209 protein-coding genes, 2 tRNA genes, 2 pseudogenes and 1 riboswitch (1 of these 214 only partly in view) are annotated in these 224,652 nt (G+C 68.7%); of the genes and pseudogenes, 95 read left to right on the top strand and 118 right to left on the bottom strand.

Going from position 1 to position 224,652, the window contains the following annotated elements:
- Window positions 1-566: the 5' portion of a 2-dehydro-3-deoxy-D-gluconate 5-dehydrogenase KduD gene (kduD, locus tag VH569_RS04685; RefSeq protein ID WP_423314347.1), read on the bottom strand. Its footprint begins 193 nt before the window's first position; the window shows 566 of its 759 coding nt (coding positions 1-566); its start codon is at window positions 564-566; its stop codon lies beyond the left edge, outside the window.
- Between the two features lie 45 nt (window positions 567-611).
- Complete coding sequence (kduI, locus tag VH569_RS04680; RefSeq protein ID WP_174473407.1) at window positions 612-1,448, bottom strand: 5-dehydro-4-deoxy-D-glucuronate isomerase; 837 nt, start codon at window positions 1,446-1,448, stop codon at window positions 612-614.
- 236 nt (window positions 1,449-1,684) lie between these two features.
- On the opposite strand from kduI, the gene VH569_RS04675 reads away from it, so the two are divergent.
- On the top strand, window positions 1,685-2,152 hold the full coding sequence (locus tag VH569_RS04675) for a methylglyoxal synthase (RefSeq protein WP_423314346.1): 468 nt from the start codon (window positions 1,685-1,687) through the stop codon (window positions 2,150-2,152).
- Window positions 2,153-2,167: 15 nt separating this feature from the next.
- Here the strand turns inward: VH569_RS04675 and VH569_RS04670 are convergent, their stop codons facing one another.
- From VH569_RS04670 to VH569_RS04650, 5 genes are all read right to left on the bottom strand, one after another.
- Entirely contained in the window at window positions 2,168-2,926 is a 759-nt protein-coding gene (locus tag VH569_RS04670; RefSeq protein ID WP_109452420.1) for a GntR family transcriptional regulator, read from the bottom strand.
- A 154-nt stretch (window positions 2,927-3,080) separates the two neighbouring features.
- Window positions 3,081-4,097, bottom strand: a complete 1,017-nt coding sequence (locus VH569_RS04665; RefSeq protein WP_423314345.1) for an ABC transporter substrate-binding protein — start codon at window positions 4,095-4,097, stop codon at window positions 3,081-3,083.
- A 78-nt stretch (window positions 4,098-4,175) separates the two neighbouring features.
- Window positions 4,176-5,291, bottom strand: coding sequence for an ABC transporter permease (locus tag VH569_RS04660; protein WP_423314344.1), 1,116 nt, complete (start codon window positions 5,289-5,291; stop codon window positions 4,176-4,178).
- Window positions 5,288-6,160: an ABC transporter permease gene (locus tag VH569_RS04655; RefSeq protein WP_423314343.1), complete on the bottom strand. Its 873-nt coding sequence runs from the start codon at window positions 6,158-6,160 to the stop codon at window positions 5,288-5,290. The genes VH569_RS04660 and VH569_RS04655 overlap by 4 nt, the downstream gene beginning before the upstream one ends.
- A complete protein-coding gene (locus tag VH569_RS04650; protein ID WP_423314342.1) occupies window positions 6,150-6,992 on the bottom strand; it encodes an ABC transporter ATP-binding protein in 843 nt (280 codons plus the stop codon). Before VH569_RS04650 ends, VH569_RS04655 begins: the two co-directional genes overlap by 11 nt.
- A gap of 447 nt (window positions 6,993-7,439) precedes the next feature.
- Here VH569_RS04650 and VH569_RS04645 point away from each other — a divergent pair, with 447 nt between their 5' ends.
- Window positions 7,440-8,102: a MarC family protein gene (locus tag VH569_RS04645; protein WP_109051587.1), complete on the top strand. Its 663-nt coding sequence runs from the start codon at window positions 7,440-7,442 to the stop codon at window positions 8,100-8,102.
- Window positions 8,103-8,104: 2 nt separating this feature from the next.
- Here VH569_RS04645 and paaK read toward each other — a convergent pair whose 3' ends face one another.
- From paaK to VH569_RS04585, 12 genes are all read right to left on the bottom strand, one after another.
- Entirely contained in the window at window positions 8,105-9,430 is a 1,326-nt protein-coding gene (paaK, locus tag VH569_RS04640; protein WP_423314341.1) for a phenylacetate--CoA ligase PaaK, read from the bottom strand.
- A 74-nt stretch (window positions 9,431-9,504) separates the two neighbouring features.
- Window positions 9,505-10,713: a 3-oxoadipyl-CoA thiolase gene (pcaF, locus tag VH569_RS04635; protein WP_423314340.1), complete on the bottom strand. Its 1,209-nt coding sequence runs from the start codon at window positions 10,711-10,713 to the stop codon at window positions 9,505-9,507.
- Window positions 10,706-11,164, bottom strand: a complete 459-nt coding sequence (paaI, locus tag VH569_RS04630; RefSeq protein WP_423314339.1) for a hydroxyphenylacetyl-CoA thioesterase PaaI — start codon at window positions 11,162-11,164, stop codon at window positions 10,706-10,708. The genes pcaF and paaI overlap by 8 nt, the downstream gene beginning before the upstream one ends.
- Window positions 11,157-12,674 (bottom strand): 3-hydroxyacyl-CoA dehydrogenase PaaH, encoded by a 1,518-nt coding sequence (gene paaH, locus VH569_RS04625; protein WP_423314338.1) that lies wholly within the window; start codon window positions 12,672-12,674, stop codon window positions 11,157-11,159. Before paaH ends, paaI begins: the two co-directional genes overlap by 8 nt.
- Complete coding sequence (paaG, locus tag VH569_RS04620) at window positions 12,674-13,465, bottom strand: 2-(1,2-epoxy-1,2-dihydrophenyl)acetyl-CoA isomerase PaaG (RefSeq protein ID WP_423314337.1); 792 nt, start codon at window positions 13,463-13,465, stop codon at window positions 12,674-12,676. The genes paaH and paaG overlap by 1 nt, the downstream gene beginning before the upstream one ends.
- Entirely contained in the window at window positions 13,462-15,153 is a 1,692-nt protein-coding gene (gene paaN / locus VH569_RS04615; RefSeq protein ID WP_423314336.1) for a phenylacetic acid degradation protein PaaN, read from the bottom strand. Before paaN ends, paaG begins: the two co-directional genes overlap by 4 nt.
- Window positions 15,154-15,181: 28 nt before the next feature.
- Entirely contained in the window at window positions 15,182-16,261 is a 1,080-nt protein-coding gene (paaE, locus tag VH569_RS04610; protein WP_423314335.1) for a 1,2-phenylacetyl-CoA epoxidase subunit PaaE, read from the bottom strand.
- A 47-nt stretch (window positions 16,262-16,308) separates the two neighbouring features.
- Window positions 16,309-16,830, bottom strand: coding sequence for a 1,2-phenylacetyl-CoA epoxidase subunit PaaD (paaD, locus tag VH569_RS04605; protein WP_423314334.1), 522 nt, complete (start codon window positions 16,828-16,830; stop codon window positions 16,309-16,311).
- 7 nt (window positions 16,831-16,837) lie between these two features.
- Complete coding sequence (paaC, locus tag VH569_RS04600; RefSeq protein ID WP_423314333.1) at window positions 16,838-17,602, bottom strand: 1,2-phenylacetyl-CoA epoxidase subunit PaaC; 765 nt, start codon at window positions 17,600-17,602, stop codon at window positions 16,838-16,840.
- Window positions 17,602-17,889: a 1,2-phenylacetyl-CoA epoxidase subunit PaaB gene (paaB, locus tag VH569_RS04595; protein WP_423314332.1), complete on the bottom strand. Its 288-nt coding sequence runs from the start codon at window positions 17,887-17,889 to the stop codon at window positions 17,602-17,604. The genes paaC and paaB overlap by 1 nt, the downstream gene beginning before the upstream one ends.
- A gap of 26 nt (window positions 17,890-17,915) precedes the next feature.
- Complete coding sequence (paaA, locus tag VH569_RS04590) at window positions 17,916-18,929, bottom strand: 1,2-phenylacetyl-CoA epoxidase subunit PaaA (RefSeq protein ID WP_423314331.1); 1,014 nt, start codon at window positions 18,927-18,929, stop codon at window positions 17,916-17,918.
- A 470-nt stretch (window positions 18,930-19,399) separates the two neighbouring features.
- Window positions 19,400-19,999: a Crp/Fnr family transcriptional regulator gene (locus VH569_RS04585; protein WP_161957998.1), complete on the bottom strand. Its 600-nt coding sequence runs from the start codon at window positions 19,997-19,999 to the stop codon at window positions 19,400-19,402.
- A gap of 455 nt (window positions 20,000-20,454) precedes the next feature.
- Between VH569_RS04585 and VH569_RS04580 the strand changes: the two genes are divergently transcribed.
- The gene (locus VH569_RS04580; RefSeq protein WP_423314330.1) at window positions 20,455-20,673 is read left to right on the top strand and encodes a hypothetical protein; all 219 of its coding nucleotides are present in this window, start codon (window positions 20,455-20,457) and stop codon (window positions 20,671-20,673) included.
- 101 nt (window positions 20,674-20,774) lie between these two features.
- Here VH569_RS04580 and VH569_RS04575 read toward each other — a convergent pair whose 3' ends face one another.
- The 7 genes from VH569_RS04575 to rimO form a co-directional block, all read right to left on the bottom strand.
- Window positions 20,775-23,129, bottom strand: coding sequence for an ATP-binding protein (locus VH569_RS04575; RefSeq protein ID WP_423314329.1), 2,355 nt, complete (start codon window positions 23,127-23,129; stop codon window positions 20,775-20,777).
- Between the two features lie 8 nt (window positions 23,130-23,137).
- Window positions 23,138-24,331: an ABC transporter substrate-binding protein gene (locus VH569_RS04570; protein WP_423314328.1), complete on the bottom strand. Its 1,194-nt coding sequence runs from the start codon at window positions 24,329-24,331 to the stop codon at window positions 23,138-23,140.
- A 284-nt stretch (window positions 24,332-24,615) separates the two neighbouring features.
- The gene (locus tag VH569_RS04565) at window positions 24,616-25,041 is read right to left on the bottom strand and encodes an OsmC family protein (protein ID WP_423314327.1); all 426 of its coding nucleotides are present in this window, start codon (window positions 25,039-25,041) and stop codon (window positions 24,616-24,618) included.
- A 182-nt stretch (window positions 25,042-25,223) separates the two neighbouring features.
- Window positions 25,224-25,475, bottom strand: a complete 252-nt coding sequence (locus tag VH569_RS04560) for a hypothetical protein (protein WP_042690341.1) — start codon at window positions 25,473-25,475, stop codon at window positions 25,224-25,226.
- A 134-nt stretch (window positions 25,476-25,609) separates the two neighbouring features.
- A complete protein-coding gene (locus VH569_RS04555; protein WP_423314326.1) occupies window positions 25,610-25,777 on the bottom strand; it encodes a hypothetical protein in 168 nt (55 codons plus the stop codon).
- A gap of 70 nt (window positions 25,778-25,847) precedes the next feature.
- Window positions 25,848-26,207, bottom strand: a complete 360-nt coding sequence (locus tag VH569_RS04550) for an HNH endonuclease (protein WP_423314325.1) — start codon at window positions 26,205-26,207, stop codon at window positions 25,848-25,850.
- A gap of 28 nt (window positions 26,208-26,235) precedes the next feature.
- Window positions 26,236-27,555, bottom strand: a complete 1,320-nt coding sequence (rimO, locus tag VH569_RS04545) for a 30S ribosomal protein S12 methylthiotransferase RimO (RefSeq protein WP_109047847.1) — start codon at window positions 27,553-27,555, stop codon at window positions 26,236-26,238.
- 381 nt (window positions 27,556-27,936) lie between these two features.
- On the opposite strand from rimO, the gene VH569_RS04540 reads away from it, so the two are divergent.
- The gene (locus VH569_RS04540) at window positions 27,937-28,494 is read left to right on the top strand and encodes a MarR family winged helix-turn-helix transcriptional regulator (protein WP_423314324.1); all 558 of its coding nucleotides are present in this window, start codon (window positions 27,937-27,939) and stop codon (window positions 28,492-28,494) included.
- 40 nt (window positions 28,495-28,534) lie between these two features.
- Here VH569_RS04540 and VH569_RS04535 read toward each other — a convergent pair whose 3' ends face one another.
- Genes VH569_RS04535 through dnaE form a run of 3 tightly spaced genes read right to left on the bottom strand, consistent with a single transcriptional unit; the run spans window position 28,535 to window position 33,883 of the window.
- Window positions 28,535-29,494: a DUF1624 domain-containing protein gene (locus VH569_RS04535; RefSeq protein WP_423314323.1), complete on the bottom strand. Its 960-nt coding sequence runs from the start codon at window positions 29,492-29,494 to the stop codon at window positions 28,535-28,537.
- Window positions 29,491-30,378, bottom strand: coding sequence for a hypothetical protein (locus VH569_RS04530; RefSeq protein WP_423314322.1), 888 nt, complete (start codon window positions 30,376-30,378; stop codon window positions 29,491-29,493). The genes VH569_RS04535 and VH569_RS04530 overlap by 4 nt, the downstream gene beginning before the upstream one ends.
- Before the next feature lie 13 nt (window positions 30,379-30,391).
- Complete coding sequence (gene dnaE, locus VH569_RS04525; protein ID WP_423314321.1) at window positions 30,392-33,883, bottom strand: DNA polymerase III subunit alpha; 3,492 nt, start codon at window positions 33,881-33,883, stop codon at window positions 30,392-30,394.
- Window positions 33,884-34,019: 136 nt separating this feature from the next.
- Here dnaE and VH569_RS04520 point away from each other — a divergent pair, with 136 nt between their 5' ends.
- From VH569_RS04520 to VH569_RS04490, 7 genes are all read left to right on the top strand, one after another.
- Entirely contained in the window at window positions 34,020-34,676 is a 657-nt protein-coding gene (locus VH569_RS04520) for a hypothetical protein (RefSeq protein ID WP_423314320.1), read from the top strand.
- Window positions 34,677-34,777: 101 nt separating this feature from the next.
- The gene (locus tag VH569_RS04515; RefSeq protein WP_423314319.1) at window positions 34,778-35,659 is read left to right on the top strand and encodes an EamA family transporter; all 882 of its coding nucleotides are present in this window, start codon (window positions 34,778-34,780) and stop codon (window positions 35,657-35,659) included.
- Window positions 35,660-35,878: 219 nt separating this feature from the next.
- Window positions 35,879-38,149 (top strand): response regulator, encoded by a 2,271-nt coding sequence (locus VH569_RS04510; RefSeq protein ID WP_423314318.1) that lies wholly within the window; start codon window positions 35,879-35,881, stop codon window positions 38,147-38,149.
- 97 nt (window positions 38,150-38,246) lie between these two features.
- Window positions 38,247-38,558: a YgaP family membrane protein gene (locus VH569_RS04505; protein ID WP_109096410.1), complete on the top strand. Its 312-nt coding sequence runs from the start codon at window positions 38,247-38,249 to the stop codon at window positions 38,556-38,558.
- A gap of 193 nt (window positions 38,559-38,751) precedes the next feature.
- Window positions 38,752-40,548, top strand: coding sequence for a gamma-glutamyltransferase (gene ggt / locus VH569_RS04500; protein WP_423314317.1), 1,797 nt, complete (start codon window positions 38,752-38,754; stop codon window positions 40,546-40,548).
- A 247-nt stretch (window positions 40,549-40,795) separates the two neighbouring features.
- Window positions 40,796-41,191: a hypothetical protein gene (locus VH569_RS04495; RefSeq protein ID WP_098735968.1), complete on the top strand. Its 396-nt coding sequence runs from the start codon at window positions 40,796-40,798 to the stop codon at window positions 41,189-41,191.
- A gap of 129 nt (window positions 41,192-41,320) precedes the next feature.
- Complete coding sequence (locus VH569_RS04490; protein WP_395457381.1) at window positions 41,321-41,740, top strand: hypothetical protein; 420 nt, start codon at window positions 41,321-41,323, stop codon at window positions 41,738-41,740.
- An 87-nt stretch (window positions 41,741-41,827) separates the two neighbouring features.
- Here VH569_RS04490 and VH569_RS04485 read toward each other — a convergent pair whose 3' ends face one another.
- Both VH569_RS04485 and VH569_RS04480 read right to left on the bottom strand, forming a co-directional pair.
- Window positions 41,828-42,895 (bottom strand): HD domain-containing phosphohydrolase, encoded by a 1,068-nt coding sequence (locus VH569_RS04485; protein WP_423314316.1) that lies wholly within the window; start codon window positions 42,893-42,895, stop codon window positions 41,828-41,830.
- A complete protein-coding gene (locus VH569_RS04480) occupies window positions 42,892-43,356 on the bottom strand; it encodes a response regulator (RefSeq protein WP_423314315.1) in 465 nt (154 codons plus the stop codon). The genes VH569_RS04485 and VH569_RS04480 overlap by 4 nt, the downstream gene beginning before the upstream one ends.
- Before the next feature lie 315 nt (window positions 43,357-43,671).
- On the opposite strand from VH569_RS04480, the gene VH569_RS04475 reads away from it, so the two are divergent.
- The 4 genes from VH569_RS04475 to VH569_RS04460 all read left to right on the top strand — a co-directional run bounded on the left by VH569_RS04475 (window position 43,672) and on the right by VH569_RS04460 (window position 52,092).
- Window positions 43,672-44,394: a LuxR C-terminal-related transcriptional regulator gene (locus VH569_RS04475; RefSeq protein WP_423314314.1), complete on the top strand. Its 723-nt coding sequence runs from the start codon at window positions 43,672-43,674 to the stop codon at window positions 44,392-44,394.
- A gap of 192 nt (window positions 44,395-44,586) precedes the next feature.
- A complete protein-coding gene (locus tag VH569_RS04470) occupies window positions 44,587-46,383 on the top strand; it encodes a hypothetical protein (protein WP_423314313.1) in 1,797 nt (598 codons plus the stop codon).
- A complete protein-coding gene (locus VH569_RS04465) occupies window positions 46,383-49,811 on the top strand; it encodes a PAS domain S-box protein (protein ID WP_423314312.1) in 3,429 nt (1,142 codons plus the stop codon). The genes VH569_RS04470 and VH569_RS04465 overlap by 1 nt, the downstream gene beginning before the upstream one ends.
- A 196-nt stretch (window positions 49,812-50,007) precedes the next feature.
- Window positions 50,008-52,092: a methyl-accepting chemotaxis protein gene (locus VH569_RS04460; RefSeq protein ID WP_423314311.1), complete on the top strand. Its 2,085-nt coding sequence runs from the start codon at window positions 50,008-50,010 to the stop codon at window positions 52,090-52,092.
- A 17-nt stretch (window positions 52,093-52,109) separates the two neighbouring features.
- On the opposite strand, the gene VH569_RS04455 is transcribed toward VH569_RS04460, so the two are convergent.
- Together VH569_RS04455 and VH569_RS04450 are read right to left on the bottom strand one after the other, a co-directional pair.
- Entirely contained in the window at window positions 52,110-52,838 is a 729-nt protein-coding gene (locus VH569_RS04455) for a ChrR family anti-sigma-E factor (protein ID WP_423314310.1), read from the bottom strand.
- Window positions 52,835-53,500, bottom strand: coding sequence for a sigma-70 family RNA polymerase sigma factor (locus VH569_RS04450; protein WP_423314309.1), 666 nt, complete (start codon window positions 53,498-53,500; stop codon window positions 52,835-52,837). Before VH569_RS04450 ends, VH569_RS04455 begins: the two co-directional genes overlap by 4 nt.
- A gap of 236 nt (window positions 53,501-53,736) precedes the next feature.
- Between VH569_RS04450 and VH569_RS04445 the strand changes: the two genes are divergently transcribed.
- Genes VH569_RS04445 through VH569_RS04430 form a run of 4 tightly spaced genes read left to right on the top strand, consistent with a single transcriptional unit; the run spans window position 53,737 to window position 57,755 of the window.
- The gene (locus VH569_RS04445) at window positions 53,737-55,119 is read left to right on the top strand and encodes an NAD(P)/FAD-dependent oxidoreductase (protein WP_423314308.1); all 1,383 of its coding nucleotides are present in this window, start codon (window positions 53,737-53,739) and stop codon (window positions 55,117-55,119) included.
- A complete protein-coding gene (locus tag VH569_RS04440; protein ID WP_423314307.1) occupies window positions 55,119-55,952 on the top strand; it encodes a DUF1365 domain-containing protein in 834 nt (277 codons plus the stop codon). Before VH569_RS04445 ends, VH569_RS04440 begins: the two co-directional genes overlap by 1 nt.
- Window positions 55,949-57,211 (top strand): class I SAM-dependent methyltransferase, encoded by a 1,263-nt coding sequence (locus tag VH569_RS04435; protein ID WP_423314306.1) that lies wholly within the window; start codon window positions 55,949-55,951, stop codon window positions 57,209-57,211. The genes VH569_RS04440 and VH569_RS04435 overlap by 4 nt, the downstream gene beginning before the upstream one ends.
- Window positions 57,212-57,227: 16 nt before the next feature.
- On the top strand, window positions 57,228-57,755 hold the full coding sequence (locus VH569_RS04430) for a DUF3833 domain-containing protein (RefSeq protein ID WP_423314305.1): 528 nt from the start codon (window positions 57,228-57,230) through the stop codon (window positions 57,753-57,755).
- Here the strand turns inward: VH569_RS04430 and VH569_RS04425 are convergent.
- From VH569_RS04425 to VH569_RS04415, 3 genes are read right to left on the bottom strand one after another with little or no spacing between them, the layout of a single operon-like run.
- Window positions 57,718-58,164: a nuclear transport factor 2 family protein gene (locus VH569_RS04425; protein ID WP_423314304.1), complete on the bottom strand. Its 447-nt coding sequence runs from the start codon at window positions 58,162-58,164 to the stop codon at window positions 57,718-57,720. The two genes, VH569_RS04430 and VH569_RS04425, sit on opposite strands and share 38 nt — an antisense overlap.
- Window positions 58,161-58,952: an SDR family NAD(P)-dependent oxidoreductase gene (locus VH569_RS04420; RefSeq protein WP_423314303.1), complete on the bottom strand. Its 792-nt coding sequence runs from the start codon at window positions 58,950-58,952 to the stop codon at window positions 58,161-58,163. The genes VH569_RS04425 and VH569_RS04420 overlap by 4 nt, the downstream gene beginning before the upstream one ends.
- Window positions 58,953-59,007: 55 nt before the next feature.
- Window positions 59,008-59,262, bottom strand: coding sequence for a hypothetical protein (locus VH569_RS04415; protein WP_423314302.1), 255 nt, complete (start codon window positions 59,260-59,262; stop codon window positions 59,008-59,010).
- Between the two features lie 366 nt (window positions 59,263-59,628).
- Between VH569_RS04415 and exbB the strand changes: the two genes are divergently transcribed.
- The 4 genes from exbB to VH569_RS04395 are packed head-to-tail and all read left to right on the top strand — an operon-like array spanning window position 59,629 to window position 63,209.
- The gene (exbB, locus tag VH569_RS04410) at window positions 59,629-60,582 is read left to right on the top strand and encodes a tonB-system energizer ExbB (protein ID WP_423314301.1); all 954 of its coding nucleotides are present in this window, start codon (window positions 59,629-59,631) and stop codon (window positions 60,580-60,582) included.
- A gap of 5 nt (window positions 60,583-60,587) precedes the next feature.
- Window positions 60,588-61,016, top strand: a complete 429-nt coding sequence (gene exbD, locus VH569_RS04405) for a TonB system transport protein ExbD (RefSeq protein WP_423314300.1) — start codon at window positions 60,588-60,590, stop codon at window positions 61,014-61,016.
- Complete coding sequence (locus VH569_RS04400; RefSeq protein ID WP_423314299.1) at window positions 61,013-61,882, top strand: energy transducer TonB; 870 nt, start codon at window positions 61,013-61,015, stop codon at window positions 61,880-61,882. The genes exbD and VH569_RS04400 overlap by 4 nt, the downstream gene beginning before the upstream one ends.
- A 43-nt stretch (window positions 61,883-61,925) precedes the next feature.
- Window positions 61,926-63,209 (top strand): PepSY-associated TM helix domain-containing protein, encoded by a 1,284-nt coding sequence (locus VH569_RS04395; protein WP_423314298.1) that lies wholly within the window; start codon window positions 61,926-61,928, stop codon window positions 63,207-63,209.
- A gap of 64 nt (window positions 63,210-63,273) precedes the next feature.
- Here VH569_RS04395 and VH569_RS04390 read toward each other — a convergent pair whose 3' ends face one another.
- The 4 genes from VH569_RS04390 to VH569_RS04375 all read right to left on the bottom strand — a co-directional run bounded on the left by VH569_RS04390 (window position 63,274) and on the right by VH569_RS04375 (window position 66,592).
- On the bottom strand, window positions 63,274-63,768 hold the full coding sequence (locus VH569_RS04390) for a hypothetical protein (protein ID WP_423314297.1): 495 nt from the start codon (window positions 63,766-63,768) through the stop codon (window positions 63,274-63,276).
- Between the two features lie 96 nt (window positions 63,769-63,864).
- The gene (locus tag VH569_RS04385; RefSeq protein WP_423314296.1) at window positions 63,865-64,617 is read right to left on the bottom strand and encodes a phosphatase PAP2 family protein; all 753 of its coding nucleotides are present in this window, start codon (window positions 64,615-64,617) and stop codon (window positions 63,865-63,867) included.
- A 25-nt stretch (window positions 64,618-64,642) separates the two neighbouring features.
- Window positions 64,643-65,596 carry a D-2-hydroxyacid dehydrogenase family protein gene (locus tag VH569_RS04380; RefSeq protein ID WP_423314295.1) on the bottom strand — a complete coding sequence of 318 codons (954 nt, stop codon included), beginning with the start codon at window positions 65,594-65,596 and terminating at the stop codon, window positions 64,643-64,645.
- A 15-nt stretch (window positions 65,597-65,611) separates the two neighbouring features.
- Entirely contained in the window at window positions 65,612-66,592 is a 981-nt protein-coding gene (locus VH569_RS04375; protein ID WP_423314294.1) for a phosphoribosylaminoimidazolesuccinocarboxamide synthase, read from the bottom strand.
- Window positions 66,593-66,695: 103 nt separating this feature from the next.
- On the opposite strand from VH569_RS04375, the gene VH569_RS04370 reads away from it, so the two are divergent.
- A complete protein-coding gene (locus VH569_RS04370) occupies window positions 66,696-67,472 on the top strand; it encodes a 4'-phosphopantetheinyl transferase family protein (protein ID WP_423314293.1) in 777 nt (258 codons plus the stop codon).
- Between the two features lie 13 nt (window positions 67,473-67,485).
- Here the strand turns inward: VH569_RS04370 and VH569_RS04365 are convergent, their stop codons facing one another.
- The 6 genes from VH569_RS04365 to VH569_RS04340 form a co-directional block, all read right to left on the bottom strand.
- The gene (locus tag VH569_RS04365) at window positions 67,486-68,913 is read right to left on the bottom strand and encodes a S41 family peptidase (RefSeq protein ID WP_423314292.1); all 1,428 of its coding nucleotides are present in this window, start codon (window positions 68,911-68,913) and stop codon (window positions 67,486-67,488) included.
- A 306-nt stretch (window positions 68,914-69,219) separates the two neighbouring features.
- Window positions 69,220-69,942, bottom strand: a complete 723-nt coding sequence (locus tag VH569_RS04360; protein WP_423314291.1) for a sugar transferase — start codon at window positions 69,940-69,942, stop codon at window positions 69,220-69,222.
- Between the two features lie 133 nt (window positions 69,943-70,075).
- Window positions 70,076-71,122, bottom strand: a complete 1,047-nt coding sequence (hypE, locus tag VH569_RS04355) for a hydrogenase expression/formation protein HypE (protein ID WP_423314290.1) — start codon at window positions 71,120-71,122, stop codon at window positions 70,076-70,078.
- Between the two features lie 46 nt (window positions 71,123-71,168).
- Window positions 71,169-71,399 (bottom strand): HypC/HybG/HupF family hydrogenase formation chaperone, encoded by a 231-nt coding sequence (locus VH569_RS04350; protein ID WP_324870907.1) that lies wholly within the window; start codon window positions 71,397-71,399, stop codon window positions 71,169-71,171.
- A gap of 16 nt (window positions 71,400-71,415) precedes the next feature.
- The gene (gene hypB / locus VH569_RS04345) at window positions 71,416-72,468 is read right to left on the bottom strand and encodes a hydrogenase nickel incorporation protein HypB (RefSeq protein ID WP_423314289.1); all 1,053 of its coding nucleotides are present in this window, start codon (window positions 72,466-72,468) and stop codon (window positions 71,416-71,418) included.
- 75 nt (window positions 72,469-72,543) lie between these two features.
- Window positions 72,544-73,731, bottom strand: a complete 1,188-nt coding sequence (locus VH569_RS04340; protein WP_423314288.1) for a nickel-dependent hydrogenase large subunit — start codon at window positions 73,729-73,731, stop codon at window positions 72,544-72,546.
- 255 nt (window positions 73,732-73,986) lie between these two features.
- Between VH569_RS04340 and VH569_RS04335 the strand changes: the two genes are divergently transcribed.
- The 7 genes from VH569_RS04335 to VH569_RS04305 all read left to right on the top strand — a co-directional run bounded on the left by VH569_RS04335 (window position 73,987) and on the right by VH569_RS04305 (window position 79,526).
- Window positions 73,987-74,586, top strand: a complete 600-nt coding sequence (locus VH569_RS04335; protein WP_423314287.1) for a HupE/UreJ family protein — start codon at window positions 73,987-73,989, stop codon at window positions 74,584-74,586.
- A 198-nt stretch (window positions 74,587-74,784) separates the two neighbouring features.
- The gene (locus VH569_RS04330; protein ID WP_423314286.1) at window positions 74,785-75,450 is read left to right on the top strand and encodes a YjbE family putative metal transport protein; all 666 of its coding nucleotides are present in this window, start codon (window positions 74,785-74,787) and stop codon (window positions 75,448-75,450) included.
- 110 nt (window positions 75,451-75,560) lie between these two features.
- Entirely contained in the window at window positions 75,561-76,388 is an 828-nt protein-coding gene (locus VH569_RS04325; RefSeq protein ID WP_423314285.1) for a DUF3618 domain-containing protein, read from the top strand.
- A 12-nt stretch (window positions 76,389-76,400) separates the two neighbouring features.
- Window positions 76,401-77,459: a YihY/virulence factor BrkB family protein gene (locus tag VH569_RS04320; protein WP_423314284.1), complete on the top strand. Its 1,059-nt coding sequence runs from the start codon at window positions 76,401-76,403 to the stop codon at window positions 77,457-77,459.
- Between the two features lie 295 nt (window positions 77,460-77,754).
- Window positions 77,755-77,931: a hypothetical protein gene (locus VH569_RS04315; protein WP_423314283.1), complete on the top strand. Its 177-nt coding sequence runs from the start codon at window positions 77,755-77,757 to the stop codon at window positions 77,929-77,931.
- Between the two features lie 222 nt (window positions 77,932-78,153).
- Complete coding sequence (locus VH569_RS04310; RefSeq protein WP_423314282.1) at window positions 78,154-78,852, top strand: hypothetical protein; 699 nt, start codon at window positions 78,154-78,156, stop codon at window positions 78,850-78,852.
- Between the two features lie 74 nt (window positions 78,853-78,926).
- A complete protein-coding gene (locus VH569_RS04305; protein ID WP_423314281.1) occupies window positions 78,927-79,526 on the top strand; it encodes a HutD family protein in 600 nt (199 codons plus the stop codon).
- Here VH569_RS04305 and VH569_RS04300 read toward each other — a convergent pair.
- A complete protein-coding gene (locus VH569_RS04300) occupies window positions 79,523-80,869 on the bottom strand; it encodes a GH1 family beta-glucosidase (RefSeq protein WP_423314280.1) in 1,347 nt (448 codons plus the stop codon). The two genes, VH569_RS04305 and VH569_RS04300, sit on opposite strands and share 4 nt — an antisense overlap.
- Before the next feature lie 2 nt (window positions 80,870-80,871).
- Window positions 80,872-81,210 carry an acyl carrier protein gene (locus VH569_RS04295; protein WP_423314279.1) on the bottom strand — a complete coding sequence of 113 codons (339 nt, stop codon included), beginning with the start codon at window positions 81,208-81,210 and terminating at the stop codon, window positions 80,872-80,874.
- Window positions 81,211-81,437: 227 nt separating this feature from the next.
- Here VH569_RS04295 and VH569_RS04290 point away from each other — a divergent pair, with 227 nt between their 5' ends.
- A complete protein-coding gene (locus VH569_RS04290; protein ID WP_423314278.1) occupies window positions 81,438-82,844 on the top strand; it encodes a nucleobase:cation symporter-2 family protein in 1,407 nt (468 codons plus the stop codon).
- On the opposite strand, the gene VH569_RS04285 is transcribed toward VH569_RS04290, so the two are convergent.
- The 4 genes from VH569_RS04285 to VH569_RS04270 all read right to left on the bottom strand — a co-directional run bounded on the left by VH569_RS04285 (window position 82,841) and on the right by VH569_RS04270 (window position 89,104).
- Window positions 82,841-83,773 (bottom strand): DMT family transporter, encoded by a 933-nt coding sequence (locus tag VH569_RS04285; RefSeq protein ID WP_423314277.1) that lies wholly within the window; start codon window positions 83,771-83,773, stop codon window positions 82,841-82,843. The two genes, VH569_RS04290 and VH569_RS04285, sit on opposite strands and share 4 nt — an antisense overlap.
- Before the next feature lie 100 nt (window positions 83,774-83,873).
- Window positions 83,874-85,952, bottom strand: coding sequence for a putative bifunctional diguanylate cyclase/phosphodiesterase (locus VH569_RS04280; protein WP_423314276.1), 2,079 nt, complete (start codon window positions 85,950-85,952; stop codon window positions 83,874-83,876).
- A gap of 351 nt (window positions 85,953-86,303) precedes the next feature.
- Window positions 86,304-86,939, bottom strand: coding sequence for a LysE family translocator (locus VH569_RS04275; protein ID WP_423314275.1), 636 nt, complete (start codon window positions 86,937-86,939; stop codon window positions 86,304-86,306).
- A 134-nt stretch (window positions 86,940-87,073) separates the two neighbouring features.
- Entirely contained in the window at window positions 87,074-89,104 is a 2,031-nt protein-coding gene (locus tag VH569_RS04270) for a hypothetical protein (RefSeq protein ID WP_423314274.1), read from the bottom strand.
- A gap of 401 nt (window positions 89,105-89,505) precedes the next feature.
- Between VH569_RS04270 and VH569_RS04265 the strand changes: the two genes are divergently transcribed.
- A complete protein-coding gene (locus VH569_RS04265) occupies window positions 89,506-90,294 on the top strand; it encodes a DUF1194 domain-containing protein (RefSeq protein ID WP_423314273.1) in 789 nt (262 codons plus the stop codon).
- Window positions 90,295-90,305: 11 nt separating this feature from the next.
- On the opposite strand, the gene VH569_RS04260 is transcribed toward VH569_RS04265, so the two are convergent.
- Window positions 90,306-90,494 carry a hypothetical protein gene (locus tag VH569_RS04260; RefSeq protein WP_247879558.1) on the bottom strand — a complete coding sequence of 63 codons (189 nt, stop codon included), beginning with the start codon at window positions 90,492-90,494 and terminating at the stop codon, window positions 90,306-90,308.
- Window positions 90,495-90,761: 267 nt separating this feature from the next.
- Between VH569_RS04260 and VH569_RS04255 the strand changes: the two genes are divergently transcribed.
- The 3 genes from VH569_RS04255 (at window position 90,762) to eat (ending at window position 94,421) form a co-directional block, all read left to right on the top strand.
- Window positions 90,762-92,153, top strand: a complete 1,392-nt coding sequence (locus VH569_RS04255; RefSeq protein ID WP_423314272.1) for an ethanolamine ammonia-lyase subunit EutB — start codon at window positions 90,762-90,764, stop codon at window positions 92,151-92,153.
- The gene (gene eutC, locus VH569_RS04250) at window positions 92,153-92,944 is read left to right on the top strand and encodes an ethanolamine ammonia-lyase subunit EutC (protein ID WP_423314271.1); all 792 of its coding nucleotides are present in this window, start codon (window positions 92,153-92,155) and stop codon (window positions 92,942-92,944) included. Before VH569_RS04255 ends, eutC begins: the two co-directional genes overlap by 1 nt.
- 64 nt (window positions 92,945-93,008) lie before the next feature.
- Window positions 93,009-94,421, top strand: coding sequence for an ethanolamine permease (gene eat, locus VH569_RS04245; RefSeq protein ID WP_423314270.1), 1,413 nt, complete (start codon window positions 93,009-93,011; stop codon window positions 94,419-94,421).
- A gap of 87 nt (window positions 94,422-94,508) precedes the next feature.
- On the opposite strand, the gene VH569_RS04240 is transcribed toward eat, so the two are convergent.
- The 3 genes from VH569_RS04240 to VH569_RS04230 all read right to left on the bottom strand — a co-directional run bounded on the left by VH569_RS04240 (window position 94,509) and on the right by VH569_RS04230 (window position 99,076).
- A complete protein-coding gene (locus VH569_RS04240; protein WP_423314269.1) occupies window positions 94,509-95,735 on the bottom strand; it encodes a polyhydroxyalkanoate depolymerase in 1,227 nt (408 codons plus the stop codon).
- Between the two features lie 252 nt (window positions 95,736-95,987).
- Window positions 95,988-96,797, bottom strand: a complete 810-nt coding sequence (locus tag VH569_RS04235) for an endonuclease/exonuclease/phosphatase family protein (RefSeq protein ID WP_423314268.1) — start codon at window positions 96,795-96,797, stop codon at window positions 95,988-95,990.
- Window positions 96,794-99,076, bottom strand: a complete 2,283-nt coding sequence (locus tag VH569_RS04230; RefSeq protein WP_423314267.1) for a VTT domain-containing protein — start codon at window positions 99,074-99,076, stop codon at window positions 96,794-96,796. Before VH569_RS04230 ends, VH569_RS04235 begins: the two co-directional genes overlap by 4 nt.
- 249 nt (window positions 99,077-99,325) lie before the next feature.
- On the opposite strand from VH569_RS04230, the gene VH569_RS04225 reads away from it, so the two are divergent.
- Window positions 99,326-99,709, top strand: coding sequence for a NifB/NifX family molybdenum-iron cluster-binding protein (locus VH569_RS04225; protein WP_423314266.1), 384 nt, complete (start codon window positions 99,326-99,328; stop codon window positions 99,707-99,709).
- Window positions 99,710-99,753: 44 nt separating this feature from the next.
- On the opposite strand, the gene VH569_RS04220 is transcribed toward VH569_RS04225, so the two are convergent.
- A complete protein-coding gene (locus VH569_RS04220; RefSeq protein ID WP_098736200.1) occupies window positions 99,754-100,467 on the bottom strand; it encodes a sensor histidine kinase in 714 nt (237 codons plus the stop codon).
- 246 nt (window positions 100,468-100,713) lie between these two features.
- On the opposite strand from VH569_RS04220, the gene VH569_RS04215 reads away from it, so the two are divergent.
- The gene (locus VH569_RS04215) at window positions 100,714-101,775 is read left to right on the top strand and encodes an esterase-like activity of phytase family protein (protein ID WP_423314265.1); all 1,062 of its coding nucleotides are present in this window, start codon (window positions 100,714-100,716) and stop codon (window positions 101,773-101,775) included.
- 105 nt (window positions 101,776-101,880) lie between these two features.
- Window positions 101,881-102,783 (top strand): DMT family transporter, encoded by a 903-nt coding sequence (locus tag VH569_RS04210; protein ID WP_423314264.1) that lies wholly within the window; start codon window positions 101,881-101,883, stop codon window positions 102,781-102,783.
- Window positions 102,784-102,795: 12 nt separating this feature from the next.
- Here VH569_RS04210 and VH569_RS04205 read toward each other — a convergent pair whose 3' ends face one another.
- From VH569_RS04205 to VH569_RS04195, 3 genes are all read right to left on the bottom strand, one after another.
- Window positions 102,796-104,601 carry a sensor histidine kinase gene (locus tag VH569_RS04205; protein ID WP_423314263.1) on the bottom strand — a complete coding sequence of 602 codons (1,806 nt, stop codon included), beginning with the start codon at window positions 104,599-104,601 and terminating at the stop codon, window positions 102,796-102,798.
- A gap of 125 nt (window positions 104,602-104,726) precedes the next feature.
- Window positions 104,727-104,849, bottom strand: coding sequence for a hypothetical protein (locus VH569_RS04200; protein ID WP_423314262.1), 123 nt, complete (start codon window positions 104,847-104,849; stop codon window positions 104,727-104,729).
- A gap of 105 nt (window positions 104,850-104,954) precedes the next feature.
- Window positions 104,955-105,134 carry a DUF3553 domain-containing protein gene (locus VH569_RS04195; RefSeq protein WP_109047905.1) on the bottom strand — a complete coding sequence of 60 codons (180 nt, stop codon included), beginning with the start codon at window positions 105,132-105,134 and terminating at the stop codon, window positions 104,955-104,957.
- A gap of 122 nt (window positions 105,135-105,256) precedes the next feature.
- Here VH569_RS04195 and VH569_RS04190 point away from each other — a divergent pair, with 122 nt between their 5' ends.
- A complete protein-coding gene (locus VH569_RS04190) occupies window positions 105,257-105,940 on the top strand; it encodes a histidine phosphotransferase family protein (protein ID WP_423314261.1) in 684 nt (227 codons plus the stop codon).
- A gap of 27 nt (window positions 105,941-105,967) precedes the next feature.
- Here the strand turns inward: VH569_RS04190 and VH569_RS04185 are convergent, their stop codons facing one another.
- The gene (locus VH569_RS04185; protein ID WP_174474538.1) at window positions 105,968-106,141 is read right to left on the bottom strand and encodes a hypothetical protein; all 174 of its coding nucleotides are present in this window, start codon (window positions 106,139-106,141) and stop codon (window positions 105,968-105,970) included.
- Window positions 106,142-106,346: 205 nt separating this feature from the next.
- On the opposite strand from VH569_RS04185, the gene VH569_RS04180 reads away from it, so the two are divergent.
- The 5 genes from VH569_RS04180 (at window position 106,347) to VH569_RS04160 (ending at window position 112,143) form a co-directional block, all read left to right on the top strand.
- On the top strand, window positions 106,347-109,124 hold the full coding sequence (locus VH569_RS04180; RefSeq protein ID WP_423314260.1) for a chemotaxis protein CheW: 2,778 nt from the start codon (window positions 106,347-106,349) through the stop codon (window positions 109,122-109,124).
- Window positions 109,121-109,621, top strand: coding sequence for a chemotaxis protein CheW (locus VH569_RS04175; protein WP_109047908.1), 501 nt, complete (start codon window positions 109,121-109,123; stop codon window positions 109,619-109,621). The genes VH569_RS04180 and VH569_RS04175 overlap by 4 nt, the downstream gene beginning before the upstream one ends.
- 90 nt (window positions 109,622-109,711) lie before the next feature.
- On the top strand, window positions 109,712-110,077 hold the full coding sequence (locus tag VH569_RS04170) for a response regulator (protein ID WP_045583532.1): 366 nt from the start codon (window positions 109,712-109,714) through the stop codon (window positions 110,075-110,077).
- A 63-nt stretch (window positions 110,078-110,140) separates the two neighbouring features.
- Window positions 110,141-111,307 (top strand): protein-glutamate methylesterase/protein-glutamine glutaminase, encoded by a 1,167-nt coding sequence (locus VH569_RS04165; RefSeq protein WP_395457478.1) that lies wholly within the window; start codon window positions 110,141-110,143, stop codon window positions 111,305-111,307.
- Window positions 111,304-112,143 (top strand): CheR family methyltransferase, encoded by an 840-nt coding sequence (locus tag VH569_RS04160; protein ID WP_423314259.1) that lies wholly within the window; start codon window positions 111,304-111,306, stop codon window positions 112,141-112,143. The genes VH569_RS04165 and VH569_RS04160 overlap by 4 nt, the downstream gene beginning before the upstream one ends.
- A gap of 71 nt (window positions 112,144-112,214) precedes the next feature.
- On the opposite strand, the gene VH569_RS04155 is transcribed toward VH569_RS04160, so the two are convergent.
- From VH569_RS04155 to ctrA, 4 genes are all read right to left on the bottom strand, one after another.
- Window positions 112,215-112,439 (bottom strand): hypothetical protein, encoded by a 225-nt coding sequence (locus VH569_RS04155; RefSeq protein ID WP_098736191.1) that lies wholly within the window; start codon window positions 112,437-112,439, stop codon window positions 112,215-112,217.
- Between the two features lie 48 nt (window positions 112,440-112,487).
- The gene (locus VH569_RS04150; protein ID WP_423314258.1) at window positions 112,488-112,700 is read right to left on the bottom strand and encodes a hypothetical protein; all 213 of its coding nucleotides are present in this window, start codon (window positions 112,698-112,700) and stop codon (window positions 112,488-112,490) included.
- Between the two features lie 113 nt (window positions 112,701-112,813).
- Entirely contained in the window at window positions 112,814-113,023 is a 210-nt protein-coding gene (locus VH569_RS04145; protein ID WP_012977930.1) for a cold-shock protein, read from the bottom strand.
- Between the two features lie 257 nt (window positions 113,024-113,280).
- Window positions 113,281-114,021 carry a response regulator transcription factor CtrA gene (ctrA, locus tag VH569_RS04140; protein ID WP_098736190.1) on the bottom strand — a complete coding sequence of 247 codons (741 nt, stop codon included), beginning with the start codon at window positions 114,019-114,021 and terminating at the stop codon, window positions 113,281-113,283.
- A gap of 268 nt (window positions 114,022-114,289) precedes the next feature.
- Between ctrA and fliI the strand changes: the two genes are divergently transcribed.
- A complete protein-coding gene (fliI, locus tag VH569_RS04135; protein WP_423314257.1) occupies window positions 114,290-115,627 on the top strand; it encodes a flagellar protein export ATPase FliI in 1,338 nt (445 codons plus the stop codon).
- Window positions 115,624-116,058 carry a flagellar export protein FliJ gene (locus tag VH569_RS04130; protein WP_377811530.1) on the top strand — a complete coding sequence of 145 codons (435 nt, stop codon included), beginning with the start codon at window positions 115,624-115,626 and terminating at the stop codon, window positions 116,056-116,058. The genes fliI and VH569_RS04130 overlap by 4 nt, the downstream gene beginning before the upstream one ends.
- Window positions 116,059-116,117: 59 nt before the next feature.
- Here VH569_RS04130 and VH569_RS04125 read toward each other — a convergent pair whose 3' ends face one another.
- The 3 genes from VH569_RS04125 to VH569_RS04115 form a co-directional block, all read right to left on the bottom strand.
- Window positions 116,118-116,708: a hypothetical protein gene (locus tag VH569_RS04125; protein WP_423314256.1), complete on the bottom strand. Its 591-nt coding sequence runs from the start codon at window positions 116,706-116,708 to the stop codon at window positions 116,118-116,120.
- A gap of 130 nt (window positions 116,709-116,838) precedes the next feature.
- Complete coding sequence (locus VH569_RS04120; protein ID WP_109096470.1) at window positions 116,839-117,069, bottom strand: hypothetical protein; 231 nt, start codon at window positions 117,067-117,069, stop codon at window positions 116,839-116,841.
- A gap of 146 nt (window positions 117,070-117,215) precedes the next feature.
- Window positions 117,216-118,208 carry a LysR family transcriptional regulator gene (locus VH569_RS04115; RefSeq protein ID WP_423314255.1) on the bottom strand — a complete coding sequence of 331 codons (993 nt, stop codon included), beginning with the start codon at window positions 118,206-118,208 and terminating at the stop codon, window positions 117,216-117,218.
- Window positions 118,209-118,381: 173 nt separating this feature from the next.
- Here VH569_RS04115 and VH569_RS04110 point away from each other — a divergent pair, with 173 nt between their 5' ends.
- Window positions 118,382-119,554: a mandelate racemase/muconate lactonizing enzyme family protein gene (locus VH569_RS04110; RefSeq protein WP_423314254.1), complete on the top strand. Its 1,173-nt coding sequence runs from the start codon at window positions 118,382-118,384 to the stop codon at window positions 119,552-119,554.
- 138 nt (window positions 119,555-119,692) lie between these two features.
- On the opposite strand, the gene VH569_RS04105 is transcribed toward VH569_RS04110, so the two are convergent.
- Window positions 119,693-119,902 (bottom strand): hypothetical protein, encoded by a 210-nt coding sequence (locus VH569_RS04105; protein WP_395457489.1) that lies wholly within the window; start codon window positions 119,900-119,902, stop codon window positions 119,693-119,695.
- 229 nt (window positions 119,903-120,131) lie between these two features.
- On the opposite strand from VH569_RS04105, the gene VH569_RS04100 reads away from it, so the two are divergent.
- On the top strand, window positions 120,132-120,686 hold the full coding sequence (locus VH569_RS04100; protein WP_423314253.1) for a carbonic anhydrase: 555 nt from the start codon (window positions 120,132-120,134) through the stop codon (window positions 120,684-120,686).
- Between the two features lie 68 nt (window positions 120,687-120,754).
- Here VH569_RS04100 and nadC read toward each other — a convergent pair whose 3' ends face one another.
- From nadC to nadA, 3 genes are all read right to left on the bottom strand, one after another.
- Complete coding sequence (nadC, locus tag VH569_RS04095) at window positions 120,755-121,588, bottom strand: carboxylating nicotinate-nucleotide diphosphorylase (RefSeq protein WP_423314252.1); 834 nt, start codon at window positions 121,586-121,588, stop codon at window positions 120,755-120,757.
- Entirely contained in the window at window positions 121,573-123,222 is a 1,650-nt protein-coding gene (locus tag VH569_RS04090; RefSeq protein ID WP_423314251.1) for an L-aspartate oxidase, read from the bottom strand. The genes nadC and VH569_RS04090 overlap by 16 nt, the downstream gene beginning before the upstream one ends.
- A gap of 181 nt (window positions 123,223-123,403) precedes the next feature.
- The gene (nadA, locus tag VH569_RS04085; RefSeq protein WP_098736180.1) at window positions 123,404-124,414 is read right to left on the bottom strand and encodes a quinolinate synthase NadA; all 1,011 of its coding nucleotides are present in this window, start codon (window positions 124,412-124,414) and stop codon (window positions 123,404-123,406) included.
- Window positions 124,415-124,584: 170 nt separating this feature from the next.
- Here nadA and VH569_RS04080 point away from each other — a divergent pair, with 170 nt between their 5' ends.
- The 12 genes from VH569_RS04080 (at window position 124,585) to VH569_RS04025 (ending at window position 136,837) form a co-directional block, all read left to right on the top strand.
- Entirely contained in the window at window positions 124,585-124,791 is a 207-nt protein-coding gene (locus tag VH569_RS04080; protein WP_423314250.1) for a hypothetical protein, read from the top strand.
- A 128-nt stretch (window positions 124,792-124,919) separates the two neighbouring features.
- Window positions 124,920-125,528, top strand: coding sequence for a TorD/DmsD family molecular chaperone (locus tag VH569_RS04075; RefSeq protein ID WP_423314249.1), 609 nt, complete (start codon window positions 124,920-124,922; stop codon window positions 125,526-125,528).
- Window positions 125,525-125,749 (top strand): twin-arginine translocation signal domain-containing protein, encoded by a 225-nt coding sequence (locus VH569_RS04070; protein WP_423314248.1) that lies wholly within the window; start codon window positions 125,525-125,527, stop codon window positions 125,747-125,749. Before VH569_RS04075 ends, VH569_RS04070 begins: the two co-directional genes overlap by 4 nt.
- A 19-nt stretch (window positions 125,750-125,768) precedes the next feature.
- Window positions 125,769-128,681, top strand: a complete 2,913-nt coding sequence (locus VH569_RS04065; RefSeq protein ID WP_423314247.1) for a formate dehydrogenase subunit alpha — start codon at window positions 125,769-125,771, stop codon at window positions 128,679-128,681.
- A gap of 22 nt (window positions 128,682-128,703) precedes the next feature.
- The gene (gene fdh3B, locus VH569_RS04060; protein ID WP_222529045.1) at window positions 128,704-129,339 is read left to right on the top strand and encodes a formate dehydrogenase FDH3 subunit beta; all 636 of its coding nucleotides are present in this window, start codon (window positions 128,704-128,706) and stop codon (window positions 129,337-129,339) included.
- 37 nt (window positions 129,340-129,376) lie between these two features.
- On the top strand, window positions 129,377-130,390 hold the full coding sequence (locus tag VH569_RS04055; protein ID WP_423314246.1) for a formate dehydrogenase subunit gamma: 1,014 nt from the start codon (window positions 129,377-129,379) through the stop codon (window positions 130,388-130,390).
- Between the two features lie 170 nt (window positions 130,391-130,560).
- The gene (gene adh / locus VH569_RS04050) at window positions 130,561-132,081 is read left to right on the top strand and encodes an aldehyde dehydrogenase (protein WP_423314245.1); all 1,521 of its coding nucleotides are present in this window, start codon (window positions 130,561-130,563) and stop codon (window positions 132,079-132,081) included.
- Window positions 132,082-132,173: 92 nt separating this feature from the next.
- A complete protein-coding gene (locus tag VH569_RS04045; RefSeq protein ID WP_423314244.1) occupies window positions 132,174-132,566 on the top strand; it encodes a DUF779 domain-containing protein in 393 nt (130 codons plus the stop codon).
- A gap of 192 nt (window positions 132,567-132,758) precedes the next feature.
- On the top strand, window positions 132,759-133,895 hold the full coding sequence (gene nosP, locus VH569_RS04040) for a nitric oxide-sensing protein NosP (RefSeq protein WP_423314243.1): 1,137 nt from the start codon (window positions 132,759-132,761) through the stop codon (window positions 133,893-133,895).
- Between the two features lie 3 nt (window positions 133,896-133,898).
- Window positions 133,899-135,731, top strand: coding sequence for a hybrid sensor histidine kinase/response regulator (locus tag VH569_RS04035; RefSeq protein WP_423314242.1), 1,833 nt, complete (start codon window positions 133,899-133,901; stop codon window positions 135,729-135,731).
- A 69-nt stretch (window positions 135,732-135,800) separates the two neighbouring features.
- The gene (locus tag VH569_RS04030) at window positions 135,801-136,520 is read left to right on the top strand and encodes an endonuclease III domain-containing protein (RefSeq protein ID WP_423314241.1); all 720 of its coding nucleotides are present in this window, start codon (window positions 135,801-135,803) and stop codon (window positions 136,518-136,520) included.
- 131 nt (window positions 136,521-136,651) lie between these two features.
- Window positions 136,652-136,837: a hypothetical protein gene (locus VH569_RS04025; RefSeq protein WP_376965906.1), complete on the top strand. Its 186-nt coding sequence runs from the start codon at window positions 136,652-136,654 to the stop codon at window positions 136,835-136,837.
- A gap of 61 nt (window positions 136,838-136,898) precedes the next feature.
- Here the strand turns inward: VH569_RS04025 and VH569_RS04020 are convergent, their stop codons facing one another.
- Entirely contained in the window at window positions 136,899-138,407 is a 1,509-nt protein-coding gene (locus VH569_RS04020; protein WP_423314240.1) for an acetyl-CoA hydrolase/transferase family protein, read from the bottom strand.
- Between the two features lie 337 nt (window positions 138,408-138,744).
- On the opposite strand from VH569_RS04020, the gene VH569_RS04015 reads away from it, so the two are divergent.
- Window positions 138,745-139,494: a helix-turn-helix domain-containing protein gene (locus tag VH569_RS04015; RefSeq protein ID WP_423314239.1), complete on the top strand. Its 750-nt coding sequence runs from the start codon at window positions 138,745-138,747 to the stop codon at window positions 139,492-139,494.
- Here the strand turns inward: VH569_RS04015 and VH569_RS04010 are convergent.
- On the bottom strand, window positions 139,487-140,173 hold the full coding sequence (locus VH569_RS04010) for an alpha/beta fold hydrolase (protein WP_423314238.1): 687 nt from the start codon (window positions 140,171-140,173) through the stop codon (window positions 139,487-139,489). The genes VH569_RS04015 and VH569_RS04010 overlap by 8 nt on opposite strands.
- Before the next feature lie 107 nt (window positions 140,174-140,280).
- Complete coding sequence (locus VH569_RS04005) at window positions 140,281-140,898, bottom strand: DedA family protein (protein WP_423314237.1); 618 nt, start codon at window positions 140,896-140,898, stop codon at window positions 140,281-140,283.
- A gap of 146 nt (window positions 140,899-141,044) precedes the next feature.
- On the opposite strand from VH569_RS04005, the gene VH569_RS04000 reads away from it, so the two are divergent.
- The gene (locus tag VH569_RS04000; RefSeq protein WP_109048989.1) at window positions 141,045-141,524 is read left to right on the top strand and encodes an Lrp/AsnC family transcriptional regulator; all 480 of its coding nucleotides are present in this window, start codon (window positions 141,045-141,047) and stop codon (window positions 141,522-141,524) included.
- 88 nt (window positions 141,525-141,612) lie between these two features.
- Here VH569_RS04000 and VH569_RS03995 read toward each other — a convergent pair whose 3' ends face one another.
- A complete protein-coding gene (locus VH569_RS03995; protein WP_098736162.1) occupies window positions 141,613-142,227 on the bottom strand; it encodes a cold-shock protein in 615 nt (204 codons plus the stop codon).
- 244 nt (window positions 142,228-142,471) lie between these two features.
- Window positions 142,472-142,969: a YchJ family protein gene (locus VH569_RS03990; protein WP_423314236.1), complete on the bottom strand. Its 498-nt coding sequence runs from the start codon at window positions 142,967-142,969 to the stop codon at window positions 142,472-142,474.
- 253 nt (window positions 142,970-143,222) lie between these two features.
- Here VH569_RS03990 and VH569_RS03985 point away from each other — a divergent pair, with 253 nt between their 5' ends.
- The 3 genes from VH569_RS03985 to VH569_RS03975 all read left to right on the top strand — a co-directional run bounded on the left by VH569_RS03985 (window position 143,223) and on the right by VH569_RS03975 (window position 145,532).
- Window positions 143,223-143,888, top strand: coding sequence for a ribonuclease HII (locus tag VH569_RS03985; RefSeq protein WP_423314235.1), 666 nt, complete (start codon window positions 143,223-143,225; stop codon window positions 143,886-143,888).
- 89 nt (window positions 143,889-143,977) lie between these two features.
- Window positions 143,978-145,060, top strand: coding sequence for a site-specific DNA-methyltransferase (locus tag VH569_RS03980; protein ID WP_098736160.1), 1,083 nt, complete (start codon window positions 143,978-143,980; stop codon window positions 145,058-145,060).
- Between the two features lie 88 nt (window positions 145,061-145,148).
- Entirely contained in the window at window positions 145,149-145,532 is a 384-nt protein-coding gene (locus tag VH569_RS03975; RefSeq protein ID WP_377811502.1) for a dihydroneopterin aldolase, read from the top strand.
- 61 nt (window positions 145,533-145,593) lie between these two features.
- Here VH569_RS03975 and VH569_RS03970 read toward each other — a convergent pair whose 3' ends face one another.
- Window positions 145,594-146,172, bottom strand: coding sequence for a hypothetical protein (locus tag VH569_RS03970; RefSeq protein ID WP_098736158.1), 579 nt, complete (start codon window positions 146,170-146,172; stop codon window positions 145,594-145,596).
- A gap of 217 nt (window positions 146,173-146,389) precedes the next feature.
- On the opposite strand from VH569_RS03970, the gene VH569_RS03965 reads away from it, so the two are divergent.
- The 3 genes from VH569_RS03965 (at window position 146,390) to VH569_RS03955 (ending at window position 147,502) form a co-directional block, all read left to right on the top strand.
- Window positions 146,390-146,465, top strand: a tRNA-Asn gene (locus VH569_RS03965).
- 4 nt (window positions 146,466-146,469) lie between these two features.
- Window positions 146,470-146,546: transfer RNA gene (locus VH569_RS03960), tRNA-Asp, on the top strand.
- Window positions 146,547-146,755: 209 nt separating this feature from the next.
- Window positions 146,756-147,502 carry a glucose 1-dehydrogenase gene (locus VH569_RS03955; RefSeq protein WP_109050838.1) on the top strand — a complete coding sequence of 249 codons (747 nt, stop codon included), beginning with the start codon at window positions 146,756-146,758 and terminating at the stop codon, window positions 147,500-147,502.
- 99 nt (window positions 147,503-147,601) lie between these two features.
- On the opposite strand, the gene VH569_RS03950 is transcribed toward VH569_RS03955, so the two are convergent.
- The gene (locus VH569_RS03950; RefSeq protein WP_423314234.1) at window positions 147,602-148,165 is read right to left on the bottom strand and encodes a DUF3306 domain-containing protein; all 564 of its coding nucleotides are present in this window, start codon (window positions 148,163-148,165) and stop codon (window positions 147,602-147,604) included.
- Window positions 148,158-148,736 carry a DUF3305 domain-containing protein gene (locus VH569_RS03945; RefSeq protein ID WP_423314233.1) on the bottom strand — a complete coding sequence of 193 codons (579 nt, stop codon included), beginning with the start codon at window positions 148,734-148,736 and terminating at the stop codon, window positions 148,158-148,160. Before VH569_RS03945 ends, VH569_RS03950 begins: the two co-directional genes overlap by 8 nt.
- A gap of 167 nt (window positions 148,737-148,903) precedes the next feature.
- On the opposite strand from VH569_RS03945, the gene VH569_RS03940 reads away from it, so the two are divergent.
- The gene (locus VH569_RS03940; protein WP_423314232.1) at window positions 148,904-149,317 is read left to right on the top strand and encodes a hypothetical protein; all 414 of its coding nucleotides are present in this window, start codon (window positions 148,904-148,906) and stop codon (window positions 149,315-149,317) included.
- Between the two features lie 7 nt (window positions 149,318-149,324).
- Here VH569_RS03940 and VH569_RS03935 read toward each other — a convergent pair whose 3' ends face one another.
- From VH569_RS03935 to VH569_RS03920, 4 genes are all read right to left on the bottom strand, one after another.
- The gene (locus VH569_RS03935; RefSeq protein ID WP_423314231.1) at window positions 149,325-150,074 is read right to left on the bottom strand and encodes a phytochelatin synthase family protein; all 750 of its coding nucleotides are present in this window, start codon (window positions 150,072-150,074) and stop codon (window positions 149,325-149,327) included.
- Between the two features lie 357 nt (window positions 150,075-150,431).
- A complete protein-coding gene (locus tag VH569_RS03930) occupies window positions 150,432-153,584 on the bottom strand; it encodes a carbohydrate-binding domain-containing protein (RefSeq protein ID WP_423314230.1) in 3,153 nt (1,050 codons plus the stop codon).
- Window positions 153,585-153,976: 392 nt separating this feature from the next.
- Window positions 153,977-154,801, bottom strand: coding sequence for a response regulator transcription factor (locus VH569_RS03925; protein ID WP_423314229.1), 825 nt, complete (start codon window positions 154,799-154,801; stop codon window positions 153,977-153,979).
- The gene (locus VH569_RS03920) at window positions 154,798-157,047 is read right to left on the bottom strand and encodes a sensor histidine kinase (protein WP_423314228.1); all 2,250 of its coding nucleotides are present in this window, start codon (window positions 157,045-157,047) and stop codon (window positions 154,798-154,800) included. Before VH569_RS03920 ends, VH569_RS03925 begins: the two co-directional genes overlap by 4 nt.
- A gap of 320 nt (window positions 157,048-157,367) precedes the next feature.
- On the opposite strand from VH569_RS03920, the gene VH569_RS03915 reads away from it, so the two are divergent.
- Window positions 157,368-159,143: a sulfatase-like hydrolase/transferase gene (locus VH569_RS03915; protein WP_423314227.1), complete on the top strand. Its 1,776-nt coding sequence runs from the start codon at window positions 157,368-157,370 to the stop codon at window positions 159,141-159,143.
- 961 nt (window positions 159,144-160,104) lie between these two features.
- Here the strand turns inward: VH569_RS03915 and hppD are convergent.
- Window positions 160,105-161,178: a 4-hydroxyphenylpyruvate dioxygenase gene (hppD, locus tag VH569_RS03910; protein ID WP_423314226.1), complete on the bottom strand. Its 1,074-nt coding sequence runs from the start codon at window positions 161,176-161,178 to the stop codon at window positions 160,105-160,107.
- Between the two features lie 136 nt (window positions 161,179-161,314).
- Here hppD and VH569_RS03905 point away from each other — a divergent pair, with 136 nt between their 5' ends.
- A complete protein-coding gene (locus VH569_RS03905; RefSeq protein WP_423314225.1) occupies window positions 161,315-161,791 on the top strand; it encodes an Lrp/AsnC family transcriptional regulator in 477 nt (158 codons plus the stop codon).
- A gap of 20 nt (window positions 161,792-161,811) precedes the next feature.
- Here VH569_RS03905 and VH569_RS03900 read toward each other — a convergent pair whose 3' ends face one another.
- From VH569_RS03900 to VH569_RS03865, 8 genes are all read right to left on the bottom strand, one after another.
- Window positions 161,812-162,960, bottom strand: coding sequence for a glycosyltransferase family 4 protein (locus VH569_RS03900; protein WP_423314224.1), 1,149 nt, complete (start codon window positions 162,958-162,960; stop codon window positions 161,812-161,814).
- A 2-nt stretch (window positions 162,961-162,962) separates the two neighbouring features.
- Entirely contained in the window at window positions 162,963-164,204 is a 1,242-nt protein-coding gene (locus VH569_RS03895) for a glycosyltransferase family 4 protein (RefSeq protein ID WP_109049718.1), read from the bottom strand.
- Window positions 164,201-165,496: a glycosyltransferase family 4 protein gene (locus tag VH569_RS03890; RefSeq protein WP_423314222.1), complete on the bottom strand. Its 1,296-nt coding sequence runs from the start codon at window positions 165,494-165,496 to the stop codon at window positions 164,201-164,203. Before VH569_RS03890 ends, VH569_RS03895 begins: the two co-directional genes overlap by 4 nt.
- Before the next feature lie 6 nt (window positions 165,497-165,502).
- Window positions 165,503-166,468, bottom strand: a complete 966-nt coding sequence (locus VH569_RS03885) for a GDP-L-fucose synthase family protein (RefSeq protein ID WP_423314221.1) — start codon at window positions 166,466-166,468, stop codon at window positions 165,503-165,505.
- A 131-nt stretch (window positions 166,469-166,599) separates the two neighbouring features.
- Window positions 166,600-167,595 (bottom strand): NAD-dependent epimerase/dehydratase family protein, encoded by a 996-nt coding sequence (locus tag VH569_RS03880; RefSeq protein ID WP_109490915.1) that lies wholly within the window; start codon window positions 167,593-167,595, stop codon window positions 166,600-166,602.
- Between the two features lie 60 nt (window positions 167,596-167,655).
- Window positions 167,656-169,011, bottom strand: a complete 1,356-nt coding sequence (locus VH569_RS03875; protein WP_423314219.1) for a nucleotide sugar dehydrogenase — start codon at window positions 169,009-169,011, stop codon at window positions 167,656-167,658.
- Window positions 169,012-169,418: 407 nt separating this feature from the next.
- Complete coding sequence (locus VH569_RS03870) at window positions 169,419-170,882, bottom strand: flippase (protein WP_423314217.1); 1,464 nt, start codon at window positions 170,880-170,882, stop codon at window positions 169,419-169,421.
- 87 nt (window positions 170,883-170,969) lie between these two features.
- Entirely contained in the window at window positions 170,970-173,174 is a 2,205-nt protein-coding gene (locus VH569_RS03865) for a GumC family protein (RefSeq protein ID WP_423314215.1), read from the bottom strand.
- A 719-nt stretch (window positions 173,175-173,893) separates the two neighbouring features.
- On the opposite strand from VH569_RS03865, the gene VH569_RS03860 reads away from it, so the two are divergent.
- Window positions 173,894-174,055 carry a hypothetical protein gene (locus VH569_RS03860; protein WP_423314214.1) on the top strand — a complete coding sequence of 54 codons (162 nt, stop codon included), beginning with the start codon at window positions 173,894-173,896 and terminating at the stop codon, window positions 174,053-174,055.
- A gap of 237 nt (window positions 174,056-174,292) precedes the next feature.
- On the opposite strand, the gene VH569_RS03855 is transcribed toward VH569_RS03860, so the two are convergent.
- Window positions 174,293-174,862 carry an ActR/PrrA/RegA family redox response regulator transcription factor gene (locus tag VH569_RS03855; protein ID WP_109452816.1) on the bottom strand — a complete coding sequence of 190 codons (570 nt, stop codon included), beginning with the start codon at window positions 174,860-174,862 and terminating at the stop codon, window positions 174,293-174,295.
- 36 nt (window positions 174,863-174,898) lie between these two features.
- Window positions 174,899-176,293 (bottom strand): ActS/PrrB/RegB family redox-sensitive histidine kinase, encoded by a 1,395-nt coding sequence (locus tag VH569_RS03850; protein WP_423314213.1) that lies wholly within the window; start codon window positions 176,291-176,293, stop codon window positions 174,899-174,901.
- A gap of 63 nt (window positions 176,294-176,356) precedes the next feature.
- Between VH569_RS03850 and VH569_RS03845 the strand changes: the two genes are divergently transcribed.
- The 3 genes from VH569_RS03845 to tenA are packed head-to-tail and all read left to right on the top strand — an operon-like array spanning window position 176,357 to window position 178,746.
- Complete coding sequence (locus tag VH569_RS03845; protein WP_423314212.1) at window positions 176,357-177,184, top strand: ABC transporter ATP-binding protein; 828 nt, start codon at window positions 176,357-176,359, stop codon at window positions 177,182-177,184.
- A complete protein-coding gene (locus VH569_RS03840) occupies window positions 177,171-178,010 on the top strand; it encodes an ABC transporter permease (RefSeq protein ID WP_423314210.1) in 840 nt (279 codons plus the stop codon). The genes VH569_RS03845 and VH569_RS03840 overlap by 14 nt, the downstream gene beginning before the upstream one ends.
- Before the next feature lie 49 nt (window positions 178,011-178,059).
- Window positions 178,060-178,746, top strand: coding sequence for a thiaminase II (gene tenA, locus VH569_RS03835; RefSeq protein WP_423314208.1), 687 nt, complete (start codon window positions 178,060-178,062; stop codon window positions 178,744-178,746).
- Window positions 178,747-178,767: 21 nt separating this feature from the next.
- On the opposite strand, the gene VH569_RS03830 is transcribed toward tenA, so the two are convergent.
- From VH569_RS03830 to VH569_RS03820, 3 genes are all read right to left on the bottom strand, one after another.
- The gene (locus VH569_RS03830) at window positions 178,768-179,346 is read right to left on the bottom strand and encodes a manganese efflux pump MntP family protein (RefSeq protein ID WP_098736136.1); all 579 of its coding nucleotides are present in this window, start codon (window positions 179,344-179,346) and stop codon (window positions 178,768-178,770) included.
- An 82-nt stretch (window positions 179,347-179,428) separates the two neighbouring features.
- Window positions 179,429-179,553: riboswitch (yybP-ykoY riboswitch) on the bottom strand.
- Window positions 179,554-179,579: 26 nt separating this feature from the next.
- Entirely contained in the window at window positions 179,580-180,926 is a 1,347-nt protein-coding gene (gene guaD / locus VH569_RS03825) for a guanine deaminase (RefSeq protein WP_423314205.1), read from the bottom strand.
- Between the two features lie 35 nt (window positions 180,927-180,961).
- Window positions 180,962-182,149, bottom strand: a complete 1,188-nt coding sequence (locus VH569_RS03820; RefSeq protein ID WP_423314203.1) for a urate hydroxylase PuuD — start codon at window positions 182,147-182,149, stop codon at window positions 180,962-180,964.
- Between the two features lie 196 nt (window positions 182,150-182,345).
- Here VH569_RS03820 and VH569_RS03815 point away from each other — a divergent pair, with 196 nt between their 5' ends.
- From VH569_RS03815 to VH569_RS03790, 6 genes are all read left to right on the top strand, one after another.
- Entirely contained in the window at window positions 182,346-183,845 is a 1,500-nt protein-coding gene (locus tag VH569_RS03815; RefSeq protein WP_423314201.1) for a sensor histidine kinase, read from the top strand.
- A complete protein-coding gene (locus VH569_RS03810; RefSeq protein WP_423314199.1) occupies window positions 183,835-184,284 on the top strand; it encodes a response regulator in 450 nt (149 codons plus the stop codon). The genes VH569_RS03815 and VH569_RS03810 overlap by 11 nt, the downstream gene beginning before the upstream one ends.
- Window positions 184,281-185,321: a sensor histidine kinase gene (locus tag VH569_RS03805; RefSeq protein ID WP_423314197.1), complete on the top strand. Its 1,041-nt coding sequence runs from the start codon at window positions 184,281-184,283 to the stop codon at window positions 185,319-185,321. The genes VH569_RS03810 and VH569_RS03805 overlap by 4 nt, the downstream gene beginning before the upstream one ends.
- Before the next feature lie 168 nt (window positions 185,322-185,489).
- Window positions 185,490-186,278, top strand: coding sequence for a TetR/AcrR family transcriptional regulator (locus tag VH569_RS03800; protein WP_423314195.1), 789 nt, complete (start codon window positions 185,490-185,492; stop codon window positions 186,276-186,278).
- Between the two features lie 6 nt (window positions 186,279-186,284).
- Window positions 186,285-187,523: an efflux RND transporter periplasmic adaptor subunit gene (locus tag VH569_RS03795; protein ID WP_423314193.1), complete on the top strand. Its 1,239-nt coding sequence runs from the start codon at window positions 186,285-186,287 to the stop codon at window positions 187,521-187,523.
- Between the two features lie 10 nt (window positions 187,524-187,533).
- On the top strand, window positions 187,534-190,608 hold the full coding sequence (locus VH569_RS03790; RefSeq protein WP_423314191.1) for a multidrug efflux RND transporter permease subunit: 3,075 nt from the start codon (window positions 187,534-187,536) through the stop codon (window positions 190,606-190,608).
- 85 nt (window positions 190,609-190,693) lie between these two features.
- On the opposite strand, the gene VH569_RS03785 is transcribed toward VH569_RS03790, so the two are convergent.
- Complete coding sequence (locus VH569_RS03785) at window positions 190,694-190,882, bottom strand: hypothetical protein (protein WP_098736128.1); 189 nt, start codon at window positions 190,880-190,882, stop codon at window positions 190,694-190,696.
- Between the two features lie 372 nt (window positions 190,883-191,254).
- Between VH569_RS03785 and VH569_RS03780 the strand changes: the two genes are divergently transcribed.
- From VH569_RS03780 to VH569_RS03765, 4 genes are all read left to right on the top strand, one after another.
- Window positions 191,255-192,106: a phosphate/phosphite/phosphonate ABC transporter substrate-binding protein gene (locus VH569_RS03780; protein WP_423314188.1), complete on the top strand. Its 852-nt coding sequence runs from the start codon at window positions 191,255-191,257 to the stop codon at window positions 192,104-192,106.
- Window positions 192,103-194,865, top strand: coding sequence for an ATP-binding protein (locus VH569_RS03775; RefSeq protein ID WP_423314183.1), 2,763 nt, complete (start codon window positions 192,103-192,105; stop codon window positions 194,863-194,865). Before VH569_RS03780 ends, VH569_RS03775 begins: the two co-directional genes overlap by 4 nt.
- Window positions 194,866-194,989: 124 nt before the next feature.
- Window positions 194,990-195,382, top strand: a complete 393-nt coding sequence (locus VH569_RS03770) for a hypothetical protein (protein ID WP_423314181.1) — start codon at window positions 194,990-194,992, stop codon at window positions 195,380-195,382.
- Window positions 195,383-195,542: 160 nt separating this feature from the next.
- Window positions 195,543-195,917 (top strand): response regulator, encoded by a 375-nt coding sequence (locus VH569_RS03765; RefSeq protein ID WP_423314179.1) that lies wholly within the window; start codon window positions 195,543-195,545, stop codon window positions 195,915-195,917.
- 43 nt (window positions 195,918-195,960) lie between these two features.
- On the opposite strand, the gene VH569_RS03760 is transcribed toward VH569_RS03765, so the two are convergent.
- Window positions 195,961-197,163 carry an NnrS family protein gene (locus VH569_RS03760; RefSeq protein ID WP_423314177.1) on the bottom strand — a complete coding sequence of 401 codons (1,203 nt, stop codon included), beginning with the start codon at window positions 197,161-197,163 and terminating at the stop codon, window positions 195,961-195,963.
- A 132-nt stretch (window positions 197,164-197,295) separates the two neighbouring features.
- Between VH569_RS03760 and VH569_RS03755 the strand changes: the two genes are divergently transcribed.
- Window positions 197,296-198,537, top strand: coding sequence for a winged helix-turn-helix domain-containing protein (locus tag VH569_RS03755; RefSeq protein ID WP_423314175.1), 1,242 nt, complete (start codon window positions 197,296-197,298; stop codon window positions 198,535-198,537).
- A gap of 12 nt (window positions 198,538-198,549) precedes the next feature.
- On the opposite strand, the gene VH569_RS03750 is transcribed toward VH569_RS03755, so the two are convergent.
- From VH569_RS03750 to VH569_RS03720, 7 genes and pseudogenes are all read right to left on the bottom strand, one after another.
- On the bottom strand, window positions 198,550-199,635 hold the full coding sequence (locus tag VH569_RS03750; protein ID WP_423314173.1) for a sensor histidine kinase: 1,086 nt from the start codon (window positions 199,633-199,635) through the stop codon (window positions 198,550-198,552).
- A 96-nt stretch (window positions 199,636-199,731) separates the two neighbouring features.
- A complete protein-coding gene (locus tag VH569_RS03745) occupies window positions 199,732-201,432 on the bottom strand; it encodes an ABC transporter ATP-binding protein (RefSeq protein ID WP_423314172.1) in 1,701 nt (566 codons plus the stop codon).
- The gene (locus tag VH569_RS03740; protein WP_423314170.1) at window positions 201,429-202,229 is read right to left on the bottom strand and encodes an ABC transporter permease subunit; all 801 of its coding nucleotides are present in this window, start codon (window positions 202,227-202,229) and stop codon (window positions 201,429-201,431) included. The genes VH569_RS03745 and VH569_RS03740 overlap by 4 nt, the downstream gene beginning before the upstream one ends.
- A gap of 16 nt (window positions 202,230-202,245) precedes the next feature.
- Window positions 202,246-203,010, bottom strand: coding sequence for an ABC transporter permease subunit (locus VH569_RS03735; RefSeq protein WP_423314169.1), 765 nt, complete (start codon window positions 203,008-203,010; stop codon window positions 202,246-202,248).
- A gap of 81 nt (window positions 203,011-203,091) precedes the next feature.
- Complete coding sequence (locus VH569_RS03730) at window positions 203,092-203,454, bottom strand: metallophosphoesterase family protein (RefSeq protein ID WP_423314168.1); 363 nt, start codon at window positions 203,452-203,454, stop codon at window positions 203,092-203,094.
- Between the two features lie 160 nt (window positions 203,455-203,614).
- Window positions 203,615-203,812, bottom strand: a pseudogene (locus VH569_RS03725) (metallophosphoesterase family protein); the annotation flags it as partial.
- 12 nt (window positions 203,813-203,824) lie between these two features.
- Entirely contained in the window at window positions 203,825-204,277 is a 453-nt protein-coding gene (locus tag VH569_RS03720; protein WP_423314167.1) for a DMT family transporter, read from the bottom strand.
- A gap of 208 nt (window positions 204,278-204,485) precedes the next feature.
- Between VH569_RS03720 and VH569_RS03715 the strand changes: the two genes are divergently transcribed.
- From VH569_RS03715 to pcp, 4 genes are all read left to right on the top strand, one after another.
- Complete coding sequence (locus VH569_RS03715; RefSeq protein WP_423314165.1) at window positions 204,486-205,226, top strand: helix-turn-helix domain-containing protein; 741 nt, start codon at window positions 204,486-204,488, stop codon at window positions 205,224-205,226.
- A 137-nt stretch (window positions 205,227-205,363) separates the two neighbouring features.
- Window positions 205,364-206,245, top strand: a complete 882-nt coding sequence (rpoH, locus tag VH569_RS03710; RefSeq protein WP_098736116.1) for an RNA polymerase sigma factor RpoH — start codon at window positions 205,364-205,366, stop codon at window positions 206,243-206,245.
- A gap of 104 nt (window positions 206,246-206,349) precedes the next feature.
- Window positions 206,350-207,825, top strand: a complete 1,476-nt coding sequence (locus tag VH569_RS03705) for a glycosyltransferase (RefSeq protein WP_423314163.1) — start codon at window positions 206,350-206,352, stop codon at window positions 207,823-207,825.
- Between the two features lie 20 nt (window positions 207,826-207,845).
- On the top strand, window positions 207,846-208,493 hold the full coding sequence (pcp, locus tag VH569_RS03700) for a pyroglutamyl-peptidase I (RefSeq protein WP_423314162.1): 648 nt from the start codon (window positions 207,846-207,848) through the stop codon (window positions 208,491-208,493).
- A 69-nt stretch (window positions 208,494-208,562) separates the two neighbouring features.
- On the opposite strand, the gene VH569_RS03695 is transcribed toward pcp, so the two are convergent.
- Window positions 208,563-209,447, bottom strand: coding sequence for a LysR substrate-binding domain-containing protein (locus VH569_RS03695; protein ID WP_423314161.1), 885 nt, complete (start codon window positions 209,445-209,447; stop codon window positions 208,563-208,565).
- Between the two features lie 153 nt (window positions 209,448-209,600).
- Here VH569_RS03695 and VH569_RS03690 point away from each other — a divergent pair, with 153 nt between their 5' ends.
- On the top strand, window positions 209,601-210,029 hold the full coding sequence (locus VH569_RS03690; protein WP_109050266.1) for a VOC family protein: 429 nt from the start codon (window positions 209,601-209,603) through the stop codon (window positions 210,027-210,029).
- 31 nt (window positions 210,030-210,060) lie between these two features.
- Here the strand turns inward: VH569_RS03690 and VH569_RS03685 are convergent, their stop codons facing one another.
- Complete coding sequence (locus VH569_RS03685; RefSeq protein ID WP_423314158.1) at window positions 210,061-210,981, bottom strand: LysR family transcriptional regulator; 921 nt, start codon at window positions 210,979-210,981, stop codon at window positions 210,061-210,063.
- 134 nt (window positions 210,982-211,115) lie between these two features.
- On the opposite strand from VH569_RS03685, the gene VH569_RS03680 reads away from it, so the two are divergent.
- Window positions 211,116-211,829, top strand: a complete 714-nt coding sequence (locus VH569_RS03680) for an SDR family NAD(P)-dependent oxidoreductase (protein ID WP_423314156.1) — start codon at window positions 211,116-211,118, stop codon at window positions 211,827-211,829.
- Window positions 211,830-211,841: 12 nt separating this feature from the next.
- Here VH569_RS03680 and VH569_RS03675 read toward each other — a convergent pair whose 3' ends face one another.
- Together VH569_RS03675 and VH569_RS03670 are read right to left on the bottom strand one after the other, a co-directional pair.
- Window positions 211,842-213,386 (bottom strand): ABC transporter ATP-binding protein, encoded by a 1,545-nt coding sequence (locus tag VH569_RS03675; RefSeq protein ID WP_423314154.1) that lies wholly within the window; start codon window positions 213,384-213,386, stop codon window positions 211,842-211,844.
- 14 nt (window positions 213,387-213,400) lie between these two features.
- On the bottom strand, window positions 213,401-214,396 hold the full coding sequence (locus tag VH569_RS03670; RefSeq protein WP_423314152.1) for a BMP family lipoprotein: 996 nt from the start codon (window positions 214,394-214,396) through the stop codon (window positions 213,401-213,403).
- A gap of 236 nt (window positions 214,397-214,632) precedes the next feature.
- Here VH569_RS03670 and VH569_RS03665 point away from each other — a divergent pair, with 236 nt between their 5' ends.
- Entirely contained in the window at window positions 214,633-215,286 is a 654-nt protein-coding gene (locus VH569_RS03665; RefSeq protein WP_098736110.1) for a LysE family translocator, read from the top strand.
- Between the two features lie 21 nt (window positions 215,287-215,307).
- Here the strand turns inward: VH569_RS03665 and VH569_RS03660 are convergent, their stop codons facing one another.
- Window positions 215,308-215,970 (bottom strand): DedA family protein, encoded by a 663-nt coding sequence (locus VH569_RS03660; RefSeq protein WP_423314149.1) that lies wholly within the window; start codon window positions 215,968-215,970, stop codon window positions 215,308-215,310.
- A gap of 293 nt (window positions 215,971-216,263) precedes the next feature.
- On the opposite strand from VH569_RS03660, the gene VH569_RS03655 reads away from it, so the two are divergent.
- Window positions 216,264-217,964, top strand: a complete 1,701-nt coding sequence (locus VH569_RS03655; RefSeq protein ID WP_423314147.1) for a methyl-accepting chemotaxis protein — start codon at window positions 216,264-216,266, stop codon at window positions 217,962-217,964.
- 309 nt (window positions 217,965-218,273) lie between these two features.
- Here the strand turns inward: VH569_RS03655 and VH569_RS03650 are convergent, their stop codons facing one another.
- From VH569_RS03650 to VH569_RS03625, 6 genes and pseudogenes are all read right to left on the bottom strand, one after another.
- Window positions 218,274-219,086: an IclR family transcriptional regulator gene (locus VH569_RS03650; RefSeq protein WP_423314145.1), complete on the bottom strand. Its 813-nt coding sequence runs from the start codon at window positions 219,084-219,086 to the stop codon at window positions 218,274-218,276.
- Between the two features lie 112 nt (window positions 219,087-219,198).
- Window positions 219,199-220,611, bottom strand: coding sequence for a sigma-54 interaction domain-containing protein (locus VH569_RS03645; protein ID WP_423314143.1), 1,413 nt, complete (start codon window positions 220,609-220,611; stop codon window positions 219,199-219,201).
- Window positions 220,612-221,016: 405 nt separating this feature from the next.
- Complete coding sequence (locus VH569_RS03640; protein WP_423314141.1) at window positions 221,017-221,991, bottom strand: branched-chain amino acid ABC transporter permease; 975 nt, start codon at window positions 221,989-221,991, stop codon at window positions 221,017-221,019.
- 3 nt (window positions 221,992-221,994) lie between these two features.
- Entirely contained in the window at window positions 221,995-222,882 is an 888-nt protein-coding gene (locus VH569_RS03635) for a branched-chain amino acid ABC transporter permease (protein ID WP_376965767.1), read from the bottom strand.
- 146 nt (window positions 222,883-223,028) lie between these two features.
- Window positions 223,029-224,237 carry an ABC transporter substrate-binding protein gene (locus VH569_RS03630; protein WP_423314138.1) on the bottom strand — a complete coding sequence of 403 codons (1,209 nt, stop codon included), beginning with the start codon at window positions 224,235-224,237 and terminating at the stop codon, window positions 223,029-223,031.
- Between the two features lie 150 nt (window positions 224,238-224,387).
- Window positions 224,388-224,652, bottom strand: a pseudogene (locus VH569_RS03625) (ABC transporter ATP-binding protein); the annotation flags it as partial.

Below are 224,652 nucleotides of genomic sequence, written 5' to 3'. Positions count from 1 at the left end.
TAGCCCGGCGCGATGGCATTCACGTTGATGCCCTTGCCGGCCCACTCGCAGGCCAGAAGCTTGGTGATGCCGGCGACGCCGCTCTTGGAGGCGGTGTAGGACGGCACGCGGATGCCGCCCTGGAAGGACAGCATGGACGCGATGTTGATGATCTTGCCCTTGCGGCCAGCGCCGATGGCGTAGCGGCCGAAGGCTTGGCAGAGGAAGAACACCGTCTTGATGTTGAGGTTCATCACGGCGTCCCAGTCGGCCTCGCTGAAGTCGACGGCATCGGCGCGGCGGATCATCCCGGCGTTGTTGACCAGGATGTCCAGCCCGCCGAGCTTGGCGACCGTCTCCTCCACCAGCCCCTGGACCGGGGCGATGGAGGTCAGGTCGGCATGGATGCCGAGGAACTTGCGGCCGGTCGCCTCGACCAGCCCCTTGGTCTCGTCCAGCGACACGACGTCGACGGCGGCGATGTCGGCGCCGGCCTCGGCCAGCGCCAGGGCGATGCCCTGGCCGATGCCGGTGTTGGCGCCGGTGACCAGCGCCACCTTGCCGGTCAGGTCGAACGAAATGCTCATGGTCGGTTTCCGTTCTTATCGTTTGGTTTCAAATCGGGTGGCGCGTCAGCGCAGGCGGTCCATGGCGACGAAGTCCATGTCCGTGAAGTCCTGGTTGTCGCCGCCCATCGCCCAGATGAAGGTGTAGTTGCGGGTGCCGACGCCGGAATGGATCGACCAGGGCGGCGAGATCACCGCCTGCTCGTTGGCGACCACGATGTGGCGGGTCTGCTCCGGCTCGCCCATCAGGTGGACGACGCGCGCCTCTTCCGGCAGGTCGAAGTAGAAATAGACCTCGCAGCGCCGGTCATGGGTGTGGCACGGCATCGTGTTCCACATGTTGTTCGGCTTCAGCACCGTCATGCCCAGAACCAGCTGCGCGGTGCGGACCACGTCCGGGTGGATCATCTGGTAGATGGTGCGCTCGTTCGACTGGGCCGGGTCGCCGAGATGCACGGCCTTGGCCTGGCCGATCGAGATCTTCATCGTCTCGAAGCGGGCATGGGCGGGCGTGCTGTTCAGGTAGAACTTGGCCGGCTCGCGGCGGTCCAGGCTTTCGAAGACGACGTCCTTGCTGCCCATCGCGACATAGAGCGCGTCGCGCGGCGCCAGCTCGTACACGGCACCGTCGACGGTGACGCGGCCGGCACCGCCGACATTGACCACGCCCAGCTCGCGCCGGTCGAGGAAGTTGGGCGAGCCGATTTCCTTGGAGGACTCCAGCTTCACCGGGCCGGCGACCGGCATGGCGCCGCCGACCACGAACCGGTCGATGTGGCTGTAGGTGAAGACGGTCTCGTCCGCCTCGAACAGGGTCGGGACCAGGAAATGGTCGCGCAGCGTCTCGGTGTCGAAGCCGCGGACCGCGTCGGGATGGGAAGCATGCCGGACGGAGATTTTCATGGGAGAGGTCCTTTTAAAATCTGTGCAGCCGGCGTCCCGGCAGGTCTGGCGCCATCATACTAATATACTAGTAAGCCGGGCAAGCTCTAATGATGGAGTGCCGGACATTTCAGGCGGCGGAGGGTGCGACAAAGTCGCTGGTCCGAAGGGGGGCGGGAAGCGGCGGCGGGAGGGCGCGTTGCGCCGGCTTCAAAGGTAATATATTAGTGATCGGTCTTCGTCAGGAGTGTCCAGCCATGACCGCCCAACCGTCCGCCCCATCGCCTGCCAAGCCCCGCAAGCGCATCGCCCTCGTCGCCCATGACGCCCGCAAGGCGGACCTCATCGCCTGGATCGGCGCCAACATCGGCGCGCTGGACGGCCATGCCTTCTGGGCGACCGGCACCACCGGGCAGAAGGTGCGCGCCGCCCATCCCGGCCTGGACATCACCCCGCTGAAAAGCGGCCCGCTGGGCGGCGACCAGCAGATCGGCGCGATGATCGCCGAGGGGCGGATCGACCTGCTGGTCTTCTTCGTCGACCCGATGACCGCCCAGCCGCATGATGTCGACGTGAAGGCGCTGACCCGGCTGGCGACGCTCTACAACATCCCGATGGCCTGCAACGAGGCCACCGCCGACATGATCGTCTCCTCGGCCCATTTCGCCAGCGGCTACGCCCCGCGCGCCGCCAGCTTCACCGATTACGAGACGCGCAAGGTGTGAGCGCCGCCCGCCCGCTCATTCCGTGAAATATTGCGGATAGCTCCGCCGGACCTCGGCGATGCCCAGTTGCAGGTCGGTCAAATGGTGGCGCAGTTCGCCCACCGCGCGGTCGGGGTCGCGGGCGGCGACGGCCTCGACGATGGCGCCATGTTCGGCCAGCGCCTTGTCCATCCTGCCGGCCGCCGGCAGGGTCAAATGGCGGTAGCGGTCGACCTGCCGCTTCACCTGCTGGGTCACCGCCCAGAAGCCGGGATAGCCGGAGATTTCCGCCAGCAGGGCGTGGAACGCCTCGTCGGCCTCGTGGAAGCCGTCGAAATTGCCGGACTCCTTCATCTCGCGCTGGAGTTCCAGATTGGCGCGCAGCCGTGCCACCTGGCTGCCGCTCGCCTGTTCGGCGGCGTAGCGCACGGTGGCCTCCTCCAGCGCGCGGCGGATGGCGATGGCCTCCGGCAGGCCGCTGATGGGAATGCGGGCGACGAAGGTTCCGGACTGCGGGAACACCTCCACCAGACCTTCGTCGGCGAGCTTCAGCATCGCCTCGCGCACCGGCGTGCGGCTGACGCCATAGGTTTCCGCGACCTCCTTCTCGATCACCGGCTCGCCCGGCTTGCGCCGCAGGGAGACGATGTCGTCGCGCAGGTCGCGGTAGATGGTGCCCGAGACCGTGGCGCCGCGGTGGGCGGGCCTTGCGGTGGCGCTGGCGGGCCGGCGGCGGCGGCGGCGCACCGGTGCGGCCACGGCCACCATGTTCGTATCGCCCGCGTTGGAGTCCATAATCGTCCCATTCAATTCATCGGCGGTCGATACCAAGAGGCCGCGCTTACTAATATATCGCTGCGCGTCCGCAGGCGGAAAGTCTTTTGCCGCATGAAATTCATGGGTGGGGGAGCGGGCACGGCACAGCGCCCACTCCCCGAAACCTGACCCCTTACAGCTTGGCCGCCGCGTCGAACACCGCGTGGCTGTAGGCGCCTTCCGGCTTCTTGGAGATCACCGGGGCTGACGCGCCCGACATCAGGATGCCGACGGTGCGGTCGAAATCGGCCGGGTCGAGATAGCCGGTGCCCTTGGCGCCGCCGTCGATCAGCTTGGCGACCTCCTGCATCATGGTGGTCTGGTGTTCCTCGGTCTGGGCGCCGGTGGTGTCGTTCTCCAGAACGATCTTCACTGCCTCGGCCTGGTTCTTGGCGGCGTATTCCCAGCCCTTGGCCGAGGCCTTGACGAACTTCGCCAGCTTCTCGACGATCTTGGGATCGGACAGCGACTTCTCGGTGGCGTAGAGGCCGTCCTCCAGCGTCGCCACACCCTGCTCCTGATACTTGAAGACGGTCAGCTCGTCGGCCTTCATGCCGGCTTCGATCAACTGCCAATATTCATTGTAGGTCATGGTGGAGATGCAGGCCGCCTGCTTCTGCAACAGCGGATCGACGTTGAAGCCCTGCTTCAGCACCTTCACGTCCGGGCTGGAGCCGGAGGTGGAGTAGCCCAGCTTGCTCATCCAGGCCAGGAACGGATATTCGTTGCCGGAGAACCAGACGCCCAGCGTGTTGCCCTTGAAGTCCTTGGGATCCTTGATGTTGGCGTCCTTGCGGCAGGTCAGCATCATGCCCGACTTCTGGAACATCTGGGCGATGTTGACCAGCGGCACGCCCTTCTCGCGGCTGGCCAGCGCCGACGGCATCCAGTCGACGATCACGTCGGCGCCGCCGGCGGCGATGACCTGGGTCGGGTTGATGTCGGGGCCGCCGGCCTTGATGGTGACGTCCAGCCCGGCGTCCTTGTAGAAGCCCTTGGCCGCGGCGACGTAATAGCCGGCGAACTGGGCCTGGGTGACCCATTTCAGCTGGAGCGTCAGCGCATCGGCGGCGGCGGCCGGCGCGCCCCAGCCGGCGAGGCCGGTGAGCGCGGTGGCGGCGAGCAGGACGGCGGAGGCAAGGGTCTTCATCGCGTTCGATCCTCTTCTGGCTGGGTTTTGTTTCGTGGCTGCGAAAGGGCGGCGATAAGGATGGCAAAAGGAGGGATATCAGCGTTTGCGGAAAGACGGGTGCCAGGCGGTGACATGCCGCTCCGCCAGTGCCAGCGCACCGTAGAGCAGCGATCCGGTCAGGGCGGCGACGGCGATCGTCGCCCAGACCACGTCCAAATTCATCCGGGCGACCTGGGTGGAGATGCGGAAGCCCATCCCCACCACCGGCGTGCCGAAGAACTCGGCGACGATGGCCCCGATCAGAGCCAGGGTTGAGTTGATCTTCAGTCCGTTGAACAAAAAGGGCAAGGCGCAGGGAAGCCGCAGCATCGCCAGCGTGCGCCAGTAGCCCGCGCCATAGGAGCGCATCAGGTCGAGCTGGATGCGCTCCGCACTCTGCAAGCCGGCCAGCGTGTTGATCAGCATGGGGAAGAAGGTCATCACCACGATGACGGCGGCCTTGGACTGCCAGTCGAAGCCAAACCACATCACCATGATCGGCGCGATGCCCACCACCGGCACGGCGCTGGCGAGATTGCCGAGCGGCAGCAGGCCGCGCGCCAGGAAGGGCAGCCGGTCGGCCAGGATCGCCACGAGGACTCCGGCGCCGCAGCCGATCAGATAGCCGCGCAGGACCGAAATCAGCACCGTCTGGCGGAAATCGTCCCACAGATCGGCGGCATTGGCGGCGAAGGCGGTTGCCACGAGACTTGGCGGCGGCAGCAGGATGGTCGGCACCTGGAAGCCGCGGGTCAGGATCTCCCACAGCATGACCAGCGCCAGCCCGAACAAGGCGGGGCCGGCCAGCCGCACCGGACCGGCGATGCCCGCCAGCAGGGCCAGCACCCGCCACAGCAGCAGCGTCGCGCCGGCCACGTAAAGCCAGAGCCCGCCGGCCTGGGCGAGGGCGTGGCCTTGGTGGAGCAGCACCAGCGGGGCGGCATAGGCGGCAGCGACTCCGGTCAGCAGCAGCAGGGCCTCGCCCAGCGCCGAGCCGGGCAGGCGGCGGGCGAGGATCGTCGCGACGGTCAGGGCGAAGAGGGCCAGGGCCGCCGGTATCTGCGGCAGATAAAGGGTGGCACCCTCAAGCGTGGCGAAGGGCAGCAGCGGGGCGGCCAGCATCACCAGCGGCCAGGGTGCCATGGTGGGGCGGGGCATGTTTGAGCGGCTCATCGCGCACCTCCCCGCCCGCCCGGCACCAGCGCCCGTTCGGCGAGGCCGACGACGGCGACCAGCGTGACGCTCAGCAATGCCGCCATCACCAGGGCGCTCCAGATCTGCACGGTCTGGCCGTAATAGGAGCCGGACAGCAGCCGGGCGCCCAACCCCGCCTGCCCGCCGGTCGGCAGCTCGGCGACGATGGCGCCGACGACGCTGGCGGCGACCGCGATCTTGAGGCTGGTGAACAAATAGGGCAGCGAGGCCGGCAGGCGCAGCAGGCGGAAGGTCTGGGCGGTGCCGGCGCTGTAGGTCCGCATCAGGTCCAGCGTCAGCGGATCGGCGGAGCGCAGCCCCTTCACCATGCCGATGGTGATCGGGAAGAAGCACAGATACATGGCGATGATCGCCTTGGGCAGCAGGCCGGTGAAGCCCAGATTGCCGAGGATCACCACGATCATCGGCGCAATCGCCAGGATCGGCACGGTCTGCGAGGCGATGACCCAGGGCAGCAGGCTCGATTCCAGCGTGCGCGCCTGGACGATCCCCGCCGCCAGCGCCACCCCCAGCACCACCCCCATGCCGAAGCCGGCCAGCGCCGCCCCGGCGGTGACGCCGGTGTGGTAGAGCAGGTTGCGGATGCTGGTCACCGGATAGCCGGTCAGGGAAGTGTAGAGGTCGAGCGCGACCTGATCCGGCGTCGGCAGGATCGGGCGCTTCATCGCCAGGGTGGCGCGGATCAGGTCGGCGGTGGTCCAGCCGTGGCCGGCACGGTTCAGCGCATCGGTCGCCGTCGGCGCGTTCAGCCAGACCGCGCCCAAGTACCACAGCACCAGCACCGCCAGCGCCATGAAGACCACCGGCAGCGTCTTCCTAATCGTCATAGCTGTGGCCCTCCATCAGCCCTTCGCGGACGCGGTGGGCGATGCGCTGGAACTCCGGGCTTTCGCGGATGTCGAGCGTGCGCTCGCGCGGCAGGTCGCGGTCGCAGTCGATGACGTCGAGGATGCGGCCGGGGCGCGGGCTCATCACCACGATGCGGGTGGACAGGAACACCGCCTCGGCGATGGAGTGGGTGACGAAGATGCAGGTCTTGCGGGTGCCGAGCCACAGGCGGGTGAGCTGCAAATTCAGATGGTCGCGGGTGATCTCGTCGAGCGCGCCGAACGGCTCGTCCATCAAGAGCAGGTCGGGGTTGAAGGCAAGGGCGCGGGCGATGGACACCCGCTGCTGCATGCCGCCCGACAGCTGCCAGGGGAATTTCCGCTCGAAGCCGGACAGGCCGACGAGGTCGAGCTGCTCGCGGGCGCGCTGCTGCCGTTCGGCCTTGGGCAGCCCCATGATCTCCAGCGGCAGCATGACGTTGCGTTCCACCGTCCGCCACGGGTAGAGCGCCGGGGCCTGGAAGACATAGCCGTAGGCGCGCTTCAGCCGTGCCTGTTCCGGCGTCATGCCGTTGACCGTCACCTCGCCGGAAGTCGGCTGTTCGAGGTCGGCGACCACCCGCATCAGGGTCGTCTTGCCGCAGCCGCTGGGGCCGATCAGCGAGATGAAGTCGCCCTTGGATATCGACAGGCTGACGTCGCTCAGCGCGTAGACCGGCTGGTCGGCCGTCTGATAGGTCAGGGTCAGGTTGCGGACATCGACGATGGTGCGCGGTGCCGCGTCTGCGGCCGGCGGAACCAGAGTGAGCGGTGCGGGCTGGGCGGCTGGCACGGCGTTCGTCCCTTCGCGTTGTCGTCTCTCGGTGGAGAGGAGAGCAAGAAGCGAGCCAGACGGGGTGGAGGTTCAGTATTTGGCGGATAGGGCATTGTTTTCACGAAGAGAAAACTTGTCCATCGGGACAGGAACTGACGGTGTGGACAGTGTTCGGGCAGGTGTGCTTTTCGTCAGGCGCACAATTTTCGGGCTGAGACTGATTGGGTGGTGAATTTTCGGGCAGCGGAGCCGGAATTCCCCCTCTCCCCCGGGGAGAGGGTCGGGGTGAGGGGGGATGCACTGCGTGGCTTTACCGAGAATCCTCGCCCCGCGACCCCCTCACCCTAACCCTCTCCCCGGGGGGGAGAGGGGACCACGTGTTGGGAGAGGGTACACAACGCCCCCCTTGCCAGTCCTGCCCAGTCCCCGCTAACTGTTCAAACGGCCGACAAACCCCTGGATGCCATGCTCGACAGTTTCCTGCTCGCCTTCACCGCCTTGTTCTCCATTGTCAATCCGCTGGCGATGGCGCTGATCTTCAGTCAGGTGACGGCGGACAGCAGCCCGCGCGACCGGGCGCGGCTGGCGGGGCTGGTCAGCCTCTATTCCGCCATCGTCATGCTGACCGCGCTGTGGGCGGGCGCCTATGTGCTGAACTTCTTCGGCGTGTCGATGGCGGCGCTGCGGATTGCCGGCGGCTTCGTGGTGGCCGAACGGGCCTGGGCTCTGCTGACGGCACCGGAACGGCACGAGGCGCGCAAGCAGGAGCAGGCGGCGCCGACCGGCGACAACGACCGGCTGGCGGAATCGGCCTTCTTCCCGATGACGATCCCCTTCACCACCGGGCCGGGCACCATCTCGGTCGCCATCGCGCTGGGCTCCACCCGCCCGACGCGCGGGGCCGGCGGGCTGATGGAGTTCTTCCTGGGCATGTCGGGGGCGGCGCTGGCGATTGCAGCCCTGATCTGGCTGTCCTACCGCTCGGCCGACCGCATCGTCGCCTTCCTCGGCCCGACGCGGGTGCGGGTGCTGACCCGGCTGTTCGCCTTCCTGCTGTTCTGCGTCGGCGTCCAGATCCTGTTGACCGGTGTTCTGGACGCCTTCCCGCTGCTGTCGCAGAAGGGCTGAATTCAGCTCTTAGGGCGCAGGTCCTGCACCCGCTTGGCCTTGCCGATGGACCGCGCGATGCCGCCGGGCTCGACCACCTCGACGCGGGTGCTGATGCCGATCAGCGACTTGATCGAGTGCTGGAGATGCTTGGCGTGGCCGTCCCATTCCGACGGATGGACGCCGTCATGCATCTCCACCCGGACGGCGAGGTTGTCCATATGGCCGTCGCGGCTCACCACCAGTTCGTAGTGGGGGGCCAGCGCCGGGATCTTGCAGATCAGCTCCTCCACCTGGGTCGGGAAGACGTTCACGCCGCGGATGATGAGCATGTCGTCGGAACGGCCGGTGATCTTGTCCATCCGCCGCATGCCGCGCGAAGTCGGCGGCAGCAGCCGGGTCAGGTCGCGGGTGCGGTAGCGGATGACCGGCATGCCCTGCTTGGTCAGGGTGGTGAAGACCAGTTCGCCGTAGGAGCCGTCGGGCAGCACCTCGCCTGAGTCGGGGTCGATGATCTCGGGATAGAAATGGTCCTCCCAGATCACCGGGCCGTCCTTGGTCTCGACGCATTCGGACGCGACGCCCGGCCCCATCACCTCCGACAGGCCGTAGATGTCCACCGCGTGGATGTTGAAGGTGCGCTCGATCTCCTCGCGCAGCGCGCCGGTCCAGGGCTCGGCGCCGAAGATGCCGACGCGCAGGCTGGTGCCGCGCGGGTCGATGCCCTGGCGGCGCATCTCGTCGGCGATGTTCAGCATGTAGGACGGCGTGACCATGATGATGGTCGGCTTGAAGTCCTGGATCAGCTGGACCTGCTTCTCGGTCTGGCCGCCCGACATCGGCACCACGGCGCAGCCCAGCCGCTCCGCCCCGTAATGGGCGCCGAGGCCGCCGGTGAACAGGCCGTAGCCGTAGGCGATGTGCACGATGTCGTTGCGCGTGCCGCCCGCCGCGCGGATGGAGCGGGCGACGACCTCCGACCAGACGTCGATGTCGCCCTTGGTGTAGCCGACCACCGTCGGCCGCCCGGTGGTGCCGCTGGAGGCATGGACGCGGACGATGTCCTCCATCGGCACGGCGAACATGCCGTAGGGGTAGGCGCGGCGCAGATCGTCCTTCACCGTGAAGGGGAACAGCGCCAGATCCTTCAATTCCTTGAAATCGTCGGGATGGACGCCCTTCGCCTCGCACTTGGCGCGGAAGGAGGCGACGTTGGCGTAAGAGTGACGCAGCGACCATGCCAGCCGCTCCGTCTGCATCGCCACGATTTCGTCGCGGCTGGCGAACTCGTAGCGGTCCATGCCGGCTTTCGCGCCCTGGTTGACGCCGGTCTCGGTCATGATGGACATGGTGCGCTTCTCCCTTCGTGCTGATGCCCGGCGCTTGGCGGCCAGTGTTGCCTTTGTTTGTTGGCCCTATCCGTTCAGACCCGCTCCACCATCATGGCGATGCCCTGGCCGACGCCGATGCACATGGTGCAGAGCGCGCGGGTCGCCTTGCGGTCCTCCAACTCCATCACCGCGCTGGCGACCAGACGGGTGCCGCTGGCGCCCAGCGGATGGCCGAGCGCGATGGCGCCACCGTTGGGGTTCACATGCTCGGCATCGTCGGGCAGGCCCAGCAGGCGCAGAACGGCGAGGCCCTGCGCGGCAAAGGCCTCGTTCAGCTCGATCACGTCGACGTCGCCGATGGCGAGGCCTAGGCGGGCCAGCAGCTTCTGCGTCGCCGGGGCCGGGCCGATGCCCATCACGCGCGGGGGAACGCCGGCCACCGCGGTGCCGACGACGCGGGCGCGCGGGGTCAGGCCGTAGCGCTTCACGGCTTCGGCAGAGGCGACGATCACCGCGGCGGCGCCGTCATTGACGCCCGACGCGTTGCCGGCGGTGACGCTGCCGCCCTCCTTGCGGAAAGGGGTGGAGAGCTTGGCCAGCGCTTCCAGCGTCGTGTCGGGGCGCAGATGCTCGTCGGCGGAGATTATCGTCGGCTCGCCCTTGCGGCGGGGGATGGCGACCGGGACGATCTCGCGGGCGAGGCGGCCCGACTCCTGGGCGCGGCCGGCACGCTGCTGGCTGCGGACGGCGAAGGCGTCCTGGTCGGCGCGGGAGATGTTGTGGTCGGCGGCGACGTTCTCCGCCGTCTCCGGCATGCTGTCGATGCCGAACCTTGCCTTCATCAGCGGATTGACGAAGCGCCAGCCGATGGTGGTGTCGAAGATCTCCGCCTGCCGCGAGAAGGCGCTGTCGGACTTGCCCATGACGAAGGGGGCGCGGGTCATGCTCTCGACGCCGCCGGCGACGATCAGCTCGGCCTCGCCCGCCTTGATGGCGCGGGCGGCCATGCCGATGCTGTCCATGCCGGAGCCGCAGAGGCGGTTGACCGTGGTGCCGGGCACCGTCTCGGGCAATCCCGCCAGCAGCGCCGCCATGCGGGCGACGTTGCGGTTGTCCTCGCCGGCCTGGTTGGCGCAGCCGAGGATCAAATCGTCGACGGCGGACCATTCGACACCGGGATTGCGCTTCATCAGCGCGCTGATCGGCACCGCGGCGAGGTCGTCCGGGCGCACCGGAGCCAGCCCGCCGCCGTAGCGGCCGAAGGGGGTGCGGACGGCGTCGCAGATGTAGGCTTCACGCATGGGAGGCTCCGGGAACGGGGATCACGCTGCCGGCGAGGCGCGCCGACTGGCCGCGGAACAGGCCGACGACGGTGCCGTCCTGACTGGTGACGGTGACGTCGTAGACGCCGGAACGGCCGCGCTTGTGCACTTCGCGGCATTCGGCGGTCAGCAGGTCACCCAGCCTAGCCGGGGCCGGGAAGGTGATGGAGCAGCCCGCCGCCACCGTCACCTCGTTTGCCGCGTTGCAGGCATAGGCGAAGGCGGTGTCGGCCAGGGTGAAGGTCATGCCGCCATGGCCGATGTCGTGGCCGTTCACCATGTCCTTGCGCACGGTCATGCTCATGCGGGCATAGCCGGGGGCGATCTCCAGCAACTCGATGCCATGGGCCTGGGCGCAATGATCGCGCTCGTACATGCCGCGGCCGACCGCTTCGGCGAGGCTTTGGGGGTCGGTGTGGGGCTCAGCCATGGAAGCGGTTTCCTCCGGAAATCTTGCGGCGCAGCAGGGCGGAGGCGCGATAGCGGTCCTCGCCGTAGGTGCGGGCCAGCGCGTCGAGCACGGCCAGCACATGGGGCAGGCCGATGCGGTCGGCCCAGGCCAGCGGACCCAGCGGGTAGTTCACGCCCTTGGTCATGGCGATGTCGATGTCGGCGGCGCTGGCGACGCCCTGCATCGCCGCATCGGCGGCCTCGCTGGCGAGCATGGCGACGGTGCGCATCACCACCAGACCGGGGGCGTCGTCGATCACCGACACCGCTTTGCCCAGCGCCTGGAACAGCCCGGCGGCGACGGCGAGCGCCTCGGGCGGCGTGCCGTCGGCAGGGGCCAGCGCGACGCGGGTCGCTTTGGCGTAGTCCAGCGCGAGGTCGAACAGCACCAGCGGAGCGATGCCGTCCTCCGCCGCCCGCGCGGTGGCGGTGCGGCCGTCGGTCAGGGCCAGGGTAACGCCATCGGCGACGAGCAGGCCGGAGCCGGCGGTTTCCTCCACCGCGATGCCGGCCTCGCGCAGCAGCCCGACCAGCGACGCGGCGGGGCCGAGGTCGCCCTGCACCAGCACGCGGTCGGGTTTCGCGGCCGGTTCGGCGGTGTGCGGCGCCGGCTTGGCGGCGCCGGGGCCGTGGTCGTAGAAGCCGCGGCCGGTCTTGCGGCCGAGGCGGCCGGCCTCGACCAGCTCCTGCTGTATCAGCGAAGGCTGGAAGCGCGGGTCGCCGAAATAGGCGGCATGGACCGAGCGGGTCACGGCGAAGTTCACGTCATGGCCGATCAAATCCATCAGCTCGAACGGCCCCATGCGGAAGCTGCCGGCCTCGCGGGCGACGGCGTCGACGGTGGCGGGGTCGGCCGCCTGCTCCTGCACCAGCCGCAGCCCTTCGGCGTAGAAGGGGCGGGCGACCCGGTTGACGATGAAGCCGGGGGTGGAGCGGCAGCGCACCGGGCTCTTGCCCCACGCCTTGGCCGTGTCGAACAGCGTGTCCAGCACCGCGGTGTCGGTGGCGAGGCCGCTGACGATCTCGACCAGCGCCATCAGCGGCGCGGGGTTGAAGAAATGCAGGCCCGCCAGCCGCTCCGGCCGCCGCACCCCGGCGCCGATGGCGGTGACCGACAGCGACGAGGTGTTGGTGGCGAGGATGGCGCCCGCGCCGACGATGCCCTCAAGTTCGGCGAACAGGCGGCGCTTGACGTCGAGATCCTCGACGATGGCCTCCACCACCAGGCGGGCGGGGGCGAGGTCGGACAGTCCGTCCACCGCGCGCAGCCGGTCCATTGCGGCGTCGCGTTCCGCCGCCGTGCGCTTGCCCTTCTCGACCAGCGCGGTCAGCGCCTTGGCGATGGACCCGACGGCGGCCTGGGCGGCACCGGGGCGGGTGTCGACCAGCAGGACCGGGTGGCCGGCCTGCGCCGCGACCTGGGCGATGCCCTGGCCCATGGCGCCGGCCCCGACCACCGCGACGGTGACGGAGGGAGCGAGCGCCGCCATCACCGCCCCTCGAACTTCGGCGCACGCTTCTCCACGAAGGCCGACACGCCTTCGCGATAGTCGTGCGAGCGGCCGGCCTCGCGCTGGAGGTCGCGCTCCAGGTCGAGCTGGGTATCGAGGTCGTTGGCCGAGGAGGCGTTGAGCGCCTGCTTGATAAAGGCCAGACCACGCGTCGGCTGGGTGGCGAGATGGCGGGCGAGCGCACCGGCCTCCGCCATCAGCGTGTCGTCGTCCACCGCCTTCCAAATCATGCCCCAGGCTTCCGCCTGCTCGGCCGGGACCTTGTCGCCCAGCATGGCGAGGCCCATGGCGCGGGCATGGCCGACCAGACGCGGCAGGGTCCAGGTGCCGCCGCTGTCGGGGATCAGCCCGATCTTGCAGAAGGCCTGGATGAAGCTGGCCGAGCGTGCCGCCAGCACGATGTCGCAGGCCAGCGCGATGTTGGCCCCCGCCCCGGCGGCAACGCCGTTCACCGCGCAGACCACCGGCATCGGCAGGCTGCGCAAGGACCGGATCAGCGGGTTGTAGTTGGTCTCGATCGACACGCCGAGGTCGGGACCCTGGGCGCCGGGCGCGACGGCACGGTCGGACAGATCCTGTCCGGCGCAGAAGCCGCGCCCGGCGCCGGTCAGCAGCAGGCAGCGCACCGACTTGTCGTCGCGCACCTCGGCGATGGCCTCGCGCAACTCCTCATGCATCGCCGCGGTGAAGCTGTTCAGCCGGTCGGGCCGGTTCAGCGTGATGGTGGCGACGCCGTCGGCGATGTCGAGAAGGATCGTTTTGTCGGTCATTGCGCGGCTTCCTTCTCGACGGCCAGCACCGGGACGCGGCTCTGCACCACGCGGAAGCGGTTGGCGACGAAGGCGAGGTCGCACAGCGCCGCGTTGGCCGCCGGGTTAGCGCCGGTGCCGTGGAAATCGCTGAAGGCGGCCGACTGGTTGACGAAGACGCCGCCGGTCAGGTTGACCGACAGGGCGACGCCGGCCTCGACGAACAGGTCGGCCGCCTGCTCGATCAGCTGCGGGTCGGTGCTGTAGAGGCCGGTGGTCAGCGCGCCCTTGGTGCGGGTCAGGCGGGCGGCGCGTTCCAGGCTGTCGGCGGTGCTGTCGGTCTTCACGACGATGGAGATCGGGCCGAACAGCTCATGGCCGTACTTGTCCTCGTCGGCCGCGTCCATCGTCAGGATCAGCGGCGTGCGGATGCGGGCGTCGGGGAATTTTGGATGCGTGATGGCGCGCGACGGCAGCACGACGGTGCCGAGCGTCGCCGCCTCGTCGATGCGGGCGAGCGTGGCGTCGGACTGGATGGCGCCCAGCACCTCCACCGCGCGCTCCGGGTCGGACAAGAACTTGTCGACGCCGCCGGCCAGCGCCGAGACCACCTGATCGAAGCTCATGCGATCGGCGCCGGCCTGGATGCCGTCCTTGGGCACGAAGATGACCTGGGTCGTCGTGCACATCTGGCCGGAATAGAGGCTGAGCGTGAAGGCGAGGTTGCGCACCATGCCCTTGGGGTCGTCGATGCTGTCGATGACCACTGTATTGACGCCGGCCTTCTCGGTGTAGACCTGGGCCTGACGGGCGTTCTGCTCCAGCCAATCGCCGAAACCGGTGGAACCGGTGTAGTCGATCACCGCCACCTCGGGCCGCAGCGCCAGATCCTTGGCGACGGTGTCGCCGATGGCCAGCGTGACGAGGTTGGGGTCGAGCCCGCACTCCGCCAGCACCTCGCGCGCGATCCTGACGGTGATGGCGAGCGGCAGGATGGCGGTCGGGCCGGGCTTCACGATCACCGCGTTGCCGGTGACGAGGCTGGCGAACAGGCCGGGATAGCCGTTCCAGGTCGGGAAGGTGGCACAGCCGATGACCAGCCCGACGCCGCGGCCGACCACCTCGAAGCGCTTGTCCATCACCAGCGGCGGGTTCTTGCCCTGCGGCTTCTCCCAGCGCGCCGTCGGGGTCTGGTCGGTCATCGCCTTCCAGCCATAGGCGACGGCCTCCAGCCCGCGGTCCTGGGCGTGCGGGGCGCCGGCCTGGAAGGCCATCATGAAGGCCTGCCCGGTGGTGTGCATCACCGCGTTGGCGATCTCGAAGCTGCGCGCGTTCAGCCTTTTCAGGATTTCCAGGCAGACGCCGGCCCGGCCGTTCGGCCCTGCCTTGCGCCAGCCCGGCATCGCGGCCTTGGCCGCCTTCACCAGCGCCTCGACGTCCGACACCGGATAGGCGATGCCGAGGTCGAAGCCGAAGGGCGAGCGTTCGCCCCCCGCCGTTCCGGTCACGCCCGGCTGGTCCAGTTCGAACGGCTTGTCGCGGTAGGCCGCGAAGGCCGCCTCGCCATCGGCCGCCGCCGTCTCGCCATAGGCACGCGGGCTCGGCATTTCGGGGAAGGCCGACCAGTAGGCGCGGCTGCGGCAGGCCTCGACGGCCTTCTGCAACGTCGCCTCGTGCGTCTCGAACAGGGATTGCGGGGTGGTGGTCATGGCGGGGCGTTTCCTTTTTCTCGTTGCTTCAGGCGGCGTCGAAGTCGATGACGACCCGTTCGGTCAGCGGGCGCGACTGGCAGGTCAGGACATAGCCGGCCTCGATCTCCCACGCTTCCAGCGAGTAGTTCTCGGCCATCTCCACCTTGCCTTCGCGGACCTTGGCGCGGCAGGTGCAACAGACGCCGGACTTGCAGGAATAGGGCAGGTCGGCGCCATGCCGGTGGGCGGCCTCGAGGATGCTCTCGCCATCGTAAGCCAGGGTGAATTCCTTGCGCTTGCCGTCCTGAAGAACGGCGATGGTGGCGGCATCGGTGGGGCTGTCGGTTGGCGCCTTCTTCGCCGCGGGCCGCGCGGCGGTCGTGGTGCCGAACAGCTCGACATGGATGTTGGCGGCCGGCGTGCCGCAGGCGGCGAGCGCGTCGCGCACCTCCTCCACCATCGGCTGGGGGCCGCAGAGGAAGGCGGCGTCGATGTCCTCGGCCTTCAAGGGACCGGCGCACAGCTCGCGCACCAGAGCGGCGCCGATGCGGCCGCCCAGCAGCCCGGCCTCTTCCGGCTCGCGGCTCAGCACATGGTGGATGACCAGCCGGCCGATATAGCGGTTCTTCAGGTCCTCCAGCTCTTCCCGGAAGATGATGGAGGAGACGGTGCGGTTGCCGTAAACCAGCACGAAGCGGCTCTTCGGTTCCTGCGCCAGCACGGTCTTCAGGATCGACATCACCGGGGTGATGCCGCTGCCGGCGGCGAAGGCGACGTAGGTGCGCGCCGCATTGGGGTCGATGGGGGTGTAGAAGCGCCCCATCGGCGTCATCACCTCCAGCACGGCGCCGGGCGCCAGCGACTGGTTGGCATGGGTGGAGAACAGACCGCCGTCCACCTTCTTCACCGCCACCCGCAACTCGCCGTCGCCTGCACCCGAGCAGATGGAGTAGGAGCGCCGCACCTCCTCGTCGCCGATGCGGGTCTTGAGGGTCAGGTACTGGCCCTGGACGAAGCGGAAGCGGTCGGCGAGATCGGCCGGCACGTCGAAGGCGATCGACACGGTGTCCGCCGTCTCCCGGCGGCACTCGCGGATGGTCAGCGGGTGGAAGCTGGGGCTGGTCATGGGCTCGGGATCCTTAGCGGCGCGGAGGGGGCCTCCGCCGAAGCCGCTCAATGGCATTTGAACACGTCGAACGGTTCGAGGCAGGCGTTGCAGGCGTGCAGCGCCTTGCAGGCGGTGGAGCCGAAACGGCTGATCTGGCGGGTGTCTTCCGATCCGCAGCGCGGGCAGGCGATCACCTCGTCCGGTGCCGTCAGCGCCCGCTTGCCGGAATGCGGCGGCGGGACGATGCCGACCTCGGCCAGCTTTTCGCGGCCGGTGTCGCTGATCCAGTCGGTCGTCCAGGGCGGGGCGATCACCACCGAGACGCGGGCGTCGAGACGCGCACGGGCCAGCGCGGTTTCCGCCTCAAGCACGATGACGCCGGTCGCCGGGCAGCCGGAATAGGTCGGCGTCAGCGCCACCGACAGCCGCCCGTCCGCATCTGCCGAGACGGCGCGGACGATGCCGAGATCGACGATGCTCAGCACCGGGATCTCCGGATCCATCACCCCGGCCAGAGCGTCCCAGGCGGCCCTCACAACCGCATCGGCGCCCGGTTCCGGTCCCCAGCAGCCCGCTGCATCCGGCATGGCATCCTCACCAGTTCGCGTCGGGATAGGCGCGCGGCAAGAACTGCATCTCGGCCAGCAGATAGCCCAGATGCTCGCTGTGCTCGCCGCGGCGGCCGCCCTTCTGCATCCAGCCGTCGGCCGGGCGGTCGAGCGTGGCGTCATTCAGCACCGCTTCGACGCGGGCGGTCCAGGCGGCCTTCAGCCCGGCCGGGTCGGGGACGATGCCGGCGGCGACCAGCGCCTGTTCGGCCTCGTCGCGCTCGAACATTTCGCCGGTGTAGGGCCAGAGCCGGCTCAGCGCGTCGGCGACCTTGGCATGGCTGACGTCGGTGCCGTCGCCCAGCCGCACCAGCCAGTCGCCGCTGTGGCGGACATGGTAGCGCACCTCCTTCACCGCCTTGGCGGCGATGCCGGCCAGCGTCTCGTCCGTCGAAGCGCACAGTCGCCCGTACAGCTCCACCGCCCAGGCATCGTGCAGGAACTGGCGGACGATGGTGTGGCCGAAATCGCGGTTGGGCTGCTCGACCAGCAGATGGTTGCGGTAGTCGAAGACGTCGCGGCGGTAGGCGAGGCGGTCCTCGTCGCGGCCCTTGCCCTCCAGCTCGCCGGCATAGGTCAGCAGCATGCGGGCATGGCCGACGAGGTCGAGCGCGACGTTGGTCAGCGCGATGTCCTCTTCCAGCTCCGGCGCATGGCCGCACCATTCCGACAGCCGGTGCCCCAGCACCAGCGAGGTGTCGCCCAGACGCAGCGTGTAGCCGAACAGGGCCTCCTTGAGATCCGTGCTCATCAGATATTCTTCACGTCTGAGGGGATGTCGTAGAAGGTCGGGTGGCGATAGACCTTGTCGTCGGCCGGGTCGAACAGGCTGGCCTTGTCCGTCGGATCGGACGCCGCGATGCTGGATGCCGGAACCGCCCAGATGCTGACGCCCTCGCCGCGGCGGGTATAGACGTCGCGGGCGTTGTCCAGCGCCATGCGGGCGTCGGCGGCGTGCAGGCTGCCGACATGCTTGTGCGACAACCCGTTCTTCGGCCGGATGAAGATCTCGAACAGCGGCCAGTCCTTACGATCCATAATCTCGTTCCCTCGGAAATCTTCGGTCAGCCGGCCTTCTTCAGGGCGCGCTGCTGGCGTTTGGCGGCGTGGGCGACGGCGGCCTCGCGGACCCAGGCGCCTTCGTCCCACGCCTTGCGGCGGGCCTCGATGCGCTCGCGGTTGCAGGGGCCGTTGCCCTTCAGGATCTCGTTGAACTCGGTCCAGTCGATGGCGCCGAACTCGTAATGGCCGGTCTCGGCGTTGAGGCGCAGCTCCGGGTCCGGGATGGTCAATCCCAGGAACTCCGCCTGCGGCACCGTGGCGTCGACGAAGCGCTGGCGCAGCTCGTCGTTGGAGAAGCGCTTGATCTTCCAGGCCATGTTCTGGGCGGAGTGGGCCGACTGGTCGTCCGACGGGCCGAACATCATCAGCGACGGCCACCACCAGCGGTTCAGCGCGTCCTGCGCCATCCGCTTCTGCTCCACCGTGCCCTGGGCCAGCGCCAGCATCAGCTCGTAGCCCTGGCGCTGGTGGAAGCTCTCCTCGCGGCAGATGCGGACCATGGCGCGGGCATAGGGTCCGTAGGAGCAGCGGCAGAGCGGCACCTGGTTCATGATCGCCGCGCCGTCGACCAGCCAGCCGATGGCGCCGATGTCGGCCCAGGTCGGGGTCGGGTAGTTGAAGATGCTGGAATATTTGGCCTTGCCCGCCAGCAGCTGGCCGACCAGCTCGTCGCGCGACACGCCCAGCGTCTCGGCAGCGCTGTAGAGGTAGAGGCCGTGCCCGCCCTCGTCCTGCACCTTCGCCAGCAGGGCCACCTTGCGGCGCAGGGTCGGCGCGCGGGTGACCCAGTTCCCTTCCGGCAGCATGCCGACGATTTCCGAATGGGCGTGCTGCGAGATCTGGCGGACCAGCGTGCGGCGGTAGCCTTCCGGCATCCAGTCGCGCGGCTCGATCTTCTCCTCGGCGTCGACGCGCTCCTGGAAGCGGCCCTGGAGAGCGGCTTCCTGCTCCGTCACCAGCCGGGGAGACGGTTGAGCGCCCTGCTCGGTCTTGGCATCCAAACCCTGCGTGTACATCGGCATCCCCGAGATGGATTGCGCGTCCAGCGAACAATTTCTGAAGGAAAAATATGATACAGATCAACGACTGTAAAGAGGAATTGTGTGTCGCTTTAGGGGTGGGGAGGTGTGATCGCAGAAAAGCGTTTTATAACAAGGAATTGATTTGAAAATTCCGGACGCGTGCCGGGGTGGTCCGCAGGGCGGATGGGCGCATGGATCCCACCACCGATACACCGGAGCTGCGGTTTTGCGGATTTTGTGCGGCGCAGAAAAGGCTGGGCGGGCAGGGAGGATAGCTGCCGGACCGATGGTTGACCCCAGCGCTGCGGATTGGGCGCAGCGGCACTCATCGGTCGGGCGCAGGCGTCCCGCCAGGAGCCGCTCCGCAGGGTGGGGAGGGCTCTGCTGACGGGGAACTGCGACGCTGGCGGATCGGGAGGCGAAGCCGAGGCTTCGGGGGGATTTGAACGGCCGAAGCCAGCGCCTCAGGCGCCGGCGCCGGAAAAGGTGCGCTCCAGGCGACGGGGCGCGCGGATCAAGTGGAGGTACAGCTCGTCGAACTGCCCGACGGAGGCAAGCTGGCGCACGTCGTTGACGGTGATGCGCTGGCCGTTCACTTCGATCAGGCCGCTGTCGCGCAGCCGGCGCAGGGTCCGGTTGATGTGGACGATGCTCAGACCCAGCGCGTCGGCCAGGATCTCCTGCGTCACCGGCAGGACGAAATGTCCGTCGGTCACCATGTTGACGATGCTGAGGCGGCGCAGAAGCTCGACCAGCAGGTGGGCGGTGCGTTCCAGCGCCGTCCGCCGGCCCAGGCTGAGCAGCCGTTCGGCCAGGATCGCCTCCTCCCGTGCGCCCGACCAGGCGAGCGCCGCGGCGAGGCGCGGGAAGGAGCGGAACATCTCGCCGATCCGCTCCGGCGGAAAGCTCGCCACCTCGACCTGGGTCAGGGTGGTGACGCTGTGGTCGGCGGATTCGAACAGCGTGCAATACATGCCGATGATGTCGCCCGGCAGGACGAAGTTTACGACCTGACGCCGGCCATCGGGCAAGGCCTTGTGGCGGATCGCCCAGCCATCCCGCATGATCCGAACGTCCCGATATCTTTCTCCCTGTTGGAGTAGATCGGTGCGTGGCGATACACGAGCAATTGTCCTTTCCAAATCGGTAAGGTACAACTTCTCCTCATCCGACAGGATGAGGTAGCTGCTCAATTTAAGCCACAATGGAGTGGGTTCCAGGGCGCGGCTCGCCGGTGCGCGAGTCATGGTCGTCTTTGCCTTCTTTGTCCTAATATTGGCGCTCTGATAAACGGACGTGCAGTTGACCCGGTTCCGCGTGAACTCGAACGTTTAGGGTTTTCGGCAAAGGCGGCCACAACATAGGTTAATCAGCGAAATATTTTTCTCGAACGGCCTGTGACGCGCAGCCGACCATGGTGTTGTTCCCTATGCAATTGGACCTACCGGCAGCATGGCCGGACGGAAGCACATCCAATCACACGGGGGGCATGATGACGGCGGAGGATGGGGCGGCGGGGATGGCCGCTCTCTCGATTTGTGAATCGTTGGTGATCGCCATGGTCGAGAAAGGCCTCCTTACGGTGGAGGAGGCCCGGGGCGTGCTTGAGGACGCGGCGGCGGCTCATCTGCGGCAGGAGACTGCCGGATTGGCGGACGGGTATCAGGAAAGTGCGGTGCGGGCGATAGAACGGCTCGTCCTGCAGGTGGACGCCGCTGGGCAATCCGGTCGAAGATGACCTGAGGCTGCACGTCGGCGCACTCGAACCGGTTCAATCGGTCAGCCGGTTCGAGTGGGGCTGGTTCGAGTGGGCAACCGGTTCGAGTGGGGCCGGCGCGATCAGCCCGGCAGGATGACCGGATTGCGCCGGCTGCCGGTCTTCCGCCCACCCTCGGTTACGGTCCGCTCCAGAACGGCGTCGCTCAGCAGTTGCGCGACTTCCTTGGCGGCGATGGGCTTGTGCAGGATGCGGTAGCCGCTGGCTTCCGCGTCGGCGATGCGCTGCGGTGCGGTGTCCCCGGTCAGAACCACACTGGTCGGAACCGCGAAGCCCCGGCCGCGCAGGGCGACCTCGACCGCCTGGATGGCCTGCAGGCCGGTGGCCCCCGCCTCCAGCCGGTAATCGGCGATCACCAGATCGGGCGGACGGTCCTGGCCGCTCAGCAGGCGCAGCGCATGGCCGGCGCTGTCCGCCGCGGTCACCCTCCAGCCGAAATCCTCGATCAGCAGGGTCAAGCCTTCGCGGACCAGCGGGTCGTCGTCGATGACCAGGGCGGTGCCGCGTCCCGGCTCCGGCGCCTGTTCGGCCGGTGCGGGGGTGGACGGCGTCTCGATGACCGCTTGGGCCGGGGTGGGGATCTCCAGCGTGAAGCAGGACCCCTTGTTCGGCCGGGAGGCGACATGAACGCGGTAGCCGAGCAGCCGCGCCAGCCGGTCGACGATGGCGAGCCCCAGCCCCAGCCCCTTGCCGCGGTCGCGGGTGGGGTTGGAGACCTGATAGAACTCGTGGAAGATCCGCTCCAGATGTTCGGGCGGGATGCCGATGCCGGTGTCGTAGACCTGGATGCGCAGAACCCCGTGGGCATGGCGGCAGCCCAGCAGGATGCGGCCATGGTCGGTGTAGCGCAGCGCGTTCTCCACCAGATTGCGGATGATCCGCTCCAGCAGCGCGGCGTCGGCGTTCAGCGTCACGCCGGTGGGGACGCTGCGGAAGGCCACCCCCTTCTCCGCGGCGCGCAGGCGGTATTCGCCCTCCAGCCGCGCGAAGATGGTGCCGAGCGACACCGCCTGCACATTGGGCGACACCGTGCCGGCATCCAGCTTGGAGATGTCGAGGATGGCGTCGAGCAGGCGGCACAGCGCGTCCATCGACGCCTCGATGCTGCCGACCAGGGAGGCGGCGGGGTGGTCGCCGAGCCGGATCGCCAGTGCCGAGGTCAGCAGGACCAGCGACTGCACCGGCTGGCGCAGGTCGTGGCTGGCCGCGGCCAGGAAATGCGTCTTGGCGGCGTTGGCGCGCTCCGCCACCATCAGCGCCATCACCGCTTCCTGGCGCGAGCGTTCCGTCTCGTTGCGTGCGCTTTCCGCTTCGGCGCGGGCCTGCTCGGCGCGCTCGGCCAGCGTGCGCTGGATGGTGATCTCCTCCGCCGCGCGCATCTCGCGGTCGCGCTGGATGCCGGCGATGTGGTCCAGCATGGCGTTGAAGCCGCGCGCCAGGGCGGACACCTCGTCGTTGCCGCGCACTTCGGCGCGCTGGCCGGTGAATCCGTCGGAGGCGATGGCGCCGGCCAGCCGCTCCAGTTCGCGCAGGGAGCGGGTCATGTGGTTGCCGACGGCGCGGCTGCCGACATAGATCGCCAGCAGCGCGGCCAGCCCCACCATCCCATAGGCGGGCAGCATCCAGGACAGCAGCGCCGAGGTCGGCGTTTCCGGCGCCTCCAGCCGCAGGGTCAGCCCCAGCGAGGCCAGCCGTTCCGGCACGGTCAGCGGCACCGTCACCGCCATCATGTCGGGCGGCGGCGGCTTCGGTGCATCGCCGGCATAGAGAAGCTCCGCCTCCGGATGCAGCACCAGGAAGTCGAGCGGCACCTTGTAGAGCAGCGCCCCTTCCGGCGACAGGGTGCGGGAATAGATCAGCATCTCCGCCGCCAGCAGGAACTGCGCGTCGCCCTGCTGGACCACGCGGGCGGCCGGCTTGCCGGCGGCGATGGCGGCGCGCAGCCAGGCCATGTCGGCCGGCGCAATCGCCAGCGGATCGGCATGGCGGCCGTTGTCGGCGATGGTCTCCCCTTCGAAATCGGTGAAGACCAGGGCGACCGGAACGCTGGCGATGTGGTTGAAGCTGCCCAGGAAGGGGATCAGGTAGGTTTCCTTGCCGGCGGAATCGACCAGGGCGGTGGCGAGCATGCTGTTGTTCGCCAACTCGCGCACCGTGGTCACCAGCGTGTTCAGCAGCCCTTCGGTCTGGCGGGCGGCGAGGCTGGCGTTCGCCTCCACATTGGCATGGTGCTGGCGGGCCAGATGGCGGCTGGACACCACATACAGGCTGGCGCCGATCAGGATGGCGATCAGCGCGCCCAGCATCAGCGACACCAGCGCGAAGCGGCGCGCCAGACGGCCGGAGGTCAGCATCCGCTGCGCGGTGCGCGGGACGCTGCCGTAGGCTGGCGGATCGAGGGGGGTGGGATCGGTCATCCGTCTTCTCAATCCACCGGGACCAGCACGCCGTCGGTGCGGAACCGTGCCATCAGCAGGTCGTCGGGCCCAAGCGCCTCGTGCCGGCCGGGGGCGAAGGGGCGGTCGAAGTCGCGGATCACGCCGCGATAGGGGCCGACCTGCTCCAGCGCGTCGCGCACCGCGCTGCGGTCGGTGGTGCCGGCACGGTCGATGGCCAGCGCCAGGATGCGGGTCAGATCGTAGGCATGCAGGAAGCCCACCGGCGACACGATGTCCTCCGGCCGGCGGATGCCGAACAGCCGGCCGGCGGTCTCCAGCACCGGGGCCAGCCGGTCCGGCGGGATGCGGAGGGGGCTGACCGTCTGGATCACGGTGAAATCGACCTCGCTGAGGGCCGGTCCGGCCTGTCCGACGAAGTCGCCGCCGGTGACGCCCCAATGGCTGAGGATCGGCAGCCGCTGCTGCGCCGGCAGGGCGGCCACTTCGCGCACCAGCACGGCGGCCTCGTCGTCGTTGGCGACCAGCAGGATCGCCTGGGCGCCGTCCTCGGCCAGCGCCTGATACTTGTCGAGCAGCGAGCGGTCGCGCCAGTTGTACCAGGCGGTGCCGGCCAGGTCCGGGACCTTGTGGCCGGCGAGATAGCGGCTGGCGGCCTCCAGGTTGGAGCGGCCCCAGGCGGTGTTGGTCAGCAGGAGCCCGACGCGGGTCAGGCCGCGGTCGGCGGCGCGCTTCAGCAGGAAGGGCATCGCCAGGCTGTCGCGCAGCGACAGGCGGAAGATGTAGTTGGGCTCCATGCCGTTGTCGACGATGGCGTCGGCCGACGACCAGGGCGCCAGGAACAGGGTGCGGGTCTGTTCCAGGAGCGGCAGTTCCTCGATCACCACCGGGCTGAACCGGCCGCCGAACACGGCGATCAGATCAGGAATGGTGGCCAGTTCCCGGATGTTCTTGATGCCGCGGGCGGAGATCGACCGGTGTTCGCGCGTGATCAGCTCCAGCGGCCGGCCGCCCAGCACGCCGCCCTGGCGGTTGATGTCGTCGATGGCGGTCAGGATGCCGCGTTCGATGGCCTCTGCCGAGGTGCTGTTGGTCAGCCCGAACTCACCGTCCAGCGCCAGGATCACCGGCTCGCGGCCCAACTCCCGGCCCACCTCTCCCGCCGTCTGGGCGGCCGCAGCCGTCGCCAGCGCCGCGAGCGGCAGCGCAAACAGAAGAAACATCGGCCGGCAAAGGCGGAGGACTGCGATGAACATTGACCGTCGTTCGATGGGATCGGCGGACGGAAGATGGGCTCCCGCACACGCAAGGCCGCACTATGGGTGGGCGGAAGCGGCGGGGTCAATCTGCCCTTCGGCAGAGCGGAAGGTTTGAAAGACATGAAGCGCCGCGGCAGCTTTGCCGCCGGTGGCTCGCTGCATTATCTGCACCGGTACGCTTGCCGCCGCGGGGCCCGGCGGGGAAAGGCGCCGCCCGGCATTGGGCGGCGCCTTTCCTGCGGGACGGATCAGAGAAGCCTGGCTGTCAGGCTGATCTGGGTGCCGGCCAGCGCCTTCGACACCGGACAGTTGGCCTTGGCGCCGTTCGCCTGTTCCTGGAAGGTGGCCTCGTCGATGCCGGGGATCTCCGCCTCGCACTCCAGCTCGATCCGGCTGATGGCGAAGCCGGTGCCGGCCTTCTCAAGATGCACCTTGGCGGTGGTGTGGACGCGGGTCGGCGTGTGGCCGGCCTGGGAGAGCCCGGCCGACAGCGCCATGGAGAAGCAGCCGGCATGCGCCGCCGCGATCAGCTCCTCCGGATTGGTGCCCTGGCCGTTCTCGAAGCGCGACGGGAAGGAGTAGCTGCCTTCGAAGGCGCCGCTGCCCAGCCGCATCTTGCCGCTGCCCGATTTGAGGTCGCCACGCCATTCGGCGTCCGATTGCCGCATCGCCATGCTGATGTCTCCCTTTGACGGTCGTGGTTGGTCCGGCCGGCCGCGATCGGGGGTGCCGCCATTGCGGGACCGGTCGGGCCTGACCTAGGGCAGGGGGGCGCCGCGGCCAGCCATATACCACCTCCGCGCTTCACGCCGCCCGCCACGCCGCCCGCTGCCCTTGTCGTGCCGGGCGCCAGGCGTCAGGCCTCCTGAACGGTCTCGATTTCCGACAGGTCCGACAGGCGGCGGGCCAGACGTTCGGTACAGCGCACTTCCAGAATGCCGAAGCCGGCGTTGGGGGCGATGGTGTGGAGGTCGCCGGCCATGCCGTTCTCGCTGGCCAGCCGCCGCACCCGTTCCACCATGGCGTCGCGTTCCGGCCGTCCCGGACGCAGGCCCGGCAGCGGGCGGGTGAAGTGCAGCTTGTATCGCTTGAAGATCGAGGGGGCCATTCTGGTCACGGAAGCCGGGTCATGGGTGCGAAGTGGGGGCGGCCCCCCGGCATGAAGCCTGCGGATGCCGTCCCCCGGATCTCGCACAGGCCGGCGGTGCGGCGCCAGCCTGAAAAGCCCCTTATTCCGGCAGCCTACGTCTTCGGCTCGACATTCTCGGCGCCGGCACGGGTGCCGCCGAAGCGGTCGGCGCCCTTGGCGTCGGGGGCGTCCGGCTTCTTGTGGTTGCCGGTGTTCTGCTCGCCCTCGGTATGGCGGACGGTCTCTTCGGTGTGGGGCTGCTTGTTCTGCTGGCCGGTCATCGGCGACGCTCCTTCTATATATAAGGTGTCTTCCGTTAACCGGATCGGGCCGCTTTGGTTTCGAGCGGCCTCACCGTTGCCGGGCGATGGTCCGGGAAATGGCCTGGGCCACGGCAATCCAGCGCTCTTCCTCGTCCGCTCCCTCTCCCTCGTCGCGCAGGACGCGCAGGGGCGGCCAGACGCCGAGCCGGCTGGAGCGGCGCAGCGCGAAAAACCGGTCGAGTTCCTCGTCGGTCGGCAGGCGGTCGTCCTTGCGCTGGTTGCAGCGGCGGTGCGCCAGCACGACGTTGGCCGGATCGTCGATCCCGCCATAGGCCTGGGGGATCAGATGGTCGAAGGTGGACTTCGCCCCCACCGACCCGTCGCAGAAGAAGCAGCGCCCGCCCTGCTGGACGTCCATCAGTCTGGCATCGTCCGGCGTGACGGGCATGGCGCTCTCCGGTCTGTCGTCTGCAGGGTTAGAGGTCGCGCTCGACGCTGCCCCACAGGTCGTACTCGTCGGCATGCTCGATGGTGACGTCGACCATGTCGCCCGGCTTCAGGCCGGTCTCGCCGTTCAGGAAGACGTTGCCGTCGATCTCCGGCGCGTCGGCATAGGAGCGGCCGATGGCGCCGTCCTCGTCGACCTCGTCGATCAGGACGCCCAGCGTATAGCCGACCTTCTGCTGGAGCCGCTCGGCGCTGATCGCCTTCTGCGTCTCCATGAAGCGCTCCCAGCGCTCCTGCTTGACCTCTTCCGGGACGGCGCCGGGCAGGTCGTTGGCGGTCGCACCCTCCACCGGCTCGTACTTGAAGCAGCCGACGCGGTCGAGCTGGGCCTCCTTCAGCCAGTCCAGCATGAACTGGAAGTCCTCCTCCGTCTCGCCGGGGAAGCCGGTGATGAAGGTGGAGCGCAGGACCAGATGCGGGCACTCGTCGCGCCATTTGCGGATGCGGTCCAGCTGCTTTTCCTGGGCGGCCGGGCGGCGCATCGCCTTCAGGACGGTGGGCGAGGCATGCTGGAACGGGATGTCGAGATAGGGGAGGATCCTGCCCTCCGCCATCAGCGGGATGACCTCGTCCACATGCGGGTAGGGGTAGACGTAATGCAGGCGGACCCACAGGTCGAAGTTCGCCAGCTCGTTGCACAGGTCGAAGAAGCGGGTGCGGACCTCGCGGTCGTACCATTTCTCCGTCTTGTACTTCACGTCGACGCCGTAGGCGCTGGTGTCCTGCGAGATGACCAGCAGTTCCTTGACACCGGCGACCGCCAGCTTCTCCGCCTCGCGCAGGACCGAATGGATCGGCCGGCTGACCAGATCGCCGCGCAGGGACGGGATGATGCAGAAGCTGCAGCGGTTGTTGCAGCCTTCGGAAATCTTCAGATAGGCGTAATGGCGCGGGGTCAGCCGCAGCCCTTCCGGCGGCACCAGATCGGTGAAGGGATTGTGCGTCGGCGGCACCGCCTCGTGCACGGCGCTGACCACCTGCTCGTACTGGTGCGGACCGGTGACGGCCAGCACGCCGGGGTGGACTTGCCGGATCATGTCCGATTCCACGCCCATGCAGCCGGTGACGATCACCCGCCCGTTTTCCTTGATCGCCTCGCCGATGGCGTCCAGCGATTCCTTCTTGGCGCTGTCGAGGAAGCCGCAGGTGTTGACCAGAACGACGTCCGCGCCGTCGTAGCTGGGGGAGATCTCGTACCCCTCCGCGCGCAGGCGGGTGAGGATACGCTCTGAATCGACGAGCGCCTTCGGGCAGCCGAGGCTGACGATGCCGACCTTCGGGGCGCCCATGGTCTGAGCGGCGGCCGGCGATGCGGACTTCGGAACGGGGGATGTGGTCATCGCGCGCGTATACAGCCGAATCGAAGATTACGCCAGTGAAACATGGCAAAATAGCCCGCAGGCATGGCCGCCATGCCCGTTTCGCCTGGAACTGCCGGGCCTTCGAGGTCTTTCGGCGCCTTGTCCATCCCTTCGCCCCTCCTTCGCCAGGCTCAAGCCAATGCGACAATTTGCAACAAAAGGGTGAAGTGTTCGATGTTCCGTTTTGTGTTCAACCACGCTAGTATGTATGACGATCTTATGATCGATGTGGCTGCCGCCTTACAGCGATAGCCGCCAGCCTTGTGATGCGCCCATCGTATAGCCACTAAACCTTATAGAGTGGAAAAAATGGACTTCGCAAAAGTGCGCGGTGTTGCTGCGGGCCGGATGTCGGTCCGGAACAACGGGACGCTGGACCGGCCGCTGATCGGAGCCGGAGCCATCGGAGCCACCATGGACTTCGTCGAACCGGATCGTGCGGGGGCCGCCTCGCCGCAGGCCATCGCCGACGTGATGCTGCAGATCTCCCACATCGCCGACAGCCTTGGCTATACCCATGGCCTGAAGCCGTCGCAGTGGACGGCGCTCCGCTATTTCGCCGGGGCCAACAACAGCCAGCGCACCGTGTCGGCCTTCGCCGACTTCCACGCCACGACCCGTGGGGCCGCCTCGCAGATGGTCGAGGTGCTGGTGGGCAAGGAACTGCTGGTCCGCGTGCCGGTTCCGGAGGACCGCCGCGTCACCCAGCTGCACCCGACGCCGAAGGCGCTGGAGCTGCTGCGACACGACCCGCTGAACGACTTTGCCGGCGTCATCGCCGCGCTGCCGGGCGAAGACCAGTACAAGCTGGCCGAGACGCTGACCAGCCTGCTGCGCGGCCTGCTGGAAAAGCGCCAGTCCGTCTGACTGCCGGCGCGGCCCGGGCGACCGAGCCCGTCCGCCGCCGTCAGGGCTTGCGGCAAGCGGCGACCGCCGCCTCCAGCCCGCGCCGGTCGTGCTCGTTGAGGCGGTTGGCGACGAAGCCCTCCCACAATCCGTTGCGCGCCAGTTCGGATTGCACGCAGCCGCAGTTGGCGGCGCAGGTGGCCCTCGCCACGCCGGCGCGTTCGCAGCTCGCCACGCAGGATGCCTGGAACTCGCGCACGGCGGGCGTCTCCACCGGCATCAGCTGCGCCGCGGCCCAGGCGATCCCGAACAGCAGCGGCTGGTGCAGCAGATAGACGGCAAGGCTGTGCCGGCCGCCGAAGGCGAGCAGCCGCGCGGCGTGGCCTGTCACCGCCACCCCCTCGCCCAGCCCAGGCCACAGCCGGCCGATCCCGATGCCGGCCAGGACTCCGCCGATCCAGGGCAGAAGCGGCACGTAATCGTTGGAGTCCGGCGCCACGCTGGTCAGCCCGATCCAGCGCAGCCAGGGGCTGTCGAACAGCGGGAAGCCCTGGGTCGTCCCGACCAGCACCGCCGCTGCCGCCACTGCCAGCGTCACGATGGCGGGCAGGCGGACGAAGGCGAGCCCGATGACGCTCGCCACCGCGATGTGGTGCAGCACGCCGAAGAAGATCGGGCTGTCGGGGAACAGGGCATAGGACGCCGCCGACACCGCCGCGGCCCCGGCCGCCACCCGCCCCAGCCGGCGCAGGAAGCGCCCGGACTCGATCCCGTCGCGGCTCGCAAGCACCAGACCGATGCCGGCCAGCAGCAGGAAGCTCGACAGGATTGCGGTGCGGGCGGCGAGCCACAGCGGGTTGCCCAGCAGATCGAAGCCGGCGAGGCCGAAATAGGTGGCGTCCCAGCTGCCGTGATAGGCCGCCATCGCCACCAGCGCCAGCCCGCGCGCCACGTCGATTGCCGGGCGGCGCGAGGGCCGTTTTGCTAGGCCCTGTGCCGGCGTGACGCCGATTGCGCTCATGTTCCAGCCATCCCCACCCCGAAAATCCACCCCTCCTGCCGCCTTGCGGTGTCGTCCAGCCCCGGCGGCGCCCAGGCGCGCGGGGTGCTGGCGAGCCAGCGCAGACCGGCGGCCGACACCAGAGCGTCGCTGTCATGGTCGCTGACCGTCCCGGTCCGCTCCAATGGGTGCGAGCCCAATCGGTGCAAAGCCTCGTCCATCTCGGCACCGTCGCGGATCTTGCGCTGGCCGAAGCCGGTATGCTTCAGGAACAGGCGCGGGTAGATCTCCACCATCACGCTGGCGCCCGGTGCCGGGTCATCGAAGGGCCAGACCGCCAGGCGGCCGGGCAGGGCGTGGCGCAGGGCACGCAGCACCCGCATGCCGGCCAGCGCGCCCTTGCCGACCTGACGCGAGCCGATCAGCTTGTAGGGGCTCTGCGGGTGGCCCAGCCCATCGGCGCGGCAGGCCCATTCGGTGGCGCGGTGCGGGTCCTCGTACCAGTCCGGCTGCGGCCCGCCATGCCAGAAGCCGACCCCGTGCAGCGGATGGCTGGCGAAGGGACCGCCGCCGAAGTCGGGCTCCGCCGCGCAGATCTCCTCCACCGCGTCCCACAGGTCGAAGACGGTGGCCGCGCGCCCGGGAAAGCCGTGCGCCGCCACCGCGAAGGGCAGGGAGAAGGCGCAGTCGATCCCGACCAAAGCGGGCTCCTTCGGCAGTTCCGCACGCAGCCAGTCGAACACCGCCGTCCGCGACCACCAGCCGCGGGGGCCCTCCACCAGCCGGGGGGCGGCGTCGCCCGCGGCACACTCGGCCACCGCGATTCCGGCGTAGCGCTTGGCCAGCGCGCCGGACCAGTCGATGGCGATGAAGCGCCCGAAGGCGGGCGCCGCGGTCCCGGTCACAATCCGGCTCCGGTCAAAGCTCCGCCACCTCCACCACGCCCGGTACCGCCTTCAGGGCGGAGCGGCTCTGCGCGGTGATGGTGTAGCTGCCGGGCAGCTCGATCTCGATCTCCTTCAGCGGGTCGACCTCGACCAGCACATTGATGCGGCTCTTGCCGCGCGACAGCCGGTCCAGCGTGGCGCGCAGATGCTCGATCGGGCCGGGGTCGCGCAGGACGACGCGCAGGCCGGCGCTGACCGAGGCGACGGCCTCCTCCAGCGGCTTGATCTCCTGGCAGGTCAGGCGGATCTCTTCCCCGTTCAACTGGACATCGACGGTCAGCAGAACCGCGTTGCCCGGCTCCAGCAGGGCGCGGTTGACCGCCAGGATTTCCGAGAACAGCGTGACCTCGTAGCCGCCGGCGGCGTCCGACAGCTCGACGAAAGCGAAGCGGTTGCCGGACTTGGAGGTCTTCTCCTTCTTCGACACGATGATGCCGGCCATCGCGCGGCGGGTCATGCCGCCGGCCTTGGCGACGTTCGCCAGATCGGCCGAGCGCACCACCTTCATGCGGCCGAGCGGGCCGGAATAGGCGTCGAGCGGGTGGGCCGACAGGTAGAAGCCGATGGCGCCGAACTCGTGCTTCAGCTTCTCCAGCGGTTCCCAGTCCTTGACCTTGGGCATCTCCGGTTCGGGCAGGCCGCCGCCCCCGCCGCCGAAGAGGTTGCCGATGCCGCTGTCGCGCTCCGCCGCCTCGGCCTGGGCGTAGCGGATGATGGTCTCCAGCGCGGCATGGACCTGGGCGCGGTTGGGGTTCAGCCCGTCGAAGGCACCGGCGCAGGCGAGATTCTCAAGCTGGCGCTTGTTGATGGTCTTCAGATCCAGCCGGCGGGCGAAGTCGAACAGGCTCTTGAACGGGCCGTTCTTTCGCCGCTCCTCCACCACCGCCTTCATGGCAGGCTGGCCGACGCCCTTGACGGCGGCCAGCGCATAGCGCACCGCCTTGGTCCCGTCGGCCAGCTGCTCCACCCCGAAGATCGCATCGGATTTGTTGATGTCCGGGGTCAGCAGCCTGACGCGCAGGCGGGCGAGTTCCTGGCGGAAGACGTTCAGCTTGTCGGTGTTGCCGAGGTCGAGCGTCATCGACGCCGCCATGAACTCCACCGGGTGGTTCGCCTTGAGATAGGCGGTGTGGTAGGCGACCAGGGCGTAGGCGGCGGCGTGGGACTTGTTGAAGCCGTAGCCGGCGAACTTCATGACCTGATCGAAGATCATGCTGGCCAGATCGGCCTTGACGCCGCGCGACTCCGCGCCGTCGCAGAAGATCTTGCGCTGGTTGTCCATCTCCTCCTTGATCTTCTTGCCCATGGCGCGGCGCAGAAGATCGGCGCCGCCCAGCGAATAGCCGGACAGCACCTGGGCGATCTGCATGACCTGTTCCTGGTAGATCATGATCCCGAAGGTCTCCTTCAGGATGCCTTCCAGGCTGTCATGCATGTAGTCGGCTTTTTCCTCGCCGTTCTTCACCCGGATGTATTTCGGGATGTTGTCCATCGGGCCGGGGCGGTAGAGCGACACCAGCGCGATGATGTCCTCCAGCCGGTTCGGCTTCAGCCGGCGCAGGACGTCGCGCATGCCCGAGCTTTCCAGCTGGAACACGCCGGTCGCCTCGGCGCGGCTGAGCAGCTGGTAGCTCTTCTCGTCGTCCAGCGGGACGGTGGTCAGGTCAGGCTTCTCGGGGATCAGGTCGACCGCGGTCTTCAGCACGGTCAGCGTCTTGAGGCCGAGGAAGTCGAACTTCACCAGACCGGCCTGTTCGACATATTTCATGTTGAACTGGGTGACCGGCATGTCCGACCGCGGGTCTCGGTAGAGCGGCACCAGCTCCTGCAAGGGGCGGTCGGCGATCACCACGCCGGCGGCGTGGGTCGAGGCGTGGCGGTAGAGACCTTCCAGCTTCAGCGCGATGTCGATCAGGTGGCGCACGGTGTCGTCGCCGTCGCGCGCCTGCCGCAGCATCTCCTCGCTGTCGAGCGCCTGTTGCAGCGTCACCGGGTTGGCCGGGTTGTTCGGCACCATCTTGCAGATCTTGTCGACCTGCCCGTAAGGCATCTGCAGGACGCGGCCGACGTCGCGCAGCACGGCGCGGGCCTGGAGCTTACCGAAGGTGATGATCTGGGCGACGCGGTCGTAGCCGTACTTGTTCTGGACGTAGCGGATGACCTCTTCGCGGCGGTCCTGGCAGAAGTCGATGTCGAAGTCGGGCATCGACACGCGTTCCGGGTTCAGGAAGCGTTCGAACAGCAGGCCGAAGCGCAGCGGGTCGAGATCGGTGATGGTCAGTGCCCAGGCGACGACGGAGCCGGCGCCCGAACCGCGGCCCGGCCCGACGGGGATGTCCTGGTTCTTCGCCCATTTGATGAAGTCCGACACGATCAGGAAGTAGCCGGGGAACTTCATCTTGACGATGACGTCCAGCTCGAACTCCAGCCGCTCGAAATAGGTCCGCCTCGTCTCGGCGCGCTGCTCCGGGGTCATGTCGGGCGTGTAGACGACCTTCTCCAGCCGCATCTCCAGGCCGGCGCGCGACTGGGCGCGCAGCTCGTCGTCCTCGGTGCGGCCGCCTTCGCAGGCAAAGGGCGGCAGGATCGGCTTGATCGGCTTCAGCAGGAAGGAGCAGCGCCGGGCGATGGCGACCGTGTTGTCCAGCGCCTCCGGCAGATCGGCGAACAGCAGCCGCATCTCCTCCGCCGACTTGAAGCGGTGGTCGGGGGTCAGCCGGCGGCGGTCCTCCTGGCTGAGATAGGCGCCCTCGGCGATGCACATCAGCGCGTCGTGCGCCTCGTACATGTCGGCGGTGGCGAAATAGCAGTCGTTGGTGGCGACCAGCGGCAGGTCGTGGGCATAGGCGAGGTCGATCAGCGCCGGTTCGATGGCGTTCTCAGCCGCAGCGAAATGGCCGCGCCCGCCCTCGTGCCGCTGCAACTCGACATAGAGGCGGCCGGGGAACAGCCGCTTCAGCCGCTCCAGAACGTCGAGCGCCAGATCCTTCTGCCCCTCGTGCAGCAGCCGGCCGACCGAGCCGCCGGGGCCGCCGGTCAGCGCGATCAGCCCGGCCGAATGGCCGTCCAGCGCGTCCAGCGTCACCTGGGGGCCGGCCAGCGGGTCCGACTCCAGGAAGGCTTTGGACACCAGCGCCGCGAGGTTGCGGTAGCCCTCCTCGTTCTGGCAGAGCAGGACGAGCTGGTCGGGGGTGGCCGCCGCCTTGCCGGGCAGGCCGGGCTTGGTCTGGGCCGGGCCGACGCGGGTGATGCCCAGCACGGTGCCGATGATCGGCTGCAAGCCGGCATCGGACGCGGCCAGCGCGAATTCCAGGGCGCCGAACAGGTTGCCGGTGTCGGTGACCGCGACGGCCGGCATCTGCTGTTTCAGGCAGAGCTTGACCAGCTCCTTCACCTTGATCGCACCTTCCGACAGCGAATAGGCGGAATGGACGCGCAGGTGGATGAAGTCGGCGTGGGGCATGGCAACCGGGGGCTTGCTGCGACAGGGCCCCTGGTTCTAGCACAGCCCGGACGGTTCCCGCGACGGTCGCGCGGGGGCATGCGAACGTGGTATGGAAGTCGCCGCAACACGTTCCAGGGATGGGGAGGACGCCGCGATGGATCGGCAGCACCTTGCACCCGTCGTCCGACTGCGGCTGGCCCTGCGGGACCGCCCTGCCGTCGGGACGGCGACGCCTTCGGCCCTGCTGACCGGGGCGCTGCTGACCGGGTTGGCGCTGGCGCTGTCGGCCTGCGAGACCGTGCCGCCGCCGCCGGCCGCGGCCCCGCCCGCGGCCGGGCTGCCGGACGGGCCGTCCAAACCCTTCAGCTCGGGCAAGGGCTGGACCGTCACCATCCACACGCCCCCCGGCGGCAAGCCCTTCTGCGTTGCGGAGCGCGGCATTCCGGTCGGCCAGAACGCCGCCCCGCGCCTCAGCTTCCGCACCGCCGCCGCCGAATCGGGCTTCATCCTGTCGGGCTTCACCCCGTCGGACAGCGGGGCGACGGTGAAGCCCGGCGAACGCTACGATCTGGCGGTGATGTCCGACCTGGGGCCGCGCCTGTCCCTGAGCGCCCGCGGCCTTTCCAACGGCAGCCTCTATGTCGCCGTGCCGACCAAGGGATTCCTGGAGGAGATGGAACCGCTCGCCCGCTCCCACCGCGTCAGCTTCCGCAGCAGCGGTCTGGGAGATATCGGCACGATGCTGCTGTCGGGATCGTCCTGGGCGATCAACGCATCGGACGAATGCCGGATCCTGCACGCGGAGTCGTGAGGCCGGTTCCACCCGCGGGGTTGACGCGCAGGTCAGCCAAGCAGGCCGCGCGCTCCGCCGCCGATTGACCGGCCCGGCGGGGCCCGTTTAGCCTTCGGATCATGCGCGCTTCCCACATCCTGCTTGCCGTGGCGGTTGCCGCCGTCTGGGGCCTGAACTTCGTCGCGATCAAGGTCGGATTGCGCGATTTCCCGCCGCTGCTGTTCTCCTGCCTGCGCTTCGCGCTGGCGGCGCTGCCGGTGGTGGTGCTGGGCTGGGGCAAGGGGCCGCCGGTGCCCTGGCGCTATGTCGTCGGCATCGGCGTGATGCTGGGCGTGGTCAAGTTCCCGCTGCTGTTCCTGGGCATCGACGTCGGCATGCCGGCGGGGCTTGCCTCGCTGGTGTTGCAGGCGCAGGCCTTCTTTACCGCCATCTTCGCCGCCTTCGCGCTCGGCGACCGGCCGGGGCCGCGTCAGGTCGGCGGCATGGCCGTCGCCTTCGCCGGCGTCGGGCTGATCGCGCTGGAGATGCCGGCCGGCGACTCGCTGCTCGGCCTTGGGCTGACGCTGGCGGCGGCGGCGGCCTGGGGCGTGGCGAACATCGTGATGAAGCAGGCCAAGGCCCCCGACCTGTTCAGCCTGATGGTCTGGGTCAGCCTCGTTCCGCCGCTGCCGCTGCTGGCGATGTCGCTGGCGCTGGAGGGGCCGGACCGCATCGCCCATGCCTTCACCTCCCTGACATTGGTCGGAGTCGGCTCGCTGATCTACATCGCGGCGGGGGCGACCTTGTTCGGTTTCGCCGCCTGGGGTTTCCTGATGCGGCATTATCCGGCGAGCCTCGTCGCGCCCTTCTCGCTGCTCGTCCCCATTTTCGGCATGAGCTCCAGCGCCTTGCTGCTGGGCGAGACCTTCACCACGGCGAAGCTGGCCGGCGGGCTGCTGGTGTTCGCCGGGCTGGCGCTGTCGGTGCTGAGACTGCCGGCGCGGGTGCGGGCGCGGGCCTGATCATAGGCTAATTGGGGGCCAATCGGGGGCCGATTGGGGATCGGATGGGACTGGCAGGAGGAACCAGGCGCATTAGAGTCCTATTGAACTCGATGAGCTTGACGCGGCGCTATGGCGTCCGGATCATTCCGGTCGATAGTTGCGTCCCTAAACCATAGGCAAGCCTTGATCTCCTCCGATAGGACTGCGCAACCGAATGGTGGAATGCCGAACGGTGGAATGCCGATTCCGCCGATCAGGCACTGGCAGGCCCATCTGCGCGCCAGCCGGCCCCTGCGCGTCCTGCTGCTGATCGGCGGGCTGTCGGTCGCCGTGCTGCTGGCGGCGACGGTCCAATACATCGACAGCATGCGCGACCGCGAGATGGAGGGGGCGGAGCGCGAACTGTCCACCCTGAACCTGTCGCTGGCGGAGCAGACGGCCAGCGCGACGCAGAGCGTCGATCTGGTGCTGACCACCATCATCGAGCAGCTGAAGTCGGACGGGATCGACACGCCGGAGGAGTATATCCGCCGGATGGGCGGGCGCGACACCCACCAGATGCTGCGGGCGCGCATCACCGGCCTGCCGCAGCTGGATGCGGTGACGATGATCGCGGCCGACGGGCACCTGATCAACTTCTCGCGTTATTACCCGATCCCGCCGGTCAACGTGGCCGACCGGGATTACTTCGCCTATCTGCGCGATCATGACACCACCGCCCCCTACATCAGCGAACCGGTGCAGAACCGCGGCAACGGCAGCTGGACGGTCTATCTGGCCCGCCGCATCAGCGGCCGGGACGGCAGCTTCGTCGGGCTGGTGCTGGGCGCCATCGAGCTGAGCTATTTCCAGAGGATCTATAAGGCGTTGCAGCCCGATGGCGACGGCAGCATCAGCCTGTGGCGCCGTGACGGCATCCTGCTGGCCCGCCATCCGGTGCTGCCGGACATCGGCCGGCCGCTGGGCCAGCGCCACTTCCTGAAGGTGCTGGAGCGCGCCAAGTCCGGCGTCTATTTCTCCTCCGGCGGGCTGAACGACGGCGCCCGTCTGGTGGCGACGCGGGCGCTGGCGGACTATCCGCTGGTCGTCAACGTGACGCGCAGGCTGGATGCCGTGCTGGACAAATGGCGGATCCAGGCCTGGACCATCGGTGCGGCAAGCGCCGTCGGCATCGCGGCGCTGCTGCTGTCGCTGTGGGCGCTGGCCCGCCAGTTCAGCGCCTACGAGGCGGCGACGCGGGCGATGGACGCCGCCCGCCGCGCCGTGGAGGGACGGGAGCAGGCCGAACATGCGCTGCGCCAGAGCCAGAAGATGGAGGCGATCGGCCAGCTGACCGGCGGCGTCGCCCATGATTTCAACAACCTGCTCCAGGCCATCGGCATCAACCTGCATGTCATCGACAGCCGCACCGAGGACGAGCGCATCGCCGGCCCGGCCCGGCTGGCCTTGCAGGCGGTCGAGCGGGGCGCCACCCTGACCCAGCATCTGCTGGCCTTCTCGCGCCGGCAGCAGCTTCGCCCGGTCCCGGTCGATGTCGCGACACTGGTGGAGCGGACCAGCCGCCTGCTCGGCCGCACGCTGGGCCAGTCGGTGCGGATCGAGACGGAGGTGGCGCCCGGCCTGTGGCCGGCGATGATCGACCCGACCCAGCTGGAAATGGCGCTGCTGAACCTGGCGCTGAACGCCCGCGATGCCATGCCCGGCGGCGGCACGCTGTGGATCCTGGCCGGCAACCGGACGGTGGCCGGCCCGGCGGCCGGCGATCCGGCGATTGGCAGCCGGTTGCCGGGGGCCGGTCCGCTGCCGGTGCAGGTGGAGGGGCTGGCGGCCGGCGACTATGTGGTTCTGCGGGTGCGTGACACCGGCACCGGCATGGCCGCCGAGGTCGCCGCCCGCGCCTTCGAGCCCTTCTTCACCACCAAGGAGGTCGGGCGCGGCACCGGGCTCGGTCTCAGCATGGTGCATGGGCTGGCGACCCAGTCCGGCGGCGGGGTGGAACTGGACAGCTGGCCGGGGCTGGGCACCACGGTGACGCTCTATCTGCCGCGCGCCGAGCAGGCGGCGGAGGTGGCCGCGGCACCGCCGCCTCCTCCGCCGCCGGCGAGGGCGAAGGTGGCGGAAACGGTGCCGGTCGGCGCCGGCTGCGCCATCCTGCTGGTGGACGACGAGGAGCTGGTGCGCTCCGCCACCGCCGGCTATCTGGCCCAGGCCGGCTTCGCGGTGCGCGAGGCGGCCGATGCGGCGGCGGCGCTGTCCCTGCTCGACCATGGGTTCCGGCCCGACGTGATCGTCACCGACCACATGATGCCGGGGATGACCGGGCTGGAGATGGCCCGCACCCTGCGCGCGCGCCAGGACGAGACGCCGATCCTGATGGTCACCGGCTATGCCGAGGATCTGACCTCCACCGCCGCGGCGCGCGAGATGTCGCTGACCGTGCTGTCCAAGCCCATCGAACCGTCGCGGCTGGTCCGTTCCATCCGCGACATGGCGTCGGTCGAGGGGTGAGGACAGGGCGGCGCTTCGGGAAGACCTCTTGGGGAACATCGGGGGAGTGGCGGCGTTGGAAGGGCGATCCCACCCCATTCCAGACCCCGGAGAAGCCATGAACGCCCAATCCACGATCCGCGACGCCTACGACAGCGTCTTCGAAGGTCACACCAACCTCGGCATGGGCGAGCGCATCGTCTCGACCGGTCTCGGCCTTGCCGTCGCGGCGGGCGGCCTGCGCAAGGGCGCCAGCATTCCCGGCGCCATCATGGGTCTGGTCGGCGCCGCGCTGGTCGCCCGCGGCATGAGCGGCCATTGCCCGCTCAAGGACCGCCTGTCCGGCGACCACCAGGACCGGCTGGGCCATGGCGGCTCCTATGGCGAGTCGCAGGCCGTCGACCATTCGCGCATGGCGGAAACCTACTGATCCGCACCGCGACGCGTCCATCCCTTCACCGGATGAAGCAGCCCAGTCACGGGAATGTGTGACGCAATTAACCCTGATGGTGAATTGTTGGGCAGGCCAGCGACGGGGTGAAGACCGGGGACCGCGGGTGTGACATCCTGCGGGGCCCGGGCAGCAGCCCCCGACCTGACGTCCCGCTCAGGAGTTTCACCGCATGTGGTTCCCTGCCTTCCGATCCCGGTCCACCATTGCGGCGGTGGCGGCGCTCTGCGTCGGCTCCGCCCTGGTGCTGCCGGTGCCGGCGCCCGCCCAGACTGCCGCGACCCCGGCACCGGCAACGGCCCCAGCCCTGGCATCGGCTTCGGTCCGCTACGACCTCGGCTACAACATTTTCTATCCCGTCCGCAGCCAGAACGGGATGGTGGCCTCCGAGCACCGGCTGGCGACCGAGATCGGCATCGACATCCTCAAGCGCGGCGGCAACGCGGTCGATGCGGCGGTGGCCGTCGGCTTCGCCCTGGCGGTGGTGCTGCCCAATGCCGGCAACATCGGCGGCGGCGGCTTCATGGTCGTGCATGACGCCAAGAGCGGCAAGGACGTCGCCATCGACTTCCGCGAGATGGCGCCGGCCAAGGCCTTCCGCGACATGTATCTGGACCAGCAGGGCAAGGTGGTCCCCGACCGCTCGCTCTACACCCATCTGGCGGTCGGCATTCCCGGCACCGTCGCCGGGCTGGCCCATGCGCTGGAAAAATATGGCACGATGACGCTGGCCGACGTGCTGGCCCCGGCGATCAAGCTGGCGCGCGAGGGGCACACCGTCACCCCGCAGCTCGCCGGGCTGCTGGAGGTCGAGCGCGACCATCTGGCCGCCTGGGACGCCACCCGCGCCATCTTCTTCAAGGACAACCGCCCGCTGACCGCCGGCGAGACGCTGGCCAACGCCGACCTCGCCAACTCGCTGGAGACGATCGCCCAGCAGGGGCCGAAGGCCTTCTACGAGGGCGCCATCGCCGACAGGATCGCGGCCGAAATGTCTCGCCACGGCGGCTACATCACCAAGGACGACCTGAAGGCCTACAAGGTGGTGGAGCGCGAGCCGGTCAGCGGCAGCTACCGCGGCTACACCGTCAAGTCGATGCCGCCGCCCAGCTCCGGCGGGACGCACATCATCCAGATGCTGAACATCCTGGAACGCTGGCCGCTGAAGGAGTACGGCCCCGACAGCGCCCGGTCGATCCACCTGATGGCGGAGGCGATGAAGCTGGCCTATGCCGACCGCTCCGAATATCTGGGCGATCCCGACTTCACCAAGGTGCCGGTGAAGGGCCTGACCTCGCGCAAATACGCCGACGAGCTGGCGGCAAAGATCGATCCCGAGAAGGCGACCCCGGCCGGCAGCATCAAGCCCGGCAAGCCGGCGCCCTACGAGAGCGACCAGACCACCCATTTCTCGGTGGCCGACAACCAGGGCAACGTCGTCAGCACCACCTACACGCTGAACCTCAATTTCGGCAGCGGCATCGTTGCCGAGGGCACCGGCATCCTGCTGAACAACGAGATGGACGATTTCTCGGCCAAGCCGGGCGTGCCCAACGCCTTCGGTCTGGTCGGCGGCGACGCCAACGCCGTTCAGCCCTACAAGCGGCCGCTGAGTTCGATGTCGCCGACCATCGTGCTGAAGGACGGCAAGCCCTGGCTGGTCACCGGCAGCCCCGGCGGTAGCCGCATCATCACCACCACCATGGAGACGGTGATCGACCACATCGATTTCGGCATGAACCCGGCCGAGGCCGCCGCCCTGCCGCGCGTCCATCACCAGTGGACCCCCGACGAGCTGCGGGTGGAGAAGGGCCTCAGCCCCGACACCGTCCGCCTGCTGGAGCAGATGGGCCACAAGGTGGCGGTGAAACCGACGATGGGCCGCACCCAGACCATCCAGCTGCGCGAGGACGGTCTGTACGGCTTTTCCGACCCGCGCAATCCGGACGGCATGACGCTGGGATATTGAGGGGAGCAACCGGGGAGGGGATTGGCCGGAGGGCAATGAGCGGAAGGGAGGAGGGGCGCCCGGCGGAGGCCGGGCGTCACAATTCCCGTGTACAAAGAAAAAGCGGCGTGCTTTGGTAACCTTTGATCCGCCATGACCGGCGGCGCAGGGGCCAAAGGCTCGTGCCCGTTCGGGAAAGGCAACGGAACAGTTGGATTAAGGCGGGCCTGTCGGTTAGCCTTTGCAGGAGTGAACCGGAGCATTTGCCGTGGATAAGGCCTTGGTCGAAAAGAACCGCGAGTGGACCTATCAGCGTGAAGGAAAGCAGCCCGTCACCATCCGGGTCGCCGATTTCGAGCGCGAGGGGAAGCGCATCGTCGCCTTCCTGGAACAGACCGACATCGCCAAAGCGGCCGGGGTGCCCCAGCCGGCCGTGAACGATTGGCCCCGCATCGCCGAGGCCTATGCGAAGGAACAGGGTGTCGGCCTCAACGACATCTATTGGTACGAGCTGCATCCGCGCCGCTTCGCCAATGGCCGCCCCAACGTGTCGGAATACCGTCCCGGCATGGCCGAATGGCGGTTCGAGACCAGCATTCCGCTCGCCCGCGCCATCGTGGAGCAGCTGGGCTTCGACCCGGACAATCTGCCGCTCGACATCTGACAGTCCTGCATACGGCCTCCGCGCGCAGCCTCTGTGATGCGCCGCGGGACCGGTGTATGATGGCGCCATATCTCAGGCGGCCGGCGGGACGGTTTCCGCGTGCCGGGAGATAGAGGCCGGGAGACAAAGATGAAGACGGTGCGGAGGGCGGTCGCCCTGGGTGCTGCGATGCTGGCGGTTGCCGCCGCAGCTGCCGTGATGTCCGTTCCGGGTGCGGCACAGGCGCGCACGTCGGTATCGGTCGGCATCGGCGTCGGACCGATTTTCCCGGCCTATGGCTATTACCATCCGTACCGCTATTACGCGCCCCCGCCGCCGGTGGTGCAGTATTACGCGCCGCCGCCGGTCGTCTACGCGCCGCCGCCGGTGCAATATTATGCACCGCCGCCGGGCACCATCGGCGCCGATCCGGCCGGACCGGTCTATTATTCGCGAAGCGGCCAGCAATGCCGCGAATACCAGAGCAGCGCCATGGTCGGCGGCCGGCCGCAACCGGTCTACGGCACCGCCTGCCTCCAGTCCGACGGGACCTGGCGGATCGTGAACTGAGGGCAGGTTGGATCAAGGGCGGGTCGTGAAACGAGGGCCTCACCGGCCCTCGCGCCCGTTCAGGCACGTCCTGTCAGCCGCGCCTCTTCAGTGATGAATCGCTTCGGGAACGAGTTCGGACAAGTCTTCGGCGTTCTCGTGGTGAATCCTGCACACGTCCTCCCAGCGCGACAGGAAGGCGTCCAGCAGCGCCGGGTCGAAATGGCCGCCGCGGTTCTCCACCATGTAGGCGCGTGCCTCCTCCAGCTTCCAGGACCGCTTGTAGGGGCGGGTGGAGGTCAGGGCGTCGAACACATCGGCGATGGCGACGATGCGGCCGGACAGCGGGATGTCCGGCCCGGCCAGACCGTTGGGATAGCCGCTGCCGTCGAACTTCTCGTGATGGCTGAGCGCGATCTCCGCCGCCAGCCGCAGCAGCGGGATGGGGCTGTCCGCCAGGATGCGGTGGCCGATGGCGGCGTGCTGCCGCATCACCGTCATCTCTTCCGGCGACAGGCGTCCCGGCTTCAGCAGGATCATGTCCGGGATGGCGATCTTGCCGATGTCGTGCATCGGCGCTGCCTTCATCAGCTCCTGGGCGAAGGCGCCGCCGCAGCCGGCCGCTTCGGCGACCAGTTTCGAATAGAGCGCCATCCGCTCGATGTGGGCGCCGGTCTCCGGATCGCGGTATTCGGCGGCGCGCGACAGGCGGGTGACCAGTTCCTCCCCCTGGCGCTGGAGGGCGGCGGTCACCCGCTCGACCTCCGCAGCCAGCAGGGCGGCGCGGTCGCGCAGCAGGGCGCGGCTGTGGCGCAGGGCCAGCAGGTTGCGCAGGCGCGCCTGCACCTCCGGCACGACCACCGGCTTGGTCAGGAAATCGCTGCAGCCCTCGTCGAGCGCCCGCACGCGGATGTCGACCGCCGTGTTGGCGGTGATCATCACCACCGGCACGGTGTCCAGCCGCGCATCGTCGCGGATGTGGCGCAGCAGCTCGATGCCGTCCATGTCCGGCATCATCTGGTCCAGCAGGATCAGGTCCGGCTCGTTCCCGCGCAGCCATTCGACGGCCTCCAGCGGGCTTTCCATGGTCACCGGCTCCGCATCGTCCAGGCGGCGGACGATGGCGGCCATGATGAACAGATTGGTGCGGTCGTCGTCGACAATGAGGATGTTCATCTTACGGCGTCGCCTTCCCGGCCGCTGTCCTTGCGGGCGGCGAGCAGGCGGCCGACCTCGGCCAGCAGGGCCTTCAGGTCGACCGGCTTTTCGAAGGCCGCCTCGGCCCCCAGCAGGCGGGCCATTCCCGGCAGCTCCATCCGCAGGCGCACGCTGCCGCCGGTCACCGCGATCAGGGGCGGGCGCGACTGTTGTGCCTTCAGCCGCAGGATGATCTCGTACCCGTCGGCCTCCGGCATGATGATGTCCGTCACCACCAGATCCACCGCATGCCGTTCCATGATGGCCAGTGCCGCGTTTCCGTTCTCGGCCTCGTGCACGGTGTAGCCGGCCCGCTGGAAGGCGATGCGCACCATCCCGCGGAAGTCGGGGTCGTCGTCGACCAGCAGGATGGACGCGGCGGATTCGGTGGTCGGGGAGGGGGTGGGCAGGCCCCGCAGCTCGAAGAGGGTCATTTCCATGGTTGCCGCTTCCGTGATCCGCCGCGTGACCGTCGGGCCGCGCTGGAGAGAAATCGCTAAGCGTCACCATAACCGGCTACCGGCGCGCGCACCCGCTGTGTCTGGGATAGCGGAGACGGGAAATGGGATAGTGGGGATATTATCCCGCATCCATGAAGATGCGGTACCGGGTGGAGGCGGGGAAGTATGACCGTCATGCAATTATGACTGGCGTGAAATGTACGGAAGCCACGAAAACTTAAGATTTCGGCCAGTATAACAGAAAATCTTGATACTATGGGATGAATGGTTGCCGAGGGTGGCGGAGGCTGGTTGATGAAGATCCTGGTGGCGGACGACCATCCCTTGTTCCGGGACGCCTTGGAGCTGTCGGTCCGTCAGGCTTGGCCGGATGCGGAAATCGGCTGCATCGGCTCGCTTCTGGAATTGCCTACGGCGCCGGCATCGGCCGACGGCAGCCCCGCCATGCTTTTCCGCTATGACCTGATCGTGCTCGACTGGCGGATGCCCGGTGCGGAGGGAGGCAATCCGATCGCCGTGCTTCGTCAGGCGGGGGTCCAGGGGCCGGTCGCCGTGGTGACGGGGGCGGAGGATGCGCTGACCGCCCTGGAGGTGCTGCGCTGCGGCGCCGAAGCCTTCCTGCCGAAGACGACGCCGCGCCGCATCCTGGCCCAGGCCCTGCGCCTGGTGGCCGAAGGCGGCAGCTTCGTGCCGAAATGCGTGGCGCTCGACCTGCTGCACATGACCGACCTGTCGCTCGACATCGACGAGGCGGAGGAGGCCGACGGAGCGCCGCTGGACGGGGAGGGGGCACCGTCCTCGCCCCTGACCGACCGGGAGCAGCAGGTGCTGTCGATGCTCGCCACCGGGGCGACCAACAAGGAGATCGGGCGTCACCTCAGCCTTCAGGAGGTGACGGTCAAGCTGCACACCCGCCGCATCCTGCGCAAGCTGGGGGCCCGCAACCGTACCGACGCCGTGCGCCGCGCCCAGCAGGCCGGCCTCTTGTCGCGCAGCCTGAACGAAGCGTCATCCTGACTCCGGCAGGCGCGCCGGGAAGACCGCTTGCCGCATAGGGCTGGTCCCAGCAGCGGGAGGCCGGCCGTTCTGGTATGGTCACCTCCTCTCGTCACACGCCTTCGTCCGGTGCGGCAGAGATGGGCGTAACCGCTACAGGGCCGCAAAATGGGGCCGTATTCCGAGTCGCCGATGAGCCCATCCGACCATTCTATGCCCGCTCCGCAAACGGTCCGCGCCGCGCCCGCCGCCGTACCTGCCGCCGGTGCGCCCTCCATCGCGGCGCCCGCCATCTCGGCGCTGTGCGGTGCCGCGGTGCTTCTGCTGTCCGCGCTCGACCCACTGCGCGAGGCGGCGCCCCTGGCGCTTCCGCTGATGGCTGCCGGCTGCGCTGCGGCGGCCGGGCTGACGCTGCTGTCGGCCTGGAATGCCGGGCGCCGCAAGGCCGCGCGCGACAAGGTGGCGGAATCCACGCCGTTTTCCGTCCCGTCCCCCGTCCCCTTCCCTGGCCCGGCGACGCCGCCGGAGCGGCCGGCCCCCGACATGGCCGCCGGGGCCACCGTCCGCATCGCCGCGCTGGAAGAGGCGTTGCGCCAAAGGGACAGGCAGGCTGCGGAGCGGCTGCGCAGCCAGCAGCTGGCGGCGATGGACGTCCGTGCCGAGCTTGCCTGCGCCATCGTCCACGACATGAACAATGCGCTGGGCGCGGTCTCGGGCTATGCCGACTTCCTGGTCAGCGACCTGCCCGCGGACTCGCCCCAGGCCGACTATGCCAGCCGTGTCCTGACGGCGGTGACCCGCGTCGGTCCCGGCCTGCGCAGGCTGGTGTCGGCCGCAAGGATGGAGCCGGTCCCGCTGAAACCCGAGCGGGCCGCCGGCATTCTGGACGAGGCGGCTGCACTGCTGCGGACCGTTCCGGTGCAGCCGGGCAGTCTGGCCGTCCGCCACGATCCCGGCGTGCCCGATCCGGTCTGCAACGCCGTCCTGCTGGCGCGGACCCTGGCGGGTCTGGCGGCGGAGATCCTCGCCACCTCCGGCCGGGCCGGCGATGCCCGGCTTTGCCTGCGTGCCTCGGTTCCAGCGCAGTTTGGGGCGCAGTTTGGGGCGGGGTTGGGATCGGAACCGGTTGCGGATCAGGACGATCCGGATCGGGACGCCGCCGGCTGGACCGTCCGGCCGCTCCTGACGCCGCGCTGCGGACCGCACATCCTGTTCGAACTGCGGGTCGACGGTCCGCCGCTGGCCGACGACGTGCTGTCCATGCTGGTCGACCCGCTGCTGTCCGCCCGCGCCTGCTACCGCCGCGGCCAGTCGGAGCGGGAGGAGGGCGCCTCCTGGCCGGCAGCCCTGCTGACCGCGCGGCTCCATGACGGCGGGTTGAGCCTGCTGACCCACCCGGTGGAAGGGACGGCGGTGCGGCTGCACATTCCCGGCGCCCCGGCGCCGCTCCGCACCGCCAAGGTGGCGACACCGCAACCGGAGAACGCGCCGCCACAGCAGCCGCAGCAGGCACCGCCGCTGCCGCCCCGGCAGGTGCCGGGTCCGGCGCCGCGCAGTTCCGCGCCGGCCTGCAAGGTTCTGGTCGTCGATGCCGACCCGGCGTCCGGAGACCGGTTCCAGACCGGACTGGAACGGCAGGGATTCGAGGTGTCGGTCTGCGACGACCTCCGCGATGCGCTGGACGTCGTCGCCGACGAGCCGGGCTTCTTCGATGCGGTGGTCATCGGTCCGGGGCTGAGCGCGCTTCCCGCCGGCCTTGCGCTGGCCGGCCGCCTGAAGGCGCTGCGGCCGGACCTGCTCTGCGTGCTCTACGGCGCGGCCGGCGCGGAGTTTCCGGGGGCTGGCGCCGTCCCGCTTCATGTCGAGGCCGGCGGACCGGCCGACCTTCTGCTGCCGCTGCCGGTCGATCTGCCGCGGCTGGCGCGCGGGGTGGCGGCGCTCGCCGCCGGCGGCAGCCGGACGGGCGGCGGGGAGGAAAGCGGGGACGGGCTGGCCGGAGGGCGGCGCTGATGCGTGGACGCCTTCATCTGCAAGGCTTCATCGCCGCCATCTGGACGGCGACCCTGGTGATCGCCGCCGGACTGTGGGCGGCGGCCCTGACGCTGGCCCATTACGACGATGCCGAGGCGATGGCGCGGGCCGAGCGCGACAGCGGCAACCTTGCCCGCGTGGTCGCCGAGCAGGCGACCCGAACCATCGCCGAGGCCGACCAGATCCTGCTGTTCCTGATCGACGATTACCACGAGCATGGCGACAACTGGACCCACGGCATCACCCAGATGCTGCGGCAGGCGGTGGAGCGTTCGAGCATCCTGGTCCAGCTGGCGGTGATCGACGAGCATGGCGACCTCATCCACACCAGCGTCGAGGATGCGCCGGTCCGCATCCATCTGGCCGACCGCGAGCATTTCCGCGTCCATGCCAACAACCCGGCCGCCGGCCTGTTCATCGGGAAGCCGGTGTTCGGCCGCGCCTCCGGCAAATGGTCGATCCAGCTGACGCGGCGCATCAGCAACAGCGACGGCAGCTTCGCCGGGGTGCTGGTCGCGTCGATGGACCCCTTCTATTTCAGCCGTTCGCTGGAGGAGCTGGATGTCGGCCCCAACGGGGCGGTGGCGATCGTCGGCACCGACGGTATCCTGCGCGCCCGCTCGCTGATGAACGACCGCATCGTCGGGCGCGACGTCGGCGAATCGCCGACCCTGCAGATGGCGCGCCTCCGGCCCAGCGGCTTCGTGCGCACCGCCAGCGTGATCGACGGGATTCCGCGCCTGCAATCCTTCCGCACCCTGGCCTCCTATCCGCTGATCGTCACCACGGCGTTCGACGAGGGCTCCTTCCTGGCCGACACGCGGCGGCGGCAGCGGGTCTATCTGCTGGCGGCGGCGGCGTGCAGCGCCGGGCTGATCGGGCTGGCCCTGCTGGCGACGCGGCAGACGGCGCGGCTCGCCGCATTGGCCCGCCAGCTGGCCCAGAGCGAGGAGCGGTTCCGCGATCAGGCGGAAACGGCGTCCGACTGGTTCTGGGAGATGGACGCCGACCTGCGCTTCTCCAATCTGGCCGGGCCGCTGGTTCCGCATGTCGTCAACGGCACGCTGCCCATCGGCCTCAGGCGGGAGGATGTCGCGCTGCGCGAACCGGGGGATGCGCCCAAGTGGGAGCAGCACCGTCAGGCGATGGAGCGGCGGGAGCCGTTCCGGAACTTCCGCTACCGGGTGATGACGGCGGCGGGCTTGCGCTATTTCAGCGTCAGCGGCCGTCCGATCTTCGAGGAGAGCGGGGAGTTCCGCGGCTATCGCGGCTCGGCCACCGACATCACCGAGCGGGAGCTGGCCGCCAACCGGCTGGCCTCCAGCGAGGCGCGCTACCGCGCCATGTTCGAGGCGGTCGGCCAGCCGATCGTCACCATCGACGAGCATGGCACCATCGATGCCTTCAACCGTGCGGCGGAACGGCTGTTCGGCTACCGCGCGGCCGACATGGTCGGCGGACCGATGACCCGGCTGATGCCGACCGCGATGGGCGCCGTCCATGACGGGCTGCTGGCCACCTACCGCGAGAGCGATGCCTCCGCGCCGCGCTCGGAGATCCGGGAACTGACCGGCCGCCGCAAGGACGGCAGCGAGTTTCCGCTGGAGGTGACCCTGGCCGGCTGGCGCGAGGGCGACCGCCGGTACGTCACCGGCGCGCTCCGCGACGTCACCGCCCAGCGCGAGATCGAGGCCAGCCTGCGCCGCGCCAAGGAGGCCGCCGATCAGGCCAACCGCGCCAAGGGCGAGTTCCTGGCGACCATGAGCCACGAGATCCGCACGCCGATGAACGGGGTGCTGGGAGCGCTCGCCCTGGTCGAGGGGCCGAACCTGAACGAGGAACAGCGCCAGCTTCTGGACGTCGCCAACCGGTCGGGCAACGCGCTGTTGCAGATCATCGACGACATCCTCGACCTGTCCAAGCTGGAGGCCGGCAAGGCGGAGGTCGAGCCGGTCGATTTCGAGCTGCGCGCCGTGCTGGGCGACAGCATCGACCTGCTGGAGCCGACCGCCTGCGGCCGCGGCCTGATCCTGACGCGGGAGGTGGCGTCCGCCGTGCCCGACCGGGTGCGGGCCGACCTGCGCCGCATCCGGCAGGTGCTGGTCAATCTGGTCGGCAACGCGCTGAAATTCACCAACCGGGGCGGCGTGTCCGTGCGGGTCGCGCTGGAGGGGGCCGGAAAGGGAGCGGCGGCGCTGGCGGCAGATGGCGGCTTCTTCCTGCGGTTCGAGGTGGTCGACACCGGAATCGGCATTCCGGAGAATGTGCAGCAGACCCTGTTCCGCCGCTTCACCCAGGCCGACAGTTCCACCACCCGGCGCTTCGGCGGCACCGGGCTGGGGCTGGCGATCAGCCGGGAGCTGGTGACGCTGATGGGCGGGCGCATCGGCGTGGTCAGCACCGAGGGCAAGGGCAGCACCTTCTGGTTCACCGTCCGCTGCGAACCCGCCGCCGATCCGTCGGCGGGGGTGCTGACCGTGCCCTGCGCTCCGGAACCGGTGCCGGCGGCAGGGGACGGGGTGGCGGGCGGAACCGCGCAGCCGGCCGGCCTGCATGTCCTGGTCGCCGAGGACAACGAGATCAACCGCGACATCGTCGTCACCATGCTGCGCCGCGCCGGCCATCGCGTGACCGCGGTGGAGGACGGCTTGCAGGCGGTGCGTCTGGTGGATGAGGGCGGTTTCGACCTCGTCCTGATGGACGTGCAGATGCCGGTGATGGACGGGGTCACCGCGACCCGGCACATCCGCACCATGCCGGGTGAGGCTGCCCGCCTGCCCATCGTGGCGCTGACCGGCAACGTCATGCCGGGCCACCGCGCCGAATATCTCGCCGCCGGCATGACCGCCTATCTGACCAAGCCCATCGTGTCGGCCGACCTGTTCGACGTGCTGGCCTCGGTGGCTGCGTCGCGGGCGGCCGGCGGGACATGGGGGGACTCCGGCCTGCCGCCGCGGGCGCCCCTGGCATCCGCGTCCCCGGCAACCCCGTCGCCCGCCCCGTCCGAAGCGGAGGCCTGGCGCGCGGTGCCGCTGCTGGACGACGGGCAGGCCTCGTCGCTGCGCGCGGTGATCGGCGAGGAGGCCTGGGCGCAGACGGTGGTCGCCTTCCGTCGGACGGTGAGCGACAGCGTGGCCGCCATCCGCGCCGCGGCCGGGCGGGAGGGGCGCGCCGTGCCGCCGGTCCGCATCGCCCACACCCTGAAGGGAACGGCCGCCAACATCGGCGCCGTGCGCCTGAGCCGCCTGGCTTCGCTGCTGGAGCAGCGGGCGCTCGACCATGGCGGCTGGACGGCCGGAGACCCGCACTGCGAAGCGCTGGAGGGTGTCGCCGAGGCCACGCTGGACGCCCTGGCGTCCCGGTTCCAGCCGGCGGACGATGCCGCGATGGAGCAGGAAACGGCCTGACGCAACGAAAGCTCTGCCGGCCGTTGCTTTATTTCCGAAGAGATTTCATAGAGTTTCTCAAGAAGAGAGGCATATCCGCGTCGGATATGCATCCGGCAAAAAGTATTTTCGATGACCGAATGATGTGGATAGTCTAGAGTGTGCAGTATCTCTCTTTGACGATCATTCGTACTCTTAACGAGCAAAGTCCTTAATCATGATGCCTGCCGGCAATATTCTCCACGCCATCTCGATCCGGGCGAAGGTCGTGGCGGTCGCGGTGTTCGTCTTCGCCGCGGTCGGCCTGTCCTCGGTTCTCACCATGCGCGACATGAACCGGCAGACCGACCATCTGTCGGAGGTGCAGCACGACACGCATGACCTCGTCGGCAGCGTCATCCCCCTGGTTTCGCTGGTCGGGGAAATCCGGTTCGACGTGGTGCAGACGCAGCAGTGGCTGACCGACGTGTCCGCCACCCGCGGGCTGGACGGCATGAACGACGGTCCGGAAAAGGCCGCCGACTATGCCCGCCGGTTCGAGGAGCACAGCGCCAGGGCCACCGAACTGGCGCAGGCGCTGACCCTGCCCCAGGTGGTCGACGAGATCGGACGCGCCCGCAAGGCCTTCGGTCCCTATTACGAGATGGGGCGGCGCATGGCGCAGGCCTATATCGACGGCGGGCCGGAGGCCGGCAACCGGATCATGAGCGAGTTCGACAGCGTCGCCGACGCCATGGGCGACAGCATGGAGGCGCTGGGCGCCAGCGTCGTCGCCCTCAGCGCCGACCGGCTGAAGGAGCTGACCGGCGGCATCGGGGCGGTGCGGGAGGCGGCCGACGGGCTGCGCTGGACCCTGATCGGCGCCGGGCTGGTCATCCTGCTGATGGCCTCGGCCTGCGTCGTCTTCCTGGAGGCGGCGATGATCCGTCCGCTGGAGCGGCTGCGCCGCGCCATGGTGGCGCTGGCCGGCGGCAGCCTGGACGTCGAGGTCGGCCTGAACGAGCGCCGGGACGAGATCGGCCACATGGCCGACACCGTCCGCGTCTTCCAGCAGGGCGCGCGGGAGAATGCCCGGCTGCGCCTTGCCCAGGAGGAGACCCGCCGCCGGGGCGAGGAGGAGCGGCGCCAGGCGCTGGAGGCGATGGCCGAGAAGGTGGAGCGCGAGACCCGCGTCGCCGTCGATCATGTCGCCGAACGGACCAGCCGCATGAGCGGCAATGCCGGCGCCATGGCGGAATCGGCGGTGCAGGTCAGCGACAACGCCCAGAATGTCGCCGCCGCCGCCCAGCAGGCGTTGAGCAACGCCGAGACCGTCGCCGCCGCGACGGAGGAGCTGTCGGCCTCCATCGGCGACATCGGCATGCAGGTATCGACCGCCACCCAGGTCACCGGCCGCGCGGTGGAGCGGGCGGGGCTGGCCCGCTCCACCATCGAGCGGCTGTCGGTGTCGGTCGAGCGCATCGGCGCCGTCGCCCGGCTGATCGGCGACATCGCCAGCCAGACCAACCTGCTGGCCCTGAACGCCACCATCGAGGCGGCGCGGGCCGGCGATGCCGGGCGGGGCTTCGCCGTGGTGGCGAACGAGGTGAAGAACCTCGCCAGCCAGACCGCGCGGTCCACCGAGGAGATCGGCTCGCTGATCGCGGAGGTGGAGTCGGTGACCGCATCGGCCGTCGGCGTCGTCGGCGAGGTGGCGGAAACCATCGACGAGGTGGCCGGGATTTCCTCCTCCATCGCCGCCGCGGTGGAGGAGCAGGCGGCGGCGACCCAGGAGATTGCCCGCTCGGTCAGCCAGACCAGCGACGCGGCGAAGGAGGTGTCGCTGCGCATCGGCCGCGTTTCCGCCGAGGCCGACTCCACCCAGAACCGCGCCGGCGAGGTGCGGGCGGTGGCGGACGACGTCGCCGGCGGCATCGACGCCCTGCGCAACGTGCTCATCCGCGTGGTGCGAACCGCCACCAGCGATGTCGACCGCCGCCAGCGCCCGCGTTTCGCCGTGTCGATGGGTTGCGGTCTGGAGGTCGCCGGCGCCGGCCCGGTGCGTGCAGTCGTCGCCAACCTGTCGGCGGGCGGCGCCATGCTGACCGGCGCTCCCGACCAAGTCACCGGCGGGCATGCCACCGGCGGGATGGTGACCCTTCGCATCGACGGGGTGTCCCGGCCGCTCACGGCGCGGGTCAAGTCCAGCGAGCGCGGCCGGCTGCACGTGAAGTTCGATCTGTCCGACGCCGACCGGGAGGCGTTCGAGCGCGAGGTGGAGCGCCTGACCCACGGCCTGACGCCGATGGCCGCCGTTGCGTGACGCCGGGTGAGCTGCCGCTACAGCCCGATGAAGGGCTGCATCAGCCGGCCCATCAGGCCGGTGAAGCGCAGCGGCGCGTCGGTCGCGATCAGGCAGACGCAGTCGCGGTGGCTGTCGGCGATGGGCTGGTGGTTGGTGTCGCCATCGACCTCCGCCAGATCGCCGGGTCCATAGCGGCCGAGTTCATCGGCGAAATGGCCGCTCAGCACCACGGTCAGCTCCAGCCCGCCATGGCCGTGGTGGGGCAGGGCGGTGCCGGGCGCGATGCGCAGAAGCTGCGCCGCGCCGCCGGACGCCGTACGCGGCAGCAGTTCCACCCGCCGCACGCCGGGGGCCAGACGCTGCCAGGACAGGCCGTTCAGAGCGGGGACATAGGCCCGCAGCGGACGGGGCAAACCCGTCGCCGGTTGCGGCGCGAAGGCGGCTTTCGGCTTGCTCCACTGCGGCTTGAGGCGCAGGGCCTTGCAGGGATTGGCCGGCGCCTCCTCCCGGTCCAGCCGGTCCAGAGTGGCGGCCAGCGACAGGCTCTCCAGCGGGGCCGGCGGCAGATCCTCCAGCAGGGCGCCGCCCAGCGCCTCCACCTCCGCCAGGGTGGCGCGGCAGTCGGGGCAATGGGCGAGATGGACCGCCACGGCCAGCGACAGCCCCTCTCCCAGGCTGCCGGCACCGTAGGCCACCAGCAACGCATCGCTGGGATGGTGGTTCGGCAGGAGGGCCGGGGCGGCATCGGGGTGATTGGCGGTCATCGGTCGTCGTCTCCCAACGCCTTGCGGATCTTGGCCATGGCCAGACGCAGGCGCGATTTCACTGTGCCCAGCGGCACGTCCAGCCGTTCGGCGATGGCCGGATGTGCAAGGTCGGCGAAGAAGGACAGCCGAACCACTTCCGCCTGTTCCGGCGTCAGCGCTGCCAGCGCACCGCGCAGGCGGCGGGCACGGCGGTCGCCGTCCAGCAGCTCGTCGGCGGGCGGGCGGTCGTCCTCATGCTCCAGCAGCTCGTCGTCGGACACCTCCGGATGCCGTTCACGGCGCAGCGCATCGATGCGCAGGTTGCGCGCGATGGTGAAGACCCAGGTGGCGGCCTCCGCCTTCGCCGGATCGTAGAGCTGGGCCTTGCGCCACACCGACAGCATGGTGTCCTGCGCCAGATCCTCCGCCCGCTGCGCCGGCATGCCCAGCTTCAGCATGTACGCCTTCACCCGCGGGGCGAAATGGGCGAACAGCCGGGCGAAGGCCTGACGGTCCCCCGCCGCCACCGCGACCAGATCGGCGGACAGCCGGGCTGCCGCCGGATCGTCGCAGCCGCGTGCCGCCAGCCCGGCTTTTGCCCGGTCCGGTTTGGCCATATCCGGCTTGGCCCGGTCCGCTCCGGCGGTGTGCGTCAGAAGAGTGGCGAGGGGGGCGATCATGCTGGGTTTACGCCGACGCCTGCGCTTCGGATCACTGCCGCCCCTTGTCTTTTTGTTCATCCGGCCGGGTGGCGGGAAAGCGCGGGCGTGGCGATGATCCAACCGCGATCCGCCTCCGTATCCCGATCACAAGCCGAGCCTACCCAATCCGGATAGAGTGCGGCCCCGGACATCGTCGAAACCATCGTCGAAACCCTGGCCGATTACCGCCAAGTCCCCCCAAAGAGGGCCACCCCATGCCGCATTCACCGCCCGAGACCAGCCCGCCGGCCCCGCTCGACATCGCCGTCATCGGCGCCGGCATCGCCGGACTGTCGGCGGCGTGGCTGCTGTCGAAGTCGCACCGCGTCACCCTCTACGAGAAGGAGGACCGGCCGGGCGGCCACGCCAACACGGTGGAGGCGGACGGCGCCGGTCCGGTCGACACCGGCTTCATCGTCTACAACGAGCCCTGCTATCCCAATCTGGTGGCGCTGTTCGACCATCTGGGCGTGGCAACGCGGGCGACGGACATGAGCTTTTCCGCCTCGCTGGACGGCGGGCGGGTGGAATATGCCGGCAGCTCGCTCGCCACCCTGTTCGCGCAGAAGCGCAACCTGCTGCGGCCGCGCTTCTGGCGGATGCTGGCCGACCTGATGCGCTTCTACCGCGAGGCGCCGGGGCTGCTGGCGGAGTTGCAGAAGGGCCCGGCGGCGGAGACGCTGACGCTGGGCGAGGTGCTGGACCGCGGCGGCTATTCCGACGCCTTCGTCCGCGACCACCTGCTGCCCATGGCCGCCGCGATCTGGTCGACCCCGGCCGTCGCGATGCGCGACCATCCCGCCGCCGCCTTCCTCCGCTTCTGCGACAACCACGGCCTGCTGAAGATCAAGGGCCGGCCCGTCTGGCGCACGGTGGAGGGCGGCAGCCGCAGCTATGTGGACCGCATCCTGGCCGACATGCCCGGCGCCCTGCGCCTGAACTGTGCGGTGGAGGGCATCGTCCGCGAGGGGGGCCGTGTCCTGGTGCGCGACCGCCGCGGTGCGGTGCGCGCCCACGACCATGCGGTGATCGCCACCCATGCCGATCAGGCGCTGGCCCTGCTGGAGGATGCGGACGGGGAGGAATGCCGGCTGCTGGGAGCCTTCGGCTATGAGCGCAACCTTGCCATCCTGCACAGCGACGCCTCCCTGATGCCGAAGCGCCGGGCGGTGTGGTCGAGCTGGAATTATCTGGCCGAGCAGGGCGACAATGGGCGCGACGCCGTCTGCGTCAGCTACTGGATGAACCGCCTGCAAGGCTTCCTGCCCCGGGAGCGCGACCTGTTCGTCACGCTGAACCCGGTGCGCCCGCCGCGCGAGGGCAGCATCCTGCGCAGCGTCCTTTACGACCACCCCATCTTCGGGATGGCGGCGCTGGCGGCGCAGAAACAGCTGTGGAGCCTGCAAGGGCAGCGGCGGACCTGGTTCGCCGGCTCCTATTTCGGCGCCGGCTTCCACGAGGACGGCGCGCAGGCCGGACTTGCGGTGGCGGAGGCTCTGGGCGGCCTGCCCCGGCCCTGGACGGTGGCGAACCCGTCCGGCCGCATCCATGTGGGACCGGTGCCGGGCGCCCGTGCCGCCGCGCTGGAGGCGGTGTGATGGAGGTGCGGCCCTTCGCCTCCGGCCTCTATGTCGGCAGCGTGATGCACCACCGGGTGAAGCCGGTGCGGCACCGGCTGTCCTACCGGGTGTTCAGCCTGCTGGCCGATCTGGACGAGCTTCCCCGGCTTGACCGCGACCTGCGGCTGTTCGCCCACAATCGTTTCGGACTGCTCGGCTTCCGCGACCGCGATTTCGGGCCGCTGGGCGGGATGAGCCAGGACCTTAAGGGCTGGGCCGAGGGCCAGCTCGCCGCCGCCGGGATCGAGGGGGGCGGGCCGGTCCGGCTGCTCTGTTTCCCGCGGGTGCTGGGCTTCGTCTTCAACCCGCTCTGCGTCTGGTTCTGCCACCGCCGCGACGGGACGCTCGCCGCCATCATCCACGAGGTGTCCAACACCTTCGGGCAGCGCCACGCCTACCTGATCCCGGCGGCGGCCGGACCGGACGGGCTGGTGCGCCAGCGCTGCGACAAGGGCTTCTACGTCTCGCCCTTCATGGATATGGAGACCGCCTATCACTTCCGCATCCGTCCGCCCGGCGGGCTGGCCGGGGAGCCGATGGCGGTGTCGATCCGCCAGACCGATGCCGAGGGGCCGGTGCTGCACGCCACACTGACCGCCCGGCGGGTGGAGCTGACCGACGGCGCCATCCTGCGCGCCTGGGCCCGCCATCCGCTGATGACCGCCAAGGTGGTGGCCGGCATCCATTGGGAGGCGCTGCATCTGTGGCGCATGGGGCTGGCGATCCGCCCGCGCCCGCCGGCCCCCGCCAACCCCGTCACAATCGTGAAAAGCGCGATCCCGACTGTTTCCGAGAAGGCTTTCCGTCCATGACCGACATGGCTACCGACATCGCTGCAAGCACGCTCCGACGGCAGCCCCGATGGCTGCGGCTGCTGACCGGAGGGGATTTGTGGACCGCCGGGCTGGCGAGGATGGCCGGCCGCATCCGCCGGGGCGAGCTGACCCTGCGCCTGCCCGACGGGCGGACGATGGGCGTCGGCGATCCAGCCCAGGGGCCGCGGGCCGACCTGACCCTGCTGGACGGGGCGGCGGCGCGGCGTCTGCTGCTGGGCGGCGGTATCGGCATGGCGGAGGCCTATGGCGACGGGCTGTGGCGCACCGGCGACCTGCCGGCGCTGATCGAACTGGCGATCCGCAACGAGGGGGAACTCGGCGGCGCTTCGAAGAGAAATGCGCTGAAGGGCCTCCCGGCGGCGGCGCTGGCCAACCGGCTCTTCCACCGCAGCCATGCCAATTCCCGCCGCGGCAGCCGCCGCAACATCGCCTTCCATTACGATTTGGGCAACGACTTCTACCGCCTGTGGCTCGACCCCGGCATGACCTATTCCTCCGCCCTCTACGGGCGGGAGGGCCAGAGCCTGGAGGACGCACAGGACGCCAAGATCGCCCGCGTCGCCGAGCTGTTGCAACTCCGGTCCGGCGACCGGGTGCTGGAGATCGGCTGCGGCTGGGGCGGCATGGCGGAGCATCTGGCCGGCCGCTTCGGCGCCTCGGTCACCGGGCTGACCCTGTCGGCGGAGCAGCTCGCCTTCGCCCGCGGCCGCGTCGATCGCGCCGGGCTGGCGGATCGGGTCGATCTGCGGCTGACGGATTACCGGGATGCCGGCGGCAGCTTCGACCGCATCGTCTCCATCGAGATGATCGAGGCAGTGGGGGAGGAGCATTGGCCGCGCTATTTCGCCACCCTGCGCGACCGGCTGGTGTCCGGCGGGGCGGCGGTGGTGCAGGCGATCACCATCGACGACGCGCGTTTCCCGTCCTACCGCCGCCGCTGCGACTTCATCCAGCGCCACATCTTCCCCGGCGGCCTGCTGCCCTGCCCGTCGGCCCTGCGGGCCGAGGCGGAGCGGGCCGGGCTGGTGGTGGAGCATGTCGAGACCTTCGGCGCTTCCTATGCCCGGACCTGCGCCGAGTGGCGGCGGCGCTTCCTGGAGGCCGGGCCGCAGGTGGCGGCGCTGGGCTTCGACGAGCGGTTCCGCCGGCTGTGGGATTATTACCTCGCTTATTGCGAGGCCGGGTTCCGCGCCGGGACCATCGATGTCGGGCTCTGGCGTTTCCGCAAGCCGTGAGCGGGGGACCCTTGCGATGAAGATCGAGGATTTCGCCGCCAACATGCCCGAACTGCGGATCGAGCGGTATTTCGCCGGGCGCACCCATGCCTGGGGGGTGTTCGAGGACCGCTTCGGCACCCTGCGCCGCAGCTTCACCGTGACCATCGACGGGCAGTGGGACGGCCGGGAACTGGTGCTGGACGAGCGCTTCCTCTATGCCGACGGCGAGACCGAGCGCCGGGTCTGGCGCATCGCCAGGACGGCGGAGGGCCATTACGAGGGGCTGGCCGACGACGTGATCGGCACGGCGGTCGGGCGGTCGGCCGGCAACGCGCTGAACTGGACCTACGAGATGGCGCTGAAGGTGGGCGGCGACCGCTGGCGCGTGCGCTTCGACGACTGGATGTGGCTGCAACCGGGCGATGCGCTGATCAACCGCGCCAATGTCTATCGCTGGGGCCTGTGGATCGGCACGGTCAGCCTGTTCTTCCTGCCCGAAGGCCGGCTGCCGCAGCCCGACGCCGTCAACGCGGCGGAGACGCGCCCAGCCGCCGCCGAATAAGGCGCAGCGGGGCGCCCAGCAGCGGCAGGCGCAGATAGACATGCTCGCCGGAATCCCAATGGTCGATGTGTTCGGCCACCCGCCCGTCGGCGGCCTGTCGCACCTCGCTGATGCCGATGACGTCCATGCGGCCGATGCCGGTCACCGTCGCCTCGAACCGCCAGCGCAGGATCGCCAGATCGGGAGCGAACAGCCGGTGGGTGACGGTGAAGCGCAGGTCGCGACAGCCGTTCAGCGTGTGGACCAGCACCGCGCGCACCGCATCGCGCCCGCGGGCGTCGTTGAAGGGATCGCGGAACCGCACCTCCGGCACCGTCAGCGCGGCAAGCCGGTCGAGCGTGTCGAGGCTCAGATGTTCGAAGAAGTGTGCCCAGGCGTCCAGCCCCTGGCTTCTGGCGTCGTCCGTCATGCTCCCGTCGCCTTGCGCACCAGGGGGAAGTAAAGCCGATAGGGCAGGCAGCGCGCCAGCTTCAGCTTGCGGGTGAAGCGCCGGGGAAAGGCGATCTCGAACCCATCGCCGTCAAGTCCGTTGGCCAGTTCCCGTGCCGCATCCTCCACCGGCATCAGGTCCGGCATGGGGAAGCGGTTGCGGGCGGTCAGCGGCGTGTCGATGAAGCCGGGGCAGACCAGCTGAAGCCTGATCCCGGCGCGGTCGCAGTCGGGCTTCAGCGATTCGCACAGGTTGATCAGCGCCGCCTTGGTCGGGCCGTAGGCCGCCGCCGTCGGCAGGCCGCGGTAGCCGGCGACCGAGGCCACCACCGCCAGCTGCCCGCGCCCCCGCGCCCGCATCCGCGGCAGCAGCGCCTCCAGCCCATGAACGACGCCCATATAGTTGACCTCCATCAGCCGGCGGGCGGTGTCGGCGGAGAAATCCTCCAGCGACATCGGGCTGTGGGTGCCGGCGTTCAGCACCGCCCGGTCGATGGGGCCCAGCCCGCTTTCGATGGCGGCGACGGTGGCCGCGGTCGCCTTGCGGTCGGTCACGTCGAGCGGGAACATGCGCATCCGGTCGGGCACCATCTGAACGGCGGCGGTCAGATCCTCGACGGTGCGGGCGGACAGCGCCACCCGCGCCCCGGCATTGGCGAGGTGGATCGCCAGAGCGCGGCCGATGCCGCTGCCGGCCCCGGTGATCCAGGTGACGCCCTGCGGACCGCCGTCCGAACCCTTGCCCATGTCACCGCCCGTACCGTCCATGGCGCGTGCCCCGCACAGTTTCGCCGTCGCGGTACGCAGCCAAGGCTGCGCCGGATCACCGGAGCCGGCGGGCCAGTTGGTCGCCGCGCTCCGACAGGTCGCGCATCAGGGCGCGGGCCTCGTCCTCTCCGGTCCAATGGGCGACCGACGCCACGCCGTCGGGGGTGTCCGTGGCACCGTCGCGGCCGCCGCCGGAGTCGTCCGGCATGCCGAACACCTGGCCTGCCCGCGCCTCCACCACCGCGAAGCGGCCGTCGCTGGCCACCAGACGGAAGCTGCCTTTCTCCTCCACCACCGAAAGCTGGGTCATCGGCCGTCTCCCTGACGCTGTTCCATGGGCGGTTCAACCGGCGGGAGTGCCGGAAGGTTGCGGTGCGTCGAGATTCTTCGCGACAAAGGACCGGAACGATGGTAGTGAGACTTATTCGCACTTGGTTGCAGGCGCGGTTATTGCCCCGGGATGGTTCGTCAGGCCAATAAAACTGCGGCCGGACGGTGTCGAATTCCCACAAAAAACGACTGAATCCCCGCTGGGCGCGGTCGATTTTCAGTGCGAGTGCGACTCATTCGCATTATAACCGCGGTGGGGTATCCGCTTCGGGGCATTGTTCCGGAGCGCCATCGGGTTTTTTGCAGTGCGCGTGCGGAGCACGCGCCGAGGGGGAGTTGGACCGCCATGCCGACATCGTTTCGCCACCGTCCTGTCCTGGCCGCCGTCCTTGCCGGCGCCGGGGTACTGATGGCCGGCGCCGTCCAGGCGCAGGAGGCCGCCGCGCCCGCCGCCGTGCCGGGGGTGGCTCAGGGTGTGGCGCAAGGGGCGGCACAGGGCATGTCTCAGGGAGTGGCCCAGGGCGTGCCGGACGCGGCGGCGGCGCTGGCGTCGCTGCCGCACGACCTGTCGCCCTGGGGCATGTTCGTCACCGCCAGCCCGGTGGTGCAGGCGGTGATGGTCGGTCTGGCGCTCGCCTCGGTCGTCACCTGGACCATTGCCATCGCCAAGACGGCGGAAGTCACCTCGGCCAAGCGCAAGGCGCGGGCGGCGCTGGAGATGCTGGAGGAGGCGCGGTCGCTGTCGCAGGCGGCGGAGCGGGTCGGCTTCAGCCAGGGCACGGCCGGCGCGCTGGTCCGCGCGGTGCTGGCGGAGACCCACATGTCGGCCGATGCGCCGTCGCGCGACGGCCTGATGGACCGCGCCGCCTCGCGGCTGGAGCGGATCGAGGCGGCGGCCGGCCGGCGCATGGCGCGCGGCACCGGCATCCTCGCCACCATCGGCTCGACCGGTCCCTTCATCGGCCTGTTCGGCACGGTGTGGGGCATCATGACCAGCTTCATCGGCATCTCGAAGGCGCAGACCACCAACCTCGCCGTCGTCGCGCCGGGCATCGCCGAGGCGCTGCTGGCGACCGCCATCGGCCTCGTCGCCGCCATCCCGGCGGTGGTGGTCTACAACGCCTGCAGCCGCGCCATCGGCGGGCACAAGGCGCAGCTGACCGACGCGTCGGCCGCCGTGCTGCGCCTGCTGAGCCGTGACATCGACCGCCATGCCCTGCCGCGCCCCCATGCGGTGCCGGGCCATGGTGTTCAGGGCCATGCCGCGCAGGCTCACGGCAATTCCCGTGCGGCGGAGTAAGGGCGATGGGTGCGCGCCTCGGCTCCGGCAACGAAGACGATCTGACCGAAACCCATGAGATCAACGTCACGCCCTTCATCGACGTCGTCCTCGTCCTGCTGATCATCTTCATGGTCGCGGCACCGCTGGCGACGGTGGATGTGCCGGTCGATCTGCCGGCCTCCACCGCGACGCCGACGCCGCGGCCGGACAAGCCGCTGTTCCTGACCATCCAGGCCGACAAGACGCTGTCGCTGGGCGAAACCGCGACGACGAAGGAAGCGCTGGGCGCGGCGCTGGACGCCGCCACCAACGGCGACAAGACGCAGCGCATCTTCCTGCGTGCCGACAAGACCGTCGATTACGGCGCCCTGACCGAAGTGATGAACAGCCTGCGCGGCGCCGGTTATCTGAAGATCGGCCTCGTCGGGCTGGAATCGGCGCCCGCCCCATGAGTGCCGCCTTCGACCAAGGTTCCGCCGATTGGTCCGCTGGCGATGAGGACCGGCCGGGGCGGGGAGCCTTTCGCTGGGGCGGCAGCCTGATGGTGGCGCTGGGCGTCCATGCCGCGGCCGGTGTCGCGATGGTCGCCTGGCATGTGCCGATCATGCCGTCCGACGCCGAGCCGCCCGCCGTTCTGCTGGAACTCGCCCCGCTGCCGGTGGCTCCGCCGGAACCGACGCCGGCCATCGACATCCCCCTGCCGGAACCGATGCCGGAGCCGGTGATCGAACCGCCGCCGCCCGAACCGGAGCCCGAGCCGGTCGTCGAGGAACCGCCCCCGCCGCCCGAGCCGCCCCCCGTGGTCGAGCCGGAGGTCGTGCTGCCCAAGCCGCCGCCCGAACCGCCGAAGCCCAAGCCCGAGGTGAAGAAGGAAGCGCCGAAGCCCCAACCGGAAAAACCGAAGCCGGAGAAGCCGAAGCCGCCGCGTCCGGTCGCCCAGCCGGCGCAGCCCGCCCCGGTGGCCGCACCGCCTGCACCGACCCAGGCACCCGCCCCGGCGGCACCGGCGCCGTCGGCCGCGCCCAGCCGGGCGGTGCCGAGCTGGCAGGGCCGGCTGCTGAGCCATCTGGAACGGCACAAGCGCTACCCGCGCGCCGCCCAGGCCCGCCGGCAGGAAGGCGTCGCCCAGGTCCGCTTCACCATCGACCGCGAGGGCAACGTCCTGTCGGTCCAGCTCGACCGCAGTTCCGGCGTCAGTTCGCTGGACGAGGAGACGGTGGAGATGGTCCGCCGCGCCTCCCCCCTGCCGGCCCCGCCGGAGGAGATGGCGAAGGACCGCATCGAGCTGGTGGTTCCGGTCCAGTTCTTCATCCGCTGACCCGCAGCCCGTCCAACCGCCCAATCCCGTCAGAGCCCATCCCATGGCCAACGCCAGCAAGCCGCGCAGCCAGCGCCTGTGGTACCGCACGCTTCAGAACATCCATCTGTGGGTCGGCCTGATCCTCTGCCTGCCGCTGGTCGTCCTCGGCATCACCGGGTCCATCCTGGTGGTGGACGAGGAGCTGCGCAGCCTGACCGGCGACGCGCCTGTCCGGGAGGTGTCCGGGACGCCGGCCGACGGTCCGATGCAGCCGGTGTCCGCCATCCTGGCCGCCGCCCGCGCCGCCGCACCGGCCGGGACGCAGCCGGGCTTCCTGGTCCTGCCCGAAGAGCCGGGCCGTCCGGCCACGGTGCGGCTCGTCGCCGCGCGTGGCGGTGACAGGGGGGGCGAACGGGGCGGGGAGCGGCCGCAGGGAACTGCTCAAGGTGCTCCCCAGGGCACTCCTCAAGGTGCTCCGGCGCCGCAGGGCGGACCGGTCGGCATGCTCAGCATCGATCCGGTGTCGCTGGCGGTGACCGGCGGCGCCAACCCGGCGCAGGCGTCCGGCGGCTTCCTGCGCACGGTCCACATGCTGCACGGCAACCTGCTGATCCGCGACCGCAGCGGCCGCGAACTGGTCGGCTGGCTGGGCGCGGCGATGCTGGTGCTGGGCGTCAGCGGCCTCGTTCTGTGGTGGCCGCGGCCGGGCCGCTGGAAGGCCGCCTTCACCGTCAAGGCCGGTGCCCGCGGCATCCGTCTGCACCGCGACCTGCACGGCGCGGTCGGCATCTGGTCGCTGCTGGTCTTTCTGATCGTCAGCTTCTCCGGCGTCTATCTCGCCTTCCCGCAGACGCTGGGGGCCGGCGTGTCGTCGGTTCTGCCGGCCCGCGACCTGCGCGCCGCGGTGACGGTCCAGCCGGTGAAGGGCGCCACCCCCATCGATGTCGACCGCGCGGTCGCCCTGGCGCAGGACGCAATGCCGGGAGCGGCCCTGCGCTCCGTCTCGCCGCCGGCACGGCCGGATCAGGCGTACCGGATCGGTCTCGCCCCGGCCGGGCAGGCGCATGGCGCGCCCATCGCCACGGTGTTCGTCGATCCCTGGACCGCGCAGGTGGCCGAGGTCCGCGACCCGGCAGGCTATAGCGCCGGCGAGACGGTCATCGCGTGGCAGCGCCCGCTGCATGCCGGCGAGGGGCTGGGACCGCTGTGGAAATGGGCGGTCTTCCTGTCCGGCATCCTGCCGCCGCTGTTCGCCGTCACCGGCACGCTGATGTGGTGGCTGAAGCGCAAGGCCCGCCGGGCCAAGAACGCCGAGCGCGCGGCGGCGCTGGCGGCTGCGGAGTGAGAGTGGCGGGGGGCGTCGTCGGCTGACGGCGTCTCCTCAATCCCGCCCCCCAATCGCCCGCCCCTCAATCCAGAGTCGGTTCCATCCGCTTGCCCACCCGCCGCTGGGAGTCGACGGCGGCGCGCAGCCGGTCGCGGGCGGCACCGCGGCTGCCGGCGGTGGCGGCCGGGCGCAGGCCGTTCAGGGCCGCCAGGAAATTGGTGCCGGCGCGGCCCTTCGGTTCGGCACCACGCCGGGCCGGCAAGGCCGGGATCTCCTGAGTCACCACATCGCGGCTGGCGTCGGTCTCCACCGTCTCCACCGCCTTCGCCTGCGCGCGGGCCTGCTGCGCCTCGACCCGCGCGCGGGCGACGATGCGGTCGCGCAGGTCGGCGTCGAGCGTGCGGAACACGCGCGACGCCTCGCTCAGCTCGTTCTCCCGTCCGCTGTCCAGCGTCCGCTTCAGAGCGTTGGCGAGCAGGCGGCATTCCAGGACGCCGGGCACCCGCTCGCGCTCCACCGCGCGGGCGAGGACGCCGACGGCTTCGAGGGTTTCGCGGTCGAGGGTGCCCTGGGGCATGGTGCGGCCCGATCCAAAAGGGTTAGGGCCGACACTATCGGTCGGCAAGCGAGCTTATTCAACCCGCTTGTTAACCTTTTGTGCGATGCACCCGGATCAGCGCCCGGCGGTGGTTTCCGGCCGGTCCTGCTCCACCGCACCCCGGCGCTGGAGCCATTCGGCGATCATCCAGCAGAGGGCCGCCCAGGCGGCGCCGACACTCCAGCCCGCCAGCACGTCGGTCGGCCAGTGGACGCCGAGATAGACGCGGCTCGACCCGATGATGAGGGTCAGCACCATCGCCCAGGTCAGCAGATAGGCCTTGGTGCGACGGCCCTCGACGAACTGGGTCATCAGGGCGCCCAGCGTCAGGTAGACGACGGCCGACTGCATGGCATGGCCGCTGGGGAAGCTGGCGGAGATCACCTCGTCGCCATGCGGCACCAGATCGGGGCGGGCGCGGTCGAACAGCATCTTCAGCCCCGTGCTGAGCAACCCGCCGCCGCCGACCGACACCAGCACCAGCAGGGCCGCCGCCCGCTTGTGCAGCAGCAGCAGGAAGCCCAGCGTGGCGACGGTCAGGATGGCGAGGATGGTGGTGCTGCCGAGCGAGGTGATGTCGCGCGCCACCCGCGCCAGCCACCAGGGACCGCCGGGCTGGTCGGGGTTCAGCGGATCGCGGAGCGCCAGCAGGATGCGCTTGTCGAAGGCGCTGGTCTCGCCCTCCATCACCTCGCCGGCCAGTTCGACGAAACCGAACAGCAGGCCGGCGATCACCGAGAGGCTGACGAGCATGCCCAGCCGGTGCCGGCTCAGCTTCGCCCAGAACCCGTTTCTGCCGCCGCCTCCGACCGCTTCGTTCCGGTTCACCCGTACCCTCCATCCCTGTTGCCGTTCAGGCGGGAGAGAGAAGCCGCACCGGTGAGCCCGCCGTCCAGGCCAGGATGTCCTCCAGGGCGTCGCGGTAGAACACCGCGTAATTCTCCCGCGTCACGTAGCCGAGATGGGGCGTCAGCACGGTGTTGGGAAGGTCAAGCCAAAGGCTGTCTTTCGGCAGAGGCTCGATGGGGAAGACGTCGATGCCGGCGCCGCCGATATGGCCGTGGCTCAGCGCATGAACGAGCGCCGCCTCGTCCACCAGCCCGGCGCGCGAGGTGTTGACGAAGAGGGCGGTGGGCTTCATCGCGCCGATCTCGTCGGCCCCGACCACGCCGCGGGTGCGCTCGCTCAGCACCAGATGGACGCTGACCACGTCGGAGGTCGCGAACAGCGCGCGCTTCTCCACACGGGTCACACCGGCGTCCGCCGCGCGTTCGTCGGTCAGGTTGGGGCTCCAGGCCACCACCTCCATGCCGAAGGCCTGGCCGACCCTGGCGACCTTGCTGCCGAGCTTGCCCAGGCCGACCAGACCCAGCCGCTTGCCGCCGAGATCGCCGGTCAGGCCGGTCTGCCAGCGGCCTTCGCGCAGCGCCCGCTCTTCGGCCGGGATGCGCTTGGCCAGCGCCAGGATCAGGCCCCAGGTCAGTTCCGCCGTCGGCGCGCCCACCATGCGGGTGCCGCAGACGGGAATGCCGCGGGCGGCGCAGGCCTTCAGGTCGATGGCGTTGTTGCGGGCGCCGGTGGTGATCAGCAGCCTGAGGTTCGGCAACCGCCCGATCAGGGAGGCCGGGAACGGCGTGCGTTCCCGCATGATCACCAGCACGTCGAAGGGCTCCAGCGCCGCCGCCACCGCGTTCTCGTCGCCGAGCGGCTTTTCGAACACCGTCAGGCTGCTTCCCGGAGGAAGTCGCGACCAGTCGGCAAGGTCGCAGGCGACCCCCTGGTAGTCGTCGAGGATGGCGATGCGCATGGAGCCCGTCCCCCTTTACTTGGTGAAGTAGGGCGCCAGATTGGCGCGGATGCGGTCCAGCACCGGCACGGCGGTCGCCGGCACCTCGAACGGGCGGCCGGTGATGGTCTCGCCGGCCTCGATGTAGACGCGCGCGGCCTCCAGAACCACGTCGGCGGGGATCTCCGGCACATCCTGGGTGTAGGGATCGCAGCGGGCGACGACCCAGTTGCGGACGAAGTCCTTGTCGAAGCTCTCCGGCTTCTCGCCGGCCTCGAACCGCTCCTGATAGCTGCCGGCGAACCAGTATCGCGAGCTGTCGGGCGTGTGGATCTCGTCGGCCAGCAGGATGTTGCCGTCCGCGTCGAAGCCGAACTCGTACTTGGTGTCGACCAGGATCAGGCCGCGGTCGGCCGCCATCTTCTGGCCGCGGGCGAACAGGGCCAGCGCCTTGTCCGACACCTCGTCCCACTGGGCGCGGGTCAGCAGGTTGCGGTCGACGATCTCGGTCGCGGTCAGCTCCTCGTCATGGCCGGCGTCGAAGGCCTTGGTGGTCGGCGTGATGATCGGGGTGCCCAGCTTCTGGTTCTGGCGCAGCCCGTCGGGGAAGATGTGGCCGTACATCTCGCGCCGGCCCTGCTTGTACATCGACCAGATCGAGGTACCGGTGGTGCCGGCCATATAGTCGCGGACCACGACCTCGACCGGCATGATGGTCAGCCGCTTCGCCACCACCACGTTGGGGTCCGGATATTCCAGCACGTGGTTGGCGCAGATGTCCTTCGTCGCCTCGAACCAGAAGCGGGCGGTCTGGGTCAGCACCTGCCCCTTGAACGGGATGGCGGTCAGGGCGCGGTCGAAGGCCGACAGCCGGTCGGTTGTGATCAGGATCCGCCGCCCGTCCGGAAGGTCGTAGTTTTCACGCACCTTGCCGCGGTAATGATTGGGCAGCTCCGGGATGAAGGCGTCGCGAAGAACGTTGGTCAGATGCGGGGCGAGCAGGGCGGTGTCAACCATGGGATCCTGGTCCGGATGCAGGGGCGGATGCGAGAGGCGCGCATGATACCCGAAACCCCTGCCGGAGCCAGGACGCTAATTTAGGAGGGAGGATCGCTGTCCGATGCATGACGGGACCATCGAAATGCCGGAGGCCGGGGGCGCAACCGGGCTTGCCGAGGATTATGTCTTGGCCCCCGGAGTCGTCCGCGTCTGGTTCGCCGATCTCGCCGCGCTGTCCAGACAAAAGGCGGCGATGCGCGCCCTGCTGTCCGCCGACGAGGTGGAGCGCGCCGACCGGTTCCTGATGGAGCGGCTGACCGAGCGCTTCATCCTGCGCCGCGGGCTGCTGCGGCTGCTGCTGGGGCGCTGCACCGGCCGCGATCCGGCGGGGCTGGTCTTCGACTATGGGACGCACGGCAAGCCGTCGCTGCCCGGCGGCCCTGCCTTCAACCTCAGCGACAGCGAGGACAGCCTTGCCATCGCCGTGGCGGCGGAGGGGCGGATCGGCGTCGACATTGAGCGGCTTCGTCCCATCGAGAGCGCCGAGGGCATCGCCGACCGCTTCTTCCACGCCACCGAGCGCGCCGCCTTGCAGGGGCTGGGGCCGGAGCGGCGGGACGAGGGCTTCCTGCTGGCCTGGACGCGGAAGGAGGCATTCATCAAAGCGGCCGGCGTCGGTCTGTCGATGCCGCTCGACCGGTTCGCGGTGGAGGTGAGGCCCGAGGCGCCGCCGGCCCTGCTGGAGATCGGCGAGGACCTGCGCGGCGATGTCGGCGTGCCGGCGGACTGGAGCCTGTTCGACCGCCGGGTGCTCCCCGGCACCATCGCCGCCATCGCGGCGCACGGCACCGGCTGGACGGTGGAGACGCGGGTGATGGGGGCGGGGTTCGCGGGGTAGGGAGACCCTTACCTCACTCCCCCCCGGCCAGCGTCCCGGTCAGGCGGTTGCGGATGGCGGAGACGGCGCATTCCAGCGGGCGGTCGTCGTCGGGCTTGGGGGCCTTGTCCATCACGTCCGGGCACATGTCCGGCGCCATCCACACCTGCGGCTTCGGCGGAACCGGGGCGTTGGGGTCGCAGGTCGCCGGGTCGGGGTGGGTTTCCTCGGTGCTGCCGTGGGTCGGCTTGACCTCCAGGTTCGGCGAGACGCCGAAGCAGTCCACCAGCGCGCCCGACGGGCGGTAGTAGCGGGCGGTGGTCAGCCGGATGCCGGTGTCGGCGCTGAGCGAGGAAATCGTCTGCACCGACCCCTTGCCGTAGGAGCGGGAGCCGAACAGCAGCGCCCGGTGATGGTCCTGCAGGGCGCCGGCCACGATCTCGGACGCCGAGGCCGAACCGCTGTTGATCAGCACCACCACCGGCAGCCCGGCCATCAGGTCGCCGGCGGTGCCGCGGTAGGTGCGGGATTCTTCCGGATCCCGGCCGCGGACGGACACGATGTCCACCGTCTCCAGGAAGCGGTCGGCCACCTGCACCGCCTGCTCCAGCAGGCCGCCGGGGTTGTTGCGCAGGTCGATGACGGCGCCGGTCAGCCGGCCCTTCGACTGGCGGCGCATGTCCTCGATCGCCGCGTCCAGCGCCGAGGAGGTCGACTGGTTGAAGGTGGCGATGCGGACATAGGCGACGTTGCCCTCCAGCCGGTAGCGCACCGGCTGGATCTTCACGATGGCGCGGGTCAGCGAGACGCGGGTGTTGGCGTCGGTCGCCGGCGGGCGGCGGATCGACAGGGCGACCGAGCTGCCGACGGGGCCGCGCATGCGGGCGACGGCGTCGTGCAGGTTCAGCCCCTTCACCGCCACGTCGTCGATGCGGGCGATCAGGTCGCCGCTGCGCAGGCCGGCGCGGGCGGCGGGCGAGCCGTCGATGGGGGAGACGACCTTGATCAGGCCGCTTTCCTCGTCCATCGTCACTTCGATGCCGAGCCCGCCGAACTCGCCCTGCGTCTGTTCGCGCAGATAGCGGTAGCGCTCGGCGTCGAGGAAGCTGGAATAGGGATCGAGCGAGCCCAGCATGCTGTCCAGCGCCGCTTCGGTCAGCAGCCGGTCGCTGGCCTTCGGGTTCTCCGCCTTCTTCTTCTTCAGCCCGTCTTCCGCCTTGTCGATCAGCACCTGCGGGTCGAAGGGCTTCACATGCTCCGTCAGGACACGGCGCATGGCGTCGGAGAAGAGGACGTAGTTGCGGTCGGCGGTGGACAGCGACCCGTAGCCGCGGATTTTTGCGAAGTCCGTACGGTAGCGGTCGAGCGCCGCGACGGTGTCGGCACGGCTGGTGGGCGCCACGGCGCAGGCGGGCCCGATCGCCACCATCATCAGCAGCAGGGCAGCCAGCAGCTTCGCCATCCTTGGACCCTCTTGACTGGCCGATCCGGCCGGCGGTCTTGCACGCATCGTTCACTATACCAGGGTTTCGCCGGTTGCCCCGACCCTAGCACGTCGTCCGCCCATTCTCAAAGTCCACCCGATTTCGGCAAGAGGGCATGCCTGGGGTGGAATGGCCGAACCGCGCGATGGAGCGGAGTCCTGACATAGGATGCACGAACAGCGATGTCGCGCGCCCCGATGGGACGCGCGACCGGCGTGAACGGATGAGTGCTTTCGGAGGGTGTGGGCGGAGGGTGTGGCGCTGCCGGACCTGAGGAGAGGCGCTCAGTAGGCGCCGCTGCCCTTCACCACGACGCGCACGGTGCGCAGCATGATGCCGATGTCGGCCCAGAAGTTCCAGCCGACGACATAGGCGGTGTCGAGCTGGACGCGGCGCACGTAATCGACGTCGCTGCGGCCGCTGACCTGCCACAGCCCGGTCAGGCCGGGGCGGCAGCGGGTGTAGAAGGGGAAGCAGGCGTGATAGTAGGACACCTCGTCGTCGATGATCGGACGGGGGCCGACCAGGCTCATGTCGCCGCGCAGCACGTTGACCAGCTGCGGCAGCTCGTCCAGGCTCGATTTGCGCAGGAAACGGCCGACCGGGGTGATGCGCGGGTCGTTGCGCAGCTTGCGCGTCGCCAGCCATTCGGCACGCGCCTCCTCGTCGGTGGCGAGTAGCCGTTCCAGCACCTCGGCGGAATTGACCACCATGGAGCGGAACTTCAGGCAGGTGAAGGAACGGCCGTCGGCGCCGATGCGCCGGTGGCCGAACACCGCCGGGCCGCCGTCGCGCGCCACCATCCAGGCCAGCACCACCATCAACGGTCCGAAAACGACGAGCAGCCCCAGCGCGCCGACGATGTCGAAGGCGCGCTTGACGCGGTGCCTGTGCAGGGGAGGGCAACCGGGAAGCCGGTCCATCGCCTGCATCGCCGACCGGGTCCCGGCCATCCGGCCGGGGTCCAGACGGGGAGCGCCCAAAAGAGCGATGTTGGACAACGCCATTGTAATCTCTCGTCGCTGAACGTCTCTGGTCAGAGCATAGGACCATCCGAGAGAGGCAACGGCCAGCGCGCGAAAGGGGTCCCGCCAATGGGGCCGCTTCTTTGGAAACAGCGGGTTAGCCCGCCGGTACGTATCAGCAGATCCGGGGAAGCTGTTCTCCGGTCAGCCAATCCACGATCCGGCGGCCGCCGAAGCGGGTCTCCATCTGAACGAAGCGATGGGGGTCTTCCACCACACGTCCGATGCAGGCGGCATCCCGTCCCAGCGGGTGATCGCGCATGACGGAGAGCAGGCGGTCGCACTCCTCCCCGGTGCAGATCGCGATCAGCTTACCCTCGTTGGCGGCGTAAAGCGGGTCGAGCCCCAACAATTCGCAGGCCGCCGTCACCTGCGCCCGCACCGGGATGTCGGATTCGCGCAGCCGCATGCCGACGCCGGACTGATGGGCGATCTCGTTGAGCGTCGTCGCCAGCCCGCCGCGGGTGGGATCGCGCAGCACATGGACGTCCGGCACCGCCGCCACCATCGCCGCGACCAGCCCGTTCAGCGCGGCGCTGTCGGACAGGATTGCCGTCTCGAAGCCCAGATTGTCGCGGGTCGACATGATGGCGACGCCATGGTCGCCCATGGTGCCGCTGACCAGGATGACGTCGCCCGGCCGCGCCCGGTCGCCCGAGGGGGCGACGCCGGGCGGTACCATGCCGATGCCGGTGGTTGTGATGAAGATACCGTCGCCCTTGCCGCGCTCCACCACCTTGGTGTCGCCCGACACGATGGCGACCCCGGCCTCGCGCGCCGCGGCGGCCATGCTGTCGACCACCCGCTTCAGGTCGGCGAGCGGGAAGCCCTCTTCGATGATGAAGCCGGCGGTCAGGTGCAGCGGCACCGCACCCGCCATGGCGACGTCGTTCACCGTGCCGTGGACGGCCAGCGACCCGATGTCGCCGCCAGGGAAGAACAGCGGCGAGACGACGAAGCCGTCGGTCGTCATCACCATGCGCCCGCCTGGCACCTCGAAGGCGGCCTGATCGTTGCCCTGGTCGAGCCAGGGGTTGGCGAAGGCGGCGGCGAACAGTTCGCGCACCAGCTGCGCCATCGCCTTGCCGCCCGACCCATGGGTCATGTCCACCGCCCCGCGGGCGATGTCGAGCTTGCGGGTGAAGAGGCGGCGGTCGGTCATGGCGGGGGTCCGGATGGTCGGCGGGTGTGTGGAAGGGGAGGGGACGTCAGGCCGCGGCTTCGGCGTCGGCGACTTCGGCCAGGAGAGCGAGCGTTCGCTCGGCTTCCTCCGCATCCAGGCGGGACAGGGCGTAACCGACATGGACGATCACGTAGTCGCCGACGGCGACGCCCTCCACCAGTTCCAGCGAGCAGGTGGAGGTGACGCCGCCCAGGCTGACGGTGGCGCGGTCGTCGGGCAGCAGGGCGGTGACCAGGGCGGGGACGGCAAGGCACATGGCGGCGATCCTCCGGTCAGACGGCTGCGGTGGCAGTATGAGACGCGCGGGCCTCGGCCAGCCCGTCGGCGATCCAGTCGTACCATTCCTCCAGCCCCTGGCCGGTGGTGGCCGACAGCTGGATCACCGCCAGCGACGGGTTCAGGCGCTGGGCGTAGCCGATCATCCGCTCCACATCGAAGGTCAGGTGGGGCAGCAGGTCGATCTTGTTGACGACCAGCAGGTCGGCGCGGACGAACATGTCCGGGTATTTCAGCGGCTTGTCCTCGCCCTCCGTCACCGACAGCACGACGACGCGGTGGGTCTCGCCGAGGTCGAAGCCGGCGGGGCAGACCAGATTGCCGACATTCTCGACGAACAGCACGCCGTCCCCGGCGAACTGGCCGTCGGCCGCCAGCTTGTCGGCGGCCTGCGCCACCATCGAGGCGTCGAGGTGGCAGCCCTTGCCGGTGTTGACCTGCACCGCCGGGGTGCCGGTGGCGCGGATGCGGTCGGCGTCGAAGCTGGTCTGCTGGTCGCCCTCGATCACCGCGACGGGGAAGCGGCCCTTCAGGTCGGTCAGGCTGCGGGTCAGCAGGGTCGTCTTGCCCGAGCCGGGGCTGGACATCAGGTTCAGCACGAACACGCCGCGGTCGGCGAAGCGGCGGCGGTTGACGGCGGCCAGCCCGTCGTTCTTCGCCAGGATGTCGCGCTCGATGGTGACCAGCCGCGGCTGGTTCAGCGCGGCGCCGCCGTCGATGGCGTCCGGCCGGTCGGGGCGGTGGTGGTCGTGGCCATGATGATGGTGGCCGTGGTCATGGCTGTGATCGTGGACATGACTATGGTCGTGCCCATGCCCATGCCCGTGCTCGTGATCATGCCCATGGTCGTTATGGCTGTGGCGGAACACCGTGCCGTCGGGGGCGACATGCTCGTGGGTGTCGTCATGGTGATGGTGGGCATGGTGGTGCGCTTCGCCATGGTGGTGGCGGTAGATTTTGCCGTCGGGGCCGACGTGCTCATGCCCGGCATCGGTGGCCTTGCCGTCAATCCGGGTCTCGCCTTCGCCGCATCCGCAAACCGTGCACATCACGCGCTCTCCCACTCTTCCATCCGCAAGACGCCCGCCATCATCGACTTGCCCGCGGGCTTCGGCAAGCGCTCGTCATTCGTGTACGTCTATGCCGCAGGCGACGCAGGGATCCAGCATCGCGACCAGCAGCCGCACCCGCTCCACCGCATCGTCGCGGTCGCGCACCGCCGCTCCGGCAAGGCCGCGCGCCAGCGGGCCGTCGGCGGCGAAATTCCAGTCAGTCGGCGCCACCATCCGGGCATCGGCCAGCCAGCCGTCCCCGTCCAGCCGCAGCCAGTGAGCCAGCCGCCCGCGCGCCGTCTCCGCCACGCCGCAGCCTTCGCCCGGAGCGGAGTTTGCGCGAGCGGCGGCAACCGGATCGGCCGGCCGAAGCGCGGCGATGGCCGCCTCCATCCGACGCGGCAGTTCCACCAGATCGGCGAGCCGCGCCGCGAACAGCCGGGCCAGCCCGTCGCCGAAGCGCTCCGTCACGGAGACGACCAGCGGGTGGTCCACCTGCCGCTCCAGCGGGCCGGTCAGGGCCGGGGCACCGTTGCGGCGGGGGGCGGTGACGAAACCCGGATCGCCGGCCAGCGCCGCCGCGAACCAGCCGGGCGACCGTTCGCCGAGCAACGGCACGCCGCAGACCCCCCATCCGGACAGAGTTGGCGACAGCAGCCGGGCGGCCAGCAGCGCCGCGTCCGTGCCGCCGCGCGCCGCCCAGCCGGCCAGTTCATCGGCATCCCGTGGCGGCGGGCCGGCGAAGACCGTCGCCTCCAGCCAGCCGGCCATCCGGTCCAGCGCGTCGCGCAGAGCCGCGACGTCCGGGCGCAGGATGCCGCCGCCGGGGCGCAGCCCGTCCTTGGCCGGATAGAGCGCCGGCAGGACGGTGGACACCGCGCTCCGAAGCTCGCGCAGGGCTGCCGGCCGCGGCGGCGCCCCCAGGCGCGCCGGCCATTCGACCACCGCCTGCCAGCCATGGCTGTCCAGCGCCTCCGCATCGGTCAGCAGGCTGCGCGCCGCGTCATGGGCGCCCGCATCGAGTCCCAGTGCCGCCTCGCAGGCGCGGGCGACGGCCAGCCCCTGGGCGCTGCCGCACAGGCTGAACAGCAGGGGTGTCAGCCGCGCCGCCTCCTCCGCCCTGCGGCCGACCAGGGCGGCGACGGCGCGTGGGCGGCGGGCGGCGACCTCGGCCCGGCGGATGGCCATGCCCTCCTGACCGTCGTCCAGCCACAGCCGGACGGACACCGAACCTTCTCCGGGAAGCGTGGGGGTGGACATTGAAGGTTCCTGAGGCGGCATCTGCCGGGGGTTAACGGATCGCATCCTGACGGATCGGGGGTGCAACTCATTGACCTGCGTCAAAATACGTAGATCCGGCGGGGGTGTAGCGCTGTCTCGGCCATGGCCGGGCCGGCGCTTTCTGCTACACTTCGCCCCAACCGCGCCACACCGTCCGGTTTCCCCTGCGTCGGGCGGGAAAGCCGGGACGGCACAATCCGATGGGCGCGACACGACATCAGAGGATGCTGGTCCATGAAACGTTTCCCTCTCGCCTCGGCCGTCCTGCTGGCCGGGCTGGTGCTGCCCGCGGTCGCCGACGCCCACACCTTCGGCGCCCATGACGCCGGTTTCGCCCACGGCTTCCTGCATCCGATCGGCGGCTGGGACCATCTGCTGGCGATGGTGGCGGTCGGGCTGTGGGCGGCGCAGCGCGGCGGTGCCGCCCTGTGGGCGCTGCCGGCGGCCTTCGTCACCGCCATGATCGGCGGCGGCCTGCTGGGCATGACCGGCATCGAGCTGCCGGCGGTCGAGCTGGGGATCGCCGGGTCGGTGATCGCGCTGGGCGCCCTGATCGCCGCGCAGTCGCGCCTGTCGCTGCCGGTCTCGCTGGTCGTGGTTTCAGCCTTCGCCCTGTTCCACGGCCATGCCCATGGCGCCGAGATGCCGGAGGCGGCACAGCCGCTGCTCTACGGCCTGGGCTTTGCGCTCGCCACCGCGCTCCTGCATGGCGCCGGCGTCGGCGCCGCCCTGTCGCTGCGCGGCATCGTCCGCGGCGGCACGGGCGCGCTGGCCCTGCGCGGGCTGGGTGCCGCCATCGGCCTGAGCGGCGTGGCCCTGGTGGCGCTGGCCTGAGCGCCGCCACCGGTTCGCCCATGACGGCTTGCCCATGAGGAAGGGCCGGGCGGGAAACCGTCCGGCCCTTCGGCGTTTCGGGCTCTGCGACATTTTCTGCCGTGGCCGGGTGGCGATGTTGCGCCGCCGCGCGTTCACGCGCTATAGGGCGGATTTTCCCCGCCCGCCTCCCCTTCACCGACAATCGACGGACCGCCCGTGGACTCGCTGATTCCCGAACTGATCGCCCTTGGCCAGGTGGTCTTCATCGACCTCGTGCTTGCCGGCGACAACGCCATCGTCGTCGGCATGGCCGCCGCCGGGGTGGCGCGGGAAAAGCGGGCCCGCGTGATCTTCTGGGGCATCGCCGCCGCGGTGGTGCTGCGCATCGGCTTCGCGCTGGCGGCGACGAAGGTGATGGACATCATCGGCCTGACGCTGGCCGGCGGTCTGCTGCTGCTGTGGGTGTGCTGGAAGCTGTTCCGCGAACTGCGCAGCCAGCGCGAGGAGGCCCAGGCCGCGGCGCTGGTTGCCGACGGGGACCGGGATGGGGATGAGGCTGGCGATGGCGGGGCCTCGGTCCCGGCCGGCGGCGGCAAGTCGGTGGGCACCGCCATCTGGGAGGTGATCGTCGCCGATGTGTCGATGTCGCTCGACAATGTGCTGGCGGTGGCCGGCGCGGCGCGCGAGCATCTTTGGGTAATGGCCATCGGGCTTCTGCTGTCGGTGGCGCTGATGGGGGCGGCGGCCAGCGTGATCGCGCGGCTGCTGAACCGCTTCCACTGGATCGCCTATCTGGGACTGCTGGTCATCGTCTATGTCGCCGTCCGCATGATCTGGCAGGGCAGCATCGAGGTGATGGCCTTCGCCCAGATTATCGGTTGAGTTTATCGGCTGACCTTATGGGCTGACCCTCAGGGGCGAAGCGGGAGGGACCGGAACAATCGGCCTGTGGTGGTGTTGCAAGCCGGCAGCCCCCACAGGAGACGCCCGGCATGACCCATCAGAACGACGCCATTCCGTCCGCCGCTCCTCCCGACACGACAGCCACCCAGGGCCGCCGCCCGGAAGAGATTGAGCACGAGATCCAGTCGATCCGCGCCCGCATGGATTCGGTGATCGACGAGATCGAGTTCCGCCTGTCGCCCGGCCAGATGTCCGGCGGCGTGGTGCAGGTGGTGCGCGACGTGATCCAGGGCGGCGGCGACGGGCTGTCCGGCCGCATCGCCCGCGCCGTGCGCGCCAACCCGATCCCGGTGGCGCTGATGGGCGTCGGCGCCCTCTGGCTCGCCGTGGCGGTCGCCCGCACGCCGGAATCCACCACCGAATTCGACGATTACGCCCCCGATGGCCGGCAGCTCGACCCGCGCAGCCGGCATCTGCTGACCGACCTGACCGGCGCTTGCCGCGATGGGGCCGAGGCCTTCCGCCGCGCCGACATGACCATCGCCGACCCGTCGCTGTCCGGCCGCCTGCAGGAACTGGCCGACCAGCTCGACCGCAGCGCCGCGGCGCTCGACGCCGAACTACGCCAGGGCGGCGGCTGGATCGAGACCGCCGGCGACGGCGCGCGGGTCTGGTCGCCGATGCATGGGCTGGCTGAGGCCAGCGCCCGCAGCGTGATGGCCGGGGCCGGCGGGCCGGCTGCCCGCGGCGATCTGCTGGCCCGGCTGGAAAGCGGGCTGGACGGCACGCTGGCGCTGTTCCGCGGCGCCCTGCGCGATGCCCCGGACGACCATCTCCAGGTCGCTATCGGCGCCCAGTTCCACGCGCTGGAAACGGCGCGGCACCGCGTCGGCGCGCTCCGCGAAGCCGTGGCCTGAGGAGGGCGGGGGATGCTGGGGCTGAGCCGCCGACACTATTACGAGCACCGCAACCGCGTGAACCGGCTGCATGGCGGCGGACACGGCGCCAATGACGGGGCCAATGACGGCGACAGCCGCGGCCGGTCGGCGGACAGCCCGTCGGAGATCCCCAAGAAGGGATGGAAGGACATCCTGCTGCGGGTGTGGGACGAGCAGAGCAAGGACAATGTGTCGATGCTGGCCGCCGGCGTCGCCTATTACGGTCTGCTCGCCATCTTCCCGGCCATCGCGGCGCTGGTGTCGATCTATGGCCTCGTCGCCGATCCATCGATGATCGAGGGGCAGCTGAACCAGCTGGGCAGCCTGCTGCCGCCGGACGCCCTCAGCATCGTCAGCGACCAGGCGCGCAAGGTGGCGACCGCCCCGTCGCAGGGGCTGGGCTTCGGTCTGATCTTCGGCCTGCTGCTGACGCTGTGGAGCGCCTCGCGCGGGACCAATTCGCTGGTGTCGGCGCTGAACATCGCCTATGGCGAGAAAGAGACGCGCGGTTTCCTCATGCTGGCGGCGCTGTCGATGGGGCTGACGGTGGCCGGGCTGCTGTTCGTCATCCTCGCCATGGCGCTGATCGTCGCCGTCCCGGCCGCTATCGCCATCGTCGGACTTCAGGACACGCCCATCGGCTGGATCGCCAGCCTTGCGCGCTGGCCGATCCTGGCGGTGACCATCATGCTGGCGCTGGCCGTCTTCTACCGCTATGCCCCCGACCGGCGGGAGCCGCAATGGCGCTGGGTCACCTGGGGCTCGGCGATGGCGACCGTCGTCTGGCTGCTGGGCTCGCTCGGTTTCTCCGTCTATGTGTCGAATTTCGGCAGCTACAACGAGACCTACGGGTCGGTCGGCGCCGTCGTGGTTCTGCTGCTGTGGTTCAACCTGACCTCCTACGTCGTGCTGCTGGGGGCGGAACTGAACGCGGAGATCGAGCACCAGACCGCCCGCGACACCACGGACCGCGACGGCCGTCCGGCCCGGCCGCTGGGTCAGCGCGACGCCTATGTCGCCGACACGGTGGGAGAGCGCAAGGCGAGCTAGCCGCGGGGACGCTTCCCGGCCCAAATGCCTCTTGGCAAGCCGGTGGCCGCGCGCTATGGTCGCCGTCATGCAACAGATGCTTGCCATCGCGTCCTGCGGACGCTCCCGATATTTTGGCCGCTGGTTTCGTTCGGCGGCCTAGGAACGCGCATCTGTCGCTCACTCCCGAAGCCGCCCGGACCGACCCGCGGCGGCTTTCGTGTTTGTGATCCCCGGCCCTCGATGGCCTGCACATCCTGAAAAATCCGAACACGGGCGACCCGGGCGGCTTCATCACCAGCCGAGAGAGGTTGTCATGTTCGATTTCGATGTCGTCACCGGTCCCACCCAGCCGCCCCATTGCCATCTCGCCGACGAAGCCGCCGTCCCGGCCGCTTCCGAGTCGGCCCTGCCGCCGGCCAACCCGATCGGTGCTGCGGCCACCGCCCTGGCCGAGCCGCATACGGCAAAAGGAGAAAAACCGCGATCCTGATGCGGATCGGGCCGCCGACCGTGGCGTGCAGGGTCCGCATCCCAGCTTTCGACCAAAAAAATCACGAATCCTACCTATGTTCGGCCGGCTGTTGTCGTATACTCCCTTTGGGCAGACGTGTCCGGGTGGCGGCTCAGCCGGCCGCACTCTTGTTGGCAGTTCCTCGCCGAGGTCCGGGTTGGGACGGGCGCGATGGTCGGATCGGAAGAAGGATGACGAATCATGGCGGATGATGCTCTCTCAGGCGTCAACTCTATGGTCTCCAGCCTCAACGCGTCGATCAACAACGCGGTGGAGGCCATCAAGAAGTCGCAGAGCAATCAGGCTGTCGGCGACGTCAAGGAATATTCCAAGACTGTCAAGAAATCGGCGCTGACCACCACGGCGGGCGCCACCGACATCGGCGTGCTTGCGAAGAACACCACCCGCCTGAACGTCGCCAGCACCCTGGCGCCGAACGACAAGGTCGATTTCTACAAATTCAAGGTCACCCAGAAGGGCGAGATGACCATGGGGCAGGTCGGCGACGACGGCCTGCGCGTCCAGCTGATGAACAATCTCGGCCGCGTGATGGCCGACAGCGACCCGAAGGCCGGCGACGATTACAAGGCCTTCAAGCAGTTGCAGGCCGGCAACCTGACGGTCGACAAGGGCGACTACACCGTGCGCGTGACCCGCGACAAGGGCCAGTCGGACAAGGATCCGAAGAATTACGCCATGCAGCTGGTCATGGGGAATTACAGCCAGGATTTCGACACGGTCGCCAAGCAGCCGGCCAAGGGCGATACCGGCATGGCGCTTACCACCGGCCAGCAGGCGACGCTCGACGGTCTGAACCAGGCCATCGGCAGCATGAACTCCATCCCCACCGGACAGACCGGCACCCAGAAACTGATGGGCAGCTTCAGCCTGTTCGTGTGAAGGCGGTCCGCCGGTTGTGCTATGGGCCGGCTGTGCTATGACGGAACGGAGCCGATCCGTTCCGGAGCAAGATTTTGCCGTCCATCACGCGCCTGAGCCCCGCCGACCATCGCCGCGTTCCCTGGAAGAACGGCGGCGGCATCACCACCGAGCTGGCGATGGAACCGTCCGCCGACGGCCGCCCCGATGGACGTTTCGTCTGGCGCGTCAGCATTGCCGACGTGGTCGAGCCCGGCCCCTTTTCCGCTTTTCCCGGTTATGACCGCCTGATCGCCGTGGTGGAGGGCGAGGGCATGCGCCTGTCGGTCGATGGCGCGCCGCCGGTCGAGCGCCGCCGCCTCGACCCCGCCTTCGCCTTTCCCGGCGAGGCTCCGGTGTGGTGCGAGCCGACCGCTGGGCCGATCCGCGACGTCAATTTGATGCTCGACCGCGCCTCGGCGACCGGCGTGTTGACCCTGCTGGCCGGCCCCGCCGCGCACCGGGCCAACGCCCACCAGGCTGCCGGCGACGTGCTGCTGGTTCATGCCCTTGCCGGCACGTTGACGGTGACGCCGGAGGATGGCGAGGCGCTGACGGTTCCCGCCGGCCACAGCCTGCTCCTGCACGGCGCGGCGGCGCTGGTGGAAGCGCCGGGCGAGGCGGAGGGCGTCTGTGCCGAGGTGTGGCGGCGTTAGGACTTCGCCGCCCGGATCAGCTCCGCGTACCAGTGCGCCGAGTCCTTGCGTGTGCGGGCCAGGGTCTGGAAATCGACGTGGACGATGCCGAAGCGTTGTCCATAGCCGCTGCCCCATTCGAAATTGTCCAGCAGCGACCAGACGAAATAGCCGCGCACATCGGCACCCTGGGCCATCGCGTCGCGCATCGCCGCGTTGTAGATGGTGAGGTAGTTGATGCGGTGCGGGTCGTGGACCCTGCCGTCCGCGCTGACGGCGTCGCTGCCGCCGCAACCGTTCTCCGTCACCACGATGGGCAGGCGGTAGCGGCGCTGGATGGTCAGCAGCTCGTCCCGGAAGGCATCGGGGAAGATCGCCCAGCCGACGCCGTGGGTCGGCGAATCGGCCGGCGCGTCGCCCCAGCCATAGCCCCAGGTGCGGGCCGGATCGGCCTTGGCGAAGATCGGGCCGTAATGGTTCAGCCCGAACCAGTCCACCGGCCGGGCGATGCGCGCCATGTCGCCGGGCTGGACATGGGGCTCGATGGCGGCGGCGGTCTGCGGCGGGTAGTGGCCCAGGATCTGCGGGTCGCAGAACACCAGATTCCAATGCTCGTCCAGCAGAGCGGCGGCGGTGCGGTTCTCCGGCGTGTCGGTCTCCGGGATCACGACCTGACGGTTGTGGATGGCGCCGATGGAGGCGCCCGGCACCATGTCGCGCAGCACGTCCACCCCGGCGCCATGGGCGAGGTTGACGTGGTGGATGGCGCGCAGATGCTGCGCCCGGTCGACGATTCCCGGTGCCGCCCAGGGGATCGCGTAGCCGAACAGGGTGAAGACCGAGAATTCGTTGAAGGTGATCCAGCGCTTCACCCGGTCGCCGTAGCGCCGGGCGCAGAGTGCCGCATAGTCGGCGTACCAGCCGGCGCAGTCACGCGACGACCAGCCGCCCAGATCCTGCAAGGCCTGCGGCAAGTCCCAATGGTAGAGGCACAGCCAGGGCTCGATGCCCGACTCCAGAAGCCGGTCGATCAGCCGGTCGTAGAAGTCCAGCCCCGCCGCGTTCACCGCCCCCTTGCCGCGCGGCATCACCCGCGGCCAGGAGATGGAGAAGCGGTAGGCGTCGACGCCCAGCCCCTGCATCAAGGCCACATCCTCCGGCATGCGGTGGTAGTGGTCGCAGGCGACATCGCCGGTGTCGCCGTTCACCACCCCGCCCTGGGTGCGGCAGCGCACGTCCCAGATGCTGGCGCCGCGCCCGTCCTCGGCCGCCGCCCCCTCGATCTGGTAGGCAGAGGTGGAAACGCCCCAGACGAAGCCCGGCGGGTACGGGGTGGACGGGAGGGGGGAGGTCCGGTCGGTCATCGTCAGGCTGCAATCTGGTTGATGCTGCGGCAGCGGGACTCGAAGGCGTCGGAGATGAATTCAGGGCGCTTGTAGTAGCCCTTGATCCAGCTGGCCAGCAGGCAGAGTTCCTCCAGCTTCACCAGCTCGTCCAGCGTCCCGTCGGGAAAGCGGATGGAGAAGCTTTCGGCAATGTATTCCAGCACCTGCTCGACCTGGTCGATGGACAGCTGGATGTCGGTTTCCAGCGTCGCATTGCGGGTCAGCAGAGCCTCATCGACCCCATACTCGTCGCGGATCAGCTTCACGATCCAACGGAACATGTGCATCCAGTTGGATACACCCTCGATCGACTTGCTCATCGCGACGCTCGGCTTCGGTTGCGCGAAAGGGGTATGCGGCAGCGACTGTACGCACGGATCGTTAAAGAATAACGCAGCCCCCGTCGGGGTCTCCAGCCGGGCGCGGCAATAAACCGCGCGGCTTTTGCCACCTGTACGGGCAGCAGCGTGGTGAATCTGCTCAGGCATTGTGCAGCGGTGGGCGGGGAGGCGGCCGGAAGCCGCCATCCGCCGGTGCGGCACGCCCCATGCAGAGCGAAGCCGACCGATTGCAGAGCGAGGCTTCCGCCATGAAAAGCGCCGCCACCCCCGATGTCCATCCCGTCGACGAGGTTCTGGCGCCCTGGCGGCTGCTGGCGCTGGGGTTGCAGCATGTGCTGGTGATGTATGCCGGGGCCATCGCGGTGCCGCTGATCGTCGGCGGTGCCTTGAAGCTGCCGAAGGACCAGATCGCCATGCTGATCAACGCCGACCTGTTCGCCTGCGGCGTGGTCACGCTGATCCAGGCGGTGGGGGTCTGGCGATTCGGCATCCGGCTGCCGGTGATGATGGGCGTCACCTTCGCCGCGGTCGGCCCGATGGTGGCGATGGCGACAAACCCGTCGCTGGGGTTGCTGGGGATTTACGGCGCGGTGATCGGGTCGGGCATCTTCGCCATCCTGGCCGCCCCGCTGGTCGGCCGGCTGCTGCCGCTGTTCCCGCCGGTGGTGACCGGCAGCGTCATCGCCATCATCGGCGTCTCGCTGATGCGGGTGGGGGTGGGCTGGGCCGGCGGCGGGGTCGGCAACCCGCGATTCGGCGACCCGGCCTTCCTGGGCATTGCCGCCTTCGTGCTGCTGACGATCCTGGCGCTGATGAAGCATGGCCGCGGCTTCGTCCGAAACGTCGCGGTTCTGCTGGGGCTGGTGGCCGGCATGGTGCTGGCGATGGTTCTGGGCATGGTCGATTTCAAAGGGCTGGGGGAGGCGCCGTGGGTCGCGCTGGTTCAGCCCTTCCAGTTCGGCATGCCGGTGTTCGATCCGGTCGCCATCCTGACCATGTCGCTGGTGATGATCGTGGTGATGATCGAGTCGACCGGCATGTTCCTGGCCGTCGGCGACATGGTCGGCCGTCCGGTGAGCCGCGAGGATCTGGTCCGCGGCCTGCGCACCGACGGGCTGGGCACGCTGATCGGCGGCGTCTTCAACACCTTCCCCTACACCTCCTTCTCGCAGAATGTCGGTCTGGTCGGGGTGACGGGCGTGCGCAGCCGCTGGGTCTGTGCGGCGGGCGGGCTGATCCTGCTGCTGCTCGGGCTGCTGCCGAAGCTAGCCCATGTGGTGGCGTCGGTGCCGGCCTTCGTGCTGGGCGGGGCCGGGCTGGTGATGTTCGGCATGGTGGCGGCGACCGGCGTGAAGATCCTGACGCAGGTCGATTTCGCCGGCCGGCGCGAGAACCTGATCGTCGTGGCGGTCAGCATCGGCGTCGGGCTGATCCCGCTGGTGTCGGACAAGTTCTTCTCGCAGATGCCGGCCTTCCTGTCGCCGCTTCTGCACAGCGGCATCCTGCTCGGCACCCTGACGGCGGTGGCGCTGAACTGGTACTTCAATGGGCTGGCGAGCGCCGACCGCGCCCGCCACGACGTCGCGGCCGCTGCGCAGGGGGCGGAAGCTTAAGCCTTCCGCCGCAGCAGGTCCTTGCTGGCGAGCAGCGACCCGCCGGCGATCAGGGCGCAGGACACCCAGATGATGCCCGAATTGGCGGCGAGGCCGAACAGGACCAGCAGCAGGGTGGACAGCAGCGGCGCCAGATAGGACAGCGCCCCCAGCGCCCGGATGTCGCCGTGGCGCACGCCGTAATCCCAGACGAAGAAGGCCGCCCCCACCGGTCCCAGCCCGAGCAGAAGCATTGCTCCCCAGCCGGCGGCGCTGTCCGGCCACACCGTGCGCTCCAGCGCCAGATGGCAGAGCAGCGACAGCAGCGCCGTGACGAGGCAGAAGGCGCTGACGGCGTCGGTCGGCGCCTCGCCGATCTGGCCCAGCCGGCGGCGCAGCACCGAATAGCCGGCCCAGGTGACGGCGCTGCCGAGTGCGGCGGCATAGCCCGGCAGATGCGCCGGATCGATGGAAAATCCGCCCACCGAGCCGCTGGTGCCGCCGCGCGCGATCAGCAGGGCGGTGCCCGCCAGCCCGGCGACGGCGCCGCCGACATGCCACGCCCGCAGCCGCTCCCCCGGCAGCAGGGCGGAGAACAGCACGATCAGCAGCGGCCACAGATAGTTGATCAGGTTGGCCTCCACCGGCGGGGCCGCCTGCAAGGCCATGAAATAGAGGAAGTGGAAGCCGAACAGCCCGCCGACGCCCAGTGCCCAGGCCGCGACCGGCTGGCGGAAATAGCGCAGGGGGTTGTCGCCGCGGGATGCGGTCCAGCCGCTGCCGACCAGGAAGGCCAGCAGGAAGGAGGTCGCCACCAGCTGGAACGGCGGCACCATGGCGGCCAGCGTCGCCAGCGGGGCCAGGGTCGCCCACAGCAGGATGGCGATGAAGCCGACCAGCGTGGCGCGGTTGGATGAGCGGCGGTCGGGCAGGGTGGCGGTGGTGGTCATCAGGCGTATCGGTCGGTTGGCGTCGAGGTGGCGACCATAGCCGGCATGCTGAGGGCTGTCTTGACCGGACCTCCGCCGCGCATTGACCGAAACTCCGGCCTCACGCCGTCATCGGCAGCGGCTCGGTCCGGGCGAAGGCGGTCATCACCATCGCCTCGGCCGCCTCGGCCGCCAACGGGCGCGAGATCAGGAAGCCTTGCAGGCAGTCGCAGCCGGCCTCGGCCAGCCAATGGCGCTGCTCGGCGGTCTCCACCCCCTCCGCCACGGTGGACAGCAGAAGACGCTGGGCGAGCGCGATGACGGTGGAGGCGATGTCGGGGGCATGCGGCAGGTCGTTGACGAAGCTGCGGTCGATCTTCAGCACATCGACCGGCAGCTGGCGCAGATAGGCCAGCGAGGAATAGCCGGTGCCGAAATCGTCGATAGCGATGCGCACCCCCAACGCCCGCAGCCGGTTCAGCGTCGGCAGATGGTGGCGCACGTCCTTCATGATGACGGTCTCGGTGATCTCCAGCTCCAGCAGGTTGGGCGGCGTGCCGTGGCGCTGCAACACCTGTTCGACCAGCCGGGCGAAGCCGGGATCGGCGAGCTGGCGGGCGGAAACGTTGACCGCGACCGGCACCGGGCCGTGGTCGAGCGCCCAGCGGGTCGCGGTGCGGCAGGCCTCCTCCAGCACCCAGCGGCCGATCTCGATGATCAGGCCGGTGTCCTCGGCGACCGGGATGAAGTCGGCGGGAGAGACCGCCGCCCCCTCGTGCCGCCAGCGGATCAGCGCCTCGAAGCCAGTCAGCCGGCCGCTCGCCGCCTCGATCTTCGGCTGATAGACCAGCTCGAAGGCGCGCGACGCCACCGCCTCGCGCAGGCCGGATTCCAGCCGCAGCCGGGTCTCCGCCCGGTCGGTCATCTCGCGGGTGTAGAAGACGAAGCGGTCGCCGCCCGCCGCCTTCGCCGCCTGCATCGCCGAATCGGCCATCCGCATCAGGCCGGTGGCGTCCGGCGCGTCTCCATTCCCTGTCGCAGGATGGACGGCCACGCCGATGCTGGCGGTGAGATGGACGCGGTGTTCCCCCACATCGCGCAGGGAGGACAGGCCGTCGAGCAGCCGCTGCGCGACCATCGCCGCCTCGTCCCGGTCGGCGACGCGCTCCAGCACCACCAGGAACTCGTCGCCGCCCAGCCGGCCAACGGTGTCGCAGCGGCGCACGCTGGCGCCCAGCCGCTCCGCCACCCGGCAGAGCAGCAGGTCGCCGATGCCGTGGCCCAGGCTGTCGTTCACCCGCTTGAAGCGGTCGAGGTCGACATACAGCACCGCCAGCCGGCCGGCATCCGGTGCGCGCGCGCGGTTCGCCAGCTCGATGGCGTGGTCCAGCCGGTCGAGCAGCAGAGCCCGGTTCGCCAGCCCGGTCAGCGGACAGCGCGTTGCCAGCCGCCGCAGCTCGTCATGCTCGTGCTCCAGCAGGGTGAGGGTGTGGTTGAAGCGGGAGATGACGAAGCCGAGCTCGTCGTCGGCATGGCCGCGCGGCACGGCCAGCGGCTGGCCATAGGGCTTTTCCGGGTCGATCCGCGCCACCGCGCGGCCGATCTGCAACAGCGGGCGGGTCAGCAGCCGGTGGAACACCGCCGCCATCGCCAGCCCGATCAGCAGGTTGCGCAGGGTCCCTGCCACCAGCGCCGCCGAAACATAGGTGAGGAAGCCGGAGGCCGCCCGTCCGGTGTCGATGCCGACGATCAGCTGTCCGATCCGCGAGCCGTCGGCGGCCCGCGGCCCGCTCGCCAATCCGTTCGTCGGGGTCATCAGCTCGTGCGTCACCACCGGCCGGTCGACGAACAGCAGGGCGGTCACCCCGCGCTCAAGGAGGCTGGCCGGCTTGGGCGGGCGTTCGCGGCGCGCCAGCAGGGTGCCGTCGCCGAGGCGGATTTCCGCCCAGGCGGCGCTGGCGCGGACCATGCCCTGCAACACCAGTCCGGCCAGCTCCGCGTCGATCAGCCAGGCGGCGCTGGCGGCCGGCCCCTCGACCAGCGCGACCACATCCTTGACCTGCGCCAGCGCCGTCGCCCGCTCGCGCGTGGCGGTCCAGGCGAATTCGGCCGCGGTGATGGTCAGGCCGATGACGAAGGCGGCGAGGACCGCGTGAATCGCCTGCTTCAGCGTCAGGCTGCGCAGGACTGGGATCGCCATCGCACCGTTCCTAAGGCCGGGTGTTTCGCATCGCCGCCCCTGCCTGGGGGTAAGCCTTTCGGCTGGAACGGCGAACCGCAGCATTAGTGGTGCGGGCGATGACCGGGACGCGGCGGATCTGTGAAATTTTTGTAACCGGGGCTGTGCTCTATTGCTGACAATGCATATTGCTGCATAGGGCTATTCCCGTGACGCATGGCTACCATTCAGCATTGGTAATACCAGTTCGTGTGCGCCGCAGCATATTCTGCCCTTGCCCATTCTCGGGGCGTTTCCTCCCTAAACTATAGGGCCGCGCGATTGCGCGGCCCTTTTCTTTTTCGGGGTCTTTTCCGGGAAAAGCCGGGCGGATCAGACCCGGCGGGCGAGCGCCAGCAGGCCACCGGCGCCGATCATCAGGCCGCCGGTCAGGCGGTTCAGCGACTTGGCCGCCGACACCGTGGTCAGCTTCGCCGCCAGACGGTCGCCGCCGGTGGCATAGGCCATGATCCAGCCGAACTCGATCACCACCATGGTGGCGACCAGCGCCACCAGCTGCGGCGCCAGCGGGGCGGCGGCGTCGATGAATTGCGGGAACAGCGCGCCCATGAAGACCAGCGCCTTCGGGTTGCTGAAGGCGACCAGCGTGCCGCGCAGGAACAGGCGGACGGGGGTGCCTTCTCCCGAAGCGGCGGCTGCGGCATCGCGCTCGCCCGGCTGTTCGACCGGCGCCCGCCATGCGGCGATCCCGAGCCAGGTCAGATAGGCGACACCGGCCCAGCGCACGATCTCGAAGGCGAGGACGGAGGTGGAGAGCAGGGCGCCCAGCCCGAAGGCCGACAGCGCCGCCATCACCGCCAGCGCCGCGCACATGCCGGCCCCGCCCCAGGCGGCGCGGCGTGCGCCGAACCGCAGGCCGAGGCTCATCGCCAGCAGCATGTTCGGGCCCGGCGTCATCGAGATCACGAAGGCGGTGGCGAAGAAGAAGGCGAGCGTCTGCCACGTCATGGCTGGAAACCTCGATACCAGGGGGTATGCCGGGGAAGGAGCGACAATCGACCACATCACAGCACCATGCGCCCGGTTCCGCCGCAAGCGGCGGCGGCGAAACACAGCCATGCTTCCGCAACCGGCTTTGCGGCTCAGTGCGACGCCGTCTGGACCTGCCAGGCACGGAAAGCGAGGTTCGCCGAATCCTGGTCGGGCCGCTTGTAGGAGGCGAAGCGGCGGTCGCGGATGCGGCCGCGCGCCTCCTTCCACACGGCGTTCCAGTCGATGGCGCCGTCGGCCAGCAGCCGCTCCTCCATGATGCCCAGCAGAGCCTCGTTGACCGTCGACACGCCGATGTTCTGGGTCGCCAGAACCAGCGCGTCGGGGGCGCGTTCCAAGGTCGAGCGCAGGCGCGTGTGTCCGCCGCAGGAGCCCCAGAAGACCAGCGCCGTGCCCGGCGCGATCTCCGTCATGGTGGCGTCTTCGTGATAGCTGTGGCCGCGATGGATGACGATGGACGGGGTCAGCCCCTCGCGCGCCATCCAGTCCCAGGCGGCGGCGCGGCCGGCATCGCCGGCACCGGGGATGTCGGCGACGATGATGATGCGGCGCCCGTGGCGTTCCGGACTGATGGCGACGGCGAAGCCGGACTGGGCGTGCAGCGCCCAACCCTGCGCGCGGTGCTGGCGCAGGAAGCCGCGGAAGGACGCCCGGCCGTCGGGATCGTCGTAGAAGGTCATCCGCTGCACATTGATGCCGTTGCGGAACAGGCGCTCTCCGCTCAGGACCGGCAGGGCGGCCAGCGGGTGGTGCTGGGGGAAGCGTTCCGCCTCGAAGGCGGGGGTGGCCATCCGGCCCGACAGCCGTGCCGCGTGCAGGCTGCCCGCCAACCCGATCATGCTCCGGGCCGGCGTGTCGCCGGTCCCGCCCCGGGCCGGCGTGTCGCCGGTCCCGCCCCGGGCCGGCGTGTCGCCGGTCCCGTTCCGTACGGAAACTTCCTGAAGGCCGGTCTTTGCCGGCGTGTCGCCAGCGGCGCGGTAGCGGGCGGCCAGCTCGTCCTCGAGCGCGGCGCGGATGGGAGGGCTGTCGAGATCCATGGCGTCGGCCAGGGCGCCGATCACGACCGCGGTGTCGATCGCCGGCGGCTTCCCGTCGACCGGCAGCAGAGCCCGCAGGCTCTCGCGCATCAGGTCCCGTGCGATGGCCGGGTTGGTGCCGAACAGGCTCGCCGCCCGTCCGCCGCCGACCGTCGCGACGAAGAACTCCGCCCACAATGGCCGCGTCCGCTCCTCGCGCGCGAGGTCGAGGAAACTGCGCTTCTCCAGCTTCACCTGGATCCGCAGGATGTTGACCAGCCCGTCGAGCGAGGAGGTGTAGAGCTGCGGCCCGATCCGTGCGATCAGCCCGAGCAGATCCTCCGACGACATCGCCATCGTGATGCGGAAGCGGTCGGCCGGCGGATCGTCGACCATGTCGTCGAGCAGCGCGCCGATCTTCGGCGCCATCCCCGCCGGATCGCGCGCCAGCGAGGCCGCCAATGCCTTGGCCGCATGAATTTCCAGCGCCCGGAGATCCGTCTTCGGCAGGCGTTTGCGCAGCTCGTGCCGTGTCTCGTAGAAGGGCATGCCGCCGTCCAGCGAGCGGGTCAGCAGCCCGAGGTCGAGCGCGCGGGCGATGATCTCCTCGCCGCCGGGACGGGTGCCCAGCTGGTCGGCGGCTCCGACCGCGTCGAAGGGCGCCTGCGGAACGGCGTCGCGCAGGGCGGCCAGAGCCGCGTCGCCGGGGAACAGGCTGGAGCAGCGGAACGCCTCGGCCGGCGACCGGCGGGCCAGGTCGGCGAAGGCCGCATCCCCGCCGAACAGGGCGTCGAGCACCTGCTGGCTCGCCGGCTCATGGTCGGCGCAGGCGGTCTGCCCGTCCGCCGGCCGGCTGTCGGCGGCCCGGCTGCTCATGATCCGCTCGTCGGCGGCCCTGGCTTCGGCCGCCCTGGCGGCTTTTGCCGCTTTCGCGGCGGCGGCCCTCGCCTCTGCGGTCTGCGGATCGGCGTTCAGCGTATTGGACGGCGTGGCGGGCGGTTTGGCAGCGACGGGCTGGGTCCGGCCCTGTGGTTTCGGCCGCTCGGGCGCCATCAGTTCCGCCGCATGGATGGGCTTGGGCGGCAACTCCGTCACCGGCTGTGCCATGCCCAAAGCCGGAAATCCGGTTGCGAGGACGGTGCAGACGGACAGCAGCAGCCGGCTGGTCCATCGCGACGGGGAAGCCGCAGCGGGAGCGGGGAGCGAACGACCAGGGAGCACGTCGATGGCTGCTTCGGAGATTGAACGGGGCGGGCGGCGGCGCGGGATAACACCGGCCTGACGGCGTACCCCGATAGGACTAGCGTATGCAGGCAATATCGGATTTGTCACCCGTTACCCGCACTCCGCCTGCATATTCTTGCCGCTCATGCGGTGGAGTACCCCGCACTGGCTGTCCATGGGCTTAGGAATAGCCCAGTGAAGGATGGACAGGGACCGTTCGCGTACCAATCCTCAATCCTTCGTCCGGCGCCTTGGCCGGAACGGTGGCTGGATGGAGGGTGCGTATGCGTGCATACCGTCTCTTGGCCCACTCCCTGACCCGCGCCTTCGCGCCTGCGGTCGCCCGTTTTCCGATCCTCGCCCTTTTATGCCTGCCCGCATTCATTGTTCCGGCCGCGGCGCAGACGCCGGTGGACGTAGAACTGGTCTTCGCGGTCGACGTGTCCGGCAGCGTCGATCCGGACGAGGCGAAGCTTCAGCGCAACGGCTATGTCCAGGCCCTGCTGAACCCGAAGGTGCAGGCGGCGATCCGCGGCGGACCCTTCGGCCGGATCAGCGCCACCTATGTGGAATGGGCGGGGGAAAGCCACCAGCACACCGTCGTCGGCTGGACCGAACTGAGCGATCCGGCCAGCATCGAACGCTTCGCCGCCAGCGTGGCGGAGGCGCCGATGATGACGGAGCAGTGGACCTCGATCAGCGCGGTCATCGACTACGCCATCCCGCTGTTCGGCAACAACGGGTTCGAGGGGACACGGCGGGTCATCGACATTTCGGGCGACGGCGAGAACAACCGCGGCCGTCCGGTGGAGGAGGCGCGCGACGCCGCGGTCGCCCGCGGCATCACCATCAACGGGCTGCCGATCCTGAACGACCGCCCCAACCCCTGGGGCGGGGCGGCGCCGAACGATCTGGAAGCCTATTACCGCGAGCATGTCATCGGCGGTCCCGGCGCCTTCCTGGTACCCGCCCGCGACTTCGACGCCTTCGCCGACGCCATCCTCAACAAACTGCTGCTGGAGGTGTCGGGCGTGCCGCCGACCGGGCGGGGAAAGGACTTCGTCGCCCGCTGACCGTCCAGCTGTCAGTTGACCGTCCGGTCGATGGCACGGCCGGCCTTTTCCGCCGGACCCGGCGGGTCGATGGCGTCCTTGACGCTCTGGCCGGCATTGTCGAGGGATTTGCCGGCCCGCTCGGCCGGGCCTTCCTGGTGGCAGGCGGCCACGGCGACCAGCGGCAGGACCAGGGCGGCGGCGCGCAACAGCGTCAGCATCGGAGTCTCCTTCACGTATGGCGCGCGGCGTCCGGTGACGGGCGGCGCGCTGCAGTGCGGAAGGAACGCCATGGCCGGGCTTCGGGTTCGCCGGCCTAGCCGATTTCTCCGCCGACGGCCACGCCTGGGCCGGAACGCCGCCGTTCAAGCTACTCCCCCTGATCGCGCCTTCCTCTCTCCGGCCGGCATTTTGTGTTCTACGGTCAACTGCCCTCCGCCGCACCCGTGCCACTCTTCCGTCCGTGACGAGACAGGCGGGAGGCCGGCATGGCTGGTTACCAGTGCGACCTGGGGCGGCAGCGCCACCGGTTCGACGATCTGAAGGCGGTGATGGCCTGCGCCTCGCCGCGGCGGTCGGGCGACGAGCTGGCGGGCATCGCCGCCGACAGCGACGAACGGCGGGTGGCGGCGCGCATGGTGCTGGCCGACCTGCCGCTGAAGATCTTCCTGAACGAGGTGCTGGTCCCGTACGAGACCGACGAGGTGACGCGCCTGATCATCGACCACCACGATGCGGACGCCTTCCGTCCGGTGGCGCACATGACGGTCGGGCAGTTCCGCGACTGGCTGCTGTCCTATCAGGCCGATACCGCCGCCCTGACCGCGCTGGCCCCCGGCCTGACGCCGGAGATGGTGGCGGCGGTGTCGAAGCTGATGCGCAACCACGATCTGGTCTGCGTCGCCGCCAAATGCTCGGTCGTCACCCGCTTCCGCACCACCGTCGGGCTGCCGGGGCGGCTGTCGAGCCGCTTGCAGCCCAACCACCCGACCGACGATCCGACCGGCATCGCCGCCTCGACGCTCGACGGGCTGCTCTATGGCATCGGCGACGCGGTGATCGGCATCAACCCGGCGACCGACAATGTGCCGGCCTGCATCGCACTGCTGGAGATGCTGGACGCCGTGCGCACCCGTTTCGACATCCCGGTGCAGTCCTGCGTGCTGGCCCATGTCACCACGACGATGCAGGCGATGGAGCGCGGGGCGCCGGTCGATCTGGTGTTCCAGTCCATCGCCGGCACCGAGAAGGCCAACCGCGGCTTCGGCGTCACCCTGTCCTTGCTGGCCGAGGCGCAGGAGGCCGCGAAATCGCTGAAGCGCGGCACCATCGGCGACAACGTCATGTATTTCGAGACGGGGCAGGGTTCGGCGCTGTCGGCCGATGCCCATTTCGGCGTCGACCAGCAGACGGTGGAAACCCGCGCCTATGCCGTCGCCCGCGCCTTCGACCCGCTGCTGGTCAACACGGTGGTCGGTTTCATCGGCCCCGAATATCTCTATGACGCCAAGCAGATCACCCGCGCCGGGCTGGAAGACCATTTCTGCGCCAAGCTGCTGGGCGTGCCGATGGGCTGCGACGTCTGCTACACCAACCATGCCGAAGCCGATCAGGACGACATGGACGTCCTGATGACGATGCTGGCGACGGCGGGCGTCAATTTCGTCATCGCGGTGCCCGGCGCCGACGACGTGATGCTGAATTACCAGAGCCTGTCCTACCACGACGTGCTCGGCCTGCGGCATCTGCTGAAACGCCCGCCGGCCCCGGAGTTCGAGGCGTGGCTGGAGAAGGCCGGCTGGCTCGACGAGCAACGCCGCCTGCCGCCCTGGCCCGACCAGAGCCTCGTCGTCTCCGCCCTGCTGGGGAGTGCGGCCTGATGACCGACACTCCGAAAGACAATCAAAAGGATCCGTGGGCGCGCTTTCGCAGCGCCACCCGCGCCCGCATCGCGCTCGGCCGCAGCGGCGACGCCCTGCCGACCAAGGCGCTGCTGGAGTTCCAGCTGGCCCATGCCCGTGCCCGCGACGCCGTCCACAGTGCGGTCGATTTCGACCGGCTGGCCGCCGACCTGTCGCCGCTGGAGACCATCCGCGTCCACAGCGCCGCACCCGACCGCCCGACCTATCTGCGCCGTCCGGACCTCGGCCGCCGGCTCGACCCGGCCAGTGCCGCCGGGCTGACGGCAGGAGAATGGGCGGCGGGGGAGTGGGACCTCGTCTTTGTGATCGCCGACGGGCTGTCGGCCGCCGCGGTGCAGGTCAACGCCGTCCCGCTGATCCGGGCCTGCACGGCGCGGCTGGGGCATCTGCGCATCGGGCCGGTAGTGCTGGCGGAGCAGGCGCGGGTTGCGCTGGGCGACGAGGTGGCGTCCGCCATGGGCGCCCGGCTGGTGGCGCTGCTGGTGGGCGAGCGGCCCGGCCTGTCGGCGGCGGAATCGCTGGGGGTCTATCTGACCTGGGATCCGAAGCCCGGCCGCGCCGATTCCGAACGGAACTGCATTTCCAACATCCATTCCGGCGGCCTGTCGATCCAGACGGCCGCCGACAAGCTGTGCTGGCTCGCCACCGAGGCGGCGCGGCTGAAACTGACGGGGGTCGCCCTGAAGGAGGACGCCCCGTCGCTCGCCGGTCCGGACAACGAGAAAAACCAACTGACCGACCGGTCGTGAGAGAGCGCCGCCAACGGCATCAACGCCACTGAATCCAAAGCCTTGAACAGGGGCAGGAGGCAACATGTCTGGGAACACGAAACCTGAATTGAGCAAAAGCCTGAGCGGGCTCCATCTGTGGGGCATCGCCGTCGGGCTGGTGATCTCCGGCGAATATTTCGGCTGGAGCTACGGCTGGGCGGCGGCGGGGACGTTGGGCTTCCTCGTCACCACGATCCTGATCGCGGCGATGTACACCACCTTCATCTTCAGCTTCACCGAGCTGACCACCGCCATCCCCCATGCCGGCGGTCCCTTCGCCTACAGCTACCGCGCCTTCGGGCCCAAGGGCGGCTTCGTCGCCGGCTTCGCCACCCTGATCGAGTTCGTCTTCGCCCCGCCGGCCATTGCGCTGGCCATCGGCGCCTATCTGAACGTGCAGTTTCCCGGGCTCGACCCGAAGACCGCGGCGGTCGGCGCCTACATCCTGTTCATGGGGCTGAACATCGCCGGCGTGTCCATCGCCGCCACCTTCGAGCTGTTCGTCACCATCCTGGCGATCATCGAGCTGGTGGTGTTCATGGGCGTCGTCTATCCCGGCTTCTCCTGGGCCAACTTCACCGCCAACGGCTGGGCGGGGTCGCCGAGCTTCAGCAAGGACGCTCTCGGCGGCATCTTCGCCGCGATCCCCTTCGCAATCTGGTTCTTCCTGGCCATCGAGGGGGCGGCGATGGCGGCGGAGGAGACCAAGGACCCGAAGCGCACGGTGCCGCGCGCCTATATCGGCGGCATCCTGACGCTGGTGGTGCTGGCCTTCGGCACGATGATCTTCGCCGGTGGCGTCGGCGACTGGAACGCCCTGTCCAACATCAACGACCCGCTGCCGCAGGCGATGAAGGCGGTGGTCGGTGAGTCGAGCGGCTGGCTGCACATGCTGGTGTGGATCGGCCTGTTCGGCCTGATCGCCTCCTTCCACGGCATCATCATGGGCTATTCGCGCCAGATCTTCGCGCTGTCCCGCGCCGGCTTCCTGCCGCCGGTGCTGGCCCGCCTGCACCCGACGCGCAAGACCCCGCACTGGGCGATCCTGGCCGGTGGCGTGATCGGCATCGCCGCCATCTATTCCGACGAGCTGATCCAGATCGGCGGCCAGCCGCTGACCGCCAACATCGTCACCATGTCGGTGTTCGGCGCCATCGTCATGTACATCATGAGCATGGCGGCGCTGTTCCGGCTGCGCACCACCGAACCGGCGCTGGAGCGTCCGTTCCGCGCACCCTTCTATCCGGTGTTCCCGGCGATCTCGCTGGTGCTGGCGGTGCTGGCCCTGGTGACGATGGTCTACTACAACACCCTGGTCTTCGGGCTGTTCGTGGCGCTGTTCGCTCTCGGCTACCTGTTCCACCTCGCCACCGCCGGCATGCGGGTGAAGGCCGGCGCTTCCTCCGGCCTGACCCACATGGATGCCTTCACCGAGGCGCGGACGATGGTGGACTGAGAGCCTTCAACTGGTTGACGTCAGAAAAGGGGCGCCGGTGTTCGGCGCCCCTTTTCTGTTCATCGACCGGTTTCACTGCCCCCAGCTTCACTCGCCGTCGTGGCTTTGGATGAAGCTGCGGATTTCCGGCAGGATGCTCTCGCGCCAGCGGCGGCCGTTGAAGATGCCGTAATGGCCGACGCCCTTCTGGAAATGCGTCTTGCGCATGTCGTCCGGCAGCGACGAGCACAGGCGCTGCGCCGCGATGGTCTGGCCGGGGGCGGAGATGTCGTCCAGCTCGCCTTCGACCGTCATCACCGCGGTCTTGGCGATGGCCGACGGCTCCACCTTGCGGCCGCGCGACACCATGGTGCCTTCGGGCAGGGCGTGCTTCTGGAACACCGTCTCGATGGTCTGCAGGTAGAAGTCCGCCGACAGGTCCATCACCGACAGATATTCGTCGTAGAAGCGGCGATGCTGCTCGGCCGAATCGCCGTCGCCGCGGACGAGGTGGCGGAACAGCCCGACATGCTCGTTGATGTGGCGGTCGAGGTTCATCGACATGAAGCCCGACAGCTGGATGAAGCCCGGATAGACGCGGCGGAAGGCACCCGGATAATAGACCGGGACCGTGGTGATCACGCTGCGTTCGAACCACTTCAGCGGGCGTTCCATTGCCAGCTTGACCGGCACCGTCGGGTTGGCCATCGGGTCGATGGGGCCGCCCATCAGGGTCATGCTGCGCGCCTGCACCGGCTCGTCCGCCGCCGCCATCAGCGACACCGCCGCCATCACCGGAACCGCCGGCTGGCACACAGCGATGACGTGGGTGTTGGGGCCGAGGAAGCGGATCAGCTCCGCCACCGTGTCGATGTAGTCGTCCAGATCGAAGCGCCCGGCCGACATCGGCACCAGCCGCGCGTCGATCCAGTCGGTGATGTAGACGTCATGGTCGCGCATCAGCGCTTCCACCGTGCCGCGCAGCAGCGTGGCGTGATGGCCCGACATTGGGGCGACCAGCAGCACCTTCGGCTGGCGTGGCGTGCCTTCCGGCTTGGCGAAGTTCAGCAGCTGGCAGAAGGGCGACTGCCAGACGAACCGCTCGGTGACCGGAACGGTCTGCCCGTCGACCACCGTTTCCGGCAGCCCGAAGGCGGGCTTGCCGAAGCGGCGGGTCGTCCGCTCCACCAGCTCGGCCCCGGCGGCGACCGCCCGGCCCAGCTTGGTGTAGGACAGGGGCATCAGCGGGTTCTGGAAGGTCTGCTGGGCGGCTTCGGCCCAGAAACGCATCGGCCGCATGGCAGCGTGTTGCATGTCGTACAGGTGATACAGCAAGTCGGATCCTCGCGTCACGGCTGCCCCCGGTGGGCCAGGGTCGGTCATTCCTTCGATCAGATATTGATCGTATTACCAACCATATCCTTCGTCGGGGGTCGCGTATAGGTCAAGAGCCTTTTCGCATTTGCAAAGCTCTGTTGTTAAAAGAACATTGCGGTGCACAAAAAATTATCAACCGCAACAATCCCGCTATGACCTCAGTGCGTGACTCCGTTGGTCATACTGACGTTCTGGAGCGGCCCTCGACGATCAGGGGACGGCGAGCACGGCGCGGACCGGCAGATGGTCCGATGCCCGACGGGTGAGGACGGTGCGGATCACCTCGAAAGCGGGAATTTGCAAGCCGCCGGTTACATAGATGCGGTCGAGCCGCAGGGTCGGCATGCGGGCGTGGAAGCTGCGCGGGTTGGCGACGTCGGCGAAAGAGGACGCCAGCTGGCGCAGCCGGGGGGAACTCGGCGTCCATTCATTGAGGTCGCCCATGAACAGGGTCGGCAGCTCCGGCTGGCTCTCCACCCGCGACACTATGTCGCCGACCTGCTTGGCCCGTTCCCAGGGGTCGAGGCCGAGATGGGCGACGATCACCCGCACGGGGCGGCCCTGCACTTCCACCACCGCGTCGATGCCGCCGCGCGGCTCGCGCTTGCCGACCGACAGGTCCATCGTCTCCATCGACCGCACCGGCAGGCGGGTCAGCAGGCAATTGCCGTAATGGGCGCGCTCGCTGTGCTTGGTCGGGCCGGCATAGGCTTTCAGCCCGGTGTTGCGTTCCAGGAAAGCGAACTGGTCCATCCCCGATTCGCCGCGGTGGTGCCAGCCGACCTCCTGCAGGCCGATCAGGTCGACGTCGAGGTCGCGGATCACCTGGGCGATGCGGTCGGGGGCGAAGCGGGCGTCCAGGCCGACGCAGCTGTGGATGTTCCAGGTGGCGACGCTGAGTGCGGCCATGCCGTCGGGAACGGGGAGACTGCGGCGGTCGGCACGGCGGGGGCGGCGGGAGCGGGCTGCGCGCAACGCGGCGGCGATGCGCTGGACACGGTCGCGGCTGAAACGGATCACGGTTCCAAATTCCTTTCCTTTGGCCTTGCGTCAGCCCTGTCGTCTTGCCGGCCCGGCGTGTCGCCAGCCCGATCCCGGCCGGAGCGGCCGAGAAGCCGGCTGGTCAGCCAGCCGAGCCCGATGGCCACCGCCGCCATTCCCGCCAGCAGCGCGAAGTCGGCGGCGCCGGGATTCGTTATGGTGCGCTCAAGCTGGTGCCCGAGCAGATTGAAGGCAAGGATCCCGGGTGCAAGACCGACCATGGTGCCGATCACGAAATCGCCGAATTTCAGCTTCGAGGCGCCGGCGGCGAGATTGACCACCGTGTAGGGCGCAATCGGCACGGCGCGCACGCCGGCCACCGCGGCGATGCCGCTGTCGGCCAGCTTCCCGTTGATGCGGGCGATCAGCGGGCCGCCATGGCGGTCCAGCAGGTCGCGCCCGGCGATCCGCCCGGTCCAGAACATCGCCGCCGCCGAGGCGACCGCCCCGGCCATGGCTGTGGGGAAGCCCCACCACGGCCCCATGACGATGGCGGTGGCGGCGATCATCACCGTCAGCGGGAACATGACGTAACCGCCGGCGACATAGGCCAGCATCAGCCACAGCGGTGCCAGAGGGCTGTCGCCCAGGCTGTGGAAGGCCGACATCACGGCATCCAGCGTCGCCCATTCCCGCAGTGCCGTGTACCGCCACATGCCCCACAGCCCCAGCAGCGCCAACATGCCGGCCAGCGTCAGCCAGTGGCGGGTGCGCGGGATGCGCGACGGCAGCACGCGGCGGACGATCTCCACCGCGCCGACCGGATGTTCGGGATCGAAGACGCGGGCATCGGCCACCGCGGCGGCCAGCCCGTCCGGTTCGGGGTCGTGCAGCGGCTCCAGCGTCCGGCCGACCGGCTTGCGCAGCTGGTCGATGGCCGCGGCGAGCGAGCCCAGCCGCCGGTGCGCCTCCGCCACCTCCGCCGCGGTGGAGCCCAGATGCTCGGCGATCAGGTCGTCGCGGGTGTGCAGGATGGCGCGGCGGGTGTCGGCATGCTCCGGCCCCGGCCCGGCCTCCAGCGCCAGGTCGCACTCGGTGTCGAGCCCCATGGAACGGTTGTTCAGGTTGGCCGAGCCGATGCGCAGCAGCCGGTCGTCGACCACCATCACCTTGGCATGGACGGTGATGCAGGCGCCGCCGTCGGTCAGCGCCGCGAACAGGCGGAAGCGGCCATGGCGGTCGGCCTCGCGCAACTCGCGGGTCAGCCGGGCGCGGGCGCCGAGCATGACGGTGTTCTCCAGCCAGCTGGTGGTGCGCACCGGGTTGACGACGATCACCTCCGGGCCATCGGGCTCCGCCAGCCGGGCCTTCAGCGCCTCGGCCACCGCGGTCGAGGCGAAATACTGGCTTTCCAGATAGATGACGTCGCGCGCCGCGGCGATGGCCGCCAGATAGAGCGCCTCGACCTCGCGGACCTCGTCGCGCCCGTTGCAGGCGGGGTCGGTGCGGGCGATGCCGACGCGCACGCCGCGCAGCATCGGCTCGAAGCCCGGCGGCCAGGGGTCGGCAGCCAGCGGATGGCGGCGGGCGGGCCGGCCGGGGGCCGGGGCGGGGGGCTTCAGCGTCTCGCCGGTGGCGCGCGCCCAGCGGTCGCGGAACATCTCGCCCAGCGCGCGGGCGGCGTCGCCGTCCACCGCCATCATGACGTCGTGGAACGGCTCGTAGGGCTTGCCGTCGGGCTGGCGCCGCCGCGGGTCATGGGCATGGTGGGCGCGGGTGTCCCAGCGGTTGGCGGTGATGTCCAGCCCGCCGCAGAAGGCGACCCGGTCGTCGATCACCAGCATCTTCTGGTGATGGCAGGCGCCGGTCGGGTGGTCGCTGTCCAGCCGGTATTGCAGGCGCCGGTGGGTCAGCCAGTTGCGCAGCATGAAGGGATGCGACCAGCGGGCGAGGTCGAACAGCTCGGCATAGTCCCACTTCAGCACATGGATGTGCAGGTCGGGCCGGGTGGTCGCCAGCCAGTTCAGCAGCGTGCCCAGCCGGTCGGGCCGGCGCGGCCGGCGGGTCTGCGGCATCAGGCGGATGCGGGCGTCGAAATCCCAGGCGGTCATGTAGATGCTGCGCCGGGCGCGCCGCATGGCGGCCTTGGCCAGCGCGAAGTAATCCTCCGCATCGACGATCACGCCGAGCCTTGCGGTGTCCTCAACCCGCCAGCAGGTCTGCCCCGGTTGCAGGATCGGCCGCAGCACACCGGCCGATCCGGCGATGTCGGGCGTCGATCCGGCTGACGGAAGCGGCTGGGGCGAGTGGGCGTACATGGCGTCCGATCGGGTGGCTGTCCTGGGTCATAACATGTGGGAAGGCCAATCCTTCCCCACCCTTCGCCATTTGGTGAAAGCCGATGGGAATTGCAGCCATCCAGGCCACGCCTACGCTCAAAAAATCATGATGGCCGGAGCTTTTAGGGGCGCCGGGACCCCCGATTGACCTCGCTCAGTGCGGGCGGGGTGCCGGGCATGGCAGGACTGCGCCGTCGTCGGGCACCGCCTTCGAGGGGACCGCAGAGCATGAAGATCGCCATCGGCACCAAGGATTTCACCACCATCGCCACCCATGGCGGCCGCACCCGCCGCTTCCTGGTCTATGAGGCCGACGCCGGCACCGCCCCGGTGGAGACCGGCCGGATCGAGCTGGGGGAGGAGGAGGTGCTGCACCTCTGCGGCGACGGCCGGCCCCACCCTATCGATGCGGTGCGGGTGGTGATCGCCGGATCGTCGGGCGCCGGCTTCGTCGCCCACATGAAGCGCCGCGGCATCGAACCGGTCACGACGACGGAGACCGACCCGCTGCGGGCGATCCAGGGCTGGTTCGCCGGCACGCTGGAACCGGCGGCGGAACCGGCGCATCCCCATGAGCACCATGACGGGCATGACGATGGGCACGGGCATTGACTGGATTCCCGCCTTCGCGGAAATGACGGCGACCCGAACCCCGATCAGACCGGGAAGCTGACGCTGGCCGTGGTGCCGGCGGCGTCGCTGTCGGTGGACAGCGTGTCGCCGAGCTGGCCGGCCAGCGCCTCGGCTAGCATCAGCCCGTCCTCGGCGGTGGTGTCGAAACCGGCGGGCAGGGCGCGGCCGTTGTCCTCCACCGTCAGGCGGGCGCGGCCGCTGTCGCCCTGCTGGCGCACGGTGATGCGGATCCAGCCGTCGTCAGGGAAGGCATGGTGCAAGCAGCTCGTCACCAGTTCCGCGATGATCAGGCCCAGCGGCATCGCCTCGTAAAGGCCGATCTGGATCGGGTCGGAATTGACGGTCACCGGCACGCGTGACAGGGCGCCCGGCGTGCCTTCCCGCACCGCTTCGCAGAGTGCCGTGACATAGCGGCCGAGATCGACATGGGTGCCGGCGCCGCTCTCGTGCAGCTGACGGTAGAGGATCGCCAGCGCCTCGATGCGGACCATGGTCTGTTCGTAGGCGGCGCGGGCATCGGGATCGCGGATGCGTCCGGCCTGCAGCTTCAGCAGGCTGATGACCAGTTGCAGGCTGTTCTTGGCGCGATGCTGCAACTCCCGCAGCTCGGCTTCCAACTCCTGGATGCGCGCCGTCAAACGGTCGGCCGGAGACAGGCCGGACACGCCTGACGCGATGCCATCGCCGGTCTGGTCCGGAGGAGAATAGGCGGTCTGCGACCGCGGAAGCATCGGCATGGGGACGGACTCGGCTCGATCGTCACGGGTAAGGATCGTCGAAAACATTCGTCAATCTAAGCGCTTGTCCGGCAGGCCCCACCGGTTCTGAGGGAGTAACCCGCCGCGCCTAGCCGATATGACCGGGCCGTTATGAGAGAGGTGGCGTAACGCTCACGCTGCATCCTGCCGTATGTCTGACGCCGCGACCACAAGAAAGCCAAAAGAAATATTGTATCCCTCGGTTGCACTGGCAAGAGTGGCCCGATGACGATACGCAAAAGCTTGGCCTGGAGCCTGCTGCTGGTCGCCCTGTCCGGCGGTTGCGCCGCCGTGGTCGGTGCCGGCGGCGACTCCGACCCCACCCCCGGCCCCCTCTCCGTCACCGTCACCGCCTCCGCGGTCCCGCTCGACCGCGGGCGGCCGGACAAGGTCGCGGTCGGGCCGTTGCGCTTTCTGGGCGGCCTGGACATTGCCGGGGGCGAGCGGGTCGGCGGCCTGTCCGGCCTTTGGATCGATCCGGCCGGCGACCGCTTCGTCGCCATCGGCGACACCGGGCTGGTGGTGGACGGCCGGTTGCAAACCGATGCCGAGGGCCGGCTTGCCGGCCTGTCGGAGGTCTATGCCCGTCCCTTGCCGGTCGAGGAGGGGATTTCCCATCGCAAGCGCCGCACCGATGCCGAGGATTTGACGCGGCTGCCCGACGGCGGCTGGCTGGTGTCGCTGGAGCGCGACCACCGCATCCTGCGCTACAAGGGCGGCGATGGCGGCGATCGGGGACCGGAGGGCACGCCCACGCCGATTCCGATGCCGCCGGGGATGGACAGCACGCCGGAGAATGGCGGGCTGGAGTCGCTGACCCTGCTTCCCGACGGCCGGCTGCTGACCATCGAGGAGGGCAAGGACGACGGCCATCAGGACCGCCGCGCCTGGATAACCCGCATGGGCTCGTCCAGGGACGGCGTGCCGGCGAGCGCCGCCGACTGGCAGCCCTTCACCTACCGGACAGCCCCGCGCTACCGCCCGACCTCCGTCGCTCCGCTGCCGGACGGCGGTGTGCTGGTGCTGGAACGAAGGGTGTCGCTGCTCGGCGGCTGGTCGTCGCGGCTGGTGCGGGTGGCGGCGCGCCAGTTGACCGCCGGTGCTGTGGTGGACGGCGAGGAACTCGGGCGTCTGGAGGCGCCGCTGGTGAACGACAATTTCGAAGGCATCGCCACCCGGCCGGGGCCGGCGGGGGAAACGCTGGTCTATCTGGTCTCCGACAACAATTTTAGCTCGTTCCAGCGCACCTACCTGCTGATGTTCGCCCTGCACGGTCCCTCCTCGTGACCTCCACGGCCCGACCAAAGTAGGACGTGGCCGACAGCGCTGGGCATTTGACAGGGCTGCCGCCCTGCGGCTAGCTGGGCGGGTCCGGTTGCAAGGGAAACAATCGTGGTGGCGAGCGATAAGACGGGTGCCGTTCCGGCGCCGGCGGTGCCCACGGCCGGGCGGGCGGCGCTGCTGACCCTGCTGGCGATGCTGGCCTTCGCCGCCAACTCCATCCTGTGCCGGCTGGCGCTGACCCAGACTGCCACCGACCCGGCCGGCTTCACCCTGGTGCGCATCGCCTCCGGTGCGGCGAGCCTGTGGCTGATCGCCCGGGCGACGGGACACGCGAAGGCGGGCGCCGGCAACTGGCGCGGGGCGGCGGCGCTGCTGGCCTATGCCGCCGCCTTCTCCTTCGCCTATCTGACCATGACCGCGGGGACCGGGGCGCTGCTGCTGTTCGGGGCGGTGCAGGCCACCATGATCCTGGTCGGGCTGTATCGCGGCGAACGGCTGGTGCCGCTGCAATGGGGTGGGCTGGCGCTGGCGCTCGGCGGGCTGGCCCTGCTGCTGGCGCCCGGCCTGTCGGCGCCGGACCCGCTGGGGGCGCTGCTGATGGTGGTGGCCGGGGCAGCCTGGGGGATCTATTCCCTGCTGGGACGGGCCAGCCGCGACCCCATCGCCACCACCGCCGGCAATTTTCTGCGCGCCGCACCGATGGCGGCGGTTCTGGCGCTGCTGGCGGGGCCGCTGTCCGGCGGCGGCCTGCGCTGGGACCAGGGCGGGCTGGTCTATGCGGTGCTGTCGGGGGCGCTGGCGTCGGGCGTCGGCTATTCCATCTGGTATGCGGCGTTGCCGGCCCTGACCGCCGCCCGCGCCGCCTCCGTCCAGCTGAGCGTTCCGGTCATCACCGCGCTTGTTGCGGTGCTGGCGCTGGGGGAACGGATCACGCCGGTCCTGGCGGTGTCGTCGGTCGCCGTGCTGGGCGGCATCGCCCTGGTCATCCTCGGCAAATCCCGGCGGGGGTGAGACCGCCCCGCCTCACACCGGAGCGGGCTGCGTCCGCTTCAGCGCCCGCAGGGGCTCCGACCGGTTGCGCAGCCGGGAGGGCGGAAACAGCACGGTGGCGGTGGTGCCCCGGCCCAGCACGCTCGACAGCACGAAGCGGCCGTCCTGCAACTCGACCAGCGACTTGACCAGCGGCAGCCCCAACCCGGTCCCGGCATAGCGGCGGGTGTGGGAGTTGTCGACCTGATGGAAGGGCTCCATCACATGGTCCAGTTCGATGGCGGGGATGCCGATGCCGGTGTCGCTGACCCGCAGGCGCAGGCTGCGCGCCACCCGGTCGGCCTCGACGACGATCCGCCCGCCGGGCGGGGTGAACTTCACCGCGTTGGACAGCAGGTTCAGCAGGATCTGGCGCACGGCACGGGCATCGGCATAGAGGATGGGCAGGGAGCCGGGCAGCGCCGCCGTGAGGGTCACGCCCTTTTCCACCGCCAGCGGCCCCATCTGGCGCAGGCATTCGCCGATCAGGTCGTCGACCGGCAGATCCTCCTGATGCAGCGCATATTTGCCCGACTCGATCTTGGTGGTGTCGAGGATGTCGTTGATCAGGCTCAGCAGATGCTGGCCGGACTTGCGGATGTCGCCGACATATTCGGTCTGCTTGGCCGACATCCGGCCGAAGATGCCGCTTTCCAGCGCCTCGGCGAAGCCGATGACGGCGTTCAGCGGGGTGCGCAGCTCGTGGCTCATGTTGGCCAGGAACTGGGTCTTGGCCCGGTTGGCGGCGTCGGAGACCTGCTTGGCGGCGATCAGCTCCGCCTCGATCCGGTGGCGGGCGGCGATATCCTGGATCAGCCGCTGCTGGCTGTCGCGCAGCGCCCGTTCGCTGTCCTGGAGGTCCGCCATCGCCCGTTCCCGCCGCCCCGCCTCGCGCAGCAGGGCGAGCGTCATTGCCGCCAGCACCAGCGTCCCGGCAAGATCGGCGACCGCCAGCGTCATCGCCTTCGACCACCAGGGCGCCAGCACCGCGTCGCGCGACGACGAGACGGTCACCGCCACCGGCATCTCGGCCGATGCGCGATGGCTGAGGATCCGGCGCGGCCCGTCGCCGTCGCTGTCCAGCAGTTCGGTGCCCGCCCGCGACTGCTTCAGCAGCGTGGTGAACAGCGGCAGATGGTGGGCGGAAAGGCCGATGTGGCTGTCATGGTCGGGAAAGCGGGCGATCACCGGCCCGTCGGCGTGATAGAGCGTGACCACCGCGTCGCCGGAGAGGGGAAGCGTCTGGTAGAAACTGCGGAAGGCCATCGGTTCCATCACCGCGACCGCCACGCCGGCGAAGCGGCCGTCCGGCGCCTCGAGCCGCCGGCTCATGCTGATGAACCAGGTGTTGGAGGTGCGGCCGCGCACCGGGTTGCCGACGAAGACCGCATCGGTCCCGCCGGGAACCAGCCTGTCGCGGTGCGCCATCAGGTAATCGCGGTCCGACAGGTCGATGCCGGCCGGCTCCAGGGTCTGGGTGTCGTGGATCAGCTTGCCGTCGGCCGACACCACCAGGATGGCGCGGATCAGCGGCGACAGGGTCGCCTGACGGCGCAGCAAGGCGAAGACGTCGGCGTCGCCGCGCTCCCAGGCGTCGGCGCGCACGGCCAGAACCTCGACGACTCCGGCCAGGATTTTCGCCACGCCGGACAGGCTGTCGGTGGCATGGTGCTCCAGCACCAGCGCCATCGCCGCGCTGTCCTCCCGCGCCCGGGCCAGCGTCTCGTCGCGCTGGTGCAGCAGGTCGTAACCGACCAGGGCGTTGAGGCCCAGGATCAGCGCCACACCGAATGCGCCCATTCCCCCTTTGAGACGCGAGATCAAGCGACGGCCCGCCATGTCCGGTCAAGGATCGTGCAATCCTACACCGTGCAGGGATCGGCCGGAAGTCGCCTTTTCGTGGAATTAAGAGGTCGTCTGTTCCTTTAAAGGCGGACGGATGTGCTGGAATAGCGCTCCGCGGTCGAGTGGCTCATCGTGTTCAGCACCGCAGCCGTGCCCAGCGCGATCACCGCCGCGGCGGCGAAGCCGAGGATCATTGCCTTCATTCCATCACTCCCTGACACATGCGCGACTTCGGTCGCATAAAAGCAAAGCGGCCGCGGCGGCGCAATCCGCGCTTTCCCGGACGCCGGAGACCCGACCGAAGCCGCTCAGATCCCGTCGGGATCGACCAGCGTCAGCGAGATGACGTCGCTGTCGATCAGCACCTTGCCGGCATGCTCGAAATTGACGGTGATGCGGTTGCGGATGGCCGACTGTACCTGTCCCAGCCCCCAGTCGGGCTGGTCCGGGTGGCGCACCCAGGCGCCGGGCACCAGCGAATCGTCCATGTCGGGTCCCATCCATCGCGCTATTGTACATAGGAAATGCGACCGCCTGTGCGGCGGCGCCGGGAAAGTATAGAATCTCCGGCACCGCGCCGTCGCCGTTCCTTTTTTCCGGAGTCTGCCTCGTGACCGAATCGTCCTCCCTCCCCGTCAGCGTCGACATCCGCGTTCTGGAACTGCTGGCGTCGAAGCTCTGCCACGATCTGGTCAGCCCGGTCGGCGCCATCCGCAACGGGCTGGAACTGATCGAGGAGATGCAGGAGGACGAGGATGGCGGGCCTGCCGTCGGCGGATTTCTCGGCGAGGCGGTGAAGCTGATCGACCATTCCTCCGGCCAGGCCGACCGCCGGCTGCGGGTGTTCCGGCTGGCCTATGGGGTGGCGGGGCGCGACCAGAAAGGCTTCGCCGACGCCCGCGCCGCCGCCGCCGGCTATGTCGAGGGCGGACGCACCCGGCTGGACTGGCCGGAACGGGTGCCGCACGACATGACCGCCCAGCGCCGCGGCGTGGTCAAGCTGGTGCTGAATCTGGTGATGCTGGCGGACGAGGCGCTGACCCATGGCGGGCTGGTCTCCGTCGCCGCCGACGGCGACGAGACGGCGGGCCGCATCACCGTGACCGCCGCCGGCCGGCCGGGCACCCTCAAACCGGAGACCGCGGCGGCTCTGGCCGGAACGGCGACGGCCGAGGCGCTGAGCCCCCGCACCATCCACGCCTATCTGGCCGGCCGGCTGGCCGAGAGCGACGGCTTCCGCATCGCCGTCGCCACCGAAAGCAGCGAACGGCTGGTCTTCACCGCGGAGTGGTGAGGCGTCCGGCTGCTCTTCCGGCCCCGTCTACAGCTGTTTGAAAATCCGCGGCTCCACCACGACCTGTTCCACCCCGCCGGTGGTCTGGTGGGCCGTGGTGCGCAGCGTGATCGCCAGATTGTGGCGCGCGGCCTCCGCCAGCGCGGCGTTGAGGCGTTCCACGGCTTCGCGCACGGATTGGGCGATTTCGGCGTCGCTCATCGATCCTCCCTGTGACAAAGGAACCCCGATCCTACCGGTAGCAGCTCCCGGAAGACTCCCTATCGGAAGAGGTAAGGTTCTCTTAATCAGTGTTTGACAGGCTCCCACCCTACCTGGACTGGAGCGCAACCGGCAGCCTTTCGATGCTGCCCGTTCGAGCCGCAGGCCGGCGCGGACCATAAACATTGGGCCTGGGGAATGCGACATGGATGATCTGCTGTCCGAATTTCTGACGGAGACCAACGAAAACCTCTCGGTGCTCGACGTCGAGCTGGTCAGGTTGGAGCAGAATCCCAACAATCCGGAACTGCTGTCGAACATCTTCCGGCTCGTCCACACCATCAAGGGAACCTGCGGCTTCCTCGGCCTGCCCCGCCTGGAAAAGGTGGCGCACGCGTCGGAGAACGTGCTGGGCAAGTTCCGTGACGGCGAACTGACGATCAATCCGGAAGCCGTTTCGCTGATCCTGCAGGCTCTGGACACCATCAAGAGCCTGCTGGCGGTGCTGGAAGCGACCGAGGCGGAACCGCCCGGCGACGACCTGCCGCTGATCGAGCGGCTGAACCTGTGCGCCGAAGGCAAGCTGGGCGGTCCCGCCCCGGCCGCCGCCGCGCCGCCGCCGCCGCCGACCGCCCCTGCGGTTGCCGCGTCGGAATCCCGGCCGGTGACGATGGACGAGCTGGAGGCGCTGTGGAACTCCACGCCCGGCCCGAACGACATTCCCGCTCCGGCGGCCGGCACCGCGGTCGCCACCCGCGCGCCCGAGCCGGCCGAGGAGCCCGCCCAGTCGCACGACCTCGTCGTGCCCGATGCCGAGCCGGCCGCCGCCAAGGTGCCGGCGCCGGTCGCCCCGATGGCGGGTGCCTCGGGCGGCGGCAACGCCGGTGCCGCCGATGCCGGTGCCGAGGCCGCGACCAAGGAATCGGCGGTCGCCGCCCAGACCATCCGCGTCAACGTCGACCTGCTCGAAAACCTGATGACCATGGTGTCGGAGCTGGTGCTGACCCGCAACCAGCTGCTGCAGATCCTGCGGTCGCAGAAGGAGAGCGAGTTCGCCGCACCGCTGCAGCGCCTGAACCACGTGACGTCGGAGCTGCAGGAAGGCGTCATGAAGACGCGCATGCAGCCCATCGGCAACGCCTGGGCCAAGCTGCCGCGTCTGGTGCGCGATCTGGCGCATGAACTGAACAAGAAGATCGACCTCCAGATGCTCGGCGCCGACACCGAGCTGGACCGCCAGGTCCTGGAGCTGATCAAGGATCCGCTGACCCACATGGTGCGCAACAGCGCCGACCATGGGCTGGAGATCCCGGCGGAGCGCGTGAAGTCCGGCAAGACGGAGACCGGCCGCATCACCCTGAACGCCTATCACGAGGGCGGCCACATCATCATCGAGATCCAGGACGACGGTAAGGGCCTTGCCATCGACCGGATCAAGCAGAAGGCGATCCAGAACGGGATGGCGTCGGAAGGCGAGCTGGCCTCGATGACCGACCAGCAGATCATCCAGTTCATCATGAAGCCGGGCTTCTCCACCGCCGCCAAGGTCACCAACGTGTCGGGCCGCGGCGTCGGCATGGACGTGGTGAAGACCAACATCGAGAAGATCGGCGGCACGATCGAGATCAAGTCGGCCCAGGGCAAGGGGTCGACCTTCGTCATCAAGATCCCGCTGACGCTGGCCATCGTCTCGGCCCTGATCGTTGAATGCGCCGGCGAGCGCTTCGCCATTCCGCAGATCAGCGTGGTCGAGCTGGTGCGCGCCGCCGCCGACAGCGAGCACACCATCGAGCGGCTGAAGGGCACCCCGGTCCTGCGTCTGCGCAACCGCCTGCTGCCGCTGGTCTCGCTCCAGCAGCTGCTGCGGCTCGACGACAGCGAGGACGCCAAGAAGCCGGCGGACGAGACCTTCATCGTCGTCACCCAGGTCGGCACCTACACCTTCGGCATCATGGTCGACCGCGTGTTCGACACCGAGGAAATCGTGGTGAAGCCGGTGGCGCCGATCCTGCGCCACATCGAGATGTTCTCGGGCAACACGATCCTGGGCGATGGCTCGGTCATCATGATCCTGGACCCCAACGGCATCGCGTCGGCCACCGGCGAGATGGCAATGGGCGAGGCCGCGGGCAAGGAGACCACCGCGGTCCAGACCCAGCGCCAGGAGGACAAGATGGCGCTGCTGCTGTTCCGCGCCGGCGAGGGCGCGCCCAAGGCGGTGCCGCTGTCGCTGGTCGCCCGCCTGGAGGACGTCGATCTCGCCACGGTCGAGATGTCGAACGGCCTGCCGGTGGTCCAGTACCGCGGCAAGCTGATGCCGCTGGTGCCGATCAACCCGAACTTCGTCATCGCCAACGAAGGCCGCCAGCCGGTGCTGGTCTTCGCCGACGGCGACCGCTCGATGGGCCTGATCGTCGACGAGATCGTCGACATCGTGGAGGAGAAGCTGAACGTCCAGCTGGCCGCGGAGCGTCCCGGCCTGATGGGGTCGGCCATCATCGCCGGCAAGGCGACCGAGGTGATCGACGCCGGCTTCTTCCTGACCCAGGCCTACAAGGACTGGTTCGGCTCCTCCACCCAGGAGGGGTTCGAGGAGGAGAAGCTCCAGCGCGTGCTGCTGGTGGACGACAGCCCCTTCTTCCGCAACCTGCTGACGCCGCTGCTGTCGGTCGCCGGCTACGACGTGACGGCGGTGGAGAATGCCGGCGACGCGCTGGCGCTCTGCGAGGCGGGCGAGGACTTCGACGTCATCGTCTCCGACATCGAGATGCCGGGCATGAGCGGCTTCGACTTCGCCGAGGCGGTGCGCCACGGCAGCCGTTGGCAGCGCGTTCCGATGGTGGCGCTGTCCAGCCACGCCAGTGCCCGCGATCTCGACCGCGGCCGGATCGCCGGCTTCAACGACTATGTCGCCAAGTTCGACCGTGACGCGCTGCTCTTCGCGCTCCAGCAGACGCTGACCGACCAGAAAGGTGCCGCATGAGCAACGCCAAGCTGCCGTCCACCGTCCGCAAGTCGCGGGGCGACGATCTCGTCGTCTCCGGCAACCAGGACTTCGTGACCATGACGATCGCCGACCAGATGTTCGGCATCCCGGTCCTTCAGGTGCAGGACGTGCTGGGCCATCAGCGGATCACCCGCATCCCGCTGGCCCCGCCGGAGGTCGCCGGATCGCTGAACCTGCGCGGCCGCATCGTCACCGCCATCGACGTCCGCCTGCGGCTCGGCCTGACCGGCCGTCCGAAGGACAAGCCCGGCATGTCGATCGTCGTCGACCTGCGCGGCGAGCTGTACAGCCTGATGGTCGATTCGGTCGGCGAGGTGCTCAGCCTGACCAAGGAGGACTTCGAACGCAACCCGGCGACCCTGGATCCGCGCTGGCGCGAGGTGTCGACCGGAATTTATAGGCTGAACGGCCAGTTGATGGTTGTGCTGGACGTGCCCCGTCTGCTCAACTTCACAACCATCGAGACGGCCTGACGGTTTGCGGCGCCCTGCCCCCCTGGGGAAGGGCGCCGCACCGGTCGGCCGGCTTTCGCCGACGAACAGATGACCTGAGGCCCTGCCGCAATGAAATCCTGCCTGGTGGTCGATGACAGCCGCGTTGTCCGCAAGGTCGCGCGCAAGATCCTGGAAGAGCTGAATTTTGCCTGCTCGGAGGCGGAAGACGGCAAGCAGGCGATGGAAGCCTGCGCGGCGCAGATGCCGGACGCCATCCTGCTGGACTGGAACATGCCGGTGATGACTGGGATCGAGTTCCTGCGCCGGCTGCGCAAGATGAGCGGGGGCGAACAGCCCAAGGTGGTGTTCTGCACGACCGAGAACGATCTTGCCCACATCCAGGAGGCGCTGTCCGCCGGGGCCAACGAGTACATCATGAAGCCCTTCGACAGCGACATCATCCAGACCAAGTTCGCGCAGGTCGGCCTTCTGTGACCCCGAACGGGATGTCAGGAGAGCCAGCGTTGAACCAGTCGAGTTGAAAGGCGAATCGCCGTTATGTCGGACAGTTTTGGCAGAGGCCCCCTCACCACCGCGCGACCGGCCAACCCGGATCCCGTCCGGGTCATGGTGGTGGACGACTCCGCCGTCATCCGCGGCCTGCTGACCCGCGCGCTGGAAGGGGACCCGGACATCCGCGTCGTCACCTCCGTCGGCGACGGCCAGATGGCGGTCAATTCGCTGCAGCGCAATTCCATCGATGTCATCGTGCTGGACATCGAGATGCCGGTGATGGACGGGCTGACCGCCATCCCGAAGCTGCTGGCGGTTGCGCCGCAGGTGAAGATCATCATGGCCTCCACGCTGACGCTGCGCGGGGCCGACGTGTCGATCCGCTGCCTGTCGGCGGGTGCGGCCGATTACATTCCGAAGCCGACCTCCACCCGCGAGATCGGCGGGGCGGAGGACTTCAAGCGCGAGCTGGTCGCCAAGGTCAAGGCGCTGGGTGCCGCCGCCCGGCGTGCCGGATCGCGCTCGCGCGGCGAGATCCGGCCGCTGACCCCGGCGGCTCCGCTGGGGCTGCTGAAGCGCGAGGTCGGGCCGATCGTCACCCGGCCGACTCCGGCCGGCACCATCGCCACCAAGCCGGACGTGATCGCCATCGGCAGTTCCACCGGCGGGCCGCAGGCGCTGTTCGAGGTGCTGTCGCACCTGAAGGCCGGCGTCAGCCAGCCGATCCTGATCACCCAGCACATGCCGGCGACCTTCACCACCATCCTGGCCGAGCACATCACCCGCCAATGCGGGATCGATGCGCGCGAGGCCAAGGACGGCGAACCGATCGTGCAGAACCGCTGCTACATCGCGCCCGGCGACTTCCATATGCTGGTGACGCAGCGTGCCGGCGCCAACGTGATCGCGCTCAGCAAGGATCCGCCCGAGAATTTCTGCCGCCCGGCGGTCGACCCGATGATGCGGTCGATCCTGAAGGCCTTCGGCGGCCGCAAGATCCTGGCCTGCATCCTGACCGGCATGGGGCAGGACGGGCTGAAGGGCTGCACCGACGTGGTCAATGGCGGCGGCACACTGATCGCCCAGGACGAGGCATCGAGCGTGGTCTGGGGCATGCCCGGTGCCGTGGCGCAAGCCGGCATCTGCAACGTCATCCTGCCGCTCAAGGAAATCGGTCCCCACATCCGCAAGCTCGCTTCGAGGGCAGCATGAGAGTCGAAGATTTCGACATGTTCTCCACGCTGCTCAAGCAGCGTTCCGGCCTGGTCCTCACCCGCGACAAGGCGTATCTGCTCGAATCCCGGCTGATGCCGGTGGCGCGCAAGTGGAACATGAAGGGGCTTGATGAGCTGGCGACCACCGTCCGCACCCGCAAGGACGAGGCGCTGCTGCGCGACATCACGGAGGCGATGACGACCAACGAGTCGTCCTTCTTCCGCGACCAGAAGCCGTTCGACCAGTTCCGCCAGCTGGTGCTGCCGAAGCTGATGGAGGCGCGGGCGGCCAAGCGCAGCTTGCGCATCTGGTCGGCCGCCTGTTCGTCGGGCCAGGAAGCCTATTCGCTGTCGATGATCCTGAACGACGAGGCGGCGAAGCTGGCCGGCTGGCGCATCGAGATCGTCGGCACCGACATCTCGGCGGAAATGGTGGAGCGGGCGAAGGCCGGCGTCTACACCCAGTTCGAGGTGCAGCGCGGCCTGCCGATCACCATGCTGGTGAAGCATTTCAAGCAGAACGGCGACAAGTGGCAGATCAGCCAGCAGCTGCGCCAGATGGCGTCGTTCCGCGAATGGAACCTGCTGGGCGATTTGTCGGCGCTGGGACAGTTCGACATCGTCTTCTGCCGCAACGTGCTGATCTATTTCGACCAGCCGACCAAGGCGAAGGTTCTGGAATCGATTTCCCGCCAGATGCCGCAGGATGGCGTTCTGTATCTGGGCGGTGCCGAAACGGTGCTGGGCATCACCGATAAGTTCAAGCCGGTGGAAGGCCAGCGCGGTCTCTACAGCCTGGGCGGCTTCTCGGCCGCCGGTGCCAAGGTGGCGTAAGGGGCCTCAGGAGGGGCGTCTTCAGAAGCGACGGGGGCGGGGAAGCCGCCCCCACTCGAATCGGTGAAAAATCAAGCCGACGGCGTGATCGACTTGATCGGGCCACGCGGATTGCCGGACATTTCGGCGATCTTGCGGTCCTGCGCTTCGATGTACGTGCGGATGGAATTCTCGCGGTCGAACTGATCGATGTCGGTGGTCGGCACCTTGCGGTTCGAGGTGCGTGCACCGTCCTGGTAAATCACGTCGAAAAGCGCGAAGGCGTTGTCGACGGGCTGTTTCTTCTGACGGGCCATGGCCTGTCCTCCGTATGATCGCGGTCGGCCGCGCCTGCGGCCGTCCGTTCAGGCATTGTTGGTGTCGGTTTTGGTCTCGGCATCGGCATCGGCATCGGTGTCGGTCGTCAGGGACTCGTCCTGCGTCTCCGTCCCGTCCGGATCGCCGGCGCGGCGGGCGGCGACGCCTTCCTCGCGACGCTGAAGCTTTTCCTGCTTCCTCTGTTCCTTGGCCCGGTTGCGCTCAGCCCGCTGCTGGTTGTAGTTCGGTTTGAAAGCCATCGCGGATCTCCTCTGGGCAGAGCCCTGCATCTGGGCGACAGGGACTTGTTCAACACGGAAAAAGGGCACCGGTTTCCCGATGCCCCTTTTTCCGCAGGTCGGCGGTCAGGCGGTCAGACCGCCTTCAGATTTTCCGCCGAGGTCTTGCCACGCTTCGGATCGCGCTGCTCCTCGTAGGAAATCTTCTGGCCATCGACCAGGCTGCGCAGCCCGGCGCGTTCGACAGCGGAGATGTGAACGAACACATCCGGGCCGCCGCTTTCCGGCTGAATGAAACCGAAGCCCTTGGTGCTGTTGAACCATTTGACGGTGCCGACGGGCATGTCTGTCTCCCATAACGCAAAGGGCGCCACACCACCGGTGCGGCGCATCAGACTGGGTGTGGGATTGGCGGCCCCCAGGTGCTCGCGATCGAATTTGGCGATGGCGAAAAAAGGGAGGCTGAGCGTGGGGGCGTTTGAAGGCCCCGCAGTCCGAAGCAGAATGACCCACCAGATATGGCAACGCCCGGTCCGGCTTTCAAGGTGAAAGACGGCCGGGCGTTGAGGGGCGGCAAAAGAAAAGCGGAAGCGCTGAAGAATCAGCCGGCGGCCTGTTGCTGCGGCACGCGCGGCGGCGGCGGGGGATTGCCTTCGACGATTTCCTCGTGCGGGTCGCGCAGCACGTAACCGCGGCCCCACACGGTTTCGATGTAGTTGTCGCCCTGGGTGGCGGCGGCCAGCTTCTTGCGCAGCTTGCAGACGAAGACGTCGATGATCTTCAGTTCCGGCTCGTCCATCCCGCCATAGAGATGGTTCAGGAACATCTCCTTGGTCAGCGTCGTGCCTTTGCGCAGGCTCAACAGCTCCAGGATGCCGTATTCCTTGCCAGTCAGGTGCAGCGGCGACTGGTCGACCTCCACCGTGCGGGTGTCGAGGTTTACGGTCAGGCGGCCGGTGCGGATGATGCTGTCGGAATGGCCCTTCGACCGGCGGACGATGGCCTGGATGCGGGCGATCAGCTCGCGCTTGTCGAACGGCTTGGTCAGGTAATCGTCGGCGCCGAACCCCAGGCCCTTGATCTTGTTGTCCATTTCGGTCAGGCCGGACAGGATCAGGATCGGGGTGGTCACGCGCGCGGCGCGCAGGCGGCGAAGAACCTCGTAACCGTCGATGTCCGGCAGCATCAGGTCGAGAATGATGATGTCGTAATCGTAGAGCTTGCCGATCTCGAGTCCGTCCTCACCCAGGTCGGTAGAATCGACGATGAAACCTTCCGTGTTCAGCATCAGCTCGATGCTTTTGGCGACGGAGGAATCGTCTTCAACCAGCAGAACCCTCATGGCGATATCCCGACGTTTGATGGCGCGCTTTCGCTACCCGACCCCGGAATGGTCCCCGATCCTTGATGACCGATTTCAACCATCCCGTTTACACAAGTTAACAGACGATTCAGCTTAACGCCAGTGCCAAGCGCTTACACAACGTTAATCCTTCCATCGCAAGATGCGATCATGGTGGTTAACGTCGCCTCCGTCCACAGAGCTACCACTTAATAGGAGCGCGTCCCGTCTTGGGACCGCCTTCCCTGGAAACGCCGGTATCCGATCCATGACGTTCGATATCGATCAGTTGATCCGCGACATCGACCAGATCCCGGACTCCAGCCGGTACGGCCGCGTCACCGCCGTGTCCGGCCTGATGGTCGAGGTCGGCGGGATCGAGAAGGAACTGTCGGTCGGCGGCCGCTGCATCGTCGAGACGCGCGACCGCCGTCAGGTCCCGTGCGAGGTGGTGGGCTTCCGCCAGGGCCGGGCGCTCGCCATGCCCTTCGGTGCGCTGGACGGGGTGGGGCTGGGCTGCCGCGCGCTGGTGGCGGGCGATCAGGCTCGGATCTTCCCGACCGACGCCTGGCTCGGCCGCGTCGTCAACGCGCTGGGCGAACCGGTGGACGGCAAGGGGCCGCTGCCCAAGGGGCCGCAGGGCACGCCGATCCGCAACACGCCGCCCAACGCCCATTCGCGGGCCCGCGTGGGAGAGAAGCTGGATCTGGGCATCCGCGCCATCAACGCCTTCCTCACCTGCTGCCGCGGCCAGCGCATGGGCATCTTCGCCGGATCGGGCGTCGGCAAATCGTCGGTCATGTCGATGCTGGCGCGCTTTTCCGCCGCAGAGGTCGCGGTGATCGGCCTGATCGGCGAGCGCGGGCGCGAGTTGCAGGAATTCATCACCGAGGATCTGGGCGAGGAGGGTCTGGCCCGCAGCGTCGTCGTCTGCGCCACCTCGGACGAAGCGCCGCTGATGCGCAAGCAGGCCGCCTACATGACGCTGGCGGTCGCCGAGCATTTCCGCGACCAGGGCCGCGACGTGCTGTGCATGATGGACAGCGTCACCCGCTTCGCCATGGCCCAGCGCGAGATCGGCCTGTCGGCCGGCGAGCCGCCGACGACCAAGGGCTATCCGCCGACCGTCTTCGCCGAGCTGCCGCGCCTGCTGGAGCGCGCCGGTCCGGGCGTGGTCGGGGCAGGCACCATCACCGGCCTGTTCACCGTGCTGGTCGACGGCGACGACCACAACGAGCCGATCGCCGACGCCGTGCGCGGCATCCTGGACGGCCACATCGTGATGGAGCGCCAGATCGGCGAGCGCGGGCGCTATCCCGCCATCAACATCCTGCGCAGCGTGTCGCGCACCATGCCCGGCTGCAACACGGCGAACGAGAACGAGCTGGTCGGCCATGCCCGGCGCCTGCTGTCGTCCTACGACAACATGGCGGAGATGATCCGGCTGGGCGCCTACCGCCGCGGCACCGACCCGCAGGTGGACGAGGCGATCCACTTCCAGCCGGCATTGGAAGCCTTTTTGAAGCAGAGCAAGCGCGAGGCCACCGATCTGGAGACCAGCTACGCCATGCTCGCTGAAATCTTTGGGGTGCAGTGGCCGCAATGAGCCTGAAGACGATCATCCGCCTGCAAAAGCTGCAACTGGACGAGAAGCGTCGCGTCCTGGCGGAACTCCATACGCTGGCCGACCGGCTGCGCAACGAGATCGAGAAGGTGAAGCAGGAGATCGTGCACGAGCAGGAAACGGTGCGCGACGACTTTTCCGTCTCCTTCACCTATTCCAACTTCGCCCAGGCGGCGATGGAGCGTGGCCGCAAGCTGGGCGAATCGCTGGGGCAGGTGGAGATGCAGATCAACATCGCCACCGACGAGATGGCCGAAGCCTTCCAGGAGCTGAAGCGCTACGAGCTGGCCGAGGAAGAGCGGCTGAAGCGCGAGCGCGACAAGCAGAAGCGCAAGGAGGCCGCCATGCTGGATGAAACCGCGCTGGTGGGGTTCAGGCGCCGGCAGGCGGAGGAGGAGGCGACCGGGGGGTGAGGCTTACGGGCGGGGCAATCAGACGCGCTGCCCGGTTCGAAGCTGCCCGGTCAAGCCCTTCAGACGGTCACCGAAACCAGTCCGCCCGGCGACCCGCCGCTGTATCCACCTATCGTGGCCGGTGTGAATCCGCTTGTCGCCGGTGCCGCGGCGGTCGACGCCGACGCCGTCCCGCTGCTGCCGGAAGCGCTGGCGAAGGACACGCCAATCGACGCGCTGGCCGCCGTGCTGGTCGTCGTGCCACCGGACACGGCCCCGCCCGCCGTCGCGCCATAGCCGCTGCCGGGCGATGTCCCGGTGCCGCCGGCCGATCCGTCCGAGTTGCTCTTCGCCGCCGCCGCTTTCCGCTCGTCCTCCTGGGACAGGCGATTGGCGGTGCGGCGGTATTCCTCGACCACGCGCTGGGACGGGATCTGGTCCTGGGTTTCGCCGGTGTCGAAGTCGCGGAAATACAGCACGGCCACCCGCGCGCCCTGGTCATAGCGCAGGAAGGGGCTGATGAAGCCGGCGCCGGAGGATTTTCCCGTCTCGCCGGAGGCCGTGTTGCCGGTGCTCTCGTCTGATGGCGACGGGGAAGCGGTGCCGGCTTCCGTCGGCTGGAGAGCCGTCGGGCGGACTGCCGTCGAGCTGGAAACGCCACGGATCTCCATCGCTGCCTCCCGCGCTTCTTGCCCGCTTTCCAGGCGTTGCCCCTGGGACAGCCCCTTGGCGGGCACCGCCCCTCGATGATCTCCTTGACCGACCCTACCGCACCGACCCTGCCGCGCGATCCGCTACGGATCAGACCGTGATGTTCAGGTTCTGGCCGCGGGTGGCGGTGGTGTTGCCGCCGCTCGATCCGCTCTGGGCCGTCTGCGCCTCCTGCTGGCGGCGGGTGCGCTCGGTCTGGTCTTCCTGTGCGGATTCGACGGGCGAGGTCGACCGCTGCGCCGCGGCCGGGCCGCTGCTGAGCGGGGTGACGTATGGCTGCTGCTGATAGCCGCCGATGCCGCCAATGCTGCTGACGCCCATGATCGTTCCTCCGGTCGCTGACGCGACGCTTCTCAACCCAACTAGGCAAATTTTGCCTGACCGAAAGGGTTAGCGCCAGCGAAATCGCTTCGATGGAGAAGCTTTATCGGGAATGTCAACGATCAAAGTGACTTGCGGGCAAAGGGTCACAACTCTTTTTCGGCGGTCGATTCCGCTCCGGCAACCTGCGCTGCGGGTTCCGGCGGCGACTCGGCGTTCCGCCACAGGGCGGCTTCGACGGCCAGCGTCCAGAAGCTTTCGGCCGCCTTGCTCTGGCGTGCGCGCGGGCGGACCAGCCGGATCTGCACCGGCACGGTCCAGCGTTCATCGCCGGAAGGCACGCCGGCGCGCAGCAGGGTGCCGCGCGCCAGATCCTCGGCGATCAGGCTTTCCGGCAGCCAGGCCACGCCGCGCCCGTCGCGCGCCAGCGTGCGCAAGACGGCGGCAAGGTGGGAGGTGAAGACGGTGTCCAGCGCGGTCGGCAGCGGCTGCGCTGCCCGCACCGCCTCCAGGATGCGGCCCATGCCGGATTCGCGGCTGTAGGACAAATGCGGCAGCGCTGTGTCCTGACCGTCCGCCAGCAGATGGCGCGGCCGCCCGCCGGCATCGGGGGCGGTCACCGCCAGCAGCCGGTCGCCACCGACGACGACGGAGCGGAAGGACTCCGCATCCAGCCGGCCGGCCGCCGCCGGATGGGCGTGGCAGAGCAGGAACTGCGCCTGGCCTGCCAGCATCAGCCGCTCGCAGGCCTCCATGCTGTCCGACGACAGGGTGATGGCGCCCAGCCTTGCGCGGGCTTCCAGCGCCCGCAGCCAGGACGGGAAGAAGGTCAGCGACAGCGCATGGGTGGCGGCGAAGCGCAGGGTCGCCGCCTCCGACTGGGCGGCGAGCCGTGCCTCTTCCCGGCCTTGCAGCAGGCGGCGCACGGTCTCGTCGGCGAAGGGGCGGAAGCGCCGTCCGGCTTCCGTCAGGGTCACCGGCTGGGCGCTGCGGTCGAACAGCGGGGTGCCGGCCCAATCCTCCAGCGCGCGGATGCGGCGGCTGAAGGCCGGCTGGGTCAGGTGGCGCATGTCGGCGGCGCGGGAGAAGTTGCCGCAATCCACCAGCGCCAGGAAATCGTCGAGCCAGGAGAGTTCCATCGCCCAATCTTCGTCACGTCTGCCGGCCCGGCCCGGTGCCTGTGGGCGCCGCCCTCCGGCCACCCTATGCCGAACCCGCATGATGCGTTCCGACCTTGGCATTGGCCCGGCGGCCCGCAACATCCCTACAGTGCCGGCACGAAACGCGCCACCACGCTGCAAGGGAAACCGCCATGCGCATCGTCGAAATCCGCGAACAGACCGCCGGCATCAAGTCCGACATCGCCAACGCCTTCATCGATTTCAGCCAGATGACGTGCAGTGTCGTCGCGGTGGTCACCGACGTGGTGCGCGACGGCAAGCCGGTGATCGGCTACGGCTTCAATTCGAACGGCCGTTATGCGGCGGGCGGGCTGCTGCGCGAGCGCTTCATCCCCCGGCTGATGTCGGCGGCGCCCGACAGCCTGCTCGACGACACGGGTGAGAACCTCGACCCGTTCCGCATCTGGGCGCGGCTGATGACCAACGAGAAGCCGGGCGGCCATGGCGAGCGCTCCGTCGCCGTCGGCACCATCGACATGGCGGTGTGGGATGCCGTGGCGAAGATCGCCGGCGTGCCGCTCTACCGCCTGCTGGCCGACCGGTTCCGCGGCGGTGTGGCCGACGACAGCGTCTGGGTCTATGCCGCCGGCGGCTATTACTATCCTGGCAAGGATGTGACGGCGCTTCAGAACGAGATGCGCAGTTACCGCGACCGCGGCTACAAGGTCGTGAAGATGAAGATCGGCGGCGCCCCGCTGGAGGAGGATCTCCGCCGGATCGACGCGGTGCTGGAGGTGGTCGGGTCGGGCGAGAATCTGTGCGTCGATGCCAACGGCCGCTTCGACCTCGCCACCGCGATCAAATATGCCGAGGCGCTGAAGCCCTACGGCCTGTTCTGGTACGAGGAGGCCGGCGACCCGCTGGATTATGCGTTGCAGGCCGAACTCGCCAGCCATTACGACCGGCCGATGGCGACGGGCGAGAACCTGTTCTCCCACCAGGACGCCCGCAACCTGATCCGCCATGGCGGCATGCGGCCCGACCGCGACTGGCTGCAATTCGACTGCGCGCTGAGCTACGGTCTGGTGGAGTATCTGCGCACGCTGGACATGCTGAAGGACAATGGCTGGTCCAGCCGGCGGGTGGTGCCGCATGGCGGGCACCAGATGTCGCTGAACATCGCCGCCGGTCTGCATCTGGGCGGCAACGAATCCTATCCGGACGTCTTCAAGCCCTTCTGCGGCTTCGCCGACGGTATCGCAGTCGAGGATGGCCGCGTGCGGCTGCCCGATCTGCCCGGCGTCGGTTTCGAAGCGAAGTCGGAACTGTTCGCGACGATGAGCGGGCTGCTGGAAACCCGATAAAGGCACTCAGGTTTGGAATCCGGACCTGTTCCATTGGGAGACGGCATCGCCGATGTTCGATTCGGCCATTGACCGAGCGCCGCACTGTGTCAATCTGTTGGAGGTCGCAACGTTTCAGAAAGGAGGTGATCCAATGTCTCATGGAGCCAGTCCGGTCGTCGCCGCATTGTTCGGTCTCGCCACTCTCCTGACGGCGGGGATCGCCAACGCGGACTGTTCGCCCAACCACAGCGCGAGCGCGTCGCCGCCGCCGGCCTCCAGCACCGTCGGGTCGGCAGGAACACCGGCGCCCAGCAGCACGCGTGGCGGGTGACGGCCGAACGCTGACGACCAGGAAAATCCATGCACAGGAACGGGCCGCCCCTCACCGGGCGGCCCGTTTTCTTTGTCGGGTTCTTTGCCGGGTCCGACGAAACGAAACCCGGTTGTAGACAATTAAGCCCGAAAAATACCACAAGCGTAAATTTTTAGTACCTTTCCGCATGGTGGAAGGCACTATATTGAAATTTTTAACAAATCGATGCCACCATTGCGCGTGAAACCCCCGGCATGGGTCGGGGCGTGTTGGGAGGGCGCAATGGAACATTCGACCGGTCACCATCATGGCTGCTGCCAGGGCGAGCACAGCTCTCGCCGCGGTTTTCTGAAGCTGGCGACGCTGGGCGCCGGCGTGACGCTGATGGCACCGATGATGATGAGCCGTCCGGCTCAGGCCGGTGGTGTCGACACGCTGCTGCTGACCTGCATGGACTACCGGCTGATGGCACGGGTGGCCGAGTATATGGAAGGGCGCAGTCTCAAGGAGAAATACGATCACATCGTTCTGGCCGGCGCCAGCCTGGGCGCGCTGAACGACAAGAAGCCGGCCTGGGGCGAAGCCTTCTGGGACGAGGTGGAGATCGCCCGCGACCTGCATCACGTGAAGCGGCTGATCGTCATGGATCACCGCGACTGCGGTGCGTACAAGGCTTTCCTCAATCTGGATCTGGCCGCGGATCCGCGACGGGAAAGCGACGTCCATGGCCAGTATCTGACGAAGCTCAGGACGATTGCCAAGCAACGCCATCCCGATCTGGAGGTCGAGCTGCTGATTATGGATCTTGACGGCAAGGTCGAGACGCTGGCGGTCTGATCGCGTCGTGACGGCATGGCCGGCACTCCCGCCCCCGGTTCGGGGGAAGGAGTGCCGGCGGTCAGCCGTCACATATCCAAGCCGAGATCCAGATTCGGAGCGCTGTGGGTCAGCCAGCCGCAGCTGATCATGTCGACGCCGGTCTCGGCGATGGCGCGGACGGTGGCGAGCGTGACGTTGCCCGATGCCTCGGTCAGCAGGCGGCCGTCCACCATCCGCACCGCGCGGCGCAGCGTGTCCGGGTCCATGTTGTCGAGCAGCACGACATCGACCGGCAGGCCCAGCAGCTCGTCCAGCTGGTCGAGCGTGTCGACCTCGACCTCCACCTTCACCATGTGGCCGATGGCGGCGCGGACGCGCTCCACCGCCGGGCGCACGCCGCCGGCGACGGCGATGTGGTTGTCCTTGATCAGCACCGCGTCATCCAGCCCGAAACGGTGGTTGAAGCCGCCGCCCAGCTTCACCGCATGCTTCTCCAGAACGCGCAGGCCGGGGGTGGTCTTGCGGGTGCAGACGATGCGCGCTGTCGTGCCCTCCACCTCGCGCACCAGGGCGCGGGTGGCGGTGGCGATGCCGGACAGCCGGCCCATCAGGTTCAGCGCCGTGCGCTCCGCCGTCAGCAGGGCGCGGGCCTTGCCTGTCAGGGTGGCGATGGTGCCGCCGGGGGGCACGTCGTCGCCGTCGGCGCGCTCCACCGTCACCGAAATGCCGGGGTCGAGCAGGCGGAAGGCGATCAGCGCCGCCTCCAGCCCGGCGACGCGGCCATCCTTGCGGGCGGCGATGCGGGCGGTCGCCACCGCGTCGGTCGGGATGATGCTGTCGGTGGTGATGTCGCCCGCCCGGCCCAGATCCTCGACCAGGGCGGCGCGGACGATGGGCTCGACGGTCAGAGGATGCAGCATGCGGCGTCTCCGGGCAGGGGGCCGGCGGCGCCGGCCAGTTCGCTGAGGGTCAGGGTGCGGGAGATCGAGGCGGGATTCGGCAGGGGATGGTCGCTGCGACAATGGGCGCCACGGCTTTCCTCCCGCGCCAGGGCGGCATGGACGACCAGACGGCCGACCAGCAGCCGGTTGCGTGCCTCGCCCCAGTGCCGGACGATGTCCGGCGGAGCCTGGACAGTGCCGTGGGCGTCGCCGTCCTCGCAGCGGAGCATGTCCAGCGCCGCCGCCAGCCGGTCGAGCTTGCGCCGGGCGGCCAGCAGCCCCAGCCCGTCGCGGACCAGACCGGCCCCGTCATAGAGCGCCGTCCGCGCCTCCCCCCCGATGGCGTCGAGCAGGGCATGGCCGACATCGGCTGCGACCGCCGGCGGGTGGGGCAGGGCGAAGGGCGGCAGCGGTGCAAGCGGACGGTCCGCCACGTCGCGGGCGACGCGGGCGCCGAACACCAGCGCCTCCAGCAGGGAATTGCTCGCCAGCCGGTTGGCGCCGTGGACGCCGGTGCAGGCGACCTCGCCGCAGGCCCACAGCCCCTCCAGGCTGGTCCGCCCGTCGGCATCGGTGACCACGCCGCCCATATGGTAGTGGGCGGCCGGCGCCACCGGCATGGGCTCGGCGAACGGGTCGAGCCCATGCTCGGCGCAGAGCGCCAGCACGGTGGGGAAGCCGCCGGGCTTGGCGGCCAGCGCCGGACGCAGGTCGAGGAACACCGGCTCGCCCGCCGCGACGCGCCGGCCGATGGCGCGCGCGACCACGTCGCGCGGCGCCAGCTCCGCCAGCGGATGCTCGTCCGGCATGAAACGGCGGCCTTGACGGTCGAGCAGAAGCGCCCCTGCTCCGCGCAAGGCCTCGGTCAGCAGCGGCACCGGGTCGGCATCGACGGCCAGCGCGGTGGGGTGGAACTGGACGAACTCCAGGTCGGCGAGAGTGGCGCCGGCCCGCGCGGCGATGGCGAGCCCGTCGCCGGTGGCCTCCGCCGGGTTGGTGGTGCGGGCGAAGGTGGCACCGATGCCGCCGGTCGCCAGGATCACGCGCGGTGCCCGGTGCAGCACCCAGCCCTGCCCATGGCAGGCCAGCAGGCCGCAGACCCGGCCGTTGCGCAGGACGAGATCGACGGCGAAGGCGTCGGTCTCCACCCGCACCGAGGGGGTGGCGCGCAGGCGGTCCGCCAGGGCGGTGACCAGGGTGCGGCCGGTGGCGTCGCCGCCGGCATGGACGATGCGAGCAGCGCCATGGGCGGCCTCGCGGCCGAGCAGCGGCGAGCCGTCGGGCGCACGGTCGAAGGGCAGGCCGTCCTCCAGCAGCCGGCGGACCTCGGCGGCGCCGTCGCGGGTCAGCAGGGCCGCCATCGCCGCATCTACCAGACCAGCCCCGGCGGCGACGGTGTCGGCGGCATGGTCCTCCGGCCGGTCGCCGGGACCGACGGCGGCGGCGATGCCGCCCTGGGCGTAGAGGCTGGAGCCGCCGGGCAGGCCGGGGGTTTTGGTGATGAGCGTGACCGCGCGCGGCGCCAGTTGCAGCGCCGCGGTCATCCCGGCAAGGCCGGAGCCGACGACGATCACCTCGGCATCGCGGACATCGTAAGGCGTGTTGGAGGTCATAGGGGGACTCCTGACTCTCCCTCTCCCGCCCCGGGAGAGGGAAGGGGCCCAAGCGGAGCTTGGGAAGGGTGAGGGGTGAGGCGAGGATCAGAAATCCATGTCCGGATAGCCCCTCACCCTCCCCGCGCCGATGGCGCAGGTCCCCTCCCTCTCCCGGGGCGGGAGAGGGCTTTCCACAAACTCACTTCGGCTTCACCGCCAGCATGCGCTCCACGGAGCGGCGGGCGCGGGCGGCCAGCGCGTCCGGGATCTCGACGCGCGGTTCCAGGGTCCGCAACGAGTCCAGGATGCTCGACAGCGTCACCGTCTTCATGTGCGGGCACAGGTTGCAGGGCCGCACGAACTCCGTCTCGGGCGAGGCGGCGGCGACGTTGTCGCTCATCGAGCATTCGGTGACCATCAGCACCCGCGGCGGCTTCTCGGTGCCGACGAAGTCGATCATGCGGGCGGTGGAGCCGACGAAATCGGCCGCTTCCAGCACGTCGGGCGGACATTCGGGGTGGGCGATCACGGTCAGCCGGTCGAAGCGGCGGCGGAACTCCTCGATCTCGGCGCCGGTGAAGCGCTCATGCACCTCGCAATGGCCCTTCCAGGCGATGATCTCGACCTTGGTCTGAGTGGCGACATACTTCGCCAGATACTCGTCGGGCAGGAAGATCACCCGGTCGACGCCGAGCGATTCCACCACCTCCACCGCGTTGCCCGAGGTGCAGCAGATGTCGACCTCCGCCTTCACCTCGGCCGAGGTGTTGACGTAGGCCACCACCGGGACGCCGGGATGCGCCTCGCGCAGCAGGCGGACGTCGGCGGCGGTGATGCTGTCGGCCAGCGAGCAGCCGGCGTTGCGGCTGGGAATCAGCACCGTCTTGGCCGGGTTCAGCAGCTTCGCCGTCTCCGCCATGAAATGCACGCCGGCCAGCACGATCACATCGGCGTCGGTCTCGGTCGCCTTGGCCGCCAGCGCCAGGCTGTCGCCGACGATGTCGGCCACGCCGTGGAAGATCTCCGGCGTCTGGTAGTTGTGCGCCAGGATGACGGCGTTGCGCTCGCGCTTCAACTCGTTGATGGCGTGGACCAGCGGCGCGTGGAAGGGCCATTCGATGGCCGGCACGACGCGCTTCATGCGCTCAAAGATCGGCGCGGTCGCCGCAGCGACGGCAGGGGTGTAGGCGAGTTCGGCGACCTCGGGCATCGGATGCTCCGTTCTATGCTCGTTCTGAGCAAAACCATATATGCTCGATTAGAGCATATCAAGCGGAAAAGCGAGGATGGAAACAATCGGCTCCGGGCGGCGTTGTGCGATGGCGGGAAAGGCCGGCAGCGCGGCTTTTCCCGCAGTAAGCGCTGTCTGGAGAATCGCCGATGAAAGCCTTCCTCGCCGCGCTCTGCGCCATCCTCGTTCTGGCGGGCAGCGCCTGGGCGGTGCTGCCGAGCCTGTTCGCCCGCAGCGCCGACGAAACCTTCGCTTCGAGCGGCGCGAGGGTGGGGGAAGAGGCGTCGGTCGCGCACCGCAACTTCTCCGGCCGTCCGCAGCCCGACAGCCAGCAGGGCGGCAATCCGCAGAATTGAGCGCGCTGTTGGGGAAAACGGATGATCCCGGCAGGGTAGCCCCGACCGGGTAAGGCAACCTTTGCCCGCGCCGGCCGTTGTTACGGTTCGGGCCTGCCATGGCCTCGAACAGGGCTTGCGGGAGTGTGATGACGGTTCACGATCCGGAAAGCGGCGCGGAGGACTTGCGTGCCGACCTCTACCGGCTGCTGGCGCTGACGCTGGCTGCCCCGCCGGGCGCCGAGCTGCTGGCGCTGCTGGGCGGTCTCACCGGCGACACCACGCCGCTCGGCCGGGCCTTCGACGATCTGGCCGCCTGCGCCCGCACCATCGATCCACAGGCGGCGGAGCGCGAGTTCAACGCGCTGTTCATCGGCGTCGTCCAGGGCGAGCTGGTCCCTTATGCTTCCTATTACCGCACCGGCTTCCTGATCGACCGTCCGCTGTCGGCCCTGCGCGCCGACCTCCAGGCTTTGGGGCTGGAACGCGCGCCCGACGTGTCGGAGCCGGAGGACCACATCGCCGCGCTCTGCGACGTGATGGCCGTGCTGATCCGCGAGGGGGCCGACCCGGCGGTGCAGCGCCACATGCTGGACAGCCACCTGACGCCCTGGGCCGGGCGCTTCTTCCAGGATTTGGAAAAGGCGGAGGCGGCAGCCCTGTACCGCCCGGTCGGCACCATCGGCCGCCTGTTCCTGGAGATCGAGCAGGAGGCCCTGAACAGACAGATCGACGAGTTGGAGGGAGCCGACGCATGACGCCGCCGCAAGACCCGACCTGCAAGAGCCCCGCGCGCAATCCCCTGCAACGCCGCGACATCCTGAAGACGCTGGGCCTGGGTGCGGCCGGCGCGGCGGCGGCGGCTGTCCTGCCGGCGGGGGAGGAGGCGCAGGCAATGGAATCGCCGCAGGAGCAGGTGAAGGCCCGCTACCGCGAAACCGAACACGTCAAGCGCTTCTACGCGCTGAACCGCCTGTAGGGCGATCCGGAGGGTGTCAATGCTGGTCAAACGCAGCTCGGCGAAAGCGGCAGGCGGAAAGCGGTCCGGTCTGGTCGCCGCCCTGGCCGACAGTCTGGAATCCGGCGTCAGCCGCCGCGGCTTCCTGCGCCGGTCCGGTCTTGCCGCGGGCGGCATCGCCGCCGTCGGCGCGCTGCCGGGTGCGATGATCCGCAAGGCGGAGGCCGGTCCCATCTTGCCGAACGTCGAGGTGGTGACGCGCAAGAACGTCTGCACCCACTGCTCGGTCGGCTGCACGGTGATCGCCGAGGTGCAGAACGGCGTCTGGGTCGGGCAGGAGCCGGGCTGGGAAAGCCCGATCAACCAGGGCACCCACTGCGCCAAGGGCGCCTCGGTGCGCGAGCTGACCAAGGGCACCCGCCGGGTCAAATACCCGCTCAAGCTGGTCGACGGCGTCTGGCAGCGCATCGGCTGGGACCAGGCGATCGAGGAGATCGGCAACCAGCTGATGGACATCCGCAAGGCGTCGGGGCCGGACGCGGTGTTCTGGCTCGGCTCGGCCAAATTCTCCAATGAGGGCGCCTATCTCTACCGCAAGCTGGCGGCCTTCTGGGGCACCAACAACGTCGACCATCAGGCGCGCATCTGCCACTCCACCACGGTCGCCGGCGTGGCGAACACGTGGGGCTACGGCGCCATGACCAACAGCTACAACGACATCCAGAATTCAAAGGCGCTGGTGATCGTCGGCGGCAACCCGGCCGAGGCGCACCCGGTGTCGATGCAGCACATGCTGCGCGGCAAGGAGCACAACCGCGCGCCCTTCATCGTCATCGACCCCCGCTTCACCCGCACCGCCGCGCACGCTACCGAGTATGTCCGCATCCGTCCCGGCACCGACATCCCGGTCGCCTGGGGCCTGCTGTGGCACATCTTCGAAAACGGCTGGGAGGACAAGGAATACATCCGCCAGCGCGTCTACGGCATGGACGAGATCCGCGCCGAGGTGAAGAAGTGGACGCCTGAGGAGGTGGAGCGGGTGACCGGCGCCCCGGGATCGCAGCTTCGCCGCGTGGCGGAGGCGCTGGCCAAGAACAAGCCCAGCACGGTGATCTGGTGCATGGGCGTCACCCAGCACACGGTCGGCACCGCCAATGTCCGCGCCCTGTCGATTTTGCAGCTGGCGCTGGGCAACATCGGCGTGGCCGGCGGCGGCGCCAACATCTACCGCGGCCACTGCAACGTGCAAGGCGCCACCGACTTCGGCCTCGATGTCAGCACGCTGCCCGCCTATTACGGGCTGGCGGAAGGGGCGTGGAAGCATTTCGCCCGTGCCTGGGACGTCGAATACGATTATCTGAAGGGCCGCTTCGCCACCAAGGATCTGATGGAGGCCAAGGGCATCCCGACCACGCGCTGGTTCGACGCCGTGCTGGCCAAGCCGGGCGAGATCGACCAGCCGAGCCCGCTCCGCGCCATGATGTGCTTCGGCCATGGCGGCAACACCGTCACCCGCATGCCGGAGATGGTGAAGGGGCTGGAGAAGCTCAGCCTTCTGGTCATCGCCGACCCGCACCCGACCACCTTTGCCGCGATCAAGGAGCGGCGCAACGGCACCTACATCCTGCCGGCCTGCACCCAGTTCGAGACCGACGGGTCGCGCACCTGCTCCAACCGCTCGATGCAGTGGGGCGAGAAGGTGGTGGAGCCGATCTTCGAATCGAAGGACGACTACACCATCATCTATCTGCTGGCGCGCAAGCTGGGCTTCGCCGACGAGATGTTCAAGCACATCACGGTGGAGAAGGACCGGCCGGTGCCGGAGGACATCCTGCGCGAGATGAACCGCAGTTGCCTGTCCATCGGCGCCACCGGCCAGTCGCCGGAACGGCTGAAGATGCACATGAAGCATCAGGCCGATTTCGACAAGATCACCATGCGGGCCGCCTCCGGCCCCTGCGCCGGCGATTATTACGGCCTGCCCTGGCCGAGCTGGGGCCATCCGGAGATCCGGCATCCGGGTTCGGCGGTGCTCTACGACACCTCCAAGCATGTCATGGACGGCGGCGGCGTCTTCCGCGCCCGCTTCGGGGTGGAGCGCAACGGCGTCTCGCTGCTGGCCGACGGCTCCTATTCGAAGGGGTCGGAGATCGAGGACGGCTATCCCGAATTCACCATGGCCGTGCTGAAGAAGCTGGGCTGGGACAAGGATCTGACGCCCGACGAGATGCGCGTCATTCAGGCCATCGGCGGTGGCGGGGCCGAGGTGGACAATGTCAGCTGGCAGACCGACCTGTCGATGGGCATCATCCGCGTCGCGCTGAAGCATGGCTGCGTGCCGCACGGCAACGCCAAGGCGCGTGCCGTCGCCTGGAACCTGCCCGACCCGGTGCCGGTCCACCGCGAACCGATCTATTCCCCGCGCCCCGATCTGGTGAAGGCTTTCCCGGCCATCGAGGACCGGCGCGACTTCCGTCTGGTCCAGCTTGCCCGCTCGTTGCAGTTCAAGGTGGCGGACAGCGACCTGCGCCAGCGCTTCCCCATGGTGCTGACCTCCGGCCGGCTGGTCGAATATGAGGGCGGCGGCGAGGAGACCCGGTCCAACCCCTGGCTGGCCGAGTTGCAGCAGTCGATGTTCGCGGAGATCAACACCAGGGACGCCGAGCGGCTGGGCATCAGGGACGGTGCCTGGGTCTGGGTCTATGGGCCGGAGGACGGCAGCAAGGCCAAGGTCAAGGCGCTGGTGACCGACCGCGTCGGCGGCGGCACGGTGTTCATGCCCTTCCACTTCTCCGGCTTCTGGCAGGGCGAGTCCTTGCGCGGCAACTACCCGCCCAACACCGACCCCATCGTGCTGGGCGAGCCGGTGAACGGGGTGACGACCTACGGCTACGACCCCGTCACCTTCATGCAGGAAACCAAGGTCACCCTCTGCCGGGTCGAGCCGGCGTGACGTACGGGAGCTGAACAGAACGATGGCCCGGATGAAGTTCCTGTGCGACGCCGAACGCTGCATCGAATGCAACGCCTGCGTCACCGCCTGCAAGAACGAGCATGAGGTGCCGTGGGGCATCAACCGCCGCCGGCTGGTCACGCTGAACGACGGCAAGCCGGGCGAGCGGTCGATCTCCATGGCCTGCATGCATTGCAACGACCCGCCCTGCGCCGCGGTCTGCCCGGTCGACTGTTTCCTGCAAACGGCTGATGGCGTGGTGCTGCACAGCAAGGACCTGTGCATCGGCTGCGGCTACTGCTTCTACGCCTGCCCGTTCGGCGCGCCGCAATACCCGCGCACCACCGATTTCGGCAGCCGCGGCAAGATGGACAAATGCACCTTCTGCGCCGGCGGTCCCGAACCGGACGGCAGCGTCGAGGAGTACCAGAAATACGGCGCCAACCGCTTGGCCGAGGGCAAGCTGCCGCTCTGCGCCGAGATGTGCTCCACCCGCGCGCTGATGGCCGGCGACGGCGCGGTGCTGGCCGACATCTATCAGGAGCGTTCGCTGCGCCGCGGCTATGGCTCGGGTGCGCCGGGCTGGTCGACCGCCTACGGCCGCAACGACCGCGGTTCCCCCTTCGCACCGGGCGGGCCGGGCACGGGAGGGGCGTGAGCGCCCCCGCAAGTAAAGATCATACCGGGAGACCACCATGCGCCCCACCAGACTCCCCCTGCACGCCCTGCTGCTGATCGCCCTGCTGGCCCTCCAGAGTCTGGCCGCTCCGACTTTCGCACAAGCGCAGCTCACCCAGGTGCCCGGCCAGAACTCGCCGACCAGCAAGGAGCAGGTGCCGCTCTATGTCCCGCAGGACGACAAGCTGATCGGCCGCGTCAGCATCCCGGACGAGAAGCTGGCGGTGCTGGTCCAGCCGGAAGGGCGGGAATGGCGGGAGTGGCGCACCCACACGCTGCGGCTGGCGATCGGCGGGCTGGCCATCGGCATGACGGCGGTGCTGGCGATCTTCTTCCTCTATCGCGGCACCATCCGCATCCATGGCGGCAAATCGGGGCGGCTGGTGCTGCGCTTCAACGGACTGGACCGCTTCGCCCACTGGACGACGGCGGTCAGCTTCCTGCTCATGGCGCTGACCGGGGTGATCCTGACCTTCGGCCGGCCGCTGCTGATCCCGCTGATCGGCCATCAGGCCTTCACGCCTTTGGCGGAATATGCCAAGTCGATCCACAACTTCGTCAGCGTGCCCTTCGTCGTCGGGCTGCTGATGATCATGGGCCTGTGGCTGCGCGACAACATTCCGGAAAAGGCCGACTGGCTGTGGATCAGGACGGCGGGCGGGCTCTTTTCCAAGGCCGGCGGACAGCATCCGGAGGCCGGGCGCTTCAACGCCGGGCAGAAGCTGGTGTTCTGGAGCATCGTGCTGGGCGGCATCGGCATGGCGGCCACCGGCTATCTGCTGATGGTACCCTTCGCCCTCACCGGGATCGGCGGCATGCAGATCATGCACGTCATCCACGGCCTGCTGGCGGCCGGCCTGATCGCCGCGGTGATCGGCCACATCTACATCGGCACCATCGGCATGGAAGGCGCCTTCGACGCCATGGGCTGCGGCGAGGTCGACGAGAACTGGGCGATGGAGCACCACCGCCGCTGGTACCAGGAGCAGCTGCGCAAGGGCTATGTCGAGGGTCGCCAGCCGGCGGAGTGAGGCGCCGCAAGGGGAGCGCTCATAGGGTGGGGCACGAACAATCCCACCCGCCGACCGTCTCCTTCCATAGTACAATTTACCCCCTCCCACTCAGAGTGGCTGAATGGCCCTCGACAAACGCGCTGGACCGGAGACCTGACCGGTTCACCACACTGAGAGGAACGGCCCAAATGCTCCACCAGGCTCTCGACACGCTCCAGAAGCAGATCGCGCTCCGCCCCCGCTACGACAACTATATCGGTGGTCAGTGGGTTGCGCCGGTGGATGGCCAATACTTCACCAATCTCACCCCGATCACCGGCAAGCCGCTGTGCGAGATCGCCCGCTCCCAGGCCGCCGACGTGGAGCTGGCGCTCGACGCCGCCCACGCCGCCAAGGATGCCTGGGGCCGCACCTCGCCGACCGAACGCTCGAACATCCTGCTGAAGATCGCCGACCGCATGGAAGAGCGGCTGGAGGTCATCGCGCTGGCCGAGACGCTGGACAACGGCAAGCCGATCCGCGAGACCCGCGCCGCCGACGTGCCGCTCGCCATCGACCATTTCCGCTACTATGCCGGCTGCATCCGCGCCCAGGAAGGTTCGATCGCCGAGATCGACCACACCACCTACGCCTACCATTTCCATGAGCCGCTGGGCGTCGTCGGCCAGATCATTCCCTGGAACTTCCCGCTGCTGATGGCCGCCTGGAAGCTGGCCCCGGCGCTGGCCGCCGGCAACTGCGTCGTGCTGAAGCCGGCCGAGCAGACCCCGATGGCGATCATGGTGCTGGCCGACATCATCGGCGACCTGCTGCCGCCCGGCGTGCTGAACATCGTCAACGGCTTCGGCATCGAGGCCGGCAAGCCGCTCGCCACCAACAAGCGCATCTCGAAGATCGCCTTCACCGGCGAGACCTCGACCGGCCGCCTGATCCTGCAATACGCGTCGGAGAACATCATCCCGTCGACCGTCGAGCTGGGCGGCAAGTCGCCGAACATCTTCTTCGAAGACGTGATGGCCGCCGACGACGAGTTCCTCGATAAGGCGCTGGAAGGCTTCGCGATGTTCGCGCTGAACCAGGGCGAGGTCTGCACCTGCCCGAGCCGCGTCCTCATCCAGAAGTCGATCTACGACCGCTTCATCAAGCTGGCGGTCGAGCGCGTCGCCAAGATCGCCCAGGGCCACCCGCTGGACGGCGGCACCATGATCGGCGCCCAGGCGTCGCAGGAGCAGCTGGAGAAGATCCTCTCCTACATCGAGATCGGCAAGGCCGAGGGCGCCAAGGTCCTGATCGGCGGCGAGCGCGCCCATCTGGGCGGCGAGCTGGAAGGCGGCTACTACGTGCAGCCGACCATCCTGGAAGGTCACAACAAGATGCGCATCTTCCAGGAGGAGATCTTCGGCCCGGTCGTCGCCGTGACGACCTTCGAGACCGAGGAAGAGGCGCTGGCCATCGCCAACGACAGCGAGTTCGGCCTGGGCGCCGGCGTGTGGAGCCGTGACGGCAACCGCGCCTTCCGCATGGGCCGCGGCATCCAGGCCGGCCGCGTCTGGACCAACTGCTACCACCTGTACCCGGCGCACGCCGCCTTCGGTGGGTACAAGAAGTCCGGCATCGGCCGCGAGACGCACAAGATGATGCTCGACCATTACCAGCAGACCAAGAACCTGCTGGTCAGCTACAGCCCGAAAGCGCTCGGCTTCTTCTGAGCCCTGCTCCTCCCTATCGGGCAAACCTGGGCCGGGGGCGTGTCCCCCGGCCTTTTTTCTTTCTCCGTGTGGTTTCGTGATAAAGGACCACCATGACCGTCCCAACCCCGACTGACCGCGTCATTGCCACCCCCGACGCCATCGCCCTGCTGGACCGGCTTGCCGCGAAGCACGGGCCGCTGATGCTGCACCTGTCGGGCGGCTGCTGCGACGGCTCGGCGCCGCTCTGCCTGCCGAAGGGGGAGTTCAGGATGGGCGGTCGCGACCTGTGCCTGGGGACGGTCGCCGGTGCGCCCTTCTGCATGTCCGACGACACCTTCCAATGGTGGCGCAACACCCAGGTCATTCTGGACGTTATCCAGGCGCGCGGCGGCGGCTTCTCGATCGAGGCGCCGGACGGCGTCCGCTTCACCGCCAGGGCCCGCCTGTTCACCGACGAGGAACTGGCCGGGCTGCCGGATCCGCAACCGGCCGAGACTGTTTAGGAGCCGCCCCGCATCATGTCCTCCTTCACCGGTCCGCGGATTGGTCTTGCCCGCCGCCATCCCTGGAGTACCCTTGCCGGATCGCAACCGCAGACCGGGAGGGAGGCGGCAGGGGCAGTGATGTCCGCACTGGAGAACTTCGCAGACGGTCCCACCGTAAATGGCCCGGCGAGGCCAAGCTCCGGCGACGGCATGCCGCGCGCCGTCACCCATGCCGAACGCGCCGACGAGGCGGCGCGGGAACTGCGTGCCGGGCTGGGCGAGGTGGCGCTGGAGCTTGTGGTCGTCTTCTGCGCCCCCAGCTATGACCGCGAGGCGCTGGCCGATGCGCTGGCGCGGGAGTTCGGCATGGTGCCGGTGATCGGCTGCACCACGGCGGGGGAGATCGGCCCCGGCGGCTACACCACCAACGCCCTGGTGGCGGTGGGCTTCCCGACCGAGGATTTCTGCATCGTCACCGCGCTCGTGGACCATGTCGACCGCTTCGAGATCGCCGACAGCACCGCCATCGCGCGGTCGCTGCTGTCGCGCCGCGACCGCGCCATGGGAACCCGCCCGGTGCCGCTGGGCGAGGAGGCCCGCAGCTTCGCCATGCTGCTGATCGACGGGCTGTCGATGAGCGAGGAGACGGTGGTCAGCGCGCTGCACAACGCGCTGATCGACATCCCGCTGTTCGGCGCCTCGGCCGGCGACGACCTGCATTTCGAGCGCACCTTCGTCCTGCACGAGGGCGCCTTCCATCCCAATGGCGCGGTGGTGGCGCTGTTCACCACGACGCGGCCCTTCACCGTCTTCCGCACCCAACATTTCGTCAGCTCCGATCGCAAGATGGTGGTCACCGGCGCCGATCCGCAGCACCGCATCGTCCATGAGATCAATGCCGAGCCGGCGGGCCGCGAATATGCCCGGCTGGTCGGGCTGGAGGGGGAGCCACTGACTCCGATGATCTTCGCCTCGCACCCGGTCGTGGTGCGGGTCGGAGGCCAGTATCATGTCCGCTCGATCCAGAAGGTGAACGACGACGAGAGCCTGACCTTCTTCTGCGCCATCGACGAGGGGATCGTGCTGACGGTGGCGGAGGGGGTCGATCCGGTTTCCAACTTCGACGGGCTGATCGAGGGGATCGAGGCGGAGGTCGGCGCTCCCGACCTGATCCTCGGCTGCGACTGCATCCTGCGCCGGCTGGAGATGGAGCAGCGGCAGCTGAACGCCGTGATGTCCGACCGGCTGGCCCGTCACCGCGTCGTCGGCTTCTGTGCCTATGGCGAGCAGGTGAACGGCATGCACGTCAACCAGACCTTCACGGGCGTCGCCATCGGAGGGCGTTAAGCCATGGCCGGCATGCAGACCCGCAACTGGACACTCGACCCCGCCGACCGTATCGCCGAGCTGGAGCGGGAGAATGCCAAGCTCCAGCGCATCAACAAGGTGCTGATGGACCGCGTCGAGCGGTCGATGGACTTCCAGGGCGGCGCCTTCTCGCTGTTCCAGACCGCCATCGTGCTGGAGCAGAAGATCCGCGAGCGCACGCTGGAGCTGGAACGCGCCCTGCACAAGCTGGAGGACAGCAACCGCGACCTTGCCCGCGCCAAGGAGCTGGCGGACACCATGCGCACCCGCCTGTTCGAGGCGATCGAGTCGGTGAACGAGGGGTTCGCCCTGTTCGATTCCGCCGACCGGCTGGTGCTGTGCAATCGCAAATATTTGTCCTACTGGCCGTCGGTGGCGGGCCGCATCCAGGCCGGCATCCGCTTCAACGATCTGGTGGCGATGGTCGCCGCTGCCGGTGCCGTCGCCGAGCCGCCGCCCGACGTCTGGCTGCGCGAGCGGATGGAGCATCGCCACGACCTGAAGGGCGTCTTCCTCAACCGGCTGTCCGACGGACGCTGGATCCAGGTGAACGAGCGGCGCACCCGCGACGGCGGCATCGTCGGCGTCTATACCGACATCACCGTCATCAAGCGCGAGGAGGAGCGGCGGCGCGCATCCGAACAGGCGGAGAAATCCGCGCTGATGATGCTGAACGACCAGCTTCAGCAGGCGAAATCCCAGGCCGATCAGGCCAACCTGTCCAAGACCCGCTTCATCGCCGCCGCCAGCCACGACCTGTTGCAGCCGTTGAACGCTGCCCGGCTGTTCGTCTCGGCGCTGGCCGACCTGGAACAGCCGGCCGCCAATGCGGAGCTGGTGGACAACATCGACCTCGCCCTGGCGTCGGTGGAGGATCTGCTGTCGGCGCTGCTCGACATCTCCAAGCTCGACGCCGGGGCGGTGACGCCTGAGGTCACCGACTTCCCGCTGCGCGGCGTCCTGGCGCCGCTCGCCACCGAATATGCCGCGGTGGCGGCGGAGCGCGGCATCGACCTGAAGGTGGTGGGGTCCGGCGCCGTGGTGCGCAGCGACATGCGGCTGCTGCGCCGGATCGTGCAGAATTTCCTGTCCAACGCGCTGCGCTACGTCCAGGGCGGCCGGGTGGTGGTCGGCTGCCGCCGGACCGGTGACGGTGGCATCCGCATCGAGGTGTGGGACAACGGTCCCGGCATCCCGCGCGACAAGATCGCCGAAATCTTCCAGGAATTCCGCCGCCTCGACACCCCGGTCACCAAGGGGCGCGACCGCGGCATGGGGCTGGGGCTCGCCATCGTCGACCGCGTCGCCCGCATGCTGGACCACCCCATCACCGTGCGGTCGGAGCCGGGCAGGGGCTCCGTCTTCGCCGTCACCGTGCCGCGCGGGACCGAGCGCCGCGCCGTCCGCCCGGCCAGCATCGCTGCCCGGCCGATGACCAACCGGTTGGCCGGCACCTCGGTGCTGGTGCTCGACAACGAGCCGGCGGTGGTGGCGGGGATGGAGGCGCTGCTGCGCGGCTGGGCCTGCGACGTGGTGTCGGCCACCAATGGCGACGAGGCTCTGGCGTTGCTGTCCGGCATGCCGCAGCCGCCGGATCTGCTGATCGCCGACTATCACCTCGACGACGGGGCGCTGGGCGTCAACGAAGTGGCGCGGCTGCGCGCCGCCTGCGGTCGCATCCTGCCCGCCGTGATCGTCACCGCCAACCGCACGCCGGAACTGGCGGACGAGGCCAAGGCGGCCGGCTGTCTGGTGCTGAACAAGCCGGTGAAACCGGCGCAGCTGCGCGCGGTGATGTCGGGGCTGGTGGGGTAGGGCTCGGTGGAAAAGAGAGCCCGATGATTTACCGGTAACGCCTTACCGGTTCGGCTGTTGTCGGTTTTCATGACCGACCCCGCTGCGTTGCGCGACAAGGCGCTCGAAATCCACCGGCTGCTGTGCACCGTCTACGGCTGCCCGGTCGCCTATTTCCACAGCCTCGACCCGCTGAGCGAGCTGGTGTCGTCGCTGCTGTCGCACCGCACCCGCAATGCGGCCTCCGGCGCCGCCTTCAAGGCGCTGCGGCGCCGCTGGCCGGATTGGCAGTCGGTGCGCGACGCCCCGGTCGCCGACGTGGAGGCGACCATCGCCGGCGTCACCTGGCCGGAGCAGAAGGCGCCGCGCATCCAGGCCATCCTGCGCCGCATCACCGAGCGGGTCGGCAGCCTGTCGCTCGACCTGCTGTCCGGCATGACGGTGCCAGAGGCCCGTGCGTGGCTGGAGGAATTGCCGGGCGTCGGGCCGAAGACCAGCGCTGCGGTGCTCAGCTTCTCCACCCTGCGGCAGGCGGCGCTGCCGGTGGACAGCCATCACCACCGCGTCGCCGTGCGCACCGGCCTGATCCCCGCCACTCTCGCCGTCGGCCCATCCCACGCCGTGCTGTCGGCGCAGCTGCCGGAGGGGTGGGATGCCCAGCAGGTCTATGACAACCACGAGGTCATGATGCTGCACGGCCAGCGCTGTTGTTATTATCAGGCGCCGGCCTGCGACCGCTGCGTGCTGCTGCGGCTCTGCCCGACCGGACAGGCTCTGCGGCCATCGGAGGATGAGCGGGAGAGGGCGTGAAGCCATTCGTTTTGTGCATTGCAACATGCAGCCATTCCCAGAATGCAGGGCCGTTCACCATCAGGCGAGCGCATATAGGATTGAGAGGGCGACGAAGACGTCGCTCCGATCTTCATAAGACGAGGCCTGAGGTGATTCACAAGATTTTGGACGCGATCGATACCATCGTCGCGGAAAAACGGCAGAACGGTCAGCTTGAGGACTGGCTCAAGAGTGGGGCCGCACGCCGTTTCTGCGAGAAGATTTCGTCCGAGCGCAAGCACTACTATCCTGCGCTGCTCCTCTACTTGGAGCGCAACGGCGGGCAGCACGCCTGACAACAGATGGGTAACGGGAACGGGCCGCGGCATTCCGCGGCCCGCCCGTTTTTGAGGGGGCCTAGTCGGCCGCCAGCGCCGCCGGCATCATGCTGCCGGTCTGCTGGAAGCGGCTGTGCCAGGCGAAGGCTTCCTCCAGCAGATGCGGGGTGTGGCCGCCGCGCTGAAGCGCCCGCCGGTGATAGTCGGCCGCCAGTTCGCGGTAGCTGGGATGGACGCAGTTGCGGATGATGGTCTCCGCCCGCTCGCGCGGCGCCAGCCCGCGCAGGTCGGCGAGCCCGATCTCCGTCACCAGCACGTCGACGTCATGCTCGTTGTGGTCGACATGGGTGACCATCGGCACGATGCTGGAGATGGCGCCGCCCTTGGCCAGCGACTTGGTGACGAAGATGGCGAGGTGGCTGTTGCGGGCGAAGTCGCCGGAGCCGCCGATGCCGTTCATCATCTGCGTGCCGTTGACGTGGGTCGAGTTGACGTTGCCGTAGATGTCGCACTCCAGCGCCGTGTTGATGCCGATGACGCCCAGGCGGCGGATCACCTCGGGATGGTTGGAGATCTCCTGCGGCCGCAGCAGCAGCCGGCCCTTGTAGGAGCCGATCTTCGGCAGCACCTCGGCGTACTTCCCGGCGCTGAGCGTGATCGAGGAACCCGAGGCGAAAGTCAGCTTGCCGGCGTCGAACAGCTCGAAGGTGCTGTCCTGCAGCACTTCGCTGTACATGGTCAAATCGTGGAACGGTCCGTCGATCAGCCCGTGCAGCACCGCGTTGGCGATGGTGCCGATGCCGGCCTGGAGCGGCGCCAGCGACCGGCCGAGCCGGCCCTGTTTCACCTCGCGGCCGAAGAACTCGATCAGGTGGCCGGCGATGGCGTTGGTCTCGTCATCGGGCGGCAGGATGCTGGCGGAACTGTCCTGCTTGCGCGTCACCACGATGGCGGCGATCTTCGACGGATCGATGGGGATGTAGGGCAGGCCGGCCCGGCTCTCCGCCGTCACCACTGGGATCGGTTCGCGGAAGGGGCGGCGGGTCGGGATATAGACGTCGTGCATCCCCTCCAGATCAAGCGGCTGGGTCAGGTTCAGCTCGATGATGATCTTCTCGGCCAGGATGGCGAAGGTCGCCGAATTGCCGATGGAGGTGGTCGGCACGATCCCGCCGGTGTCGGTGATGGCGCAGGCCTCGATCACCGCGACATCGACCGGCCCCATCTGGCGCGAGCGCAGAAGTTCCACCGTTTCCGACAGATGCTGGTCGACGAACATCACCTCGCCGCGGTTGATCGCCTTGCGCAGCACCGGATCGGCCTGGAAGGGCAGGCGGCGCGACAGCACCCCCGCTTCCGTCAGGATCCTGTCGACGTCGTTGCCCAGCGAGGCGCCGGTCATCAGCGTGATCTTCAGCTTCTCCGACGCGGCGCGCTCGGCCAGCGCCAGCGGCACCGCCTTGGCGTCGCCGGCACGGGTGAAGCCGCTCATGCCCACGGTCATGCCGTCCTTGATGAGAAAGGCGGCTTCCTCCGCCGGCACCACCTTGCCCCACAGGGATTTCAGGCGGATGCGATCTCGGTACATCGGGCGTTCCTTTTATGAGTGTTTTTTGTCGAATGACGAACGATCCGTGCCTTGGCGGTCGTTTTTCTTATTTGAAAATACTCATAAAGACGGTCTGTCCGATGCCGCAACCGTTCGTCCGGAATATCAGGTCACGGGGAAGTGAATGGGTGGGCGAATATCGCCACATCTGTTCGGAATACGGCCAAAGACTTCATTCGACTGCTGTCGGGATTTGTCGAAACTCAGTTTCGCAAATCGGTATTTGGCAAGCATCGTCCGGCAACAGGGCGGTTGCCGGCGGAACGGTCGAGGGCGTACCATCGGTCCCTCGAACCGATTTCAGGAGTCCGCCGGCGTGGCGTCCCCGCATCGGCCGACCGTCAGCACCCGCAGTTACGACGGGCACGAACGGCGGCACGCGCATGACCATCACCAGATCGTGCTGCCCATCGCCGGCACCCTCGACATGGAGGTCGGCGGCGCCTGCGGCCGGGTGGGGGACGGGCGCGGCGTTCTGGTGGCGGACGGGGTGCCGCACAGTTTCCGCAGCGGCGGCGCCAACCGCTTCGTTGTGCTGGATGTGCCGGCCGCCGGGCTGGTGCCGGAGGCGGCGGTGCGCGCCTGCGACGCCTTCTTCGCCATCGACGGGGCGCTGGATGGGCTGGTTCGCTATCTGGCGGCGGAGGCGGCCGACCGGCCGCTCGACCCGGTGCTCGCCCATCACTCGGCGGGGCTGCTGTTGCGCGCCCTGGAGGCGCGGCAACCGCCGCGGCCCGTATCGCCCGTATCGAAGGATCCCATCGACCGCGCCCTGGCCCTGATGGCGGAGCGCTGCGGCGAGCCGCTGACGGTGGCGGAACTGGCCGAGGCGGCCGGTCTGGCGCCCAGCCGGTTCCATGAACGCTTCCGCGCCCGCACCGGCAGCACCCCGGCCCGCCTGCTGGCAGATCTGCGGCTGGACCGGGCCGAGGCGCTGCTGCGGGACGGCCGCCTGCCGCTGGCGGAGGTGGCGTTGGCGGTCGGCTTCTCCGACCAGAGCGCCCTGACCCGCAGCCTGCGGCGGCGGCGCGGCACCACGCCGGGGGCGGTGCGACGGTCTAGATAGCGCGGGCCGCTTCGACGATCACCGCCGCCACCGCATCGGGGCGCGACAGGTGGGGGGCGTGGCCGCTTTCGACCTCGACCGTCCGGGCGCCGATGCGCGAGGCGGTGGCGCGCAGGAAATCCGGCGGCAGCATGCGATCCTGGCTGGCGACGACATACCAGGCGGGTTTGCTCTTCCAGGCGGCGGCGCCGACCTTGCTGGCGAAGCAGGCCGCCGCGACCGGCCCCTGGGTGGCGGCCAGCAGGGCGGTCTCCTCCGCCGGCAAATCCTGAGCGAAGTTGCGGGCCATGCCCTCCGGCGTCAGGGTCAGGAAGCGGCCCTTGTCCACCGACACGCCCGACAGGCCGGCCGATGGCGGGAAGGGCTTCAGCGTGTCGTTCGGCGACTGTCCCACGTCGGGGGCGAAGGCGGCGACATAGACCAGGGACTTCACCCGCTCCTGCCCGCCGATCTGGGTGATGACCGCCCCGCCCCAGGAATGGCCGACCAGCACCACCGGCCCCTTGGTCCGGTCGATGGCGCGCTGGACATGGGCGACATCGTCGTCGAGCGAGACCAGCGGGTTCTGCACCGCGACTGCGGCGAACCCTTCCGCCTGCAAGCGGGAAATCACCCGGCCCCAGGAGGACCCGTCGGCAAAGGCGCCATGGACGAGGATGATGGTCGGATTGGAACTCATGGAAACGGCTCCCGCTGACGGTCGGACCCACCAGTCAGAGCATGCGGCAGCCGGACCGTCCAGCCGGGAAGGTCCGGCTTTCCTCTGTGCGGAAAAGGGCTTGGCCGTTATTCCGCCGGCTGGCGGGCCGACCGCCGGCCGAAGGTGGCGACGCGGTAGACGTACCAAAGGGCGATCCCGGCGGCGACGATGTTGGACACCGGGTTCAGCCAGCCGGCTATCTGCTGGTAGCGGTCCTCCAGCAGATAGCCGGCGCTCGCCAGGAAGGTGGTCCAGATCGCGGTGCCGGCGGTGGTGTAGAGCAGGAAGGGGACCAGCGCCATGTTCGACACCCCGGCGGGAATCGAGATCAGCGTGCGCACCGCCGGGATCATCCGGCCGATCAGCACGGCCCGGCCGCCATGCTCGCGGAAATGGGCGGCGGCCTCGTCGACCTCCTCCGGTGCGATGGTCAGCCAGCGGCCATGGCGCGCGGCCCACTGCTTCAGCCGGCGGCTGCCGACCCAGCGGCCGATCCCGTACCAGAACAGCGCCCCCAGCACAGCGCCCACGGTGCCCGACACGATGATCATCGGCAGTCCAAGGTCGCCCCGCGCGGCGGTGAAGCCGGCCAGCGGCAGGATCAGCTCCGACGGAATGGGGGGAAACAGGTTCTCCGCGAACATCAGCAGAGCGACGCCGAGATAGCCCGTCTGCTCCACCATACCGACGATCCAATCGAACACGGTCTTCTCCTCGCGCCTGCCGACCCGCCACCCACCGCCGGAGCAACACCGGGACGGGGCGATTGGTTGCATGGAAGGGCTCGCACCCGATGTCGGCTCTGCTTATGTTTGCAGATGCAACGATTGAATGGACGGAGAGGATGCCAATGGCGGCGATCAAGCTCGACCGGCATGAAAAGGGGATCCTGGCGGCCCTGCAGGAGAATGCCCGCCTGACCATGCAGGAGCTGGGCGACACGGTCGGCCTGTCGGCCTCCCCCTGCTGGCGCCGGGTGCGGTCGATGGAGGAGATCGGCGTCATCCGCCGCTACACGGTGCAGCTCGACCCGCGCAAGCTGGGGCTCGGCGAATGCGTCTTCGCCCATGTCACGCTGGAGCGCCACAAGGAGAATGCGGTCGACCAGTTCGAAACCGCCATCGCCGGCATGCCGGAGGTGCTGGAATGCTTCGCGGTCACCGGCGACGCCGACTATCTGCTGCGCATCGTCGTGCCGACCACCGAGGATTACGGCCGCTTCCTCAGCGAACGCATCTTCTCCATCCCCGCGGTGTCGCACGTGAAATCGAGCGTCACCCTGAAGGAGGTGAAGTTCGAGACCCGGCTGCCGCTGGACCATCTGGAGTGAGCAAGAAGCTTTCCCGAACAGCACCAATGAAAAAGCCCCCGCTCCGGTGGAGCGGGGGCTTTTTCACATCACAACGACCGATGAGAGATCAGGCCATTTCGACGCGCTGAGCCTCGGGGCCCTTGGCGCCCTGGCGGATCGTGACGCGGACCTGCGCACCGTCGTCCAGACCGTTGATGCCCGACCGCTCCAGCGCACGGATGTGCACGAAGATGTCCTTGCCGCCGGTCGACGGGGCGATGAAGCCGAAGCCCTTCGACACGTTGAACCACTTCACCGTGCCGTCGACGACTTCGCCGCCGTCCGAATCGCCGTAGCTGTCGGCGCCGTAGCCGCCACGGCTGCCGCCGCCGTAGCTGTTGCCGCCGCCGTAGCCACCGTCGTTGCCCCAGCTGTCACGCTCGCGCGGGGCGCGCGACGGACGGCTCGGAGCGGCGGTCGAGGTGTCGACCGCGTGGATGGTGGCGACCTGCGGGCCCTTCGGGCCGCGCGACAGATCGCAGGTGATGGTGGCGCCTTCGGGCAGGCTGTCGTGTCCGCAGAACTGCAGAACCGTGGAGTGCAGGAAAGCGTCGGGCGACCCATCGTCGGGGGTGACGAAGCCGAAGCCCTTGGTGGCGTTGAACCACTTGACGGTGGCACGGATGTCGCGCTGGGTGATTTCAGGAGCGCGGAAGGAAGAGCGCTGCGGACGGTCGAACATCAGTTATCGTCTCATCTGTCGTGTTAAACCCCATCCCGGCAAAAACCAAAGAAGGGACACCCGGAACAGGGCCAGCGAAGGATGATCGGTTCCGACCCATAATTCAATCGGGATTGCGAATTTTCACCATCCGCGCACAACAAAAACTCCGCCGCCGCCTATGGAGCAGGCGGGGCGGGGCGATTGGGCCGTTTTTGTGCAGATGCAGCGTGACGATTCAGCCGCGACTCAAGAGCCGAACCGGTCAGGCGCCGTGGCACTTCTTGTACTTCTTGCCGCTGCCGCAGGGGCAGGGGTCGTTGCGGCCGACCTTGGGGCCGCTGCGCGGGCGGGCGCCCAGCTGGCCCTCGACATAGTACCAGCGGCCGTCCTGGTGGGCGAAACGGCTGGTCTCGTGGTGGGTCATCGGCTTGCCGTTCATGCTGAAGCGGGCGACGAACTCGACGATTCCCTCGCTGTCGCCCGGCTGGCCGTCCTCGGTCGAACGGATCTCCACGCCGGTCCACAGGCTGTTCTTGGCCCAGGTCTCGATCTCTTCACGGTTAAAGTCGTCGCGGGTGCTGGGCAGCAGCGTGTCGTGCAGATAGTCGATGTTGCCGGTGGCGAAGGCGGAATAGCGCGACCGCATCAGCGCCTCGGCCGTCGGGGCGGGCATGCCGGCCAGATAGGGTCCGCAGCAGGCGTCCAGCGGCTTGCCGGAACGGCAGGGGCATTCGGCGGCGGTCTGGGTCGTGTCGGTCATGGCCTGCTCTCGGGTGATGGCGGGGCGGGTTGCGGCAGAATCGCTGATGGTGGGGTCCGGCTTCGCGGGGCGCATCCATAGCGCAGCCGTGTGCCGCTTCTCAAGAGGCTGGTTGGCGCACATGGCCGCTATCTGCGGCCCCATCCCGTGCCGGCCTGATCCGCGGCGGTCTTGCGCGCGGACTCCGCCGCCGCTATCAAGCGGCCCCATCCCGATCCATAATCCACTGCTGCCCGGAAGGCTGTCCGCTCCCATGCCTGCCAAAGCACCCCGCAAAGCCGCCATCCCCCGGCAACGCCCCGACCTGTCGCTGGAGGCCGGCTTCGGTCCCGGACGCCGCGTCTGCGGCATCGACGAGGTCGGACGCGGCCCGCTCTGCGGCCCGGTGGTCACCGCCGCCGTGGTGCTGCCGCCCGAAGGGCTGCCGCCGGAGATCGCCGCCCTGATCGACGACAGCAAGGCGGTCAACCGGCGCCTGCGCGAGGAGATCGAGCCGGCGATCCGGGCGCATGCGCTCGCTTTCGCCATCGCCGAGGCGTCGGCCGCCGAGATCGACGAGCTGAACATCCACAAGGCGACGCTGCTGGCGATGAAGCGGGCCTATCTGGCGCTGCCCGGCCCGGCCCCCGACGCGGCACTGATCGACGGCAAATTCACCCCCGACATCGCGTGCGAGCGGGTGGCGGTCGTCAAGGGCGACAGCCGCAGCCAGTCCATCGCCGCCGCCTCTATTCTCGCCAAAGTGGCGCGCGACAGCGAGATGTTGCGGTTGTCGGTCCAGTATCCACACTATGGATGGGACCGAAACGCCGGCTATCCAACACCGGAGCATCTGGAAGCATTGACCCGTCATGGTGTCACGCCGCATCACCGAGTCAGTTTTGCACCAGTGAAACGCCAAAGGGCACTGAGCGGCTGAGCCGTCGTCACTTGGCAAAGAAAGCTGTTGACGGCGACTCGGCCGAGACTCATTGTCCGGCCGAGTCCCAGTTCTTTGCCGGTCGTAAAATGCTCCCTGAAAACCGTATCCTGGTCGGCGATTGCATCGCTCTCATGAACGATCTGCCGCCCGCTTCGGTCGATCTCATCTTCGCCGATCCGCCCTACAACTTGCAGTTGGGGGGTGAGTTGCTGCGGCCGAACCACACCCGCGTCGCCGGGGTGGATGACGAGTGGGACAAGTTCGACGATTTCGAGGCCTATGACCGCTTTACCCAGGACTGGATGGCGGCCGCCCGCCGCATCCTGAAGCCGGAAGGCTCGCTGTGGGTGATCGGCAGCTATCACAACATCTTCCGCGTCGGCGCCACGCTGCAGAATCTAGGCTTCTGGATTCTGAACGACATCGTCTGGCGCAAGACCAATCCGATGCCGAACTTCCGCGGCACCCGTTTCGCCAACGCCCACGAGACGATGATCTGGGCGGCCCGCGACAAGGATGCGCGCTACCGCTTCAATTACGATGCGATGAAGAGCCTCAACGAGGATCTTCAGATGCGCAGCGACTGGCTGCTGCCGATCTGCAACGGCGGCGAACGGCTGCGCGACGAGGACGGCAAGAAGACCCACCCGACGCAGAAGCCGGAATCGCTGCTGTACCGGGTGATCCTGTCCTCGTCGCGTCCCGGCGACGTCGTGCTGGATCCCTTCTTCGGCACCGGCACCACCGGGGCGGTCGCCAAGCGGCTGGGGCGCAAGTGGATCGGGCTGGAGCGCGACGACACCTACGTCAAGGCGGCCCAGGCCCGCATCGACGCGGTGGAGGAAGCGCCGGAGGCGGCGATCCTCGACACCCCGCCGAAGCGTGCCGCACCGCGCATTCCCTTCGGCTGGGTGGTGGAGCGCGGGCTGCTGCGTCCGGGTTCGACCCTGTTCGACCACCGCCGCCGCGTTGCCGCCCGCGTGCGCGCCGACGGCACGCTGATCGGCTCCGGCCCGCGCGGCGATCATCGCGGCTCGATCCATCAGGTCGGGGCGGCGATGGCCGGCCTGCCGGCCTGCAACGGCTGGACCTTCTGGCACTATGAGGAGGGCGAGGATCTGCGGCCGATCGACGTGTTGCGCGAGCGCATCCGCTCGGAAATGCACTGAATCCACCCCAGACCTGTCCGTCCGGCATAGGCGCCAGCGGGGACGGTTGCTTGGCAGCGGTGGCGTTGCCGTGTTAGGGCTGTCGGCCATGAACAAGCTCTTCGCCACCGTCACCGCCCCGGTGCCGCGTTCGGCCCCGGCGACGCTGTCCACCCGTTGTTTCGTGCGCGATCTGGTGATGGACGCGCTGATCGGCGTCTATGCCCATGAACGGCTGAAGCCCCAGCGCATCCGCCTGAACCTGGATCTCGACGTGATCGCCCCCGGCGTCACCGGCGAGGACATGGCGACCGTCGTCAAGGGCGTGGTCACCCAGGGCCACGTCACGCTGGTGGAAACGCTGGCCGAACGCATCGCCGAGCGCTGCCTCGCCGACGCGCGGGTGACGGTGGCCAAGGTCCGGGTGGAAAAGCTGGATGTCTTCCCCGACGCCGCCAGCGTCGGCGTCGAGATCGAGCGCGCCCGCGGATAAGGGCGCGCAAGCGTGAGGGCGGGTTCAGCCCTCACCGAACTCTGTCTTACCGCAAAATTTCTTATCGCCGCAACGGCACCGCCCGCTTGACCAGCCGGCGGTCCATGTCGGCTGCCGCCACCGTCGGCTCGCCCAGGCTGCGCATGACGAAGGCGAAGGTGTCCATCACCCGGTCCAGCACGATCTCGTTGTCGTCCGGGCGGCGGCTGACCGACACCACGGCATAGCCGGCGGCGCGCGCCACCGCCGGTTCGCCGCGCAGGCCGCGCACACCCCAGCCGGCGAGCGCATCCTTGCAGCGGAACAGCTCCGCGGCGAAGCCGCCGGCCGACTGGGTGCGCCCGACCACATAGGCGGCGGCGACCGCCAGCGGCGCCAGCAGCCCGTCCCAGTCCAGGCAATCCTCCCGCCCGACCCACACCCCGCCGACCGAGCAGGCGGCGGCACCGACCGCTTCGCCCAGCCCGGCGCGGAAGGCACGCAGCGATTCTACCGCGTCGGCCGCCGGCATCGGTTCCACCCGTCTCCCTTCCGGCATCAGCATCAGCCGGCCCGCCCATTCCGACGAGGGCGGCAGCTGTTCGGTCAGGCGCGCGAGCAGCGCCTCGCGGGCGGCGGCGAAGGGGACGACCTCGGACATCGGGGCCTGCGGCAATGGTGGGGAGAGGAGGCGAGAAAAAGCCTGAGATGCCCCGAACTGTCAAGAGCGAGCCTGCGCGCCGGCAACCCATGGCTGCGACCCAGGCGCAATGTCACAGGCGAAGGACGCTGAGCCGGCCTTTTCCCGGAAAAATGCGGAGCTTTGCATTTTTCCGCTTGCCAGCTTTCGCCAACGGCCATATAAGGCGGGCCTCTGTTCCCGGTTAGCTCAGTTGGTAGAGCAGCGGACTGTTAATCCGCTTGTCGCTGGTTCGAGTCCAGCACCGGGAGCCATAGCGCGGGTGTAGCTCAGTTGGTTAGAGCGCCGGCCTGTCACGCCGGAGGCCGCGGGTTCAAGTCCCGTCACTCGCGCCATTCTCTCCTCTATCTCTCCAAAACGATGTAGCGGATGATGGCGACTGCCCCACAGGGCAGCTTCGCGCTATCATGCATTCTTCGCCGTGTTCACGATCTACGTCGTGTTCACGATGCGGCCGAAAGCGCCGGTTCCCTGTTGAACGGAGTCCGCGCGCCGCAACGGCCGTGCGCATCTCGGATCGAGAATTGCCGGGGAGGAACCGCTCATGCGTTTGTCTGACAAGGTCGCCGTCGTCACCGGCGGGGGATCGGGCTTCGGCGAGGGCATCGCCAGACGCTTCGCCGCCGAAGGGGCCCGCGTCATCGTCGCCGACCTGGACGAGGCCGCCGCCGGCCGCGTCGCCGACAGCCTGGGAGAGACCGCACTCGCCGTCCGCGCCGACGTCGCGGTCGGGGAGGATTACGAGGCCATCGTCTCGGCGGCGCTGGGCGAGTTCGGGCGGCTCGACATCCTGGTCAACAATGCCGGCTACACCCACCGCTACGGCTCGATGCTGGACGTGGACGAGGCCACCTTCGACCGCATCTACGCCGTCAACGTGAAATCGATCTATCACAGCGCCATCCACGCCGTGCCGGTGTTCCGCGCCCATGGCGGCGGCGTGATCCTGAACATCGCCTCGACCGCCGGGCTGCGGCCACGGCCGAACCTGACCTGGTACAACGGCTCCAAGGGGGCGGTCATCACCCTGACCAAGTCGATGGCGGCGGAACTGGCGGCCGACAATGTGCGCGTCTGCGCCATCGCACCCGTGGCCGGCGAGACCGGCATGCTCCACCGCTTCATGGGCCAGGACACGCCGGAACGCCGCGAGCAGTTCCGCAGCAGCATCCCGTTGGGACGCCTGTCCACCCCGGCCGACATCGCCAACGCGGCGCTGTATCTCTGCTCCGACGAGGGAAGTTTCCTGACCGGCGTGTGCCTGGAGGTCGATGGCGGACGCTGTATCTGAGGGTGTTAGGCCACCACTTGGCATCCCCCTTTCCCTCTGGGGAGAGGGGGATGCACAGGGAGGATTTTCGGGAAAGGGCCGTCGGGCGGCCCCCTCACCCTAATCCTCTCCCCGCGGGGGAGAAGGGGCTGGTTCCCGGTCCGATGCATCGACGGGAGGCCCTTCCAATCCGTCTGCCGTCGGGGGCTGCGGAGGCTCGGTCAGGATTTCGGCATCGGCCACCGCCAATGTCTCGACCGCCTCTTCCTCCTCCCGCTTCTCGTCGGGCAGCACGGCGTTCAGCAGGCGGGCGATGTCGTCGGTGGGGCGCAGGGCGCCATAGCCGGGTGCGTTGTAGTCCCAGTCATATTCGGCGAAGCCGCGGAAGCCGGCGATGACCGGGTCGCTCGCCCAGGCGCGGCGCAGGGCTTCACGCCGCAGGTCCGCCGGAACCTCTCGGCGAAGAAAGCCGGTGTAGTCGCTGTCGGAGCCCAGGCTGTCCAGCGAGGGCAGGTCCGCCACCTCCTCGCCGGTCTCTCCAGGCGACGATTCGGGCGGCACCGGCTCGGGCAGCAGGGCTTCCGGCAGTTCTTCCGCCGGCTCCAGCACCGGCTCCTCCACCCGCTGGTCGCGCTTCAGCCGCGACCAGCGGCCGAGGAAGCCCTCCTCCCCGCGCTCAGCCATGCTGCGTCGGTCCGGGCTTGCGGTGCCGTGCCAGGGCTTCCGGGTCGGCGCGGTCGCGCTTGCGCTTGTGGAAGGGGCGCTCGACGAAATGGCGGGCGACGAAGCCGTCCATCCACAGCACCAGCAGGATCGGCAGCGGCAGCGCCTCGATCACGTCGTCGCCGGCTTCGGCATGGGCGTCGATCTCGCCGGGGTCGGCGGTGACCGCCAGCAGCTGCATCCCCGGCGCAGGACCGCCCGGCCGCAGGATGACGTAGGCGCTGGGCGTGCCGCCGTCGAGATTGTGCTTGTAGTTCTCGGCCTCGGTCGGGAACAGGGCGATCTCGGCGGTGCCGGCGTAATGGCGCGTCCAGTCCGGCCCTTCGGCCAGCACGCTCCAGTCGGGCAGGGTGGGGTCGGCCGGGACCAGCATCACCGGCTGCCAGCGCGCCTCGATCCACGGATTGTCGACGCGCCGACGCTCCACCACCACGCCGACGCTGCGCCGTTCGGCGCGGTCCTGGGGCGAGGCGGGAGCGGTGGCGGCGGCAGTGGAGGGGGTGGCGGCGGAGGACGGGAACTCGCTGGGCATTGTCGGTGTTCCTGATGGGCTGGGACCGGACGGCCTGAAAGCCGGACTCTGTCCCCGGTACAACGCGCCGCCGGCCGTTTGGTGCCGTTGCGCATTGGACTCCAACGGCTTTCCCCAAAAGGCCCAACGCTCCAATGGCCCCAATGGCCTCAACGGAAGGATGCGCCATGCGCAAGTTCGCCGCCGCCCTGCTGCTGTCGGGGCTCCTGTCCGGCCTGCCGCTGGCCGGTGCCGCCGCACAGCAGGCGGATCAGCAGCAGAGCCAGCAACCAGCCGCCGCTCCGGTCGACTCCGGATCGAAGGAGTCCGCCGGCGACGCGCTCGCCCGTGACGGCAAGGTGCAGCAGAGCCAGGATCCGCAACCCAGCGCGCAGGGCACCAAGCCGCCCAACCCGTCCAGCTCCGCCGCCACGGGAAGCCAGGAATTGCAGCAGGCGCTCGCCGACGTGCGCCGGGCACCGCCCGACCTGAACGGCAACCGGGTGCCGCGCCCTAACCAATGGGCGAGCGAACCAGATCAGCCGAACGAGCCGACCCGGTCGCAGAACCCCTCGGACCTGACCAGCCAGGAAGTGAAGTAAAGGGCGCTCAGCCGGAAACCCGGCGGCTGCGGACGCGGATCAGTCCGCTGCCCTCGGGGTCGGCACGGTCGGGCTTCAGCATCGCCTCCAGCAGCCGGGCGTCGCTGGTCCAGTAGGGCACGTACCAGGCGCGGTCAGGGTCCATCACCAGCGCGCGCTTGCCCACCGGGTCATAAGCGCCGAGCGGCGCGATGTGGCCGAGGCCGATGTCGCCGGTCAGAGTGCCCTGGTCGAAGGCCAGCAGGATGATGTCGTCGGCGCTGCGCTCATTGTCCGACAGGATGCGGCGCAGCTCCGCCAGCGTCGCGGGAGAGGTGTCGCGCGGGCGCCAGACCTCCACCTCGGCGTCGATGCCGTAGGCGCTCAGGCTGCGGCGGACATAGGTGATCAGCTCGCCGAAGGAGATGCCCTCGCCATCGTCGGCGGTGGCGTCGCGCCAATGGTCGTCGTCCAGCCGGTCGAGCAGCTGTTTGGCGGTGACCAGCCGTTCCGACGCCAGCCCGGGCAACCCGCGCAGCGCGTTCAGCATCATGGCCACGCTGGCCACCGAACAGGAGGCGCCGGTCGTCTGCGGCACGTAATAGGGGCTGAGCGCCCAGTAATCCGGTGCGGGCGTGGTGCGGACGAAATCGACCGAACGGGTGATCGGCACGGCGTCAGGGCCGAATTTCGGTTTCCTGTCGTCCTGTTGGGCCGAGGCCGGCCCCGCCGCACAGGCGGCCCACAGCAGGAGGCCGGCCCCCAGGGTCTTCGCCACGGCTCCTGCGGTCCATCCTGAGGTCCACGTCGCTTGCTTCATCGGAAACTGTCTCGGTCCGTCCGGTCTGGAATGGGAGCGCGCCCCGATCCGTGCAGCTTGGGCCTGTCCGCAGCGGAGCGCGGCCTGGATATGGTGCGCTGCGGCGTGGACGCCAAGCAGGGGGCACGGCTGCGCCGATTGCGCTTGTGCCGGGCGCCGGTGGTCATTTCTGAAAGGATTTTGGAAACGCATGTGGGCGGAGCCTCCGTCGCTCGACCTCGAGCAAAACAGGCTCCGCCCACCGCTGGGGCCGGCACATCGAGGGCGTACCCCCGATGCGCCGGCCCCCGATAAGCCGGCTTCAGGATCGGGCGATCAGACGCCGTCCCAGAAATGCTCCAGACCGACCGCGGCGACGCCGTCGGCACCCATCTTGGCCCAGGCGAGGTCGTGGATGCCCATCGCGAAGGCGGGCGAGGTCGGCAGCAGCGAGTAGTCGCCCCAGTAGGCGTTGGTGAACATCGGCTTGCCGATCACGTCGTGATCGCCGTACTTCGGCACGTTGTAGACAAGGTTGTTGTCGATGACGAAGTCGTTGGCGCTCAGCAGCTCGATGTAGTCGTCCAGCGGCAGGGTGCCCATCACCACGTTCTTGGTGATCGTGTTGTTGTGCGGGTCGCCGGCCGTGCCGTGCACCGGCTGCCATTCGATGCGGATGAAGTCTTCCTTGTTGCTGGCGATGACCGAGAAGTTGTTGGTCACCACGTTGTTGTCGCCGCCATGGATCTGCACCGAGGCCCAGTCGGCGTCCTTGATGAAGTTGTCCCTGACGGTGATGCCGCCGGCCATGTCGTCCAGATAGATGCCGAAGCCCTTCTGGCCGAACATCCAGGTGTCCTGGTTGCTGGTGGCGAGGCCGTTGGCATGCTCGATCCGGTTGCCCTGGATGATCATGCCGGTGTCGACGCTGGAGCGGCCGAGGATCTCGATGGCGCCGCCGTCGGCGGTCTCCAGCCCGGTGTAGGAGATGTTGTTGTACTGGATGATGTTGTTGTGGTTCACCGTGTTGGTGGTGCCGCCGTAATCCTTGAACGAGATGCCGTAACGGGCGCTGTGGTCGATGTCGTTGTTGGAGATCAGGTTGTTGTCCACCCCGGTGCCGATGATGCCGGACACCGCCTTGCGCACTTCGCCGATGTTGCTGATGCTGTTGCCGTAGATGCTGTTGCCATTGCTGCGGCCGTCCATCTCGATGCCGCTTTCCGCCAGATGGTTCAGCGTGTTGTGGGCGATGTCGTTGTTGGACGAGGCGGCGGTCAGCTTGATCGCGGTGCCGACGTTCAGGAAGCTGTTGTCGCTGATGTGGTTGCCGCTCGACTTCGTCAGCAGCAGGGCGTCGCCGCCGGTGGTGGTGTTCTTGAAGGTCAGCCCGTCGATGGTGACGTTGCTGGCGCCGTTCAGCTTGATCAGCGTGTCCAGCCGCGGCACCTCGACGCCGCTGGAGACGAAGCCGGAGCTGGCGGCCTTGTAGAGCAGCTTGCCGTCCGAGGTGCGCCAGGCGAACTCGCCGGCCTGATCGACATAGGCGGCGTTGTTCAGCAGCTTGTAGGTGGTGCCTTCCGCGAACGGCAGCGAGGCGCCGTTCTTCAGCATGATGGTGCGGGTGGAGGCGTTGAAGCTGGCGATGGTGCCCAGCGTGTCGCCCAGCCGCTCGGCATCCATGATCTGGATGAGCGTGCCCGGCTGGATGTCGGCGGCGGTCACGTCGGTGCCGTGCGAGCGGATCGACCAGCCGCTGGGCCCGCCCGAGGCGGCGTCGGCGAAGTGCCAGCCGCTGGTGACGTCGGCGGCGTCGTAGGCGAACTTCTCGGCCAGATGCTGGCGGACGTCGCCGACGATCAGGTCGAGGTTGCTGGCAGTGCCGAGCTTGGCCGAATAGAGGCCGTTGCCCTCGCTGGTGAAGCTCTTCACCACCTCGCCGCCGCTGAGCACCGGCTTCTCGCCGGGATAGTTCTGGAAGCTGTGGCCGTTGTCGAGCGAGGTCAGTTCCAGCGTCTTGGTCAGGTGATAGGTGCCCTCGCGGACATAGGTGGTGTCGATGGTGGAGTTGGCCCGCATGGCGGCCTGCGCCTTCTCCAGGCTGGCGAACGGGCCGTCGGTGCCGTCGGCATTGGGGGCGGCCAGCTTGCCGGACCAGGTGTCCTTGCCGTTGGCGGCGACGTAGAAGGCGGGCTTGGTCGGGGCGGTCGGCACCGGTGTCTGGGTGGCGGGCGTATCGCTGAACAGGTCGGTGCCGGCCTTGATGTTGAGCGCGCCGCCCCAGTAGAGACCCTCCTGGCCCTTCACCACGTCCTTGCCGTCGACGGCACCCTTGTCATAGGTGACGATGCTGTCGGTGACGGCGACGGTGTGGCCGTTGATCGAGACCGACTTGACGAACAGGTTGCGGTCGACGCCGTTCACGGTGGCGTCGTTGTCGTACCAGACCTGGACCGTGTGGGCCTTGGTCGGGTCGATGTCGGCGGTGAACTTGTAGCCGGTGGTGGTCGCCGCCGCCTTGGCGTCGCCGATCACCTGCCCGTCGACCAGCAGCTTGAAATGCGCGGCCTGTCCGCCGGCCGAGGTGCCATAGGCGTTGACGACGATGTCCACCGCCTTGCTCGGCGGCGGCGGGGGCGGCGGCACATAGGCGCCGCCGAAATACTCCTCCGGCACGCCGAAGGTCAGGGCACCGCCCCAATAGAGGCCTTCCTGGCCGGCGACGACGAACTTGCCGTCCACCGGACCCTTGTCGTAGGAGGCCATGTCGGAGGTCGAGGCGATGGTCTGGCCGTCGATGTTGATCGACTTGACGAACAGGTTGCGGTCGACGCCGTTCACGGTGGCGTCGTTGTCGTACCAGATCTGGATCTTGTGGGCTTCGTTCGGGTCCACCTTGGCGGTGAAGGTGTAGTCGGTGGCCGAGGTGGCGTTGACCCAGGCATCGCCGACCACCTGATCGTCGACCAGCAGCTTGAAGTGCGGCGCCTGCCCGGCGGCGCTGACACCATAGGCCTTGACCTTGATGGTGGTGGTCATGGTGGCGGCCGTCTCGGCGTCCGGCACGGTGGCGGCGGACGGGAACAGGGTGGCGGGCAGCGGCACGTTCAGCGCGCCCGGCCAATACATCTCGGTCTGGCCGGAGATGACGTTCAGCCCGTCGATCTTGCCGGTGTCGTACTTGACCGAGGGATCGATCGACAGGATGGTCTTGCCATTCACCTCGAACGACTTGACGAACAGGTTGCGGTCCTCGCCGTTAACCGTGTCGTCGTTGTCGTAGACCAGCTGCAGCGCATGCGCCTTGTCGGCCGGCACGGTCGCGGTGAAAACGTAGCGGGATTGGGTGGCGGAGGAAACGGTGGCCTCGCCGATGCTGGCACCGTCCAGAAGCAGTTGAAAATGCGGCCATTTTCCGCCGGCTGCCGCGCCCCAGGCATTGACCGCAAAGGTGACCTGGATCGTGCCGTCGGTGTTGGTGGTAGCCATTTTGGAACTCCGCTTTATGGGTATCGCCTCGTTCCGCAGGCTCGTCTGTTAGCCTTAATCGGGTACTAACACTTATGGTTAGGAAATTATGAATGAGGGCGTTTCCCGTGGCATGAATGAGACAAAAAACGGACGATTGTTTTTTAGGCGAATCAGAGAAAAATGAAACTCCGGCTTCCTTGGCAGTCTGGCAGAAATTGACCGGCAAATTTTGCCCGGTTACCTGGGGCTCAACCGTTTCTATTTGATGGAAGCCTTATGGTTGAAGGGCGATTTGCCGTTTTGGGCTGCCAGACATTGCGAATGCCGGTTGCATGCGTCATCCGGATATCGCGCTTGAAGAATGGTACCGGAGACCCGGCTTCCGCGTCCAGCTTGGGCCGCTGAGGCGATCACTGCGGCCCCGCCCTGTCGACCGTCTTGTCTGGACCGCCGATTTCCAGCACCGGGGCCGAAAACAGGTAGCCGCGGTTGTGCACCGTCTGGATCGGCGCCTTGCCGCCCATGGTGATCTCTATCTTCCGGCGCAAGCGGGAAACCAGCACGTCGAGGCTGCGGTTGCCGGACTCGTCCTCGCGATAGCCCAGCGCCGCCAGCAGCGCGCCGCGCGAAACGGTCGCCCCCGGTTCGAGCAGCATGGCGTCGAGCAGACGCATCTCCGACGAGGTGACCTGCACCGTCCGGCCACGGGGGTCGCGCAGCAGCCAGTCCACATGGTCCAGCACCCACGCGTCGGCCGCCGGACTCTCCACGGAGGCGGCACGGCCCGACGCCGGGCTTTCGGTTCCGGCCGCCGCCCGTCTGGGCAGCCGGCCGACCAGATTGAGCAGGGCGGCAGCCAGTTCGCGGCAATCCACCGGCTTGACGAAATAAAGGTCGGCGCCGCTCTGAAACCCCTTGATGCGGTCTTCGGAGGCGCCGCGGGCGGTCAGCATCACCACGCCGATCTCCCGCCGCCGGCGCAGAAGGGAGGCGATCTCGAATCCCTCCTGATCCGGCAGCCCGACATCGATCACCGCCACATCGATATCCATGGTCGCTAACGCCTGGAAGAACTCCAGCGCCGTGCCGACGCCGATGGTGGTGAACCCCGTCAGCTTCAGATAATCCTCGATGCTCTCGCGCAGGTCGCCGTCATCCTCGACCAGGATCACGCGCGGCCGCAAGGCGCCCGATTGATCGTGCCCGGCCATAACCGCAGGCTTCGGATCGGTCATTCCCATCTCCCCTCGCTCTCTCCGGCGACCGCGGCCGGGGCGCCGTCGGCCCCCATGTCCAATGCCGGGATTTCAACCGTCGCCGTGGTCCCCACCCCGATCCGGCTCGCCAGGGACAGGCGGCCGCCATGCAGTTCGACGATGCGCCGGGCAAGCGCCAGCCCGACGCCGGTTCCCGGCATGCTCTGCGCCTGCTGCGACCGGAAGAACTTGCCGAACACCCGTGGCAGGTCGGTCTCGGCGATCCCCATGCCGCTGTCGCCGACCTCGACACGCAGCCAGCCGTCCGCAATCGTCACACCGATCCGCACCGGCCGGTCGGCCGGCGAGTATTTCAGCGCATTGTCGAGCAGATTGACGAACACCGTGGTCAGCAGCGGCCGGTCGGCCAGCAGCATGACATCTGCCGCGCCCGCACCCCCCGGCCGGTCATCCATCGCCCGGCCATCTGTCGGCCGGCCGTGGGTCAGGACGATCGCACGGTCCGGGAAGTGGCTGCGCACGATCGACAGCGCCTCGTCCAGGCACTCGGACAGGGCCATCGGCTTCCTGGTCGCCGCCAGCCCGTCGACATCGATCCGCGCACGCTGCAAGCCGACATCGACGATCTCGACCAGCCGGTGAACCGCCCGCCTCATGCGGGCGAGCGGGCGTTCGAACCCGCTGCGGTCACCGCCGGCCATATCGCTCCCGATCTGCAGAGCCAGCACGTCCAGGCTGGCGCTGATCACGGACAGGGGAGTGCGATATTCGTGCGAGATCATGTCGACGAACTGGGTGCGGTCGCGGGCCGCCTTCCGTTCCGCCAGCAGCGCCTCCTCGAGCTGGTGCGTGGCCTCCATCAACTGCCGCGTGCGGCCGGCGGCGAGGGTCTGGGCATGCTCCTCGGCATCGCGCGCCGCCGCCAGCGCCGCCTGCTGCGCTTCCCGCCAGTCGCGCTCGGCCTGCTTGACCCGCTGGGCGAGGCTGAGGGTCATCAGCAGCATGTGGAACAGCGCCCCCGCCATGTTGCCGTATTCGACGGACTCGATCATCGGCAGAAGCCCGACATTGCGCAGCAGAAGCATCACGCCGCCGGCAAGCGGCAGCAGGAAGGCCAGCAGCCAAAGCCGGGCCTGGCGATGCCCGTGCAGCGCCAGCCTGAGCGACAGCAGCGCCGCCAGGATGAACAGCATGGCGGCGACGAACTGGATGACGGCGCCGATCGCCGCATAGTGTCCGGCGAGCGCGACCAGGGTGCCGGCCAGACCGACCGCGACCATGACGGTGATCGTCCCCCGCAGCACCGGATTGCCCCGCCGCAGATCGAACAGCGCCCCGGTGAACAGCGCCCCGAACAGCAGGACCGCGCACAGTGCCGTCCCGATCAGCCAGTCGGCGATGCGGTGCGCGCCGGACGGCCACAGCAGGAACAGCATTCCGCTGGCCGGCAGGTTGCCCGCCAGCATCGCCAGCACGTAAAGCCCATACCAGCCATAGACCCGATCGTGCAGCCACAGCCAGAAGACGAGGTTGATGGTGCCGATCATGACGGCGATGCCGAACCAGGCGCCAAGGATGGACAGGTCCAGCGTCGCATGCGTCATGAAGGCGGGTGGCGACCACAGACGCAGACTGAGCGCCGTGGTCCGCACCGTGGCGATGCGGATCAGGATCACCGTCTCGCAACCGGAGCGCAGGCTCACGGGAACGACGAGGGAGGGAAACGGAATCGGGCGCCCGGCATAGGGCAGGCCATCCCCCAGGACCGTCTCCACGACCGCGCCATCGTCGTCACAGCCCAGCGCATAGAGGCGCAGTTCGTTCAGATAGGGCGGCTTCATCTCCAGCAGACGGTCGAGCGCCGCCGGTGAGGTGGCCGGTGAGGCGGCCGGCGGATAACGCAGCCGGATACGGACCCAGGTCGCTCCGGAAACGAAGCCGCGGGCGAGGAAGCCGGGAATCGGCCGGAATGAGGCCGCCGCCGGGCCGGACCGCAGGTCGTCCAGGCCCAGCCCGCCGCCCGGGTCGTCCAGAACCTCCAGATGGCCCGCCAGCGACAGCGACCGATCCTCCGCCCGGACGGTCAGCGGGGCCGCCGCCGCGGGCGGATCCATCGGAACCGCCCCGACCAGCCGCAGCGCGGCCAACGCCACGGCCAACGCCAGGATCAGGGAACCGCCCAGCAGCCCTATGACGACACGCCTTCGCACCGTCCGCTCCCCCGCCTTTCCCATCATCGGCCTGCCGGGCCGCACAAGCTTCATTCATTGCGGGCATTTCCGACCATATTGCACGCCAGCCGCATTCTTCCACAGATAACAAAAAGAACCTCAAGTCATACCCGACAAATCCGCCTTATCATGCAATTACAATCACGAAACAATCCAAAAAACATCATTATTCATCCTGCATACCGCAGTGTGGTTAGATCTTGTGATGTTTGTTGATATAGATCACCTGTACCTTTCAGCCAAACGAGCGCTAGATATTGGCCGGGTTCTTATTTCTCTTGAAGTAATCGATATCTACCCCTGGGCATGATCACCAGCGGGCAGTCCCCATTCTCATTCCTGCGGAGACGGATATGGCGACCCAGACCGGCACGAAGCCGAACATCATTCTGCTGACCCTGGACGAAATGCGCTTTCCAAGCGAATTTCCCAACGGCGTCCAGTCCGCCGGGGAATTCCTGGCGAAATACATGCCCTATACCCACCGCATGCTGTGGGAGAAGGGGGTGAAGTTCAGCAATTACCAGACCGCCGCGGCCGACTGCACGCCGTCCCGCGGGGTCATGGCGACCGGTCTCTACGCGCAGCAGACCTGGCTGATGCTGACGCGCGCCAACATGTTCAACGCGCAAAGCACGGCGGCGCCGCAGCCATCCCTGGAGACGGCCTTCCCGACCTACGGCAAGCTGCTGCGCGAACAGGGGTACGACACGCCCCTGATCGGCAAGTGGCACATGTCGAACTACCCCGCCGGCCCGACCTCGGCCGCCGCCTATGATTATTTGGAACCCTACGGCTTCGAGGGGCTGACCATGCCGGACCCGCTGGGCCAGCCGGGCCAGGGATCGGGCGCCACCGTGGCGAGCCCCCCGCCGGTCGGCGCCGACCCGGTCCTGAGCGATGCGAACATCGTCGCCCAGGCGAATTACTGGCTGAAGAGCCGCTCGAACAGCGGCAACCGGAAGCCGTTCTGCCTGACGGTCGGGCTGGTCAACCCCCATGACAAGCAGTTCTTCTGGGCCGGCATCGAGGGCGCCGTCTATCAACAGCAATACAAGAAGGCCGGCAAGACGGCGCCGGTCGCCTACACCGGCATCGTCGCCGGCCAGTCCGACCCGCCGGACTACGGCTATCAGCTGCCGGCGAACTGGCAGCCAGCCGACACGCTGCTGGAAAGCGGGGTGAAGCTGCCCCGGCTGGGCCGGGATTTCTTCTCCTATGTGATGACCGGCGATGTCAGCGACGATCCCAACCAGACCGACTTCACCATGGCGCCCACCCCGGTAACGGACAGCGTGGTTCCCTATGCCCCCTTCGGCTATTGGACGAAGGCGCTGGACATGTACACCTGGGCGATGAATCAGGTGGACATCCAGATCGGCCAGCTGATCGGCAATCTGCCCGAGGATCTCGCCGCCAACACCGTGATCGTGTTCACCTCCGACCATGGCGAATACGCAAGCGCCCATGGTTTGCAGGGCAAGGGGTTCAGCGTCTACAAGGAATGCCTGAACGTCCCCCTGATCGTCGTCGATCCGCGCCCGGACGGCGTGGTTTCCGCGCCGGACATCGTCCGCGAACAGCTCGCGTCCTCCGTCGATCTGGTTCCGCTGCTGGTGTCGATTGCCCGCGACGGCACCGAATGGATGCGAGAGGAGCCTTACAAGGCGCTCTACGGAACGCGGGCGCGCCTGCTCGACATCCTGCGCGACCCCGGGGCGCCGGGCCGCAAATACGCCCTCTACACGACGGACGAAGCGTTTCCGACCAGCTACAACTACCTGAACGCTCCTTTCCACGCCATCGGGGTGGTCACGGAACAGGGCAAGCTCGGCACCTATGCCTTCTGGGATCCCAGCACGAACGGCGGGCAGCCCCTGAAAGCCGGGGTGGAGGTCGAGTATTTCGACTACACCGCCCCGGACGGCAAACTGGAAATGACCAGCACGGCCGACAGTCCGGCGGCGCAGGAGCTGCTCCACACGCTGATGACCACGCTTCTTCCCGATGAGCTTCAGGCGCCTTTGCCGGAGCCGTATCAGTCGGCGCAGCAGAACGCCCTGGACGCCTATTGGAAGTATGTGAAGGGGATCGACGCGGTGTCGATGATCGGCGGCCGCCGCAGCTGACGCCGCCCCGAGGCTGGAGCGTCCCGCGGTTCACAGCGAACAGCGGATGCTCCAGCGACTTCCCCAGGGCGATAGGACACTGGGCCATAGCACCATACCGGATGCATCCGGAACGGGTCGCCATCGTCTGGTCGAGGGCATTGCCACCTGAAAAAAAGAATAGCTCCTCCACAAGCTTGGAGTGGGTCGCCGGGTGGGCGATAATGGGTCGGCGGGTCCGTCGCCAAGACCGCCTGCGCTCAACACCCGTAAAGGAAAATCGAAAGTGATGTTGAACACGGACTTCGGGGAACCCCTCGACAAGCTCTGCCCGAAGTGCGGGAGCGCAAACCTCGTCCACAGCGTGGAAACGCAGGCGGTCCGTTTCCCCTATGGACCAGGGGACGTTCTGATGGCGACCGTCGATGTGCGGGTGCCCGTTACCACGTGCGGTGCCTGTGGGGACGCCTGGACTGATGCCCGAGCAGAGAGCGTCCGGGAAGAAGCCGTTTTGCAGCGCCTTAATGAGTTGAAGGCCTGAAAGGACAGCCGCAATTGAGGCTGTATCGGGATCGCGGCCTTCGGAGGGTGGGTATATCGGTGGAGGGGCAGGGGAGGGCTGAGTGGGTTGCGGACGGATCGACAGCGGCTGGTTGACGGCTGCTGGGATCGGCGCGGTTCGGTCGTCTCGAAGCCACTGGCCGGGCGGCTGGTGGTTCCTGCCTGAATGGCTTCCTGATGAAGCCCAGCACGACGTCGGTCCATTCCCGACACGGGTGAGCGGCAATCGCTGCGGCCGAGGCCGCCGGTGCCGCTCACCAGTTCCAGTAAAGGAGCATCCTCACCCGTCATGGGGCGACAAAAAACACATAAGTGTAATTATGGAAATATTTGCTGCAAATCCGCGGTTCCCAACGCGGAAACGCCGCCCGGCTTTGCGACCGGACGGCGTTCGGAACCTGCCTGGAGAATTGGCCGACGCTCAGGCCGCATCCTCGCTCAGCACGCCGCGGCGGATCTGGTCGAGTTCGATGGATTCGAACAGCGCCTTGAAGTTGCCCTCGCCGAAGCCCTCGTTGCCGATGCGCTGGATGATCTCGAAGAAGATCGGGCCGATGACGGTCTGGGTGAAGATCTGCAACAGCAGGCCCTGGCCCTCGGTCGGAGCGCCATCGAGCAGGATGCGGTTGGCCTGGAGACGCTTCAGATCCTGGTTGTGGCCCGGCACACGGGTATCGACGCGCTCGTAGTAGGTGTCGGGCGTGTCCTGGAACGGGGTGCCCATGCCGCGCATCGTCTCCACCGTGCGGACGATGTCGTTGGTGCCGAGCGCCACATGCTGGATGCCTTCGCCCCTGTAGTCGCGCAGATATTCGACGATCTGCGACTTGTTGTCGGCGGATTCGTTGATCGGAATGCGGATCTTGCCGCAGGGGCTGGTCATCGCCTTCGACCGCAGGCCGGTCAGCTTGCCCTCGATGTCGAAGTAACGGATCTCGCGGAAGCCGAACAGGCGGGTGTAGAACTCGGCCCACTCCTCCATCCGTCCGGTGTGGACGTTGTGGGTCAGATGGTCGATGTAGGTCAGGCCGGCGCCTTGCGGATGCTGGTCCACCCCCGTCAGCGGCACGAAATCGACCTCATAGATGCTACCGCGGTCGGCATAGCGGTCGACGAGGTAGATCAGCGAATCGCCGATGCCCTTGATGGCGGGGATGTTCAGTTCCATCGCGCCGACGCGGGTCTCGACACCCCAGGCGCCGAGGTCCAGCGCCCGGCGGTAGGCGAAGGCGGCGTCGCCGACGCGGAAGGCGATGGCGCAGATCGACGGGCCGTGCTGGGCGGCGAAGTTGCGCGGGAAGCCCGACGGTTCGGCATTGACGATGAAGTTCACGTCGCCCTGGCGGTAGAGCGTCACGTCCTTCGACCGGTGGCGGGCGATTGCCGTGAAGCCCAGCTGCTCGAACAGGCGGCCCAGCGCCACGGTGTCCGGCGCCGTGAATTCGATGAACTCGAATCCGTCGGTCTTCATCGGGTTGTCCCACATGTCGGCCATGATCGCCTCTCCCTTTGATTGTCCTGCGATCAGTATGCCGGACTGTCCGTGGAAAGAGCTTTCAAAGTGAGGCGGGCGCACCTATGATTTTGGCAGGATTTTTCGGCGTTCAGCCTGTGATCGGAGAGTCTTGCCGTTGTCCGCCGCGCTATCGGAAATCGACATCAGAATCCTCGTCGCCTTGCAGGAGGATTCGCGCCTGACCGTGCAGGAGCTGGCCGACCGGGTCGGCACCTCGCCCTCCTCCTGCTGGCGCCGCCTGAAGTCGCTGGAGGAAACCGGGGTGATCCGCCGCTACACGGCGCTGGTCGATCCCAAGGCGGCGTCGGTCGGCGAGTGCGTCTTCGCCCATGTGACGCTGGACCGCCATTCCGCCGAGACCGCCGCCATCTTCATCGACGCGGTGCGCAAACGGCCGGAGGTTCTGGAATGCTATGCGGTGTCGGGCGACGCCGACTATCTGCTGCGGGTCGCGGTGCGGGCCATCGCCGACTACAACCGCTTTCTGGAGGAGTTCGTGTTCCAGCTACCCTTCCAGGTCCGCATCCGCTCGAACTTCGCCCTGAAGGAAATCAAGTTCGAGACGGCGCTGCCGCTGGGGAGTGGGGCGTAAAGCCGCCCCTGGCGTCTCCCCTACCCTGCCACGCGGCGCTTGGCCGGCACTGCGGCGGCTGCGGCGGCCGGGTGCGGGCCGGCGATGCGGTCCAGCAGCAGGTCCAGGCCGCTGCGGCTGGTCTCGAAGGCCACGCGCGCACGGGTCAGCGTCTGCGCCGAGGCGGCGGCGAGTGCTTCGCGGTCGTCGGCCCAGGCCGACAGGATCGGCAGGGCCGCCTTCACGAAGTCGGTGTTCTGCGGCACCAGCCCGTCGGCCGGGATGTCGGAGCCGATGCAGCCGCGCTCATAGGCCAGCACCGGCACGCCGGCGGCCATCGCCTCGAACAGCACCAGCGGCTGCGCCTCGTTGCGGTAGCGCGTCGGGAAGACGAAGACGTCGATGTCGCGGTAGAAGGCCTCCTTGGTCTCGCCATGGACCGGGCCGTGATACTCGACCGCCCCGTCGAAGGCCATCAGCCCGGCGGCGATCATCGCGTTGTCCTTCGGTTTCAGCCCCGGACCGGCCAGCACCAGCCTGGCGTCCACCCCCTCGAGTTGCAGGGCGCGCAGCAGGGCGAACAGCGTGTCCAGCCCCTTCTCGCTGCACAGGTTCGACAGATGGCCGATGCGCAGGGGACCGTCGCGCCGCGAACGCGGGAGGACGCCGGGAGCCGAGAAGATGGCGTTCGACATGGTCATGCAGGTGCGCGCCGCCGGATAGATCGACTGGAAGCGCATCTGCATCGCCGGGCACAGCAGGACATGGGTGCAGTCGCTGCCGGCGACGCGGGTCAGCAGCCGCATCCGCCAGGTCGGCTTGGAGATGGTGGCAAAGGAGTGATGGTGCAGCACCCGCTCATAACCGAACAGCCGCGCGGTCCCGGCCAATGCTGCGGTGTAGAGCGCGCCCCAGCCCGAATCCACCGGCATGTAGAAACGGCGGTCGGGCTTGCGCAGCCCGGCGGCGAGCCGGCCCATGGTGCCGAACACCCGCGTCATCTTGCGCAGATGGTAGACGGCGCCGCCGCCGTTCCAACCGGGCGACAGGTCGGCGACCTCCACGCGGCCGCGCCCCCGCATGCGGTCCTGCAAGCGCTCCAGCACCAGGGCCGTCACCCGGCTCATCCCATCCACCGGCGGCGGCAGGCGCCCGGAGACGACCACATGGGTGCGCGCGTTCCGTTCCATCGTCAACTCCCGGTCAGTGCCGCTCCGGTCGACCGGCCATGCTGGCCACCCTCCGGGTCGGCGGAATAGTCGGACACATAGTCCGTGTCCGCGCTGCGCTCCGCCTTCGGGCCGCCCAGCGCCACCACGGCCTTCTCCACCGACAGGGCGAAGAAGCTGGCGTCGGCCAACGCCTGGAAGGGCCGCCCGTTCAGGCTCAGGCGGCGCCACTCGTCCTCGTCGCCCGCGACCGACAGCATGTAGCGCGCCAGCCCCTCGGGGTTGTCCGGCTCCACGATGTGGCCGTTCAACCCGCTGCGGATCAGCACGTCGCGCGCGCCGCACTGGTCGGACAGGATGGTCGGAACGCCCATGGCGAGGGCCTCGTTCACCACCAGACCGAACTGCTCCTCCAGCGACGGCAGAAGCAGGCAGAGCGTGGACCCCAGTGTCTCGGCGATCCCCTTTTCCTGGAGGAAGCCGCGGAAGACGATCGACCCGTCCAGCCCGCGCCGCGTCACCTCGGCCCGCAGCTCCGCCTCCAGCGGACCGGAGCCGCAGAGGTGGAGCGGTCGGGCGGCGGGACCGGCCAGCCGCCGGTAAATGTCATAGGCTTCGACCGCCCGGAACAAGTTCTTCTTCGGGACGAAGCGCGCGATGATGGTGAAGTGGCGGTCGGCGAAGGGTACTCCCCCAGGGGCCGGTTCCATCCCGGACAGGCGGCGGATGCGGTCCAACGACAGAGTGTCGTACCCGATGTAGAGCCGGTCCTTCGGGAGTCCCAACAGACGGAAGTAATCCACCGTGCGGTGGCTGCCGCCGATCCCCGCCTGATAGGGGGAGTAGAAGACGCTCTTGACCATTTCGCGCCACAGGATGCGCGGCTTGTCGTCGTATTTGGAGGCGTTCATGTTGATGACCTTGCGGCCCATCAGCCGCATGGTCAGGGCGAGCGCGAAGACGTCCGGATCCTCGTAATGGCAGAGGAAGACATAGCGCGCGTCGGCGTTGCGGCATTCGCGCAGCAGGGCGCGGTAGACCGCGGCCTTCGACAGGTCGGCCTTCGACTGTCCGGGGAACAGGGTGATCTTGCGGAAATTCTGCCCCGTCCCGGTCGAATCCCAGGCGTAGGTGTGCGACTTCGACCCGACCTCCAGCCCGATCACGTCGTAGACGTGACCCAGCCGGCGGCCGACCGCCTCCAGCCGGTCCATGTGGTAGGGGCCGAACATCTCCCAACTGAAGACCAGCGCGGGCTTCTTCATGCTGCCTCTCCCAACAGAAGGCGGGCGTAGCGGTCGAGCGCCACGGCGCGCGTGGCGTTCGCCTCCACCCAGGCGCGGCCGCGGCGGCCCATGGCGGTGGCGCGGGCGGGGTCCGACAGCAGGGCGGCAACCGCCTCGGCCATCGCGCGCGGCTCCTCCGGCGGGGTGCACAGGAAGGCGCCGACCTGCGCCTCCAGCGTGGCGAGCGCCGATCCCGGCAGGCAGGTGCTGACGAAGGGCCGGCCGGCGGCGAGGATGGTCACCGCCTTGCCGGGCATGGCGAAGGCCGCCCCCTCGGGCCGCTGGGGCACGAGATGGACGTCGCCCTCCGCCATCGCCTCGTTCAGCTGGTCCTTCGGTGCCAGCGGCTGGAAGATCACGTTGCCGAGGCCCATGGCGCGGGCGCGGCCCTTCAGCTCCTCCTCCAGCCCGCCCTGGCCACGCATCTTGATACGGGCCTGCGGCATCAGCTCGGCCAGATGACCGGCCATGTCCAGCACCTGCTCCAGTCCCTGCTTGCGGGCGAAGGCGCCGCTGTAGAGCGCGGTCGGCGGCTGGTCGGGGCGCGGCAGCGGGTGGACCGCGTCGGCATCGACATGGGGCGGGATCACATGGATCGGCCGGGTGACACCCAACTCCTCCAGCACGCCGCGCATCGGCTCCGACAGGACGACGATGGCGTCGGCGCGGTTCAGCGCCGTGCGCTCCATGGCGCGGATCGCCTTGACCGCCGCCTTGCCGCCCATGCCCAGTGCACTGGCAAGGCCGGACTGGATGTCATGGACGATGGCGACGTGGCGGCCGCCCGGCGCCTTGAAGCGGTTGGCGATGGCCACCGACAGGATCGATGGGCAGAGCGACAGCACGGCGGCATGCCGTCCGACCCGGCCGCGGGCACGGGCGGCGGCGAAGCCGGCATGCAGAACGCCCTCATGGATCAGCCGGGCCTTCATGCCGCCGCCGGCCGGCGGGATGGTGTGCAGGCGCTCGATCAACACGCCCTCCACCGTCTTGCTGTCCTGCGCCCCGTCGGCGTAGCCGTCATAGACCTTGTTGCCGGGATAGTTGGGACGCGCGGTCAGCACCGTGGTCTCGGCCCCGGCCGCCGCGAAGGCGGTGGCGAGGTCGGTCATCATCGGCGCGCTGCCGGCCGGTTCCGGCCAATAGCTCTGCGCCACGAGCAGCAGTTCTTCCGGCACGGGCACCTCCGCCAGGGAAGGCGTGCCCGCTGAAGCCTTGGAAGCCGGCCGGTCGAAAGCCGGTGGCCGCAGATGGATGGAATCGTCCGGCATCGGGCGTTACTCCGCTGCCTGCTTGGGGACTTGGCGACGCTCTGGAGCGGCATTCTCCAGGAACCAGTCGTAGGTGCGGCGCAGCCCCTCCTCCAGCGACACCTTCGGGCGCCAGCCGGTGGCGAACAGGCGCGACACGTCCATCAGCTTGCGCGGGTGGCCGTCGGGCTTGCTCAGATCGTGGGTCAGCGTGCCGGTGTAGCCGACGGTGTCGCGGATCAGTGCTGCGAGGTCGGCGATGGCGATGTCGTCGCCGGGGCCGACATTGATGATCTCCCCGCTGTCGTAATGGTCCATCAGATGCAGGCAGGCGTCCGCCATGTCGTCGACATAGAGGAACTCGCGCCGCGGCGTGCCGGTGCCCCACAGGGTGACCGTCGGGTCGCCGGCCACCTTGGCATCGTGGAAGCGCCGGATCATGCCCGGCAGCGCATGCGAGGTCTCGGGCTCGAAATGGTCGCCGGGGCCGTACAGGTTGGACGGCATGGCGCAGATGGCGTTGAAGCCGTACTGGCGCCGGTAGGCCTGGCACATGGTGATGCCGGCGATCTTGGCGACGGCGTAGGGCTTGTTGCTCGGCTCCATCTCGCCGGTCAGCAGCGCCTCTTCCTTGATCGGCTGTTCGGCATGCTTGGGATAGAGGCAGGAGGAGCCGAGGAACAGCAGCTTTTTCACGCCGGCGCGCCAGGCGGCGTCGATGACGTTGTTCTGGATCAGGAGGTTGTCGCGGATGAAATCGCCGCCGAAGCGGTCGTTGGCGAGGATGCCGCCCACCTTCGCCGCGGCCAGGATCACCTGTTCGATGCCCTCGCGGTCGAAAAAGGCGCGCACCGCCGCCTGATCGGTCAGGTCGAGCTGCGACCGGTCGCGGATCACGAGGTCGGTGTGCCCGGCCTCGGTCAGCCGCCGCAGAATGGCGGATCCGACGAGTCCCCGGTGCCCGGCGACGAAGATGCGGCTGTTGCGGTCCATGCGGGCCGTCTCCTTAAGATCTTGTGCGAACGAATGCCTCATCGGCCGTCGTCCCCGCGAACGCGGACTCCCGCCTTCGCGGGGACGACGGATGGGAGCGCGACCGCCGGTCACGCTCCCCTGATGACGCCCTACTCCGCCGCCTGCCCCATGCGCCCCAGATCGGCACGCGCTCGCTCGGCATACCACTCGACCACGCCGGGCAGGCCGGCGGAGAGCGGGATGCGCGGGGTGAAGCCCAGCGCGGTCAGCTTGGCGATGTCGGGGCTGCGGCGGTCGGTGCCGCCGGGAGCCGCCGGACCGGGCATCACCTGGGCCTCGCGGCCGAGGCAGGCGACCGTCTGGCGGGCGAGGTCGGCGATGGTGACCTCCTCCGGGTTGCCGACATGGTAGATGCCGAGATGCTCGCCCTTGTCGACCACCGTCACGATGCCGTCGATGGCGTCGTCGATGTGGACGAAGGCGCGGGTCTGGCGGCCGTCGCCCTGGATCTTGAAGGGCACCGTGCCGCTCGGGTGGCCGGCGATGGCCTCCACCGCGCGGCGGGAGAATTCCGGCACCACATGCTCCCAGCCCATGTCGGGGCCGTAGACGTTGTGCGGACGGAAGATGGCGACGCGGTCGAAGCCGCTGCGGCCCCAGTTGACGGCCAGCAGCTCCGAGATCAGCTTGGAGCCGCCGTAGCTGTAGCGGGCGTTCAGCACGTCCGGCACCACCAGCGGCACATCCTCCGGCGTCGGCACCATCGGCGGGGTCTGGTAGGCTTCCGAGGAGGAGGCGACGACCAGATCGCCCACGCCGTCGGCGCGGCAGGCGTCCAGCACGTTCAGCATGCCGCGCACGCCGACGTCCAGCACCACTTCCGGCTTCTCGTAGAAATGCTTGGTTCCGTTGACGGCGGCCAGATGGAGCACGCCGTCGACGCCGCGCACCGCCCCGCGCACGGCGTCAGCGTCGCGGATGTCGCCCTGGACGAATTCCACGTCGTCGAGCACGCCGGCCAGCCGCCCGGTATGCCCGCGCGAATTGTCGTCCAGAACGCGGACGCGGTGGCCGTCACGGACCAGACGGTGGACCAGGGCGGCGCCGATGAAGCCGCTGCCGCCGGTGACGAGATAGTGTTTCATGTCGGTCAAATTCCTCTTCCCAAACCGCTTGGCCAAAGCCCTTTGCGGGCCCGGTTTTCGTCAGGCCACATGCGCGTAGCGGGCGGCGCCATGGCTGCCGAGCGCCACGTAGGCGGTGCCGTCCGGCAGGTCGACGTCACGGCTGTTGAAGTTGTTCCAGAAGTCGTAGATCACGCCCGGACGGTCCATCCGCAGGGCCAGATCCGGCAGCGGCATGGAGGTGAAGACCGGGTGGTTGTTGAGGATCACCGCCAGATTGGCGCCGGACACCGCCTCGGCCATGTTGGCCGCCGGCTCCAGCCCGAAGCTGCGGATGTCGTCGGGGCGCACCACGGCGTCGAAGCCGCGCAGTCGGGCGGTGGGGAAGCGCTGGCGCAGCTCCTCCAGCACCGGCTTGGCCATCGTGCCGCGCAGATCGTCGGTCGCCGGGCGGCCCTTGAAGGCGAGGCCCATCAGGCTGATGGTCGGCACCTCCGGGAAGCCCTGCATCGAGTTGGCGAGCTTGCCGAGGAAGTCGGCGACCTCGACCGGCTGGCTTTCGTTGACCAGACGGCCGGCGGCGGTGATCGCCATCTCGACGCCGACCTCGCGCGCCGCCTCGATCAGGATGTGGGGATCCTTCTCCAGGCACGGGCCGCCGACCGGGCCGGGCAGCGGCAGGTTGGTGCGCGGATAGCCCAGCTTGCCGGCGCGCGCCACCTCGACCGCCGAGATCTCCATGGCGTTGCACAGCTTGGCGATCTCGTTGGAGAAGGCGAAGGTGACGTCGCGGTAGGTGTTGTCGACCAGCTTGATCAGCTCCGCCGTCTCCAGGGTGGAAACCTTGACGGTGGTCGGCGTCAGGAAGCCGAAGATCTGGGCCGCACGGGTGGCGACGTCCAGGCTTTCGGCGCCGATGATCTGCGGCAGCTGGTTCAGCTCCAGCAGCGCCTGCCCTTCCAGGGTGCGCTCCGGGCAAAAGGCGATGTCGAACTTCTTGCCGGTGGCGCGCAGGATCGGCGCCACCACGTTGCGAGTGGTGCCCAGCTTCACGGTGGAGCGCAGGATGACCAGATCGCCGTCATGCAGGCTGCCGGCGACCTGACGGGTCGCCGCCTCGATCATGTCGGTGCGGACCCGGCCGTCCTTGCTGAGCGGCGTGCCGACCGTAATGATGAAGACGCTGGCCTTGCTGCAATCCTCCTGGCTGCGGCTGAAGGTCAGCCGGCCGCGTGCGATGACGTGGCGCAGCTTCTCCGTCAGGCCCGGCTCGTGGAAGTGCGGGTTGCCCTGGCCGAGCTTGTCGAGCACGTCCTGCCGCACCTCGACCCCGTGCACCTGGAAGCCGGCGTCCGCCATCGCGACCGCCAGCGTCAGGCCGACATAGCCGAGCCCGAGGACGCAGACGTTACGATCGGAAAAAGTCTTGGGAAGCATCGTCGCTCCTGCCGTTTGCTGAGGCCCCGCCACCGGCGGCGGAGGCCTTAGAGTTTGGAGACGCCCCGCGTGCCATGCCCTGTTGCCAAGCAGGCAGACGGAGAAACCTCGAAATTCGAAATTGTTTTCTTGTTGTGACTTCGCCGTGACGATGAAGTACCTCGTTACCGGCGTTGTGCAGCGCGAAGTGTTTCAGAAATCACCGTCCGATGAAAAGACCATGATTGCAGATCTCCGCCGTATTAATGGTACTAACCCTCGCCGGGGCCAAATGAATGCTTGGAGGCACCAACAGAGACGTTCGAAAGTGGTGCAATAGGCGCATTCCGTTCCTGCTGCCGGTATCCCTCGACCCGGCCTTGCAGAATTGAGGGTTGAACCATCCATCCAGCCACGGCCCGCCCCTCTCAGGCCGTGGCGCTGGTCAGCCGCCGCAACCGTTTCAGGTGGACCAGTCCGGTCAGCACGGCCATCGCCGCATAGACCGCGATCATCGCCACGCTGCCGGCGACGAAATGCACCAGCGCCGGCAACCGGTCGAACAGCGGGGCGGCGAAGCTGTCGAGCGCGAGCGCCGCGGCTATGGCCGCGCCGGCGCACAGCAGAGCCCGCGCGGTGATCCCGCCATACAGCTCCCCAACCGTCTGCCGGTGGATCCAGGCGATGGCGACGGTGGCGGCCAGCTCCGCGGTGAAGGTCGCCATCGCGGCGCCCTCGATGCCGTAGCGGGGGATCCACCAGATGTTCAGCAGGGCGTTCAGCGCGCCGCCCGACAGCATGGCGACCATGTAACCGGTCTGCCGGTGCCAGACGAGCAGCGGATTGCCCAGGATCATGTTGGCGTAGACCACCGCCGAGGCCAGCATCAGCAGGCGCAGAGCCAGCGTCGCCGGGGCGTAGGCGTCGCCGAACAGCGTGCCGAGGATGGACGGCGCCAGGGCGAAACCGCCGGCGATGACCAGCCCGCCGACCGCCAGCATGACGCCGGCATAGGCCCGCATCCGGTCGCGCATCGGGCCAAGCTCGCCATAGGCGGCGGCCAGCTGCGGCAGGAAAGCGTTCATCACGATGTTGCCGACCAGATTGGCCAGGGTCTGGATCTTCACCGCCGCGCTGTACCAGCCGACCTCGGTGTGCGGGGCCAGGAAACCCAGCATCACCACGTCGAGATGGGTGAAGATCGCCCAGGCGAAGACGCCGACCGCCATCGGCGTCGCCGCCGTCAGGATCTCGCGCCACACCTTCAGGTCGACCCTGGGGCGCAGATGGCCGAAGTCGCGGCGGAAGCGGCCGATCATCACCAGCGCGTTGACGGTGATGGAACCGCCGGTGATGGCGGCTGCGGTGATGGCGTCCTCAGGCCCACGCACCAGCAGGAAGACGAGAAGCATCGAGCCGATGGAGGTGCCGATTTCGCGCGTGGCGATCACCCCCATCTTCTCGGTCGCCTGATAAACAAAGTCGAGCACCAGGGCGTTCCCCAGCAACTGCACCGCCTGCACCAGAAGAACCGCCTTCACCTCCATCGGTTTGTCCAGCGAGAGGACGAAGGCCGCGTAGAGGACGCCGACCACCAGGGCCAGCACGGTGCGCAGGGTCAGCACATGTTCCGACAGCTCGGCCGCCCGCTCGCGGTGGTCGTCCTGCTCGCGGTTTCTCGCGATCTCACGGATGGCGTAGGTGGAGAGGCCCATGTTCACGAACAGCGCCGCATAGGCCATCAGCGAGGTGCCGAAGCCCAGCACGCCGAAACTGTCCGGTCCCAGAACCCGCGCGGTCCAGGCCGCGGTGACCAGCCCGCTCGCCATCGTCGCCGTTTTCGCGGCGGCAAGGGCGCGGATGTTCCGGAAGATGCGGTGTCCAGCGGACATTCATGGGCTCTTCGGTGGTTGATAGAATCGTGACGCACTGCGCAAAAAATCCTCGGCCGGCTTTCGACCGGCCGAGGGACCTTGTCGTCAGTTCGCGTAGTAGCGGCGGTAGCCGTGGTAGCGCCCGCTGTCCGGGAACTCGTACTGGGCATGGCGCCGGGTATCGACCTGACTGAACAGGACGCCGACCACCTCGCCGCCGGCCTCAATCACCTCCTTCAGCCCGGCCATCGCGGTGCCGCGCTTGGTCATGCCCCAGCGGACGATGAAGACGGTCTGGTCGGCGAGGGCCGCCAGCAGCTTGCCTTCCGACACCGCCAACACCGGCGGCGAATCCAGCACGATGCGGTCGTAATTGACCGACAGTCGCGACAGCAGCTGGTGCATGCCCGACGAGCCGAGCGTGTCCTGCGGCAGCGTGCGGCCATGGCCGGCGGGGATGACGTGCAGGCCGGTGCGCGGATCGACCTGAATCACCTCCTCCAGCGTCGCGGTGCCGGCCAGCACTTCCGCCAGACCGCGGTTGTTGGACATGCCCAGCATCTCGTGCAGGCACTTCCGCCGCAGGTCGCAGTCGACCAGGATCGTCCGCTGGCCGGCGTTGGCGCAGGTGCGGGCGAAGGCCGCGGCGACGGAGCTCTTGCCCTCACCGGGGACGGACGAGCTGAACAGGATCACCCGGTGCCGCCCGTCCGGATTGGCGAGCAGCAGCGAGGTGCGCAGGTTCTGCATCGATTCCGCGAAGGCGGAAATCGGCTTGTCCACCACATACGCGGCCGGCGACCCGCCGAAGCGCGGGATGCGCGGCACGATGCCGAGGCTGCGGACGCCGGTCGCCGTCTCGAACTGGTGCGGGCTGCGGAATCCGCTCTCGGCCCGTTCGCGCAGCATGGCCAGCAGCACGCCCAGCGTGCCCGACGCCACCAGCGCCAGCAGCAGGATCAGCTTGCGGTTCGGCTGCGACGGGTCGAGCGGGATCGAGGCCTCCGACACGATGCGGGCGTCGGGCTGGCGCATGTCGTTCTGCGTCGCGATCTGCTGCGAGCGGGTCAGCAGCGCCTCGTACATCGACTGGGCGGTGCCGGCATCGCGCTCCAGCGTGCGCAGGCCGACGGTCGCCTGCTGCTGCTCGTTCTGCTTGGCCTCGGCCTGATCCAGGCTGGCCTTCAGCCCCTGCTCACGGCCCTTCGCCAGTTCCACCTCGTTGCTGAGGTTGGAGACGATCTTGCCGACGTCGGTCTTGATCTGGCCTTGCAAATCGCGCAGCTGACTCTGCAGGGCCTGCAGCATCGGGTGCTTGGCACCGTAGCGGTTGGTGGCGTCGGCGATCTGGCGCTGGAGATCGACCTCGCGCTCGCGCAAGGCCTGGATCAGCGGCGAGCCCATCACGTCGCCCACCGCGGAGGCGCCGCGCGGCGAATTCGCCATGGCGGTGACGTCGCGCAGCTTGGTCTCCGCCTCCTGCCGCTTGGTGCGGGCCAGGATATAGTCGGCGTTCAGCTGGCTCAGCTGCTGGCCGACCACCGTGCTCTCGTTGTTGGACGAGGTGGTCAGGCCGTGCTGGGTCCGGTACTTCTCCACCGCGTCGCCGGTGGTCTGCGCTTCCCGGCGCAGGTCGGTCAGCCGCTCCTCCAGCCACTGGGTGGCGCGCTTGGACGCCTTGAACTTCTCGTCGAGCTGATCGACCAGATAGAGGTCGGCCATGGTGTTGGCGATCAGGGACGACTTGCGCGGATCCTCGCTGTCGAAGCTGACGGCGATGACGTAGGAGCGGCCCTGCGGACGCACCGACGTGTTGTCGAGCACGGCGTTGACCACGGAGGTCAGGTGGTTGCGCTCGATCTCCTCCGGCGACAGCGGCACGCCGCTGGACGCTTTCCAGCTGTCGGGGATCCAGTTGCGCGGGTTCAGCGCCGACACCCATCCTGGGGGCGGCGGACGCAGCGAGGCATTGAACTCCGGATCGTTCATCAGCTTGAGCTTCGCCACCACCTTTTCGGCGAAGGCCGGCGACTTCAGGATCGCGACCTCGCTCTGCAGCGCGCTGATGTCGGGGGTCATGTCGGACACCACCCCCTCGAAGTTGAGGACGGTGTTCTTGCGGTGCTCCACCATGATGAGCGTTTCGGCGGTGTAGAGCGGCGTCATCCGGAAGGCGACCAGGGCCGCCAACCCGGTGCCGACCACGATCACCGTACCGATCAGCAGCTTGTGCCGCCGCAACAACCCCGTGGTCCGGCGCACCGCGCTGGCGGCGCTGGCCGAAAGATCGTACGAAATGCCGGGCGACATGGACCCGGGGCCCCGCCGAGACTCAGGGTTGTTGCGTCGGGGTTGTTCCTGAAGTTCCTGGGTGGCCAAAGGGTCCTCCTCGCGTAACGACCAGAAAGCGCGGCCATAGGACCATCCGTTTGCCCGATCCTCCATTCCGGGCAGCGGATGCTGTCCGGTGGGCAGGCTCGGCGGTTCGTCCGATTGGCTGAAACGCAGTGTTAGTCCAGCCGTTGCATCGGCCATCCAGTGCATGCGGCGAGCAATGGGCGCGCAGTGGGTAGTCTTCCTGACCCTGTTGCAGTGCAGTATGAACCGTCGATGCAGGACCGGGCATAATGGGGGTTACCCGGAAGGACAGGTGGCAAGACGTTCGATCGCACCGGCCGGGCCACGGGCATTCCCGCGATTTTCCCGGCGCGGACGACGCTTGGACCGGATGCGAAGACCCATCCTGCCAACGCCGGGCGGCACGCCGACGTTCCGTGCCGGAACGGTTCCGCGCCGTCCCGGCTGCCGTTGTCACACTTTCCCGACGATTTTAGAGGGTGAGGCCCAACAGTGAGCGATGCCGGGAACCGGGCGCCGGATCGCGATGCACCGCGTCGGACCGTCGGCACCGGGCAGACCGAATTCCCAATCCCGACGTGCGACAAATTGTTCTGCACACGTATTTTTATGCTATAATGGATACTGAAAAAGGTATAGAGTGCCTATGTCTTTTGGACGGAGATTGCGTCATGCCGTACCGTCAGGAATCCGCCACCGTCAGCGCGATCAGGCTGATCCGCGACCACAGCCGTGAATGCCATAACCTGTCTGCCCGTGAAGTGCTGTTGCGGGTCGAACGGCGCATGATCGAATTTCTTGAAGACGGCCCTGCACTGCCGACGCGCAATTGACGCTCGGCTGAGCGACAGGACGGCCCCGGCGGAATTCAGTCCCGGACGGCGACATGGCTGGCCTGATGCCTGACCGCCATGGCCGGCGTTGCCAGAATGCCGGTTCCGGCCGGGATGAGTGCAGGCGATCTTTTGCGGTGGCTTCACCACAAGCGGCAAGCCCAAAACCCGACATGCGAACGGCCCGCCCCGGATCGGGAGCGGGCCGTTCGCATGTTCGACCTGAACCGTGCCAGCTCAGGCGCGCGGGGCGTGCTTGTTCAGGATGCGCTGGAGCGTGCGGCGATGCATCTTCAGGCGGCGCGCGGTTTCCGACACGTTGCGGTCGCACTGCTCGAAGACGCGCTGGATGTGTTCCCAGCGGACGCGGTCGGCCGACATCGGGTTTTCCGGCGGCTGGGGCAGCGGGCGGCCGTCGGCCAGCAGCGCGGATTCTACCGCGTCGGCATCGGCCGGCTTCGGCAGGTAATCGACGGCGCCGGCCTTCACCGCGGCGACGGCGGTGGCGATGTTGCCGTAGCCGGTCAGCATGACGACACGGGCGTCGGGACGGGCGTCGCGCAGGGCGGACACCACATCCAGCCCGTTGCCGTCGCCCAGACGCAGATCGACCACCGCGAAGGCGGGTGCCGATTCCTGCGCCACCTCGATGCCGAGCTGGACGCTGTCGACCGCGACGACGTTGAAGCCGCGCTTCTCCATGGCGCGGGCCAGCCGCGTGCGGAAGGGGGCGTCGTCGTCGACGATCAGGAGGCTGCGGGTGACGTCGCCAGTGAATGTCAGTTTGACGGCATCGCCCGACAGCAGGTCATCGGATGTTTTGAGGGTGTCCACCGTGAAACCTCATTTCTTGGCGTTGATGGTCTTCCAGCGCACGGAAATCCGTGCGCCGGTTCCGCCCTGATTGGAGTGCCCGCCGGCGGCCTGATCAGCGGGCGGCGTGCCGTCCGGCGGATTGTTGGTGTAGCGCACGGTCGCGCCGGTCTTTTCCAGCAGCGTCTGCGCGATGAAAATGCCGAGGCCCATATGCCCGCCGCCCGCCTGCCCCTTGGGGCCGGAGCGCTCGCCGCGCACCGACAGGTACGGCTCGCCGATGCGGCCCAGCAGGTGGGAGGGGAAGCCCGGGCCGTCGTCCATCACCGTGATGGTGACGCCGCGCCCGTCCCAGGCGGCGGCGACCGTCACCTTGTGGCGGGCGAACTGGTGGGCGTTCTGGATGAAGTTGCCGATGCCGTGGATGATCTCCGGGCTGCGGCGCAGGAAAGGCTCCTCCGCCTCGCCGACCGGATGCGGTTCCACGGCGAAGTCGATGTGGCCGAGACGATGGGGTGCTGCCGCAGCCTCGATCAGCGCGGTCAACGGTAGCCGTTCGAACGGGTCGCCGCCGTCGGCCTCCGGCTTGCGCGCCAGATCGGCCAGGATCTCGCGGCAGCGCATCACCTGGCTTTGCAGAAGCTCGACATCCTCGCCATAGGGGCTGTCCGGCGGCAGGTCGCGCGCCAGCTCCTTCGCCACCACGGCGATGGTGCCGAGCGGCGAGCCCAGCTCGTGCGCGGCGGCGGCGGCGAGCGCACCCAGCGCACCCAGCCGCTGTTCGCGGGCGAGCGCCACCTGCGAGGCGGCGAGCGCATCGGCGAAGCGCCGCGCCTCCGCGGCGACGCGGAAGACGTAGCCGGCGATGAAGACCGACGACACCGTCAGCGACAGCCAGACGCCGAAGGCATAGAGCGGCGCCATCGAGCGCACCGGCTCCTCCCACGGCAGCGGGAAGTGCCAGAGGGCGAGCGCCGTCAGGCAGATCAGGTTCAGCCCGGTCAGCAGCACCGTGCTGTAGCGCGACAAGATGGCCGCACCCACGGTCATCGGCGCCAGCAGCAGGATGGCGAAGGGGTTGCTCAACCCGCCGGTGAGATAGAGCAGCAGCGTCAGCTGCAGCATGTCGTAGCTGAGATACAGCGCCGCGTCGCGGTCGGCCAGCCGCAGCCGGCCGCCGCGCTGGGTCATCGCCACCACGTTCAGCAGGGCCGACGCGCTGATGGCGGCCAGCACCGGCCCCAGCGGCAGCGGGAAGCCCAGCCCGAGATTGACGAAGGTCACCGCGGCCAGCTGCCCGAGCACCGCGACCCAGCGGATCAGGATCAGCGTGCGCAGCGTGATGCGGCCGTCGGGCTGCGCCCAGTGCGGCGGCGCCGGGGAGGCCGGGACCGGTCCGGTCAGTGCGCTGGCGAGCGTCACCATGATCCTTGTCTCCGGACGGCATGCCCCTGGCGGTTGCGGCGCTTGCCGCCATATTCTGTGCCCATGACCGAACGAACCATCCCACAGCAGCAGCCGGGCACACCCGCCATCGCCCCCGCCATCCGGGCGGAGGGGCTGACCAAGCGCTTTCCCACCCCGGACGGGCGGGACGTCACGGCGGTCGACGCCATCGGCTTCACCGTGCCGCGCGGCAGCGTCACCGGCCTTCTCGGCGGCAACGGCGCGGGCAAGACGACGACCATCTCGATGCTGCTGGGGCTGTTGCTGCCGACGGCCGGGACAGTGGAGATCCTGGGCGTCGACATGGCGCGCCATCGGCATGCCGTGCTTCCGCGCATGAACTTCTCCTCCCCCTACGTCGAACTGCCCCATCGGCTGACGGTGCGGGAGAACCTTACCGTCTATGCCCACCTCTACGGTTTGACATGCGTCAAAAAGCGCGTCCAAGAATTGGCCGAGCATCTTGACCTGTCGCGTTTTCTGGATCGGCCGTCGGGCGGACTGTCGGCGGGACAGAAAACCCGCGTTGCGCTGGCCAAGGCTTTGCTGAACGATCCGGAGCTTCTGCTGCTGGACGAGCCGACGGCGTCGCTCGATCCCGACACCGCCGACTGGATCCGCACCTATCTCGAGCGCTACCGGCTGCGCACCGGCGCCACCATCCTGCTCGCCTCCCACAACATGCTGGAGGTGGAACGGCTGTGCGACAGCGTGCTGATGATGCGGCAGGGGCGGATCGTCGACCGCGGCGCACCGTCGGCCCTGCTCGCCCGCTACGGCCGCCAGACGCTGGAGGAGGTCTTCCTCGACATCGCCCGCGCCTCCGACGACCGCATCCTGACCGGGGAGACCGCCGATGCAGCCGAATGAACTGGCGATCCCGCGCGCGGATTTCTCGCTGCGCCGGGTCGGCGCCATGGTGCTGCGCTACTGGTATCTGCTGCGCGGGTCCTGGCCGCGCATCCTGGAACTGGCCTATTGGCCGACCATGCAGATGATCCTGTGGGGCTACATCAACCAGTTCATGGCCTCATCCAGCGGCGGCGGCAGCGGCTGGGTAGCGCAGGGCGCCGGCGTGCTGGTCAGTGCGGTCCTGCTGTGGGACGTGCTGTTCCGCGGCCAGCTCGGCGTCTCCATCTCCTTCCTTGAGGAAATGTGGTCGCGCAACCTCGGCCATCTGTTCGTCAGCCCGCTCCGCCCCGGCGAATGGGTGACGGCGCTGATGACAATGAGCCTGCTGCGCACCCTGATCGGCGTGCTGCCGGCGGCGGCGCTGGCGATTCCCTTCTTCGGCTATTCGGTCTTTGCTCTCGGCCTGCCGCTCGCCGCCTTCTTCGCCAATTTGATCGTGTTGGGCTGGTCGCTGGGGCTGCTGATCGTGGCGCTGATCCTGCGCTACGGCATGGGGGCGGAGGGGCTGGCCTGGATCGTCGTCTTCATGCTGGCCCCGGTCAGCGCGGTCTATTACCCGGTGTCGGTCTTGCCGGCCTGGCTCCAGCCGGTGGCGCTCGCCCTGCCCTCCGCCCATGTGTTCGAGGGCATGCGGGCGCTGGTGTTCGACGGCACGCTGCGCTGGGACCATCTGGCCTGGGCGGTCGGACTGAACATGGTCTACATGGCGGGCGGCATCGCCGTGTTCCTCTATGCCTTCCACCAAGCGCGGGTGCGCGGGGCCTTGCTGCAAACCGGCGAATAGCGGGTAGAGTGTCCGCCCAATTCCGTCAGCCGCACCGGAGACAGCCGCCATGACCCCGTCCTCCTCCACCCCCGACCTGTTCAACCGGCTCGTCGCCGGGGCGCGGCCGGACTGGTCGGCCTATGTCGACCATGCCTTCGTTCGCGGGATGGGCGACGGGACGCTGCCGCAGGAATGCTTCCGTCATTATCTGGTGCAGGATTACCTGTTCCTGATCCATTTCGCCCGCGCCTATGCGCTCGCCATCTACAAGGGCCGCGACCTGCGCGAGATGCGGGCGTCGCTGAACGGGCTGAAGGCGATCCTCGACATGGAGATGGACCTGCATGTCGGCCTGTGCGCCGGCTGGGGCCTGCCGGCCGCCGAGCTGGAGCAGGCGGCGGAGTCCAAGGCGACGATGGCTTACACCCGCTACGTGCTGGAAACCGGCCTGCGCGGCGACCTGCTGGACCTGCATGTCGCGCTCAGCCCCTGCATCATCGGCTATGCCGAGATCGGCCGCCGGCTGGCTGCCCTGCCGGGCGCGCTCGACGACGCCAACCCCTATCGCGTCTGGATCGCCGAATATGCCGGCGATGCCTATCAGGAGGTGGCGCGAGCGGCGCGGGAAAATCTCGACCGTCTGGCGGCCGACGGCATGACCGAAGCGCGCTTCCCCCGGCTGCTGACCATCTTCCGGCAGGCGTCCCGGTTGGAAGCGGATTTCTGGGAGATGGGGATGACCTTGGCGGGATGAGAGGGGAGCCTCGGCGCCTCCTCACCCCATCGTGTGCTCCAGCAGGATCTTCGCGCCCAGCCCGATCAGCACCACACCGCCGGCCATTTCCGCCCAGCGTCCCAGATGGTTGCCGGCGGCCTTGCCGATCAGCACGCCGCCGAAGGCCACGGCAAAGGTCACCACGCCGATCAGCGCCGAGGTCGTCACCATGTCGACATCGACCAGCGCCAGCCCCGCCCCCACGGCGGCGGCGTCGATGCTGGTGGCGACGGCGGTGGTCAGCAGGGCCAGCCATTCGGCGCGCACGCTGCGCACCGGGCCGCAATCCTCCTCGCCCTCATCCTCGCCGTCCATGATGGCGTTGCGCAGCATCGCTCCGCCGACCGCCAGCAGCAGGCCGAAGGCGATCCAGTGATCGACCGACTCTACCAAGCTGGCGAAGGCGATGCCGATACCCCAGCCGACCAGCGGCATGGCGAACTGGCAGACGCCGAAGGCGGCACCCACCCGCACCGCCTCCGGCAAACCGGCACGGCGCGAACAGGCCCCGCGGCCGAGGGCGGCGGCAAAGCTATCCATCGAAAGGCTGAAAGCGAGCGCGAGGGACGTGGCGATCATGGCTATTCCCGGGCCAGACAACACAGTGGAATCGGGCGGACTCCGGCTGGCCGCGGAGATGTCCGATCCACTGGTCTCGCCGGGTCGACCCTCTGGTCGCCGTGCGCGCCATGGCGGTAACGGCCGGAGGCCGGAACCATCCAAGTCTGTTGACGCGAACCCCACCGGATCGCTGCCGGCGGGTGGCTACTCCCCAATGACGGCGGAAGTCCTACAGGGACTAGGGGCTTGGGTCAAGCGCCGGTTTGCCGCAGGTGCGAATTGCGGCCGCGCAGGTAGGTGGCGGCCACCGAGCGGTCGTCGCCCAGCGTCACCTGGATGAACAGTTCCTCCTCCAGATCGCCGTCCACCGCCTTCATGCGATGTCGCATAGCCGGCGTCGCGGCGGGATCGAGCACGACGAGGTCGGCCCAGCGGCCGGGCTCCAGGCTGCCGATCTCGCCGGCCATGCCCAGCGCTTCGGCATTGCCGCGGGTCATCCAGTGCAAGGCGGCGAGCGCCGGCAGGTTCTGGCGCCGCAGTTGCAGCACCTTGTAGGCCTCCGCCGCCGTGCGCAGCATGGAATAGCTGGTGCCGCCGCCGACATCGGTGGCGATGGCGGTGCGCACCGGCCGCTCCGGCTTCGACAGGGCGTCGAGGTCGAACAGGCCGCTGCCGATGAACAGGTTGCTGGTCGGGCAGAAGACGGCGACCGAGCCGCTCTCCGACAAACGGGACATCTCCGCGTCCGACAGATGGATGCAGTGGCCGAACAGCGAGGTCGGCCCCAGCAGCCCGAAGCGGTCATAGACGTCGGTGTAGTCGCGCGCGCCGGGGAACAGCCGGCGCACCTCGGCGATCTCGTCGGTGTTCTCCGACAGATGGGTCTGCATATGGACACCGGGATGCTCGCGCAGCAGCGCGCCGGCCGCCTCCAGCTGCGCCTCCGTCGAGGTGATGGCGAAGCGCGGCGTCACGGCATAGCGCTGCCGCCCGGTCCCATGCCAGCGGCCGATCAGGTCCTTGCCGTCGCGGTAGCTGCTGTCGGCCGTATCGGTCAGGGCGGCGGGCGCATGGCGGTCCATCATCACCTTGCCGGCGATCAGCCCGGCGCCACGCGCCTCGGCCTCGGCGAACAGGGCATCGACCGACTGCGGGTGGGCCGAGCCGTAGACCACCGCCGTGGTCGTGCCGTTGCGAAGCAGCTCGTCCATGAAGAAGGATGCGTTGGCGGCGGCATGGGCCGGGTCGGCGAAGCGCTGCTCTTCGATGAAGGTGTATTTCTCCAGCCAGTCGAGCAGCTGGGCGCCGTAGGAGGCGATGACCTGGGTCTGCGGGAAATGGATGTGGGTGTCGATGAAGCCCGGCAGCACCAGCTTGCCGCTGTGGTCGTCGACCGCCACCCCGTCCGGAACCCGGCCGCGCAGGTCGTCCCAGTCGCCGGTCTCCAGAATCCGCCCGTCCGCCCCGACCAGCAGCAGCCCGTCCTCACGATAGGTCAGGCAATCCATATCGCCCGGCCCGGCGGGCGCGCGATGGAAGCTGAGCAGGCGCCCACGGATGGCGGCGGAAACGGGGGCAGCGATAGACTGGTCGGGCATGGGGGTCCGGTTCGATGGAGTGCTGTGAGGGAGGGTTACTTAATGTCCCCGGCCCACGCCGCCAACACCGCCCGCTCCTGCGGGGTGATTCCGGTGATGTTGGCGGGGGGCATGGCGCTGCTGTAGCCGGCTTGCAGGCGGATCTGCTCGGCATGGCGGCGGATGCCGTCGCCCTCCAGCACGACGCCGCGCGGCGGGGTGGCGATGCCCTCCCACACCGGCTGGGCCGCATGGCACATGCTGCATCGGGTGGCGACGATTTCCTCCACCTGGGCGAAGCCGACCTTCACCGCCGCCGCCGCGGCCGTGTCGGCCGTCGCCGGCCCCATGGTGCTCAGCCAGATGCAGCCCAGCATGCCGGCGACGGCGACCCCCCAGGTCCACCAGGGCGTCGGCTTGCCGGCATGGCGGCTGTTGAAGAAATGGCGGATCGCCGTGCCGACCACCAGGACCAGCGCCACCATCACCCAGTTGTAGCGGGTGGAGCTGACCAGCGGGTAATGGTTGGAAAGCATCAGGAAGACGACCGGCAGGGTCAGGTAGTTGTTGTGCAGCGAGCGCTGCTTGGCCTTCTTGCCCAGCGACGGGTCCGGCGTCTCGCCGCGCAGCATGGCGGCCACCGTCTTGCGCTGGTTGGGGATGATCAGCATGAAGACGTTGCAGGCCATCATCGTCGCCATCAGGGCGCCGACCTGCAACATGGCGCCGCGCCCGCTGAAGATCTTCGTCATGCCCCAGGCTGTCGCCACCAGCATGACGAAGCCGGCGACAGCCAACGCCCCGTCGTTGCGGCCGAGCGGCGACTTGCACATCAGGTCATAGGCGACCCAGCCCGCCACCAGCGCACCGACGCTGATCGCCACCGCCTGCCAATGGCTGAGCGCCAGCACATCCTGGTCGATCAGGAACAGGTCGGCGCCGCGGTAATAAAGCACGCACATCAGGAAGAAGCCGCTGAGCCACGTCGCGTAGGATTCCCACTTGAACCAGGTCAGATCCTCCGGCAGCTGCGGCGGCGCGACCATGTATTTGGTCATGTGGTAGAAGCCGCCGCCGTGAATCTGCCAGGCGTCGCCCGCCGTCCCGGCCGGCGCCCCTGCCCGGCGGCGCAGCGAGGCGTCGAGATGGATGAAATAGAAGGACGATCCGATCCAGGCGATGGCGGTGATGACGTGCAGCCACCGCGCCAGGGCGTTGATCCATTCCCACAGGATGGGCTCCATCGCGCGCACGCTCCTTCCGGTCAGGTCGATGGCTTGACTGTAAGGCCAGTGTGCAGCTGCGGAAAACCATTCGTCCGTCCCAACAGCTTCAAAAAATGACGAAAGATGGAAGGGTGCCGACCGCGCTGCCGGTTGCCAACCCTCCTGCGAATTGGTAGAGGGGCTTACCCTTCCCCGCACCGCACGGCTCTCCGCGATGCCCACGTCCGGCAGCACCGTCACCCGCCGTGCCCTTCTGATGCTGCTCGCCGCCGCCTTCGCGCTGCTGGCGATCATCATGATGTCGGGATGGCTGGCGGACAGCACGCAGCGATATTCCCGTTCCGTCAGCCGGATAACGGCCCTGCGCGTCGCCGCCGGAACACTGCTCAGCCAGTTGCAGGATGCCGAGATCGGACAGCGCGGCTACCTGCTGACCGAGGACCGCCAATATCTCAAGCCCTACGAGGCGGCGGTCGCGGCGGTGGACGCCACCATCGCCCGGCTGCACGAACTGGCCGACGACGATGCCGGCGAGATGCACATCGTCGACCGTCTCGTCGGTCTGGCCGCCGCCAAGCGGGAGGAGCTGGCGGAGACCATCGCCCTGATGGAGGCCGGACGCCGGGACGACTCCCTGGCCATCGTGCGCACCGGCCGCGGCATGCGGCTGATGGACGATGCCCGGCGCTCGCTCGACGAGCTGATCACCCCCGCCGATGCCCAGCTCGACACCCAGCTCCGCGCCCTGACCGGGCAGGCCAGGACGTCGGGATGGGTGGCGATCCTGGGCGGCCTGTTCATCCTGCTGGTCGTCGGCGGCGCCGTGTGGATCGCGGTCGGCTACACGCGCGCCCTCATGCAGGCGCAGCGCGCGATCCAGGCCCTCAACGATTCCCTGGAGCAGCGCGTGTCGGAGCGCACCATGGAGTTGCAGCGGGCCAACGACGAGATCCAGCGCTTCGCCTACATCGTCAGCCACGATCTGCGCGCGCCGCTGGTCAACGTGATGGGCTTCACCAGCGAGTTCGAGGCTGGACTGGCCAGCGTAGCCGCCGACCTCGATCGCCGGCCGGCGGACGGCGACGACGCCATGGCGGCGGAGGCGCGGCGGGCGGTCGCCGAGGACATGCCGGAAGCCATCGGCTTCATCCGCACATCGACGACGAAGATGGACCGGCTGATCAACGCCATCCTCGCCCTGTCGCGCCAGGGCAGCCGGACGCTGAACCCGGAGCCGATCTCCATGCAGGCTCTCGTGGAAAACGTGGTCGCCAGCAACCGCCACCGGGCCGGCGAACTGCGCTGCGCCATCGACATCGCCGGCCCGCTGCCGTCGCTCGTCTCCGACCGGCTCGCCCTGGAGCAGGTGTTCGGGAACCTGCTGGACAATGCGATCAAATATCTCGATCCGGCCCGGCCCGGCCGGATCGCCATCCGCGGACGGTCCGAGGCGGGGGTGCTGATCTTCGAGGTCGCGGACAACGGCCGCGGCATCGCCGCCCAGGATCACGAGCGCATCTTCGAGCTGTTCCGCCGCTCCGGCGTGCAGGACCGCCCGGGAGAGGGAATCGGCCTCGCCTATGTCCGCACGCTCGTCCGGCGCCTGCAAGGCGACGTGACCGTCGATTCGGTTCCTGGACAGGGCAGTATCTTTCGCATAAGCCTTCCGAAAATTCTCGCTCTGTCCTCGGAGAAGCCCGCTCATGAAGCGTGACCCCCAAACGGTGTGCATCGTCATGATCGAGGACGACGAGGGACACGCCCGCCTGATCGAGAAGAACATCCGGCGGGCCGGCGTCACCAACGAGATCGTGCCCTTCACCGACGGCACCAGCGCCCTCGATTACCTGTTCGGTCCGGACGGAAGCGGACAGGCCAGCTCAGGCCGGGCGCTTCTCATCCTGCTGGATTTGAACCTGCCGGACATGACCGGGGTCGATATCCTGTCCAGGCTGAAGGCCAACCCCCACACCAAGCGCTTCCCCGTCGTGGTGCTGACCACCACCGACGACCGGCAGGAAATCCAGCGCTGCTACGACATCGGCGCCAACGTCTACATCACCAAGCCGGTGAATTACGAAAGCTTCGCCACCGCGATCCGGCAGCTCGGGCTGTTCTTCTCCGTCATCCAGATCCCCGAGGCGGAGGCATGACCGACCCGGCCATACGCATCCTCTACATCGACGACGACGCTGCCATGGCCCGGCTGGTGCAGCGGAGGCTCGAACGGCGCGGCTACGCGGTGGAGTGGGCGAAGGATGGCCGGGAGGGGTTGGAGCGGCTGGAGTGGGGCGGCATCGCGGTGGTCGGGCTGGACCACGAGATGCCGGGAGAGACCGGGCTGGACGTTCTGCCGGCCCTCCTGGCGCGCGAGAACGCCCCCCCGGTTATCTACGTCACCGGTGCCGGCGACACGCGGGTGGCCGTCGCAGCGCTGAAGGCCGGTGCTGACGATTACGTCCCCAAGGAGGTCGGCGAGGGATTCTTCGATCTGCTGGCGGCGGCCATCGAGCAGGCGCTCGAAAAGGCCCATCTGCGCCGGGAACGGGAGCAGGCGGAGCGCGAGGTGCGCGCCGCCCGCGATCGGGCGGAGCTGCTGCTGCGGGAGGTCAACCACCGGGTCGCCAACAGTCTGGCCCTGGTGGCGGCCTTCGTGCGGATGCAGCGGTCGGGCCTGTCCGATTCCATGGCGCGCACCGCCCTGGACGAAACCCAGGTGCGCATCACCGCGATCGCCGGCATCCACCGGAGCCTCTATACCTCCGACGACGTGCGCTCCGTCCGGTTCGACTCCTATCTGGAAACGCTGCTCGCCGAAATGCACACCGCCATGGCGTCGCGGCGCCCGGACAGCTTCGTCGTCGTCGCCGACGAGGTTTCGGTGCCGACCGACAAGGCGGTGTCCCTGGCGGTCATCGTGACCGAGCTGGTCACGAACGCCTGCAAATACGCCTATCCCGACGGACAGGCCGGCAGCATCCGCGTGCGGGCGATGGCCGCCGAGGGGCAGCTGTCGGTGAGCGTCGAGGATGACGGGGTCGGCTTCTCCAGCGACGACGCCCCCAAGGGAACCGGCCTCGGCACCCGCATCGTCCAGGCGATGGCGGCCAGCCTGGGGGCGCTGCTGCATCATGACCGGCAGCATGCCGGCACCCGGGTGACGCTGACGATGCCGTTGCAACCGCTGTAACCGCGCGTTCGGGCGCCCCGCCCCGCCTGCCCTTGTCAGGGGCCGGGCAGGAGACTGCCGGCCATCCCGGCAAACCCCATGGACAGGATGCCGCACCCAAGCTATATCTCCGCCAACAAGGTGAGTAAGCACTCACTTATCACAAGCGACCGACCCGGCACCCTTCTGATGGCACCGCGCCTCGACAGCCACGCCCGCAAGCGGGCGATCCTCGACGCCGCCTTGCCGCTGTTCGCGCGCAAGGGCTTCGCCGCGACCACCACCAAGGAGATCGCGCAGGCCGCCGGCGTGTCGGAGGCGCTGATCTTCAAGCATTTCCCGTCCAAGGCCTTGCTCTACGAATCGATCTTCCTCTGCTGCATCGACGGCGATCCGGAATATGAACGGCTGGTGTCGCTGCCGCCCAGCACCGGCACGCTGGTGCAGATGATCCAGGGCATGGTGAACTACTTCGTGATCGAGCTGCCGGCCGATCCGGACGAGCGCGCCCGCCACCGCCTGTCGATCATCAGCCTGCTGGAGGACGGCGAGTTCATGCGGCAGGTCTTCGAAGGCATCCGCAGCCGCTTCCTGCCCTGCTTCGCCGCCTCCATCGAGGCCGCGACCGCCGCCGGCGACCGGCTGCCGGGTCCGGTCGACGCGGAGAACGGATTCTGGCTTGCCGAGCATCTGTGCGAGATGATGGCGACCGTCTGCCTGTCCGGCGGGGCCATCGTCTCTTATCCTTGCGGCCGTCCCGACCTTGCGCGCCAGACCATCTGGTTCATCCTGCGCGGGCTCGGCCTGCATGACACCGCGATTGCCGCTCACGAAGGCGGCGGACGCTTTCCCTTCGTGCCTTCCCAGCCGCCGCCGGAGCCGCCGGCAAATGATGCGGCCAAGCCCGCACATGGTGCAGCCAAGCCCATGAATGGCGCAGCCAGGAATGACGACCCCACACCCGAGAGACCGGAGTAGCCGAACGTGACCCTGGACCATTCGCCAAAGACCGAGACGTCATTCGGCCACCCGGCGTCCGAGCCGGGTCGCGGGGCGCCTCCCCCCACCTCGCCGCCGCGCAAGCCGGTGACGCGCGGGCGGCTGACCGTGCGCATCGTCATCACGCTGATCGTGCTGGGGCTGCTGGGTGCGGGGCTGTACGGCTTCAACACTTTCCGCGCCAAGGCCATCGCCGATTTCTTCGCCAACAACAAGCCGCCGCCCACCCCGGTGGCGCTGGCGGAGGCGACGGTGCAGACCATCCCGAAATACCTGTCGGCCATCGGCACGCTCCAGGCGGCGCGACAGGTGACGGTGGCCCCCGAGGTCGCCGGCCGCGTCGACCGCATCCCCTTCGAATCGGGCGCCCGCGTCAAGGCCGGCGACCCGCTGGTGCAGCTGAACGACGCCACCGAGCAGGCCGACCTGCTGGCTCAGCGCGCCCAGGCGCGTCTGGCCGAGCTGAACCTGGAGCGCTACCGCGACCTGCGCCGCAGCCAGGCGACACCCCAGAGCAACGTCGACCAGTATCAGGCGCAGCTCGACGAGATCAACGCGAACATGAAACGCACCAGCGCCCTGATCGGCCAGAAGCTGATCAAGGCGCCGTTCGACGGCGAGCTCGGCATCCGTCAGGTCAATGTCGGCGACTACGTCAATCCCGGCGCCACCATCGTGACGCTGACCGACCTGTCGCAGCTCTACATCAACTTTACCCTGCCGGAGCAGAGCTTCACCAAGCTGTCGGTCGGCCAGAGCGTGCTGATCAACGTCGACGCCCTGCCCGGCCGCGATTTCGAGGCGAAGATCACCACCATCGAGCCGCAGGTCAGCGCCGACACCCGGGCCGTCAAGGTGCAGGCGACCATGGACAACCGCGAGCGCCAGCTGCGGCCGGGCATGTTCGCCAATGTCCGCGTCGTCCTGCCGCCGCAGCCCAACACGCTGACCGTTCCGGAAACCGCGGTCGACTACACGGTCTACGGCGATTCCGTCTTCGTCGCCACCCAGCAGAAGACACAGGACGGCAAGGAGCAGCTGGTAGTGGAGCGCAAGCCGGTCAAGGTCGGCGACCGCCTCGCCAACCGCGTGGAGATCCGCAGCGGCGTGAACGCCGGCGACCGCGTCGTGGTGTCGGGCCAGCTGAAGCTCGCCAACGGTGCGGCCGTGGTTCCGGCGGAGAAGAATCCGCTGACCCCGCCGCAGACCCTGCCGCAGAACTGAGGCCGACGCCATGGGCAGTTTCACCGACATCTTCATCCGCCGGCCCGTCCTGTCGCTCGTGGTCAGCCTGCTGATCCTGCTGATCGGGGCCCGCGCACTGCTGGAGCTGCCGATCCGGCAGTATCCCCAGCTGCAGAACACGGTCATCACCGTGACCACCAGCTATCCCGGCGCCTCGCCGGAGCTGATGCAGGGCTTCATCGCCACGCCGATCGAACAGGCGGTCTCCTCGGCCGAGGGCCTGGACTATCTGACCTCCTCCTCCACCCAGGGGCAGAGCGTCGTCACCGCCTATGTCCGGCTGAACTTCGATCCCAACGTCGCGATGACCGACGTGATGGCCAAGGTGCAGCAGGTCAAGTACCAGCTGCCGCGCGAGGCCAACGACCCGGTCATCCTGAAATCGACCGGCGAGACGACTTCGATCCTTTATATGGGCTTCTCCAGCCCCGACCTGTCGGGAGCGGCGATCTCCGACTATCTGACCCGCGTGGTGCAGCCGGTGCTGTCCACGGTGGAGGGCGTCGCCCGCGCCCAGATCCTGGGCGGCCAGACCTTCGCCATGCGGCTGTGGCTGGACCCGGTCAAGATGGCGGCGCGCAACATCTCGCCGGCCGACGTGTCGGCGGCGGTCGCCGCCAACAACTACCAGTCGGCTCCCGGCCAGACCAAGGGCGTCTTCGTCATCTCCAACGTCACCGCCAACACCGGCCTGACCGACGTCGAGCAGTTCCGCGACATGGTGGTGAAGGCGAAGGACGGGGCGCTGGTGCGCATGCGCGACATCGCCACGGTCGAACTCAGCTCCAAGAGCTTCGACGCCAGCGTGGCGATGAACGGACAGCAGGCGATCTTCATCGGCGTCGACAGCACCCCGACCGGCAACCCGCTGAACATCGTCGCCGACATCCGCAAGATGGAGCCGGACCTGCGGCGCAACCTGCCGCCCGGCATGAACATGGAGATCGTCTACGACAGCACCCGCTTCATCCAGGCCTCCATCGACGAGGTGGTGAAGACGCTGCTGGAGGCGGTCGCCATCGTCATCGTCGTCATCTTCCTGTTCCTCGGCAGCTTGCGGTCGGTGCTGATCCCGGTGGTGACGATTCCGCTGTCCATCGTCGGTGCGGCCACCTTCATGCTGGCGCTGGGATTCTCGCTGAACCTGCTGACCCTGCTGGCGATGGTGCTCGCCATCGGTCTCGTGGTCGACGACGCCATCGTGGTGGTGGAGAACATCCACCGGCATATCGAGCACGGCAAGTCGAAGGTCGCCGCGTCGCTGATCGGCGCGCGCGAGATCATCGGGCCGGTCATCTCCATGACCATCACGCTGGCGGCGGTCTATGCCCCCATCGGCCTGCTCGGCGGCCTGACCGGCGCGCTGTTCCGCGAGTTCGCCTTCACGCTGGCCGCGTCGGTGATCGTCTCGGGCGTCGTGGCGCTGACCCTGTCGCCGATGATGTGCTCGATCATCCTGAAGGAGGGCGAGCCGGGCCGTTTCGCCGCCTTCCTCGACCGTCAGTTCGAACGGCTGGCGGGCTGGTACGAGCGGCGGCTGCACGGCATGCTCGACTATCGCGCCGCGACCCTGCTGTTCGCGGTCGGCATCCTGCTGTCGGTCGGCTACCTGTTCGCCAACACCATGTCGGAGTTGGCGCCGGAAGAGGACCAGGGCATCCTGTTCGGCATCTCCAAGGGGCCGCAATACGCCAACCTCGACTATATCGACAGCTTCGGCAAACAGATCGACGAGACCTTCGCCGCCTTCCCGGAGACCGACACCCGCTTCATCCTGACCGGCCTGCCCACCCTCAACCAGGGCTTCGCCGGCATGATCCTGAAGCCGTGGGGCGAGCGCAAACGGTCGGCCAAGGAGTTGCAGCCGCTGGCCCAGGCCGAGCTGGGCAAGGTGACGGGCATCAACGTGTTCCTGGTGTCGCCGCCGGCCCTGCCCGGCTCCACCGGCGGCCTGCCGGTGCAGATGGTGATCTCCAGCCCCGGCGACTACCGCACCATCTTCGACGCCATCGAGCGGATCAAGGACGCCGCCACCAAGAGCGGCATGTTCATCGTCACCGACAGCGACCTGCAATATGACAGCCCGGTCGTCCGGCTGAAGATCGACCGCGCCAAGGCGGCCGATCTCGGACTGACCATGCAGTCGGTGTCGAGCACGCTGTCGGTGCTGGTCGGCGGCAACTACGTCAACCGCTTCAACCTGAACGGCCGCTCCTACGAGGTCATTCCCCAGGTGCCGCGGGCCGAGCGCCTGACGCCGGAATCGCTGACCAACTACTACGTCACCTCCGGATCGGGCGCCCAGATCCCGCTGTCCACCGTGGTGTCGGTGGAAACGGCGGTGGAGCCCAACGCGCTGAACAAGTACAACCAGCTGCCGTCGGCGACCTTCTCCGCCGTGCCGATGCCGGGCGTCTCCATGGGTCAGGTCGTCGACTTCCTGGAGGAGCAGGCGCGCACCCAGCTGCCCGCCGGCTTCAACCACGCCTACCTGTCGGAATCGCGCCAGTTCGTGACGGAGGGCAGCCAGCTGATGATCACCTTCGCCTTCGCGCTGATCGTGATCTATCTGGTGCTGGCCGCGCAGTTCGAATCGCTGCGCGACCCGCTGGTGATCCTGGTGTCGGTGCCGATGTCGATCTGCGGCGCGCTGCTGCCGCTGTTCTTCGGCGTCGCCACCATGAACATCTACACCCAGGTCGGTCTGGTGACCCTGATCGGCCTGATCTCCAAGCACGGCATCCTGCTGGTGGAGTTCGCCCGCGAGATGCAGCTCAACGAGGGCGTCGACCGCCGCACCGCCATCGAGCATGCCGCCCGCGTCCGCCTGCGCCCGATCCTGATGACCACCGCGGCGATGGTGGTCGGCCTGCTGCCGCTGCTGACCGCGGCGGGCGCCGGTGCGGCCAGCCGCTTCTCCATCGGTCTCGTCATCGTGTCGGGCATGCTGATCGGCACGCTGTTCACCCTGTTCGTCCTGCCGGCGGTCTACACCCTGCTGGCCAAGGACCACTACGCCGCCTCGCGCTCCAACCGGGCGGAGCAGCTGCGCAGCACGACCTGACGCGCCGTCGGGCACCGTGCGACGAAACAGGCCTCTCCCGACCGGGAGGGGCCTGTTTTCGTTCGGGGCTTTCTTTCGGGACCTCTCACCCCGCCAGCTCCGCCGGCACCGGCAGATCCTCGCCCTCCTCGCGGCGGAGCATCCAGATCATCCAGCGTTCCGTGTGGATCAGCAGGCGCCGGGTCTCGACGCTGTCGCAGCCGCGGCTGTGGCTGCGCAGGAGGCGGATGGCGCGGCAGATGGCGGACTGCGGGTCCTGGGCTCGATCCGGCACGGGCGGGGGTCCTCGGTGGCTATGCGGAGGGTAATGCGGGCTCTCCGACACATAGCGGACCGATCCGCAACCAAAGCGTGATCTTTCTTGGCTTCGCGCAGAATCCTGTCCGTCTGCCGTTCCAAAGTTGCGCCCGACTGCCGGAATGATGCGGACGGTGACGATCAAAGTTTCAAGGGAGGCCGCCGGCCACGGGTGTTTGGCCGGTTCATGCCCGGCAAAGGCCACCCTGTGCGCTCTTGTCCCTACCTGCGGCATTTATCGAATGTTATATCTTTCGTCCTAGACCATCGCTCGGGCCGTCGCCGTCACGAATGCTGTCCGTCCAAGCGCCGGCATTTCACAACCGCAGTCCGTGGGGATCCAAACGCCATGACCAAGCGACTGTTCGCCCGCCTCGCCGCGCTCTGTTCCGCCGTGTTGTGCGGCCTTGCGGCCACCGCGCCGTCCCCGGCGCAGGGGGAGGAGCAGGCGTTCCGCATCGGCATCGCCCCGCACACCAGCGCCCGCGTCATCATCGAACAGTACCAGCCGGTCCGCCGCGCGGTGGAGGCGGCGCTGGGCCGGCCGGTGGAGATCGTGACGGCGCCCGACTTCACCGCCTTCGCCCGCCGGGCGGTCGAGCAGGAATACGACATCGCCGTGACCACCGGCCATCAGGCGGAGATGCTGCGCAAGGATACCGGCTACCTGCCGCTGCTGACCTACAAATCGGACTTCCGCGCCGTGCTGGTGACGGCAGCCAAGGGGCCCTACCAGACGGTGCAGTCGCTGGCCGGCACCACGGTGCTGGGGCTCAGCCCGTCGTCGCTGGTCACCCTGTGGGGCCAGCACTGGCTGGCCGAGCAGAAGCTGCCGAACATCCAGCTGCGCTATGTCAGCGCCGCCGACAGCGTGGCCCAGCTGATCCTGGCCGGCGACGCGTCGGCCGGCTTCATGTCGCTGGCCAACCGCGCCAAGCTGGCGCCGGAGGTGCAGGTGCAGCTGTCCACCATCGCCGAAAGCCGGCCGATGGCCGGCCGCGTCTACATGCTGAACGGCAAGCAGGCCACCCTGCTGGAGCCGCTGCGCAAGGCGTTGTTCGCCTTTGGCGAAACCGCGGAGGGCCGGACCTATTTCGACGCCAACCAGCTGGGCGGCTACCGCCCGGTCACCGACGAGGAGCTGGAGGCGATGGAGCCGCTGGCCGACGAGGTCCGGAGCGTCCTGAAGGCCGGGAAATGATCCTGTCCCGTCTGGCGCCCTGGAAGACGCTGCGCGGGCGCATGCTGGCCGCCGCCATGGCGGTCGAGGCGATCATGCTGACCCTGCTGGTCGCCAACAGCGTGCGCCTGCTCTACGGCAGCCTCGCCGAACAGGCCAGGCTGCATGCGGAACAGGTGGCGCCGGTGCTGAACGCCGCCCTGGTGGCGCCGCTGGCCCAGCGCGACTATGCGACCCTGCAGGCGGTGCTGGACGAAAGCCGCTCCACCGGCGGCGTGCTCTATCTCGCCGTCGCCGACAGCAAGGGCAAGCTGGTGGCGACCAGCGGCTGGCGGCAGGACCGCGGCCTTCCCGCCCCCGACCCGGCGCTGACGCTGGACGCCAAGGACGGCGTCGCCCGCTATGACGTGACGGTGCCGGTGTCGCTGGCCGGGCAGAAGCTGGGCACGGTGCAGTTCGGCCTGGATCTGGCCCACATCGTCCAAGCGCGGCGCGACCTGCTGACCCAGGGCATCGCCATCGCCCTGTCGGAGATCCTGCTGTCGGCCGGGCTCCTGACCCTGCTCGGCCTGTGGCTGACCCGCCATCTGGCGGCGCTGGCGCGGGCCAGCGAACGGGTGGCGGCCGGCGATTACAGCCCGCCGGCGCTGGCGGAGGGCGACGACGACATCGGCCGGCTGGGGGCCGCCTTCAACACCATGTCCCACGCCATCAAGGAGCGCGTCGACCAGCTGACCGTGGCGCTGGACGAGCAGGAGGCGCTCGCCCGCGACGTGGAGCATGAGCGCGCCCGCCTCTCGGCCCTGCTGTCGGCGATGGATTTCGGCGTGCTGTTCGTCGGCGGCGACGGGCGCATCGCCTATGCCAACCCGGCCTTCTCCGCCCTGTTCGCCAGTGCCGGGGCGCCGGTCGGCCACCGGCTGGACGAGACGCTGGCCAATGCCGGCAACGCCCCGCGCGACACCGACCACACGCTGCTGTCGACGGTGGACGGCGACGAGCGGCGCGAAATGACGCTGACCGACGGGCGCATCGTCAGCTGGCACAATGTGCCGGTGCGCAACGCTGCGGGGACCGCCATCGGCAAGCTGTGGCTGTGCATCGACGTGACCGAGCCGCGGCGCGCCGCCGAACAGCTGCTCCAGGCCAAGGAGACGGCGGAAGCCGCCAGCCGGTCGAAGACCGAGTTCCTGGCGACCGTGAGCCACGAGCTGCGCACCCCGATGAACGGCGTGCTGGGCAGCCTGACCCTGTTGACCGACGCCTCCCTGCCGGCCGAGGAGAAGCGGCTGGCCGACGTCGCCCGCCGGTCGGCCGAAACGCTGCTGCGGCTGCTGGACGACATTCTGGACCTGTCGAAGCTGGAGGCCCGCCGCATCGACCTGGAGGAGGCCGACTGCGCCCTGCCCCAGCTGATCGACGGCGTGCTGGAGGTGCTGCGCCCCAACGCCACCGACAAGGGGCTGGACCTGTCGGCCCGGCTGATGCCGTCGGTGCCGGAGGTGATCGTCACCGATCCGGCCCGGCTGCGCCAGATCCTGTTCAATCTGGTCGGCAACGCGGTGAAATTCACCGAAGAGGGCCACATCGCCGTGCGGGTGCGCCGGCTGGACCGCGACCTTGCCGAATTCGTCCCCTATGGCCGCCCGGACTCCTTCCTGCTGGAGTTCGAGGTCGAGGACACCGGCATCGGCATCGCGCCCGACTCGGTGCCGACCCTGTTCGACCGCTTCACCCAGGCCGACAGCTCGATCACCCGGCGCTATGGCGGCACCGGGCTGGGGCTGGCGATCTGCCGCGATCTCTGCCTGCTGATGGGCGGCAGCATCGCCGTCGACACCGCTCCCGGCCGCGGCAGCGTCTTCCGCTTCACCATCGTCGCCGGTCCCGGCGATCCGTCGGCGCTGCGCCGCATCGACACCGGGCACGGCACCAGCCTGGGCGAGGCCGCGCGCGTCGCAGCACTGCCGCCGCTGCGCGTGCTGGCGGTCGACGACATCGAGGTGAACCGCGACATCGTCCGCGGCATCCTGGAACGCGCCGGCCACAGCGTGGCGCTGGCCGCCAGCGGCGGCGAGGCGGTGCGCATGGTGCGCGACCAGCCCTTCGACCTCGTGCTGATGGACATCCAGATGCCGGGCATGGACGGGCTGACCGCCACCCGCCGCGTGCGCGAACTGCCCGGAGACAAGGGCCGCGTGCCGATCCTGGCGCTGACCGCCCATGCGTCGGGCAGCTCGCGGCCGGAATGCCTGTCGGCGGGAATGAACGGCTTCGTCACCAAGCCCTTGCGTCCCGCCCTGCTCTTCGCCGAAATGGCTTCCGTGCTGGGCAACGGCCAGGGCGGCCAAGGGGGCGACGGCCTGCCACCCGCCCCTCAACAGGCCACGCCCAAGCCGGCCGCTCCCGAATCCCCGTCCCCGGAGGCTGACATGACCGATATCCCGGACGCCGACCTGTTGGACGAAGAGCAGGTGTCGCTGCTGCTGGAGGTGCTGACGGCCGACGACTGGACCGCCTCCATCGCCGGCTTCACCGAGAATGGCCGCAAGACCATCGACGGCCTGATCGCCCAGGCCCGCGCCGGGGAGCCGCACAACCGCACCGCCCACACGCTGAAGGGCACCTCGCTCAATCTCGGCGCCGCCGCCCTCGGCCGGCTGGCGAAGGAATTGGAACACGCCCCCGCCGCCGCGGTTCTGGAACAGGAAGGGCGGCTCCACGACCTGCTCGACCGCTCGCTCGCCGTCCTGGCCGCACGCACGCCGACCGCCATCTGAACGGATAAGCCGACGGTTGGGCAGCACCCATCGGGCAGTGCGGCTTCCACATTCGGACAGGTGGGCGTGGCACAAAAGCTTCCCTGAAGCGTTGATCCATCAGGACAACAACCAGAGAGGCATCATGAGCGAGCTTGCGGACGATCTCGACCAATGGACCGGCACGCGGCCCGGGGTGAGGGCCGACCGGATTCGGCCGGCGGTTCGCCAGGCGATGACGGCGGCCGGCTTCGCGCCGATGGATTTGGGCGACGGCAGCCATGCCTGGTATCGCCGGTCCGACGACGGCACCCATGCGATGATTTCGCACAACAACGCGCTGGACGGCGACCCGGCGGTCAAGGACTGGATCGTCGGCCAGTATGGCGAGCGCGGCGGCTTCGTCGAGGTCGGCGGCCTGCCCCTGGCCCGCGCGCTGCAAGGAGCCGACGTCCTGCCGTCGCCGGTTCGGCCGGACGGGTCGCTGGTGGAGGCGCTCTACCCCTCCCTCCAACAGGCACTTGATGATCTGGGGTGATAGTCCAGCCCGAGCTTGCCAATGGCCCAATGGGCGATGACCAAGGTCGGGGTGGACAAGCGGACGGCTGAACGGAAAAGCTCACGCCGGTTGCCGGATGGGATTGCGACCCCCATCTGTCCGCCGACCACCGCTTTGACCAGCAGCGAGCCGCCTGTCCATGGAAGCCGACCGATCCAAGCCCCTGCGCATCCTGCTCGTCGAAGACGAACCGCTGGTGGCCATGGCCATAGAGGATTCGCTGGAAGTCCAGAATGTCGTCGTCGTCGGCCCCGCCGGCACGGTGGCGGAGGCGCTGAACCTGATCGCCAAGGGCGGCATCGACGCCGCCCTGCTCGACGTCACCCTGCGCGGTGAGCGCGTCGACAGCGTCGCCGACGCTCTGGGCGCCGAGGGCATCCCCTTCGTCTTCACCACCGGTCATGGCGCCGCCGGCCTGCCGCGGACCCATCAGAACCGGCCGGTCCTGACCAAGCCCTTCCGCGAGGTCGAGATGACCGACGCCATCGACCGCTATTTCCGCGGCGGGGCGTAACGCCCCGCCCCACTGCACCCCAGCCACTCTCCCCCTGCCCTGCTCAGCCCGGCCGCCCATCGGCCCGCGGCGACAGCAGGACCGGGGCGTAGGCGACGAGATACAGGGCGAAGGCGGCGACCCAGGCATAGCCCGACCATTGCAACGCCGCCCACACCCAGTCCACCGGCAGCAGCGGCGAGGCGGTGCGGCCGACCGCGGCGACCGTCAGCAGCACATAGGCGGCGACCGTCGCCCGCGTCACCGTCAGCGGCCGCCCGGTATGGCCGAGCGAGGCGCGGCTCATCACCGCCAGGATCAGCGTGGCGAAGGCGCCGACCGTCATCGCATGGGTTCCCGAAGCAGCGGGCAGACCGGCCAGGGCATGCAGCCCGCGCAAGGTCAGCGCCACCGGCACCCACAGATAGCCGACATGCAGGATCCACAGGATCGGCGAGCGCCAGGCTTTCCAGCCCTGCCAGCCGGCCAGCCGCACGGCATGGGCCACCGCGGCGGCGAGTGCGATCAGTCCGGTGACCGCCGACTCCGGGGCCACCATCGTCGCCGGGATCAGCGCCAGCGTCAGAGCCAGCGTCGGCCGCTCCACCATCGGCCAGGACCGCACGCCCAGGCCCGCCTTGCCGAGCCCGTTGCGGGTGAAGGCCGGCAGGATGCGCCCGCCGATCACCGTCACCATCATCAGGATGATGCCGAGCCCGAGCGCGAAGCCGGCATCCGCCCCGCCGTCCAGCATCTCCAGCCAGTCCAGATGGATCAGCGAATTGGCGGCGGTCAGCAGCCCGATCAGGATCAGGAAGGCGCTGTTCCGCCACTTGCCCGCCTTCACCAGCGGCCGGGCGAGCGCGATGCCGAGCCCCGGCAGGAAGGCGATGTCGATCACCGCCGCCACCGCTTCCGGCATGCCGGTCCAGGGGAAGACGGCGATGCGGCCGGCCATCCACAGCGCCGCGAGCGCCATCAGCGGTGCGCCGGACACCGCCTTGGTCCCCGTCCAGCTCGGCACCGCGGTCAGCAGGAAGCCGGCGACGGCGGCCACCACCATGCCGAACAGCATCTCGTGCGCATGCCAGGCGCTGGCGCCCGCCGCATGCTCCGGCCATTCCCCGGTCACCAGCACGCCCAGCCAGGCGGCCAGCAGCCCGACCGCGGCCACGCCGCTGAACAGGAAGAAGAAGCGGAAGCCATACTGGAACAGGATCGGGATGGCGGGGCCGTCGTCACGGCCGGCAAGACTGGGGGAGGACATGGACAGGAACTCCGCAGGACGGGTGCTGCAATGCAGGATGACCGTCAGCCTGCGCGCAGCGCCTCCACGCCGCCTTGACGAAAATCAAACGCATTCTCAAGCTGGCGTCCCATCCAACCTCCCTCCGAACCCATGCCCCGTCCAGACAGCCTGTCCCTGCGCGAAGCGCGCCGCGTCGCCATCGCCGCCCAGGGTTTCCCCAACACCGCCACCACCGACCCAGTCGACGCCGACACGGTCGAAGCCCGCCACGCCCGGCGCCTGATCGGGCGGCTGGGGTTGGTGCAGATCGACTCCGTCAATGTGCTGGTGCGCTCCCATTACCTGCCGCTCTTCTCGCGGCTCGGTCCGTACGAGGCGGCTCTGCTCGACCGGCTGGCCTATGGCGGCAAGCGGCGGGCGCTGTTCGAATATTGGGGTCACGAAGCCTCCCTGATCCCGGTGGAGCAGCAGCCGCTGTTCCGCTGGCGCATGGCGCGGGCCGAACGCGGCGAAGGCACCTATGGCGCGCTGGCGCGCTTCGCCGTCGAACGCCGTCCCTACATCGAGTCGGTCCTGGCGGAGGTGGCGTCGCGCGGGCCGATGGGGGCGTCCGAACTCAGCGAGGCCGGGCGCGGGGCCGGCGGCTGGTGGGGGTGGAGCGACGGCAAGCGGGCGCTGGAGTATCTGTTCTGGGCCGGCCTCGTCACCACCGCCGGCCGGCGCGGGTTCGAACGGCTCTACGACCTGCCGGAGCGGGTGCTGCCCGCCGCCGTGCTCGACACCCCCACCCCGGAGGAGGAGGAGGCCCAGCGCGCCCTGCTGCGCATCGCCGCCCGCGCCCATGGCGTGGCGACCGAGCGCGACCTGCGCGACTATCACCGGCTCGATGTCGCCGACGCCCGCCTGCGCATCGCCGAGCTGGTGGAGGCCGGCGACCTGCTGCCGGTGACGGTGGAGGGCTGGGACCGCATCGCCTACGTCACTCCCGACCTGCGCATCCCGCGCAAGGCCGTGTCCCGCGCCCTGCTCTCCCCCTTCGATTCGCTGGTCTGGGAGCGGCAGCGCACCGAGCGCCTGTTCGGCGCCCGCATCCGGCTGGAAATCTACACCCCCGCCCACAAGCGCGAGCATGGTTATTACGTCCTGCCCTTCCTGATGGACGAGCGCATCGCCGCCCGCGTCGATCTGAAATCTGACCGCAAAGCCACCACCCTGCTGGTCCAGGCCGCCCATGCCGAACCGCATGCCCAGGTCGATGCCGTCGCCCCGGCCCTGGGGGCGGAGCTGCGGCGGCTGGCCGGCTGGCTGGGGCTGGAGCGGGTGACCGTGGTCGGTGCCGGCGATCTGGCGCCGGCCTTGGCGGGAGTGCTGGGCGACGCTCACGCATACTGAAGCCGGCTCCGCCTACCCCACCACCCGCTCCGGCGGAAAGCGCAGCCGCACCGTCGTGCCGCACCCCGGTGCGCTGTCGACGGCGATCCTGCCGCCATGCAGTTCCACCAGGGCGGCGGTCAGCGGCAGGCCGAGGCCGGAGCCATGCTGGGCCACCGTCATCGGATCATGGGCGGGATCGTGCAGCTGCGCGAAGGCGGTCAGCGCCTGCGGAATGCGGTCGGGCGGCATGCCGCGACCGTCGTCGGCGACCGCCAGGACCAGACCGCCATCCGCGTCACACTCCGCCCACACCGTCACATGGCCGCCGGCAGCGGTGAATTTCAGCGCGTTACCGACGAGGTTGGTCAGCATCTGCCGGACCAGCGACGGATCGGCCCACAGCACCGGCAGATCGTCCGGCAGGCGGGCGGACAGGGTCACGCCCGACCGCTCCGCCCGATCCGCCATCATCGACAGGGTGGCATCGACGATCAGGGCCGGCGGGCACTCCTCCTCATGCAGGTCCAGCCGCCCGGCCTCGATGCGGGCAAGGTCGAGCAGATTGTTGATCAGTTCCAGCATATAGTCGCCGGCGGCGACGATCTGGGCCGCCGCCTCGCCATAGCGCGGGCTGTCGGGCGGTCCCAGCAGCCGGTCGCGCAGGATCTCGGCGAAGCCGATGACGGCGGTCAGCGGCGTGCGCAGCTCGTGGCTCAAATGGTGGACATACTCGGACTTGCGACGGTTGGCCGCAGCCAGCTCCAGCGCCTGGGCCTTCAGGTCGGCACTGTCGGCAGTCGCCTCCACCAGGATCAGACCGCAGTCCGGCACAGGTCCGATGCGGGCGGTCAGGGCGAGCGGCGGGCCGTCGGCTCCCCGGACGATCACGGCGCGCTCGGTCTTCGTCCCGGCGGTGGCCACTGCCGGTCCGGCCGGCTCGATCCGCAGGCTGCCGCCCACGGCCTCCGGGCCGAACAGCGCGCGGGCCGTCCCGTTCAGCCAGACCACGCCGCCATCCTCCGCCCGCGCCAGCCACAGCGGCGTGGCGAGCCCGGCCAGCAGCTCCAGTGCCGGCAGACGGTTCAGATCGGGCATGGTGACGGACAGGGACGGCATCGGCTCCCCGGCGGCAGGCGTTCACGATGTGGAAACCAACGTCCTGAAAGGATAACACGATGGCATGAAAACAGCCAGCCGTTGAGTCGACCCCATTCACCCGTCAGCCGGCGTGTCCCAGTAATGGCAGGCCACATGGTGGCCGGGCGCCACCTCCTCCAGCGTCGGAACGGCCTGGGCACAGAACTCCCGTGCCAGCGGACAGCGGCGGCGCAGCGGACAGCCGGCCGGCTGGGCGAAGGCCGACGGCGCGTCGCCCTCCAGCGCCGGGCGTTCGCCCTGCGCCGCCGCCAGCATCGCCCGGCTGTAGGGGTGCAGCGGCGCCGTGCGCAGCGTTCCGGCGTCGGCGCTCTCCACCACCCGGCCGGCCAGCATCACGACGCCGCGATGGGCATCGCGCAGCCCCTCGTCATACCGCTCGGTCGCCAGGACCAGCGACAGCCGGCGGCGGTCGCGCACCGCCATCAGCGTGTCGAGGAAGGTTTCGCGTTCCTCCGCCGACAGGCTGGATGCCGGCTCGTCGGCGACCAGCACCCGCGGCTCCGACAGGATGGCGCGGGCAAGGCCGGCATGGGCGGCCTCCGCGACGCTCAGCGCCGACGGCCAGCGGAGCGCCGCCTCCGGACGCAGGCCGGCCTCCTCCAGCGCCTCGTCGATGCGGTGGTCGCGGCGGTCGGCGGCGATGTCCGGGCGCAGGCTCTCCAGCACGAGGCCGAACTGGGCGCCGAGCGTCATCGCCGGGTCGAAGGAGGCGGCCGGGTCGGGGAACAGCGGTTGCAGGTCGCGCCGGGCGCGGCGCAATCCACCACGGTCGGGGTCGTTGGCGTCACCCGCAGCCGGTGGCGCGGCGGTCGCCATCAGGTCGCGGCCCATCCACACCACCGCCCCCGCCGTCGGCGGCGGCAGGCACAGCAGCGAACGGGCGAGCGTCGCCTTGGCGCTGCCGGTCTCGCCCAGCAGGGCCAGCGTCTCGCCCGTCCGCAAATCCAGGTCGATGCCATGCAGCACCGCCAACGACCGCGCCTTCCCCCCCGGGCCAGGGGCGAGCGGATAGGACATGCCGAGACCGCGGGCATGCAGGCGGGCGGCTCCAGGCGGCTCCAGCGGCGCCAGCGGTTCGGTCCTTGCCGGGTTGGGCGGCAGCAGACGGGCGCGGCGCAGCGCCAGCACCCAGTCGGCCGGACCGGCCAGCCCATCCTCCGGCCGACCGGCCAGGATCAGCGCCACCCCGTCGGCCCGCGCCCAGTCGGCCAGCCGGTGGAGAAGCCGCAGCCGCACCGTCGGGTCCAGCCCGGCGGCCGGCGCGTCGGCCAGCAGCACCGCCGGCCCCACCGCCACCGCCATGGCGAACAGGCAGGCCCAGCGCAGCTGCTCCGGCAGCTGTTCCGGCGGCAGGTCGAAGCGCCGGGCGGCGGCGGGAACGCCCATGCGGTCCAGACCGTCGGCCATGCGGCGCAGCGACGACCGCAGGTCGAGCCCCAGATGGTGGCCGACCACCTCCGCCACCTGCAGGGCCAGCGGCCGGCGCGGCGCCAGCCGGCCGCCCTGGGCGATCAGCAGATGGCCGTCGACGCGGGCGGTGCCCGCCATGTCGACACCGGCCGGCAGTTGCCCGGCGAGCGCCCCCAGCAGGGCGGTCTTGCCGCTGCCGGCCCCGCCGGTGATGGCCAGGACCTGCCCGCGCTCCACCCGCAGAGTGGCGCGGTCGAGCAGGACACGGTCGCCCAGCATGAGGGTCAGCGCCTCGGTCTCGACCGGCGCGGGCTTCGTGGCCCCAAGGACGGATGCGTCGGTCATGGTTTGCGCTGTCCGGCCGCCATGCCGTCGGCGATGGCGCAGGCGGCCCAGAGGGCGAGCGCCAGCAGCAGGGCCGGCGGGACGAAGGCCACCGGGTCGCCCAGCCGCGCCGCCAGCCCGACCGAGGCGCCCCAACTGCCCAGGGCCGGCGGCAGCCCGAGGCCGAGCAGGCTGGCGAAACTCTCCGCCGCCAGAACCCGCGGCAGGGCCAGCACCCCGGCGGCCAGCAGCGGGCGCGTCAGGTTGGGGATCAGGTGCCGGCGCACCACCTCGCCTTCCGGCAGGCCGGCGGCGCGGGCGGCGGTCAGGAACTCCGCCCGCATCAGGCTCGACAGCTCGGCATGGGCGAGCGCCGCGACCGCGGGCGCCGCGGTCAGCGCGGTGACCAGCGCCAGCAGCCAGACCGGCCCCATCAGCCCGCCGGCGAGCGGAACCAGCAGGGCGAGCGGCCAGCCGGCCATCCGCTGGGCGGCGGCGATGGTGCGCCGCTCCGCCCGGCTGCCCGTCAGCGTGCCGAGCATCCCGGCCAGCAGCGCCCAGCTGATGCCCAGCAGCCCGCCCAGCACCGCGGCCAGCAGGGCGAAGGACAGGCTGCCCCGCCCGTCGAGCAGCGCGGCGGCGACCGGGTCGGCGTCCAGCCGGTGCACCGCGCTGCCGTCGGCCATCAGCGGCGCCGCGGCGCAGGCGAGCGCCAGGGCGGCGAGGATGGCGGCACCCGACAGCCCGCGGGCGAAGCCGGCACGCGGGGTCTCCGGCGGAACCGGATGGGAAAGCGGCGGTTGGTCGTACTCGGCCATCGGGGTCCTTCTTCGGTCACGCCCCTTCATAGGGCGTGGAGCTGTGGTTGGCCGGGTCGATCCAGTCGCGCACCCCGAGGCCCAGCGCGTTCAATAGCGCGGTCAGCCCGCCCAGTGCCACCAGGACCGGCACCGCACCGGCTGCCGATCCGGCGCGGGCGGCATCGACCATCAGCGCGCCCGCCCCCGGCAGATCCAGCAGGCTTTCCAGCGCCACCGCGCCGACCATCGCCGCCAGCACCGCGGCGCGCAAGCCCCCCATCACCGGGGCGACCGCCTGCGGCAGGGCGTGGTGGCGCAGCACGGTGCGCTCGTCCAGCCCCAGCCCGCGGGCCATCCGCACCGCCCCGCCCTCCGGCCCCGGACCCAGGGCGCGGCCCATCGCCGGGCGCGCCAGCCGGGCGGCCTGGCAAGCGGCGGGAATCGACAGGGCGGTCCAGCCCAGCGGCGCCGCCGACGCCCCGGCCCGCACCGCGAGCGCGGCGACGGCGGCCAGCAGGAATCCGGGCAGCAGCGGCCCGGCTCCGGCCAGCAGCCGGCCGACCAGACCGCCGGCCGACCGCGGCGCGACCGCAGCCCAGGATCCGGCGAGCGTGCCCAGCGCGGTCCCGACCGCCAGCGACGGCAGCGTCAGCAGAAGCGTCACCACCAGCCCGCGCAGCAGCGCCATGGCGGCATCCGGCTGCGGCGCCACCAGCGCCGACAGCCCCACCCCCGCCACCATCGGCAGGACGGCGGTCGGCACGGCATCGATCAGGCGGCGGATCACGGGACGCGGCATCTGGACAGGGGGACCGGTGGGAAAGACCATATGTGGGGCGACATGCGACCGTAAGCGCCCCTCCCCCGCCGGGCAACAGAATTAGCGTCGGGCGGTGTCTGCGTCCGATCGGACCGAACCGGTTTCGAGGATGGCGACCAGTTCGCTTTCGACAGGGCGCGGCAAGCCCAGGCTCTTGAGCTTCGCAATCGTCGCCTCGACCGGATAGCGAAAGGATTTGAGTTCGAAACGACCGTCCTGGCAGACGGCGTAGCTTGCCAGCGTCGTGCCGTTGCGGGGCTGGCCGAGGCTTCCCGGATTGAGCACCATCCTGTCGCCGACCCTGCGCAGCATCGGCACATGGGTGTGCCCGACGAGGAGGACATCGGCCCGCAATCCGTCGAGTTCCCTCTCCCACCCGGCGGCGTCCTCGGGATGCCGGCCATAGAGCGGATCCGACGGCATCGCGTGCGTCAGGTGAAAACCGGAGGCCGTCGCGCTCGGCCTGCGCCTGCTGCGGAAGCCCGCGCAGATAGGCCTTCTGCGCGTCGCCGAGGGCGGACGACGTGTAGCGTCTGGTCGCTTCGGCCAACGGACGATAGCGCGCGCTCCAGCGTCGGTCGTCGTCGTGCGCCACCGCATGGTCGTGGTTTCCCTGGATCGCCAGGGACGCCTTTCCCATGATGTCGGTGACGACGTCGTTCGGTTGCGGCCCGTAATTCACGAGATCGCCCAGCACCCAGAGTTCGTCATACGCCTCGGGCAGGGCGCGCAAGGCGTCGTGATTGCCGTGGATGTCGGATACGATGACCAGCTTCACCATGGCCTCCCGGTGTCAGACGCGGATCAGGACGACGCCCAGCAGCAGGGACGCCGCGCCGGCCAGCCGGGTGAGGCTCACCGGATGGTGGGGAAGGCCGAACAGGCCGAAATGGTCGAAGGCAAGCGAGCCGAGCATCTGGCCGACGACGATCAGGGCGAGCACGGTCGCGGCGCCGAGGCGGGGAACCATCAGGATGGCGGTCCCGATGAACAGCGCGCCGAAAAGGCCCCCCGTCCACGACAGCCACGACGTCGGTCCGGCCAGCTGGTCGGTGAGCCGGGGACCGGAGGAGGTCAGCGCCACCGCCAGCATCGCCAGCATGCCGACAAAGTAGCTGACGAAGCCCGCCCACCAGGGCGACCCGAGTTCGGCCCGCAGGTTCGCGTTCAGCACCTGCTGCAAAGCGACGCTCACGCCGGCACCGACGACGAGAAGATAGGAAAAGGCGGACAAGGCGGCGGTCATGCCATACTCCCCCGAAAACATGCCGGCCGGCATGGAGGGCTTTCCATGCGGCGCGTCCCGGAGGATGGATAGCAGCGCCGTGGCTCCGCCGTCTGGAACGCATGTGACCAAACCAAACCGCGGCCTTGCCCATGCAACCGGGACTTGATTACGGTTGCGCGAAAGTCGTTTTTTGAAAGGGTTGCGGCCGGAAGCGGGGTGGTTGGTCATGGCGGTGTCTTTTCAGTTCCCCAACGGCATGGGCAGCGGCGGCATGGGCAGCGGCGGCGCCTGGAACTATTGGCGCCCGTTCAGCCGCGACATCGTCGAACTCGGCGTCGTGTGCGGACAGGACGTCTCGCTGCCGGTGCATTTCCATGAAGAAGACCAGCTGACCTTCGTCCTGTCGGGCCGTCGGCGCTTCCTGATGAAGGACAGGCCGTTCGAGGTCGCACCGGGCCGGGGGGTGAGAATTCCGGCCGGAACGCCGCACAGCTCCCTTTCCGAACCGGCCGATGTCTTCTGCATCAACATCTACACCTCGCCCGGGGCCTGCAACGCCGCGGCCCTGTTTGCCGCGATGGCGCTGCTGTGGCGGCGGCAGGGGAGCATCGGCTGGCCCGATCTGGCGGCGATGATCGAGAGCCACCAGTGCGAGGACGGCATGCCGCCGCAACGGGTGGAGGCGATGCCCCCCTCCTGGGAAACGGTTGGCGAGGGCGCCCGCCTTGCCGGGATGAGCCGCGAAGGCTTCTCGCGCAGCTTTCGCAAGCAGCATGGCGTCCCGCCGCAGCTCTTCCGGCTGTCCGGACGATTGAACGAGGCGCGGCGCCTGCTGCGGGCCGGAGAACCGGTCGCCGCCGTGGCGGCCGAAGCCGGCTTTTCCGATCAAAGCCATCTCGGCCGCTGTTTCCGGCGCGCCTTCGGCGTCACGCCGGGCCAGTACCGCCGGAACCAGCCGCCCCCCTGAACCTCCTATACCCGACCGCCGCGCTTGACTTACAGCACCAGTTTTGTACTATATGCCTGCCTGCTCCGCCGGAGAGGCCTGGGCCCGCCGCCTTGGGGGTCCTGAACCCGTCATATCGCTTTGCACGAGGATGTGACATGAGCACCGCCATTGCCCTCCGTTCGCCCGATTCCGGCGAATCCCTGTCCCGCTACATCAACGACACGCACCGTTACCCGGTCCTGACGGCCGAGGACGAATACATGCTGGCCAAGGCCTGGACCGAGCATGGCGATGTCGATGCGGCGCACAGGCTGGTCACCAGCCACCTCCGTCTCGTCGTCAAGATCGCCGGCGGTTACCGCGGCTACGGCCTGCCGCTGTCCGACCTGATCGCCGAGGGCAATCTCGGCCTGATGACCGCCGTCAAGAAATTCGAACCCGAACGCGGCTTCCGCCTGTCCACCTACGCGATGTGGTGGATCAAGGCCTCGATCCAGGATTACATCCTGCGGTCCTGGAGCCTCGTGAAGATCGGCACCACCGCCGCGCAGAAGAAGCTGTTCTTCAGCCTGGGCCGCCTGAAGCGGAAGCTGGGCGAGTATGGCAGCGGCGACCTGCACCCCGACAGCGTCACCAGCATCGCCACCGACCTGTCGGTGCCCGAGGATGACGTGGTCGCCATGAACCGCCGGATGTCGGGGCCGGTGGCCTCGCTGAACGCGCCGATGAGCGCCGACGGCGATTCGGGCGAATGGCAGGATTTGCTGGCCGACGAGCGTCCGTCGGTGGAGGAGTCGCTGGTCGAACGCGGTGAGGCCCGTCAGCGCAGCGCCCTGCTGCACGAGGCGATGGCCGTGCTGAACGACCGCGAGCGCGACATCCTGACCAGCCGCCGCCTGTCCGACAGCCCGCTGACCCTGGAGGATCTGTCGGTCCGCTACGGCGTCAGCCGCGAGCGCATCCGCCAGATCGAGGAAAAGGCCTTCGAGAAGGTCGCCCGCCAGACCCGCGTCCTGGCAGCGGCCGTCGCGGCCTGACCCGAAGACAGCTGCCTCCGGAATCCGCGCCAGCTTCGGCGGACGGCACCGTGTAACCCCTCCATCAGCGCCGGCGGTTTCCGCCGGCCTCGTGGAGGCGGCCCATGTCGAAAACCATCCCCCGCGCCCACCCCGAAGTCTCCCGGCCGTCCGCGCCGACGAGTGCCGACGAAACCGGCTTCGAAACCGGCTTCGCCACGGCCCTGCGCCTGCATCGGGCCGGATGCTGGGCACAGGCGCTGGCAATCTATGACCGGCTGCTGGGCGACCCGCGGCTGCCTCCCGCGCAGGCGGCGCACGCCTATGCCAACCGCGGCGCGGCCCTGCGCCGGCTCGGCCGGGCGGACGAGGCGGTGTCCTCCTGCATCGAGGCGCTGGTCCGCTGCCCCGACATGGCCGAGGCCTACGCCAACCTCGGCGCGATCTTGCAGGAGGCCGACCATCCGTTGGCCGCCCTCGACGCCTGCCGCCGGGCCATCGCGCTGGTCCCCGGCCTCCACGCCCCCTATCTGGCGATGGCCCATGCCGGGCAGGACTGCGGCGACCCTGCCGGCGCGCTGGTCCTGCTGCGCCGCGCTGCCACTCTCGCGCCGGCAATGCCCAGCGTGCGCTACAATCTGGCCGAGGCCCTGCTCCAGCACGGGCTGTTCGCGGAAGGCTGGCAGGCGTACGAGGCGCGCTGGCAGGCACGGGAACTGGCGCTGACCAAGCCTGCCTGCACCAAACCCGAATGGACAGGCCAGGACATCGCCGGCAAGACCCTGCTGGTGGTGGAGGAACAGGGATTCGGCGACACCCTGCAATTCGCCCGCCTGATCCCGCTGGTGAAGGCGCGCGGCGCGCGGCGGATCGTCCTGCACTGCCGGGTGCCGCTGGTCCGGCTGCTCGCCGGCATGGCGGGCGTCGATGCGGTGACCGCCGCCCTGCCCAATCCCGACACCTACGATCTCTGGGTGCCGCTGCTGTCGCTGATGCAGCGGCTGGCGGTGACGCCCGACCGCATTCCGGCGGTGGAGCCCTATCTGGCCGCCCCGCCGGACGCCGTCCGGCACTGGACCGGAGCTTTGCCGGAGACGGAGGATTTGCGGGTCGGGCTGGTCTGGGCCGGCGACCCGCGGCTGGGCCATGCCGCCGCCAGCCGGACCGACGCCCGCCGCAGCCTCGCCCTTGCCCAGCTCGCGCCGCTGCTGACGGTGCCGGGCGTGTCCTGGGTCAGCCTGCAAAAGGGACCGGCGGCGGCTCAGCTGGACAGGCCGGCGGTCTTCGACCCGATGCCCGGAGTCACCGACTTCGCCGACACCGCGGCCATCGTCCGGCAGCTCGACCTCGTGATCGGGGTGGACACCGCCGTCGTCCATCTTGCCGGCGCGCTGGGCGTGCCGGTGTGGGTGCTGTCGCGCTTCAGCGGCTGCTGGCGCTGGCTGCTCGACCGCGACGACAGCCCCTGGTACCCGACGCTCCGCCTGTTCCGCCAGCAGCGCCCCGGCGATTGGGCGCCGGTGGTGGCGCGGGTGCGCGAAGAGCTGTTGCGCGCGGTGCAGTTCCCCCGCCATCATCGGGGGCCGGCTCGGACACGATGAAATTTCTCAAGGACTCTGCGATGCCCACCGTCCTTCTGACCGGCTTCGAGCCGTTCGGCGGCGAGCCCGTCAACCCGTCCTGGGAGGCGGTGCGGCAGCTGGACGGCTGGGACTGCCGCGGCCACCGTGTCGCCGCCCGGCTGATGCCCTGCGTGTTCGGTGCGGCGCTCGACGCGCTGGAGCGCGCGGTGGCGGAAACCGATCCGGTGGCACTGCTCGCCGTCGGGCAGGCGCAGAGCCGGGCGGAGCTGTCGCTGGAGCGGGTGGCCGTCAACCTCGACGACGCCCGCATCCCCGACAATGCCGGCAACCGGCCGGTCGATGCGCCGGTGGTGGCGGACGGCCCCGCCGCCTATTTCGCCAGCCTGCCGGTCAAGGCGATGGCAGCCGCCCTGCGCGACGCCGGCATCCCCGCCGGCCTGTCGCACAGCGCCGGCAGCTTCGTCTGCAACCACCTGTTCTACGGCGCCTGCCATCTGCGGGCAGTGCGGCGGCCGGGCTTGCGCGTCGGCTTCCTGCACATCCCGCTCGCACCAGAACAGGCGGTGCGCCACCCCGGCATGCCGTCGATGGCCATCGACCGGGTGGTCGCCGGCCTGCGCATCGCCGTGGACACCCTGCTGGCGACCGGCGAGGACCGGCATGAGGCGGCCGGCACGCTGGAGTAGCCGGACTCTGGCTTTTTGATTTTCCGTGCGATTCACGCTTCAGACGATTCCGTCTGAAGCGATCACACTCTATGCCACCTCGGTCAGCAGCCATTCCTTGAAGCGGCGCACCCGGCGCGCCCGCTCGGCGCCCGGCGCGTGGGCGATCAGGTAGCGGCCGCGCGGCCGCAGCGTCTCGGTGAAGGGCTGGACCAGCCGCCCCGACGCCACATCGTCTCCGACCAGGAAGACCGGCAGCAGGGCGACCCCCATGCCCGCCGACGCCGCTTCGATGATCATGAAGAAATGCTCGAAGGCCAGAGACAGCGCCGCCTCGGGCAGCGGCAGGCCGAAGGCAGCGAGGTAGACACGCCAGGAATCGGGCCGGGTGGTGTGCTGCAACAGCCGGTGCTGCGCCAGATCGGCGGGATGGCTCAACGGCGGCCCCTGCTCCAGCAGCGAGGGTGCGCAGAAGACGCCCATCGTCTCCGGCATCAGGGTCGCGATCTCCGCCCCCGGCCACTCCTCCACGCCATAGCGGATGGCGACGTCGATGCGCTCCTTGGCGAAATCGACGCGGTGCTCGCCGATGCTGACCTCGACCTGGATGTCGGGGTTCTCCGCCTGGAATCCCTTCAGCCGCGGGATCAGCCAGCGCTGCGTCAGGGTCGGCAGCGCACTGACCCGCAGCACCCCGCCCTCCTGCGCGCGGGCCGCCCGCGCCGCCGCGGCGATGCGGTCGAGCGCCGCCGACGCCTCGCTGTAGAAGGCTGCCCCGGTCGGCGTCAGTTCGATGCCGCGGCCGACACGGCGGATCAGCTCGACCCCCAGATCGGCCTGGAGGGTCTGCATCATGCGGCTGACCGCACCCTGGGTCACCGCCAGCTCGTCGGCCGCCCTGGTGAAGCTGAGATGGCGGGCCACCGCGACGAAGCTGCGGACGGCGTTGAGCGACGGCAGGACGCGGTCGGGCATGGACAATCCGAATCATGAGTTGAACTCATAAATCTCTGCCCGAGAACTCGTTTGTCAAGTGTGCCGGGATACGCTCTGCTTGGGGCACAAACAGCCCCCCGGCAGCCACACTGGCAGCTCACCGCCACCCGGTCGCGAAAGGCCAACCCTCCGATGACGACGCTGACGCCCTTCCACATCGCCTTCCCGGTCGACGATCTGGCCGCCGCCCGCCATTTCTACGGCACCGTCCTGGGCTGCCCGGAGGGGCGCAGCAGCGACGAGTGGATCGACTTCGACCTGTTCGGCCACCAGATCGTCGCCCATCTGAAGCCGCGCGACCCCAGCGCCGCCCCGGCCCACCACAACCCGGTGGACGGCCACGACGTGCCGGTCCCGCATTTCGGCGTCGTGCTGCAACCCGCCGACTGGGACGCCTTCGCCGAGAAGCTGAAGGCCGCCGGCATCAAGTTCGTGATCGAGCCCTACACCCGCTTCAAGGGTCAGGTCGGCGAGCAGTCCACCATGTTCTTCCTCGACCCCGCCGGCAACGCCCTGGAGTTCAAGGCCTTCGCCGACATGTCGAAGCTGTTCGCGAAGTAACCGGTTTGGAAGCACAGGCCGCGGGCCGTCCTTACGGATAGGCCCGCCGGCACACCGCCGCGATGGTCTCGCGGAGCCAGCGGTGGGCCGGGTCCGCCTGCAGGCGCGGATGCCAGATGGCGGAGATGGCGAAATCCGCCGTCCGCACCGGCAGCTCGAAGCTTTGCAATCCCCAGCCGGCATCGCCGGCCGTCAGGCTGTTGCCCAGGCAGGAGCGCGGAACTGCCGCGATCAGATCCGACCCGGCGGCGACCCGCATCGCGTCGGGGTAGCGCGGAACGACCAGGGGCACGGTGCGGATGAGGCCCAGTTCCGCCAGCGCGTCGTCGACCGGTCCGTGAAACTCGCCCCGGCGCGACGCGGCGACATGGCCGCAGGCGGCATAGCGTTCCAGCGTCACCGCGCCGTCCGCGAGCAGCGGATGCCCGCTGCGGGCGACACCGACCAGCCTGTCGCGGAACAGCAGCTGCGTCAGCAACTCCGGCGCCGAGGTGCCGAGCACACCGATCTCCAGGTCGATCCGCCCGTCCCGCAGCGGCTCCGCCTCCTTGTCGGGCTTCGGCACGAACCGCAGGCGCACATGCGGCGCGGCATCCGCCACTGCAACCATCACCGGCGCCGCCATCAGCTCCACGAACCCCTCGCCGGCCCGGATGGTGAAGGTGCGACGAACCGATGCGAGGTCCAGCCGCCCGCCGGCAGGCCGAAGGGCCGCCTGCACGTCGCGGCAGAGCGCATGGACATGGCCGGAAATCTCCTCGGCATAGGGCGTCGGGACAAGGCTGCGGCCGGCCTGGACCAGCAGCGGGTCGCCCGTCACCCGGCGCAGCCGCGCAAGCGTCCGGCTCATGGCGGAAGAGCTCAGGCCCAGGCGGCGGGCGGCCCCCGTCACGCTGCGTTCGGTCAGCAGCGCATCCAGCGGCAGGAGAAGGTTCAAGTCGATGGCCTGCATCGGCGCAGGATAACCGGGCGGACAGCCGACGCATAGCGCCGGACGCAATCGATCTTTGCATCCTGTGCGGCTGGCGCAAGGCCGGGGCTCCGGACATATGGAGCATGGACATCGACAGCAGGAGCCACGATCCCATGCAGCATCTCCCCACCGACTCCCATCGCAGCATTCTTCTGGTCGGCGCGTCGCGCGGCCTCGGCCATGCCATGGCGGCGGAATTCCTGAAGAAGGGCTGGAGCGTTCTCGGCACGGTGCGCGGTCCCAATCGCACCGAACTGCACGATCTGGCCGACGCCCATCCCGGCCGGGTCGAGATCGAAAGCCTGGACATCTGCATGCCCGACCAGTTGGCCGCGCTCCGCGACAGGCTGGTGGGCAGAACGTTCGACATCCTGTTCGTCAATGCCGGAACCGCCAACCGCGACCCAACGCAGACCATCGGCGAGGTCTCGACCGACGAGTTCATCCACGTCATGACCACCAACGCCCTCGGCCCGATGCGCGTCATCGAAAGCCTGGAGCGCAACGTTACCGCTGCCGGGCTGATCGGCGTGATGTCATCCGGACAGGGAAGCATCGCCAACAACCTGTCCGGCCAGCGGGAGCTTTACCGCGGCAGCAAGGCGGCGCTGAACATGTTCATGCGCAGCTTCGCGGCGCGCCGGGCCGGCAGCGGCCGTCCGCTGGCGGTGATGGCGCCGGGCTGGATCCGGACAGCACTCGGCGGTGCCGATGCACCGCTGTCCATCGAGGACAGCATTCCGAAGCTGGTCGATGTGCTGCTCGCCAAGCAGGACAGGCCCGGCCTGGAGTATCTCGACTATCAGGGGCGGACCGTTCCCTGGTGAGGGGCGAACCCCTCACCCGCAACCCGCCATCATCAGACCCAGCGTCTTCTCGTCCGCCCGGTCCGGCATCACCTCGCCGACGATGTGGCCGTCGAACATCACGACGATGCGGTCGGCGAGCGCCCGGATCTCGTCCAGTTCGACCGACACCAGCAGGATCGCCTTGCCCTGGTCGCGCAACGCCACCAACCGGCGGTGGATGAATTCGATGGCGCCGATGTCGACGCCGCGGGTGGGCTGGCCGACCAGCAGCAGGTCGGGGTTCCGCTCGATTTCGCGGGCCAGCACGATCTTCTGCTGGTTGCCGCCGGAGAAGTTGGCCGCCGCCAGACTGCCGTCGCGCGGGCGGGTGTCGTATTCCTCCATCCGGCGGGCGCAGCTTTCCGCCACCGCGTCGCGGTCCAGAAGCACCCGGCCGTTCCAGGCCGGATCGTCCTGGAAGCCCAGGATCGAGCATTCCTCCGCCGAGAAGCTGGTGACGAGCCCGACCTTCTGCCGGTCCTCCGGCACATGCCCGACGCCCAGGCCACGCAGCGCGCGGGCGTTGAAGCGGTTGGGATGACCGGCCAGTTCCTCCCCGCGCAGGCGGACGGATCCGCCGGCGATGGGCCGCATGCCGGCCAGCGCCTCCAGGAGTTCGGACTGGCCGTTGCCGGAAACGCCGGCGATGCCGACGATCTCGCCGGCCCGCACCGACAGCCCGACCCCCTTCACCCGCTCCACGCCCGAGGGATCGCGCACCCGCAAGCCCTCGACCCGCAGCACCTCCGCCCCCGGATGGGCCGGCGTCTTGTCGACGCGCAGCAGAACCTTGCGGCCGACCATCAGCTCGGCCAGTTGCTCGCGGCTGGTGTCGCGGGTGGCGACGTTGGCGACCACCTGCCCGCGCCGCATCACCGTGACGTTGTCGGTCAGCTCCATGATCTCGCGGAGCTTGTGGGTGATGATGACGACCGTCTTGCCCTGCTGGCGCAGCGCCCGCAGGATGCGGAACAGATGGTCGGCCTCCTGCGGGGTCAGCACGCCGGTGGGCTCATCCAAAATCAGGATGTCGGCGCCGCGGTAGAGCGCCTTCAGGATCTCGACCCGCTGCTGGGCGCCGACCGGCAGGTCGCCGACCGGGCTGTCGAGATCGACCTCCAGCCCATAATCGCGGGCCAGCCGGGTCAGCTCGGTCCTGGCCCGGGCGAGGCCGCCCGCCAGGGTGACGCCGCCTTCCGCCCCCAGCAGCACATTCTCCAGCACGCTGAAGGGGTCCACCAGCATGAAGTGCTGATGGACCATGCCGATGCCGGCAGCCAGAGCGTCTCGCGGGGTCCGGATGGCGGCAGGATTGCCGTTCACCCGGATTTCCCCGCTGTCGGCGCGCAGATAGCCGTAGACGATGCTCATGATCGTCGACTTGCCGGCGCCGTTCTCGCCGATCACCCCATGGATGGTGCCGGCCGGGACCGACAGCGACACGTCGCGGTTGGCATGGTTGGTGCCGAACCACTTGTTGATCGCCACCGTCTCCAGGGCGATTGGCCCGTTTTTCTGGGCACGACCTTCAGTCATCGAAGCATCCGGGCTCAGGGCTGGTACGGCTTGACCGCCAGCGAGCCCGCGATGATCTGCTTCTTCGCCTCTTCCAGCTTCGCTTCCATCTCCGGCGCGATCAGCTTGCGGTTGTTGTCGTCCAGCGCATAGCCGACGCCGTCCTCCTTCAGCCCGACGACGCGATGACCGGCCTTCCAGCTGCCGTCCTTCGCCGACTTCATGCAGTCGTAGACGACGACGTCCACCCGCTTGACCATCGAGGTCAGGACCTTGCCGGGATGGACATGGTTCTGGTTGCTGTCGACGCCGATGGACAGCTTGCCGGCATCGGCAGCCGCCTGCAGCACGCCGAGACCGGTGGCGCCCGCCGCGGCGAAGACCACGTCGGCCCCGCGCGAGAACTGGCTCTTGGCCAGTTCGGCGCCGCGGCCGGGATCGTTCCAGGCGGCCGGCGTGGTGCCGGTCATGTTGACGAACACCTCGTCGGCGGCCGCGACATGCTTCACGCCCTGCTCGTAGCCGGTCAGGAAGTTGCGGATCAGCGGGATGTCCATGCCGCCGATGAAGCCGACCTTGCCGGTCTTCGACGCCAGCGCTGCCGCCATGCCGACCAGGAAGGATCCCTCCTCCTCCTTGAAGGTCACGGACTGGACGTTGGGGGCGTCCAGCTTGTCGTCGATCAGGCAGAACTTGGTCTTGGGCGATTCCTTCGCCACCTTGTCCACCGCCGCGGTCTGCGAGAAGCCGACGGCGACGATGACCGAGGCGCCGCGGCGGACCAGCGTGCGCATGGCCTGCTCGCGCTGGCCCTCGTTGGTGATCTCGAACTCGCGGTAGGCGGTGCCGGTTTCCTTCTTGAACCGCTCGGCGCCGTTATAGGCGGCCTCGTTGAAGGACTTGTCGAACTTGCCGCCCTGGTCGAACACCACGGCCGGCGAGAAATCGTCGGCCAGCGCCGGAGCGCCGCCGCCGACTCCAGCTCCGGCCGCGGTCACCGCCAGCATGGCTGCAAGAATACGCGTCTTCATGTCCCACCCACTCCCGACTGCGGAAACTTGACCCAAAGGATAACCGCGCCATGATTTCACACAACAGGGAAAGCGGACGAAACAACGGAGCGAATCGGGTCGCCCCCGGTTGACGACGGGGGCTGGGGCGTTTATCACCCCCGCCGATAGTCGTTGCGACGAACTGGCGACGGGCACGGCCATCTGAAGGCACGGCCATCTGAACTTGGCCATAAAGAAATTGGGGGCGACGCTCGGTGAACGAAGTCTGGGTGCTCTTGCAGGGAATCGCTCTCGGATTCGCCATCGCCGCACCCGTCGGGCCGATCGGCCTGCTGTGCATCCGCCGCACCCTTCAGCATGGCCCCCTGATGGGCTTCTTCACCGGATTCGGCGCCGCGGTGGCCGACACCTTCTATGGCGCCATCGCCGCCTTCGGCGTGTCGGCGGCGCTCAGCTTCCTGCGCGGCCACGAGATCGCCTTCCAGCTGATCGGCGGCATCTTCCTGCTGGTGGTGGCGGTCCGCACCTTCCGCCAGCATCCCGACGCCGACGAGCGCGAGGCGGCTTCCGCCCCCGACACCAAATCCTGGCTGGCCGGCTTCATGACAGGCCTGTCGCTGACCCTGACCAACCCGGCGACCATCATGGCCTTCATCGCCATCTTCGCCGGCTTCGGACTGGGCGGCACGCTGGACCGGCTGGAAGCCTCCACCCTGGTGCTGGGCGTCTTCATCGGGTCGTCGCTGTGGTGGATAACGCTGTCGATGGGGGTGGCCGCCGTTCGCCACCGCATCTCCGACCGCGGGCTGACCATGCTGAACCACTGCACCGGCGTGGCGCTGGGCCTGTTCGGCCTGTGGGCGCTGGGAATGGCCGCCACCGGCATCGTCGGAATGGCGACGGCCTGATCCCCGGTCGGCAACCGCCTCTCAGCAGCCGGCCGACGGCGTGACGCCCGGCGCCTCCGCGGCCGTGCCGCCCTTGCGCAGCAGATGCAGGTGCTTTGACAGCCGCCACAGATAGAGGCCCACCAGCACCACCAGCAGCCCGACGGTGAAATAGCCGACCAGCCGGTGGGCGAAGGGCCAGGTGGACAGCATGTAGCCGGTCCAGGCCAGCAGCAGCGTCCACAGCACCGACCCGATGCCGGACGCCAGCGAATAGTTCAGGATCGACATCTTGCAGGCGCCGGCCGGGATCGAGATCAGCGTCCGCACCCCCGGCACCGGCTGCGAGAACAACACGGCCAGCCCGCCGCGCCTGGCGAACCAGTCGGTGCTCTGCCGCACCTTCTTCGGGTTGATGGTCAGCCAGGGGCCGTATTTCTTCAAAAAGGCCTCCAGCCGGTCGCGGCCCATCAGCCGGCTCGGCAGGAACCACACCAGCTGTCCGGCCAGCGAGCCGAGCCCGCCGGCGATGGCCACCCCGACCAGCGTGAATTCCCCGGTCGCCGCCCCGATCCCCGCCAGCGGGATCACCGACTCGGCAGGGATCGGCGGGAAGACCCGCGCCAACGCCACCAGAAAGAAAATCCCGACATAGTGGAGGTTGTGCATCACCTGCACCAGCCAGTCCGTCAAGCCGCCTGCCAAGCCACGTCTCCCCGCCGGAATCCAGCCGCATCCTGAAAACGGCCCGCCGTCATGAAGAGTTCCCGACCGCGAAAAGCGCAAACGGCGGAGGCTCGGGCTCGCCCAATAGCAGAACATCGCTCCGGCGACAGATACTTTAAAATCGTTCCAGCAATACGACTTTCTTCATAGGTTGTATTTTGTGGCAACGGGTAAAGCAATTTTAAGATTATGCAACGTACAAAATGCATTTCTAATAAAAATAACCTGTAAATTTGTAAATAAAAACTCACGACTTGAGGGGGTATTAAGGGATGTCTTTGGGAAATCTTAAGATATCTATGAAGATCATGCTGATCGTCAGCATGCTTTCCGTAGTGAGCATGACAATTGCCGGCTTCGGTGCAATTGGATTGCAATCCCTTGGATCTGCGATCACGGACCTTGACGAAGCGACGACTGAGGTGCGTCTCAGTTCCCGCCTCAATCGTCTGCTTGCCGAAATCAACCGCGACGAATACAGCCTCGCAATCGATCCGGGCGAGGTCGGCACCGTATCCGCCGCCATCGAGGAGCGCCGCAAGGCGATTGCCGACGCCATCGCGCGGCTCAAGGGCACGGTCGAAGGGGAGCAGGTGGTCATCCTGCAGAAGATCGAACGCCAGCTTCCCGCCTATTACGAGAAGCTGGCGGCGTCCCTCGATGCGGCGCGCAAGGTCCAGGGCTTGTCCACGCTGACCGACGGGCAGCGGACGATCAAGGTCGCCGTGGAGGCGAGCCGCACCGACGTCAGGAGCCTGCGCAGCGACATCACGGCCTTCCTCGATTTCACCGAGAAGGACTCGACCGAGCTGGCGCGGACGGCCGAGAAGATGGCGGCCCTGAAGCTGACCTGGATGTTCGTCCTCGCCGGCGCCGGAACCCTGGCGGGACTGCTGCCCGGCCTGCTGGTCTCGCAGAAGGGCATTGTCGGGCCGATCAAATCCATCGTCTCGTCGCTGCGCGGGCTGGCCGACGGCAACCTGACGGTCGAGATCGCCGGAACGGGCCGCCGCGACGAGGTGGGGGCAATCGCCGAAACCGCCAGCATCTTCAAAGCCAACCTGATCCGCAGCCGCGAGCTGGAGGAGGAGGCGAAGCAGGCCGAAGCCAGGGCGGCGGCGGAGCGCAGGCAGGCCATGCTCGGCTTGGCGGACGAGTTCGAGACGAGCATCGGCACCGTCGTCGAGGCGGTCTCCAGCGCCGCGGCGCAGCTCCAGTCCACCGCGCGGACCATGTCGGCGGTCGCCGAGGAGACGGCCCGCCAGTCGACGGCGGTCGCCGCCGCGACCGAACAGGCTTCGGCCAACGTGCAGACGGTGGCGGCGGCCTCGGAGGAGCTCAGCAGCTCCATCGGCGAAATCAGCCGGCAGGTGGCCGAGTCCGCCACCATCTCCGGTCAGGCGGTGAGCGAGGCCGAGCGCACCAACGGCACGGTCGAAGGGCTGGCCGTGGCGGCGCAGCGGATCGGCGACGTGGTCAGCCTGATCCAGAACATCGCCAGCCAGACCAATCTGCTGGCACTCAACGCCACCATCGAGGCGGCGCGGGCCGGCGAGGCGGGGAAAGGCTTCGCCGTGGTGGCGAGCGAGGTGAAACAGCTCGCCAACCAGACCGCCAAGGCGACCGAGGACATCTCCACCCAGATCGCGGAAATCCAGACCCAGACCGGCGGCGCCGTCACTGCCATCCGCAACATCGGCCGGACCATCACCCAGGTGAACGAGATCTCCAACAGCATCGCGGCGGCGGTCGAGGAGCAGACTGCCGCCACCGGCGAAATTGGCCGCAACGTCCAGCAGGCGGCCCAGGGAACCCAGGAGGTCTCTTCCAGCATCGCAGGCGTCAGCAAGGCCGCCGACGAGGCCGGCACCTCGTCGAACGAGGTGCTGTCCGCCGCCTCGCTGCTGTCGCAGGAGGCAGGGCGCCTGCGCAGTGAGGTGGACGGCTTCCTGTCGCGGGTCAGGGCGGCCTGACGGGCCGACAGGACGCTTGAACAGAGGACCAGACCCCGGAAGGGCGGAGACGGCGGGGCGTTGGATTGAACGTGCCCGCACATCCCCGACATCCCCGCCCTTCCGGGGGGCCGGCCCCCCTGGCACCGAATGGAGGACCGGCCGGAACAGGACAAACCCGGATCGGGAAGCCTGTCTGGAACGATTCAAAGAATGGCTATAAACACCTGATTCGTCCAATCGATTTTTCAGGATACTCCGATAGGAAAAACCGATTGGCGCGGGACGGGGCGGCGGTTTCCCGGTCCCCCGCCCGTTGAACGGGCTCCCTCACCCGTTGAACAGGGTCGCGTCGATCCGCCGAACCATCGCCACCAGCCGTGGCGCGAACTCCTCCTCCAGCCTCTTCAGATCGACCATGAAGGCCGGCCCGCCGCAGTTGAAGGCCAGCACCTGCGAGCCGTCGCGCGGCACGAAGGGAACGCCGACGGCATGGACCTCCGACTTCCAGGCACCGATGGAGCGGCAATAGCCGCGCGTCCGGTAATCCTCGATGGCCTGGAGGACGCCGTCGCGGATCTCCGGCCAGCGTTCCCCCTCATGCTCCTCCAGCTTCGCCATCAGCGGCGCCCGTTCCGCCTCCGGCAGGGCGGCCAGATAGGCGCGGCCCATGCCGGTGGTCGACAGCTTGATGTGGGAGCCGACATCCAGCGACAGGGTGATCGGGCCGGTGGCCTTGCAGCATTCCAGATAGATCATGCTCAGCCGGTCGCGCCCGCCCAGCGCCACTGCCAGCCCGGTCTGGTCGGCCAGTTCCTGCATCAGCGGGCGGGCGACCTGCCGGATGCCCATGCCCGACAGGCTGGCATAGCCGAGCGCCAGCACCGAGGTGCCGAGCCGGTACTTGCCGGTGTTCTGGTCGTAGGAGAGGTATCCCAGCTTGGCCAAGGTGTAGGTCAGCCGCGACACCGTCGGCTTGGGCAGGCCGGTGCGCTGCGCCAGTTCCAGATTGCCCAGCATCGACTCGTTGCGGCGGAAGGCGCGCAGCAGTTCCAGCCCGCGGGCCAGTGCGGTGACGAAACGCGGATCCTTCTCGTCCTCCGCCAGATCGTCGGCGACCAGAGCCTCTTCCCGCCTGCGCATGCCCGAACCCTCCCGCAAACCAGTGCGGGACGATCCTGACAGTGGGGGGCCGGCACGTCAATGAAACAGCGTTCCGCAGTACGGAATTTACTGCGGCCGGCCTGTGCCGCCGCTACTGGGTCGCCCCCAGCCCCAGCGTCACCATGCGCTCGTACAGCGACGCGCGCGAAATGCCCAGCAGCTTCGCCGCCCGCGCCTTGACGCCGTTCGCCTCCTCCAGCGCCGCGGCGATGGCGTGGCGCTCGGCGGCGTGCAGCACCTCTTGCAACGGCCGCGCGCCGGCCGCCAGCGGCAGGGCCGACGCGCCGGCCGGATGCTGGCCGGGCAGCACGCTGCGGATGTACGGTGCGGTCAGGATCGGCGCGTCGGTCAGCGCCACCACCCGTTCCAGCGTGTTGTAAAGTTCGCGCACATTGCCGGGCCAGTCATAGTCGCGCAGCACCTGCACCGCCGATTCCAGCAGCTCGCGCGGCGGCGTGCCCTGCTGGATCGCCAGCTGTTCCAGGATGCGGTCGGCGATGCTCTCGATGTCCTCCGGCCGGTCGCGCAGCGGCGGCAGGGTGATCGGCACCACGTTCAGCCGGTAATAGAGGTCGGCGCGGAACTGCTTCTCGCGCACCAGGGCATGCAGGTCGCGGCTGGTGGCGGCGATGATGCGGACATCGACCCGCACCACCTTGTTGGAGCCGAGCGGCTCGATCTCCCGCTCCTGCAACACGCGCAGAAGCTTGGCCTGCACCGGCAGCGGCATGTCGCCGATCTCGTCGAGGAACAGGGTGCCGCCGTTGGCAAGCTGGAACTTGCCGTCGCGGTGGCGGCGGTCGGCACCGGTGAAGGCGCCGGGGGCGACGCCGAAGAACTCCGCCTCCAGCAGGGTTTCCGGAATGGCGGCGACATTGACGCCGACGAAGGGCTTGGACGCCCGTGGGCTGGCGGAATGGATGGCCTGGGCCAGCAGTTCCTTGCCGGTCCCGGTTTCGCCCAGCAGCAGGACGGTCGAATCCATCTGGGCGGCGCGGCGGCCCAGCCGCTTGATCTCGCGGATCGATTCGCTAGCGCCCAGGAACTGCGAGAAGGAGTATTTGGCGCGGCGCTCATGCGCCAGCTCCTGCTGGGTGCGGGCCAGCTCCTCCTGCATCTTCTCGTATTTGCGGACCAGCGGGCGGAGATATTCGGCGCGGTCGAACAGCACGAAGCCGATGGCGCCGATGATCGAGCCGTCGGTGCCGAACAGCGGCATCCGCGTCACCACGAAGGACCGGTCGTCGAACTCCATGATGTCCAGCGGCTGCGGCTGGCCGCTGTCGATCACCCGGCGCAGCTGGCTGTTGGGGATGACGTCCTCCACCTGCCGGCCGCGTGGATCGCCGGGAACCCCCAGCAGAGCCTTGTACTTCTCGTCCATCCAGGCGATGCGGCCGGCGTGATCGACGGCGACGGCGCCGACGCACATGGATTCCAGATGTTCGAACAGGGAGTGGACCGCCCGCTGGCGCAGCGCTTCGAAATCCACGGTGTCGCCCACGTCACCCTCCCAAACGGGACCGATCTTCGTCGTCCCGGTGTCGAGGCCCCTTGCGATGCCCGCTTTGGGGTCTGCTGCGTTGCAGCGCAATTTGCCAACAATATCAGAGGTCAACATAGTAGCCCATCCGTCGGATTAAAGGGAAGGCGCACAGGATCGGGCGGGTGCGCGCGGTCATCCGCACCCGTTCATCAGACCAGACCTTTACGGAACGGCTCGCGGGCGCTCTTTTTAAAAAGGCAACCCGGACCTGTTCTCTACATCCTCCGCCATACCCCTTCGCGGTTTTGGGATTTTCAACTCACGCGGGAGAGGGGCGGGTGATGGGATGAGGAAAAAGAGGGGGACCTTTCGGTCCCCCCTGGGGGAGTTCTGTCGGGAGCTCCACGGAAACGGCGGGCGGGGTCAGTGCCCCCGCTTCGGCAGGCGGGCCAGCAGCTCGCCGACGATGCCGCGACGGAAGACCAGCACGCAGACGACGAAGATGCAGCCGATCACCACCGGCACCGGCAGGCTGGTGGAGGCGAGATAACTTTCCAAGGTCACCACCAGCCCCGCACCCACCACCGGCCCGAACAAAGTGCCCATGCCGCCCAAGAGCGTCATCAGCACCACCTCGCCCGACATCTGCCACGTCACGTCGGTCAGGCTGGCGAGCTGGAACACCAGCGCCTTGGTCCCGCCGGCCAGACCGGCAAGCGAGGCCGACAGCACGAAGGCCACCAGCTTGTAGCGGTCGGTGCGGTAGCCGAGCGACACCGCGCGCGGCTCGTTCTCGCGGATCGCCTTCAGCACCTGCCCGAAGGGCGAATGCACCGTGCGCCAGATCAGGGCGAAGCCGGCGACGAAGATCGCCAGCACGGTGTAGTACATGGTCAGCGGCTGGCCGAGGTCGAACAGCCCGAACAGGGTGCCGCGCGGCACGCCTTGGATGCCGTCCTCGCCATGGGTGAAGGGCAGCTGGAGCGCCAGGAAGAACACCATCTGGCTCAACGCCAGCGTGATCATGGCGAAATAGATGCCCTGCCGGCGGATGGCGATCAACCCGAAGACCAGACCCATCAGGCCGGCGACCGCGGTGGCGGCGATCAGCCCGAACTCCGGTGCCCAGCCCCATTCCTTCACCACATGCGCGGCGATGTAGGCCGCCCCGCCGAAGAAGGCGGCATGGCCGAAGCTGAGCAGGCCGGCAAAGCCGATCAGCAGGTTGAAGGCGCAGGCGAACAGCGCGAAGCACAGCACCTTCATCAGGAAGACGGGGTAGAGCACGAATGGTGCGGCGACGGCGATCAGCAGCAGGATGGCGGCGATCACCGCCGTTCCGGCGCCGCGGGCAGGGCCGCGCAGGGCGACGTGGGTGGAATTGCTGGCGACGCTCATGGATCAGCGCTCCCGTCCGAAGAGGCCCGCGGGCTTGATGAGAAGAACGATCGCCATCACGACGAACACGACGATGTTGGAGGCCTCCGGATAGAAGACCTTGGTCAGCCCCTCCAGCAGCCCCAGCCCCAGCCCGGTGACGATGGCCCCCAGGATCGACCCCATGCCGCCGATCACCACCACGGCGAAGACGATGATGATCAGGTTGGTCCCCATCAGCGGCGACACCTGATAGATCGGCGCCGCCAGCACCCCGGCCAGACCGGCCAGCGCCACGCCGAAGCCGTAGGTCAGCGACACCATCACCGGCACGTTGATGCCGAAGGCCTGCACCAGCGTCGGATTCTCCGTCGCCGCGCGCAGATAGGCGCCCAGCTTGGTCCGCTCGATGGCGAACCAGGTGCCGAAGCAGACGGTGAGGGAGGCGACGACGACCCAGGCGCGGTAGTTGGGCAGGAACATGAAGCCCAGATTCTGCCCGCCCTTCAGCGCGTCCGGGATGGGATAGGGCTGGCCCGACACGCCGTACTGGTGGCGGAACGCCCCCTCCAGGATCAGCGCCAGACCGAAGGTCAGCAGCAGACCATAGAGGTGGTCGAGCTTGTAGAGCCGCGACAGCATCGACTTTTCCAGCGCGATGCCGAGCAGCCCGACCACCAGCGGCGCCACGATAAGCGCCCCCCAGTATCCGATCCCGGCATAGGTCAGCAGCAGCCACGCCACGAAGGCGCCGACCATGTAGAGCGCGCCATGGGCGAAGTTGATGACGTTCAACATGCCGAAGATCACCGCCAGCCCCAGGCTGAGCAGCGCATAGAAGGAACCATTGATCAGTCCGAGCAGAAGCTGCCCGAACAACACTTGGGGCGGAACACCCAGCAGGCTGAACATCTCCGCGTCTCTCCCGGTTCGTGGTTGTTGTTTTTTGGGTTGTTGTTTTTTGTTTTGGATTGGGTAGCCGTCGATTGCCATCCTCCGGTCCCGCCCAATGGGCGGGCGGGACCGGAGGACGGCCTAACGCCTTACGTCACCGCCCCTCACTTCACCAGCGTACAGCCGCTCTGCTTGGGATCCATGAAGGCGGTGTCGGCCGGGATGGTCTTGACGATCTTGTAATAGTCCCAGGCCCCCTTCGACTCGGCCGGGGTCTTCACCTGGGCCAGATACATGTCGTGGAACATGCGGCCGTTGGCGGCGATCTTGCCCTTCTTGGCGAACATGTCCTCGACCGGCAGCTCGCGCATCTTGGCAGACACCTTGTCGGCGTCGTCGGTCTTCGCCGCCTCGACCGCCTTCAGATAGTGCTTGACCGCCGAATAGACGCCGGCCTGCACCATGGTCGGCTTCTTGCCGGCCTTGGCTTCGAACTTTTTGGACCACTCGCGGGTCTGGTCGTCCGCATCCCAGTAGAAGCCGGTGGTCAGCATCAGCCCCTGCGCCGATTGCAGGCCCAGCGCATTCACGTCGGAGATGAACATCAGCAGGCCGGCCAGGCTCTGGCCCGACTGGGTGATGCCGAACTCCGCGGCCTGCTTGACCGCGTTGACGGTGTCGCCGCCGGCGTTCGCCAGACCGATGACGTCGGCGCCCGAGCCTTGCGCCTGCAACAGGAAGGACGAGAAGTCCGACGTGCCGAGCGGATGGCGCACCGAGCCGGAGATGGTGCCGCCGAGCGACTTCACCATCTTGGTGGTCTCCTCTTCCAGCGACTGGCCAAAGGCATAGTCGGCGGTCACGAAGAACCACTTCTTCTTGCCCTGCTCATACAGGGCGCGGCCGGTGCCGGCGGCCATGGCGTAGTTGTCGTAGGTCCACTGGAAGCCGTAGGGGCTGCACTGCGCACCGCTCAGCGCGGTGGCGCCCGGACCGGACATCAGGAAGATGCGCTTCTTGTCCTTGGTGATGCCCTGCACCGCCAGGGCGGCGGCGGAGTTCGGCACGTCGGCGATGACGTCGACGCCGCCGGTGTCGACCCACTCGCGCGCCTTCGAGGCGGCGATGTCGGCCTTGTTCTGGTGATCGGCGACGACGATCTCGACGGGCGCGCCGGCGACCTTGTTGCCGAACTCCTCCGCCGCCATCCGCGCGGCGATGGCGGAGCCTTCGCCGGCCAGATCGGCGTAGATGCCGGAACGGTCGTTCAGCACGCCGATGCGGATGACGTTGTCCGACACCTGGGCGGAAGCCGGAACGACAGTCCCGGCGAGCGTCAGCAGGGCGGTGCCGGCGAGAAGAAGCGTGCGCATCGGAAGGTCTCTCCCTCTTGGTTTTATTGGCGGCCGAGTCCCATCGTGGGTCCCTCTGCCGTGATCGGGCACGGATCCGGCGGTTCGCCGCCCCGGCCCTGGAAGAGGGACGGAGCGGCGTCGGTGCCGGTGATGTCGGGGCTGGAGCGCCTACACGCCGAGATAGGTGTGCAGCTTGTCCATGTTGGCGTGGAGTTGGTCGTTGGGGATCATGTCGACCACATGGCCTTCCTCCATCACGTAATGGCGGTCGGCGATGGTGGCGGCGAAGCGGAAATTCTGCTCCACCAGCACGATGGTGAAGCCGCGCTGTTTCAGGGCGCGCACCGCGACGCCGATCTGCTCGATGATGACCGGAGCCAGCCCCTCGGTCGGCTCGTCCAGCAGGATCAGGGTGGCGCCGGTGCGCAGGATG

The sequence above is a fragment of the Azospirillum sp. 11R-A genome (assembly GCF_049472615.1).
Taxonomy (GTDB): domain Bacteria; phylum Pseudomonadota; class Alphaproteobacteria; order Azospirillales; family Azospirillaceae; genus Azospirillum; species Azospirillum palustre.
Note: the sequence above shows the minus strand (reverse complement) of the source record. Positions and strands in the feature narration are given on the sequence as shown.

Excerpts from the sequence above, each read along its gene's own strand:
- VH569_RS03920 (WP_423314228.1), bottom strand. The coding sequence starts at position 157,047 with ATGAAGCTTGTGCGGCCCGGCAGGCCGATGATGGGAAAGGCGGGGGAG.
- VH569_RS03915 (WP_423314227.1), top strand. The coding sequence starts at position 157,368 with ATGGCGACCCAGACCGGCACGAAGCCGAACATCATTCTGCTGACCCTG.
- VH569_RS03995 (WP_098736162.1), bottom strand. The coding sequence starts at position 142,227 with ATGTTCGACCGTCCGCAGCGCTCTTCCTTCCGCGCTCCTGAAATCACC.
- VH569_RS04350 (WP_324870907.1), bottom strand. The coding sequence starts at position 71,399 with ATGTGCCTTGCCGTCCCCGCCCTGGTCACCGCCCTGCTGCCCGACGAC.
- VH569_RS04480 (WP_423314315.1), bottom strand. The coding sequence starts at position 43,356 with ATGGAAATGACCCTCTTCGAGCTGCGGGGCCTGCCCACCCCCTCCCCG.
- VH569_RS04010 (WP_423314238.1), bottom strand. The coding sequence starts at position 140,173 with ATGAGTTCCAATCCGACCATCATCCTCGTCCATGGCGCCTTTGCCGAC.
- hppD (WP_423314226.1), bottom strand. The coding sequence starts at position 161,178 with ATGGCCGACATGTGGGACAACCCGATGAAGACCGACGGATTCGAGTTC.
- VH569_RS04325 (WP_423314285.1), top strand. The coding sequence starts at position 75,561 with ATGACCCATCAGAACGACGCCATTCCGTCCGCCGCTCCTCCCGACACG.
- VH569_RS04675 (WP_423314346.1), top strand. The coding sequence starts at position 1,685 with ATGACCGCCCAACCGTCCGCCCCATCGCCTGCCAAGCCCCGCAAGCGC.
- VH569_RS04465 (WP_423314312.1), top strand. The coding sequence starts at position 46,383 with ATGCGTGGACGCCTTCATCTGCAAGGCTTCATCGCCGCCATCTGGACG.
- VH569_RS04090 (WP_423314251.1), bottom strand. The coding sequence starts at position 123,222 with ATGACCTCCAACACGCCTTACGATGTCCGCGATGCCGAGGTGATCGTC.
- VH569_RS04535 (WP_423314323.1), bottom strand. The coding sequence starts at position 29,494 with ATGAGCGCAATCGGCGTCACGCCGGCACAGGGCCTAGCAAAACGGCCC.
- VH569_RS03885 (WP_423314221.1), bottom strand. The coding sequence starts at position 166,468 with ATGGACCGCAACAGCCGCATCTTCGTCGCCGGGCACCGGGGACTCGTC.
- VH569_RS04230 (WP_423314267.1), bottom strand. The coding sequence starts at position 99,076 with ATGTACGCCCACTCGCCCCAGCCGCTTCCGTCAGCCGGATCGACGCCC.
- VH569_RS03655 (WP_423314147.1), top strand. The coding sequence starts at position 216,264 with ATGTCTTTGGGAAATCTTAAGATATCTATGAAGATCATGCTGATCGTC.
- VH569_RS03945 (WP_423314233.1), bottom strand. The coding sequence starts at position 148,736 with ATGCCCAGCGAGTTCCCGTCCTCCGCCGCCACCCCCTCCACTGCCGCC.
- VH569_RS04045 (WP_423314244.1), top strand. The coding sequence starts at position 132,174 with ATGACCGTCCCAACCCCGACTGACCGCGTCATTGCCACCCCCGACGCC.
- VH569_RS04220 (WP_098736200.1), bottom strand. The coding sequence starts at position 100,467 with ATGCCGATGCTTCCGCGGTCGCAGACCGCCTATTCTCCTCCGGACCAG.
- VH569_RS04275 (WP_423314275.1), bottom strand. The coding sequence starts at position 86,939 with ATGACGTGGCAGACGCTCGCCTTCTTCTTCGCCACCGCCTTCGTGATC.
- VH569_RS03745 (WP_423314172.1), bottom strand. The coding sequence starts at position 201,432 with ATGACCGACGCATCCGTCCTTGGGGCCACGAAGCCCGCGCCGGTCGAG.
- VH569_RS03850 (WP_423314213.1), bottom strand. The coding sequence starts at position 176,293 with ATGGTGACGCTCGCCAGCGCACTGACCGGACCGGTCCCGGCCTCCCCG.
- VH569_RS04150 (WP_423314258.1), bottom strand. The coding sequence starts at position 112,700 with ATGGCTTTCAAACCGAACTACAACCAGCAGCGGGCTGAGCGCAACCGG.
- VH569_RS03845 (WP_423314212.1), top strand. The coding sequence starts at position 176,357 with ATGACCGAACGAACCATCCCACAGCAGCAGCCGGGCACACCCGCCATC.
- VH569_RS03730 (WP_423314168.1), bottom strand. The coding sequence starts at position 203,454 with ATGCCGTCGGATCCGCTCTATGGCCGGCATCCCGAGGACGCCGCCGGG.
- VH569_RS03800 (WP_423314195.1), top strand. The coding sequence starts at position 185,490 with ATGGCACCGCGCCTCGACAGCCACGCCCGCAAGCGGGCGATCCTCGAC.
- paaG (WP_423314337.1), bottom strand. The coding sequence starts at position 13,465 with ATGACCGACAAAACGATCCTTCTCGACATCGCCGACGGCGTCGCCACC.
- dnaE (WP_423314321.1), bottom strand. The coding sequence starts at position 33,883 with ATGCCCCACGCCGACTTCATCCACCTGCGCGTCCATTCCGCCTATTCG.
- VH569_RS04400 (WP_423314299.1), top strand. The coding sequence starts at position 61,013 with ATGAGTGCCGCCTTCGACCAAGGTTCCGCCGATTGGTCCGCTGGCGAT.
- VH569_RS03775 (WP_423314183.1), top strand. The coding sequence starts at position 192,103 with ATGATCCTGTCCCGTCTGGCGCCCTGGAAGACGCTGCGCGGGCGCATG.
- VH569_RS04000 (WP_109048989.1), top strand. The coding sequence starts at position 141,045 with ATGGCGGCGATCAAGCTCGACCGGCATGAAAAGGGGATCCTGGCGGCC.
- VH569_RS04265 (WP_423314273.1), top strand. The coding sequence starts at position 89,506 with ATGCGTGCATACCGTCTCTTGGCCCACTCCCTGACCCGCGCCTTCGCG.
- VH569_RS04035 (WP_423314242.1), top strand. The coding sequence starts at position 133,899 with ATGGCCGGCATGCAGACCCGCAACTGGACACTCGACCCCGCCGACCGT.
- rpoH (WP_098736116.1), top strand. The coding sequence starts at position 205,364 with ATGAGCACCGCCATTGCCCTCCGTTCGCCCGATTCCGGCGAATCCCTG.
- VH569_RS03765 (WP_423314179.1), top strand. The coding sequence starts at position 195,543 with ATGGAAGCCGACCGATCCAAGCCCCTGCGCATCCTGCTCGTCGAAGAC.
- nadC (WP_423314252.1), bottom strand. The coding sequence starts at position 121,588 with ATGCTGCATCCTCTGACCGTCGAGCCCATCGTCCGCGCCGCCCTGGTC.
- VH569_RS04420 (WP_423314303.1), bottom strand. The coding sequence starts at position 58,952 with ATGGACGGTACGGGCGGTGACATGGGCAAGGGTTCGGACGGCGGTCCG.
- VH569_RS04390 (WP_423314297.1), bottom strand. The coding sequence starts at position 63,768 with ATGCCCCAGGGCACCCTCGACCGCGAAACCCTCGAAGCCGTCGGCGTC.
- exbD (WP_423314300.1), top strand. The coding sequence starts at position 60,588 with ATGGGTGCGCGCCTCGGCTCCGGCAACGAAGACGATCTGACCGAAACC.
- VH569_RS04130 (WP_377811530.1), top strand. The coding sequence starts at position 115,624 with ATGAGCCTGAAGACGATCATCCGCCTGCAAAAGCTGCAACTGGACGAG.
- VH569_RS03980 (WP_098736160.1), top strand. The coding sequence starts at position 143,978 with ATGCTCCCTGAAAACCGTATCCTGGTCGGCGATTGCATCGCTCTCATG.
- VH569_RS04320 (WP_423314284.1), top strand. The coding sequence starts at position 76,401 with ATGCTGGGGCTGAGCCGCCGACACTATTACGAGCACCGCAACCGCGTG.
- VH569_RS03760 (WP_423314177.1), bottom strand. The coding sequence starts at position 197,163 with ATGTCCTCCCCCAGTCTTGCCGGCCGTGACGACGGCCCCGCCATCCCG.
- VH569_RS03755 (WP_423314175.1), top strand. The coding sequence starts at position 197,296 with ATGCCCCGTCCAGACAGCCTGTCCCTGCGCGAAGCGCGCCGCGTCGCC.
- VH569_RS03940 (WP_423314232.1), top strand. The coding sequence starts at position 148,904 with ATGCGCAAGTTCGCCGCCGCCCTGCTGCTGTCGGGGCTCCTGTCCGGC.
- VH569_RS04660 (WP_423314344.1), bottom strand. The coding sequence starts at position 5,291 with ATGAGCCGCTCAAACATGCCCCGCCCCACCATGGCACCCTGGCCGCTG.
- VH569_RS04255 (WP_423314272.1), top strand. The coding sequence starts at position 90,762 with ATGGCTGGTTACCAGTGCGACCTGGGGCGGCAGCGCCACCGGTTCGAC.
- VH569_RS03880 (WP_109490915.1), bottom strand. The coding sequence starts at position 167,595 with ATGAAACACTATCTCGTCACCGGCGGCAGCGGCTTCATCGGCGCCGCC.
- VH569_RS04470 (WP_423314313.1), top strand. The coding sequence starts at position 44,587 with ATGCCCGCTCCGCAAACGGTCCGCGCCGCGCCCGCCGCCGTACCTGCC.
- VH569_RS04100 (WP_423314253.1), top strand. The coding sequence starts at position 120,132 with ATGGAACATTCGACCGGTCACCATCATGGCTGCTGCCAGGGCGAGCAC.
- VH569_RS04075 (WP_423314249.1), top strand. The coding sequence starts at position 124,920 with ATGACGGTTCACGATCCGGAAAGCGGCGCGGAGGACTTGCGTGCCGAC.
- VH569_RS04665 (WP_423314345.1), bottom strand. The coding sequence starts at position 4,097 with ATGAAGACCCTTGCCTCCGCCGTCCTGCTCGCCGCCACCGCGCTCACC.
- VH569_RS04560 (WP_042690341.1), bottom strand. The coding sequence starts at position 25,475 with ATGGCCCCCTCGATCTTCAAGCGATACAAGCTGCACTTCACCCGCCCG.
- VH569_RS04460 (WP_423314311.1), top strand. The coding sequence starts at position 50,008 with ATGATGCCTGCCGGCAATATTCTCCACGCCATCTCGATCCGGGCGAAG.
- kduI (WP_174473407.1), bottom strand. The coding sequence starts at position 1,448 with ATGAAAATCTCCGTCCGGCATGCTTCCCATCCCGACGCGGTCCGCGGC.
- VH569_RS04585 (WP_161957998.1), bottom strand. The coding sequence starts at position 19,999 with ATGCGGGATGGCTGGGCGATCCGCCACAAGGCCTTGCCCGATGGCCGG.
- VH569_RS03865 (WP_423314215.1), bottom strand. The coding sequence starts at position 173,174 with ATGTCGCCCGGCATTTCGTACGATCTTTCGGCCAGCGCCGCCAGCGCG.
- hypB (WP_423314289.1), bottom strand. The coding sequence starts at position 72,468 with ATGTGCACGGTTTGCGGATGCGGCGAAGGCGAGACCCGGATTGACGGC.
- VH569_RS04340 (WP_423314288.1), bottom strand. The coding sequence starts at position 73,731 with ATGTCCACCCCCACGCTTCCCGGAGAAGGTTCGGTGTCCGTCCGGCTG.
- VH569_RS04375 (WP_423314294.1), bottom strand. The coding sequence starts at position 66,592 with ATGGTTGACACCGCCCTGCTCGCCCCGCATCTGACCAACGTTCTTCGC.
- eutC (WP_423314271.1), top strand. The coding sequence starts at position 92,153 with ATGACCGACACTCCGAAAGACAATCAAAAGGATCCGTGGGCGCGCTTT.
- VH569_RS03895 (WP_109049718.1), bottom strand. The coding sequence starts at position 164,204 with ATGAAGAAGCCCGCGCTGGTCTTCAGTTGGGAGATGTTCGGCCCCTAC.
- fliI (WP_423314257.1), top strand. The coding sequence starts at position 114,290 with ATGACGTTCGATATCGATCAGTTGATCCGCGACATCGACCAGATCCCG.
- VH569_RS03690 (WP_109050266.1), top strand. The coding sequence starts at position 209,601 with ATGACGACGCTGACGCCCTTCCACATCGCCTTCCCGGTCGACGATCTG.
- VH569_RS04225 (WP_423314266.1), top strand. The coding sequence starts at position 99,326 with ATGAAGATCGCCATCGGCACCAAGGATTTCACCACCATCGCCACCCAT.
- hypE (WP_423314290.1), bottom strand. The coding sequence starts at position 71,122 with ATGACCGACCGCCGCCTCTTCACCCGCAAGCTCGACATCGCCCGCGGG.
- VH569_RS04170 (WP_045583532.1), top strand. The coding sequence starts at position 109,712 with ATGAAATCCTGCCTGGTGGTCGATGACAGCCGCGTTGTCCGCAAGGTC.
- VH569_RS03975 (WP_377811502.1), top strand. The coding sequence starts at position 145,149 with ATGAACAAGCTCTTCGCCACCGTCACCGCCCCGGTGCCGCGTTCGGCC.
- paaB (WP_423314332.1), bottom strand. The coding sequence starts at position 17,889 with ATGGATCGTAAGGACTGGCCGCTGTTCGAGATCTTCATCCGGCCGAAG.
- VH569_RS04285 (WP_423314277.1), bottom strand. The coding sequence starts at position 83,773 with ATGACCACCACCGCCACCCTGCCCGACCGCCGCTCATCCAACCGCGCC.
- VH569_RS04270 (WP_423314274.1), bottom strand. The coding sequence starts at position 89,104 with ATGGCACAGCCGGTGACGGAGTTGCCGCCCAAGCCCATCCATGCGGCG.
- VH569_RS04080 (WP_423314250.1), top strand. The coding sequence starts at position 124,585 with ATGAAAGCCTTCCTCGCCGCGCTCTGCGCCATCCTCGTTCTGGCGGGC.
- paaN (WP_423314336.1), bottom strand. The coding sequence starts at position 15,153 with ATGACCACCACCCCGCAATCCCTGTTCGAGACGCACGAGGCGACGTTG.
- VH569_RS03670 (WP_423314152.1), bottom strand. The coding sequence starts at position 214,396 with ATGAAGACGCGTATTCTTGCAGCCATGCTGGCGGTGACCGCGGCCGGA.
- paaK (WP_423314341.1), bottom strand. The coding sequence starts at position 9,430 with ATGTCCATCATGACCGAGACCGGCGTCAACCAGGGCGCGAAAGCCGGC.
- VH569_RS04370 (WP_423314293.1), top strand. The coding sequence starts at position 66,696 with ATGCATGACGGGACCATCGAAATGCCGGAGGCCGGGGGCGCAACCGGG.
- VH569_RS04395 (WP_423314298.1), top strand. The coding sequence starts at position 61,926 with ATGGCCAACGCCAGCAAGCCGCGCAGCCAGCGCCTGTGGTACCGCACG.
- VH569_RS04365 (WP_423314292.1), bottom strand. The coding sequence starts at position 68,913 with ATGGCGAAGCTGCTGGCTGCCCTGCTGCTGATGATGGTGGCGATCGGG.
- VH569_RS03650 (WP_423314145.1), bottom strand. The coding sequence starts at position 219,086 with ATGCGCAGGCGGGAAGAGGCTCTGGTCGCCGACGATCTGGCGGAGGAC.
- VH569_RS04440 (WP_423314307.1), top strand. The coding sequence starts at position 55,119 with ATGGAGGTGCGGCCCTTCGCCTCCGGCCTCTATGTCGGCAGCGTGATG.
- VH569_RS04510 (WP_423314318.1), top strand. The coding sequence starts at position 35,879 with ATGCCGATTCCGCCGATCAGGCACTGGCAGGCCCATCTGCGCGCCAGC.
- VH569_RS03840 (WP_423314210.1), top strand. The coding sequence starts at position 177,171 with ATGCAGCCGAATGAACTGGCGATCCCGCGCGCGGATTTCTCGCTGCGC.
- VH569_RS04645 (WP_109051587.1), top strand. The coding sequence starts at position 7,440 with ATGCTCGACAGTTTCCTGCTCGCCTTCACCGCCTTGTTCTCCATTGTC.
- VH569_RS04450 (WP_423314309.1), bottom strand. The coding sequence starts at position 53,500 with ATGATCGCCCCCCTCGCCACTCTTCTGACGCACACCGCCGGAGCGGAC.
- VH569_RS04445 (WP_423314308.1), top strand. The coding sequence starts at position 53,737 with ATGCCGCATTCACCGCCCGAGACCAGCCCGCCGGCCCCGCTCGACATC.
- VH569_RS04580 (WP_423314330.1), top strand. The coding sequence starts at position 20,455 with ATGGCCGCTCTCTCGATTTGTGAATCGTTGGTGATCGCCATGGTCGAG.
- pcp (WP_423314162.1), top strand. The coding sequence starts at position 207,846 with ATGCCCACCGTCCTTCTGACCGGCTTCGAGCCGTTCGGCGGCGAGCCC.
- VH569_RS03990 (WP_423314236.1), bottom strand. The coding sequence starts at position 142,969 with ATGACCGACACGACCCAGACCGCCGCCGAATGCCCCTGCCGTTCCGGC.
- VH569_RS04655 (WP_423314343.1), bottom strand. The coding sequence starts at position 6,160 with ATGACGATTAGGAAGACGCTGCCGGTGGTCTTCATGGCGCTGGCGGTG.
- VH569_RS03950 (WP_423314234.1), bottom strand. The coding sequence starts at position 148,165 with ATGGCTGAGCGCGGGGAGGAGGGCTTCCTCGGCCGCTGGTCGCGGCTG.
- VH569_RS04155 (WP_098736191.1), bottom strand. The coding sequence starts at position 112,439 with ATGGCCCGTCAGAAGAAACAGCCCGTCGACAACGCCTTCGCGCTTTTC.
- tenA (WP_423314208.1), top strand. The coding sequence starts at position 178,060 with ATGACCCCGTCCTCCTCCACCCCCGACCTGTTCAACCGGCTCGTCGCC.
- VH569_RS03860 (WP_423314214.1), top strand. The coding sequence starts at position 173,894 with ATGCCGTACCGTCAGGAATCCGCCACCGTCAGCGCGATCAGGCTGATC.
- VH569_RS04195 (WP_109047905.1), bottom strand. The coding sequence starts at position 105,134 with ATGGACGATTCGCTGGTGCCCGGCGCCTGGGTGCGCCACCCGGACCAG.
- VH569_RS04160 (WP_423314259.1), top strand. The coding sequence starts at position 111,304 with ATGAGAGTCGAAGATTTCGACATGTTCTCCACGCTGCTCAAGCAGCGT.
- nadA (WP_098736180.1), bottom strand. The coding sequence starts at position 124,414 with ATGCCCGAGGTCGCCGAACTCGCCTACACCCCTGCCGTCGCTGCGGCG.
- VH569_RS04260 (WP_247879558.1), bottom strand. The coding sequence starts at position 90,494 with ATGCTGACGCTGTTGCGCGCCGCCGCCCTGGTCCTGCCGCTGGTCGCC.
- VH569_RS04335 (WP_423314287.1), top strand. The coding sequence starts at position 73,987 with ATGAAACGTTTCCCTCTCGCCTCGGCCGTCCTGCTGGCCGGGCTGGTG.
- VH569_RS04415 (WP_423314302.1), bottom strand. The coding sequence starts at position 59,262 with ATGACCCAGCTTTCGGTGGTGGAGGAGAAAGGCAGCTTCCGTCTGGTG.
- VH569_RS04430 (WP_423314305.1), top strand. The coding sequence starts at position 57,228 with ATGAAGATCGAGGATTTCGCCGCCAACATGCCCGAACTGCGGATCGAG.
- VH569_RS03870 (WP_423314217.1), bottom strand. The coding sequence starts at position 170,882 with ATGTCCGCTGGACACCGCATCTTCCGGAACATCCGCGCCCTTGCCGCC.
- adh (WP_423314245.1), top strand. The coding sequence starts at position 130,561 with ATGCTCCACCAGGCTCTCGACACGCTCCAGAAGCAGATCGCGCTCCGC.
- VH569_RS04570 (WP_423314328.1), bottom strand. The coding sequence starts at position 24,331 with ATGTTTCTTCTGTTTGCGCTGCCGCTCGCGGCGCTGGCGACGGCTGCG.
- VH569_RS03930 (WP_423314230.1), bottom strand. The coding sequence starts at position 153,584 with ATGGCTACCACCAACACCGACGGCACGATCCAGGTCACCTTTGCGGTC.
- VH569_RS04175 (WP_109047908.1), top strand. The coding sequence starts at position 109,121 with ATGAGCAACGCCAAGCTGCCGTCCACCGTCCGCAAGTCGCGGGGCGAC.
- VH569_RS03790 (WP_423314191.1), top strand. The coding sequence starts at position 187,534 with ATGGGCAGTTTCACCGACATCTTCATCCGCCGGCCCGTCCTGTCGCTC.
- rimO (WP_109047847.1), bottom strand. The coding sequence starts at position 27,555 with ATGGGCGCCCCGAAGGTCGGCATCGTCAGCCTCGGCTGCCCGAAGGCG.
- VH569_RS04565 (WP_423314327.1), bottom strand. The coding sequence starts at position 25,041 with ATGGCGATGCGGCAATCGGACGCCGAATGGCGTGGCGACCTCAAATCG.
- VH569_RS04185 (WP_174474538.1), bottom strand. The coding sequence starts at position 106,141 with ATGAGCGACGCCGAAATCGCCCAATCCGTGCGCGAAGCCGTGGAACGC.
- nosP (WP_423314243.1), top strand. The coding sequence starts at position 132,759 with ATGCCGCGCGCCGTCACCCATGCCGAACGCGCCGACGAGGCGGCGCGG.
- VH569_RS03715 (WP_423314165.1), top strand. The coding sequence starts at position 204,486 with ATGGCGGTGTCTTTTCAGTTCCCCAACGGCATGGGCAGCGGCGGCATG.
- exbB (WP_423314301.1), top strand. The coding sequence starts at position 59,629 with ATGCCGACATCGTTTCGCCACCGTCCTGTCCTGGCCGCCGTCCTTGCC.
- VH569_RS03735 (WP_423314169.1), bottom strand. The coding sequence starts at position 203,010 with ATGCCGCGTCCCGTGATCCGCCGCCTGATCGATGCCGTGCCGACCGCC.
- VH569_RS03875 (WP_423314219.1), bottom strand. The coding sequence starts at position 169,011 with ATGCTTCCCAAGACTTTTTCCGATCGTAACGTCTGCGTCCTCGGGCTC.
- pcaF (WP_423314340.1), bottom strand. The coding sequence starts at position 10,713 with ATGCGTGAAGCCTACATCTGCGACGCCGTCCGCACCCCCTTCGGCCGC.
- VH569_RS04360 (WP_423314291.1), bottom strand. The coding sequence starts at position 69,942 with ATGGCGTTGTCCAACATCGCTCTTTTGGGCGCTCCCCGTCTGGACCCC.
- VH569_RS04115 (WP_423314255.1), bottom strand. The coding sequence starts at position 118,208 with ATGGAACTCTCCTGGCTCGACGATTTCCTGGCGCTGGTGGATTGCGGC.
- VH569_RS03805 (WP_423314197.1), top strand. The coding sequence starts at position 184,281 with ATGACCGACCCGGCCATACGCATCCTCTACATCGACGACGACGCTGCC.
- VH569_RS03900 (WP_423314224.1), bottom strand. The coding sequence starts at position 162,960 with ATGGAACGGAACGCGCGCACCCATGTGGTCGTCTCCGGGCGCCTGCCG.
- VH569_RS04295 (WP_423314279.1), bottom strand. The coding sequence starts at position 81,210 with ATGAGCAAGTCGATCGAGGGTGTATCCAACTGGATGCACATGTTCCGT.
- VH569_RS03820 (WP_423314203.1), bottom strand. The coding sequence starts at position 182,149 with ATGGAGCCCATCCTGTGGGAATGGATCAACGCCCTGGCGCGGTGGCTG.
- VH569_RS03720 (WP_423314167.1), bottom strand. The coding sequence starts at position 204,277 with ATGACCGCCGCCTTGTCCGCCTTTTCCTATCTTCTCGTCGTCGGTGCC.
- VH569_RS04575 (WP_423314329.1), bottom strand. The coding sequence starts at position 23,129 with ATGACCGATCCCACCCCCCTCGATCCGCCAGCCTACGGCAGCGTCCCG.
- VH569_RS04180 (WP_423314260.1), top strand. The coding sequence starts at position 106,347 with ATGGATGATCTGCTGTCCGAATTTCTGACGGAGACCAACGAAAACCTC.
- VH569_RS04670 (WP_109452420.1), bottom strand. The coding sequence starts at position 2,926 with ATGGACTCCAACGCGGGCGATACGAACATGGTGGCCGTGGCCGCACCG.
- VH569_RS03685 (WP_423314158.1), bottom strand. The coding sequence starts at position 210,981 with ATGCAGGCCATCGACTTGAACCTTCTCCTGCCGCTGGATGCGCTGCTG.
- VH569_RS03955 (WP_109050838.1), top strand. The coding sequence starts at position 146,756 with ATGCGTTTGTCTGACAAGGTCGCCGTCGTCACCGGCGGGGGATCGGGC.
- VH569_RS03740 (WP_423314170.1), bottom strand. The coding sequence starts at position 202,229 with ATGGCCGAGTACGACCAACCGCCGCTTTCCCATCCGGTTCCGCCGGAG.
- VH569_RS03640 (WP_423314141.1), bottom strand. The coding sequence starts at position 221,991 with ATGAGCGTCGCCAGCAATTCCACCCACGTCGCCCTGCGCGGCCCTGCC.
- VH569_RS04290 (WP_423314278.1), top strand. The coding sequence starts at position 81,438 with ATGCAGAGCGAAGCCGACCGATTGCAGAGCGAGGCTTCCGCCATGAAA.
- VH569_RS04110 (WP_423314254.1), top strand. The coding sequence starts at position 118,382 with ATGCGCATCGTCGAAATCCGCGAACAGACCGCCGGCATCAAGTCCGAC.
- VH569_RS04065 (WP_423314247.1), top strand. The coding sequence starts at position 125,769 with ATGCTGGTCAAACGCAGCTCGGCGAAAGCGGCAGGCGGAAAGCGGTCC.
- VH569_RS04120 (WP_109096470.1), bottom strand. The coding sequence starts at position 117,069 with ATGGGCGTCAGCAGCATTGGCGGCATCGGCGGCTATCAGCAGCAGCCA.
- VH569_RS04030 (WP_423314241.1), top strand. The coding sequence starts at position 135,801 with ATGACCGACCCCGCTGCGTTGCGCGACAAGGCGCTCGAAATCCACCGG.
- VH569_RS04425 (WP_423314304.1), bottom strand. The coding sequence starts at position 58,164 with ATGACGGACGACGCCAGAAGCCAGGGGCTGGACGCCTGGGCACACTTC.
- VH569_RS04165 (WP_395457478.1), top strand. The coding sequence starts at position 110,141 with ATGTCGGACAGTTTTGGCAGAGGCCCCCTCACCACCGCGCGACCGGCC.
- VH569_RS03780 (WP_423314188.1), top strand. The coding sequence starts at position 191,255 with ATGACCAAGCGACTGTTCGCCCGCCTCGCCGCGCTCTGTTCCGCCGTG.
- VH569_RS03695 (WP_423314161.1), bottom strand. The coding sequence starts at position 209,447 with ATGCCCGACCGCGTCCTGCCGTCGCTCAACGCCGTCCGCAGCTTCGTC.
- VH569_RS04475 (WP_423314314.1), top strand. The coding sequence starts at position 43,672 with ATGAAGATCCTGGTGGCGGACGACCATCCCTTGTTCCGGGACGCCTTG.
- VH569_RS04455 (WP_423314310.1), bottom strand. The coding sequence starts at position 52,838 with ATGACCGCCAATCACCCCGATGCCGCCCCGGCCCTCCTGCCGAACCAC.
- VH569_RS03675 (WP_423314154.1), bottom strand. The coding sequence starts at position 213,386 with ATGACTGAAGGTCGTGCCCAGAAAAACGGGCCAATCGCCCTGGAGACG.
- VH569_RS04280 (WP_423314276.1), bottom strand. The coding sequence starts at position 85,952 with ATGGCGATCCCAGTCCTGCGCAGCCTGACGCTGAAGCAGGCGATTCAC.
- eat (WP_423314270.1), top strand. The coding sequence starts at position 93,009 with ATGTCTGGGAACACGAAACCTGAATTGAGCAAAAGCCTGAGCGGGCTC.
- VH569_RS04145 (WP_012977930.1), bottom strand. The coding sequence starts at position 113,023 with ATGCCCGTCGGCACCGTCAAATGGTTCAACAGCACCAAGGGCTTCGGT.
- VH569_RS04435 (WP_423314306.1), top strand. The coding sequence starts at position 55,949 with ATGACCGACATGGCTACCGACATCGCTGCAAGCACGCTCCGACGGCAG.
- ctrA (WP_098736190.1), bottom strand. The coding sequence starts at position 114,021 with ATGAGGGTTCTGCTGGTTGAAGACGATTCCTCCGTCGCCAAAAGCATC.
- VH569_RS04055 (WP_423314246.1), top strand. The coding sequence starts at position 129,377 with ATGCGCCCCACCAGACTCCCCCTGCACGCCCTGCTGCTGATCGCCCTG.
- VH569_RS04485 (WP_423314316.1), bottom strand. The coding sequence starts at position 42,895 with ATGAACATCCTCATTGTCGACGACGACCGCACCAATCTGTTCATCATG.
- VH569_RS04520 (WP_423314320.1), top strand. The coding sequence starts at position 34,020 with ATGGATCGGCAGCACCTTGCACCCGTCGTCCGACTGCGGCTGGCCCTG.
- paaA (WP_423314331.1), bottom strand. The coding sequence starts at position 18,929 with ATGTACACGCAGGGTTTGGATGCCAAGACCGAGCAGGGCGCTCAACCG.
- VH569_RS04515 (WP_423314319.1), top strand. The coding sequence starts at position 34,778 with ATGCGCGCTTCCCACATCCTGCTTGCCGTGGCGGTTGCCGCCGTCTGG.
- VH569_RS04380 (WP_423314295.1), bottom strand. The coding sequence starts at position 65,596 with ATGCGCATCGCCATCCTCGACGACTACCAGGGGGTCGCCTGCGACCTT.
- paaE (WP_423314335.1), bottom strand. The coding sequence starts at position 16,261 with ATGACCAGCCCCAGCTTCCACCCGCTGACCATCCGCGAGTGCCGCCGG.
- VH569_RS04215 (WP_423314265.1), top strand. The coding sequence starts at position 100,714 with ATGACGATACGCAAAAGCTTGGCCTGGAGCCTGCTGCTGGTCGCCCTG.
- paaH (WP_423314338.1), bottom strand. The coding sequence starts at position 12,674 with ATGGCGGCGCTCGCTCCCTCCGTCACCGTCGCGGTGGTCGGGGCCGGC.
- VH569_RS03705 (WP_423314163.1), top strand. The coding sequence starts at position 206,350 with ATGTCGAAAACCATCCCCCGCGCCCACCCCGAAGTCTCCCGGCCGTCC.
- VH569_RS04555 (WP_423314326.1), bottom strand. The coding sequence starts at position 25,777 with ATGACCGGCCAGCAGAACAAGCAGCCCCACACCGAAGAGACCGTCCGC.
- VH569_RS03750 (WP_423314173.1), bottom strand. The coding sequence starts at position 199,635 with ATGCCGTCCCTGTCCGTCACCATGCCCGATCTGAACCGTCTGCCGGCA.
- ggt (WP_423314317.1), top strand. The coding sequence starts at position 38,752 with ATGTGGTTCCCTGCCTTCCGATCCCGGTCCACCATTGCGGCGGTGGCG.
- VH569_RS04020 (WP_423314240.1), bottom strand. The coding sequence starts at position 138,407 with ATGTACCGAGATCGCATCCGCCTGAAATCCCTGTGGGGCAAGGTGGTG.
- VH569_RS04205 (WP_423314263.1), bottom strand. The coding sequence starts at position 104,601 with ATGGGCGCATTCGGTGTGGCGCTGATCCTGGGCCTCAACGCCCTGGTC.
- VH569_RS03630 (WP_423314138.1), bottom strand. The coding sequence starts at position 224,237 with ATGCGCACGCTTCTTCTCGCCGGCACCGCCCTGCTGACGCTCGCCGGG.
- VH569_RS04070 (WP_423314248.1), top strand. The coding sequence starts at position 125,525 with ATGACGCCGCCGCAAGACCCGACCTGCAAGAGCCCCGCGCGCAATCCC.
- VH569_RS03810 (WP_423314199.1), top strand. The coding sequence starts at position 183,835 with ATGAAGCGTGACCCCCAAACGGTGTGCATCGTCATGATCGAGGACGAC.
- VH569_RS03830 (WP_098736136.1), bottom strand. The coding sequence starts at position 179,346 with ATGATCGCCACGTCCCTCGCGCTCGCTTTCAGCCTTTCGATGGATAGC.
- VH569_RS03815 (WP_423314201.1), top strand. The coding sequence starts at position 182,346 with ATGCCCACGTCCGGCAGCACCGTCACCCGCCGTGCCCTTCTGATGCTG.
- paaC (WP_423314333.1), bottom strand. The coding sequence starts at position 17,602 with ATGAGCACGGATCTCAAGGAGGCCCTGTTCGGCTACACGCTGCGTCTG.
- guaD (WP_423314205.1), bottom strand. The coding sequence starts at position 180,926 with ATGCCCGACCAGTCTATCGCTGCCCCCGTTTCCGCCGCCATCCGTGGG.
- VH569_RS04490 (WP_395457381.1), top strand. The coding sequence starts at position 41,321 with ATGAAGACGGTGCGGAGGGCGGTCGCCCTGGGTGCTGCGATGCTGGCG.
- VH569_RS04310 (WP_423314282.1), top strand. The coding sequence starts at position 78,154 with ATGGCGGATGATGCTCTCTCAGGCGTCAACTCTATGGTCTCCAGCCTC.
- VH569_RS04550 (WP_423314325.1), bottom strand. The coding sequence starts at position 26,207 with ATGCCCGTCACGCCGGACGATGCCAGACTGATGGACGTCCAGCAGGGC.
- VH569_RS04505 (WP_109096410.1), top strand. The coding sequence starts at position 38,247 with ATGAACGCCCAATCCACGATCCGCGACGCCTACGACAGCGTCTTCGAA.
- VH569_RS04315 (WP_423314283.1), top strand. The coding sequence starts at position 77,755 with ATGTTCGATTTCGATGTCGTCACCGGTCCCACCCAGCCGCCCCATTGC.
- VH569_RS03925 (WP_423314229.1), bottom strand. The coding sequence starts at position 154,801 with ATGACCGATCCGAAGCCTGCGGTTATGGCCGGGCACGATCAATCGGGC.
- VH569_RS04300 (WP_423314280.1), bottom strand. The coding sequence starts at position 80,869 with ATGACCGACCGGACCTCCCCCCTCCCGTCCACCCCGTACCCGCCGGGC.
- VH569_RS03770 (WP_423314181.1), top strand. The coding sequence starts at position 194,990 with ATGAGCGAGCTTGCGGACGATCTCGACCAATGGACCGGCACGCGGCCC.
- paaI (WP_423314339.1), bottom strand. The coding sequence starts at position 11,164 with ATGGCTGAGCCCCACACCGACCCCCAAAGCCTCGCCGAAGCGGTCGGC.
- fdh3B (WP_222529045.1), top strand. The coding sequence starts at position 128,704 with ATGGCCCGGATGAAGTTCCTGTGCGACGCCGAACGCTGCATCGAATGC.
- VH569_RS03970 (WP_098736158.1), bottom strand. The coding sequence starts at position 146,172 with ATGTCCGAGGTCGTCCCCTTCGCCGCCGCCCGCGAGGCGCTGCTCGCG.
- paaD (WP_423314334.1), bottom strand. The coding sequence starts at position 16,830 with ATGCCGGATGCAGCGGGCTGCTGGGGACCGGAACCGGGCGCCGATGCG.
- VH569_RS03635 (WP_376965767.1), bottom strand. The coding sequence starts at position 222,882 with ATGTTCAGCCTGCTGGGTGTTCCGCCCCAAGTGTTGTTCGGGCAGCTT.
- VH569_RS04200 (WP_423314262.1), bottom strand. The coding sequence starts at position 104,849 with ATGAAGGCAATGATCCTCGGCTTCGCCGCCGCGGCGGTGATCGCGCTG.
- VH569_RS04540 (WP_423314324.1), top strand. The coding sequence starts at position 27,937 with ATGGACTTCGCAAAAGTGCGCGGTGTTGCTGCGGGCCGGATGTCGGTC.
- VH569_RS03680 (WP_423314156.1), top strand. The coding sequence starts at position 211,116 with ATGCAGCATCTCCCCACCGACTCCCATCGCAGCATTCTTCTGGTCGGC.
- VH569_RS03985 (WP_423314235.1), top strand. The coding sequence starts at position 143,223 with ATGCCTGCCAAAGCACCCCGCAAAGCCGCCATCCCCCGGCAACGCCCC.
- VH569_RS04125 (WP_423314256.1), bottom strand. The coding sequence starts at position 116,708 with ATGGAGATCCGTGGCGTTTCCAGCTCGACGGCAGTCCGCCCGACGGCT.
- VH569_RS03890 (WP_423314222.1), bottom strand. The coding sequence starts at position 165,496 with ATGCCGGACGATTCCATCCATCTGCGGCCACCGGCTTTCGACCGGCCG.